Here is a 230,686-nt window from a genome sequence, read left to right as displayed (position 1 = left end):
CAGGTTTGATGATCTCTGCGTTTGCCAGGTAATTGTTATAGTTTTCAACAAAATCGGCCGGACCACCCAGGCCGTGAACCATCTTGCCGAAGCGCTCTGCTGCCGCACCGTTATCCAGTACCGCCTGCAGTTTGGTGCGGGCTTCACGGTCATCTTTGGCCAGCCCTGCATTCAGCAACATGTCGGCACACAACGCCATGGTGACTTCGAACAGACGCGGGTTGCGGTATTCACCGGTCAGGAACTGAACGGCCTCACGCACTTCCACTGCGTTCCCGGCACTGGACGCCAGCACCTGGTTCATGTCCGTCAGCAGCGCTGTGGTCTTGGTACCGGCACCGTTTGCCACGGCAACGATTGATTTCGCCAGTTCTTCTGAAGCTTCGTAGGTCGGCATAAAGGCACCGGAACCCACTTTCACGTCCATCACCAGAGATTCCAGGCCAGCGGCCAGTTTCTTGGACAGAATGGATGCCGTGATCAGCGAAATATTATCAACAGTCGCCGTGATATCCCGGGTCGCATACACGCGTTTGTCGGCCGGTGCCAGATCGCCGGTCTGACCGATAATCGCCACACCGGCATCTTTGGTCACCTGACCGAAAACGTCGTTCGACGGCATGATGTTATAGCCCGGAATAGACTCCAGTTTATCCAGCGTGCCGCCGGTATGACCCAGACCGCGGCCGGAGATCATTGGTACGAAGCCGCCGCATGCAGCAACCATCGGACCAAGCATCAGAGAAGTCACGTCACCCACACCACCGGTGGAGTGTTTGTCGACAATCGGGCCACCAAAATTCATGTGGTCCCAGTTCAGCACCATGCCGGAATCTCGCATCGCACAGGTCAGTGCAACACGCTCGTCCATGGTCATATCGTTGAAGTACACCGCCATTGCAAAAGCTGCAATCTGGCCTTCAGACACTGTGTCTTTGGCGATGCCCTGAATAAAAAAGTTGATTTCGTCTCGGGTCAACGCAATATTATCGCGTTTTTTGCGGATGATTTCTTGAGGTAAGTACATAAGATGCCTCGACGTGGCTGAGGAAAGGCAGAAAGTGCTGCGAAAGGAAATAGGATTCCGTCAGCAGTCCAGCCGTCACGGCTCTGCCTGTCCTTGTATTTGGCTGTTCCTGTGGCAGCCGGTGCTCAGACCCGCCGCCACAGACCAGTATTCCGTATGGATGAAGTCGTCAGACTCAGTAACCGCCTTCCGCGGCTTTTTCACCTTCACCCAATGTGTGCAGCAGATTTGCCAGCAAGCTGGACGCACCAAAACGGTAGTGCGCGCTGTCGGCCCAGTCTGCACCCAGAATACGATCGGCCATGGCCAGGAACTGCGCTGCATCTTCAGCAGTTCTTACGCCACCCGCAGGCTTAAAGCCTACTTTGTCCTGCACGCCCATGTCTTTGATCACGGTCAGCATAATCTCAGCGGCTTCCGGAGTTGCATTCACAGGCACCTTACCGGTAGAAGTCTTGATGAAGTCAGCACCCGCCTTGATAGAAATTTCTGAAGCCAGACGGATCAGCGCCGGATCTTTGAGTTCACCGGTTTCAATGATCACTTTCAGCAGAATGTCGCCACACGCCGCTTTACACTGTTTCACCAGCTCAAAGCCGACTTCTTCGTTCCCTGCAATCAGAGCACGATACGGGAAAACCACGTCCACTTCATCAGCGCCATAAGCCACTGCAGCCTTGGTTTCTGCTACCGCAATCTCAATGTCATCGTTGCCGTGCGGGAAGTTGGTCACTGTGGCAATGCGGACTTCCGGCGTGCCCTGCTCGCGCAGTTGCTTTTTGGCAACCGGGATAAAACGAGGATAGATACAAATTGCCGCAGTATTGCCTACCGGGGTTTTTGCGTTCTTACACAGCTCGATCACTTTGGCATCCGTATCGTCATCGTTCAGTGTGGTCAGATCCATCAGTTTTAACGCACGCAGTGCCGCTGTTTTTAAATCGCTCATGACTTTCTCCAGTCGAAATTGCTCTACCAAGTGTTCTGCTCCGCTGTCCCAGACCCGGCTCCTTTGCCAGCCATTGTAGCCACAGAGAAACAGAAGCGGACTTGATTCCGTGAAGACTCAGGCTAACCTGATTGACATCCTTTTCACCGCGTAAGTGGGTTTCCGAACGCTTTCCGAACGGGTAATCCCCTTACCAGCCATTCAGTTCACAGCCTGATTCACAAAAAAACCATCAGACTGCTTTCATGCAGAATCCATCATTCTGCAACCTTTCGCTGTCATATTACCAAGCCATATTCAGGCGAACCATCATTCAGACGTTTCCCAGCGTGGATAATGTGTTGACCAATTCACCCGGTGGCTGACGGCTTTTCCGCAGGCTGAAATCCTGCGTCTTCACACTCAGGAAAAGAACCGTTCGATGATCCACTGATACAGCTGACCGCCCACATAGACGCCAACAATGCCCATGACGCCTGATAATACTGGCGGTGCCGGAATCGGCAGTTTCAGTGCTGAAAATAACAAACCAACGATGACACCAGCGAGTAAAGCGAATACAACTTCATTCATGGCCTGATCCAGTCCGGTGGCAGCCGCTGACACCGCGACAGCCGGAAAACACTCACAGAGTGTAGACCGCAGGCAACGAAGTGTCCTTTTTCCCGGTTGACCTCAGGAGACATGCTTTGCAAGGGTATAGCATGCGCGTCAGGGCAAGAGGAAAAAAGGCCACAAGACCGCTTTTTGCTATTTTTTACCAGAAAAGATTCAGATAGTTACTGAATTTGTTGGAAAGGCGAAAATCTGTCCGTCTGTCTGACAGACAAATAAAAACGCCACAGCAAACATACTGTGGCGTTTTTGTGCCTAATTAGATTCTGTTCGTCTTACAGTGACAGGAACAGACCTGCAATCGTTGCAGACATCAGGTTAGACAGGGTACCCGCGGCAACGGCTTTCATACCGAAGCGAGCGATGTCGTGACGACGGCTTGGAGCCAGACCGCCCAGACCACCCAGCAGGATTGCAATTGAGGACAGGTTTGCGAAACCACACAGTGCGAAGGAGATGATTGCACGTGTCTTCTCAGACATTGCAGCACCTGTTTCAGCAATCACCATGCCGCCATCAGCTACATCTTTCAGGTAAGGTGTGAAGTTCAGGTAAGCAACGAACTCGTTCACAACCAGTTTCTGACCGATGAAAGAACCGGCAACTTCAGCTTCGTTCCATGGCACACCAATCAGGAAGGCCAGTGGCTTGAAGACATAACCCAGGATCAGTTCCAGAGTCAGCTCAGGCATACCGAACCAGCCACCGATACCACCCAGCATACCGTTGATCAGCGCGATCAAACCGATGAAGGCCAGCAGCATCGCACCTACGTTCAGTGCCAGTTGCATACCGGAAGACGCACCCGCTGCAGCCGCATCAATTACGTTTGCAGGTTTGTCATCGTGGCTGTCATCGTCGCCGCCCATTTGCTCAACAGGCTTCTCAGTTTCAGGCTTGATGATTTTCGCAAACAGCAGACCACCAGGAGCCGCCATGAAGGATGCCGCGATCAGATATTCCAGAGGAACACCCATCGATGCGTAACCTGCCAGTACACCACCCGCAACAGATGCCAGACCACCACACATGACCGCAAACAGCTCAGATTGAGTCATTTTAGGTACAAACGGACGCACAACCAGTGGTGCTTCAGTCTGACCTACGAAAATGTTTGCTGTTGCAGACATAGATTCGGCACGAGAGGTACCCAGAGCTTTTTGCAGTGCGCCACCCAGAATGTTGATGACAAACTGCATCACACCCAGATAGTACAGCACGCTGATCAGCGCAGAGAAGAAAACGATAACAGGCAGTACTTTCAGTGCGAAGACGAAACCGCCGCCACCGAAGACTTCAAACATCTTGCCTGATACCAGGCCGCCGAACAGGAAAGAAATACCCTGATCACCGTAACCAATCACATTGGCAACAGCTTGCGATACACCATACAGCGCATCACGGCCTACCGGTACATACAGAACGAATGCACCAAAGAAAAATTGGATGGCAAACGCGCCCCCAACAGTACGTACGTTAATAGCTTTGCGGTTATCAGACAGCAGCACGGCTACCAGCAGCAGCACAACCATCCCAACCAGGCTCATAAACAGGCTCATGGTTTATGGCATCCCTATAGTTAAAATTTGGCGTCTCGACAATTCGGCTCACAAGGAGTCGGGCGCATTATACGCATGGCAACTATCAGCATGTAATGCACACGTCACACTTTGGTTGGCAACCGAGTGAAAGTTGAACATCAAGTGTGATGGCAATCACACTCAAGTTCCACTTGATGCACAATAAAAAGCCAAATAAACGTCAGAATCTTCAAATTTGAGAAGGCAATGCAAACAAGACTTCTGCATTTTTGTTAGTCGCCTGTGTTAACTGGGCTACTGACTCTGATCTCAGTTCCGTCAGAGCGTTCAAAACCTGCACGACTCTGTCCGGACGGTTCGGCTCTCCCTGGAAACCAGCCGGTGGCATATCCGGCGCGTCAGTTTCCAGCAACAATGCATCAAGAGGCAACTGAGCTATTGTAGTGCGAGTTTTGTTTGCTCTGCGATAGGTGATCGTACCACCGACACCAATTTTGATACCTAGATCAAGAAGTTGAGTCGCTTGCTGCAAACTGCCACTGAAAGCGTGATAAACCCCTCCCCGAACCGGCGAACAGGATTTCAGACACTTTAGCAATTCAGGGAAAGCCTTCCGGCAATGAAGAATCACGGGCAGGTTAAACTGATTGGACAGGGAAAGCTGCGCTGAAAGCCAGTCGGTTTGCTGGCGGCGGTCCGCATCCGGAATGGCGAAATCGAGCCCGCATTCGCCCACCGCAACACAACACGGGTCATTCCGGGCCTGTTCAAGCGCCTGTTCCAGCCGTGCCAGCGTCTGTGGTCCGTGCTCCTCTGCAAAGTACGGATGCATCCCCAGGGCATAAAACAGCGCCGGTGCCGTCGGCCCGCCGGTGTGACACAGATTTCTGACCTGCTGCCAGTTCTGCTCCCCGACCGACGGAATCACGATATGGCTGACACCTGCCTGCCGGGCCAAATCGAGATAGTAGCCGGAATTGTCCGCAAAGGGCGGGAAATCAAAATGGCAGTGGCTGTCAATCAGTTGCACGCGGCTCACCGTTGTCTCGGGTCTGGCTCTGAGTTTGGGCCTGGCTCTGGCAGGCTTTCAACCGGGCTGCCCGCTGCGCAGGATGACGGGCATCATCTTCATCATAGCGGACCGGCGCACAACAGCGACGGTTTTCCGGAATCAATCCCATGCGCTCACACCAGGCGTCGTACCGTGCAAGCCAGCTTCGAATGACGTTCAGCATTTGTATGGACTCAAAAAAGAAGAGAGCCTGATTATTTCAGGCTTGCCGAATGAAAGAAACGGCTCCCGCATATTTTCGGGACTCAAAGCACCGGCGCGGAAACACAGCATTACATCCATCACAGTGCGATAAATTTTTCGCGATTCACCCCAAGTTTTCTGGCATTTCACATATAAAACTGCCGTTTATGATACTAAGCATCATAAAACTCATAAAAACGACTTCAGAATGAAAAAGCTCAGTTCCATACTTTTATGTCTTTCGCTGGCAGCATGCGGCGGTGGCGGAGATACAAAAAATGACGGCCAGAATGCAAGCGGGGCAAACTTGCCCCTGGATCCGATCAATGCCGCGGTGAAACTGGGCGATCCCCGACTGCTGCCCAGCGACAGTGCTGCACTGGAACAACGCATCGCAACCATCATCAGTAAGGAACATTCCAGTCTGGCTTCGCTACAGAGCCAGATTTTTGGCCAGAATACGATCCAGTACGATCCCGGCAGAAACTCCCGCTATTTCAGCCTGAAGCATCTGACCAGTGCGAAAGAACTGATCACGGGAAATCAGGGCTATCCCCTGGTTACCCTGAGAGATGCAAAAGAGCGACGCAGCGTGGCCTTTGGCACCAATATCCTACGTGAGCTGGATGCCGGTTCCCACGGCGATTTTGCATCGAACATGCAAAAAATCATCGACTGGCTGCTGGTCCCCGCACTGAGCACGGGCCGTTCCGACCTCAAAGTGTCGTTTACGCTGCTCAGCAGCAGTCACTTTAATCAGTCCAAGAACTGGCTGCAAAGCCGCTACCCAAACCTGACGTTTACCCTGTGTGAAGATGAAGCTCAGCTGTCTGACTGCCTGTCACAAGCCGATCTGATCATCACCGGGACCAGCGGTTCGTTCAGCGAGCACAGTGTAACCACTGCACTGGATGCAGCAGCAGCCCGCAAGCGCGCCATGCTCTATGTGCACACCAACAGCTGGAACTCAACGCCACTGACCAACCCGGTTCTGAGCTACTTTGGCGTACAGACGCAAGCCGTCGGCGGTGCCGGCAATTATTTTACCCAGGATAAGGCCAACTGGTCGTCAGCCGCAGAGATGCGGGACCAGACCGGCTCTCTATCCGGCATTGAAACACTGATTGCCCGTCTCCGGGACAACAGCTTCAGCTTCCATATTGCAGATTGCGAAGATGACAATAACAGCTGCGACAATCTTCCGGCCTTCGGTACCGAGTTTCTGACACCGGCAGAATCACTGCGTGCCATTGTTCGCAATGTTGATGAATCCGCGACCGACATCTTCACATTGCCGGATGATTACACGCTGGAAAAACACCTGATCCTGCTTGCAGATCAATACCGGAAAAACGTCCGTTTCCCGATGTCAAAAAACAGCACCCCGACACTGACGTTTTTGAGAAGCTACTTTGCCGACCATCTGGTGTATAACACGCGTCAGATCAATCCGGTCCAGCCGGATCTGGGGAATTTCAGCCGCACCGATTTCAGCCATGTCTCCCCGGCAGAGCAAACCGTCACGCTGACCAGCCGGACACCGTGGCGTGCCGCCGGTGTTTATGCCCTGCCGGGACAGACCCTGACCGTCACCCGGACAGACCCTCACAGCGACGTGGCCGCCCGGATTTTTATCAATACCCAGCGTGCGACTTCCACCAAACCGATGGCACCGAATGACGGCTACAACCGGCCGAAATTCCTGCAGTCACATCCGGTCACCATCCAGGCCGGCGAGACCATCCACCTGACATCACCTTATGGCGGCCCGGTTCAGGTTGGCTTTACAGACAAAGGGACCGAGATGACCTTTGCATTTCGTCAGATTGGCCAGCATCCGTACTGGAAACCGGGTGAGAATGATGCTGCCTTCATCACGGCGGTGAACAACAACGCCTACGACTGGGCCGAAGTGGCGACCGAACATTTTGAGATCCACTCACGAAACAGCCGGATGCAAACCACGCTGTCTGAAAACAGCCGCTGGGATACACCGGGAGAAATGGCCACATTCATCCAGACTTATCACCACAGCGCTCTCCGGGCACTCGCGGGCTATCATGGCGAGAACATTACGCCGATCAGTGAAGTGGATTCTTTTGCTGCTGCCCATACCCTGAATATTCCTGAATGGGATCAGGTTCAGCATATGAATGCCGACCAACCCACCTGCGGCTACGGCTGCTCGGGTAACCCCTATGATGCCGGCTGGGCATTCAGCGTGCTGGGCCATGGTGACCTGCATGAGGTCGGACATAACGTTGAAAGCGGACGCTTCAAATTCAACGGCTTTGAAGGCCATGCCACCACCAACTTCTATTCCTATTATGCGAAATCTCTGGCAACCGTAAATGAGCCGGGCTACGAGCACCAGTGCCAGTCTCTGCCTTTCGACACCATTCTGGCCGATATCCAGCAAAGTCAGCTGGAAACCGATCCGGCTGCCTATATGGCGGGACGGGGATACAGCAGTTGGAGTCAGGGCGCGGCACTGGTGGTCGAAATGATGATGCATGCGCAGGACAAAGGCGCCCTGAGCAATGGCTGGCACCTGATCCCTCGCCTGCACCTGCTGGACAAAGCGTTTTCGGATGCCGATAACGATGATGCCAGCTGGGATGCAACAAAAGCATCACTGGGCTTCTCCACCTACAGCCGTGCTGAAGCGGGGACGCTGAGCAATAACGACTGGCTGCTGATCGCTGCCAGTTATGCGACGGGTCTCGACTACCGGCCGTATCTGGATTTGCTGGGCCTGAACTACAGCAGCAAAGCCGGCAGTCAGGTGGCCGCATTTGGCAATACGGCCGTCGACAAGGCGTTCTTCAAGCCAGCTTCGAACAGCGCCTATTGTGACAGTCTGAACCAGCCCAAGACCTTCTTCTGAGGCCGGATTCACTCATAAAAAAAGCCCCTGAGATCAGGGGCCTTTTTTGTTTCAGTGCAGCGTGCTGTTTCACGACTGTACTTTATCTGTTCTGCGAATCAGTGCTCACGGGTCGCACGGAAGTCAACTTCCGGGAAGCGCTCTTTCGCCAGGTTCAGGTTCACCATGGTTGGGGCGATGTAAGTGAGATTGTCTCCACCGTCCAGTGCCAGGTTCACTTCATTCTTGCGACGGAATTCGTCGAATTTCTTCGCATCATCGCATTCCACCCAGCGGGCCGTCGCAACGTTCACACCTTCGTAAATCGCTTCGACGTTGTACTCAGATTTCAGACGGGCCACAACCACGTCGAACTGCAGCACACCGACTGCACCCACAATCAGATCATTGTTCTGCAGCGGACGGAACACCTGGACGGCGCCTTCTTCCGACAACTGAACCAGACCTTTCAGCAGTTGCTTCTGCTTCAGCGGATCTTTCAGGCGGATACGACGGAACAATTCCGGCGCAAAGTTCGGGATCCCGGAGAACTTCAGGCTTTCACCCTGCGTAAAGGTATCACCAATCTGGATCGTCCCGTGGTTGTGCAGACCGATGATGTCACCGGCATAGGCATTTTCCGCGCGGGCACGGTCACCGGCCATAAAGGTCACAGCATCCGAAATGCTGACATTTTTGCCGGTCCGGACATGGTTCATCTTCATGCCCTGCGTGTAAGTTCCCGAAACGACACGCATGAAGGCAATCCGGTCACGGTGTTTCGGATCCATGTTCGCCTGAATCTTAAACACGAAACCAGAGAATTTCTCTTCTTCCGCTTCGACCTGACGCTCATTCGCCTGACGCGGCAGCGGCGCAGGCGCCCATTCGGTCAGGCCGTCCAGCATGTGGTCGACCCCGAAGTTACCCAACGCGGTCCCGAAGAAGACCGGTGTCAGTTCACCTTTCAGGAACAGTTCACGATCAAACTCGTGTGATGCGCCCAGCACCAGTTCCAGTTCATCACGCAGCTGCCCGGCCAGATCTTCACCCACAGCCGCATCCAGCTCCGGGTTATCCAGACCTTTAACAATCCGTACTTCCTGAATGGTGTGACCCTGACCGGTTGCGTACAGAATCGTTTCGTCACGGTGGATGTGGTACACACCCTTGAACTCTTTACCACAGCCAATCGGCCAGCTCACCGGTGCACAGGCAATGTTCAGCTCACTTTCCACTTCATCCATCAGTTCCATCGGATCACGGATGTCGCGGTCAAGTTTGTTCATGAAAGTGACAATCGGTGTATCACGCAGACGGGTCACTTCCATCAGCTTACGGGTCCGGTCCTCAACACCTTTCGCCGCATCGATGACCATCAGACAGGAGTCCACCGCTGTCAGCGTACGATAGGTATCTTCCGAGAAATCTTCGTGTCCCGGGGTATCGAGCAGGTTCACCAGACAGTCATTGTACGGAAACTGCATCACGGAGGTCGTTACCGAGATACCACGCTCTTTTTCCATCTCCATCCAGTCGGACTTAGCATGCTGATTTGAGCCGCGGCCTTTAACCGTACCGGCACGCTGTAAAGCGTTTCCGAACAGCAGAACTTTTTCTGTAATCGTGGTTTTACCCGCATCCGGGTGAGAAATGATGGCAAACGTGCGGCGTTTACCCACTTCAGTTAAAAAAGACATATTCAGTGCAGATCCAGTTATCGAATAAAGTCAGCCCAGGCAGGCCAGCATTCTGGCCCAGGCGCCCGGTATTCCAGTTGAGTTTGACCCGGTTCAGTCCGGGTGTTGGCTGATTAACCTGTGGTTACATCCTGGCCTCTGTTCGCTCTTCTGTGCCGTTTCGGCGATGGGAATGACTCTGTACCAGGCCATCACAAGATGCCCGGGGGATTAAGATGGCGGAATTATACGCAAAGTCAGCGCAAAGAAACAGTCACTCGCTGCCAAAGCTGCGAGCATTCTTTTGAACTGCCGCGGTGGGTACGCTCTGCGGCAGTTCACAACCGGCAGCCAGACCCGGTTCAGACAATCGGCAGGACCTGTATGCCGCGATTCAGAGCAGCAGAAACCTGAACGGTTTCACTCTGCAGCAAACACAGCAGCGGCCTTGTCCAGTACCCTCACCAGAGGCTGAGGCAGGCTGTCCATATCCAGACTGTCGAGCAGATTTTTCACCGCCAGTCCCAGTTCGGTATCCCCTTCCATCTTCAGCCGGCGCTGAAAGAACAGGGTATCCGGATCCACCTTGCGGGCCGCGATACGCAACAGATCCCGGCTGGCTGCCCGCATCACTGCGTCGGGTTCCATCACGGCGGGCTGCACAGCCAAACGTTGATTGACCAGAGACACAGTAAATTGCCAGTCGATATCGGCCACAACGATGGTCACCGTTCGTCCGACCAGAAAGTCCAGCTCGCCTTCTTCAATTGCCTCGTGGAACACTTTGGCGAGCCCCAGCTCAATCACCGTCTGATGCACAAAAAAAGGCGTCAGCCGGCAATGCAGACGAAGCAGTCTCGGGGCCATCTCTTGAAGCCGTGAAAATTTTGGGGAATACACCGTGCTGTCCTCTTCTTTTGGTTGTATTGCCGTCATCCTAGGCCAACAGCAGTCACCGCTTCCTGCGATAAATCAATATTTTCACCCGCCCCGCCCGTCCTCGATCAAAAGCCAGTTCTGAAAAACACCGCAAAACCTGAGTCATATCAACACGGCCGTCCGTCAGCTCAATAAGATGTCGGACAGCATTTTATGAACCATCAGGAGCATTCACATGGAGCTGCTCTGCCCGGCAGGAAATCTGCCCGCACTCAAAACCGCCATCGACAATGGTGCCGATGCGGTCTACATCGGTTTTAAAGACGACACCAATGCCCGGCATTTTGCCGGTCTGAACTTTGAGGGTAAGCGTCTGGAACAAGCGGCAGACTACGTCCGCAAACACGGGCGAAAGCTGCACATTGCCCTCAACACCTTCGCTCACCCGGACGGTTTTGGCCGCTGGCAGCAGGCGGTCGACAAAGCCGCCGCCTTGGGCGTTGATGCTCTGATCGTCGCCGACATTGCCGTACTCGATTACGCGGCTCGTCGCTACCCGGATCTCGAACTGCACTTATCGGTTCAGGGATCGGCCACCAACACGGAAGCCATTCGCTTTTACCGCGATAATTTCAACGTGAAGCGGGTCGTTCTGCCCCGGGTTCTGTCAATTCATCAGGTCAGGCAACTGGCGCGCAATACCGATGCCGAACTGGAAGTCTTCGCTTTCGGCAGTCTCTGCATCATGGCGGAGGGGCGCTGCTATCTATCGTCCTATCTTACGGGCGAATCGCCCAATACCGTCGGTGCCTGCTCGCCAGCCAAGTTTGTCCGCTGGCAGGAAACGCCGCAGGGGCTGGAGTCACGGCTCAACGGCATATTGATCGACCGCTATCAGGACCACGAAAAAGCCGGTTATCCCACCTTGTGTAAGGGACGATTTGAAACCTGCGTCGATGGGCAGTCTCAGCGTTCCCATGTGTTGGAGTCCCCCACCAGCCTCAATACTCTGAGCCTGTTGCCGGAGCTGTTTGCCGCCGGGATTGCTTCGGTCAAAATTGAAGGCCGTCAGCGCAGTCAGGCCTATGTCGCTGAAGTCACCCGCACCTGGCGTCAGGCCATCGACAGTTACCGGGCCAGCCCGGAAGCCTATCAGGTCCGGCCTGCATGGGAAAAGGCCCTGAGCGACCTGTCCGAAGGGTCACAAACCACACTGGGCGCGTATCAGCGACAGTGGCAATAACAGGAGAACAGCAATGAAATATTCACTGGGGCCACTGTTATATTTCTGGCCGAAAACCGATGTTGCACAGTTCTATGAAGCCGCCTGTACCAGCGCGGCTGACATTGTCTATCTGGGCGAAACCGTCTGTGCCAAACGGCGGGAAATGAAAGTCCGGGACTGGCTGGAACTGGCCAGAATGCTGGCGGCTGCGGGCAAGGAAGTCGTCCTGTCCACCCAGGCACTGCTTGAAGCGCCAAGTGAAGTCAGTGTGCTGAAAAAATACATCGATAATGGTGAATTCAGCATTGAAGCCAACGATGTCTCGGCCATTCATCTTGCCCGGCAACACAAAGTGCCTTTTGTCGTCGGACCGGCGGTCAATTGCTATAATGCCCAGACGATTGCGCTGTTTCTGAAGCAGGGCATGTTCCGCTGGTGTATGCCAGTGGAATTGTCACGGGAATGGCTGACCCATGTGCAGCAAGACTGCGACGCGCAAGGCATCCGGGGACAGTTTGAGACCGAAGTCTTCAGCTATGGCTACCTGCCGCTCGCCTACTCTGCCCGTTGCTTTACGGCCCGGGCCGAAGGCCGGGGTAAAGATGAATGCGAAACCTGCTGTATTCTTTATCCGGAGGGACTGGCCGCGAACAGTCAAGAAGGACAGCGTCTGTTTACCCTCAACGGCATTCAGACCCAGTCTGGTTACTGCTACAACCTGATCAATGATTTGCCCGGGATGCGGGGCCTGGTTGATGTGGTCCGGATCAGTCCGCTCGCCACCGACACCCTGGATACACTGGCAAAATTCAAAGCGTCTGAGCTGACCTCAGGGCGACACCCGATGGCAGACCGGATCCAGTGTAACGGTTACTGGCACCGGCTGTCCGGGCTGGATACCCGGACGGTCTGAAACCGGATTACTCAGCCCTGCTTCGCACAATCCCCTTTTTTGGCAGCAGGGGATTGTGCAGCAGAAGCATCCGGAATCGCCCATAAAAAAAGCTGCCCCGCTTCAGGGGCAGCTTCAATCAGGATGGAATCGATCTTTGGCAGAACTTACGCGTTCGCACGCAGGGTTTTCGCCGCGGCAACCATGTTCTTCAGGGCCGGCAGTACTTCAGCCCACTGGCGGGTTTTCAGACCACAGTCCGGGTTCACCCACAAACGCTCGGCCGGAATACGCTCTGCAGCCAGCTGCATCAGTTTCACCATCTGCGCTTCCGTCGGAATGTTCGGCGAGTGAATATCATACACACCCGGACCGATTTCGTTCGGATACTTGAAGTTATCGAACGCATCCAGCAGTTCCATGTCAGAACGCGAAGTCTCAATGGTGATCACATCTGCATCCATATCTGCAATGGAGGCAATGATGTCATTGAACTCGGAGTAACACATATGCGTATGGATCTGAGTTTCATCCGCCACACCGTTGGCCGTGATTCGGAAGGACTCAACCGCCCAGTTCAGGTACTCCTGCCACTCGGACTGACGCAGCGGCAGACCTTCACGCAGTGCTGCTTCATCGATCTGAATGACTTTCACGCCCGCTTTTTCCAGATCCAAGACTTCTTCACGGATCGCCAGTGCCAGCTGGTAACAGGATACAGCGCGAGGCTGATCGTCGCGGACAAACGACCAGTTCAGAATCGTCACAGGGCCGGTCAGCATGCCTTTCATTGGTTTGTCGGTCAGTGACTGCGCATATTGGGTCCAGGCCACAGTCATTGCGTTCGGACGGCTGATGTCACCGAACAGGATTGGCGGCTTGACGCAACGGGAACCGTAAGACTGCACCCAGCCGAACTGGCTGAAGGCATAACCGTCCAGTTGTTCACCGAAGTATTCCACCATGTCGTTACGCTCGGCCTCACCGTGCACCAGGACATCAAGTTCCAGCGCTTCCTGCTCACGCACCGCGTGGGCAATTTCTGCCTGCATCTGGCTGATGTAAGTCTCCTGATCCAGCTCGCCCTTCTTGAACTTCAGACGCGCCTGGCGAATTTCCGCAGTTTGCGGGAATGAACCAATGGTCGTGGTCGGGAACGCAGGCAGATTCAGGTGTGCGGTCTGCTTGGCAATCCGTTCCGCATACGGATGCTGACGCTCACCCAGCGCCGGAGTAATGGCGGCCACAGCTGCCTGAACGTCCGGGTTGTTGACACGTGTTGACTGACGACGGCTGTCGATCGCCGCCTGATTGTCTGCCAGAGCCTGCGCCACTGAATCACGGCCTTCATTCAGTGCACGGGACAGCACAGAAAGCTCGTCCAGTTTCTGCAGGGCAAACGCCAGCCAGGATTTGATTTCCGCATCCAGCTTCTGCTCGCTGTTCAGATCCACCGGCACGTGCAGCAGTGAACACGAAGGGGCTACCCACAGGCGCTCACCCAGATCACGGGCAATCGGCTCCAGCCAGTTCAGCACGGTATTCAGGTCCGTTTTCCAGATATTCCGGCCGTTGATCACCCCAAGCGACAAGGCTTTGTCCGCAGGCAGCGCCGCAATCACCGCATCGACTTCATTGCGGCCACGCACGGCATCTACATGAAGACCCTGGACCTGCAGATTCACTGCCAGCGACAGGTTTTCTTTCAGTTCGCCGAAGTAAGTTGCCAGCAGCAGCTTCACCTGGCCCTGATTCAGGGTCTGATAAGCTTTATTCAGCGCCTGTTGCCATTCAGCAGACAGTTCGGTGACCAGAATCGGCTCATCGATTTGTACCCACTCGACACCTTTCTCAGCCAGCAGCGTCAGCAGTTGCGCATAAACCGGCAGCAGTTGATCCAACAGATCCAGCTTATTCGAGGCGTCTTTTTCCTTGCCCAGCCACAGGTAGGTCACCGGACCAACCAGGACAGGTTTGACTGCAACGCCCTGCGCTTGTGCTTCTTCCAGTTGTGCCAGCAGACGCTGAGGGTTGAGTTCAAAACGGGTGTCTGCGGTAAATTCAGGCACAATGTAGTGATAGTTGGTATCGAACCACTTGGTCATCTCACCGGCATGCACACAGCTGCAGCCACTGTCATTCGCGGAACGCCCACGGGCAACCCGGAAGTAATTGTCCAGCTCATCGCCCGCCAGACCTTCAACACGGGCCGGAATGTTCCCCAGTGTGAAGCTGGTATCCAGCACCTGATCATAAAAAGAGAAATCGCCAACCGGTGTCAGGTCCAGTGCCGACTGGTGCTGCCAGTGCTTCTGACGCAGTCCCGCCGCCAGTTCTGTCAGCTCACCTTGTGTGCTTTCGCCTTTCCAGTACTTTTCCAGTGCAAATTTCAGTTCACGGTTTGCGCCGATACGTGGGAAACCCAGGTTATGAATTTTAGCCATCTATACGTCCTCCAAAGTTGTTGAAGACATCTTATGGCTATCTAATGATGAATTAAAATGGCATTATTTCATCAACCTATGAAAGTTACTCATGAGTTAAGGACAAATCATGATTGAACGCAGCCATCTGGCAATTCTGCGGGAAGTCCGCCGACTGGGCTCACTGACCGCTGCCGCTGATGCCCTCTATCTCAGCCAGTCGGCGCTCAGCCACAGTATGAAGAAACTGGAGCAGCAGCTCGGGACCCCGGTCTGGACCAAATCGGGCCGCAACCTGCACTTTACTCAGGCCGGAAACTACCTCTTGCGGCTGGCCGAAAGAGTCTTGCCGCAATTTGAGCATGCCGAAGAACAGATGCAGCAGTTTTCCAGTGGCCAGCGGGGCACACTGCGGATCGGAATGGAGTGCCACCCCTGTTATCAGTGGCTGCTGAAAGTCGTCAATCCATACCTCAAAGCCTGGCCGGATGTCGATGTGGACGTGAAGCAAAAATTTCAGTTTGGCGGGCTGGGTGCTCTGTTCGGCTATGAGATTGATGTGCTGGTCACCCCGGACCCGCTGCTGCGTCCGGGCATCCGGTATATCCCGGTCTTTGATTATGAGCAGGTACTGGTCGTGAATGAGCTGAGTCCGCTGGCATCAGCTGAATACATCACACCGGAGATGTTACTGGATAAAACCCTGATCACTTATCCCGTCGAGCAAAGTCGACTGGATATCTACACCAGTTTTCTCACACCAGCCAAGTGCAGTCCGAGAAAACACAAACTGATTGAAACCACAGATATTATGTTACAGATGGTGGCTGCGGACCGGGGAGTGGCTGCACTCCCGAAATGGCTGGCCAAGGAATATGAAGAAAAATTGCCCATCGTTGCTGTTCGACTGGGAGAAACCGGCATTCACAAAAATATTCATCTCGGTGTCAGAGAAACCGATCTGAATGTCGATTATCTCAACGCCTTTATTACGCTGGCAGACTCGTTGTCCGAACATCGTGAATCCAGCGCAGAATAATCAGAGTTCAGCCTTCATGATCAGCGCATCTTCACGACCGCTGTCACTGATAGTGCTGTCAGCCCGGTAGTAATTCTCCCGTCGGCTGATCAGTTTAAAACCGCTGGCCAGGTATAACTGGCTGGCGCGGACATTGCCGGCACGAACTTCCAGCCAGATCTCTTCGGCACAATCTGCCCGTGCAGCAGTCACAAACGCCGCCAGTAACTGGCGGCCCAGCCCCTGCCCCTGCATCCGGGGATCAACCGCAATATTGAGCAGACTCGCCTCACCGGCCACCGACTGGCCGAAACAATAACCAGCCACCTGACCGTCGCTCAGCATGGTCAGATTCAGGGCCAGCCGTCCCGGCGTTTCCCGAATTTGACTCTCCGTCCAGGGGAAGCGATGCGCACGCTGCTCAATGGCCCACACATCGTCCAGATGAGCTGCAGACATAGGAACGAATTCAATCATTGAATGCACAAATCTGTTGCCACAGGGCTTTTTTGTCCGCCGGGTGATCATGCATCTGGCTCAAAGCTGCCGAATGCAGGATATGGCAGTCACTCGGCGCGACGCTCTCACATCCTGCAAACCAGCACCAGGTCAGGTGATGCTCACCTAAGTCCGGAAGCGCATGCGGAGGCAAGGCTAGTGCTTGATCCGGGGTCAGTTTCATACTGCGAAGAATATTACCGAACAGCCAGGCATCATGTTCATCCAGAGCCTCTGAAGTCACAAACAGCAACTGACAGCTTTCCGGTAAATCAATCACAGGCTGAGACAAATCAGGAAAACAGTCCGGTTTCCGGATCTGCCAGCTGGTCAGTCCCATTTCCTGCAGAATCTGAATATCTCTTTGCTGCATGGTACTTTTCTTATGAAAACGCTGAAAAAGGTTCGCTGTAAGCCACCAGTCCCTGATGCCCGCTCAGCGAATCGGACAACAGTTCACGGACCATGAAAGACTCTTCCGGCACCGGCCAGCTGCAATGCAGCCCGTGTGTTGCCGCAGTCACGAAGCCAGCCTTGCGGTAATACTGACTGTCTCCCAGCACAACCACCACCGGATAGCCCAGCTCAGCCAGGATCTCTGTTGCTTCCTGCATCAGGGTCTGACCAATCCCCTGGCCACGATACTCTTTCCTGACACACAAGGGTGCCAGTCCCTGCCAGCCATTATCCAGGCCATCGACAGTCACCGGACTGAAGAATATATGCCCGATCACTTCACCTTCGTCCGAGCTGGCCACCAGCGACAATGTTCTTTGTCCCTGTTCGCGCAACGCCATCACCAGCTCTGCTTCAGCCGGTGTTTCAAATACCTCTTTCAGTAAGGCATCAATGGTCAGAATGTCCGATGGCACTTCAGTTCGTATCAGCATAATCATCCTCAGAAAAACAGTCACCAGACTGTTTGCAGTCCATATTGTGCGGGCTGGTCTGAACGATAACAACCCCTTTCTTTACTGCGGCCATGAATCCCTGCGCGGTTCATCACTGGCATGAATGACTTTTGGCCCGGCTCCGGAATCAGCAGGACTGATCGCTCAATATTTGAACAAGCAAAATTTTATCTTCCCTTTCACGGTCCCCAAAATCAGGAGAATTCATATGAAAATGACAAGAAAAGTTGACTTGATATATTTCAGGCCTGAAAGGTACAGCCAGATCAGTTCAACATATTTCTTATTCAAAACACAGTGTTAGCGATGAATACCGAAAAGGGCTTTGTCATAATTTTGTAACCAATGTCAATAAATCCATATTTTTTGTCCCATAACTCAAAGTTTTCTCACGAATGCATGAAATTTTGACAATTCGCTATTTTCTGACGTTATATTACGGGTACGACTTAGCCAGATAAGGGCATCCAGGGGATGTCAGCCGAAACAGATCATATCGCCATGCCGACTGAATTCATCAACAATTGGTTTTTTCAACTGACAGGCAATAGCCCGTTCCTGTTCGCCATTCTGGATAAGCAACACTGCTACACCGCCGTGAACCATCATTACAGCCAGTTAAGTGGCCTCAACCATGAAGAACTGGTGGGCTGCACCGACGCTGACATTCTGGGTCATGCTTTTTATGAAACGCTGAAACCCTATTATGAACGTGCTTTCAAAGGTGAGAGTGTCGAGGGTGATGTGATTTTGGATGAGCACCGCCACCACACCAGCCTGCACTTCAGCCTGTCGCCGCTGAGAACTGACACCGCAGAGATCACCCATGTCGTCTTACATGCCATAGACACCTCTGAACGTCTCCAGTTAGCCAATGCCGTCGCTGAACGGGAAGAGCAGTTCAACCAACTGTGCCGGCTCATGGCCGACGGCTGCCTGCTCATTGAAAAAAATCAGATCCTGTCTGCCAATGCTATTGCGGCACAATTACTGGGTTTTTCGTCCGCAGAAGCCATGATTGGCGAAGATCTCGGACAATTGCTGATCGACAGCCGTAACAACCGTCCTTTTGGCGAACAGCTGGCTGAATTAAGTAATGGCAAAACGTACCACTGTCTGACCAGCCCGCAATGCCAGACAGAAAATGCACTGACCCTCACACTGGGTGATGTTCAGCTGGTGGGCTCCCCTGCCAGCCTGGTCGTTCTGAAGCAACCGCATAAACAGCAGGTCCATCCGGATCAGGTCGAACAACTGATTCATACCGATCCGCTGACCGGACTCTACAACCGGCATGGATTCAGCCGGCGTCTGGAGCAGATGATCAACCGCCAGATCCCTCTGGTGATGCTGTATCTGGATATTGATAACTTTAAGAACATCAACGATTCCCTGGGCCACCATATCGGCGACCGCGTGCTTCAGGAAATCTCTCACCGCCTGCGCCAGCTGTTACCAGAGAACGCCGTCATCGGCCACCTGGGAGGCGATGAATTCGGCATTCTGCTTCCGGAGCCGGTTCAGGCAGATATGGGCGAACAAGTTTCGAAGAAAATTATTGCGCTGGTCAATCAGCCCTTTGACCTGATGCACTTCAGCAAACATCTGGCCTGCTCCATCGGTATGGTGAATTATCCGGGGAATGGCAGCGATGCCCGTTTGCTGCTTCAGCATGCCGATACGGCCATGTATGAAGCCAAAAACCGCGGGCGGAATCGTCTGGTCACCTTTGATGAAACCATGAACAAAGAAGCCAGAATGCGCTTATGGCTGGAAATCGAGCTCCAGAAAGCCCTGCAGAACAAAGGGCTGGAAGTCTGGTATCAGCCGAAGGTCAGTGCTCGGGATTTTTCCATTCATGGCGCAGAAGCACTGGTCCGCTGGAAACATCCGATTGAAGGCTATATCAGCCCGGCCCAGTTTATTCCGGTTGCTGAACGCTCGGGGCTGATCGAGCAACTGGGCAAAGTGGTCATGCGCGAAGTCTTCACTACGGTTAAGCGATGGAAGAAACAAGGCCTGTTGCCTGGCCGGGTGGCCATCAACCTTTCACCGCAGCAGTTCGGGAATCCGAACCTGATCCAGTATGTTTCCGATTTGCAGCGCGCCACTGAAGTGAATCCGGACGATATCACCTTTGAACTGACTGAAAGTGCCATGATGGGTGAAAATGAGCACACCATCCAGATGCTGAACGCAATCAAAAAACTTGGGTTTGCATTATCAATTGATGATTTCGGTACGGGCTATTCCTCGCTGTCTTATCTGGCCCGCTTTCCGCTGGACGAGCTGAAAATCGACCGTGCTTTTATCAAAGATCTGGAAACCGTCCCGAAACAGCTGACCCTGATCGAAAACATCATCAACCTAGGTAAGTCTCTCAACATGTGTGTCGTGGCAGAAGGCGTTGAAACACGTCAGCAGGCCGCACTGCTGTCTAACCTGAACTGCGATTACATTCAGGGCTTCCATTTTTTCCGCCCGCTGCCAAAAAATGATTTAGAAACCATTCTGGTTAAAAATTTTCGCAGCCGGTACTGACAAAGCCCCGGCTCCCTTAACGTCCGTGATGGATTTCCTGTTGTGAGAGGATCTCCTCAGTCCGGCGCAGCATGTATTCTTTGAATGCCTGACACCGGGCAGGCATCGGATGCCGGGGCCGAAAATACAGATTGATATCAAACTGGCTGGCGACAAAATCGGTCAGCAGCACCTGCAGTTCACCCGCATCCAGCCCCGCTTTGATCACTGAATGGGGAAGATAGGCAATTCCGGCACCGCGAATGGCCATATCACGCAATATTTCACTGTTATCGCATTCCAGCGCATCACTGATTGTCACCGCCCGGTTGATCCCATTCAGACGGAAATACCACCGGTTTCCGCCCACCAGCGAACTGGCATACAGGCACCGGTGCTCCCGCAACGCCTCGGGCTCCTCCGGCACTCCGCAGCGAGCCAGATACTGAGGGGATGCACAGGCATACAATGGCTCACTCAGCAACAACCGGCGAATGAGCAGGGAGTCTTTCTCTTCGGTTTCCCGGTTCGTTGCCTTGGCCCGGATAATAAAATCAACGTGAAGCGGATCAGTCTCACCGGCTTCAATGAATAACCGGAAATTCACCTGCGGATGCATTTCCATATATTCGGCTATGATTTCACGCAGATAGTAAGCCGCATACAGCGGCGTTGATGAAATCGTGATCACCCCACGCTGCTCGTCCGCCATACTGCCCACTTCAGAGCAAATGGTATCGATTTCAGGCAAGAGCGAAGAAAAGCGCCGGTACAGCATTTCCCCGGCATCCGTGGGAACCAGTTGCCGTGTGCTCCGTTTGATCAGTTCCACAGCCATCAGGCCTTCCAGTTCTTTGATCCACCGGCTGGCAGCGGCCGCCGATATTCCCCAGGCTTCAGCAGCCTCCCGAAACGAGCCATGCTGAATCACAGAACAGAAAAACACGATCTTATCTAACTGTTGCTGGCGAGGATTGATCCCGACCAGTTGCTGAGTCATAGCACATTCCTTATGGGTTGATAGATTTGTCTGGATATCCAGCTCAGACATTTAGCTATACCTAATGAAGGCTATCAATAATGCCTTTTGTCTTCTATATGCATCAACCCGATTATTGCAACTTTCAGCTCGCTTCACAGTCTTGATTCACGGGACCACGATTCTGCTCCCCTGGCAGCCTGAATGTCGGTGAAAAAATATCCGCTGGCATCAGACACAAATCTGGATCAATGATTGGCATGAACGACATCTTCGACAGAATATCCCTTTCCAAATCCATCCCGGGAGCAATTTCTTCCAGTACCAGTCCCTGAGGTTCCAGCCGGAATACAGCACGCTCCGTAATATACCGGACCGGTTGCTGTGTCTGCACTGCCCTGCGTGCCGAGAAAGTGATCTGTTCAACTTGCTCGACAAATTTGATCTGGCTGCCTTCGCGGCAGATATGCAGCTGACCGTCACGGACTTCAACCTCCAGCCCGCCCGCCGTAAAAGTTCCGCAGAAATACACAGACTTCGCATGCTGGCTGATATTAATAAATCCGCCGCAACCCGGCAGCCGGTCACCGAAACGGGACACATTAATGTCGCCCATCGCTGAACATTGTGCCAATCCCAGAAACGCCTGATCGATACCGCCACCATCATAAAAATCAAACATCTGGTCCTGAGTGATGATCGCCTGAGGATGAAGGCTGGCCCCGAAATCCAGACCACTGGCCGGCAGCCCCCCAATCGCGCCCGGTTCTACCGTCAGCGTCAGACGGTCCAGCAATCCCTGCTCCCCGGCGACCACCGCTATATACTCCGGCACGCCAATCCCGAGATTCAGCACAGAGTCCGGTGCCAGTAACATCGCCGCCCGACGGGCAATCAATGTTTTGGCATCCGGTTCGGACGTTACAGCCATCGGTGCTGTCTCATGCTGTTCCCGAACCGTTGCCCGCCCCACGAATGCCGGGTTAAATTGGGTGGCAAATGTCTGCATATGCTCTGACTCATCATTGCAAAGCACCACCGCATCAACAAAGATGCCCGGAATTTTGATGGCGTGCGGATCCAGAGTCCCGGCCGGCACAATGCGTTTAACCTGAACAATCACCTGTCCACCCTGATTTCTGGCCGCCTGAGCGGTCGCCAGGTTCTCCGCAATCAGACACTCGTCTTCCATGGTGATATTGCCGTCGGTATCTGCTGTCGTCCCGCGCAAAATAGCAACATCAACCGTTAAACGCTGATAGAACAGATATTCTTCCCCGCCCAGTTCTACCAGCGACACCAGATCTTCCCGGGTAATCGCATTGATTTTTCCGCCTTCCAGACGCGGATCGATGTAGGTCCCCAGACCAGTTGTGGTCAGCGTGCCGGGTTTACCCGCAGCTGTATCCCGCAGCAAATGAGAAATAACACCCTGAGGCAAATTATAAGCTTCAATTTCATTTTGCAGGGCCAGTCTTTGCAGCCCGGGCACTAATCCCCAGTGTCCTCCGATAACCCGTTTCACCAGTCCGGGAATCGCCAGGTGATCTGCGGCCCGGCCTGCACCATCTCCCTGACCCGCAGCAAAGAGCAGCGTCAGGTCGCTGGGTGACTGATCGCGTTCAAAACGCCGTCCTAATGCTTTGATGATAGATTCCGGCACCACAGAGCCGATGAACCCTCCCAGCATCACTGACTGCCCGTCCTTGATCCAGGCTGCTGCCTGTTCCGCCGTTAGTTGGGTGACTGCCATCTGCAACTTCCTTTCTACATGCAAGTATTAAAAAGTGTATGAATCCCGCCTCGAAGCTTGAATAGCCAGAGATGAAATTGTGTTTTTCAAAAGTGCTCCGCACATGCAATAATAGCATGCTAACATATTGATATTATTAAAAATTAGTTTTATCAGTTAACACTATGGGCGCTATTGTCACCCCCAATAGCATGATAGCGCTCTCACTTTCATTGAAGTCAGGCTGTCCATCCCAAAACCCGGTATTTCTTTTCATGACCGGGCCATCTAGGATGTTAACGGTCTGTTACATATCAACAATACGGAGAGAAAATATGGATGTTGCCGTGATATTACTCACCCTGATCGGGCTGATGTATTTTGCCTATCGAGGTGTCTCTGTCCTGGTGCTCGCCCCCGTCCTGGCGATGGCAGCCGCGCTGCTGACCAGTGACTTCCCATTTTTGTATGCCCTGTCGAATGTGTTCATGCCGGCTGCGGCAAACTACATCAAGCTCTACTTCCCGATCTTCATTGCCGGTGCCATCTTCGGTAAGCTGATGGGCGCATCGGGCGCCGCACGCACGCTGTCCCGCTCCATCATTCAGTATCTGGGCACCAGACATGCGATCCTGTCCGTTGTCCTTGCGACCGCACTGCTCACCTATGGCGGCGTGTCACTCTTTGTCGTGGTGTTTGCCATGTATCCGATTGGTGCCGCCACCTTCCGGGCAGCAGGGATTCCCAAACGTCTTCTGCCTGCCGCCATTACCTTAGGTGCCTTCACTTTTACCATGACGGCCTTACCGGGTTCGCCCCAGTACCTCAACACCATGCCGACAATTCCTTTCGGCACGACAATTTATGCGGCACCGTTACTGGGATTACTGGCCGGTACCATGATGCTGGTTCTGGGTGTGCTCTGGATTAAATACCGGGCACAAAAAGCAATTCTTGCAGGGGAAGGTTATGGTGAACATGAAGACAACGGAAAAGATGCCGAAGACAATACCCCCACTCCCAGTTTTCTGATGGCACTGATCCCGATTTTGCTGGTGTTTGCGATCAACTTCGTGCTCACAAACATTTACTTCAAATCTCCGACGATCATTGCTGAGTATGAAGCACTGGATACCCGTGTGAACGGTACCTGGTCGGTCATTCTGGCGCTGGTGATTGCCATCGTTTTCATGCTGGTTGCTTACCGTCGCTATCTGTTCGAAGCCAATAAACATATCTTTGATGGTTCAGTCGGCTCACTGCTCCCTATCTTCAATACAGCATCCGAAGTTGGTTATGGTGCCGTGATCACCGCCCTGACGGCCTTCGTCGCCATTAAAGCGGGAATTGCCGCGATTGATATTCCGGATCTGTTCAAGGTCGCGATTACCTCTACCAGTCTGGCCGGAATCATCGGCTCATCATCTGGCGGAACCGGTATGGTTCTGGCAATGCTGGGGAACGATTTCCTGAATACCGGCATTAATCCTGAAGTGCTGCATCGGGTGGTTCTGTTAGCAGCAGGCGGTCTGGACACGCTGCCACACTGTGGCGCTGTCATTACGCTGCTGGCAGTATGCCGCCTGACACACAGACAAAGTTACGGTGATATTGCTGTGGTCACCATGGCGATTCCGCTCATGGCTGCATTCACTGTCATTGTTGTACATCTCAGCACCGGTCTGGTCTGATTCCGTCGCAGCAATGGACTGAAATCAACCCGACGAAAAAAAACGCCCCGGGATTTCCCGGGGCGTTTTTTCATTTGTTATTCGCTGGTACAGGGTTGGATGTAGATAGCATCCGACGGAAACCGGCCATCCTGACTGGGATGTTGCCGGTGCAGGCGGCATAAGTCCTGATAAATACTGATGGCCGTCACCGTAAATTGTTCCGACTGCCAGGTATCACCTTCTTCTTTGATTTGTATTTCCAGTTTCTGTCCCTGAGCCACATGCTCGGGCAAACGGATATCATACGTATGACTGAATGCCAGTAACCAGTAATCATCTATGGTGACCAGCCGCCCTTCACCCGGTGTCGTGACAGCACGAACATAATCCAGTTGCTGCCCGGCTACCGTTGGCCAGGCACATAAACTAGCCAAAACTAAAACGGTCATTCTCTTCACGACAGCCCCCGTATTGCACCCTGATCTTACTATAGCGGCTGCAAAGGGGATGCCATTCTTAACTCAGCGACAGATCAGAGTTCTTCTTCCTCTGAAGAAACACGCTCCGTCTGTCCCTGCAACGCTGCCAGCAAGCGGTTTAATTCCAGAGAAGAAAAACGGTGCTCAACAAACTCGTAGACATTTCCCGACAGAGCCAGTTTGTACAACTGAACGGCTTCCGCATATTGTTTATTGTGCTGATATCGCTTCGCCATATAGAAATAGCTTTCAGTTAAACGCTCAGCCATTTGCTCATTGGTTTCACTGTTTTTCACAATGTCGTCGAGTAGCTGCTGCTCTGTCTCGCCATCCATCAGTACACTAGCAATGTTCCAGCCCCAGTCTTCACGCTCTGCGCGATCAAACCGGCTCTTCAGGTTCTGTTTCGCTTTCTCGGGCTCAGTTTCCAGCTCAACCATATAAAGCCAGATAGAACGATAGGGATCGTTGGGATCCTGTTGGTAGTGTGCAATCAGATCCTGCCTTGCTAACTGAAACCGGCCACCATAATACAGTGCGATACCACGGTTTCGCTGCGCGAACGGATGACTGACGTCCAGCTCCAGCGCTGAATCAAAGGCTTCATAAGCCGCGTCAAAATGTGCACTCTGGGTAAAATACACACCGAGGATATTAAAAATGTCTGGCTGTGCGGGATACAACGACAGAGACTGGTTGAAGTCGAGTCTGGCCAGATCGCGTAAGCCGATGCCGTCATGCAACAGGCCGCGCTCATAAAAAATCTGTGAACGGGTCTCGTCATCCAGATCACTGCGTCCCAACAGTTGATCGATTCGAGCCAGCTGAATCTGTTGCTGTATGGTTGGCTGCAGCGGTACCGCAATCAACGGCTGCTCCCAGCTGGAGTAAGTATTCGTGGAACACCCGCCCAGCATGATAGCCATCGCGATGGCTGCGTACTTAAACCTCTTTGCAAACAATGCCATTCTCCCTAACCTACCCGTGTAAACCTTGTGTCCTCTCATCGCAATCTGATGAGGCAAAGCTAACCGTTCAGGTAACTGTTCAGTGTCTGTACATTCATTGGTATAAAAAAGGGGCTGTCACAGCCCCTTTTTACTTCTCGGTCAAGATACGTGAAAACCTGAGGGTTTACGCGTCTTCACCCGCGGCTGGAGCCTGCTCGGCCTGAGCTTCTTTCATGCTCAGACGGATACGGCCCTGGCGATCGATTTCCAGTACTTTCACCTGGACTTCCTGACCCATTTGCAGATAGTCAGAAACCTTCTCAACACGCTCCTGAGCGATTTGAGAAATGTGAACCAGGCCTTCTTTGCTGCCGATGACAGAAACAAATGCACCAAAATCAACGATTCGCACTACTTTACCAGTATAGATGCGACCAACTTCAACGTCAGCGGTGATTTCTTCAATGCGGCGGATTGCTTCTTTCGCAGCAGTCCCCTCTGTTGCAGCAATCTTCACTGTACCGTCATCTTCAATCTCGATGGTTGTACCGGTTTCTTCAGTCAGCTGACGGATCACCGCACCACCTTTACCGATAACATCTTTGATCTTCTCTGGGTTGATCTTCATCGTATGAATGCGCGGTGCAAACTGAGAAATATCATCACGTGCAGTGCTGATCGCCTGATCCATCACGCCCAGGATGTGCATACGTGCACCTTTGGCCTGATTCAGAGCAATCTGCATGATCTCTTTGGTGATACCTTCGATTTTGATATCCATCTGCAATGCAGTAATACCATCGTTTGTACCCGCAACTTTGAAGTCCATGTCACCCAGGTGGTCTTCATCACCCAAAATGTCAGACAGAACCACGAAGTCTTCGCCTTCTTTCACCAGACCCATTGCGATACCCGCAACAGACGCCTTGATTGGTACACCGGCATCCATCAGTGCCAGAGACGTACCACAGACAGAAGCCATGGAAGAAGAACCGTTCGATTCCGTGATTTCAGAAACCACACGAACCGTGTACGGGAACTCATCAACGGTTGGCATAACTGCCTGAATACCGCGCTTCGCCAGACGACCGTGGCCGATTTCACGACGCTTCGGTGAACCGACAAAGCCAGTTTCACCCACACAGTATGGAGGGAAGTTGTAGTGCAGCAGGAAGTGCTCTTTACGCTCACCGGTCAGCTCATCCAGGATCTGCGCATCACGCTGAGTACCCAGCGTTGCTGTAACCAGCGCCTGAGTTTCACCACGGGTAAACAGAGATGAACCGTGAGTACGTGGCAGCACGCCAGTACGTACGTCCAGTGCACGAACCATGTCTTTCTCACGACCGTCGATACGTGGGTTACCCGCAATGATACGGCCACGAACCACGTTCTTCTCCAGAGAGCCCAGCATGTCGCGGATTTCACGCTCTTCCAGCGTTTCATCTTCAGCCAGCAGAGCCGCAACAACGTCAGACTTGATTGCACCAACTTTCTCGTAACGCGCCATCTTTTCAGTGATCTGGTACGCTTCTGTCAGCAGTGCTTCAGCTTTTTCTGCAACACGAGCTTTCAGTGCTGTATTTTCTTCAGGAGCAACCCAATTCCATGCTGGCGTTGCAACTTCAGCGGCAAATTCGTTGATCGCATTGATCACCGTTTGTTGCTGGTCATGACCGAAGACAACAGCTTGCAGCATCTGCTCTTCAGTCAGACGGTCAGCTTCAGATTCAACCATCAGAACTGCGCTTTCAGTACCGGCAACAACCAGATCCAGACGGCTTTCAGCCAGTTCTTTATTGCTTGGGTTCAGAACCAGCTGGTCATTGATGTAACCCACACGGGCTGCACCAATCGGGCCATTGAACGGAATACCAGAAATCGCCAGAGCAGCAGAAGTACCGATCATGGTCACGATGTCAGGGTTCACATCCGGGTTCACAGAAACCACAGTCGCAATCACCTGAACTTCATTTTTGAATGCATCAGGGAACAGCGGGCGAATTGGACGGTCAACCAGACGGGCAGTCAGCGTTTCATTTTCAGAAGGACGGCCTTCACGCTTGAAGAAACCACCCGGAATTTTACCGGCAGCGTAGGTACGCTCCTGATAGTTTACAGTCAGAGGGAAAAAGTCCTGACCTTCGACAGCTTCTTTCTTACCAACAACTGAAACGAAGACAGAAGTATCATCCATGCTGGCCATCACAGCAGCAGTCGCCTGACGCGCCATGACTCCGGTTTCCAGTGTGACGGTGTGGTTACCGTACTGGAAGGTTTTTACGATAGGATTCACGTGAATTTCCTTAAAATATTGATCTGCTTTTTCTATTTGCGCCAGTAAGTATATCTGACACAGCAAAAAGCGTCATGTGAAGAGGGGTACTTTCAGGCCAGAATATCTTCCGGTTCTCAGAAAGATAAACTTCCTGCGCTGACCATTCACGCATCGCGACTAATGACAAAAGCCGGCATCGCCAGCTTCTCTCAATAGCCGCGACCTCAAGGTCGACGAAAACGACTCGTGAATTACAAAAAGCACCATCAGTATACAAAGAACACCCCGGCAATCTGACCAGAGCATACTAAAAAGAAAGGAGCCAGTTGGCTCCTTTCTCTCAAGCAATCTTAGCGACGCAGACCCAGACGCTCGATCAGGGTGTGGTAACGACCCAGATCTTTGCCTTTCAGGTAGTCCAGCAGCTTACGACGGCGAGAAACCATACGCAGCAGACCACGACGGCTGTGGTGGTCACCTTTGTGCTCACTGAAGTGGCCTTGCAGGTGGTTGATTTGTGCAGTCAGCAGTGCAACCTGAACTTCAGGAGAACCAGTGTCGTTTGCGCCTTGCGCGTATTCAGCAACGATAGCTGCTTTAGTTTCTGCATTCAGAGACATAACTCATTCCTAATACAAAAAGGTTAAATTTGCGTCAGCCAATCTCTGATTCAGCCGACGCCCGAGCCGCGAATTATACGCACCCGCCAGACAGGCCGCAAGCGGAATCTTCCCGCGGGTCTGCCTGACCGTGCTGAACGCGTATTAGTCTTTCGGTTTGTTCGCCAGAACCCGCTTCGGTGCAACCATATTATCTGCATCGATTTCACCAATACCGATAAAATCACGTTGCTCACCTGCTGTCAGCCGGACCAGCGTACCGGTTTCCGGTACACGCCCCGCCTGCACCGGCTGACCATTCAGCACATAACTGGCGACGCCCGGCAGCAAGTTTACTTCAGGCAAATCCTGAACCGCACTATCCGTCGGCAGCAACAGTGGATCCAGCAACTCTTTCGGCTGAATCTCCTGCGCCTGGGCTTCTTCAAGCAGCGCTTCAAGCTGCTCAAGTGTCACCATTTTCTCCAGCGGATATTTAGACACCCCGATACGACGCAGGTAAGTGACATGCGCGCCACAGCCAAGCATTTCACCCAGATCATCAACAATCGTCCGGATGTAAGTCCCTTTGGAGCAATGCACTTCCATCTCAACTTCGTTGTCACTGAAGCGCAGCAGGCTGATTTCATACACGGTAATGTCACGGGCTTCACGCGGTACTTCTTTCCCTTCACGGGCATATTCGTACAACGGGCGTCCCTGATATTTCAGGGCTGAAAACATGGACGGGATCTGCTTGGTCGTGCCACGAAACTTCGCAATGCAACGCTCAAGCTGGCCGCGGTCGACTTTCACCTCACGGGTTTCGACAACCTCACCATCCGAATCGGAGGTGTTGGTCCGCTCACCGAGTTTGGCAATCACGCGGTAACGCTTGTCAGAATCCAGCAGGAACTGGGAAAACTTGGTCGCTTCCCCCAGACAAATCGGCAACATGCCCGTCGCCAGTGGATCCAGCGCACCGGTATGGCCTGCTTTTTCCGCAAAGAAAATGCGTTTTACTTTTTGCAGCGCGTCATTGGAAGTAATACCGCTGGGTTTATCCAGCAGCAGTACCCCATCAACCGGACGCCCTTTACGACGACGAGCCATCAGTTGCCCTCACCTTCATCCTCAGGTTCATCACCACGGCGTGCTTCATCATCTCGTACAACCTGGCTGACTAGGTTAGAAATGCGCATGCCTTCCGTCAGAGACTGATCGAAAATAAAATTCAGCTCTGGCGTAACACGCAAACGGATTTGCTTGCCCAGTAACGAACGGATGTAAGGTGCCATTTCGCGCAAGGCTTCCAGGCTACCTTCCGGAGTCTGCTCACCCACAGTCAGGAAAGTGACATAGACTTTGGCATAACCCATATCCCGGGAAACTTCCACGCTGGAAATGGTCGCCATGCCCAGACGCGGATCTTTGATTTCGCGTTGCAGAATCACAGCCAGCTCTTTTTGCAGCTGCTGAGCAACACGTTGTGTACGGCTGAATTCTTTCGCCATTTGATTCTCTCTCTAAACGTCGGCTGCTATCTCGACACAAAGGGGAGCCGAAGCTCCCCTGTATTCGTGTCAGGTTCACGAGCAACCTGATTAATCCAGTGTACGCTGGATTTCGATGATTTCGTAAACTTCGATCTGGTCACCAACGCGAACATCATTATAGTTCTTCACGCCGATACCACATTCGTAGCCATTCTTCACTTCTTGTACGTCATCTTTAAAGCGACGCAGCGATTCCAGTTCACCTTCGTAGATAACCACGTTGTCACGCAGGACACGGATTGGGTTGCTACGCTTGATCACACCTTCTGTGACCATACAGCCGGCAATCGCACCCAGCTTCGGTGACTTGAACACGTCACGTACTTCAGCCAGACCAATGATTTCCTGCTTGAACTCAGGAGACAGCATACCGCCCATTGCGGCTTTCACTTCATCAATCAGCTGATAGATGATGGAGTAGTAACGCAGATCCAGGTTCTCGTTTTCAATCGTCTTACGTGCAGAAGCATCCGCACGGACGTTGAAGCCCAGAATGATTGCGTTCGATGCTGCAGCCAGTACTGCATCTGTCTCGGTGATACCACCAACACCGGAACCTACGATGTTCACTTTCACTTCGTCAGTTGACAGCTTACGCAGAGAGTCGGCAATCGCTTCCACAGAACCCTGTACGTCTGCTTTCAGAACGACGTTCAGTTCAGCCACTTCACCGGCAGTCATGTTCGAGAACATGTTTTCCAGTTTCGCTTTCTGCTGACGGGCCAGTTTCACTTCACGGAATTTACCCTGACGGTACAGTGCAACTTCACGGGCTTTACGCTCATCACGAACAACAGTCGCTTCGTCACCAGAAGAAGGCACACCAGACAGACCCAGGATTTCTACCGGGATAGACGGGCCAGCTTCTTCGATTTCACGACCCAGTTCGTCACGCATTGCACGAACACGACCGTATTCCAGACCACACAGAACGATGTCGCCCTTACGCAGCGTACCTTCCTGAACCAGAACCGTTGCAACCGGGCCACGGCCTTTATCCAGACGTGATTCAACAACCACACCTTTCGCCATACCTTCAGAAACAGCTTCCAGTTCCAGAACTTCAGCTTGCAGCAGAATGGCTTCCAGCAGACCGTCGATGTTGGTTCCCTGCTTCGCAGAAATATGAACGAACATGTTCTCGCCACCCCATTCTTCAGGGATAACGTCATACTGAGCCAGCTCGTTCTTCACGTTGTCTGGGTTCGCGTCTTCTTTATCGATCTTGTTCACAGCAACGATCAGCGGTACACCTGCAGCTTTCGCGTGCTGGATCGCTTCGATCGTCTGTGGCATCACGCCATCATCCGCTGCAACAACCAGAATCACGATATCCGTTGCCTGAGCACCACGTGCACGCATCGCAGTAAACGCGGCGTGTCCCGGAGTATCCAGGAAGGTGATCATACCGTTGTCTGTTTCAACGTGGTAAGCACCAATGTGCTGGGTAATACCACCGGCTTCGCCCGCTGCAACGTGTGCTTTACGGATGTAGTCCAGCGTCGATGTTTTACCGTGGTCAACGTGGCCCATGATGGTTACAACCGGCGCACGTGGTACGGCAGTCAGGTTTTCATCACGATCAGACAGTACCGCTTCTTCCAGCTCGTTTTCTTTGCGCAGAATAACTTTGTGGCCCATCTCTTCCGCAACCAGCTGAGCAGTTTCCTGATCAATCACCTGGTTAATGGTTGCCATCGCACCCAGTTTCATCATCACTTTGATGACTTCAGCGGCCTTCACTGACATTTTGTTTGCCAGTTCAGAAACGATGATGGTCTCGCCAATCACAACATCTTGCTTCGCTACAGTTGCGGTTTTATCGAAACCATGACGCATGGATGTTGGCTTGCTCAGCTGCTGCTTGCCGCGGCCACGCTGATTACGGCCGCCACGTGCCGCCATTGGACGTTCGCGCGTCTCGCGCTCTTCGCTCTTAGGACCAGCAGCCTTTTTCTTCTTGTTACGGCGGCGAGTTGCTTCCTCGCGACGGTCTTGTTCATCTTCCGCCGCACGGGCATAGGTGGAAGTGGTCGTGTGGTAGTCTTCTCGTTCCATATCACCTGCATCCTGGCCTTTTTCAGACCAGTTTTTCTCATTCATTTCTGCCATTTTGCGTGCCTCTTCTAGCTGACGCTCACTTGCTTCTTCGGCTTTACGCTTGGCTTCCTCTTCCCGGCGACGTTGCAGTGCCTCAGCTTCTTTCTTAGCTTCCAGCTCAGCGGCGGCGCGTTTTGCTTTGTCTTCAGCTTGACGCTTTTCATCAGCTTCGCGTTGGCTTGCATCCACTGCTGCACCCTGCTCAGACTGTTCTTCCAACTGCTTTGCTTTCTCTTCCGCTAAGCGCTTCTCTTCTGCCAAGCGCTTCTCTTCAGCTTCACGCTTGGCTTCAGCCTCGCGCTTCACCTGCTCTTCTGCATCACGTTTCGCTGCTTCTTCCGCAGCACGTTTTGCAGCCTCTTCAGCCTGACGTGCTTCTTCCGCACGTTGCTCTTCTTCAAGGGCAGAGCGTTTTACATAGGTGCGCTTTTTGCGCACCTCAACTTGGATATTTTTACTCTTGCCGCCAGAACCCGACACACTCAGGGTGCTGCGGGTCTTACGTTGCAGAGTCAGGCGGGTCGGCGCCTCGTCAGTGTTACCACCGTGTTCTTTCTTCAGGTGGGTCAACAGAGACTCTTTTTCCTGTTGGTTGACACTGTCTTCAGCTTTCTTGCTGATACCAGCATCGGCAAACTGTTGAAGCAACCGATCAATCGGGGTACCGATTTCTTCGGCAAGTGCCTTAACTGTAACCTCTGACATGCTGCTCCTCCCTTGCTAATTGAATTATGCTTCGTCGCTGAACCAGCAGATATTACGGGCAGCCATGATCAGTTCACCCGCTCTGGTCTCGTCCAGGCCTTCGATATCCAGTAGATCATCCGTCCCCTGGTCGGCCAGATCTTCCAGCGTACTAATACCCTTCGCAGCCAGTTTGAACGCCAGCTCGCGCTCCATACCGTCCAGGTTCAGCAGATCTTCAGCAGGCTCAACACCGTCAAAAGACTCTTCCTGCGCAAGGGCAATCGTGGTCAGGGCTTCTTTGGCACGATTACGCAGCTCATTTACTGTGTCTTCATCCAGATCTTCGATAGACATCAGTTCCTGAACCGGCACATAGGCCACTTCTTCAAGGCTGGTAAAGCCTTCTTCTACCAGAACAACAGCGAAATCTTCATCGATGTCCAGGTATTTCACAAACAGTTCGATGGATGCCTGCGCTTCAGCCTGGTGCTTGTTCTGCAGGTCTTCAACCGTCATCACGTTCAGTTCCCAGCCAGTCAGTACAGACGCCAGACGCACGTTCTGACCGCTGCGGCCAATTGCCTGAGCCAGGTTGTCTTTCTCAACCGCGATGTCCATGGTGTGGTTGTCTTCATCCACAATGATGGAGCTGACTTCAGCAGGGGCCATCGCATTGATGACGTACTGTGCAGGGTTTTCGTCCCACAGCACGATATCGATACGCTCGCCGCCCAGTTCACCGGAGACCGCCTGAACACGTGCACCACGCATCCCAACACAAGCACCGACAGGGTCAATACGCTTGTCGTTCGTCTTCACGGCAATCTTGGCACGAGAACCCGGATCGCGGGCAGCACCCATCAGTTCGATCATCTCTTCACCGATTTCCGGTACTTCGATGCGGAACAGTTCTGACAGCATTTCAGGCTTAGAACGGGTCATGAACAGCTGGAAGCCACGCGCTTCAGGGCGCACAGCATACAACAGACCACGGACGCGGTCACCTGGACGGAAGTTTTCACGCGGCAGCTGGTCTTCACGCAGGATGACTGCTTCAGCATTGTTACCCAGATCAACGATCACGGCATCACGGTTCACTTTCTTCACGACACCCGTGATCAGCTCGCCTTCATTGTCGATAAACTGTTCAACAATTTGCGCACGCTCAGCTTCACGAACTTTCTGGACGATGACCTGCTTCGCCGTTTGAGTCGTGATACGGTCGAATGTCACAGACTCGATCTGCTCTTCAACAAAGTCACCCAGCTCGATGCTCTCGTCATCATACTGAGCAGCTTCCAGAGTGATTTCCAGCGTCGGTGCAGTCACTTCTTCAACGGCTTTCCAGCGACGGAAAGTTTCGAAGTCGCCCGTTTTGCGATCGATTGCAACGCGTACGTCAATTTCCGCTTCGTATTTTTTCTTTGTCGCTGTTGCCAGTGCGATCTCCAGTGCTTCGAAGATACGCTCGCGCGGAACAGCTTTCTCGTTGGATACCGCTTCAACGACAGCCAAGATTTCTTTGTTCATTTCTAATGCCCCAATTTAGCGGTCAGAATTTTGGAACCAGGTTGGCTTTCGCAATATTGCTCAGCGCAAAGGTTTCTTCATCGCCATTCACGTTCAACGTGACCAGCTCACCGTCAACGGCAACAATGTCACCTTTCCACTTACGGCGATTATTCATCGCCATTTTCAGGACCAGGCTGACCTCGTGGCCAATAAACTGTTGATAATGTTCCGCTTTAAACAGCGGACGCTCCAAACCAGGGGACGAAACCTCCAGGTTATAGGCAACAGTGATCGGATCTTCAACGTCCATCACTGCACTGATCTGACGGCTCACATCGGCACAATCATCGACTGTGATGCCGTTTTCGTGGTCAATGAACACACGTAGTGTCGAATGTTCACCCGCACGGATAAACTCCAGACCCACCAATTCATAGCCCAAAGCTGTCACTGGCGACTCAAGCAGTTCGGTTAATTGCATTTCTAAAGCGGTCAAGACAACCCCCTGGAAACAAAAAAAGGGCATTGAAGCCCAGTAGATACCTGAATGGTCATGTTTCAGATAATAAAAAACCCCGAATTACGGGGTTTATTATCTCTGGACCCTGATAGCTTAAACCTCTGAAGATTCAAGCAGAAAAACGAAAGCGATTCAGTTCCAGGAATCGTCGCTTTTCAAAACTCGGAGGCGGAACCGAGTTCAATCAACCCGGTAAATCCACTGATAACTAAGAGTATACACTCAATTATCGTCCAAGTTGGTTGCGGGGGCCGGATTTGAACCGACGACCTTCGGGTTATGAGCCCGACGAGCTACCAAGCTGCTCCACCCCGCGTCCGTAATTCTGAGGGCGATTATATCCCTCACTTGTTACTCTTTCAAGTAACTGAATCAATGGTGCCGAGAAGGGGACTTGAACCCCTACACCTTGCGGCACTAGCACCTCATGCTAGCGTGTCTACCAATTTCACCATCTCGGCAAATCTGTCTATTACTGAGGAATATCGCTGTTTACAGGCGCTTTCTCAGTTTTTTCAACAGGTTGTTCTTGCTGTGCTGGGGCACTTAAGTTTTCCCAGCCACTTGTTGTATCCGCTTTTTTCGAGCTCATGTTGCCCAGAATCAAGCTGATAACAAAAAATACGGTTGCAAAAATTGCAGTCATTCGGGTCAGAAAGTTTCCAGAGCCGCTGGCACCAAACAGTGTTCCTGATGCACCAGCCCCAAATGAGGCTCCCATATCTGCGCCTTTACCTTGTTGAACCAGAACCAGGCCAATTACACCAAGCGCAGCCAACAGATAAATCACAAGTAGAATTTCGTACATGGGTTCCACCTATGTTCCATATTGTTGTGCCGGCTATGCGATAGCAGTGCCAGCGCACCCCTTCGTCAGGAGCGAGGGAATACTAGCGAATGCCGACATGTGTGACAAGTGATTTTTCCAAGAATGTAGCAATTGATGAATTGCTTGGGCAAGAAATAATCAGTTTTACAGTCCAGGACTCCGGCTCAGCCTCTGCAGGCCGGAATCCCTTTCAGAGCAGCATCTTAGCAGTTGTCTTTCACTGCCTGTGCAATCGCCAGTGCAGATTCGCGCACCAGCGCATCGTCTTCACCTTCAACCATCACTCGGATCAACGGCTCAGTACCTGATTTACGCAGCAGAACCCGGCCACGTTCACCCAGCTTGGCTTCAGCAGCTTTTTGAGCGGCAAGTACCACATCAGATTCCAGCGGGTTGGTCTCTCCTGAGAACCGGACATTCTCCAGTACCTGCGGGAACATTGTCAGACCTTCACACAGTTGCTTCAGCGACTGCTGGCTGCTGACCATCGCTTCCATGACCTGCAATCCGGCCACAATACCATCACCCGTCGTTACCTTATCCAGTACAATGACATGGCCAGAGTTCTCTGCACCGATATTCCAGTTGTTCTTGATCAGCTCTTCCATCACATAACGGTCGCCGACTTTCGCACGAACAAACGGAATTTCCAGCGATTTTAACGCCAGCTCCATGCCCAGGTTGGTCATCAGGGTACCAACCACGCCGCCTTTCAATTCACCACGACGCTGCGCGTGACGGGCAATAATGTAGGCAATCTGATCACCGTCAACTTTGTTGCCTTCACCATCGACCATGATGACACGGTCACCGTCGCCATCCAGCGCAATCCCGAAATGAGCTTTTTCCTCAACCACTTTCGCCTGCAACGCACGGACATCCGTCGCACCAACTTCAGCGTTAATGTTGATCCCGTCAGGTGCACAACCAATCGTTACAACTTCTGCGCCCAGTTCACGGAAGACATTCGGGGCAATGTGATACGTTGCTCCATGCGCACAGTCCACAATAATTTTGTAGCCCGCAAGGCTCAGGTGTGAAGGGAACGTCCCTTTACAGAACTCGATGTAACGACCGGCAGCGTCGTTGATTCGCGTTGCTTTCCCCAAATTGGCTGATTCAACGCACACCAGTTCTTTATCCAGTTCCGCTTCAATTGCAGCTTCAACTTCATCTGGCAGTTTCGTGCCTTCAGAAGAGAAAAACTTAATCCCATTATCATAATAAGGGTTGTGTGATGCAGAAATGACAATACCGGCTTCTGCACGAAAAGTGCGCGTCAGATAAGCTACCGCCGGGGTTGGCATCGGACCGGTAAATGCAGCCTGTAATCCGGCAGCCGCCAAACCCGCTTCCAACGCTGATTCCAGCATATAACCTGAAATCCGGGTGTCTTTACCAATAATCACTTTTTTTGTGCCTTGCTGAGACAGCACCCGTCCGGCAGCCCAGCCCAGTTTCAGTACAAACTCAGGGGTGATCGGTGACTGGCCAACACGGCCACGGACACCGTCGGTGCCGAAATATTTACGTTCAGCCATGAAAAATAGCTCCTAGCTCTTTATTTTGCCTGTTCCAGCGTCATGCGACAGATCGCCAGTACATCCTGCGTTTCACGCGTATCATGAACCCGAATAATCTGAGCTCCCTTCATTGCGGCAATGGATGCACAAGCCAAGCTCCCGGACAACGCTTCTGCAGGCGATTTATTTAATTGTTTACAGATCATGGACTTTCTGGACATCCCAACCAGCAGTGGTAATCCAAACCGGTGAAATTTTTCCAAATGTGCCAGTAACTGATAGTTATGTTCCAGGCTTTTACCAAAGCCAAATCCCGGATCCAAGATCAGCTGTTCGCGATGGATACCAGCCTCTTCGCAGGCCTGAATTCGCTCTGCAAGAAAATCTTCCACATCTGCGAACAGATCATCATAGTGTGGTTGCTGCTGCATTGTACGCGGTTGCCCCTGCATATGCATTAAGCAAATTGGTACCCCTGCTTTCGCTGCAGCTGCCATGGCACCAGGCTCACGCAGTGCACGGATATCATTGAGCAGATCAGCGCCCGCTTTTACCGACTCCGTCATCACCTCAGCTTTACTGGTATCGACTGAGATCCAGCAATCAAAACGCTGACGGATGGCTTCTACTACAGGCACCACACGTTCGAGCTCTTCCTGCACAGAAACTTCAGCAGCTCCCGGACGCGTCGATTCACCCCCAATATCAATAAAACTGGTTCCGACTGCCAGCATCTCTTCCACATGACGCAGTGCACTGTCTAATTGATTAAACTGGCCACCATCAGAAAAAGAATCCGGCGTGAAGTTCAGTATACCCATGGTATGCGGGTAAGAAAGATCCAGTATTTTCTCTTTGCTTTTCAGTAACAAGGTTCATCACTCCTGACAGAATAAGCCCGGCGGCAACAACACGGGCTCACAGATTTCCATAGACATTGTGGCGCAGAAACAAAAAACCCCGAGTTACCCCGGGGTTTTGGACTCACCGTCAGACATTATGCCTGCGGTTTATCATTTTCTTCACTGTGATGCGGCTGTACCTGCTCAGGTTTCTCAGCTGGTTTGTCAGCATCTTTAGAGTCAACACTTGCTGGTTTCTCGCCTTCCAGCGTATCAGCTTTCAGTGTGTCGTCTTTATCACCCCAGCCTTTTGGCGCACGAATCTCAGACTTACGTCCCATCAGATCATCCAGCTGGCCTGCATCAATGGTTTCATATTTCATCAATGCATCTTTCATTGAATGAAGAATATCCATGTTGCCGACCAGAATCTCTCTGGCACGCTCATAGTTACGATCGATAATGGCACGCACTTCTTCATCAATGGCACGTGCCGTATCATCAGACATGTGCTTGGTCTTGGTCACAGAACGACCCAGGAAAACTTCGCCTTCATCTTCTGCATACAGCAGCGGACCCAGTTTTTCTGAGAAGCCCCACTGCGTCACCATCTTACGTGCAATGTCTGTTGCTCGCTCGATATCGTTTGACGCACCCGTTGACACTTTCTCTACCCCGTAGATCAGTTCTTCGGCAAGACGGCCACCGTACAGGCTGGAAATCATAGACTCCAGATATTCTTTCGAGTGGCTGACACGATCCTGCTCAGGCAGGTACATGGTCACACCCAACGCACGGCCGCGCGGAATGATCGATACCTTATAAACCGGGTCATGATCCGGAACCAGACGACCAATAATGGCATGACCTGCTTCATGGTAAGCCGTTGATTCTTTCTGTTCTTCAGACATCACCATCGATTTACGCTCTGCGCCCATCATGATTTTGTCTTTCGCCAGTTCGAATTCCACCATTGATACTGTACGTTTGTTACCACGTGCAGCAAACAATGCAGCTTCGTTCACCAGGTTTGCCAGATCAGCACCAGAGAAGCCAGGTGTACCACGGGCAATCAGAGACGGTTCAACATCACCATCCAGTGGCACTTTACGCATATGCACTTTCAGGATTTGCTCACGGCCACGGACATCCGGGAGACCCACAACGACCTGACGGTCGAAACGGCCAGGACGCAACAGTGCCGGATCCAGAACATCAGGACGGTTCGTTGCAGCGATCACGATGATACCTTCGTGGCCTTCGAAACCATCCATTTCAACCAGCATCTGGTTCAGGGTCTGTTCACGTTCATCGTGACCACCACCCACACCGGCACCACGCTGACGACCTACGGCATCAATCTCATCGATGAAGATAATACAAGGCGCCGCTTTCTTCGCCTGATCAAACATGTCACGGACACGGGATGCACCCACACCGACAAACATTTCAACGAAGTCAGAACCGGAGATGGTAAAGAAAGGCACTTTCGCTTCACCAGCGATGGCTTTCGCCAGCAGGGTTTTACCTGTACCCGGAGGACCAACCATCAGAACACCAGTCGGAATTTTACCGCCCAGTTTCTGGAAACGACTTGGATCACGCAGATAATCGACCAGCTCTTTCACGTCTTCTTTGGCTTCATCACAGCCAGCAACGTCGTTGAAGGTCGTTTTAATTTGATCTTCACTCATCATGCGCGCTTTGGATTTACCGAACGACATGGCGCCTTTGCCACCGCCGCCCTGCATCTGGCGCATAAAGAATATCCATACCCCAATCAGCAACAGCATCGGGAACCATGAAATAAAGATAGAAGCCAGCAGACTTGGTTCTTCCGGTGGTGTCCCAACCACTTTCACATTTGCATTGATCAGGTCGTCCAGCAATTTCTGGTCGTTCAGGACAGGCAAGTAAGTCACATAACGGGTGTTATCACGCTTGAACACCGTGATCTCACGATCATTGAATCGTACTTCCCTAATCTGATCCTGACCGATTTCCCGGACAAAAGTCGTATAGTCGACTTGACGGCCAGCACTATCTCCCGGACCGAAGCTCTGAAAAACAGACATCAGCACCACGGCGATGACTAACCACAAAATCAAGTTTTTTGCCATGTCACTCAAGGTGTTAACCTCGCGATAACTTTAAAGATGAATGTAGAGTACTACAGTTTATAACCTGTAGCCACAATATAGACTTCCCGGGAACGATCCCTGGATGAGTCTGGTTTACGGATTTTGACCACCTTGAACATACTGCGCACTTCGGCCAGATACTGATCAAAGCCCTCACCCTGAAAGACTTTTACTGCAAAGCTTCCATTCGGTGCAAGTACCTGCCTGCACATATCTAATGCTAGTTCAACAAGATACATTGCTCTAGGTTGATCCGAGGCTAGGTTTCCGCTCATGTTGGGGGCCATATCAGACAGGACAACATCAACCATATCCGGCTGAATCCGCTCAAGTAATGCATCCAGCACTGCTTCTTCACGGAAGTCACCCTGCAGGAAACTGACCCCGGGTAAGGAGTCCATCGGCAGGATATCACAGGCAATTACCTGCCCGGTATCTCCGACGACGTCAGCTGCGTACTGTGACCAACCACCAGGGGCAGCACCCAGGTCAACCACAGTCATTCCCGGTTTTAACAACTTATCTTTGTTCTGGATTTCCTCCAGTTTAAAAATAGCTCGGGAGCGAAAGCCCTTCTTTTGAGCTTCCAGGACATACTTATCATCAAAATGTTCTTTCAGCCAGCGTCCGGAGCTGGCTGAATGTTTCTTTTTACTCATGCATTACCCAATGCGATTACACTCAGCGACCGATAGTTCCCGTTCTGGTTCCGCTGTACTACTTTTACTGTGGCCCAGAGTTGGCAGGAACACCAGCGTAACGAAACAACGTTAGTCATATTGACTAGATGGCGTTAGAATACCCTGTTTTCAACCCTTGTTATAGATATTGAGTCACCATGAATCTAAGCACCAAACAGAAGCAATACCTCAAAGGCCTTGCTCACAGCCTGAAGCCAGTTGTCCTGATGGGGGCAAACGGCCTGACTGAAGCCGTGCTGTCAGAAATCGAACTGGCCCTGGGCCATCACGAACTGATCAAAGTCAAAGTTGCTGCTGAAGAACGTGAAACCAAGCAACTGATCATCGAAGCGATTGTTCGTGAAACTCAGGCGGAAAAAGTACAGGTCATCGGTAATATTCTGGTGCTGTACCGTCAGTCTGAAGATCGTAAAATCGAACTTCCGCGCAAATAAAAAAGGCCGCCAATGCGGCCTTTTTTATCACTCAAGGCCCGGTAACTGTTACATTTCTTAACAATAAACCTGCCGGCCCTGCTCCTTAAATGTACTCGACCTTCTCGATCTCGAACTCTTTATTGCCGCCTGGGGTCACAATACTGACTTCGTCGCCTTCCTGTTTGCCGATTAAGCCACGGGCAATTGGTGAATTCACAGAAATCAGACCACGTTTAATATTGGCTTCGTCATCACCAACGATACAGTAAGTCACTTCCTCATCTGTATTGACGTCAAACAGAGTTACGGTCGCGCCAAAAATGACTTTACCGTGGTTTGTCATCTTGGTGACATCAATCACCTGAGCCACAGACAGTTTATATTCGATATCACGAATCTGGGCTTCGCAGATCCCCTGCTCTTCTCGAGCAGCATGGTATTCAGCATTTTCTTTCAGATCGCCCAGCTCACGAGCTTCAGCGATGGCCTCAGAAATCAGTGGACGACGTTTCATCAAGGCGTCCAGCTCTTGACGCAGCTGCTGTTCGCCGCGGACTGTCATTGGGATCTTTTCCATAAAATTATCTACCTCGAAACGCCAGAAAAGCGGGATTGCTTTTCGGACAAAAAAAAGCCAGCCCAGCACAAGTCTGGGCTAACACATGAATAGAAGAAACTGCTTTTCTGCCTCACAAGATACCTAATACTCTGCCCCGGATGCAACCTCTGTATCGCGGTTCTGGCGAAGACTTCGTAAAAGTCACTTTTTCTGTGTCGCGCTCGGCACAACAAGCCTGAATCTGCCAATCTTCCTTTGATTGCTTTCTCGACAACTGGTCAGTTCTTACAAGATATTAACGAACTTTTATTGCGGCCTGCCCCTCTTACTTCCTATGATTCCCAGTTCAATTTCTCAATCGCTCAACCAAGATGAAAAAAATAACAGGCTTTTTATTAGCTTCACTCGCATTCAGTCATCCGGTCTGGGCCGATTTTACTCCCCGCACCGCCATTGAAGCTTTACCCCAGGGGCACGATCTGGCTTTAATCATTACAGATCCGGCAAACGGGAAAACTGTCTTCAGCCAGCGTGCCGAACAGCTGCAGGCCCCAGCCAGCACCCAAAAATTGCTGACGGCTCTCGCTGCCAAATTATATCTGGGCAACGATTTTCGGTTTACTACCCGGGTTGAACAGCAGGGTCAGGATTTGATCTTCAGATTCAGCGGTGATCCGACCCTGTCCCGCAACGATCTGACTGCGATACTGAAACAGCTGAAAAATAAAGGGATTCGTCGTATCACCGGAAATATTTATCTCAACGGCAGCCAGTTCACCGGCTATGAGCAGGCGCCAGGATGGCCCTGGGACAGCCTGGGAGTCTGCTACAGCGCGCCTTCCAGCAGCATCACACTGGAACACAACTGCGTTCAGGCAGCCCTTTACAGCGATCAATCACTGGGCCAACTCACCCGGCTGCATATACCATCCCACCAGCCGATTACCGCGACCAGTCTGGCGAAAGTCGTCAGTAAATCCCAGCAACAAGCGGAATTCTGTACTCTGGAACTTCAGACCCGCCCTGGCAACCACTACCAGCTCAGCGGCTGTCTGCCTCAGCGGGATAAACCATTGCCGCTGAATTTCGCGGTGGTCGATACAGAAGCCTATGTTCGAAGCGTCCTGCAACTGGAACTGGAACGAGCCGGAATCAGCCTCAAAGGCGACATCATCCGCAACGACACTTCGTACGGCGAGGTCCTTGTCACCCACCACTCAGAAAAACTGCCAGCCCTGCTCCAGGTGATGCTGGAAGATTCAGATAACCTGATCGCCGACAACCTGGCCAAAACCCTGGGACAGCGCTACTACGAACAACCCGGCAGTTTCCGCAATGGTACTGAGGCCATTAAAGCGATTATCGGGGAACATACCGGGATTGATCTGAGTCTGGCGGTTCTGGCTGATGGTTCAGGTCTATCTCGGGACAACCGGATTATAGCCAGCGACATGATGAAAGTGATCACTCACATCTATCAGCATGATGACAGCCTCGGACTGATGAAAGATCTACCGGTTGCCGGATTAACCGGCACGCTGCGTTATCGCCAGAGTGTCCGGCAGGAACCGATAAAACAGCACTTGGCCGCAAAATCCGGTTCGTTGTATGGCACCTTTAACCTGGTTGGTGTCATGACGAGCAAATCCGGCAAACCCTTCCTGGTGGTCCAGTTTGTTACCAACTATCTGCCACCTGAAAAACCGGACAATGCCCCGGCCGTTGATTCGGAGATTACCCAATTCGAGCGCAAGCTCTATACCGAACTGTACAATGCCTTTTAGAACATAAAAAAGTCTGAAAGTAAGCAGCCACTCAGGAAAACCGAGTGGCTGCCTGGCATTTGGGCGCGGGACAACCCTTTTCATCAGGTTGCTTCATCGCCTGTCCTCAGAAAGGCGGTTCACCGGATTCCGGTAACGGCACATCAAATGAGAACACCACGGCAGAAATCATACGGTACATGCCACAGGCAATCACTAAATCCAGCAACCCTTTCACACCGATTTCTTCAATCAGTGCCTGCTGTGTTTTCTCTGCAATACTTCGTTGATACACCACATCCTGAGCAACCTGCCAGGCATAAAGATAAACAGGTTTCATCTCAGCTGTCGCCACATCGCCTTCCAGGATCTGCTGAATCACATGGCCGGGTAATCCGGCACGCTCTGCGGGCGCAATATGCTTTTCCCACACGAACGGTGCTCCCAGACAACGCGCCGTGGCAAGTATGCCCAACTCCCGGATATCACCGGACAGTTCACTTTGATAGCGAACATAGGTTCCAAGCACTCCCAGATGCTGCGCCAGAGCCGGATGATTCATTAAAGTTCGGTACATTCCGGATAATCCGTCCCGGGGGCCAATCAGAGTATCGTAGATAGCCTTTCCCTGTACATCCAGATCAGCTCTTTCTATCAGCGGTAGCTTCGCCATGTTGTTCTCCGTTTCCTGCGATATGTTTCCTGCGAAACAAATGTAGGGTCAAATATCAGGTTTCCGCCCAGTCCGGATGGTCCAGTTCCTGCCGCCACGGGTTGACGGGCGTCGGAATGTTCGGGTCGCACCGCGCATCAATCACGAAAGGCCCTTGGGCTGCAAAAGCCTGCTCAAAGGCATTTGCCAGTTCCCCCGGGTGTTCAACCACAATGCCTTCGCCCCCTAATGAGCGGGAAAATGCCGCCCAGTCGTGCGTACTCAGGGATGTCAGTTCCTTTGCATTAGCCGTTTCAGCCCGGAGAAAAACGTTCCCCAAAGCACTGTTATTGATCACCAGAACTATCAATGGCAGCTGATGACGGGCTGCCGTCTGAATTTCTATCCCATTCATCAGCATGCAGCCATCCCCCGTGATCACAACACAAGGATGGTCCGGATTGGCAACCTTGGCTCCAACACCTGCCGGAATCGCCCACCCCATGGGGGCAAGCGCCGTTGCGGTCAGGTACTGTCTTGGACCATGTGACTGCCAGTAATGTCCGGCAAATGCCCGGTGAGCACCGGAGTCACCAATGATCACCGTATCTTCCGGCGCGACTTTCTGGAGCTCAGCGATCACCCGGGCCGGGTTCATGGGGCTCGCCTCACTGGTTAAATATTCCGGTTCATAAAAGCGGGGCTGAGAGACAATGGATGTCAGCCACTGCTGGCGTTGATGATTCATTTCCCGGAGTGGTAGCAGCCGCGTTTCCTGTTCTTTCGCCAACAGCCAGCTTAAAACGGCGCTCACATCCCCCTGAACCGGCACATCGACCGGAAAGTTCTTTCCAAACATGCTGATATCGAGATCAACCTGATAGATCCCGGCCTCTGGCTGCAACCCTTGATCCCAGCGCATGGTATCCCGCTGATTCATGCTCGAACCCAACACAAGCAGCAATTGGTTCCCCTCCGCCGGTTGGGCGGAGGCTTCCGAGGCATGCTGATGCAGCAATGCCAGTGTCGAATGCCGCGTTCCTGAATAACCAAACACCCCCAGGGATAACGGATGATTTTCCGGAAACACCCCTTTGGCTTTCAGCGTGGTGGCAACCGGGATCTGATACCTTTCTGCAAACTGGATGAGCGCCTGAGTCGCTTCCGACCGGACGGCGCCGCTGCCCACTAAAATCGTGATATTCGCCATACCTGCCTGACCGGCCTGAATCAGTCCCTGACAGAGTATTTCGGCCCCGGCCAAGTCCAGAGCCCGGGGTGTACGGGTCGCTTCTTGCAAAGCTGCGACCGGATGGGCCTGAGTGTCGATATCCTGGGTCTGAATTTGTTTCGGAAAACTCAGACTCACGGGTTTGAACTCCTGCCCCAGCATGGTTCTGAGCGCTCGGTCCAGCAAATGCGGTACCATCGGTGCTTCCGGGACTTTCATCGCCATTTCCGTGACCGAACTCAGCATCCGGACATCATTTAATCCGGCTTCGCTGGCATCCTGAAAACCGCCCCGGCCACTCCATTCGGTCGGCACTTCACCCGCCAGCACCAGCACGGGTGACTCATCGGTGCAGGCCGCTGCCAGAGGGCCAATCATATTGGCTGTCCCCGGACCGCCAATCCCCATACACACGCCAAACTGGCCACTGGCTCTGGCATAACCATCAGCCATATAAGCAGCACCGGCTTCACTCGCTGCCACAATAGCCTTCACATCCTCTTTGCCCGTCCCAAACTGATTCAGGAACGGGTCAATCACTCCACCAGGTACCATAAAGACATGGTCGACCCCATTCGCCCGGATCGTATTGAGGACATACTTTGCGACGGGGATTTTCTGCTGTTCGTTTTGCATCTGGCCTCCGTCACACCGGTAAATTATTCAGAAAATGAAGACTGGGCATAAAGAAGTATTCGCCCCCCTTCATCCGGACAAACCCGAAAAAGCTGAAGGAAACCTGTTCTGCTGTCGGGCTTCCCCAGCCTTTTGACCAGGATTGCGGTTTCGGGGACTCATTCTCTTTCGATTGTCCGACTAAAGGGTCCAATCCCACGTCGCCATGCAGAAAATCTTCGTTATTGCACCAGGTGTGCTGCATGAAAATAAACTGATCGACAATACTGGCCTGAAAACTCAGGAACAGCAGACCGGCCTCGGTCCACTCCTGCGACGGTTGCAACTCAGCCTCACCGAAACTGATGCCCCTGCGAACAATGCGGCGGCTCCGCTCAATGGTGGGTGGCGAATTGAACTGGCGCACCGTATCGCCTCTGGGGTTGGTTTTTCTGACATGAGCATGCAGCGGACACTTCAGCCCACCAGCATCATCATTAAAGTTGAAATTATTAAACAGATTGGTCCAGCCGTCTCCGGACTGCTCGCTGATCGGCGTCCCATCCTGAAATCGCCCGACACACAGGGCACCGGCATATTTCGCCGAAATGGTCCGGCCGGTATTCTCAGACAACGTATTGGCAAGCATATCCGCCCGCTGCCAGAACCCTTTGATATTTTGCTGCAACTTCCGGTACACCACGTAGGTACCAAAACTGGCGTGATCTCCGCCCGGGTCCGGTACCATCACCAGGTTCAGCGGTGCACTGGGATCATTGTTGCGGTACCCGCCATTGCGGAATTCTTCCGTGAGCTCGGAAAAAAGAAACTTAGGATTACTCACGCCATCGGTAAAACCAAAATGCTCAATCACTTGCTGCTTGTCATTTCGCATGACATGCCCGTGCTGCACCACAACGATATGCCCGATGCCATTGAGGGAGTCTTTCATTTCCCGCACTAAATCGTTCAGGGTCTTTTCAACATCATCCGACTGTCCGCTGAGCGCAAAAATCAGCATTCCGTCCATGTCCTGAGAAAATGCCGGTTCCCACTGAGACAAATCATCATTGAGCGGATTGGCCGTCGGCTTGTGATTACCGCGCGGCGAGGTGTCATAAGACTGGTCTAAGTCTTTCATTCCTGCGAGAAACGCTGAATCATCCGGCCATTGCTCGCGGGGAATGCCAAGCTTGCGATACCCGGTCGCGCTCAGCATCAGGTTCACGAACAGATGATCCTGCTTGCCAAATTGTTTGAATGCCTGATGCTGCCGCCCCTGTTCAAGCATTGACGTCACTTTTTCCGACATCTGCCGTACCCAGCGCCGGTTTGCAACTTCATCCTGCCCCAGGCAGAAAAAAACATGACGCGCATAATCCCGGCCATGCCCTTTCAGAATATTGCCCTGTAAATTAGCGAAAACGGTCTGAAAATTCGGATCGTCTAAGTCAATATTGGTCTGATTTAAATTCACTGACATTGCTCATCTCCCCGTATGTCTGATACCGCTCAGCTTTCGCCAAATCAGAGACAGCAAAAAAAGAAGCCGATGCGGTCCACATCGGCTGGGTATCAACACAATCACTCCGGATGCGCGCTGAACGTATCCGGTTCAGGTAAGGTCGGATTGCCCGGCGCGGCCTGAATGTTTCCGACATTCAGCAAACTGGCAACCATGGCGTAATAACCGGCAGTTAAGGTGATTTCAGTGATTTCCTGAGCGCTGAATCTGGCCTGAATGCCCCCGAACAGCGCATCACTGACCCGTTTACGCACCAGCAAATGCCGAACATAGGTCACCAAATTCCGCTCGTTTTGACTGACTTCAGGTTCATTGTCCGGTAAGCGCCGGTTGCGAATCATCTCAATCACCTGCGGCGATACGCCTGCTTTCCGGGCAAATTTTTCATGAAATCCCCATTCAAACTGACAGGCGTTTTCACTCAGTGCCGTCAGAATGACCAACTCTTTCACCCCGGGGTTCAGACAGGAATCAAAGCGTAAAAATGCCCCGAGATCGGCCACCAGCTCTGCCGCCTTCGGTGAATTTAAAAGCAATGCAAACACACCGGAGACATGCCCTCTGCTGGCCGCAATATGCTCATAGGCTGCCAGCGTTTCGGCGGATAAGCCTGCCGAATCATCAAGATAAGGAAGTCGTGTCATACCACCACCTTAAACATGCTTCAGCGTCGGCAGCTCATTTTCATTGACCAGCAATGCTGCATTGACAGCTGATTCTATGGCCCCCTCAATCCAGGCATGCTTGAGTGAGGCATGCTCTCCGGCAAAATGAAGCCGCGCTTTGCCGGTTTCCGTGCTCGGCCATTCCGACCGGATAATGGCTTTATGAAGCAGATTCAGCTGACCCGGATAGAAAATTGCCGCTTCACCAAAAGCATAGGGATCATTCATCCAGCTCACGGTCGCAGCGCCGACGATATTGTCCTGATCATCTCTGTATTTCTTCGGATCAAACACACAGAGATCCCGGATTTTCTGCTGGGCCGCTTCCCTGATGGCGTAATCTGCGCCCGGTTCATGATCCGCATGGACGATCGCGACATTATTGAGGGCGTAGCAGTAGCGTTCGTAATCAGACATGGAATCCCACTTCCGCGCATCGTCCGCCCAGGAATAACTCGCCAGCATCACACCGCCTTTGCTGGAGCCCATTCGCTCACTCGGGTAATACATGAAACGGTTGGGCAAATCGGTCACGGAGCCGCCGCCATAAATATCATTTCTGGTTTCCCAGAAACGCTCCCTGAACTCAAGCAGCACTTTCGTGGCGGCATCGTAATGGAGTTCACGCACCGCTTTCCGTTTCTCCTGACTGATTTCCGGCCAGACCTGAACCATGCGGAAACTGGAAAACGGAATGGTGACGATGGCTTCATCCCAACTGCGATCAGACAGCAGCCTGGCAATGGCGGTATCCTGCTCGAGACGGGATTCAATATCGTGCGACACTTCGGTTCTAATTCTGACTTTTCCGGTTGTCTCACACAGATACAGTTCATTGACGGTCTGATTGAGGTAAGTGACATCGTCCAGGTTTTCTTTCTCATAAAATGCCTGGGTAAATTTATCGGTACCGCCTTTAATCAACCAGAAAGCCGTGTCGGGACGGATAATGGCCAGTTCAATAAAACTCTGGATGAAGGAATAGGACATTCGGGATTCAAGGTTCTCTATGACACCAATCATCTCCAGCGCATTTTCCGACAAGTGTTCCTCCCCACTGAGTTCGACAATTGCCTCTTTCAGGAACCGCCGCATGGAATACTCGCCGTATTGCTCAATAATTTTGGGCCATGCTGTTTTCGGGTCGGCCTGAACTTGATTCACCAGATCGCCAATGGCTTTTTCCAGTAATTCAGATGCTGTTGAGTATTTTTCCCTTTCCTTCAGATCGTAATTCAGCAATTCATTGATATCGGAACCTTCATGTTCATAATTTTTCCGCAAAACATGACGACGATTCACATGAACGAGGTTATTTCCGGTTGCTGCAAGATCAGACAAATCAACATTGCCCTGTGCATCCCGGTCCGGATGCTGAATTTTTTCGGACAACGCATCTTTTCTCGAAACGCTTTTATTCAGGAAAAGTTGTTTCTCAACGCCCGTGTAATCAATCAGATACTGCACCAGCTTGTGCTTGTCCGGAATACGCATGGCTCCGGCCTCAGCAGACAGATGATCATCTTCAAAATAACGTTTCTGAGGTGAGTTCCGAAAGGTTCGGATCCGGCCGCCAACCCGGGTATTGGCCTCGACAATCGTGACTTTGTGGCCTGCTTTGCGTAACAGCGCAGCGGAGACCATTCCCGCAATCCCACAACCGATAATCAGGATATCTTTCGGCTCGGTCTGACTTTCCGGTAATCCATTTTTCAGACAGGCCATATAAGATTGAGCAACTTCATCCTGCTCATAAGGTAACAGACCGTGAAATTCATCCTCTAAGAAGCTGACCTCTGACATAACCATCCCTTATTTTTGTATGTGTTGCCTGCCTCTCTCCTCAATGATGAAACAAGGCGGCACAGTGCAAGACGGACTGACTTCTGAAAAGCCAGCCGGAGAAAACTGCTTACTGTGTTCAAAACTAGGTCAGATTGATTCAGATACAAAAAAAGGCGGCATGGAGCAAAGAAAGTCTAACCTCCCTCTCATTTACATTGTGGAACGATGCAAATATTCGGTTTTGACTATTAATACGATCATGACTGAACAAGATTGATCAGTGCCTGATTCAGGGGGGGATCCTGGCGTCAAAAAAAATAGCCCCGACTTATGCCGGGGCCATTCTCAGTTTGTCATCCAATGCAACACTGCATCTTCTGATTAATCTTGATTTAAACGCGCATGCAGTTCCTGAACTGAAGTCACCGTGTGACGGTCATCAGCAGTCAGTGCCATACAGGTTGCAAAAGCAGCATTCAGCGTTGTGGTGTAGTTTACCTTCTCAGCAAGCGCACCACGGCGCAGGACTTTTGAGTCTTCAATCGCCTGACGGCCTTCCGCGGTGTTGATGATGTAGCTGTACTCATTGTTCTTGATTCGGTCAAGAATGTGAGGACGGCCTTCATGCACCTTGTTCACCAGACGCGGGTTAATACCCGCTTCGCCCAGAATCACCGCAGTACCATGCGTCGCATCCAGCTCGTAACCCAGTTTCACCAGCTTGGCAGCCAGGTCAACCACACGACGCTTGTCGTTGTTACGGACAGACAGCAGCGCACGGCCCGCATTCTCACGGCTGTGTTCCTTCCCACAACCCAGCTCAGCTTTTGCAAAGGCTTCGGCGAAGGTATCGCCTACACCCATGACTTCACCGGTAGAGCGCATTTCAGGACCAAGCAGCGGGTCAACACCCGGGAACTTGTTGAATGGCAGCACCACTTCTTTCACTGAGTAATACGGCGGAATGATTTCCTTGGTAAAGCCCTGTTGTTCCAGTGACTGTCCGGCCATCACACGTGCCGCAATTTTCGCCAGCGGTGCACCGGTCGCTTTAGAAACGAAAGGTACAGTACGCGCAGCACGCGGGTTCACCTCAATCAGGTAAACTTCGTTGTCTTTCACGGCAAACTGCGTATTCATCAGACCGCGGACACCCAGTTCGAATGCCAGCTTCTCTACCTGACGGCGCATTTCGTCCTGAATTTCCTGGCTCAGGGTATAAGCCGGCAGCGAACACGCCGAGTCACCAGAGTGAACACCCGCTTGTTCGATATGCTCCATGATACCGCCAATGACGACACGCTCACCGTCGCAGATCGCATCGACATCAACTTCGGTTGCGTCATCCAGGAAACGGTCCAGCAGTACCGGTGATTCGTTCGATACGCTCACGGCTTCATTGAAGTAACGACGCAGGTCCGCTTCGTCGTAGACGATTTCCATCGCACGACCACCCAGTACATACGAAGGACGAACCACCAGCGGGAAACCAATTTCTTTTGATTTCTCAACCGCCTGCTCCATGGTTGTCACGGTCGCATTTTCAGGCTGTTTCAGGCCAAGACGCTCAACGGCAGCCTGGAAACGCTCACGGTCTTCTGCACGGTCAATTGCATCCGGGCTGGTACCGATAATCGGCACACCGGCTGCTTCCAGTGCACGGGCCAGTTTCAGCGGCGTCTGGCCACCGTACTGAACAATCACACCTTTTGGTTTCTCAACACGAACAATCGACAGTACGTCTTCCAGGGTGACCGGTTCAAAGTACAGACGGTCTGACGTGTCATAATCGGTTGATACAGTCTCCGGGTTACAGTTAACCATAATGGTTTCGTAACCGTCTTCGCGCAGTGCCAGAGAGGCGTGCACACAACAGTAATCGAATTCAATTCCCTGACCGATACGGTTCGGACCACCGCCCAGGACCATGATCTTGTCACGATCAGTCGGGTTCGCTTCACACTCTTCATCGTAAGATGAGTACATGTAAGCAGTATCAGAAGAGAACTCAGCCGCACAGGTATCCACACGCTTATAAACCGGGTGGATGTTGTGGCGGTCACGCTCTTTACGAATTTCCAGTTCCGCCACACCCAGCAGTTTTGCCAGACGGGCATCGGAGAAACCTTTACGCTTCAGCTGACGCAGGAAGTCACCCGTCAGACCGGCAAAACCACCTTCTTTCACCTTGGCTTCCAGCTTCACCAGCTCTTCAATCTGAACCAGGAACCAGCGGTCGATGTTCGTCAGGTTGAAAACACCATCAACAGACAGACCGGCACGGAAAGCATCCGCGATGTACCAGATACGCTCAGCACCAGCTTCTTTCAGCTCGTGGCGGATCTTGGTCAGCGCTTCGGGATCGTCCAGATCGACCATCTCATCGAAACCATTGGCCCCGACTTCCAGGCCGCGCAGTGCTTTTTGCAGCGATTCCTGCTGGTTACGGCCAATAGCCATCACTTCACCCACAGACTTCATCTGCGTGGTCAGGCGATCGTTGGCGCCGGCAAATTTTTCAAAGTTGAAGCGAGGAATCTTCGTTACAACGTAGTCGATAGTTGGCTCGAATGAAGCCGGTGTCGCACCACCGGTGATGTCGTTCATCAGCTCATCCAGCGTGAAGCCGATGGCCAGTTTGGCTGCCACTTTCGCAATCGGGAAGCCGGTTGCTTTAGATGCCAGTGCAGACGAGCGGGAAACACGCGGGTTCATCTCGATGATCACCATCCGGCCATCTTTCGGGTTAATCCCGAACTGAACGTTGGAACCACCGGTTTCTACACCGATTTCGCGCAGAACAGCCAGAGATGCATTTCGCATCAGCTGGTATTCTTTGTCCGTCAGAGTCTGCGCCGGCGCAACCGTGATGGAGTCACCGGTGTGAATGCCCATCGGGTCAAAGTTTTCGATGGCACACACGATGATGCAGTTGTCGTTCTTATCACGAACCACTTCCATCTCGTATTCTTTCCAGCCAATCAGCGACTCATCAATCAGCAGCTCATTGGTTGGTGACAGATCCAGACCGCGACGGCAGATCTCTTCAAATTCTTCTTTGTTATAAGCGATACCACCGCCGGTACCACCCATGGTGAAGGATGGACGGATAATACAAGGGAAGCCGACCATATCGAGGACTTTGTAGGCTTCTTCCATGTTTTTCGCTGTATCTGCGCGCGGACACGCCAGACCAATAGATTTCATCGCTTTATCAAAGCGTGAACGGTCTTCTGCTTTGTCGATGGCATCAGCTGTCGCACCAATCATCTCGACGCCGAACTCTTCCAGCACGCCATGCTTTTCCAGCGCCAGTGCACAGTTCAGTGCAGTCTGGCCGCCCATGGTTGGCAGTATCGCGTCCGGACGTTCTTTTTCGATGATTTTACGAACAACTTCCCAGTGAATCGGCTCAATATAAGTTGCATCCGCCATTTCCGGATCGGTCATGATGGTGGCCGGATTCGAGTTCACCAGAATGACGCGGTAGCCTTCTTCACGCAGCGCTTTACAGGCCTGAGCACCTGAGTAGTCAAACTCACAGGCCTGACCAATCACGATTGGACCGGCACCCAGAATCAGAACACTTTGTATGTCAGTACGTTTTGGCATCGTTTTACTACTCCGGCTTAGGCGCTGTGCTGTTTAATCAGTTCGATAAAGTGGTCAAAAAGTGGTGCCGCATCATGCGGACCCGGGCTGGCTTCAGGGTGTCCCTGGAAGCTGAAAGCCGGTTTGTCGGTACGGTGAATCCCTTGCAGAGAGCCATCGAACAGCGATTTGTGCGTGGCACGCAGATTTTCAGGCAGGGTGTCTTCATCTGCCGCAAAACCGTGGTTCTGACTGGTGATCATCACCACATCACGCTCGAGATCTTTAACCGGGTGGTTGGCACCATGGTGACCGAATTTCATTTTCACGGTCTTCGCACCGCTGGCCAGTGCCAGAATCTGGTGACCAAGACAGATACCGAAAATTGGCAGGCCTTTGTCCAGGAAGGTTTGGGTCGCTTCAATGGCGTAAGTACATGGCTCAGGGTCACCCGGGCCGTTTGACAGAAAAACACCGTCCGGATTCATCGCCAGGACTTCTTCGGCTGAAGTTTCAGCCGGTACCACCGTCAGACGGCAGCCACGGTCGACCAGCATGCGCAGGATATTACGCTTGGCACCAAAATCGTATGCCACAACGTGGTATGGCAGTTCGCTCGCATCTTTCGCTTCCGGCAGACCATTCTCCAGCGTCCAAGAGCCTTGCGTCCAGCTGTAGCTTTCTTTAGTCGTCACCACTTTCGCCAGATCCATGCCTTTCAGACCTGGGAACGCTTTTGCTTTTTCCAGCGCCAGAGCCGGGTCCAGATTATCACCAGCCATAATGCAGCCGTTCTGTGCACCTTTTTCGCGCAGCAGTCGGGTCAGTTTACGGGTATCAATATCAGCAATGCCGACAATGTTCTGGGATTTCAGATAATCAGACAGGGTCTGCTGGGAACGGAAATTTGAAGCAATCAGAGGGAGGTCGCGAATCACCAGGCCTTGCGCATGGATTGAAGTAGATTCTTCGTCTTCGGAATTAGTACCAGTGTTGCCAATGTGGGGATAGGTAAGAGTAACGATCTGTTGCGAATAAGAGGGGTCAGTGAGAATTTCCTGGTACCCCGTCATCGAGGTATTGAAAACAACTTCACCAACGGCCGAACCATCTGCACCGATGGATACGCCGTGGAATACAGTCCCGTCTTCAAGGACTAACAGCGCCGATTTGCTCAAGACAACCTCCAATCTTCATAAAAACGCAAATAAAACAGATAAAATTGCATTTACCTATTCCATAGAAAGTCATAAACCGAGTCAAGCCGATTTTTGACAAATTGCGCGCATTCTAGAGATCCACGTCCAAGGTGTCAACAAATGGATAAAATTAAATTTAAAATATCGACTGAACAGACCGCTTATTCAGCCAAACCCACGAAAGCATACCTTTTCCTGCCAATTTTCACCGGAAATTTGAGATGCATGTTCAGGCAACCGTTTGCAGCGAATCGGACAAACAGACAGAACAAAAAAGTCATGTAAAACCCCTCAAAATGACGAGGATAACTCAAACTTTTCGCACCAATAGACCAAAATACCCCAACAAACCATTAAAACAACACCCAAACTCAGTAACACTCAAAGAATGCCCGCACAAGAATCCATGCCCACTCAAATTGAAAATTTATGCAGAATGAACAAATTCAACGGCAACTCATCCTGACATCCGGCGAAAAAAAAGCGGCCATCCTAATAGCCGCTTTTTCTGTTACAGGTCATTCAACCCGAGCACATCCTGCATGGTGTAAAACCCTGCCGGCTGACTGTTCAGCCAGGCCGCAGCCCGGACAGCCCCGTTGGCAAACGTCATCCGATCCGTGGCTTTGTGCGTGATCTCTACCCGCTCGCCAATATCAGCAAACATCGCCGTGTGCTCACCCACAATATCTCCGGCACGAATCGTCGCGAAGCCAATCTCATGACGACTGCGTTCGCCAGTAATTCCCTCTCGCGCATATACCGCGACATCACTCAGTTTATTTCCCATCGCACCAGCAATGGCTTCACCCATGCCCAGGGCCGTGCCGGAAGGCGCGTCCACTTTGTGTCTGTGGTGTGCTTCAATAATTTCAATATCGCAGTAGTCGCCCATAATCTTGGCGGCTTTTTCCAGTAGTTTGAATGTCAGGTTTACACCCACACTGTAGTTAGGTGCCATGACAACAGAGATCTGACTGGCGGCAGCATCAATCTGCGCTTTTTCTGCTTCACTGAATCCCGTCGTACCAATCACAATTTTCTTGTGATGCCGCTGGCACAACGCCAGATTCGCCAGCGTCGCCACTGGTGCCGTAAAATCGATCAGCACATCAAAGTCGTTGATTGCTTTTTCCAGATCATCAACGACAACCACGTCCAGCTTGCCAATACCTGCCAACTCTCCGGCATCAACACCGATCAGGCTGCTTTGCGGGCGTTCTGTTGCAGCTCCCACACGGGCATACTCAGACTGAGCCGTCGCCTTCAGTAACTGGCGTCCCATTCGCCCTGCCGCACCGGCAACTGCGATTCTGACCATAGCTGTTTCTCCTTAAAAATGTCAGCTTATGAGAGTCTGTTTGTTTTTCAGCACACGACCGTTCTAAAGTCATATATATTCTGAAAAATAAACAACTCACAAAATACTTATCTACCTTTCGCTGCGCGTAACTCTTCGCCTCCATCAGAAGAATGGCATCAAACAACCCGTTCGATGGTGAAGAAACACAACTGATTCTGCGGCACTGAGTAAAGAAAGACGAAAAATTGCTTATGCGCAGCCCACTAATCTAGCCTGTCTACCGGCGAAAAAAAACCCCGGCATAACCGGGGTTCCAGAAATAATGATTCTTCACAGCTGACTTAGCCGACGTTCTTCACCTGAAGCTCACGTGGCACTTCAAAGAACATATTCTCTTCACGGCCGCTCAGTTCTTCAACCTCACCGCCGGCCAGCGTCTGAATACGCGCGATAATCTGATTCACCAGCGCTTCAGGTGCAGAAGCCCCTGCAGTCACACCCACACTTTGGGTGCCCGTGAACCAGTTTGCATCAACATCTTCTTCACAGTCAGTCAGATAACTTGGTGTCCCAAGTTTTTCAGCCAGCTCACGGAGACGGTTGGAATTTGAGGAGTTCTTCGACCCCACCACAATCATCACGTCAACACTGGCGGCCATCTCACGCACCGCATCCTGACGATTCTGGGTGGCATAGCAAATATCGTCTTTGCGCGGTCCCTGAATATCCGGGAAAACTTCCCGCAAACGGTCAATGACATCCGCCGTTTCATCTACCGACAGGGTCGTCTGGCTGACATAGTGCAAATTGCCCGGCTCTTTCACTACGCCGGTCAGCTTGTCGACATCAGCCGGCGTCTCAACCAGATACATCCCGCCCGTTTCACTGGCGTACTGACCCATGGTGCCTTCCACTTCCGGATGACCGGCATGGCCAATCAGCACGACTTCCATATCCCGGCGGCTGGCACGCGCGACTTCCATATGGACTTTGGTGACCAGCGGACAAGTGGCATCAAATACGGTAAGTTTACGGGCTTTCGCTTCATTGCGAACAGCCTGAGAAACACCATGCGCCGAGAAAATAACGATGTTGTCATCCGGTACTTCGCTCAGCTCTTCCACGAAGATCGCACCGCGTTGTTTCAGTCCTTCCACGACAAATCGGTTGTGAACCACCTCGTGCCGAACGTAAATTGGCGGCTGATACAGTTCCAGCGCCCGCTCAACAATACTGATGGCGCGGTCAACACCAGCACAAAAGCCACGAGGGTTAGCAAGTAAGATTTTCATATCTGGGACTCTTTTTCTGCAATCCTTCCAACCCGGTTCCGGACCGGGTCGGTCATGGTTTAGCCTTCGATGCCGACAACTTCAACATCAAAGGTGACCCGCTGACCAGCCAGCGGATGATTAAAATCAACGGTCACGGAATCACCGACAACGGCCGTAATCACACCAGGAATATCCTGCCCGTCCGGGCCGCTAAAGGCAATAATTGTTCCGACCTCAGCCGGTGCTTCAGCACCAAAACGTGCCAAATCAACATGATGAATGTTATCCGGATTCGGCAGACCGAATGCGTCTTCAGGCTCAAGAACAAACTGACTTTTCTCGCCTTCAGCAAGACCCAGCAGGCAGCGCTCAAAGTTGTCGGTCAGACTGCCATCACCCATGCGAAATTTGGCGGGTTTTCCCATCGCTTGCGTCGATTCAGCAACCGAACCGTCTTCCAGCTTGATGGAAAAATGCATTAAAACTTCACTGTTTTCTGTAATTACCGACATGTGTACATCCTGATTTCGAGTTGCGGCAAAGTGCAGAACATCGCCTCTGCACTTCTTCCTGATGCAACGCTTTTTACAATAAAGCGCCGCCCGTCGCAACGGGCAGCGCCTGCTTCGTGAGCTCGCACCGAAATTACCGGCTGCTTTCTTTGGTCTTACTTTTCCCGGCCAGAAAACCTTCCAGGATGATCAAAGCGGCACCAATGCAGATCGCTGAATCAGCGATATTAAACGCAGGCCAGTGTTTCTGCCCGATATAGAAATCCAGAAAATCCACCACAAAGCCGTGGTACAGACGATCAAACAGATTTCCAAGTGCGCCGCCAATGATCAGTGCGTAAGCACTATTGGCCACCCCATGGCTGGCTGGCGTGCGACGCATCCAGAGCAGCAGTAACCCTGTTACACCCAGAGCAATCGCTGTAAACAGCCAGCGCTGCCAACCACTTGCATCACTCAGGAAACTGAAGGCTGCGCCATAGTTGTGAACATACAGCAGGTTAAAAAATGGCAAGACCTCAATGCGATTCGGCCAGCCATATCCCATGGTATCCATCACCAGCAGCTTGCTGCCAATATCGATCGCAAAGACCAGAACCGCCAGCCACAGCCAGCGGATTCCGGATTGCTTCAGAGTCGGTAAACTACTCATCAGGCAAACTTACGCTCTTCGCCCTGACCATCAATGTTGGTCACACAACGGCCACAGATTTTCTCGTGTCCGGCGATAGTGCCAACATCGGCCACATGGTGCCAGCAGCGATCACATTTCTCTGCTTCTGCCGGAGTCACCAGGACAGACAGACCCGCAACATCCGTTGCTTTCGCTTCTGCAGGCTTATTGTCAGTCAGTGCGACTTTCGCTTTAGACGTCAGCAGCACGAAACGCAGTTCATCTTCCAGACGGTTCAGTTTGTCCGCCAGTTCAGAATCAGCATACAGAGTCACTTCTGCCTGCAGGGCGCCGCCGATGCGTTTCTCATTCCGAGCTTCTTCCAGCAGTTTATTCACGGCACCGCGCACGGCCTGAACTTCAGTCCAGAACTCATTGCTGAAAGCTTCATCGTCAGCCAGACCAAACAGACCTTCGAACCACTCACCAGTGAAGACAAAGGTGTCGCGCTCACCCGGCATTTCATTCCAGATTTCATCTGCCGTGAAAGACATGATTGGTGCCATCCAGCGAACCAGTGCTTCCACAATGTAGTACAGAGCCGTCTGACAACTCCGCTGAGCGTGGCCACCACGTTTCGCTGTGTACTGACGGTCTTTGATGACATCCAGATAGAAAGAGCCCATCTCAATGGAGCAGAAGTGCATCAGACGCTGTGTCACCGCATGCAGGTTGTATTCATCATAAGCAGTAATGATTTCTTCCTGAGCAGCTTTCGCCTGAGCCACAGCCCAGCGATCCAGTGCCACCATCTCTTCTGCCGGTACGCAATCCGTCGCCGGGTTGAAACCACTCAGGTTCGCCAGCAGGAATCGCGCGGTGTTCCGGATACGACGGTAAGCATCGGCGCTGCGCTTCAGAATCTCGTCAGATACAGCCACTTCGCCAGTGTAATCTGTCGATGCCACCCACAGACGCAGAATATCGGCACCCAGCTTGTTGGTCACATCTTTCGGTGCAACCACGTTGCCGATCGATTTAGACATCTTACGGCCCTGGCCATCCACCACGAAGCCGTGCGTCAGTACCTGACGGTAAGGCGCTTTGTTTTTCATCGCGACAGACGAGATCAGAGAAGACTGGAACCAGCCACGGTGCTGGTCTGAACCTTCCAGATACAGGTCAGCTGCATTACCGTGAAACTCTTCACGGGTATCAACCACTGCATAGTGGGTCACACCAGAGTCAAACCAGACATCCAGTGTATCCAGTACTTTCTCGTACTGTTCAGCGTCGGCTTCACCCATGAGCTCAGCAGGGTTCACATCCCACCACGCCTGAATTCCTTTTTCTTCCACCAGCTGAGCGACTTTTTCGATCAGTTCAGCGGTATTCGGATGCAGATCCTGTGTTTCTTTATGAACAAAGAGCGCAATCGGCACACCCCAGGTCCGCTGACGGGAGATACACCACTCCGGACGGCCCTCAACCATGCTTTCAATCCGGCTTTGGCCCCACTCCGGCATCCACTGGACGCCTTTGATTTCTTCCAGCGCTTTCGCACGCAGACCATTTTGATCCATCGAAACGAACCACTGCGGGGTTGCACGGAAGATAATTGGCGTTTTATGACGCCAGCAGTGCGGGTAGCTGTGCTCGTAAGCATGATGATGCAGCAGCGCACCATGTTCTTTCAGCGTTTCAACCACTGCATCATTTGCCTTAAATACGTGCTGTCCGGCAAACAGTTCTGTGTCTGGTAGATAAACACCGTTGCTGCCAACCGGGTTGGCGACTTCCAGACCATATTTCTGACCGACCGCGAAGTCTTCCTGACCGTGGCCAGGAGCCGTGTGTACACAGCCCGTACCGGATTCAGTGGTCACGTGATCGCCCAGAATCACTGGCACATCAAAGCTGTAGAACGGATGGTTGAAACGCAGCAGATCCAGTGATGCACCTTTGGCAAAACCAAGGTTGTGATAATGCTCGATACCGGCACGATCCATCACATCTTTGGCCAGCTCAGCGGCCATGATCAGACGCTCAGGCTTATCACCTTCGACCTGAATCAGTACATATTCCAGATCATCACGCACAGCCACAGCACGGTTGGCAGGCAGTGTCCAAGGCGTCGTGGTCCAGATCACGATAGAAACGTCGCCCCGGCCCTGATGTTCCTCAGTCATCTGAAACTTGCTCAGAACCTCAGCTTCATCAGCGGCTTTAAATTTCACATCGATCGAAGGTGAAACTTTGTTTTTGTACTCAACTTCGGCTTCCGCAAGTGCAGAACCGCAGTCGGTACACCAGTGAACTGGCTTGAAGCCTTTCAGCAGGTGACCGTTATCAGCAATTTTGCCCAATGCACGGATAATGTTAGCTTCAGTGCCGAAATCCATAGTGCGGTATGGTTTGTCCCACTCGCCCAGAACACCCAGGCGAATGAAGCTTTCTTTCTGGCCTTCAACCTGACCGGCCGCATAGCTGCGACACTTCTCGCGAAACTCGGCAGCAGTCACTTTCTGTCCCGGCTTACCGACTTTCTTCTCAACCATCAGTTCGATTGGCAGACCGTGGCAGTCCCAACCCGGTACATATGGCGCATCAAAGCCAGACAACGTCTTCGACTTAATAATAATGTCTTTGAGAATCTTGTTCAGTGCGTGACCAATATGAATATCACCATTGGCATAAGGAGGGCCGTCGTGCAGCACGAAAGACTTTTTACCTTTCTTGGCTTTACGGATTTCACCGTAAAGATCCTCATCATACCAACGCTTCAGCATGGCAGGCTCGCGTTGGGCCAGGTTGCCTCGCATCGGAAACCCTGTTTCAGGCAGGTTCAGGGTATCTTTATAGTCGCTCATTGATTCTCAATTCCGTTACTTGGGCGAAGTTGGACATGTTGACGATGCTCAGACAGCCACACCCGCGCTGTCTGGGCATCACGCTCGATTTGCGCTTTCAGCGCATCAAAGGAGGCGAATTTAATTTCATCTCTTAATTTGTGGTGCAGAACCACTTCAATCTGACAACCATAGATATCAGACTGATAATCAAATACATGGACTTCCAGTTGCTGGCGCTCACCGTTCACCGTCGGGCGTCTGCCGACATTGGCAACTCCGGGCAGCGGCTGTTCAGCCACACCCAGTACCTCGACAGCATACACACCGGAAACCGGTGACACACGGCGCTTGAGCGGCACATTTGCCGTCGGAAAACCAATCGTACGGCCGAGTTTCCGGCCATGAGAGACACGGCCACTGATACTGTACGGCCGACCCAGCATGATTTCAGCTGCGGCCAGATCGTCCCGGGCCAGCGCTTCACGAATCGCCGTACTGCTGACCCGCTGCGTTTCAACACAAAAACTCTGCGTGCTGACCACCTCAAAGCCGAACTCACGTCCGGCAGCTTCCAGCATGGCAAAATCACCGCTGCGGCCTTTACCGAAGCAGAAATCATCGCCAACCACCAGAAACTTAACACCCAATTGTTCCACCAACAAGCGGCGAACGAAATCATGCGGCGACATGTTCGCAAATCGGGTATTGAAGTTGACGCACAGCAGGCGATCGATACCCGCTTTTCTCAGTTGCTGATACTTATCGCGAAAGCGGGTTAACCGGGCCGGTGCTTTGTCTTTGGCAAACAGCTCCATCGGCTGCGGCTCAAAGGTCATGACCGTCGCAGGAACCCCTAACCGCCGGGCCTGCTCACGCACCTGAGACAATACCGCCAGATGGCCCAGATGGACCCCATCAAAATTACCTATCGTCAGAACACAGCCATGATGGCCGGGCCGGATATTGTGGATTCCTCGGATCAATTCCATCTGCAGCTTATCATTACCAAAGTCAAAAACTGACGGATTATATACCAGAGCGCAAGGGTGTTAAAACCATCCGCCCCGGAAGATATCTTTTTTTGCCCCATTCAGGGCAAGTTGCGCTCACCCGGATGTCAGCCTTCTGTGCGAAGATGGTGCAGACGCACCCCGCTCACACCCAGCGTCAACAGATAGCTGACAGCTCCAACACCAATCAGACCGGTCAGCCAGTAAACACGCTGCAAGAAATTCATCGACAGCCATTCAGACATGTCTGGTGAAAGCCACAGCAAAGCTGCAACCATCGCACCACCAGCAATCACTAAGCGGATCACAAAGCCTATGGTAGTACGTGACACCTGATAAACCCCGGCACGGTGCAGGCCACGATACAAGAGTGCAGCATTTACCAGTGCAGACAATGCGGTCGCCAGTGCCAGGCCCACATAACCGAACAGATAGGCAAATATGGCGTTAAACACCATATTGCTCACCATAGCGACAATACCGTAACGCACCGGTGTTTTGGTATCCTGCCGGGCATAGTAACCGGGGGCCAGCACTTTAATCAGCATAAAGTTCAGCAAACCGGATGCATAGGCCAGTAATGAGAGTCCGGCCTGCTCAACATCGTTCGGCGTAAATTCACCCCGCATGAAGAGCACCATCAGCATAGGTTTTGCCAGCACCATCAAGCCCAGCATAGCAGGCAAACCCAGCAGCAGTACCATACGCACGCCCCAGTCCATAGTCTGCGCAAAATGCTCCCGGTTCTGATCCACATGTTTGCGCGACAGCGCCGGCAAAATTACCGTGGCGATTGCAATCCCAAACAGCCCTAACGGAAATTCCAGCAACCGGTCCGAGTAATACAGCCAGCTGATCGATCCCGTCATCAGGAAGCTGGCAATAAAGGTATCAAACAACAGGTTAATCTGACTCACCGAAACGCCAAACAACGCCGGAATCATCAGTGTCCGGATTTTCACCACCCCGGGATCCCGCCATCCCCAGCGAGGCCGCACCAGTACACCGGCCCGGTACAGGAACGGCAGCTGAAACAGAAACTGCACCAGCCCCCCCAGAAACACCCCCAGCGCCAGTCCGATTTCAGGCTGTGTCAGGTTCGGGGATACCCACCAGGCACACAGAATGATCGAAATATTGAGGAACACCGGCGTAAACGAAGACACCGCGAATTTCCCCAGGGTATTGAGGATCGCCCCGGACAACGCCACAAAGGTAATGAACCATAAATAAGGAAACGTGATTTTGAGCAGCAGGCTGGCCAGCTCAAACTTGGGGGCTGCCGGACCGTCATTCAGCCAGTCCACAAACCAGCCAGCACCAAACAGAGCGGTAATGACACCTGACCCCAGCACCCCTAATAAGGTCACCACCGTCACAATGCCCCCCAGCGTACCAGCGGCCCTGGCAATCAGTTCTCGGGTTTTGTCCATATCGCCCCCCGCATGGCTTTCCGTCAGGACCGGTACAAAGGCCTGAGAAAATGCCCCCTCAGCAAAAAGCCGGCGGAGAAAGTTAGGAATCTTGTTGGCAAAGAAAAAAACATCGGCGGCCGCTCCGGCCCCCATCAGGTTAGCAACGACCACATCCCGGACTAAGCCCATGACGCGGGAAACGAAAGTCATACTGCTGACAATCAGCCCTGAGCGCAAAAGACGCTTACTCACAAAAAAACCTCACAAAAGATGGTCCAGAAAGGTGACTTGCAGGACCAAAAGCTGATAGAATCTGCCGCCATATTAACCGTGTTAATGCACAAGTGCCAAATTGATTGGCACGGCTGTTATTTGCACAAATCATTTGACAATCTTTGGTTTTAGAGGCATATTCCTCGGCCTTAAATTGTCACCGTACCAAGAATTTGGGAGTTACACCCTTGGCAAATATCAAATCTGCTAAGAAACGTGCAATCACTTCTGAAAAACGTCGTCAGCACAACGCTAGCCGTCGTTCTATGATGCGCACTTTCTTCAAAAAAGTTGTTGCTGCTGTTGAAGCAGGCGACAAAGAAGCTGCTGTTAAAGCCTTCACTGACATGCAACCTGTTATGGACCGTATGGCTACTAAAGGCCTGATCCACAAAAACAAGGCTGCTCGTCATAAAGCTCGTCTGGCTGCAAAAATCAAAGCTCTGTAATTCAGTGCATTGATTAGACAGCAATAAAAAAACCGGCTCAGGCCGGTTTTTTTATTGCTGCAATTCAGGTCATCCCGTCAGTTCCGATGCTGTGCAACAGGCACGGATTACGGACAGTACATCTCTTGCAGTAATTCGATCATCGATTTCACTTCCTGACTCTTCAGGCGATAGTAAACCGTCTGTGATTCTTTACGTGTAGCAACCAGGCCATCACGTCTGAGCCAGGCTAAATGCTGCGACAGGGCCGACTGGCTCAGGTCCAAACGGTCACTCATCGTTCCAACCGACAATTCCCCCTCCAGCAAATAGCATAAAATCAATAACCTCCGCTCATTGGCCATGGCCTTAAGCAAAGACACAGCCTGAGGAGCACTGTGATGTAACGTTATGGCTTCCATCTTTCCACCGACTTCAGTGATTTGTTCGATACCTCTATCACTGAAAAAGGCGGTCATTTGAACAGTTTTCTGAAATCAGCCTCGCAAATTTTCTTCACTGCCGGGTGCATGATCATGCGTTCCGCGAAAATCACATAATACTCTTCCCGGATGGCCCGTACCCTTTTCACCTCACGGACAGCGTGCGACTGTTCAATTTCAGACGCATAAATAGAAGGGGCAACGAACATAGATTTTCGATACGCACCAAAGGCTTTCATCAGAGCAGCATCATCAAACTCCCCCAGAATATTCGGGGTGATACCCTGCTGATCAAACCAATGATGCAGCTTACGGCCCATGGCAGTACGACGGCCGGGAACAAGCAATTTGTAATCTTCCAGACAAGCAGGAAAACTCAGGGGTTTGTCGGTATTCGAGCAAAAAAAGCTCATCCCGGACTCTCCCAGCTTTTTACTGAACAGGCCCGGACTTTGCGTAGAGTCAACCGGACAATCGGACAGGATCATATCCAGCTTGTGTTGAGACAACTGTTCGAGCAGCATTTCATGTGTCGATTCGTAGCAGCGCAGATGGATCCGCTCATCTTCAGGAATCCCGGCCATCAGAATTTTACTGACCAGACGTTTAGACAGCGCATCAGCGACGCCAACCTCAAGCAGCTGATTCTCTCGTTGCGTGTAATTGATGATATCCAGCATTTCGTAGCTGAGATCGAACATCTTGTCGGCATATTTAAAAACCAGTTGCCCCAGCTCCGTCGGCTCGATATGCCGGCCAACCCGTTTGGTCAGCTTCCCCTTCAACCGCTCTTCCAGCGCCCGGATCTGCCCCGTCACTGTTTGCGGTGCCAGAAATAAAGCATCAGCCGCTTTGGTTACTGATCCTTGTTTGCAAACCATCCAAAAATAATACAAGTGATTGTAATTCAGGTGCGACACTGCTACCGGCCTCAACGCTCGCGAATAAAAAACCCCAGGCTTTCGCCTGGGGTTTATCCTAAGTGTTTTTTTATCCAAACACACGAATATCCGGAATTTGAAGTGGAAAGTGCTTATTCAGTCTTCACTTCCGGCTCTTTTTCTGCCGTCAGTGGATGGCGGTAACGCTCACCGGCTCGTTGCTCCAGAGCCCTGGAGACAAAATTACCGGAAGCTTCCTCCTGCTGAGTCCGGGCACTTGCCTGTCCATGCTTGTACCCCGCCTGATAAGCTTTGCAGATCTCACTGTCACTCTGCTGCTGGCAATGGCTGTAGTCCTCCGCCATTGCGCCGCTCGCCATCAGGCCAATTGTCAGAACGATCAATGGTCTCATACACACCTCCCTGTCCCGTTTATGATGATGTTTGGCTGTCCTTCACGACTTTTGCTGCTGGTAACGAGCGGGAAAGTAAGACATAACCCACAACCGCCGCAGTCGTAGAACCAATCAGAATGCCCAGCTTCGAATAAGTGATCATCTCTGCATCAAGGCCAGCGAATGCGAGCATTGAGATGAAGATTGACATCGTGAATCCGATACCGCACAGCACAGAGACTGCAAAGATCTGACCAAATCCAGTGCCTTCCGGCAAACGGGCGATCCCGGTTTTTACCGCCAGCCAGCTCGCGATAAAGATTCCCAGCGGTTTACCGACAAACAGACCCAGTGCAATTCCCAGTGGCAGCATTGCCGTCAGGCCATCAACAGAAACACCGGCCAGCGAAATACCTGCGTTAGCGAAAGCAAAAATTGGCAAAATCAAATACGCTACATAAGGGTGCAATGCATGCTCCATGGTCTTCAGCGGCGAAATGTCCTGCCCCTGCTTGTTCTGACCCTGAAGCGGGATTGCAAAGCCCAGCACAACACCCGCCAATGTCGCATGCACACCTGACTTCAGTACGCTTACCCAAAGCACAGCACCAACCAGAATGTACCAGAATAAGTTGGCCACATTACGGGCGTGCATGATAAAGAGCACAGCAGTTGCGGCAAAGGCAATTCCCAGGGCCATCGCAGACAAGTCACTGCTATAGAAAAGGGCAATAATGACAATCACCCCCAGGTCATCAATAATCGCCAGAGCAAGCAAGAAGACTTTCAGGCTGACCGGCACTCGGTTACCCAGCAATGCCATGATACCCAAAGCGAATGCAATATCCGTCGCAGCAGGGATCGCCCAGCCGCCAATCGCAACAGGATCAGCAAAATTGAATAGCACATAAATTAATGCCGGTGCGACCATGCCACCTAAAGCAGCCACTGCTGGGAAAATCGCTTTCTCTTTGGTATTCAGCGCACCTTCGATCAGCTCACGCTTGACCTCAAGGCCGATCACCAGAAAGAAAATCGCCATCAGACCGTCATTAATCCAGTGCTCAACTGACAGGCCAGCAATATAGCTATGAAGAGCACCTTCATAAACGGACTGTAACGGAGAGTTTGCAATCGTCATGGCAAGGGCAGCAGCAATTATCAACAAAATGCCGCCAGCAGACTCTAATTTAAAGAATTTCAGAATTACATCGGTCATTGACCGCAGCTCCTTACTACTCACTGTAAAATCACACTTTTATGTCAATGCGTGGTAAAAACAGTGTAGACGTCGACAGACACCTCTGTGAAATCGTTTGTTTAGAGCGAACAGCTCGGAAAAACCGATCTATCAGAAACAAAACACCGTAATACCCGCAGTATTTACTTACCTGCTCCCGCTCATCAGCGAATTATTTCAGGAAAACTACGGCTACAGAAATAGCGTTGTCGCATCTGTTCACAATTTTTCTCTCTGATGCTGAAGCAAGGAATACTTCTTATATCTGACTGGCGATCCCCATCTTTATCAATGCTTTATCGCATTTTTACAAGAATATGATCCTCCTCCCAGCTTGCCCTCAGCAACTCAAAGAACGGATAATCTTGTGAATGACTTTTTTGTGTCATATTTCTGAAATATTCGTTCTCTACCATCGCGGCAACTTTCAAGAAACTGAAACCAAAATGACATCACAATGTCACGGAGAACAGATTATGACTACCCAAGCCACCACAGCTGAGCCAATGCAAAGCTCCATGCGATGGGTTCGCTGGGCCAACCTGGTTTTCATGCTGTACCTGCTGCTTGTTGCCGTATCCATGGTCAGTAGCGGCTTCAAATGGTCCGTCGGTGAACAAGCCAAAACCCTATTTGAATTTGCCTCACACCCAATTGCAGGCCTGATGATCGGTCTGGTAGCCACCTCTCTAATCCAGTCTTCCAGTACCGTCACCTCCATCATTGTGGGCCTGGTTGCCGGTGGTTTACCGGTGGAAACCGCAATCCCGATGATCATGGGTGCCAATATTGGTACGACCATGACCAACACACTGGTCAGCCTGGGTCATGCCCGCTGCAAAGAAGAGTTTCAGCGTGCTTTTTCTGCCGCGACTGTCCACGATTTCTTTAACCTGCTCGCCGTCTTGATCTTCCTGCCTCTGGAAATGATGTTTGGTCTGCTGGAAAAAGTCTCAGCCTGGCTGGTATCGCCGCTGATGTCGACTGGCGACATGAGCATGAAAGGCCTGAACTTTATCAAGCCACTGACCAAACCCGTCGTCCATGCAGTGCAAGCACCGCTGGAATCTTTGGGAACCATGGGCGGTATCGTGATGATTGCTCTGGGCATTGCCCTGATCTTTCTGGCAATTACCGTTATGGGTAAACTGATGCGCAGCCTGATGGTCGGCCGTGCCCGTGAAATCCTGAAAAGTGCGATCGGCCGTGGCCCGGTTCACGGTATCGTGTCAGGCACAGTCGTCACCGTCCTGGTACAGTCGTCTTCAACCACCACCAGCCTGATGGTGCCGCTGGTTGGCACCGGGGTGCTGAAGGTCCGTGATGTATATCCTTTTACACTGGGCGCAAACATCGGCACCTGCATCACGGCCCTGCTGGCTGCTACGGCGATTTCCGGTGACCACGCTGTATTTGCCCTGCAAATTGCACTGGTGCACCTGAGCTTCAATGTGATGGCAACCCTGCTGATTTTCGGCCTGCCGTTTCTGCGCGAACTGCCACTCAAATGTGCTTTCTTCCTGGGCGAGATGGCCGTAAAGAGCAAAGCCGCAGTTGCAGCCTATCTGGGACTGGTCTTTATCCTGATTCCAGGCGGTATTCTGGCTTTCACCGCCTGATCCATTGCACACATACCATCGCAACAAAAAAGCCCCATCTCGAAAGAGCGGGGCTTTTTTATCACTTGATTTGTTCAATCACACCGAGAAAGGATACTGGATCGGATCGTGGTGCTGATAGCCTTCCACTTGAAAATCATCCAGCGTAACCCAGGTTTCCAGATCTTCCAGCGTCTGAATCTCCGGGTTGATGATCAGGCGTGGTGACGGGAAAGGCTCACGCTTCAGCTGTACATCACACATCAGTGCCAGCTGATCTTCATAAATATGTGCATTCACAATCTTGTGATACGCCTTACCCGCCTTATGGCCAGTGATCTGCGCCATCAGTGCCAGCAATGTAAAGACCTGAATCTGATTAAAGTTCAGTCCTAAAGGCACGTCACAGGATCGCTGGTAGCTGGTCAGATAAAGCGTATCGCCCAGCAGCGAAAACGTGTGTGTGTGCATACACGGACGCAGACAGCCCATCTCAAACTCACCCGGGTTGTAAAAGGTCAGGATTTCACCGCGATCATCAATACCGCGACTCAGGTTCTCTGCAATTTTTCGCAATTGGTCTAATGTACTGCCATCAGGTTTACGCCAGCTGCGCCCCTGCACACCATAGACACGTCCCATATCATCCGTACCTTTTCGGTGCTGATTATTCAGCCAGGCCTGATTATCATTGGCATTGGCATCCCAGGTTTTGGTACCTAGTGCGCGGAAATCCGCCGCATTGTCATAGCCGCGAATATAACCGAGCAATTCAGCAATTGCCGCTTTCCAGAAGCTTTTCCGGGTCGTGATCAGGGGAAACTGATTATTGGCTACATCATAGGTCAGATCGGCATTGATCAGTGTCAGACAACGTTTACCGGTACGTTCATTTTCAACCCACTCGCCCTCGTCAATAATCCGCTGGCATAAATCTAAATACTGTTTCATTGACTCTCTTGACCTGAATTGGCAGGAAATACTCTGGCGGCAAGCATAACACAAAAAAGGCAGCCTTTTGGCTGCCTGTTCATGTCTTCAATGCGGTTAAGCGGTACGATGATGGCCTGCCCTTTTGTAGGCCCAGACCATCAACAGAATACCGCCAAACACCATCGGCAGAGACAGTATTTGTCCCATGCTGATCCAGCCTCCAAACAGGCCGAGTTGTGCATCCGGCTCGCGGCAGTATTCCACCAGGAAACGGAAACTCCCGTATCCCAGCAGGAACAGACCAGATACCGCTCCGGCCGGACGCGGTTTCCGAATGAAGATATTAAGGATAATCAGCAGGACCACCCCTTCCAGGAAAAACTCGTATAACTGAGACGGATGGCGCGGCAGCGGTCCGCCAGTCGGGAACACCATGGCCCAGGGGACATCCGTAACCCGGCCCCAGAGTTCTCCGTTGATAAAATTCCCCAGCCGGCCTGCGCCCAATCCGAACGGTACCAACGGTGCAACAAAATCAGCCACATCAAAGAAACGGCGGCCATTTCTGTGGGCATACCAGAGCATGGCTGTCATCACACCCAGCAATCCGCCGTGGAAGGACATCCCGCCGGTCCATACTTTGAAAAGATACAGCGGGTCAGCCAGAAACATCTCGAAGTTATAAAACAGTACGTAGCCAACCCGGCCACCAATCACAACCCCTAAGAAACCGAAAAACAGCAGGTCACTCACCTGGTCACGTGTCCAGCCGCTGCCGGATTTATCTGCCCGGCGGTTCGCCAGCCAGAGCGCAAACATGAAACCCAGCAGGTACATCAGACCGTACCAGCGTACAGCCAGCGGGCCGATTTCAATCAGAACCGGATCAAAATTAGGAAACGTCAGATAGCCTTGACTCATTCAAAACATACTCTTGGTTAATCAATGAAAGCAGCACTCGTGAACGGTCATGCTCGCGGGTGCTCTCATGCCAATCCACAGACAGGCTTACTCTAAAACAACATCTTGCCGCCAATAAATAACAAGAAGATGGCAAATATTTTCTTCAGGGTCTGCGTCGGTAAACTGCTGACCATTCGGGCGCCGAACCGGGTTGTCAGCACCGAGGTACACACCACCCCCAGCAGCGCAGGCAAATACACATACCCCACACTATAAGGCGGCAAAGAGGAATCTCCGCTGCCGGCGACAATAAAGCCCGCCATACCGGCTACCGCTATAATGGAGCCGCAAAACGCCGCCGTCCCGATAGCACGCCGCATTTCCACACCATACCAGCTCAGATATGGCACGGTCAGCGAGCCACCGCCAATCCCGGCCAGACTGGCAACCAATCCAATGATGCTGCCACTGCCGACAATTTTTGTCCCACCAGGTAAAGGATGACGTCCTGAAACTTTCAGCGATAACAGCATTTGCAACGCTAACAGCAGCACAATACCAGCAAATATCTTTGGCAGCCAAACTGTTGGTACCCATTCCGCGACTGCGCTGCCAGCCAGTCCGCCCAAAATCATCCCCGGTGCCAGTAATTTGACCAGTGAAATATCCACATTTCCCAACCGGAGGTGGCTTCGGGCTGAAGAACCTGAAGTCAGTACGATACAGGCCAGTGAGGTCGCCAGTGCAATATGCATGACTAACTCTGTGTCAATCCCGATATGAGGCAGTAACCAGACCAATGCAGGTACAATCAGCAAACCTCCGCCTATCCCCAGCAACCCGGCCAGAAGACCAACCACAGCTCCCAACCCCAAACACATCAGGATCAGCCACAACATCTCTGGCATCAATTATTTCCCTGCACGGATAAAACCACCCATACCACGCTGTTCAACGAAGGATGTCGCCATCTTACGCACATCCTGACCAAAGGTCGCCGTCAGTGCCTGAGCTGCCAGTTGCTCCATATCACTGAGTGCCGTATGACGCAGAACATATTTAATTTTGGCAACGTTCCGGGTATTCATACTCAGAGAGCGGTACCCCATACCAACCAGCAGCAACGCACCAAGCGGGTCCCCCGCCAGCTCACCACAGACACTCACAGGCATGGCCAGCGACTCGCTGACGCTCTGAATATGTTTCAGTGCCTGCATGACAGCAGGGTGGAAAGCATCATAGACATTCGCGACCCGTGAATTGTTCCGGTCAACGGCCAATAAATACTGAGTTAAGTCATTACTGCCCACCGAAATAAAATCCACCCGGTCTTTCAAAGCCGGCAGCTGATAGAGAATGGAAGGGACTTCAATCATGATCCCCAGCTTCGGTCTGCGCAAACTTTTTCCCTGACTTTCAGCAAACGCGGACACTTCTTCAAACGCTCTCTCAATCAAGGCTTTGGATTCATCCAGCTCCGGGATCCCGGAGATCATGGGCAACAGGATATCCATGTTGTCGAGACCAATACTCGCCTTGAGCATCGCTCTGACCTGCATCAGAAAAATTTCCGGGTGATCCAGCGTGAAGCGGATGCCACGCCATCCCAGAAAAGGATTGTCTTCTTCAATGGTGAGATAAGGGAGCGGCTTGTCACCACCAATATCCAGTGTACGCATCACCACGGATTTATTCGGGTAAGACGTCAGGATGGCACGGTACTGAGCCGCCTGTTCTTCTTCGGAAGGAAAACTGCGCTGCAGCAGAAACGGCACTTCAGTCCGGTAGAGACCGACCCCATCCACGCCCTTATTCACCGCAATATTGGTATCAGCACTCAGCCCGGCGTTGAGATACAGAAAAATTCTTTCCTGATCTGCCGTGACTGCCGCTTTATCGAGATCCTGCTCGACCAGTGCGGTCAGCTCGTTTTCTTCTCGCAGTAGTCGTTTGTACTCGGCCAGAACCTGCCTGTTCGGCTCGATCAGCAGGTCGCCCCGGTAGCCATCCACAACCACCAGCGTGTTATGAACTTTTTCAGGAATAAAATCGACCCCCATGATCGCCGGAATCCCCAGGGCACGGGATAATATTGCGGCATGGGAGTTTGCAGCACCTTCCTGCGCCACCACGGCAGCCAGCTTGTCTCTTGGAATGCTGGCCAGCATGGCGGCTGTCAGCTCTCGGGTAAGCAGAACAATCGGCGCATCCCACTGATGCTCGATCCCTTCCTCATTATGCAGAAAGAACAGTAAACGCTGCCCCAGCTCCCGGATATCATGCGCACGTTCCCGCAGATAATCATCTTTCATATTGGCAAAACGTGCGGAATACGTTTCCACGGTCTGCCGGACAGCCCACTCTGCCTGATCACCGCCTGCAACTTTGGAGAAAAGATCTTTCCGCAGCATCGGATCGTTCAGCAAGTGGCTGAACAGATCAAAAATCGCCAGAGTTTCTTTGTGAAGTTCACTATCGAAGCGTTTGCGCAGGCGACGAAATTCATTACTGGCCATCTCAATGGCAATGCTCAATCGTTCCTGCTCGGCTTCCCGGTCCAGACAGGATGCCGGGCTCACCACTTCCAATCTTGGCTGGTTGTCGTCCCACCAGGCTTTTGCAACCGCAACGCCTGTGGATGCAGCGGATCCGGTCAGATGCAGGCCATCCCGTTGATCCGGCCACATCCCCTGTGCTTTTGCATGCGCCAGAATGACTGCCAGCTGTGCCGCCAGCGTCACCATGAAGGACTCTTCGCTTTCCGTGAATTCACGCTTTTCCCGCTGCTGAATCACCAGTACGCCAAGGACTTTACGCTGATGAATAATCGGTGTGCCGAAAAAGGAGCGGAAGGATTCTTCGTTGGTACCGGGGATATGCTTAAAATTGGGATGACTGCTGGCATCAGCCACGTTGACGGGTTCCGCCTGGCGGCCGACCAGACCAACCAGACCTTCATTAAAACTGAGCCCAACCTGATATGAGGGTTTGGTTAACCCTTGGGTCGCCATCAGCATATATTGCTGCCGATGCTCATCCACAATGTAGACAGAGCAACACTCCGTCTTCATTGCATCACAAATACTGACCACCAAGACATCCAACGCTTCGAGCAAGGTCGGCGCGCTGGCAACTTTCTCTACGATTTCTCTGAGCTGGGTCAGCATAAGCATTATGATCCCTTGGGTTAACCTCGCCTGTTTTTACGTTTCGATTTCCGTTCCTTACGTTCCTTAAACGGCATCGCCATCGCCGCGAATTCTTTCAGCGCCCGGCGATATACATCCCGTTTGAAGGACACAACCTGACGTACCGGATACCAGTAGCTGACCCAACGCCAGCCATCAAATTCCGGGGTGGTGCCACGCTGCATGTTCACCTTAGACTCATCGCACTCCAGACTCAGCAAAAACCACTTTTGCTTTTGCCCGATACAAACCGGTTTGGAGTCCCACCGGACCAGACGCTTCGGTAACTTGTATCTCAGCCAATGGCGGCTGGATGCCAAGATCCTGACGTCCTTTTTGGTCAGACCCACTTCCTCATACAGTTCACGGTACATGGCCTGTTCAGGAGTTTCCCCCTCATCGATACCGCCTTGCGGAAACTGCCAAGAGTGTTGTCCATATCGTCGAGCCCAAAATACCTGGCCATGGCTGTTACAGATAACTATCCCCACATTAGGGCGGTATCCATCGCCATCAATCACTGGACGACCTCAAGTAAAAATATCAATTAACAGTGATTTTTTCACAGAAATAGGCTCAGGGTAAACATTCATTGTCATCAATCACTGTTTTTTCCTACCTGGCACTCACTTTATGGATAACTTCTCACTGAACAGGAGGTTATAAACAGAGAAATGAGACCTCTCCCACATTTATTCACGCTTTCTGTGGATAGTTTTGTGTAGAAACTCTGTTATTGCTGATTTAATCAACAAAACCAAAACAAGCGGTTTCTTATTTCGGATACGAACAGAATAAATAATCACTTAAAAACCATTAACTTAAAATCAATTGTTACGTATATCTATGAGAACAGATTCAATCTTATTCAGCGGATCTTCAGCGGTGGTCAAAGATCAACCAACTTTACATTTATCCACAACTCAGGGAGGCACCTGGTGAAATAAACACCAGACCGTCGTTCAAATTCCACGCAATACCCTGTAAATCCATCCAGCTCAGAGAATATGCACTTTGTTCGAAAAATTACCTGTGGATATCTTTGGAGAAGATCTCCACCGTCGGGCTGATCTTTATCGCAAGCTCTCCCGGATCCTGATGATTGTGTTACCATACGCTGTTCTCTGATTGCCTGTACGACATACCTGCTAATGACGATGCCCCAAAATTCTCCCCCAACCTCTGAATCCGAGCTGCTGGCGCGGGCACAGGCACTTGCTGGTTACACGCTGGGAGAACTGGCCGAGCAGGCAGGACAAGTCACCCCACCGGATCTGCGTCGTGATAAAGGCTGGGTCGGCCAGCTTCTGGAATGGCATTTGGGTGCCACAGCCGGCAGTCAGCCTGTCCCCGACTTTACCGAGCTTGGTATTGAACTGAAAACGATCCCAATCAGTCACCAGGGGAAACCTCTGGAAACCACCTTTGTCTGCGTCGCCCCCCTGACAGGCCTGCATGGCGTCAGTTGGGAAAACAGTCATATCAGACTCAAACTGGCGCGGGTACTGTGGATTCCAGTCGAAGGTGAACGCGAAATTCCGCTGGCAGAACGCCATGTCGGCTCTCCTTTGCTCTGGAGCCCTTCAGCAGATGAAGAAGCTCGCCTGCGGCGCGACTGGGAAGAACTGATGGATCTGATCGTTCTGGGCAAAGTGGAACAAATCACCGCCCGGCATGGTGAAGTCCTGCAACTCCGGCCGAAAGCGGCCAACAGCAAAGCCCTGACAGAAGCCTATGGGGCCAACGGCCAGCCCATCAAAACCCTGCCACGCGGCTTTTATCTCAAAACACAATTTACTGCCGAACTGCTGGCCCGCCATTTCATGCTCTGACAGCCCGGAATTACAGGGGAATTGTCATCTCGTCCTGACAGCATTGTGGTTTGCCGTCCGGGGAAAATTCGTCATGCGGGTCGATCATTCGCAGCGTGATCGATTTCACGCCCAGCGGCCTCAAGAACTCCCTCACCTGCTCCATATTCTGAAAGTGCAGTGTATTATCGTCTTCATCTTTCAACGGCTCAAGGTGGTGCCTGTACTCGACTTCCATCAAATAATCCGCCTGACCGGCATAACTGGTCAGCACACATCTCGGCACATCTTCACCGGGCGACTTCACCCAGTGCTTGAATTGGGACAATTTCATGGCCACTCCTCAGTCAGGGAACTGATTTAACTATGTGCGAACATTGTCCGTTCAGCAAGGCGGCCGATTTGTTCCCGGCGCTCTAAGGTCAGGCTTGCATTATTGTCGCAACAAAACGACCGGTACATTTTGTGCTAACCCCCTATTTTCCTGCCGCTTTTCAGCCGCTACATCCTAGGTTATAGTCAAAGTGAATTTGCGGTCCAAGGAGGGCAAATGAAATACCATAAGATCCCCCATTCATCTCTCGAAGTCAGTCAGATTGGTCTGGGTACCATGACATTTGGTGAACAGAATACCGAAGCCGAAGCCCACAGCCAGCTCGACTTCGCTCTGGAGCGCGGTGTCAACCTGATCGATACTGCTGAAATGTATCCGGTACCGCCCAAAGCAGAAACACAGGGACTGACAGAATCCTATATTGGCAGCTGGCTGAAAAAATCCGGCAAGCGAGACAAAGTCATTCTTGCAACCAAGGTTGCGGGGCCGCGTAATGTGCCGCATATCCGAAATCAGATGGCGCTGGACTGGCGGAACATTCATGAAGCCGTTGAAAACAGCCTGGAACGACTGCAAACTGATTATATCGATCTCTATCAGTTACACTGGCCGCAGCGCGAAACAAACTGTTTTGGCAAGCTGAATTATCCTTACCCGGATGAAAATACTGGCGTCACTTTAACGGATTCACTGGAAGCACTGGCCGAACTGGTGCGTGCCGGTAAAATCCGTTATATCGGACTGTCAAATGAAACCCCGTGGGGCGTGATGTCCTTTTTACGTCTGGCAGAAAAACATGACCTGCCGCGGGTAGTCACCATCCAAAACCCATATAACTTGCTCAATCGCAGCTTTGAGGTCGGTCTTTCGGAAATCAGCCATTATGAGGGCGTGAAATTACTGGCTTATTCTCCGATGGCATTCGGAATTCTCAGTGGTAAATACCTCAATGGTCAAAAACCTGCAGGCGCCCGCTGTACGCTGTTCGAGCGCTTCGTCCGCTACTTTACCCCCCAAGGTGTTGCAGCAACGGAAGCTTATGTGAAAGTAGCGAAAAAGCATGGACTGGATCCGGCACAAATGGCGTTGGCTTTTGTGAATCAGCAACCGTTCAATGCGTCAACCCTGATTGGCGCGACGAATCTGACTCAGCTGGAGGCGAATATCGACAGTCTGTCGGTAGAACTCAATGCTGAAATTCTGGCAGATCTTGAGCAAGTTGGGCTCACTTATTCAAATCCTTGTCCGTAATTCCACTGAAGCCGAAAACAAAAGCCCCCGCTAAAACGGGGGCCGTTGGGTTCTTTCTGGCCTTACTCCGCAGAGTAAGGCCAGCGATTACGTCAGACTTCGCGACCGAAATGCTCGCCTGAGGTGACGGCTCTTACGCATGGCTCGTTGACCGGCCAGCGCTGAATCGACGCGCATATCTTTGTCAATTCCCATATCTTTCAGAATATGTGAAGACAGTTGAGGTAAATGAAACTGCATCCGTCGGTATTCGCGACGCCATGCTTCTTCTTCACGATGAAGATCAAGACGAATAAGTAAAACAGCAAAACGTAAATAGACTGATTGGCGCATGAGAGTGCTCTCCGTTGAATAAAACATGGAGGGACGCAAATACGACCGTTTTCAGGCTGACAACTGACTAGCCGCGACAGACGTATCCGCGGCCCATTTACACAGTGAATTACTGTAGAAAGTATTTAAGATCAGTGACCTGAGGTCAGTTGAGCTTAATGCTGATGGGAATTTCGATCCGAATCACCAGCAGGACGCAGACATTTTGTGTTGAATGTGCTCATTGTATGTTCCTCCTGGTTATAAGGTAGAATGATGTGATATGAAGCATATTCTTGCCCGATAATGCATCAAAAACAAGAAGTTATTTTGTTCTCTCTGATAAAAAGCCAAATAGTCGGATAATTATGCAATCTATCGCTGAGAATCAGAGGGAAACAACAGCGATAGATAAATTTTCAGGGTTTTCCTCTTACCGCAAATGATCTGCAACAACACCGAACCTGCTGTCAGGAAAGCACCATCGATTTCAGCATCGTACACAGCAATTTCCCGGCCGGACCAAGTGCATACCGGCTGCTCCAGGCGAGATCCACGGGCTGCTTCCATGCCTGCGCTTCAAATGCCGGTTCCAGCCGGACCAGCTGTCCGGTCAGCACTTTATCCCTGACCGTTTCTGCCGGCAGTACCGTCCAGCCAATCCCGCGCTGAATCAGCTCAATCGCCGACAGAATATGCTCGGTTCGCCAAATCGTATCAGAGACTCGCCACCCTTCGCTGTCCTGCCCGTAACGGCCCGTCAGCAACACCTGACGGTGCTGACGGAGATCAGCCCAGTCGACGGTCTTGAGCGCAGCAAGCGGATGGTCGCTGGCTGCCACACACCAGACCTCCACCTGCCCGAGGCCATGCACCGTGATCTCCGGATTCAGAAATGCCAGCTGTACCATGAGCGCCAGCTGAACCCTGCCGTCATGCAGTAACTTCATGACATCGCCTGTCCCAACCGTCAGGATTTCAACTTCCACCAGCGGATACCTAGCCTCAAACGCCTTCAGCACATCCGCCAGAGCCGGCAGCAATGCCATCGACTCCACACCCAGCGTTAATTTCGGTTCCACTCCCTGCTGGAAACTATCGGCGGCCACTTGCAGCTCACCGCACTGCGCCAGTACCCGACGGGCTTTCATCAACAACGCCTGCCCCTCAGAGGTCAGAACCGGCTTTTTGCCACTTCGGTCAAACAGTGCCAAGTGAAAGTCTGTCTCCAGATTTGAAATGGCCGTACTGATAACCGACTGCGCCTTGCCCATCTGCCGTGCTGCCGCCGAAAATGATCCGGTTTCTGCTGCGGCGACAAAAGCTCTGAGCTGTTCGAGTGAAAAATGCATCTCCGCCCCATCTATCTTTAAAAGCGATAGTTACTAACTTTTATCTATCAATATTCTGATTAGTATACGCATCAGAACGGTGATTCAAAATTGAGGTAACACACATGCGTACACATTGGGACAGAGTCCGCCACGCGATCGGATTTGAAGGCATCGCCCTGGTGCTGATCACTTTGGTACTCAGCTACGGATTCGGCTTTGAGATGGCCCATATCGGGATTCTGGGCGTTGTTTTTTCGGTCATTGCAACGGTCTGGAACTATGCCTATAACCTGTTGTTTGATCATGCCATGCTCAGATACAGCGGCCAGTTGCAGAAAAATACGAAACACCGCTTCGTGCATGCATTAGGATTTGAGCTCAGCCTGCTGTGGATCACCCTGCCCATCATGGCCTGGTGGCTGGACATCAGCCTCTGGGCGGCCCTGGTCATGGATCTGGGTTTGGTCGTGTTCTATCTGATTTATGCCTACCTCTACAGCCTGGCATACGACAGAGTATTCCCGTTACCAGAAACAGTCGGCACCTCTGCCTAGTCAGGAATTCTGACCCAGATCCCGCGGCGGCGGGATCAGGTCATGTTTATTCAGCAACCGGTACATCGTCGCCCGGGAAACCCCGAGTTCGCGGGCTGCCGCCGTGATCTGACCCCGGTTGTTTTCCAGAACGCTCAGCAGTGCACTGCGCTCCGACTCTTCACGGATTTTCTTGAGGCTTTGTTTATCATCCGACTGCCGGGGCAGTTCAAGGTGATCCGCTTCAATATTCTTTTGCTCGGTAAGCAATACGGCCCTTTTGATACGGCCGATCAGTTCCTGAACATTGCCCGGCCAGTTGTAGGTCATAATCGCCTGTCGGGCATCATCAGAAAAAGCTTTCACCCCGCAGTTATACTGCCGGGCATATTTCAGCAACAGCGCATTGGCTAAGGACAATAAGTCATCACCGCGTTCCCGCAGTGGCGGGACAGCCAGGCTGAGTACATTCAAACGATAAAACAGCTCCTTATTGAGCTGTCCTTCACTGACCAGTGTATCGAGCGGGTAATGCGTGGCGACAATGAGTCTGGGTTCAGCGGACACCACAGTGCCATTTTCTTTCGTGAAACGCCCTTCCTGAAGCCATTGCAATAATTCCTGCTGCCGAGCAGGTGCCAGCGAGGTCACCTCATTCAGAAACAGAACACCATCCTGTGCGGTAACGAAACAACATTCGGCAGGCAAACCATTGAGTGTCCAGTTCGCATTCACACCGGAACAGTTCACGGTCACAAACCGGCCCTTGGCCCGGGTTGAAGCCTGAAAGATGGCCTCCGCTACCATTTCCTTACCCGTTCCAATTTCGCCCTGAATCAGCACCGGCATATCTGCAGCAGCCAGACGTTTGACGTGTTGCAGCAACTTTTTCATCACCGGCGTATCACCCTGTACGCCCTGCTGACTGAACTGGCCGAGTTTGGGCCAGACCTTTCGCTCAAGCGTTAACATGCCGCGCTGGTGGCCAAGAGTTTTTAACAGTTGCGCTTCAGGAATGGGGGAAGTGAAGTAATCGAGACAGAAACTGACGATAAACTGGCAGACCGATTCAATATTCAGTTGTTCATCACGAACCAGCGCCAGCCAGCGTACCTGTTTATGGCGGTTCACCAGACCGGCGATGGCATTCAGGCTGAAATCATCGTGACTGAGGTCGACGACCCCGAGACACGGGCCGGTTTCGAGCAACAGCGTTTCGGCTGCCCTTAAGTCATGGCAATGGTGGCAAATCCACCCGACCTGCTCCAGAGCATGTAGCCAGGGAATTGTCTGCCCGCCAAGCAGGACTAACTCCCCGTGCCAGATTTCTTTGCTTGCACCCTGTCCCATTCGATCACCTATTCTGCCGAACACCGTACGAACACTGCGATGCTTTTTTCATCAAAAATGCAATTCGGTATTTCACAAGTATATGTGACGAAAACCTCACATAACAAAAATATCACCTTTTGCCTGAGCATCCGGTGATATTTTTTGGCTTTTCTTCAATCAGGTATGGGCAAGTGCCGTAAATCAGGATTTATTTGCGGCGCAGGTTTCCCGGGACACAGGGTCACTGACAAAACCACCAGCTCCCGTATACCAGAAGCGAACGCCCAGTCCCTGTTCAATGGCTTCTGCAAATTGCTCACACGCAGTATCCATCAATTCCGGCTTCACCTTGGACTGATCCATTCGCCATTGCCAGCGGGTACTGCGCAGCTGATGAATAACTGTTAACAACGAACGCTCGCTGTCAAAATGGAAAGTGCGGACTTCACCTCGGCTCCCTTCCGGCGGCCAATCATTGAGTGTTGCAAATCTCTCTTTCAGTTCTTCAGGCAAATTGCCTGAAAAATCTGTCGGAGGCGGCGTCAGTTCCGTCGAAACACAGCCACTGAGCATCAATCCAGCCAACACAGCGCATGCTACTTTTTTCATTCTTTTTCCTAAGGATTGTCCATCACCACAAAGGCTGAATTATGACATTAATTCCATAATTGATGCTATGCCTTCAGATAAAAAATGTTATATAAAACAGAAGTATGCTTGCCGGACTCAGATCATGTTCTGGCTGAGACAAAAAAAGCCACTTCCGGGGAAGTGGCTTTTCAGATTCAGAGCGATTCGCTATTACTGATTGTTCTGCGGGCGCATGGCCGGGAACAGAATCACATCACGAATCGTGTGGCTGTTGGTAAACAGCATCACCAGACGGTCAATCCCGATGCCCTGGCCAGCTGTTGGTGGCAGGCCATGCTCCAGCGCCGTAATGTAGTCAGCGTCATAGAACATCGCTTCATCATCACCGGCGTCTTTCGCATCCACCTGCGCTTTGAAGCGCTGGTCCTGATCTTCTGCATCGTTCAGCTCCGAGAAGCCGTTTGCCACTTCGCGGCCACCGATGAAGAACTCAAAACGGTCAGTGATGAACGGGTTTTCATCATTACGACGCGCCAGCGGAGAAATGTCTGCAGGATATTCTGTGATGAACGTTGGCTGCAGCAGTTTCGGCTCAGCAGTTTCACCGAAGATTTCTTCCAGCAGCTGACCACAAGTCCAGAACGACTCCACCTCAATGTGCAGCGATTTCGCAATGCTCACCATCAGGTCACGATCCTGAACCTGCTCATAAGTCAGACCCTGAATGGTTTCGTTGTTCGGGTTGTAGTGCTTGATCGCTTCCAGCATGCTCATGCGAGGATATGGACCTTTGAACTCAATGGTCTCATCACCGTATGGCAGACCTGTCGTACCGCACAGATCCAGCGCAATGGAGCTCAGCATCTCTTCGGTCAGGTCCATCAGATCACGATAGTCCGCATACGCCATATAGAATTCCATCATGGTGAATTCCGGGTTGTGGCGTGGAGACAGACCTTCGTTACGGAAGTTACGGTTGATTTCGAACACACGCTCAAAGCCACCCACAACCAGACGCTTGAGGTACAGCTCAGGCGCAACACGCAGATACATGTCGATGTCCAGCGCATTGTGATGCGTGATGAAAGGACGTGCAGTCGCACCGCCCGGGATCACGTGCATCATCGGTGTTTCTACTTCCATGAAGCCTTTGGTGGTCATGAACTGACGAATCGCGTTCACCACTTTCGAGCGCATCAGCATGGTGTTACGGGATTCTTCATTCACGATCAGATCCACATAACGCTGACGGTAGCGCATCTCCTGGTCGGTCAGACCGTGGAATTTTTCCGGCAGCGGACGCAGTGCTTTCGTCAGCAGCTGGTACTCATCCATATTGACGTACAGGTCGCCTTTACCGGATTTATGCAGCACACCTTTGATACCGATGATGTCACCGATATCCAGACCTGAATATTTTTCTTTCAGCTCTTTTTGTACATCTTTCGAAGCGTAAGCCTGAATACGGCCGGATACATCCTGAATGGCCAGGAATGGACCACGTTTGGCCATGATACGGCCAGCAATCGCAACCACTTGACCTGCTTCTTCCAGCTCTTCCTTGGTCTTTTCACCAAAAGCAGTCTGAAGATCGGCAGCCAGGCTGTCGCGGCGAAAATCGTTCGGGTGGCCGTTTGCTTTGCAATCCTGACGAATCTGTTCCAGTTTCGCGCGGCGCTCAGCAATCAGTTTGTTCTCGTCTTGTACTAGTTCAGTCATGGTTAACCTTAACAACAGTTCAGGGCCGGTATTACAGACCGGATTTCAGGCTTGCTTCAATGAAGCGGTCCAGGTCGCCGTCCAGCACCGCCTGGGTGTTGCGGTTTTCGACACCGGTACGCAGATCTTTGATTCGGGAATCATCCAGCACATAAGAGCGGATCTGGCTTCCCCAGCCGATATCAGACTTCGCATCTTCATTCGCCTGTTTCTCGGCGTTCTGCTTTTGCATTTCCAGTTCAAACAGCTTCGCTTTCAGCTGTTTCATGGCCTGATCTTTGTTCTTGTGCTGAGAACGGTCATTCTGGCACTGAACCACAGTATTGGTTGGTACGTGCGTAATCCGTACCGCAGATTCCGTGGTGTTAACGTGCTGACCACCCGCACCGGACGCACGGTAAACGTCGATACGCAGATCGGATGGATTGATATCGATATCAATATTGTCATCCACTTCCGGGTATACGAAAGCAGACGCAAAAGACGTATGACGACGGCCGCCTGAGTCAAACGGTGACTTACGGACCAGACGATGAACACCGGTTTCGGTGCGCAGCCAGCCGTATGCATATTCGCCGGTGATTTTCACCGTTGCCGATTTCAGACCCGCAACATCACCTTCAGAGACTTCAATCACTTCTGTCTTGAAACCCTTGGCTTCTGCCCAGCGCAGGTACATGCGCAGCATCATTGACGTCCAATCCTGTGCTTCGGTACCGCCTGAACCTGCCTGCAGGTCCACGTAACAGTCGGACGAATCGTGATCGCCAGCGAACATGCGGCGGAATTCCAGCTGCTCCAGCTTAGTGACCAGCTCATCCAGCTCAGGACCAATTTCGTCAAAGGTTTCCTGATCGTTCTCTTCAATCGCCAGCTCCAGCAGACCTTCAACGTCTTCAACGCCCTGGTCCAGCTGGTCGATGGTTTCTACCACCGCTTCCAGCGCTGCACGCTCTTTACCCAATGCCTGAGCACGCTCTGGCTCATTCCATACATCAGGTTGTTCTAATTCTGCATTGACTTCTTCCAGACGCTCTTTCTTAGCATCGTAGTCAAAGGTACCCCCTAAGGATGTCAGTCCGTGCAGACACATCCTCAAGACGGTTTTTAATTGGATTAACTTCGAACATTGCCACTCTTCTTAGCCTTTTCGCCGAAACGGACACAACCGGGGGATTTTAGCGAATTGCGGCAAGAATAAACAGAGGATCACAAAACTTATCCTTTATTTCCGCCTCAGGATTGACAGCCGGAAATTCAGGACGGCAAAAAGGAAACGGAGCCCAAGGCTCCGTTTCGAAAAAATTCATACGGCTTCAAGGTGTTCCACCATCAGCTGAACACTGCGGTTGCCCCTGAATTCGTTCACATCCAGACGATAAACCAAATCCACCTGCTGTACCGACGCATCCGGCCAGCGCCTCACATCAATGTTAAAGGCAATCGCATCAATCATGCTGCCGCCGTCAATTGGTTCCAGAATCATTTTCAGGTGTTTACTGCCGACCAGCCGCTGCTGCAGCAGGCGAAACCGGCCATCAAAACTGGGCTCCGGAAATTGCTGTCCCCAGGGGCCGGCACCACGCAGCAGTTCCGCGGTTTCCAGATTCATATCCCGGCCCGCGAGTTCACCATCGGTCAGTAACACCCCTTTGAGCGCCGATTCATCAAGCTCTTCACGTACCGCCTGATCAAAAGCAGCACTGAAGGCCTCATACTGAGAAGTTTTCAGTGTCAGGCCCGCTGCCATTGCATGACCGCCAAATTTCAGGATCATCCCCGGCTGGCGCGTATCAATCCGATCCAGTACATCCCGCATGTGCAAGCCCGGAATGGAACGGCAGGACCCCTTCATTTCGCCTTCACCCGCCGACGCAAAAGCAATCACCGGGCGGTGATACAGTTCTTTAATCCGTGAAGCCAGAATTCCGATGACGCCCTGATGCCAGTCCGCCTGATACAAAGCCAGACCGTAAGGCATGTCTTTCTGGTTGAACTTCAAGCGCTCACAAATCGCCAGCGCTTCTTCTTTCATGCCCTGCTCGATTTCTTTGCGGGTCTGATTCAGGCCATCCAGCTCAACGGCCATCCGCCGCGCTGTTTGCATATCCTCACAAAGCAGCAGCTCAACCCCGAAAGACATGTCATCCAACCGGCCGGCTGCGTTAATACGTGGGCCGAGTGCGAATCCCAGATCGCTGGCAACCAGCCGTGAAGCATCACGGTTCGCCACTTCGATCAGAGCCCGAATCCCCGGACGGCATTGTCCGGCCCGGATACGTTGCAGTCCCTGGTGCACCAAAATCCGGTTGTTCCCGTCCAGTGCCACCACATCCGCCACGGTTCCCAGCGCAACCAGATCCAATAATCCGGCCAGATTGGGCTCGGGAATGCCCTGCTCTGTAAACCAGTTCAGCCTGCGCAGCTCTGCACGTAGCGCGAGCATCAGATAAAATGCCACACCGACGCCGCACAACGCCTTCGACGGAAAATCACACTGGTGCAGGTTCGGATTCACAATCGCATCTGCTGCGGGCAAAATCTCCCCCGGCAAATGGTGATCGGTCACCAGCACCTGAATGCCTTTCTCTTTCGCAGCGGCAACACCGGATACGGAAGACACACCATTATCCACCGTCATAATCATTTCAGCGCCCCGGGCTTGCGCCTGCTCCACAACTTCCGGGCTCAGGCCATAGCCGTCATCAAAGCGGTTGGGGACCAGATAATCCACGTTGCGGCATCCCAGCTGGCGCAGCGCCAGCACCGACAAGGCCGAACTCGTTGCCCCGTCGGCATCGAAATCTCCCACAATGATAATCCGCTGGTGCGTCTGCAAGGCATGAACAAGCAGGCTGACTGCCGCATCAATCCCGTTCAGCTGGTCGTAACTGTGCAGCCCTCTGGCGCCGCGTTCTAAATCTGTGTCTGTGCGCAGGCCGCGACTGGCATAAATACGCTTTAACAGCGGGTGAACCGAAGACGAAAAACCTGAGGTGTCTGCTTCCGGGCGACGTTTGATTTCGATTTTCATGCAATTTCTTGTTGGTGTTGTGCAGGCTGAAATGATGGAGAGCTGTTATACCAAAAAACCGCCATGGCGGGTACCCGGGCACGATCCGCCGGGCAGCTGATTCACAGTTTTATATCCGTCAGGCAGGTAGAATAAACAACAGCCCGCATATGATTGCGGGCTGTGGGCTGGACATGACGCCGTTAACTGCGGCTGTTGAGAAATTGCAACAGGCGGCTCGGCGGCTGATAACCCGGCAGCATGGTGCCATCTTGCAGCACCAGTGCAGGCGTGCCTGATACACCCATTGCAACACCCAGCTGATAATGCTTCATCACCAGATCGTCGTTGTGCGGGCTGTGTTCGATATCCAGTTTGCCTTTTTTGGCTTCGTCCATCGCTTTGACACGATCTTTGGCAGCCCAGATGGCGCTCATCTCGCCAAAGTTCTGCGAACGCTCACCGCCACGCGGGAATGCCAGATAACGGATGGTAATCCCGGCATCATTATAGGCCTGCATTTCACTGTGTAACTTACGGCAGTAACCGCAGCTGGTGTCGGTAAACACGGTGACGACGTATTTTTCATCTTTGGCCGGATAGACAATCATCTCGCCTTCCATGCCTTTCAGTTTGTCTTTATTGATAGATGCCAGTTTCTGTTCCGTCAGGTTGACCGGCTCACCATTGACCGACTGATAAAGGTGGCCTGCCAGAAAGTACTGGCCATCATCAGACATATAGATAATGCCGCGCTCAGTAACCACCTCACTCATTCCCTGAATGGGTGACGGCTTAACCGATGCAGCGGTCAGACCCAGTGGGGACAGCGTAGCTTCAATGGCACGGGCGTTCGGTTCTGCACTGGCAGAAAAAGCCGTGAACGCAGCCAGCGCAACAAGCAGGGGACGGCAGGAAAATGGCATGAAAACATCCTTAACAAAACGTGTGTGATAAAGGTACGGACCGTTAGAGTCCACCCATCTTTCAAAGTTCAGCGCCAAAAGGCAAGTCATTTCATATCCAGCTGAGTTTCACTGGACATGATTGGGATCTCAGCCCCACTTCACAGTATGGTCTGCTTCTCTGTAACAAGGTGCATCATTTTCTGGATCATCGTTACCCGAATACGCCGGAGTTATCAGAAATTACGCCCGAGGATGATGCTCCTGATGCAGTTGTTTCAGGCGTTCCGTTGCTACGTGAGTATAGATCTGAGTCGTGGATAAATCACTGTGTCCCAGCAGCATCTGGACCACACGCAAGTCCGCTCCATAATTCAGCAAATGGGTTGCAAAGGCATGGCGCATCACATGCGGCGACAAAGTATCGGCATCAATACCGGCGATCACCGCATAATGTTTAATCCGGTGCCAGAACGTCTGGCGGGTCATCTGCCGGGCACGTTTGCTCGGAAACAGGACATCGGAGCTGACCTCGCCCAACAGTTGCGGACGCCCGTGGCTCAGGAAGGTCTCAATCCATTCCAGCGCCTCTTCTCCCATCGGAACCAGCCGCTCTTTGTCCCCTTTACCGGTCACCCGCACGACGCCCTGACGCAGGCTGACATTATCCATTCTCAGACTGACCAGTTCGGTCACACGCAAACCCGTCGCGTACAGCAATTCCAGCATGGCTTTATCGCGCAGTTCCAGCGGATCGTTGACATCCGGCGCGTTCAGCAAATCACTGACCTGCGCTTCAGTGATATCTTTCGGCAGACGCTTCGGGAGACGCGGGCTGTGCAGCAGCGCACTCGGATCATCATCGCGAAGCTTCTCGCGGTGCAAATACTGGAACAATCTGCGGAGTGCAGAGGTCATCCTGGCCCGTGAGCTTTGCTTGAAATCTTCATCAAACAACCACTGCTGATAATTCTGTAAATCGCTCGACTGAAGCGTGAGCAGATCGCGACTACGATCAGCCAGCCACTGCTGTAACTTCATCAAATCGTTCCGGTAGGAAGACAAGGTATTTTCCGACAGCCCCCGCTCCATCCACATCGCATCTAAAAAGCGTTCGATCAGGGTGATGTCATTGTTATTGTCCACGTCACACCGCTCCTAAAACATCTGGATATAAATACAGTATTTTGAAGCATAGTACTGAATTTCACAGGCAATGTAACTAGCTGGTGGGTAAGGAAGGGTGCACCGAAGCGCCTGAGAGGGTAAAATCAGCCCAAATTTGTTGCCACCCCAGGAATTATCAGTATGAAAATCGGCCTGTTTTACGGCTCGACCACCTGCTATACCGAAATGACCGCGGAAAAAATCCGCGATTGCATCGGCGAAGATCTGGTGGATCTGCACAATATCAAAGATGCCAACCTCAGCGACATGAACCAGTATGACCTGCTGATCCTGGGGATCTCAACCTGGGATTTTGGCGAACTGCAGGAAGACTGGGAAGCGGTCTGGGAACAGCTCGACGGCCTGACGCTGACCGGGAAAACCATTGCGCTGTTCGGACTGGGCGATCAGGAAGGCTATACCGAATGGTATCTGGACGCCATGGGCATGCTGCACGATAAACTGCTGCCAACCGGCGCTCAGTTTGTCGGCTACTGGCCAAATCAGGGCTACAACTTTGAAGCGTCAAAAGCACTGACTGAAGACAAGTCTCTGTTTGTCGGCCTGGCGCTGGATGAAGACAGCCAGTATGAATTCAGTGATGAGCGTATCGAGCAATGGTGCGAGCAGGTACTGACAGAATACGGTGATTCCCTTTAAGGCCTCATAAATCAGGCATCACAAATAAAAACGCCCCGCATCTGCGGGGCGTTTTTTCAGGAAACCGAAGTTAAGCCTGTTGTACTTCCGGCTCGCGGATGTCCGCACGGATAAAGCGAGTCACTACCAGAGCCAGCAGCGTCGGCATCGTCCACGCCATGCCGTACTCAAACAACGGCAGGAAGTTCAGGAAAGATACGTTCAGACCAACAACTTTCGCCGCATCGATCAGGCTGAAGACCAGAGAGACCAACAGCACCACACGGTACGCCAGACGCGGATTCGGCAGGAAACGACGTACAAAAGTCAGCAGTACCAGTGCCACAGCGACCGGATACAGTGCAAACAGGACAGGAACAGACAGACTGATCAGCTGATTCAGACCCACATTTGCCACCACACCGCAGATCACAGCAAGAATCACAGCCCAAGCCTCATAAGACAGGCGGGTCAGTGAACTGAAGTAATCCGAACAGGCGCTGATCAAGCCAATCGCTGTGGTCAGGCAGGCCAGCATCACAATCGCAGACAGAATGTACTGTCCAACCGGACCGAACAATGCCAGAACATAGCCAGCCAGGATCGCACCGCCATTGCTGGCACCTTCAGCAACTGTTGCGCTGGTCGCACCCAGATAGAACAGAGAAACATAAACGAATGCCAGACCTGCTGCTGCAATCACACCCGCCATCATCAGGTATTTGCAGGTCGCTTTCTCATCTTTGATCCCTTTGCTGCGGATCACGTCCACAATCAGCATACCGAACATCAGCGCCGCGAAGGTATCCATGGTGTTATAACCTTCCAGGAAACCTTTCGTGAACGCCATGTTGGCGTAATCACCCTGCGCCGACAGGATCTCACTTTGCGGGTTCATGAAAACAGCCACAGCCAGAATCGCCAGCACCGCAAACAGTGCAGGTGTCAGCAGTTTACCAATCGAATCAATCAGTTTGCCGCGAGACCAGGCAAAGAACAGAGCCAGCGCAAAAAAGACGACAGAAAAAATGGTCAGGCTGGTTTGTCCGGCATCTTCAAGAAACGGTTTGACTGCCATTTCATACGCCACCAGACCGGTACGCGGTGCAGCAAATGCAGGGCCGATAATGATAAAAATCAGGACTGCCATCAGAGTCGCCATAAATGGCGGCAAATCGCGGGTCAGGCCTTTCCAGCCACCACCGGCAACCGCAACGGCGATAATGCCGATCAGCGGCAGACCCACAGCGGTCGACAGAAAGCCGAACATGGCCGGCAGCAGGTTATCCCCCGCACTCAGACCGGCTTGTGGCGGGAAAATAATATTCCCGGCTCCCAGGAAAAACGCGAAGGTCATGAAACCAATCGCTAATATATCTGAAACTTTGAGTGTGTCTTTCAAACTGCACCTTCCACTCGTCTGTTGTTTAGTTGTATTTGCATATAAAAGTTATAGCGCTGGCATATATCACTATACGCAGCAAAAGAGGCAGCATAATGAAGCAAAAGAACGCCAGTGGCAACCTCGCAGCCAAAAACACCACTTTCTTTGGCCTATCGATGAAATTAACGGAATATTACACCAAATAACGGCAAGAATTCAGAAATCATAACCATAGCGATACGTGGTCACAAAACATCCAAAACAGAGGATTTAACCAGGATAAGGCCTGAGTTTACAGTGTCAGCATAGATTTACCGGGCCTTCGGGTATAATAGCGATCCGATTTTCTTAACCGACGTCCGCGAATCATTCGATGAAAAAAGGTTTTACGTTTAAACAATTCCACGTGGATGACCACGGTTGCGGGATGCCCGTCAGCACTGACGGCGTATTACTGGGTGCCTGGGCGCAGCTCCCGCAATCCGCGACAACGCCCGGCCGCAACGCCCTGCTCGACATCGGTTGCGGCAGCGGTCTGCTGGCGCTGATGGCGGCACAACGCACTCAGGCCAGTGCCCCGAAGATCCTTGCCGTTGATATTGATCCGGCAGCTGTGGCGGCAGCCCGTCAGAACTTTGCCGCTTCACCGTGGCACAACCGCCTTCAGGCCGAACAACAGGACATCCGGGAGTGGGCAGCCGCACAAGCCGCAGGTTCTTTCAGCGCGATCTGGTGTAATCCGCCTTATTTCAACAGTGGTGAACAGGCCAGCTGCCAGCGCCGGGCAACCGCACGTCATACTGATACCCTGTCTCATCAGGCGCTGCTGACCGGTCTCAGACATCTGCTGGCCGCAGACGGATGCGCCAGTCTGATCCTGCCACTGACCGAAGGGGAAGCTTTATTGACGATGCTGGCTGATCATCAGCTGCACTGTCGCCGGTTGTGTCAGGTCCGGAGCACAACCGCCAAACCAGTTTCCCGTCTTTTAATCGAACTCATGCACCAGCCCGGTGACCACGAGCAGACAACGCTGACCATCCATCAGAACGGCCAGTACTCACCGGAATTCACCGAGCTGACCCGGGCCTTCTACCTCAAACTCTGAGTAAAATGGTATCCGGCAACGGCTGGCTAAGTTTTTGTGCTTTAATCGGTGATACTTGCATCAATTCACACTATAATGCCGCCCCTTAACTGAATCACAGCAGTGCTCTGCCCGCCTCCAAGACATGAACGCGGGCCGCAAGCGACCGAGGAGTAAGACAGGTGAGAGATTTTTCCGAATTAGAGTTAGATGGCCAGCTGCTACAGGCGATTGAAGACATGGGCTTTTCCCGTCCGACCGTTGTACAGGCTGAAGCTATCCCTCATGCCCTGGATGGCCGTGACGTACTGGCTTCCGCCCCGACGGGTACCGGAAAAACTGCAGCCTTTGTGCTGCCAATGATTCAGCACCTGCTGGACTTCCCGCGCCGCAAGCCGGGTCCGGCCCGGGTTCTGATCCTGACGCCAACCCGTGAACTGGCGATTCAGGTCGCCGAGCAGGCGAAAGCACTGGCCGCACATACCGATTTAAAGATCTTCACCATTACCGGCGGGATCTCTTATGACGAACACGCAGAGTATCTGGGCAAAACTCAGGACATCGTGGTCGCCACACCGGGCCGTCTGATGGAATACATCGAAGGGGAAAAATTCGATTGCCGTGCCATTGAATGTCTGATCCTGGATGAAGCTGACCGCATGCTGGACATGGGCTTCGGATCTGTGGTGAAACGCGTGCATGATGAATGCCGCTGGCGCCGTCAGAGCCTGTTGTTCTCGGCAACGCTGGAAGGCAAAGGGGTCCGTGAGTTTTCCCACACCATTTTGAATGAGCCGGTTGAAGTCAACGCCGAGCCGCCTCGTCGCGAGCGCAAGAAGATTCAGCAAGTCTATCACCGCTGTGACGACATGACGCACAAGCTGGCACTGCTGGAAAATATCCTGAAAGAGCAGGCCGAGCGCAGCATTATTTTTGTCAAAACCCGTGAGCGTCTGGCGGAACTGCGCGATCAGCTGGCGGCGATGCAAGTGCCTTGCTGCTGGATTCAGGGCGAAATGGCACAGGCGAGCCGCAATAACACCATCCGTCGTTTCAGCGAAGGGGAAGTGAATGTCCTGATCGCAACAGATGTTGCCGCGCGCGGGATCGACCTGCCGGATGTCAGCCACGTTATCAACTTCGATATGCCACGCACCGCGGATGTGTACCTGCACCGTATTGGCCGGACAGCACGTGCCGGTAAGAAAGGGACTGCCATCTCCCTAGTTGAAGCGCATGATCAGGCGATGATCGAACGGGTTGGCCGTTACATGAAAGAAGAAGTGCCGGAGCGGTTCATTGAAGGCATGCGCCCGAAAAACAAAAAACCGACCACGGTGAAGAAAAAGAAAAAAACCAAAGACAACAAAAAAACAGGCACCAAGAAAAAAGCGACGAAAAAGAAATCTGCGAAGTAAGCTGTCCTGACTGCAAAACCTGAACAACAAAAAGGGCCGGATGAATCATCCGGCCCTTTTTTTCAATCATGTAAGCTGACTTCAGCTTTCTGCGATTACTGTTCTTCGCGCTTGAACACCAGCTCTTTATCCGTCGATTCTTCCGGCGAGAAATAATAGCCTGCCACGTCAAATTGTTTCAGCTGTTCAACCGATGTCAGACGGTTATCGATGATATAACGCGCCATCATACCTCGCGCTTTTTTCGCAAAGAAACTGATGACTTTGTACTGGCCGTTCTTACAGTCTTTAAAGACTGGCGTCACCACCTTCCCTTTGAGCGATTTCGGCTTCACCGCTTTAAAATATTCGTTTGAAGCCAGATTGATCAGGATATCGTCACCCTGCTCCGCCAGTGCGGTATTCAGTTTATCCGTGATGATGTTATCCCAGAACTGATACAGATTGGCACCGCGGCCGTTTGCCAGCCGGGTTCCCATCTCCAGCCGGTAAGGCTGCATCAGATCCAGCGGACGCAACAGGCCATATAAACCAGACAGCATCCGTAAATGTTGCTGTGCAAAAGTAAAATCTTCCTCGCGCATGCTTTCGGCTTCCAGCCCGGTGTACACGTCACCTTTAAATGCCAGAATCGCCTGTCGGGCGTTAGCCGGAGAAAAATCAGGCTGCCACTCAGCAAAACGTGCAGCATTCAGACCCGCGATTTTGTCACTCACCTTCATCAGGCTGGCAATATCCATCGGAGTTAGCGTCCGGCAGACCTCGATCAGCTCCGCGGAGTGATCCAAGAGTTCAGGCTGAGTATAAGTTTCTGTCGCCAAAGGCGATTCATAATCCAGCGTTTTGGCAGGCGAGACCACAATCAGCATTTTTCGATTTCCTGTGCGTTAAACTGCCTCAAAGAGTACCATTTCGGCATAAAAAAACCACGTACAACCCACGTGGTTTTTGCTTTCTCTGTCATCGGCCGGACCTATCGTTCCGGAGAACGGGTCCAGATTTCTTCGTCCAACTGAGCATGCAGCTCAGGATACTGGCGGCTGTCAAAGGTCGGTACCTTACCCAGCGAGAGCTGAGCGTTATAGTCTCTGGCCAGCTTCACCACAGTGCCGGACATCAGCACAATCGCAATCAGGTTAATAATGGCCATCATGCCCATTGAGATATCGGCCATGGTCCAGACCGTCGGCAATTCAGCCAGCGCCCCAAACATCACCATCCCCAGCACGACCAGACGGAAGATAGCCAGACCCGCCTTGTGGTTATGCTCCAGGAAGATCAGATTGGTTTCCGCATAGGAGTAATTGGCCACCAGCGATGTAAAGGCAAACAAAAAGATCGCAATGGCGATGAAGATTTCACCCCAGCCGCCAACCTGAGAAGACAGCGCCCGCTGCGTCAGTTCAATGCCAGTCACTTCACTGTGGGGAACGTATTCGCCCGAAATCAGAATAATCGCGACCGTGGCACTGCAGATGACGATGGTATCGGTGAACACCCCCAGCATCTGGACATACCCCTGAGACGCCGGATGCGGCGGATAAGGCGTGGCAGATGCCGCCGCGTTGGGGGCAGATCCCATCCCGGCTTCATTCGAAAACAGACCGCGCTTGAGGCCGTTGATCATCCCCTGCGCGATGGTATACCCCAGCGCGCCTGAAGCGGCTTCTTCCAGACCGAATGCACTGCGGAAAATCAACGCCAGCACGGATGGCACCTGCTCGATATTCATCGCCACGACGACCAGCGCCAGTGCCAGATAACAAATCGCCATGACCGGTACAAGAATTTCTGCCGTCCGGGCGATGGTCCGCATTCCGCCGAAAATAATAAAGCCGGTCAGCGCGACCAGAACCATCCCCACCACAAGCGGTTGCCAGCCAAAGGCCACGTTCATCGCTTTGGCAATTGAGTTGGCCTGCACAGCATTGAAAACCAGACCAAATGCAATAATCAGGAAGATAGAGAAGACCACGCCCATCCAGCGCATGCCCAGCCCTTTTTCCATGTAATAGGCTGGCCCGCCGCGGTAGTTACCGTCATCATCGCGGGTTTTATACAGCTGAGCCAGTGCACTTTCTGCAAAAGCAGTTGCCATCCCCAGCATCGCAATCAGCCACATCCAGAAAATCGCACCCGGCCCGCCGAGCGTCAGTGCCACGGCCACACCGGCCATATTGCCGGTTCCGACCCGGGCTGCCAGACTGGTACACAACGCCTGAAATGAAGAAATACCCGCCGCATCAGATTTACGGCTGTTCTTCATAACCTGAAACATGTGCAGAAAATGGCGGAACTGAATAAAGCCCAACCGGTAGGTAAAAAAGATCCCAACCCCGATCAATAAATAAATCAGGACCGATCCCCACAGAAGATCATTCAGGAAATTTAGCTGACTTGTCACTTCAACCCCTTAGCGTACTCATCGCCCTGCTTAACCACCCACCCGACAATGCGAGTCGGTATGAATTCATTCAGCTTTCATCACAGTATAGGCCGCTCTCAGGTCACGAAATCGCGTGCTCCTGAAAAGCGCCAGCTCAGGGCTTTCCGGTCTTCCCTGCCCGGCACTGATGAAAACCTGAGCGATGATGATGAGTTAGTTCTCAAAAATCAATGGCGTCCGTGAAAAAGTGAGTGTTTGAGGGGTCTGGAGCCCACTGGACCAACCATTGCCCGATTTCAGGGCAATGAACGAGTTTCACAAATAGGTAACAAATGCGAAATGGTTCAATTTTATTCTAAGTCATATTGTGATATTTAACTGATGACCAAGGGGCAATATGCTCCCTGATCTGAGCGATACTCAGGATTGAGCGAGGTGCACTATGGATAGCTTCGGATTCGACAATATACTTGAAAGCGATTTACCCCGCCGTAATTCACGCAGTAAGCCGGTAAAACGGAAATGGCGGGAAATTGAAGCACTGAAAGATAAACAGCGCCTGAAAAAGGAACTTCAGGAAATCGACATCTTACATGAGTTCACCGACGAGGTGGACATCTGATCCGGGTTGTACAATACGCCAGATAACGAACAGCACCGGCACCCCGCCGGTGCTTCTACAATGAAAGATCAATTTATTCTTCCGGCTCCAGGCGTCGTGCCAGTTCCCGGTATTGGGCCGACACCTCTTGGCCAAAGAGCGGATCACTCAGGCAATCCTGATATTCACTCTCAACAGCGGCCCAGTCGGCTGAAGTAAAGCGTTTACGTATGGCCGGAAATACCTGTTTCTCCTCCATCTCCAGATGCTGTTTCTGCCGTTCAACAAACACATTCAGCTTGTCAGCAAACACGTCCAGCGGGATCACGGCATCCATCAGAATCATGTCGACCGTCTCCGCAAACTCTGCGGTCAGAGCCGCCAGTTCGAGGTGCTCTGCTTCCAGATCCAGAATGCGCTGCTCATTACCGTAATGATTGATGTAGTAGTGATAAATCACATCCTCTTTGGGATGATGATAGTGCTCAGCCTGATTCTGCAGATAAGTCACAATATCGCGAATAAGTTGATAATTCACTTCATGACCTTCCCTGATCGCAGTCAGTTTAGTGCGTAACAACCTGAGCAGACGGCTAATATAACCATGTTCGGTGTGAATACTGTCCAATAGCATTTCGACCTCCCGGGCACTAACTTTCCAGCTTTAAGTGTAAACCGGGCTGCCGAAATGGGTTTGATCCAGATTAGGTTGGCTTAAATTTGTGCAGGTATTTGCCAGTCAATCTCACTTTTATGAATTTTTCTCAGCCATTGATTTGCCTGAGAAAAGTGTCGGCAGCCGAAAAAGCCGCGATAAGCAGACAAAGGTGACGGATGTGCTGCTTCGAGCACACAGTGCTTTTCACGGTCGATATGTTTGCCTTTCTTTTGAGCATGAGCGCCCCAAAGCAGAAAAACCAGACCTTCCCGATGCTCATTCAGACTGGCGATGACCTGATCGGTAAAGGTTTCCCAGCCAAATTTACTGTGAGAGTGGGCTTTTCCCTGTTCAACAGTCAGCACCGTATTGAGCAACAGAACGCCCTGTTCCGCCCAGTATTGCAAACAGCCATGCTCTGGGATGGTAAAACTTTCGATATCCGTCGCCAGTTCTTTGTACATATTGGCCAGCGAAGGCGGTACCTTCACGCCCGGCTGCACTGAAAAACTCAGGCCGTGTGCCTGACCGGGACCATGGTATGGATCCTGTCCCAGGATCACCACCTTCACCTGCTCAAATGGCGTGGCCTCAAAAGCACTGAAAACAGAGGCTTCGGGCGGATAAATTGCTTTTCCTGCTGCCCTTTCCTCAGCGACCCGGGCTTCTGCCTGCTGAAGATAGGCTTGCTTGCGTTCCTGTTGTAAGAATTGTGCCCAGTCAAAAGGGGCAGAAATAGATGTTTCCGGGGCAGACATGTCGGCTCCTGCTGCACGTACTCAGTTCATGAGCCGACATTTTACCTGAATCTTGCGGTGTGGCTATTCGGTTGCGGATTTCGGGCGGCTCATCGGTCCGACGGGCGTGCGCCAGTGGCCCCGGCCCTGGATCGGGCGGTTTGCCTGTGGCAGACGGGCACAATGATGAATACAGGTTGTGGTGGCTGGCAAAGCAGATGCTCTCATGATGATTTCCTCACAAATCAGGTCTGAACATTACAATGAAAGAACAATGCCAACTTTTCCTGCCTGACAAACAGCCTGTCTTTACAGCGATTTCGCGGCATCTTACTGCTTACTAAGCGACCACTCAGTTGTATGATTTATATTCTCCGCCCCAATCATGCGCATTTTTGCGCGTCATTTGTGCAGTGGATACCGTCTTGGGGGCGTAACCCGGTTGATACAGATCAAATGCCCGGTGGCACAACGCGGTAGGATGCCATTGAGGCAGACCGCAGTGTCTGACCTGAAATCCTTTCATTGTCGATATAACACTCTCAAGGAGCTGCCATGATCAAAGGCATTCAAATCACCCAAGCGGCCAACCCACAATTGCTGAATTCGATCTGGCTGCTGGATACGGACAATGGCACAGCCCGTTGTCTGTGTGCCGCAGAAGGCTTCAGTACCGAGCAGGAAGTTCCGGCTGACGAACTGGGCGAATTTGAATACCGTGAATTGCCTGTTGAACAGGCGCCACGGATTGAAGGCGGTCAGCACCTGAACGTCAATGTACTCAAGCGTGAAACGCTGGAAGATGCCGTCGCGCACCCTGAAAAATATCCACAGCTGACCATTCGTGTCTCGGGCTATGCGGTACGTTTCAACTCGCTGACGCCAGAGCAGCAACGTGATGTGATTGCCCGTACCTTTACAGACACGCTGTAAGGCTTCGCCGAGCCGCTGTAACAACAAAAACGCCGCAGCTTTCTGAGCGGCGGCGTTTTCTTTTCGGTGTGAATCTCAGCGCTGAATCAGGCTTTTTTCACAAACTCTGATTTCAGCATCATGGCACCGATACCATCAATCTTACAGTCGATGTTGTGGTCACCGTCAACCAGACGGTTGATCTTCACTTTGGTTCCCACCTTCGCAACTGAAGAAGAACCTTTGACTTTCAGGTCTTTAATCAGGGTGACAAAGTCACCTTCCTGCAGGACATTGCCGTTCGAGTCTTTCACAACCAGCGCATCCGGATCTACAGCGACTTCACCCTGGATCCACTCATGGCCACATTCCGGACAGATCAACATATCCTGATCTTCATAGACATAAGACGAATTGCACTCTGGGCAAGGAGGTAAGGTATCACTCATGCTCAACGGTCTCTCTTTTATAAAAGTATCAACTTAAGGATATTCGCCCAGCGAGGTCTTGCCAATGCTGGATGATATTGCCACCACATTATAATGTAATTATCATTAAATTATCACTTCATTTGCTATCCGGGTCGGACATGATTGCGGTAAAAGAGGCTTTTCAGGCTGGTTTATTCCAGCGCCAACACTGGGTCAGAAACATCATTTCAGGCGTGATTGTCGGGATTGTGGCCCTGCCGCTGGCCATGGCTTTTGCCATTGCATCAGGCGCTAAACCTGAGCAAGGGCTTTATACCGCGATCGTCGCCGGCTTTCTCGTCTCTGCCCTGGGGGGCAGCCGGGTACAGATTGCCGGACCAACCGGCGCATTCATTGTCGTGCTGTCCGGGATCACCGCGCAATACGGTATCTCGGGGTTACAGGTCGCAACCCTGATGGCTGGCGTCATGCTGCTCTTTCTTGGCCTGACCAAACTGGGCAGCATCATCCGCTTTATTCCTGCGCCTGTGATCACCGGCTTTACAGCCGGCATTGGAGTGGTGATCTGGGTCGGCCAGTGGCAGTATTTTTTCGGGCTGCCCGCAATCAGCGGCCAGCATTTCCACAACAAGCTGTATCAGTTACTGCAGGTTCTGCCTGATTTTCATGTCGTGACTACCTTACTGGCAGTCACGGCACTGTTGCTGACGCTGTTTTCTCCGAAATTGCCGGGCATGAGACGGATTCCGGGGCCACTGGTCGCCTTGCTGGTAGTCACGCTGCTTCAGTCTGTATTTCAGTTCAGCGGCGTGGCCACCATCGGCAGTCAGTTTGGCGGAATCCCTCAGGGGCTGCCTGAATTCTCTTTGCCGTCCACCAGCTGGGATCAGGTCATCGAGCTGATCGGCCCGGCTTTTACCGTTGCCATGCTCGGCGCGATTGAGTCTCTGCTTTCCGCTGTCGTCGCCGATGGGATGACCAATACGCGCCATAACTCCAATCAGGAGCTGGTTGGCCAGGGCATTGCGAATATCGCCGCTCCCTTACTGGGCGGTTTTGCCGCAACAGGCGCGATTGCCCGAACTGCCACCAACATCCGCAATGGCGGTACCAGCCCGCTGGCTGGCATTATTCATTCACTGACGCTGGTACTGATCCTGCTGGCGCTGGCACCGCTGGCCAGTTACATACCGTTGGCAGCACTGGCGGCCATTCTGTTTGTCGTGGCGTGGAATATGAGTGAAGCCCATCATTTTGTTCAGATGATTCGCCGGGCGCCGACGGCTGATGTGGTCATTCTGCTGATCACCTTCCTGCTCACCGTTTTTGCTGATCTGGTGGTCGCCGTCAACATCGGCGTGTTACTGGCGACCTTCCATTTTCTGCGACGCATGGCCAGCAGTGTCGAAGTCAAAGAAGCGACTTATCAGGAAGTACATCATGAAATCAGGCAGCAAGGGATGCTGGAACTCCCGCCCGGAGTGCTGGTATTTACCGTCGATGGACCGTTTTTCTTTGGTGCCGTAGATCAGTTCGACCGGATCCTGGCGAACACGCATACCGATCCCGGCACGGTCATTATCCGCCTGAAATGGGTCCCTTTTATCGATATGACAGGCCTGAAAACCCTGGCTTCCGTGATTGGCAACCTGCAAAAACGCGGCATTACCGTGCTGATTTCCAACGCAAATCCACGGGTCTCAGCCAAACTGCGTAAAGCTGGGGTGATTGAACTGATTGGTGAGCAATTTCACTGCGCGACACTCCAAGATGCCTTGAGTGCAGCCATCGCTCATGACAGCAGCACTCAACCGGATTTACCTGCGCAGCAGATGGCCACAAAACACCGTCCTGAAGACAAAGCGACAGACGTCTGAAGGATGCGTCAATCCGGTAACGGATTACTTCACCTGAGGGTTTTTGGTGGTATCGTCAGTCAGATAAGTGACATCATGTTTTTCCAGATACTCACGGATCAGCTGACGAACCACCTGAGAAGGGGTGAGATCCTGAGAGGCGCATAACTTCTCAAATGCCTGCTTTTTTCTGGGATCCATCAATACCGTAAAACGGGCCGTTTTGCTTTCCACTCTCTGATACTCTTCGTCTGACTATGATAATCAAATTATAATCAAATCTCCTGACCGAAGAAATGCCGGAATCTGAAAGCCGGTTCACCCGGTCTCAAAAAACAAAGACGCAGCTTTTTAAGCTGCGGCGTTTGCTTACCGATATTGCTTTTCTGTATCAACGTCAACACGGGATCATGACATACCTGAATGAGCTCGCTCAGGGATAATCATCCAACTCATGAAAAGGGAGAGCACATGGGTAAAACAAATTGAACACCGGTTGTTCAATTTGCTCTGCAAACCCCAGAAAAATCGGACCGTATTTTTCCAGCCCGGACTTGCTGGCCTCAATCTGCTCATATTCCGCCAGGGTCAGCAATGCCTGTCCGTCCCAGCCCGCCATGTAGTTATTCACATCATTAATCACATTTTGTTTACTGAGTTCATGCTTTTCCCGATATGCACGAATCAGTGGACCGGACTGACCCTCTCGCTTATCCGCATATCTTCCGGACTCAGTCACCAACTTGGCCGACGGCGTTTCCAGGACGATCGCAATACGAGCCAGTACACCTCCCCAACGCTCCGCGGGGCTGTTTCCGGCCTCTATTTCTTGATATTCATTCTCTGGCAAACCTAAGGACTGACTCATCTCTGTGAGAGATATCCCTTTCCTCACCCGTTCCTTCTTTAAGACTTCACCTAGTTTCATTCCATTTCCTCAATCAGCCAACTTAAAAAAGCGAACCAGATTCTTTGCTCTGGCTGTGCTCGCCATATCAAACTTAGTTCACTCTGAAAAATGAAACAAAAAATCAGACACAGTTACATGAATATCAAGACAAAAACAGAACATCTGAATCACATTGCTGCATTTGAAAAAGAACTCTTTCGACGGATACAAAAAAGCCCCGAAACGGGGCTTTTCAAGCAGAACAGTGAACACACCTGGTTATGCGGGCTGCACTGCGCGCAGTACCACTTTCAGTTGCTCAAAATCGTTATCGCGCTCTTCAGACAGCAGTTCCATTGCACCGTGCTTCGCCAGCGGTGCCGGCAGATCGATTTCTTTCTCAAGAATCTCTTCTACCACTTCCTTGAACTTGGCCGGATGCGCAGTACACAGGAACAGACCGGTTTCACCGGCTTGCAGCTGCTCATTCAGCACGCGGTAAGCAATCGCACCATGCGGCTCACACAGGTAACCTTCGGCATCCATCTGACGCAGGGTTTCTGCACTCTGCTCATCAGTCACAGCGCCATAACCCAGCTCGCTCAGACCCCAGCCCTGCTTCTGACACAGCTCTTCAATGCGTGGCCAGTTGTTTGGCTGGCTCACATCCATGGCATTCGAAATGGTCGGAATGGTCGCTTTCGGCTCCCACTTACCGCTTAGCAGATAACGGGGCACCGTATCGTTGACATTGGTTGCTGCGATGAAACGTTTCACCGGCAGACCCAGTGCTTTCGCCAGCAGACCCGCCGTCAGATTACCGAAGTTACCACTTGGCACCGAAACCACCAGATTGCCACGAGCTTCTTTCGGAAGCTGTGCCACCGCTTCGAAGTAATAACAGATTTGCGCCATCAGACGGCTGATGTTGATCGAGTTGGCTGAGTTCAGCCCCACTTCCTGACGCAGCTCAGCATCATCAAACGCCTGCTTCACCAGCGACTGACAGTCATCGAAAGTGCCATTCACCGCGACCGTGTGAATATTGCCGCCCAGGGTACAGAAGAGTTTTTCCTGCAGCGGGCTGATCTTACCTTTCGGATAAAGAATCACGACTTTGATGTTGTCCATGCCATAGAACGCATGGGCCACTGCGGCACCGGTATCACCTGAAGTCGCAGTCAGAATCGTGATATTTCCCTGAGCATCAGACACAGCAGCCAGCGACTGCGCCATGAAACGGCCACCAAAATCTTTAAAAGCCAGCGTCGGGCCGTGGAAGAGTTCCAGCGCATATACGCCATCCTTCACCTGAGTCACAGGTGCCGGGAACTGAAAGGCGTTGCTCACCATCTGTTGTACGGTTTCTGCCGACAGTTCTTCACCGATGAATGCGGACAGAATCCGGCTGCTGCGGGTCACAAAATCCTGAGCCAGCAAGGCGTCAATATCGCCTAAATCCGGCAGTTCAGAAGGAAAAAACAGGCCCTGATTCCGGCCCAGCCCCTGACGAACGGCCTGGGCAAATGACACTTCTTCCTGATGATCTTTTAAGTTATACAGCTTCATGGTTAATACTCACTTCCTATTTCTGTTGAACCCTGGCTGTCGAGACGACAGACATGGACGAATCCTTCATCATTCTGGACATAATGCTGCTGCAGCCAGCGGGCGATCCGCTCAGCAACTTCCAGATCATCACAGATACTGAACATTGTCGGGCCAGAACCCGAGATGCCGCTCGCCAGAGCCCCCGCTTCCAGCGCATATTGACGGGCTTCTTTAAAACCGGGCAGCAGGCTTTCACGATAGGGTTCCGCGACGACATCTTTGATCATTTTCGCGGCAAGGGCCGGCTGCTGGCTGTGACAGGCATGCAGGAACCCGCCCAGATAACGGCCGTGGGCAATCACATCCTGACGGCGATACTGCGCAGGCAATATCGCCCGGGCTTCCGCGGTAGACACTTTAATGCCCGGATAAGCCATGACCCAGTACCAGTTCTCAAAACATGGGACGGACTGGCTGATAATGCCCAGCTCCTCGACCATCAATTGCAGCCCCCCGAGATAGCAGGGCGCGACATTGTCGTAGTGCACACCACCAGAAATCTGCCCTTCCATCTCGCCCATCAGCGCCAGCAGTTCGGTCTCATTCAGCGGGTTGTCATGAAAACGGTTCAGCGCATCCAGCGCAGCAACGATAGAGCAGGCACTGGAACCCAGACCGGAGCCAATCGGCATATTTTTCTCCAGCGTCATCGACACAGGCTGTAGAGCAATACCTTTTTTATCCAGCTCCCGGGAAAAGACCTGCCAGCAGTGAAAGACAATATTCTGCTCAGGCTCGGCTGGCAGTTTTGCAACAAAATCACCCTCGCAGCGCAGCGTAAACGGCTCGCGGCCAGCCGACACCGTGACTTTGTCTCCCAGCAGGGTACCGTCAATGGGCGACACAGCCGCCCCCAATACATCAAAACCCACACTGACATTGCCAATTGATGCCGGTGCATAAACAGTAACACTCATCCTTACACTCCCAGTTTCCAGCCGACGGTACGCATCAAATCAGCGAATACACCGGCAGCTGTGACTTCAGTACCGGCACCGTATCCGCGCAGTACCAGAGGAATGGGTTGATAGTAACGGCTATAGAAAGCCAATGCATTCTCGCCGTCCTTAATTTTGAACATTGGGTTGTCCTGATCAACGGCAGCCACTTTCACCGTGCACTTTCCGTTGTCGATTTCACCAATGTAACGCAGGACCTTGCCTTCATCCGCCGCTTTCTCCGCCAGATCCCTGAAATACGCATCCGCTTCCGGCAGACGCTGCATAAAAGTTTCGACGTCACCACTCTGATCAAAGCCCGGCGGCAATGCAGGCTCTACCACAACATCGTCCAGTTCCAGAGCATAACCGGCTTCACGGGCCAGGATCAGCAACTTACGGGCAACATCCATGCCGGACAGGTCATCACGCGGATCCGGCTCCGTAAAGCCATTGTTGCGGGCAACCGTGGTTGCTTCACTCAGGCTCATGCCTTCATCCAGCTTCCCAAAAATAAATGACAGGGAACCCGACAGAATGCCGGCAAACCGTTCCAGCTCATCACCCGCGGCCATCAGGTTCTGCAGGTTCTCGATGACCGGCAGACCTGCACCCACTGTCGTGTCGTACATAAATTTACGGCGGGTTACCCGTGCTGCCTGACGCAGCTGATGGTAATACGCCATGCTGGCGGTGTTCGCTTTCTTGTTCGGTGTAATCACATGGAAACCTGCTGCAAGGAAATCCACATACTGATCTGCAATCGACTGTTCCGACGTACAGTCAATGACCACCGGGTTGATGATATGGTGGCGCTGCACCAGTTGGATCAGACTGGCCAGGTTAAAGGCTTCTGTCGCCTGCCCCATGGTGTCACGCCAGTTTTCCAGCGGCAGGCCATTATTATCCAGCAGCAGGCCATGGCTGTTTGCCAGACCACAGACCCGGATCACAATGCCGTTTTCAGCCAGTTTTTCCTGCTGACGCTGGATCTGATCGACCAGTTCGCCGCCCACGCCGCCAACGCCGACCACAAACACATCCAGAAAATGTTTACTGTTGAACAGGTTCTCGTGACAGGCTTTCACCGCTTCAGAAACTTTATTGGCCGGGATCACGGCTGAAATAGCACGCTCAGAAGAACCCTGGGCAATAGCGACGATGTTAACGTTCACCTCCGCCAGAGAAGTGAAGAACCGCGATGCCACGCCCCGCGAGGTACGCATACCGTCACCAACCAGCGTCACAATTGCTGAGTCATCAATAAATTCAACCGGTTCCAGCAGGCCTTCTTTCAGCTCGAGCTCGAAATTATTCCGCAGTGCTTGCTCGGCAACGTGCTTGTCCTCACTTTCAATACAGAAACTGATACTGTATTCAGAAGAGGACTGGGTGATCAGCACAATCGACACACCGGCCGCGGACATCGCCCCGAAGACTCGGGCAGCCATACCGACCATGCCTTTCATCCCCGGACCGGACACGTTGACCATGGTCAGATTTTTCAGGGTGGTGATGCCTTTGATCGCCAGATTATCTTCACCGGTGTCCTGACCAATCAGGGTTCCTGCGCCCTGTGGATTGAAACTGTTTTTAATCAGGCACGGAATGTGGAACTGAGCAATCGGAGCAATGGTTTTCGGGTGGAGTACGGAAGCACCAAAGTAAGAGAGCTCCATCGCTTCCTGATAGCTGAGAGATTTCAGTAAGCGGGCATCCGGCACCAGGCGCGGATCGCAGTTGTAAACGCCATCCACATCGGTCCAGATTTCACAACATTCGGCACGTAAACAGGCTGCCAGAACCGCCGCGGAGTAATCCGAACCGTTTCGGCCCAGAATCACCAGTTCCCCTTTCGCATTCCCTGCAGTGAAGCCCGGCATGATGTGCACCACACCCTCTGCCAGCGGCTGACGACGGAAGTTCTCAGTGGAAGCTTCAATGTCCACATGACCTTCCAGATAATCGCCATGCGCCAGCAAGGAAGCCACAGGATCAATCAGATCGGCAGTATAACCTTTCGCTTCCAGCGCAGATTTCATTACCACAATCGACAGGCGCTCACCCTTACTGATGACACGGGCGTACACATTGTCCGGACACTGGCCCAGTAACTTCATCCCGTGAACCAGTTGTTTCAGCTGCCCCATGGTACTGGCCAGCTTGGCATCCACAGCCGTACGGTCAAATGCTGGCAGCTGTGCCTGAATACCGTCAAACAAACCGGTAAAAGTTTGCTCCAGATCGGTGAGCTGTAATTCGGCATCGCCGGTCGTTACCGTTGTTTCAATGACAGAAACCAGTTTATTCGTGACTTTTCCCGGTGCTGACAGTACGACTGAAACCTCACCCTGATGCGTATTACTGGCGATGATATCCGCCGCTCTGAGAAACCGGTCGGCATCCGCTAACGATGAGCCGCCAAATTTAAGCACTCGCATTCCCTACTCCACTTCCGTTAATTTGAACTGTCTGGCAAGTTTATCCGGTCTTGTTATTTTTTACTGGAAAAACATACCGTTAAATTCATGGTAAAAAAAAGCCCGCACTCTGGAGTGCGGGCTTTTTTTGAAAATCTTACGCGTATCAGCCCGCCCCAACACTGGTTGTGCCGGTAATAATAATGGTGGTGGTGCCGATAAGATTCATTGCCATGATTTTTAGTAAAATTGCTAATGTTGTGTGCGTGTTGATTACGTTTACCCGATCGGTAGCATTGAGTCAACACTCATCAGTGAAATATTTTTTCATTCGTTGAAATATAGCTTTTCCGTCTGAAAATCGGTGACATCCCAAATCAGACAATTTTCCCGGGGAAAAGCGGGCTTGTTTTGATCTGCTTCCACCGTCCTGAAACAAAAACCATGCACCGGGTGTCGAAAGCGCTCATCTGATACTGCTGAGGCATGATGAATATAAATTTTTCCTAAATCGCATATCTGCAATTGCAGTTCACCCAAGGCCATAGCATAGTAAACCTGATGTGCTGTTTTATTTTCCTGTTTGCACGAAAGTCAGACAGCCATTTCCAGCCCAATCAAGTTCTGGCCAGATTTCTTGCTGTAAATTTTTTCAGCCTGAGCCAGAGAAGCCCCGGGGTATGCAGGACCAATCCCCGGGAAACGACAACAATGACAAACAGTATTTCGGAGGGATCCGGCATGACAGCAGCAATGGAACAGCTGGTTGCGCATACCATACTCCAGGGTTTTGATGCGATGTACGGTCGTTTTTTGGATGTAACGGCCGGCGCTCAGGAAAGATTTGAGGATCAGGCCTGGATGTCCATTCATCATGCCCTGAAGCAGCGGATCAATTTTTATGACCATCATGTGGAACTGGTCAGCCGTCAAATTCAGATCATGCTCGGCAAGCAATACGCCAACCGTGAGTTTTTAACTGCGGTTAAATCTTCCTATGAAGATCTGCTGCTGGACTATCCCAGATATGACATTGCAGAAAGCTTCTTCAATTCGGTCTATTGCCGAATCTTCGATCACCGGGATATCAACCGTGACAAGCTTTTTGTCCACAGCTCGCAGACGGGCCGCATCCCCCCTTATCCGACCACACTCACCCGGATTTATCAGTCCCCGAACGGGCCGCATTCCCTTTTTGAGCGGATGATGGACGAAACCCCGTTCACGCTGGAATGGGAAGACAAAGCCCGTGATATTGAACTCATCGTCCAGCGACTGGAACTGGAATTTGGACAACAAACGATACAACAGGCCCGGCTTGAACTGATCCGGGAACCTTTCTACAGGAATAAAGCCGCCTATCTGATTGGCCGTTTGCTTCTGGCGGATGATACTCAGATCCCGCTGGTACTTCCCGTGCTCACGACAGCACAGCGCCAGATTTATATCGATGCATGCCTGTGCCACGTCGACGATGTCAGCATCGTGTTCGGTTTCGCACGTTCCTATTTTATGGTCTATGCCCCGGCACCGGCTGCGCTGGTCCGTTTTCTCAGTGAACTGCTGCCCAAGAAAACCCATGCTGAGCTTTACACCGCCATTGGATGCCAGAAACATGGCAAAACAGAGCTTTACCGGGAGTTTCTCCATCATCTGGAACACTCCGACGACAAGTTTGTCCTGGCGCCCGGAATCAAGGGAATGGTGATGAGCGTATTTACCCTCCCGTCTTACGGCTTTGTATTTAAAGTCATCAAAGACAAATTCGCACCGCAGAAAGAGATGAGCCGGGACACGGTAAAGGAAAAATACAAACTGGTAAAAGAACACGACCGGGTTGGCCGGATGGCCGACACGCAGGAATACCGCAATTTCAGCTTTGATCGTCACCGCTTCAGCGACGAATTGCTGGAAGAACTTCAAGGCGTAGCTCCTTCAAGTCTGATTGTCACCGATACCGAAGTGATGATTAAACACCTCTATATTGAGCGACGCATGATCCCATTTAACCTCTATATTGAGCAGGCCAATGATGAAGATCTCCGTCATGCGGTTGACGAGTACGGCAAAGCGATCAAACAACTGGCCGCCGCGAATATCTTCCCGGGTGATATGCTGTTCAAAAACTTCGGCGTTACCCGCCATAAGCGGGTTGTCTTCTACGACTATGACGAAATCAGTTACATGACCGAGGTGAACTTCCGCCGGATTCCGCCGCCGCGTTTTCCTGAAGATGAGTTATCGGCAGAGCCTTGGTACAGCGTCGGAACCAACGATGTGTTTCCGGAAGAGTTTCGTACCTTCTTGCTGATCAACCCGAAAGTTCGCGCCCTGTTTGATGAACTGCACAGTGATCTCTTTGATCCAGCCTACTGGCAACAGCTGCAGCAGAACATTTCACAGGGTCAGTTCGAAGACGTATTCCCGTATCAGGAACAGCACAGACTGATCAGAATTTGATCTTTCCCGCAATCTTCGCTGTAACTCGAAAGGCAGAGCTCGATCGCATGAATCCTTTCATACTTCTGGCCTAGTATTAAGGGATTAAACGGGGCTGACACTAGGCCCCGAAGCGATACGAATTACAGGGATGATGGGGTATGAAATTCGGGAGTATCATCTGTCTGCTCTTTCTGCTGGCTCAGCCGGCAATAGCTGCGGAGGCAGAACAAACAATTATGCCATCGCCGCCCTCGGGCTGGTTTCTGGATTCACAGTCTCGCAGCGCCGAACAGTTTGACCTCTGGCAAATCGACAGTGGCTACACTTATGCCCTTTCCCCTTCCACCCAGCTCTATGTCAGTACCCGGCTGAAAAGCGGTAATCAGTATCAGTCTGCTTCACGCGGTCTGCTTTCCGGTGTGCAGTACAACTTCAGTCCGAAAATCAGCCTGCGCAGTGCCTTCACCTCAGAACGGATCGAAGAAGATACCCGGCTGGGTGTTGAACTCAGCAGTCAGTACGAACTCAACAACAGACTCAACCTGCACGCCACCATGGACTATGAATCCCTCGAACAGGTCTATCAGCTGGGTATCGGCTTCAGGTTCTGAAATCCCGCTCAGAATACCGACAAATCAAGCAACTCTTTACTCAGCAAAATGCCGTTCGGATCGGCATACAGAATATCGCCGGGATAGACCAGTGTGTGTGCCACAGTCAGCGTGACATTTCGGTCACCAGTCTGACGCTTTTCCGTCTTGAACGGACAGGCTGCAATGGCTTTGACGCCGAGTTCCATTCCACTGAGCGCCACCACATCACGGACAGCCCCGTTGACCACAATGCCTTCCCAGTTGTTTTGAACGGCAAGTGCCGCCAGCTGATCTCCGAGCAAAGCCCGGGTCAGTGAGCCATGTCCGTCAACCACCAGAACCTTCCCTGTACCGTCTTCATTGAGAATTTCCCTAACCAGGCTGTTATCCTCAAAACACCGAAGCGTCACCACTTCTCCGTAAAACACGGGCTTACCGCCAAAGTCGCGATGCTGCAACGGTAACCAGCGTACGTCCTGCTCATAGTGGTCACACAAATCCGGCAATAAATCTTTCATCTTGCAACTCCTTTATTCTGATCCTTGAATGTGAAGAAATGTTTGCCAAGCCCCCAGTACAGACCGGGAAAATCCTTGCTTCCCAAGCCTCACCGGAACCAGCGTCAATTGCTGCTGAGCAACCCAGTACAGAGCATTTTGTTGCCAGCGTGCAGCAACGGCGCATGCACGCTCAATGTCCATGGCAACGGCCAGACTGGGTTCATGCCAGCTTCCGTCCGGTGCACTGCAATCCAGCCGCTGGAATGCATAGCCCAGTGCAGATAACTCCGCTTCAAGGCTGGCCTGTCGCTGATGATTTTCCTTACAACTGAGCACAATACTTTCCGGGTTAAATGCTGTTAAAATAGCGAAGGTTGTGAACGGTGGCGCCTGATCCGCACGGAAAATTATCTGCTGATAGTTTTGCCATAAGTGGTGTCGAGCCTGCGAATCCGACGCTCCTGATGACATTGCATGACTGAGATTTTGTCTGCTGCTTTCCGTCATGAGTCCGAATCCTGTTCTGTTGAAGAAACTTTTAACAGCCGCATTTCATTGCTGAAACAACAAATTGTTTGAGCTATAACAATAAGATAGTGTTTCTGACAGGCTAGTATGCCATGACAAATTCGAAAAAACCGGGCACATTACAATAAAATCATATTGTTAGTGCGCTGTTAAATGCATACAATCGTCAGCATCCAAGGGAAATTGTAGCCAGTTCCGTAAAAGTCGGGTTTTTCAGTGGTGATTTTTGAGCGTCTGCTGAAAAATGAGGATGGCGTACCAGCAGGTAGTTGAAAAGACGAGTGCAAACTGCAACAGTTCTGTTACTTTGCCTGTGATCGAATTATTTTTATAGAATTAACATATTCTGTGTTAGACCAGATTCCGTTTTGAGTAATTAGGTACTGCCAATGCAAACCCCTCACATTCTAATTGTAGAAGACGAGCAAGTAACACGTAACACCCTGAAAAGCATCTTCGAAGCCGAAGGGTATACAGTATTTGAAGCCAGCGACGGTGCAGAAATGCACAAGATGCTGTCTGAGCATCCTGTTCACCTGGTCATCATGGACATTAACCTGCCGGGTAAAAACGGCCTGCTCCTTGCTCGTGAGCTGCGTGAGCAAGGCGATATGGCGTTGATGTTCCTGACAGGACGCGACAACGAAGTCGATAAAATCCTCGGTCTGGAAATCGGTGCGGATGACTATATCACCAAGCCTTTCAACCCTAGGGAACTGACCATTCGTGCCCGCAACCTGCTGACCCGTGCCATGAGCCAGGGTCTGGCAGCCGAAGATCGCCGTCTGGTTGAGCGCTATGAGTTCAACGGCTGGTCTCTGGAACTGAACAGTCGCTCTCTGGTCAGCCCAAGCGGTGAGCAGTTCAAACTGCCTCGTTCTGAGTTCCGTGCACTGCTGCATTTCTGCGAGAATCCGGGCAAGATCCAGACCCGTGCAGAACTGCTGAAGAAAATGACCGGCCGCGATCTGAAACCACACGACCGTACTGTTGATGTGACCATCCGCCGTATTCGCAAGCACTTCGAATCTGTTGCAGATACCCCGGAAATTATTGCGACCATCCACGGTGAAGGTTACCGCTTCTGCGGTGATATCGAAGAAGGCTGAGCAGCCTTCTGATTCGACTTCACGAAAGATGAAGCAAAAAAGCGTCGCAATGCGACGCTTTTTTTATGGCACTCAAACAAGCAGCTTACTTTTCAAGACCCTCCAGCCAGCCTTTCAGCAGTGTCAGATCGTTCTGGTAGCTGTTTTTAATTTCATCCACCCAGTCTTCGATATTTTCCCACCAGGCCGGCAATTCCGGCGACTGTGCCTTCTGCGCAACCTGCTGGATACGCTTGAGCCCAATCGATCCCGCCGCTCCTTTGATCTTATGAGCTTCAAACTTAATACCGTCTTGATCTTTGGCCGTCATGTTTGAGTCCAGAATCGCCAGATATTCCGGCATCATTTTCTCAAACATTTCAATCGAGTCGAACACCGGCTTCGTCCCGACGATATCGACATAAGAACTGAGCATTTCAAAATCAAGCAGCTTGTTCAGGGTATCTTCGCTCATTACTGTTTCCTGTGCAGGTACTGGGGCAGCTTCATTCGCCGGGGCATATTCCGACTCCATCAGATGCTCAATGACCATATTGATGGCTTTGACACTGAGAGGTTTGCTGATGGCATCATCCATCCCCTGCTCCAGATATTCATCTTTATCTTTAATCACATTGGCCGTCAGCGCGACCAGTGGCGGCAGCTGACGATAACGAGCGCGCAGTATTTTGGCGATCTCAAAGCCTGTCATATCCGGCAACTGGATATCCAGTAACACCAGATCGTACTGTCCTGGATCAAACGCCTCCAGCGCTTCATCTCCCCGCATCGCAACGGTGACCTGATGCCCCAGACCTTCCAGAAGCGCCCTGGCAACCGTGATATTCAGCTCGATATCTTCCACCATAAAGATGCGCAGTGAACGCTGCGCCAACACAGGCGTTTCATCATCTTCCGTAATCTGTTCAAGCAGCGGCACGCAAATGGTCACGGTAAAGGTACTGCCTTCACCCACCTCAGAGTTGACCTGAATATCACCGCCCATCATATTCACCAGTTGCCGCGAAACCGCCAGACCAATCCCCGTACCGACCGCGTGAAGATTGTCCTGTCCCTGTTTCACCTGGTAATACATCGCAAATACTTTATCCAGCTCGGACTCCGGAATCCCAATCCCGCTGTCTTCAATTTCGAAGGTGATTTCGGCCTGCTGATCATCCAGCAGCTCACTGCTGATCGACAGAATTACGCCGCCTTCTTTGGTGAATTTGGTGGCGTTGCTGATCAGGTTCCACAGAACCTGGCGCAGCCGGGTGCCGTCCACCTGTACATAAGATGGCAGTTCAGTCAGCTGTTCCAAATCGAAACGCAATCCTTTCTGTTCGGCCATCAGTCCGGAAATATTCCCCATTTCTTCAATAAAGGCCTGGAAATCAAGCGGTGCCGGCAACAACTCCAGCCGACGGCGATCCGATTTATCCATATCAATGATGTCATTGAAAATATTACCGAGCGTAATGGCGCTGACATAAATCGTCCGCATATAGCCGCGCTGCTGATCACTCAGCGGACTTTCCAGCAGCATCCGGCTCAGGCCGACAATCCCGTTCAGCGGGGTACGCAATTCATGACTGATGGTTGAAATAAAGGCTGTTTTCTCGCGGCTGGCTTTCTCCTGCGCTTCCTGATACTGCTTGCGTTCGGTGATATCCCGGCCAAACCCCATCAGGCCCAGACGCCGACCGTCACGACTGTAGAAAGGCACTTTGCGCAGTTCAAAAATAGCTTTGCGGCCATCCGGATATTCCAGCCATTGCTCATAAGTCAGAGAGACATTCTGAGTGAACACCTGCTGATCGGTTTCAACAATCTTACTGGCCACTTCTTCGCTGTAGACATCCCAGGGAGTCAGACCAACCAGCTCCTGCTCGGTTTTTCCGGTCAGTTCCGCCATAGCCCGATTGCATCCAGAGAACTCATTTCTTTCATTGCGGTAATAAATCAAATCCGGCGATGCATCCAGAAAAGACTTCAGCAAGGCACTCTGCTCTGCCAACTCCAGCTGGGCACTCTCACGCTGCGCGACTTCGCTTTCCAGATCTGCCATGGCAATCCGGCGCTCATCTTCTGCTTTGATCCGGACTTCAATTTCCTGATTCAGTTGTGTGATGTTATCTTTCAGCTGTTTATTCAGCGTCAGGTCACGCGAGCGCATCTCTTCCAGTTTGCTCACCAGCTTGGACAGCCGCTGACGGGAGTCCTCAAGCTGATCCACAACAACCGACAGGAAATACACCGCCCAGGGAGTGATCAACAAACCAAAAAACACAGAACGGACAATATCAATGTTCAGCACTTCTCCCTGCAATGCCAGCGTCACTCCGACTTGCACCACCACAGCCAGAGCTACCAGCGCTAATGCCAGCAGCAGGCTGAAGCGCACAATGCCCAGTTTCACCAGCAGATCGACATAGAACTGCGCCAACATCTTGATTTGTTTCATGGATTATCCTGTCACAATAAAATGCTGCCCTCAGGCAGCATCAGAATTCATCGAGTTCAGCCATCAGGCGGGTGGTGTTCCGTCCGTCGGCTTTTGCTTTATATAGCGCTTTGTCAGCCATCGCAATCAATTCACCGTAATCCTGATTCGGCATTGGCGTCATGGTCGCAACTCCCAGACTTACCGTGAGAATATCGCTGATATCGGAAAAACCATGGGGAATGGCTTTCTCCGCCACTTTGTCATGAATTTTTTCCGCAACGACCTCACCGCCGCACAGCGGCGTATTCGGCAACAGGAAAGCAAACTCTTCCCCGCCATAGCGGGCCACTTCGTCAGTCTCACGCCGGATCACACTGTCAAACACCTGTGCGACTTCCAGCAGCGCCCAGTCGCCCTGCTGGTGTCCGTAGTTGTCGTTATATGCTTTGAAACTGTCGATATCACACAGGATCAGGGTGAGGGGCTGCTGTTCCCGCATATGACTGTGCCAAAGTTTACGTAATTGCTCATCAAAGCTGCGACGGTTTGCCACTTTGGTCAGGCTGTCCACAAAACTCAGCTCCTGCAACTCCATAATGGCATCTGCGAGCTGTTGTTCCGCCTGCTTCCGCTCGGTCACATCCCGGGCAATCAGCAAAATCCCGGCAGAGCCATCCGTCGGATCGCGGTAAGGAGATTTGACGATCTCGTACCAGACCGGCTGCCCGGTCTCAAGAATCACATAGGCATCCGTTTTGACGGTAACCCCTTCTTTCAGCACTTTGATATCGGTCTGATAAAACTCCTGCAGCATTTCAGGATCAATCACATTGCGGGCCGTTTTGCCAATCAGTTCCCGGGCACTGAACCCCAGTACCCGGGCAAACGGTTCGTTACATCCCACATAGACCCCGTGCTCATTGTATAGGCCGATGGGATCCTGACTGGCATTGAGAATAGAATTGAGTAGTGTATTTCGCTGGGCCAGGATCTGTTCTGTTACCTCTCGCTTTTCAATCTCTTGCTTGAGGCTTTCCTGCATTTCGTGCCAGTCCGTCACATCATGGCTGATACTGAGCATCCCGATGACCTGGCCTTCCTCATCGGTCATCGTTGTCTTGTTGGTTTCCAGCAAGCGGCTGGAACCATCCGGAGCCGTAGTCCAGGTATGAATGACAGGCACCTCGCCGATCCCGGTCGGATCACCCTGAATCAGTCCTTCTTCACGTCGTCCCCGCCAGAATCGATCAAAGGCCGTATTGGTTCCGAGGATATTCCCGGCTTTATCCTGAAAATAAACCAGTTCAGACAGGGAGTTCAGCACGCGCTGGAAAACACGCTGCTCGAGCTGAACATAAGGATTACTCTGCGCGGCAGGCTCAACAAGAAACAGTAGCCAGGCTGACTGCCAGCGAAAACTCATCAGCTGGCCTGAAATCAGCACCCGGACTGTTTTATTTCCTCCCAGTCGCAGCGTTTCCTCAACACTGTCAAAATCAGTTCCGGACTGCAGCGGACGCAGCACATCCGCCATCATTTGGGACCCAATCCCTTCCGGATAATAATACCGCCGCCCGACTTTACTGACCCCAAGTAATTCCTGGCAGGCAGCGTTGGCATAGAAAAGTTCTCCGTCCTTACTGCGGACAATCGCTGCTGCTATCGGCAAACGGGAAATCGTCGCATGAAGCCGACGAAAAGCCAGACGACCTAAGTGGTGAATCAGCCAGGCGCCGAGTGAGGTCAGGATCGCCATCATCAGAACAGCCATGCCAATTGCCGACAGACTCATACTTTCTTCGGTAGCGCCCCATGCCGGGACGGCGGTACAGGCAGCACCCGCAAGCGTCATACCGTGTCTATTCTGCATGTCTGTTCCTCTCTGCATCCTTTCCAGACCAGTCCCGCTGGCATATCACTGCACCTCTGAATACGTGACGACAATTTAACACAGTTGCAAGAAGCTGCTGTATATGGTGGTTTTTTTATATGCCAAATAGTGATGTTTGACACTTCGCAGCGTCAAGGTTCTGTCACTGATTACATTGACTCTGTCAGAGCATTCTTCTGGTGATACCCCGAGCAACTGATTCAAGATGCCAAAAAATCAATCTGAAATAAAATAACTACAATTACCACCTGAATCTCTTCGTCATATACTCCTCTAACAAAATACAAACACAATAACAATTCACACAAACAACAATTTAACGAATTTTTAATCATCAATGTGACTACAGGGCCTGCTTTGCCCGAAGTTACGTACAACTAAAGTCGGATTTAGTGATAGTAATTCACCAAACAGTTCTGTAATATATTTTCATTGTGTGCATTATATAACCAGATTGCCATCCGCCAGGATGGCTTTCATGTCTTGGCTCTGCGGCAATGAACTGACGTACCCAAGACCGCCTGTCATCGCAAGATAGACAGCTTCCTGCGGCCAGCCAGCGCATGATGCCCGGCTGACCAGTCTACGCAGGCATAACAATAAAGAAGGAATCGCAGGCGGAGGAACCGTCTGCCCTACACTGGAAGGATGTAGTTATGACAGATCATGCGTTGAATGGTCAGGGGCTTTACGTCCCTGAAATGGAGCACGATGCCTGTGGTATCGGCTTTGTCGCCCATCTCAAGAACCGCAAGTCCCACCAGGTGATCACCCAGGCTCTGGATATGCTGGCACGGATGGAACACCGTGGCGGTCAGGGCTGTGACCCGTGCAGTGGTGACGGTGCCGGGATCCTGCTGCAAAAGCCTCATGAATTTCTGATGCAGGAATGCCAGAAAATCGGCCTGACGCTGCCAGCGTTTGAACACTACGGCGTAGGGGTCATTCTGTTCCCGAAAGATGAAGACAAACGGGAACAATGCCGTGAAATTCTGGCCCGTAATGCCCAGCGCCTGGGTCTGACGGTGCTGGGTTACCGCGTTCTGCCAACCGACAACAGCATGATTGGCGCCGACCCCCTGAGCACTGAACCTCAGTTCGAACATGCATTCGTGACTGGCGGCAGCGAGATGCCTCAGGACACACTCGAGCGCAAACTCTACGTCCTGCGTAACTACACAATTCGCGTCTGTCTGGAAAGCGTCGCCAACATCGGGGACGACTTCTACATCAACGCATTCTCCAGTAAGACTCTGATCTATAAAGGCCAACTCACTACCGAGCAGGTACCGCAATATTTCCTGGATCTGCAAAACCCGGCTATGGTCAGTGCGCTGGCACTGGTTCATTCGCGTTTTTCCACCAACACCTTCCCGAGATGGCGCCTGGCCCAGCCTTTCCGCTTTATCGCCCACAACGGTGAAATCAACACTGTGCGCGGGAACCTGAACTGGATGAAAGCACGGGAAGCCCTGCTGCAGTCAGATCTGTTCAGCGAAGAAGAGCTGAAAATGCTGCTGCCGATTTGTCAGGAAGGGGCATCCGACTCGGCAAACTTCGATATGGCACTGGAACTGCTGGTTCTGTCTGGCCGCAGCCTGCCGCATGCCCTGATGATGCTGATCCCGGAAGCCTGGCAGGAAAACCCGGGCATGGATCCGAAACGCCGTGCTTTCTACCAGTATCACGCCAATCTGATGGAACCCTGGGACGGACCGGCTTCCGTCTGTTTCACCGATGGTGTTACCGTAGGCGCAACACTGGACCGAAACGGTCTGCGTCCGTCGCGCTATACCGTAACTAAAGACGATTTTCTGGTGATGGCATCGGAGTCAGGCGTTGTTGAAATCGCACCGGAGAACATTCACTTCCGTGGTCGACTGCAGCCAGGCCGTATATTTGTAGCCGACCTGGAACAAGGCCGCATTGTCTCTGACGATGAAGTTAAAGACAGCATCGCTGCAGCACAACCCTATGAAGAGTGGGTCAAAGACAACCTGCTGCACCTGAATGACTTACCTGCTTCAGATTACAGCCATACTCAGCCGGAAGCTGAGAAACTGCTGCATCAGCAGCAGGCCTTCGGCATCAGCAATGAAGAAGTCAACGACATCATTCTGCCGATGTCCAGCGACGGCAAAGAGCCATTGGGCTCCATGGGCGCTGACTGGCCGCTGGCGATCCTGTCGCATCAGTCTCAGCATCTGTCGCACTATTTCAAGCAGCTGTTTGCACAGGTAACCAACCCGCCGATCGATCCGATCCGTGAACGCATGGTGATGTCGCTCAAAACCTATCTGGGCGAAGATCAGAACCTGCTGAAAGAAGGCCCGTCTCACTGCCAGAAACTGGAGCTGGATTCACCTGTTCTCAGTGATGCCGAGCTGGAAAAACTGCGTGTCATCGACAAACCGCACCTGCAGGCCAAAACACTGGATATTGTGTTCCAGGCCAGTGACGAAGCCGGCAAGCTGGAACAGGCACTGAATCATCTGTGCCAGCACGCGGAAGATGCGGTGAAAGATGGTTACTCAATCCTGATCCTGAGCGACCGTCCGGTCAATTCGCAGCACGCGCATATTCCGGCCATGCTGGCTGTTGGCGCCGTACACCATCACCTGATCCGCAAAGGGCTGCGCGCCAAATGTGATTTGGTTGTAGAGACCGGAGATGCCCGTGAAACCCATCACTTTGCCACCCTGATTGGCTATGGTGCCAATGCGATCAACCCGTATATTGTCACCCAGACTATCGTGTCTCTGCAGCAACGCAATAAACTGGATAAAGCCACCGACGCAGATACCTATTTCAATCACTTCCGCAAAGCCGTCAACGGCGGCCTGCTGAAGATCTTCTCGAAAATGGGGATCTCGACCCTGCAGTCTTACCATGGCGCTCAGATCTTCGAAGCGCTGGGGATCAGCAAAGCCGTGGTCGACAAATACTTCACCGGCACCGTATCCCGGATTCAGGGACTGACGCTGGACGACATTGCGAAGGAAGTGCTGATCCGCCACCGTATCGGTTATCCGCTGCGTGATATTCCGCTGCAAATGCTGGATGTCGGCGGGGTTTATCAGTGGAAACAGCGGGGTGAAAAGCACCTGTTTAATCCAACCACGATTTCACTGTTGCAACAGTCAACCCGTGGCAAAGACTACAGTCAGTTCAAAGAATACTGTCACGCCGTTGACAGCCAGGGCGACCATGCCGCCACCCTGCGCAGCCAGCTGCAATTTAACGCTGACCCCAGCCGTAGCATCCCGCTGGATGACGTCGAGCCTATTGAAAAGATCCTCAAGCGATTCGCCACCGGTGCAATGAGCTTTGGCTCGATTTCCTACGAAGCCCACTCGACGCTGGCCGTCGCCATGAACCGGATTGGCGCAAAGTCGAACTCTGGTGAAGGCGGTGAAGATCCGGCACGTTTTGATAAAAAAGAAAACGGCGACTGGGAACGCTCTGCAATCAAGCAAGTGGCGTCTGGCCGTTTCGGGGTGACGTCTTATTACCTGACCAATGCCGACGAGCTGCAAATCAAGATGGCTCAGGGTGCCAAGCCGGGTGAAGGTGGTCAGTTGCCGGGTGATAAAGTCGATGACTGGATCGGCGCAACCCGTCACTCAACACCGGGCGTCGGCCTGATTTCACCGCCGCCGCACCACGATATTTACTCCATCGAGGATCTGGCGCAGCTGATTTTCGACCTGAAAAACGCCAACCGTAAGAGCCGCGTCAACGTCAAACTGGTCTCTGAAGCCGGGGTCGGCACCATTGCATCCGGTGTGGCAAAGGCCAAAGCAGACGTGGTACTGATTGCCGGATTTGACGGCGGTACCGGTGCATCTCCGATTTCGTCCATCCGCCACACGGGTCTGCCGTGGGAACTGGGTCTGGCTGAAACCCACCAGACATTGCTGAAAAACGGCCTGCGCAACCGCATTGTGGTCCAGAGTGACGGCCAGATGAAAACGCCGCGTGACCTTGCTGTCGCTACCCTACTGGGTGCCGAAGAATGGGGGGTCGCAACCGCCGCACTGGTGGTGGAAGGTTGTATCATGATGCGTAAGTGTCATAAGAACACCTGCCCGGTCGGGATTGCGACCCAGAACAAAACCCTGCGTGAACGCTTTGACGGCCGTGTGGAAGATGTCGTTACTTTCTTCCGTTACATGGCCGAAGGTCTGCGTGAAATTATGGCTGAGCTGGGTTTCCGCACCATCGATGAGATGGTCGGCCAATCACAGCATCTGAAAATCCGGGACAACATCGGTCACTGGAAATACAAGAATCTGGACCTCAGTCCGGTACTGCACCGCGAACCCGCACGATCTGAAGACGGAATCTTTAACCAGTGCAGCCAAAACCACCATCTGGAAGCGGTACTGGACCGTCAGCTGATTGCTGCTGCTCAGCCTGCACTGACGCGTGGTGAAGCGGTAAATGCAGCATTCCCGATTACCAATATCGATCGCAGCGTGGGCACCATGCTGTCGAATGAAATCTCCAAAGTTTACAAAGATGCCGGTCTGCCACAGTCCATGCATGTGAAGTTCAAAGGCTCCGCAGGCCAGAGTCTGGGCGCATTCCTGGCGAAAGGCGTGACCTTCGAAGTGGAAGGCGATGCCAACGACTACTGGGGCAAAGGCTTGTCCGGCGGTCAGCTGGTCCTCTACCCGGATGCTCAGTCGGATCTGATTGCAGAAGACAACATTATTGTCGGCAACGTTTGCTTCTATGGCGCAACTTCGGGTGAATCTTTCATCCGCGGCAAAGCCGGTGAGCGGTTCTGTGTCCGTAACTCCGGTGCCCGTGTGGTGGTTGAAGGCGTGGGCGACCATGGCTGTGAATACATGACCGGCGGCGTGGCCATCATTCTGGGTCAGACCGGCCGTAACTTTGCAGCCGGGATGAGCGGCGGTGTCGCGTACGTCTGGGATCAGTTCAACGACTTTGAAAGTAAGCTCAATCCGGAACTGGTGAATCTGGATCCGCTGGACAGCGAAGACATTGCACTGCTCAGGGATATGCTCACCCGTCATCAGCAACTGACGGGCAGTACCGTCGCGGAAACTTTCCTCGGCAACTTTGAGGATAACCTCGGGCACATCGTGAAAGTCATGCCACGCGATTACAAAGCCGTGCTGCAAAAACGCAAAGCCGCGGCTGAAGCACAGGACAAGGAAGCACTGGAGGTGAGCCATGGGTAAGGCAACCGGATTTCTCGAGCACGGCCGTGAACTGCCGTCAAAGATCGCCCCTGAAGTCCGCATTCAGGACAACAAAGAATTCGTTCTGAACGACGATTTTGGCAGCAAAATTGGCACACAGGCGTCTCGCTGCATGGATTGCGGCGTGCCTTTCTGTCACAACGGTTGTCCAATCGGCAATATCATTCCTGAGTTTAACGATGCGGTCTACCGGGACAGCTGGGAAGAAGCCTGGCATATCCTGAGTTCGACCAACAACTTCCCGGAATTTACCGGGCGGGTTTGTCCGGCCCCTTGTGAAAGCGCCTGTGTTCTGGGGATCAATCAGGATCCGATTACCATCTGTAACATCGAGAAGACCATCGTTGAAACCGCTTACCGTGAAGGCTACGCAAAGCCAAAAACCCCGCGCAGCCGGACCGGCAAAAGCGTGGCGATTATCGGCTCCGGCCCGTCCGGGCTGGCAGCAGCTGAACAGCTCAACAGCGCCGGCCACACCGTTACGGTTTACGAGCGGGACGAAAAAATAGGCGGGCTGCTGCGCTTTGGCATCCCGGATTTCAAGCTCAGCATGGGCGTGATTGATCGGAAGCTGGATCTGATGGCACAAGCAGGCATCAAATTCGTCGTCAATGCGCACATCGGCGTGGATATTAACGCCCGCGAACTGCGCAAACAACACGATGTCGTGCTGCTGACCGGTGGCTCCACTGTGCCGCGCAACCTGCCGATCCCGGGCCGTGAGTTACAAGGCGTGCACTTTGCGATGGAATTTCTGGGTCAGAACAACCGCCGCGCCAACAACATGGATCTGAAAACAGCAGAGATTCATGCTGCCGGTAAACATGTTGTGGTCATCGGTGGCGGTGATACCGGTTCTGACTGTGTCGGCACCTCAAACCGTCATGGCGCAGCCAGTATTACGCAGGTTGAAATCATGCCGATGCCGCCGGAGAAGCGCCCGGTGAATCAGCCCTGGCCTGCCTATCCGATGATTCTGCGCACATCAACTTCCCATGAAGAAGGCTGCGATCGTTTCTGGAATATCCTGACGAAAGAATTCATCGGCAATGATGATGGCCAGGTTACCGCACTGCGCATCGCCGACATCACCTGGAATGATGCCAAACCGGGTGAGCGTCCGGGCTTCACGGAAGTACCGGGGTCGGAGCGCGTCATTCCTTGTGATCTGGCATTTCTGGCGATGGGCTTTCTGCATCCAGAACCTCAGGGCGTACTCGCTCAGCTGAATATCGCGCTGGATGAACGCGGCAATGTCGCGACTGAAGGTTTTGCGACAAATCAACCAGGCATATTTGCTGCTGGTGATATGCGGACCGGGCAGTCACTTGTCGTGCGTTGTATCAACGAAGGCCGGGAATGTGCCCGAGAAATTGATGCTTATCTGATGAGTGATTCTAAGCTGGAAGCGAAAGACCATTCACTTATGCTGTCTGAATCCTGATTCATCTGGATTTTATACTAAAATTTAAAGCTAGCTCCCATGAGCTGGCTTTTTTATTTGAATTTAATCAGAGCTTTATTCTTTTTAACAATATTTTTACCTGAGAACAAAATCCTCTTGGTTTTGACGCAAAAAAGTCATCAATTACGCCCTGAAAAATGTAAACAAAATATTTCAAAAAAATATTATTTATTTGAAAATCATATAGATAAATGCGTGACTTTGAATATTTCAGAATTTATGACCAGAATTAAAGAAAATTTGACCTTTTTGTAAATTGCCGTTAGTTTGAAAGTCCGCTGGAAGCAAGAGTGACAATCAGGGAGATTGTCATAATTATGCAGTAACCCTGCTCAATGGAGCAGGCGCAAGGGAGAGTTGCAATGACACTGTATGACCCAAAGCTGGAAAAAGATAATTGTGGCTTCGGCCTGATCGCCCATACAGAAGGCGAAGCCAGCCACAAGTTGGTCCGTACCGCAATATCGGCCTTGGATCGTATGACACACCGGGGCGGCATCGCTGCGGATGGCAAGACCGGTGATGGCTGCGGCCTGTTAATGAAAAAGCCGGACAGTTTTTATCAGCTGGTTGCCAAAGAACAAGGCTGGCCGCTGGCCCGTGAGTATGCCGTCGGTATGCTGTTTCTCAGCCAGGATCCGGTTCTGGCCGAACAAGCCCGCACCATTATTCAAGAAGAACTCAGTAAAGAAACCCTGTCGATTGCAGGCTGGCGTGATGTGCCGGTCAATCCGCAGGTTCTGGGTCCAATCGCCAAAGACTCCCTGCCGGCTATCGCTCAGGTCTTTATCAACGCACCTGCAGGCTGGAAACCCCGGGATGTGGATCGTCGTCTATATATTGCCCGTCGCCGCATTGAGCAACGCATTCAGAACGATCCTGACTTTTATATCTGTAGCCTGTCGACCCAGGTAATCGTCTACAAAGGGCTGTGTATGCCCGCCGATCTGCCGAAATTTTACAAAGATTTAGGCGATTTACGTCTGGAATCTTCGATCTGTCTGTTCCACCAGCGATTCTCGACCAACACTCAGCCACGCTGGCCGCTGGCTCAGCCATTCCGCTATCTGGCCCACAACGGTGAAATCAACACCATTGCCGGAAACCGCCAGTGGGCACGCGCCCGTGCTTACAAATTCGCTTCGCCGCTGCTGCCGGATCTGGCGACTGCGGCACCTTTTGTGAACGAAACCGGTTCGGATTCCTCCAGCCTGGATAATATGCTGGAACTCTTCCTGTCCGGCGGGATGGATCTCTTCCGCGCGATGCGAATGCTGGTGCCGCCTGCGTGGCAGAATCATCCGGATATGGATCCGAAACTGCGCGCCTTTTACGACTTCAATTCCATGCACATGGAACCCTGGGATGGCCCGGCCGGTATCGTCATGTCAGACGGCCGCTATGCCGCCTGTAACCTGGACCGCAACGGCCTGCGTCCGGCACGATATGTGATCACCAAAGACAAGCTGATCACCCTGGCCTCTGAAGTGGGTATCTGGGATTACGCGCCGGATGAAGTGGCCGAGAAAGGTCGGGTCGGTCCGGGAGAGCTGCTGGTCATCGATACAAAATTCGGAAAAATCTGGCATTCTGCCGACATTGATAATGAGCTGATGGAACGCCATCCGTACAAGGAGTGGCTGGATACGCATGTCCGCCGTTTGGTGCCGTTTGAAGACATGGGCGACGATCAGGTCGGCAGCCGGGAAATGTCTGCCGATGAACTGAACAGCTACCAAAAACTGTTTGCCGTCAGCCGCGAAGAGCTGGATCAGGTGCTCCGCGTGATGGGTGAAATGGGCCAGGAAGCTACGGGTTCGATGGGCGATGATGCCCCGATGGCTGTCCTGTCATCCAAAGAACGCCTGATCTCCGATTATTTCCGTCAGATGTTTGCTCAGGTTACCAACCCGCCAATTGACCCGTTGCGTGAAAAGCACGTGATGTCACTGGCTACCTGTATCGGCCGTGAAATGAATGTGTTCTGCGAAACTGACGGCCACGCACACCGCGTCGCCTTCAAATCGCCGATCCTGCTCTATTCCGATATGGTCCAGCTGTTGGGACTGGACGATCAGCACTACCGCAACAGCATCATCGACATCAACTTCGATCCGAAAGAAAAAGATCTGAAGCAGGCCATTGTCGATCTGTGTGATCAGGCCGAGCGTCTGGTTCGCGGCGGCACCGTGTTGGTGGTGCTGTCTGACCGCGGCATCAGCGAAGAGAAGCTGCCAATTCCGGCTGCGATGGCCGTGGGTGCCGTCCAGACACGTCTGGTCAATGCCAGTCTGCGCTGCGATGCCAACATCATTATTGAGACCGCGGCCGCCCGTGACCCGCACCAGTTCGCTGTGTTGATGGGCTTTGGTGCAACCGCCGTGTATCCGTATCTGGCGTATGAATCGCTGGCGCAACAAATTGACAGCGGCGCCATCAACAAGCCTTACCGCGAGGTCATGCTGAATTTCCGCAACAGTATCGATAAGGGTCTGTACAAGATCATGTCGAAGATGGGGATCTCAACCGTCGCTTCCTATCGCTGCTCGCAGCTGTTTGAAGCCGTCGGCCTGCATGCGGATGTGGTCGAACTCTGCTTTATGGGCGTTTCGAGCCGGATTCAGGGTGCAAACTTTGAGGACTTCCAGCAGGATCTCTACAACCTGTCTCGCAAAGCATTTGTAAAACGCAAGCAAATCGACCATGGCGGTCTGCTGAAATTCGTCCATGGCGGTGAGTTCCACGCTTATAACCCGGATGTGGTCACCACACTGCAAAAAGCCGTGAAGAGCGGCGAGTACGAGGATTACCTGGCATTTGCCAAGGTGGTAAACGAACGTCCGGCAGCAACTTTGCGTGACCTGCTGAAACTGAAAGCCTCGGACAATCCGATCGACGTTGCAAACGTCGAAGCAGCCACGGAACTCTACAAGCGCTTCGACTCTGCGGCGATGTCCATCGGTGCGCTGAGTCCGGAAGCACACGAAGCGCTGGCAATTGCCATGAACCGTCTGGGCGGTTTCTCCAACTCTGGTGAAGGGGGGGAAGATCCACGCCGTTTCGGCAATGAGCGGAATTCACGCATCAAACAAGTGGCTTCCGGCCGCTTTGGCGTCACCCCGCACTATCTGGTCAACGCCGACGTCATTCAGATTAAAGTCGCGCAAGGGGCAAAACCGGGCGAAGGCGGTCAGCTGCCGGGCCATAAAGTGACCACAGAGATTGCCAAACTGCGCTATGCCGTGCCGGGCGTGACGCTGATTTCACCGCCACCGCACCACGATATTTATTCGATTGAGGATCTGGCCCAGCTGATCTTCGACCTCAAACAGGTCAATCCAAAAGCCATGGTTTCCGTCAAACTGGTCTCTGAGCCGGGAGTCGGCACCATTGCCACCGGTGTAGCGAAAGCGTATGCCGATCTGATCACTGTCTCCGGTTATGACGGCGGTACAGGGGCCAGCCCGCTGACGTCCGTGAAATATGCGGGCAGTCCATGGGAACTGGGACTGGCCGAAACACAACAGGCGCTGGTCGCCAACGGTCTGCGTCATAAAATCCGCCTGCAAGTGGATGGTGGTCTGAAGACCGGACTGGATGTAGTCAAAGCCGCCATTCTGGGCGCCGAAAGTTTCGGTTTCGGGACAGCACCTATGGTGGCACTGGGCTGTAAATACCTGCGCATCTGCCACCTGAACAACTGCGCCACCGGTGTGGCCACTCAGGATGACACCCTGCGCCGCGACTTCTTTAAAGGTCTGCCGGAGCAGGTCATGAACTACTTCATCGGTCTGGGTGAGGAAGTTCGCGGACTGCTGGCAAAACTGGGCGTTGAGAAGCTGACCGATCTGATTGGCCGGACCGATCTGCTGGAAGTCGTGGCTGGTTTCACGGCCAAGCAAAGCAAGCTGGATCTGAGTGGCCTGCTGCATGCGCCAACACCAGTCGAAGGGAAGACCCTGTATTGCAGTGAACCCAATACACCATTCGATACCGGCGTACTGAACCAGAAACTGGTGGACGAAGCCCTGTCTGCGGTTGAAACGCAAAACGGTGCCGATATTTATCTGGATATCCGCAACACCGACCGTTCGTTCGGTGCCCGCCTGTCCGGTGAAATCGCCCAGCGCTATGGCAACCAGGGCATGGCCGCGAATCCGGTCAATGTGTACCTGTCCGGAACCGCAGGACAGTCTTTCGGCGTCTGGAATGCCGGTGGCCTGAACCTGTATCTGACCGGGGATGCCAATGACTATGTCGGGAAAGGCATGACTGGCGGTGTGATCTCGATTCGTCCGCCTGTGGGCTCAGCCTTTAAGTCGCACGAATCAACAATTATCGGCAACACCTGCCTCTACGGTGCAACCGGCGGGAAGCTGTTTGCAGCCGGTAAAGCCGGTGAACGTTTTGCGGTCCGGAACTCCGGCACCATCGCGGTCGTTGAAGGCGCTGGTGACAACGCCTGTGAATATATGACCGGCGGTATCGTCGCTATTCTGGGCCACACCGGCGTGAACTTTGGCGCCGGGATGACAGGCGGCTTTGCCTACATTCTGGATGAAGTCGGCGATTTCGCCGGCCGGGTCAACCCTGAACTGATCGAGGCCTTGCCGCTGCAGGATCTGGCGATCCATCAGGAGCACCTGCGCGGTCTGATTGACCGTCATCTGGAAGAAACCGGCTCAAGCCGTGCACAGGAAATTCTGGCCAACTTTGATCAATGGATCCCGAAATTCTTCCTGGCTAAACCGAAGTCGGCAGATGTGAATACACTGCTGGGTCACCAAAGCCGCTCAGCTGCTGAGCTACGCGTTCAGGCACAATAAGGGAGGGAATCCAATGAGCCAGAACATTTACCAATTTATCGATGTTGAGCGTGTTGATCCGCCAAAGAAGCCGATCGAAATCCGTAAAATCGAATTTGTCGAAATTTATGAACCCTTTACCCAGCAACAGGCCAGCGCACAAGCGGACCGCTGCCTGGACTGCGGGAACCCTTATTGTGAGTGGAAATGTCCGGTTCACAACTACATTCCGCAGTGGCTGAAGCTGGCGAACGAAGGCCGGATTCTGGAAGCCGTTGAACTGTCGCATCAGACCAATACTTTGCCGGAAGTCTGTGGCCGGGTGTGTCCTCAGGATCGTCTGTGCGAAGGCTCCTGTACCCTGAATGACGACTTTGGTGCGGTGACCATCGGCAATGTCGAAAAATACATTACCGACAAAGCATTTGAGATGGGCTGGAAACCGGATATGTCCGGCGTGGAATGGACCGACAAGAAAGTCGCCATCATCGGGGCTGGGCCTGCGGGTCTGTCTTGTGCTGACATTCTGGTGCGCAATGGGGTGAAACCTGTCGTGTTTGACCGCTATCCGGAAATCGGCGGCCTGCTGACCTTCGGTATCCCGTCGTTCAAACTGGAAAAAGAGGTGATGATCAATCGCCGCCGGATTTTCACCGAAATGGGAGTTGAGTTCCGTCTTAACACCGAAGTCGGTACAGACGTTCAGCTTCAGGATCTGATCAACGAATACGATGCCGTTTTCCTGGGCGTCGGCACTTACAAATATATGCGTGCCGGACTGGCTAACGAAAATGCAGCCGGAGTTTACGACGCCCTGCCTTTCCTGATCTCCAACACCTACCAGGTGATGGATCTGGAAGAAAATGCGCCGGAATTTATCGACATGGCCGGCAAGCGCGTTGTGGTCCTGGGCGGCGGTGACACCGCCATGGACTGTGTCCGGACCTCCATTCGCCAGGGTGCGAGTGATGTGATCTGTGCCTACCGTCGTGACGAAGCCAATATGCCCGGTTCGCGCCGAGAAGTGAAAAATGCCCGCGAGGAAGGCGTGAACTTTATGTTCAACCTTCAGCCATTGGGTATTGAAGTGAACAGCAGCGGCCAGGTCAGTGGAGTGAGCGTGGTGAAAACAGCACTGGGTGAGCCGGATGAAGCCGGACGTCGCCGTCCGGAGCCGGTGGCAGGCAGTGAACATGTTCTGGAAGCCGATGCGGTCATCATGGCCTTTGGTTTCCAGCCGCATGCCATGCCATGGCTGGAGAGCTTCGACGTGGCACTGGATCAGTGGGGCCGGATCCAAACCAGCGGCAACCATGCGTTCCAGACTACCAACGAGAAAATTTTCGCCGGAGGCGATGCGGTTCGTGGCTCCGATCTGGTGGTCACCGCCATCGACGAAGGCCGACGTGCTGCGGACGGCATTCTCGATTTCCTCGGTCTGTAAGGCTTTCTTCCATGCATACAAGCGAGCGGCCTCCCCGCTCGCTTTTTTATGCCCTTCCTTCACCACCGACACCAACCGGCCGCCTTTTCTCTGATGGCTGGCATTGTTACAATCTCCACCATTCGCCGCACTGCAAGCGGTCCACTCTGAAGAAAGAGATAACATCAATGAAAATCGGCATTATTGGCGCGATGGAACAGGAAGTCGCTTTCCTGAAAGACCAGTTAGACAACTGCGAAGTTCTGAAAAAAGGCGGTTGTACGTTTTACACCGGCAGCCTGAACGGTGCAGACGTTGTCCTGCTGCAATCCGGGATTGGTAAGGTTGCCGCTGCAGTCGGCACCGCAGTACTGCTGGAAATCTTTGAGCCGGATGTCGTGCTCAATACCGGTTCAGCCGGTGGTTTCGATGCCAGCCTGAATGTGGGTGATGTGGTGATCTCCACTGAAGTCCGTTATCACGATGCCGATGTCACGGCATTTGGCTATGAAATCGGCCAGATGGCCCAGCAACCTGCGGCATTCCTGTCCGATGAAAAACTGATGCAGACAGCTGAGCAGGCGCTTGCCCAGCTCGATACAGAAACCCATGCGGTTCGCGGACTGATCTGCACCGGTGATGCTTTCGTGTGCAGCGCTGAGCAACAGCAACGTATCCGCACCCACTTCCCTCAGGTGGTTGCCGTAGAAATGGAAGCCGCGGCTATCGCACAAGCCTGTCACCAGTTCAACGTGCCTTTTGTTGTGGTGCGTGCGATTTCCGATGTCGCGGATAAAGAGTCTCCGATGAGCTTCGAAGAATTCCTGCCACTGGCGGCGAAAAGCTCTTCTGCCATGGTAGTGAAAATGACGGAGCTGCTGAACCGCTCATGAATGAAATGCTCGCGCTCCTCAATCAGCATCCGACCCTGCTGGCGATGTGGGGGGCGCTGGCATTACATTGGCTGCTGCCTGTTCCGGCCAGCATCCATCCCCTTCATACCTGGCAGCAATTTGCAGTTCAGCTCGCACTCCGGGTGAATAAAGACACCGACACACCCCGCCAGCGTACCTTATCTGGCCTTCTGGCCTGGTCACTGATGTGGATGACGGTGCTGATCCTGCTGATCGCTTTTTATCAACTGGTCTGGTTTGACAGCCTGTTTCATCTGGTACTGCTTTGGGTGGCACTGGGCTGGAAGGAAAGCCATCGTTTCAGTCAGACATTCATTCAGGCCTACAGCCGGGAAGATAAATCCGTCTGCCGGGAGCAACTGGCACTGGCCCTGAACCGGAAAACCGATAACCTCTCTCTGCTTGGTCTCGGCAAAGCCTGTGCTGAAACCCAGTTACTCAGCTATGGCCGTCAGGTGGCTGCCGTGCTGTTCTGGTTCGCGATGGCAGGCGGATTCGGGGCCATTCTCTACCGGCTGGCCGTCAGTCTGGCCCGTTGCTGGTCACCGAGTCGCAGCCAGTATCAGTACTTTGGTTTACCCGCGGTACGGATTCTGGCAGCGCTGGATATCGTCCCGCTGCGTTTGCTGGCCGTGGTTATCAGCCTGGGCAAGAACAGTCAGGCCGCTTTCCGGGGACTACGTAAGCAAGGCGAGAACTGGCAGTTGCCGGGACCGGGCTGGTTACTGACAGCCACTGGCCACAAACTTCAGCTGGCGCTGGGTGGCCCGGCTATCTACGATACCACGAAGCTGGAACGACCGCGTTTGGGTGGCCGTATTGCCCCGGCCGCGCTGCATCTGTCTCAGATTGACCGTCTGCTCCAGCAGCGGCTGTGGTGCTGGGTGGCCGCGCAGAGCCTGCTGATGTTTCTGATGGGGAGCCTGCTGTGAAACATCTTGTCCTGATGTTGCTCGGTCTGATGCCGCTCGCGGTTCAGGCCGCCGAGACAAAACCTCAGCGTATTATCAGCCTTGCCCCGCATACCACGGAGCTGGCTTATGCTGCCGGTCTGGGCGATAAACTGATCGCCGCCAGCGATTACAGTGATTACCCGCCTCAGGCACTGACGCTGGAACGGGTTGCCAATTACCGGGGCATCAAACTGGAACGCATTCTGGCGCTCAAGCCGGATCTGATACTGGCGTGGAAAGGCGGGAATCCGCCAAGAGAAATGGAAAAACTGGAACAGCTTGGTATCCGGATCTTCTACTCGCATCCAGCCAGTCTCGCCGCGATTGCGGACACACTGGAAACACTGGGACAGTTTGCCGATGACCCGTCTGTTGCACAGCGTGCCGCCGGCGATTTCCGGCAAACACTGACGCAGCTGGAACAGGCGTATCGCCATCAACCGCCGGTGCGTTATTTTTACCAGCTGGCGAGCTCACCGCTGATGTCGATGTCCGGCAACAGCTGGCCCAGCCAGGTTTTCAGCGTCTGTGGCGGGGAGAACATTTTTGCCGACAGCCCGGTCGCTTACCCGCAGGTCTCAAAAGAGCAGGTGATCGTCCGCCAGCCGGAAGCCATGTTTGCCGCCTTCGGCAGTGCCGGTCCGGATCCGCAGGTCTTCAGTCTATGGCAGTCCTGGCGGGAGCAAATCCCAGCAATGCAACGTCAGCAGCTTTATCAGGTGGAAGTCGACTGGCTCAACAGGCCGACGCCGCGCGCCTTGCTGGCTGCAAAAACCATCTGTAAGCAACTGGATGAAGTGCGTCACCGGGCAACCAAATAGGGTGTGAAAGAGCTCACAAAGCCAGCGTAATCGGTTGTACGTATTACATTAGGCCGTACAATCTCTGCCGCTTTGACTGTGGTGTGGTCAGCCAGAACACCACAGCCTGTTCATACTGGCTATTCGCAGAGGCGTTATGCTGATTTACTCTCTTGATATGTTTGGCACTGCCATTTTTGCCATCTCCGGTGTCCTGCTTGCCGGGCGACTGAGAATGGACCCCTTCGGTGTCGTGGTGCTGGCCAGTGTGACTGCCATCGGCGGCGGGACGATCCGTGACATGGCCCTGGGTGCGACCCCGGTATTCTGGATCACAGACACCAACTATCTGTGGGTGATATTCGGTACCTGCCTGCTGTCAATGCTGGCGATTCAAAACCCGCGGAAAATGCCGTGGTACTTTCTGCCTGTCGCTGATGCCATCGGCCTGGCCGTTTTTGTCGCGATCGGTGTCGAAAAAGCCCTTCGTTTCGGCGCTTCTCCCATGGTCGCCGTGATTATGGGCGTGATCACGGGTTGCGGCGGCGGGGTGATCCGTGACGTTCTGGCCCGCGAAGTGCCCATGGTGCTGAGAACCGAAGTGTATGCCACGGCCTGTATTCTCGGCGGGGTTGTCCACACCCTGGGTCTGTATCTCGGGCTGGAAACCGCAGTTGCCAGTATCGGCGGGATTGTCACGACACTCTCAATCCGTCTGGCCGCTATTCGCTGGCACCTGTCACTGCCAACCTTTTCGCTCCGGCACAACTGACCTGCAGCAATCAGTTTGCGGGACTGCGCTTGCGAAATAACCAAATCAGCAATGCCAGTCCCGCAATCACCGCAGCCGCCCAGAAGGCATGCTGATGATGATGGTAAAACAGGCCAATTTGCCCGATCTCTTCATGAAAAAAGGCCGGGCCTAAACCAAACACGGTCAGCCAGATCCCAACCGCCAGGGTATTTCCCATCAAAAAGTGATGTCTGGGCATCTGTGCCATCCCGCAGCCCAGGCACATCAATTGTTTCAGCCCCTCAAGAAAACGGCTGAGCACCAGCCCCATCACCCCGTATTTATCAATAAAGCCATGCACTTTCTCCACCGAGGCTGGCTTGAGCCATCCCCGCTGTTCAACAACATGCGAAAATCTTGAGCCGACCAGATATCCCGCAGTATTCCCTAACCAGCTGGCCGCCCCCGCAACCGCAAGCACCGCCGGTAAAGAAAATGTCCCGTTGACTGAGAGATAGCTTGCGACGATCAGTAAAGACTGACCGGGAGCGGGTATCCCCAGGCCTTCGATTGCGATGGCCAATGCCAGCACGGTATAGCCGTACTCTTGCATGAGTGGTGCCAGCTCCTGTACCAGATTCTGCATGCTGTTCTCCGGGAGTTCCTCTGATGAATGCTTTCCATGCTATACCCATTTCCTGACCTGAGAAAGAGACTGGTTAATTAAATAAATAAAAAACTTTACTTAAACGGGTTTCATACTATTATGTAAACAAAATGGTTTACATAATAGAAAATAAACCAAGCCAGGAGGCACCATGAAACCCTACGTTGAACATGCCAATCTCACCGTCCGTCATCTGGAAAACACGATCCAATTTCTGCAAACCGCAATCCCGGAATTTTCCGTCCGCCATCTGGGTCAGCAACCCACACATCGCTGGTGCCATATCGGCACGGATGAAACCTATCTGGCTTTGCAGGAGGTGGTAGATCGGGATCAAATCGACCGTCATCCCTACCTTGATCTGGGGATCAACCATATCGGTCTGGTCGTGGATGACATCTTGCAGGTGCGTACCCGGTTGCTTGAAGCCGGTTACCGGGAAAATGAGATGGAAACCAGCCACCCCTGGCGTGAGCGGGTTTACTTCTATGATAAGGATGGGATCGAGTGGGAATTCATTCAGTATCTGACGGCCGAACCAGCTTTGCGTCACGACTACAGCTTATAAAATCCGCAGAATAGGAGATCCCGACATGTATCATCCCATCCACCCCGAATGCCTGACCCTGATTCAGCAGGGCCTGCAATTTGATCCGCTGTATGGCCCAGAACTGTCCAACCATTTGCCAATGGCACTGATCGCGCTGACTCGCTGTGGGGCCAGTCCGCTTCAGCTGCAGCGCTTTTATCAGCACCACACCCCGAACCTGCAACCCGTCCGGCAACAGGGGCACATACAGGAAACAACCCCTGAATTAGGTGATCGCGATAGTTTTCCGGTGTTTCACCAGCAATTTCGCCAGCAGCTCGCAGCTCAGGGGGTAACTCCCACACTGCAGGAATGGCTGCCTGTCTTGCTGCCGGGTCTTGCCGCCAGCGCCTTTCATGCACTCATTCGCCTCAGCTATGCCCTGGAAGCGGATGATGCCGATGAAATTGCCATGGCACTGGCCTACTGGGCCAGCGAATATCAGCCGTTGGGAGCACTGACACTGACAGACCGCTATCAGGCTGAAGAACAGCTGGCGCAGGCTTATCAGCGTTTCCACCACGTTCACATTCAGCCATGGATCATTACTGAACGTATCCGCGAAGTGGTCGCTCATCCGGACTATCGCCCTCTGGCAGCCGTGCCGGACACACTGAATGAAGCAGACATGGCCCGGCTGACCATCGGCTATTATCTGGCCAGCAATGACTTCACCCTGCTCCATGGCGTCACAAGTTTTGATGCCCTGCGACAATTGCTGCCTTATGTTCCGGATCGCCAGCTGGCACTGGCTTACTACTGGCAGGCTTATGTGGCTGCTTTTTGCTCGGCACAGATGCTTCATCCGATATCTTCATCGCCCGTGACTGACATCGATCCAGACTGGCCGTCGTGGTTCAGTGCTGTCACCGAAATGTCAGATGATCACCATATCAAACTGGCATACAGCTGCAGCCGTCTGTATCAGGTGTTTCCGTTTGAGGAATATCTGACAGCGATCCGGATGCTGCTGGCCCACCCTGAATCATCATGAATAAAGGAATAACAAATGAAAACAATTGCTCTGGTTTACTACTCCGGCTCAGGTGCGACCCACCAGATGGCTCAGGCGATTGCCGAAGGTGCCAAAACGCAGCCAGGCATTCAGGTCATGAGCTACCGGATTTCTGGCGAGGACATTCATCACGGTCGTTTCAATGATCCTGAACTCTTCGCCAGCCTCGAACAGGCCGATGCCATTCTCTTTGGCAGTCCGACCTATATGGGTGGCCCTGCCGCTCAGTTCAAGGCGTTTGCCGATGCCAGCAGCGACAGCTGGAGTGAGCAGGGATGGCGCAACAAACTGGCCGCAGGATTTACCGTCGGCGGCAGCCAGGGCGGCGAGCAGGACTGCACCCTGAATTACCTCGTCACTCTGGCCATGCAGCACGGGATGCTGTGGGTGGGAATGGATATGCCCAATGGTTATGATGACAAGCGAATCAACCCGATGGGGCGTCAGTTAGGCGCCAGTGGTCACACCCCGGCCGGAGAACTCAGTACAGCCGATCGGATGACTGCAAGCCATCTCGGCCAGCGGGTTGCCGGGTTGCTGTATGCTCAGTCCGGTGCAACACACACTGTCGTTCCGGCGCTGGCCTGAGCGTATAAAAAAGGCGCCGCAATGGCGCCTTTTCTCATGTTGGTTCAACCAATTACTTCAGGGTAATCCGGGCGAACTTCCGCTTACCGACCTGATACACTGCCGTACCGGCAGCTGGTTCCAGCTTGGTGTCTTCCACTTTTTCGCCGTCGATCTTCACAGCGCCCTGACGAATCATCCGCAGCGCATCCGAAGTCGAGTTAACCAGATCCGCATCTTTCAGCAAATTGGCAATCGCGGCACCGGCTTCGAATTCAAATTCAGGCATCTCATCCGGCATTGCGCCTTTCTGGAAGCGGTTAATGAAATCCTGTTCTGCCGCATCTGCATCCGCCTCAGAGTGGAAACGGGCAATAATTTCTTTCGCCAGCAGGATCTTCACATCACGCGGGTTACGGCCGTTAGCAATGGCTTGCTTCAACTGCTCGATTTCTTCCAGCGGACGGAATGACAGCAATTCATAGTAGTTCCACATCAGATCATCAGAAATCGACATGATCTTACCAAACATTTCTGTCGGCGCTTCGGCGATACCGATGTAGTTGTTGGCTGACTTTGACATCTTCTTCACGCCGTCCAGACCCACCAGCAACGGCATCGTCAGAACGACCTGAGGTTTCTGACCTTCAGCTTTTTGCAGCTCACGGCCCATCAGCAGGTTGAACTTCTGATCCGTGCCGCCCAGCTCAACGTCTGTTTTCATCGCCACAGAATCGTAGCCTTGCAGCAGCGGGTACATGAATTCGTGAATCGCAATTGGGCGGCCTTCGTTATACCGCTTTTTGAAGTCGTCACGTTCCAGCATACGTGCCACCGTCTGACTCGCAGCCAGGCGGATCATGCCTTCAGCACCCAGATTGGCCAGCCAGGTGGAGTTGAACTCGATTTTGGTTTTCGCAGGATCCAGGATCTTGAACACCTGCTCTTTATAGGTTTCAGCATTGCGCAGAACGTCTTCACGCGTCAGCGGCGGACGCGTGGTATTTTTCCCGGTCGGATCACCGACCATTCCGGTGAAATCACCAATCAGGAAAGTAACCTCATGACCCAGCTCCTGGAAGGCACGCAGCTTATTCAGGATCACGGTATGGCCCAGGTGAATATCCGGCGCTGTCGGATCCGCACCCAGTTTGATGCGCAGAGGACGATTTTCCTTCAGTTTGGCAATCAACTCTTCTTCCGGGATCAGTTCGTCGACCCCGCGCTTAATTTCCGCTAACGCTTGTTCAATGCTGGCCATTCTTGTTCACTCCCACAAAATTGGCATAAAAATGATAAAGGGCAATCTTACTTGAATAGCGATGTTTTTTGAAACCAGTTAGACTTAGGCTTGTCTTATTTTTCACTGATACGCAAAAAACATCATAACTATCATCAAATGCTAATATCAAAATTTTCCCGGCTGCCACGGATGCACCAGATTCTTATCTCCGCCATTAGCGCGGTGACTGTGCTGCTGATGCTGCTGCCGGAACCCGAGGACATGGACCAGCCCGAGCGAAAGTTTGAAATCGGCAAACTTTATCCTCTCGAACTCGATCTCAACGGCCCGCAGCTCAAAGCCAGTGGTGTAACGCCTCCTCTGCTGCCACCGCCGCTCACCTGGACAGAACATGAAATTAAGCCCGGCGAAAGCCTGGCACTGGTCTTCGATAAAGTCGGCCTGAGTCCTGCAACCCTGTACCGCCTGATCAATGCCGATGAAGGCACAAAATCACTGATTACCCTGCGTCCGGGCGACAAACTGCGTTTCGGACTTGATGAAAATAAGGATCTGATTCAGCTGATCCAACCAATCAATGCCACCGAAACCCTCTACATCACGCGCAAAGGCGATACCTTCTTTTCGAAAAAAGAAGAGAAGAAAGTCGATACCCAACTGAATTTCGCCCAGGCCGTCATCACCTCCAGCTTCTGGAATGCGGCCACCGATGCGGGCCTGACAGCCAACCAAATCATGGAAATTGCCGGCATTTTTGGCTGGGACATCGACTTCGCACTGGATATCCGTGAAGGCGATACGTTTTCAGTGCTGTTTGAAGAGCGCTATGTCGAAGGCGAGCCAATTGGTCGGGGGAACATTCTGGCGGCTTCCTTTACCAACCTGGGACAGACGTTCACTGCGGTAAGAAACAGCCATGACGGGAAATATTACGACCCGAGCGGTCAGGCCATGCAAAAGGCCTTCCTGCGCTCGCCGGTAAACTTCCGTTACGTAAGTTCCAACTTCAACCCGCGTCGCCTGCATCCGGTCACCGGTAAAGTCAAAGCACACCGGGGAACGGATTACGTCGCGCCGGTGGGAACACCGATCTGGGCCGCCGGTGACGGTGTCGTCATGCAGTCCAGCTATAACCAGTTTAACGGTAATTACGTCTTTATCCGGCACAGCTCGACGTATGTCACCAAATATCTGCACCTGAGCAAACGTCTGGTGAAAACCGGGCAGCGAGTCAAACAGGGACAGACTATCGGTAAACTGGGTCGTTCCGGACGGGTGACCGGTGCACACTTGCACTACGAGTTTTTGGTCAACGGGGTTCACAAAAATCCGCGGACGGTTTCCCTGCCGCAGTCTGAGTCGCTGAAAGGAAAGGCCAAAGCCGCTTTCATCCAGCAGGCGAATGAGCGCATCGAACAGCTCACCCAGTTCCGTCATCTGCTGGCAGCCAATACCAATGCCAGCCTGATCCCGTCGCGGGGTTAAGACTCTACTACTCGTATCAAGCTATTCGTATAAAAAAGCCGTCACATCTGTGACGGCTTTTTACGATTCAGCGAAAAGATTTCATTACACGCTGAAAGAAGCACCACAGCCACAGGTCGTCGTGGCATTCGGGTTATTCACAAAGAAACGTGAGCCTTCCAGACCTTCCGTGTAATCCACTGTCCCGCCAATCAGATACTGCAGACTCATCGGGTCGACCACCAGGGTCACACCACTGTTTTCAATGGTGGTATCACCTTCGTTCACCTTCTCGTCAAAAGTGAAACCGTACTGGAAGCCGCTACAGCCACCGCCGGTGATATACACTCGCAGCTTCAGATTCGGGTTTTCTTCTTCCGCGATCAGCGCTTTCACCTTACTCGCTGCAACGTCAGAAAAGTTCAGCGGGATACTGGCATCGCTCATTAGCAACCTCTCAATTCATCATCACTTGGTCATCTGACCTTTATCACGATTATCTAATACCTGACTGCTGCGTTCAAGTATTGACCATCAAGTCTCGAATTTGCTGATCTGCGACAGGAATGGCCTCTCGCCATTGAATTCGCATTTACGTACAATAGCGCCCTTATCACCAAGGATTACAGGAAATAACCATGAGCAAATCGGCTGAATTATTTGCCAAAGCACAACACACCATTCCTGGCGGTGTCAACTCTCCGGTCCGCGCATTTGCCGGCGTCGGCGGCGATCCGCTGTTTATTGAACGTGCCGACGGTGCCTATATTTTTGATGCCGATGGCAAAGCATACATCGACTATGTTGGCTCCTGGGGCCCGATGATCCTTGGCCATAACCATGTAGCGATTCGTGATGCCGTCATCGAAGCCGCCCGTCAGGGTTTGAGCTTCGGTGCACCAACCGAAATGGAAATCACCATGGCAGAACTGGTCTCCAGACTGGTCCCTTCCATGGAGATGGTCCGTATGGTGAGTTCAGGCACAGAAGCCACCATGAGTGCCATTCGTCTGGCCCGTGGCTTTACCGGCCGCGACAAAATTATCAAGTTTGAAGGCTGCTACCACGGCCACGCCGACTGTCTGCTGGTCAAAGCCGGTTCCGGTGCCCTGACCCTGGGTCAGCCAAGTTCTCCGGGCGTTCCGGCGGACTTCGCCAAGCACACCCTGACCTGCGTCTTTAACGATCTGGACTCCGTACGTACTGCTTTTGCAGAACATCCGGAGCAAATCGCCTGTATCATCGTCGAGCCTGTGGCAGGCAACATGAACTGCATCCCGCCGGTCCCGGGCTTCTTGCAAGGCCTGCGTGAGATCTGTGACGAATTCGGCGCACTGCTGATCCTGGACGAGGTCATGACCGGCTTCCGCGTCGCACAAGGCGGTGCTCAGGCATACTACGATGTCAAACCGGATCTGACGACGCTGGGTAAAATCATTGGCGGCGGTATGCCTGTCGGCGCATTCGGCGGCCGTCGTGACGTCATGCAATATATCGCACCGACCGGCCCTGTTTACCAGGCTGGAACCCTGTCCGGTAACCCGGTTGCCATGGCTGCTGGCTACGCCTGTCTGTCTGTCCTGACGCAGGAAGGCAACGAAAAACGTCTGGCCCAGACGACCCAGCATCTGGCTGAAGGCTTCCAGGCCCTGGCTGACAAATACGGCATTCCGCTGGTGACCAATCAGGTTGGTGCCATGTTCGGCTTCTTCTTCACCGATCAGGAAAACGTTCACAACTATCAGGACGTCGCGCGCTGTGACGTGGAACGCTTCAAGCGTTTCTTCAATCTGATGCTGGAGAAAGGCGTCTACCTGGCTCCGTCTGCGTTTGAAGCCTGCTTCACGTCGCTGGCTCACGGCGAAAAAGAGATTCACGCTACGCTGGAAGCGGCGGAATACGCCTTTGCAACCCTGGCTGAAGAAGCCAAGTAAGGTTTCATCAGAACACATCCACAAAGGGCAGGTTTCTCCTGCCCTTTTTTATTGCTGCCGGATACCGCCACCCCTTCAGCCCCGCCTAAACAGATTCACTGAACTGATGTCTCTGAAATTTCAAAGAAAGATCAGCTCAGAACATTGCCACCTCCGCAAGCTGATGCAATGATGAAAGAAGTCAAAACAGCTTGAGGACAATCCCGTGCCAAAACCGTTTCAACCCCAGTCACGCCACTGGATGCTCGTTGCCGCATTAGTTCTGGCAGCCTATGCCAGTTACCGGCTGATCGAACCGTATCTGGGACCCATCGTGATGGCCTTTATCATTTCCCTGCTGTTTTATCCGCTTCATGCCCGTATTGAAGGGAAACTGGGACGTCCGAACCGCTCAGCCATTCTGTCCTGCATCATCCTGACTTTCATCATCGTGATCCCGGTCCTGATTGTTTTCGCCTCGATTGTGCAACAGGGTTCGACCTTTTCGAAAGACAGCTATGCCTGGCTGACAAGTGGTGGCCCCAAAGACCTTCTGGCTCATCCTTATGCCCAGACCGCGCTGGACACCCTCAATAAATGGTCGCCGTTTGAAAGTCTGGACGTACAGTCGATTGTTCAGAAACTGGCTACAGCGGCTTCCAAACTTGGCACTCAGTTGCTGAACATCAGCGCCAAACTGCTGGGCGATGCCACCAACTTTATCCTCAGTTTTATGCTGATGCTGTTCGTGCTGTTTTTCCTGTTGCGTGACCATAAAAAGATCGTATCCACCCTGCGCCATGTGCTGCCGCTGTCCCGCAGCCAGGAAGATGCCCTGCTGACAGAAGTCGAGCAGGTGGCAAAGTCAGCTGTCATGGGTTCGTTTCTGACGGCTCTGGCACAGGGTGTCGCCGGTGGCTTTGCCATGTGGCTGGCAGGATTTCCCGGCTTATTCTGGGGTTCCATGATGGCCTTTGCCTCTTTCATTCCGGTATTCGGTACAGCCTTAATCTGGCTGCCCGCAGCCCTGTATCTGCTGCTGATCAATCAGTGGGAATGGGCCGTATTCCTGGTGGCCTGGGGCATCATTGTGGTTGGATCGATCGACAACTTCGTGCGCCCGTTGCTCATGCAGGGCAATTCGGGGATGAATACCCTGCTGATTTTCTTCTCGATCCTCGGCGGTTTACATCTGTTTGGCCTGATTGGTCTGATTTATGGTCCGATTATTTTCTCAGTGACGCTGGTTCTGTTTAAACTCTATGAAGTAGAGTTCAAAGATTTCCTGGAACAACAGGACAATCAATAATCTGGCTGCCTTTCCATCCGGGCGCTTTTGTGGAACAATTCGCGCCCGGATTCAGAATCACCCACAGAGGCTCTCATGTCTGCCAATGCCGCAACATTCAGCCCTGCCAGTCAGGTAGTGGCCCGTCAAACCGACTTTTTTACCGATCGTCATGTCCTGGTCGCAGGTGAACTGGACGATCTCTATCCGGTCGAACTGGCAAAAGTTGCTGCCAGTGTGCGCGTGTTTACCACCCATTACGGCCAGCACACGGCCCTGAGCCGCAGCAGCAGAATCAGCAGTCATTTTGGTGCTGAACTGTGTGCCGAAGATGCCAAAGGCGTTGACATGATCCTGTTGTACTGGCCGAAGGCCAAGGCAGAAGCCGAATACCTGCTGGCGATGCTGCTGGCCCGGTGCGGCAAGGACACCGAAATCTGCATTGTGGGCGAAAACCGCAGTGGAGTGCGCAGTGCCGAAAAAATGTTTGCCGCGTATGGTCCGATCAACAAATATGATTCAGCCCGCCGCTGCAGTTTCTTCTGGGGACGTTGCCAGAACGAGGCACCAGCCTTCCAGCTTGATGACTGGTTCCGCAGCTACCCGCTGACGATCGGCGAGCAGACCCTGACCATCCGCTCCTTGCCGGGGGTGTTCAGTCATGGCGAGTTCGATCAGGGATCCCTGCTGTTGATCGAGAACCTGCCTGCTCTGACCGGCCGGGTTCTGGACTTTGGCTGTGGCGCTGGTGTGATTGGTGCGGTGCTAAAAGCCCGCTACCCGGAAATCATGCTGGATTTGGCTGACGTCAGCGCACTGGCCATTGCCTCTGCCCGGGAGACATTCCGCGAAAACCATCTGGAAGGTCACTTTGTTGCCACAGATGTTTATTCCTCACTGCCGGAATCCTATGATTTTCTGATCAGCAACCCGCCTTTCCATGCGGGTCTGAAAACGTTCTATGCAGCCACCGAGCAGTTTATCGAACAGGCACCGGCCCATCTGAACGAAGGCGGTGAACTCGTTATCGTCGCAAACAACTTCCTGCAGTATCCGCCTCTGCTCGAACGTTGCCTGGGCGGCTATAACATTCGTGCGAAAAACAATAAGTTCTCAATTTATCACGCGAAAAAATAATCCGTTGCCCTGCCATTCCTGAGACTGGCGGGGCATCATTTCCGCACTTTTTCCCGCTAAATCCGTCAAAAACGCCAAAATTGTGCCTTGGCACACGCTTCGCAGCAGACTTCCTTGATTGTACAAAAAAACTCAGTATAACCGGGTATTCTGGTGCAACCGCCTTATTCAACCGTCAAAAATACGGCTTTCATTTTGACATCCCGAACCTGGCAAACCGGTTGCATCGCAGACAAATTGGTCAACCGCAGGTCAAAGGTCAGTCAGCAATGCAGAATACCACCCGTTTCAAACGCCTCCAGCATACCCTGATGCTGGCGTTTCTTCTGCTCAGCCTGATCCCGCTCACGCTGTCTTCCCTGTTCTTTCTTCACTCCCACACCCGAGATCTGGCAGAACAGAGCACCAGCCACCTGGCGTCATTGCGAGATAATAAAAGCCAACAACTGGATGCTTTTTTCGCAGCAAAAGAATCTGAAATTCAAAGCTTTATCAGCTCTGAGCTGGCCAATGCCAGCGGGGGCCGTTTTTATGGAATCGTCGGGGCTTTTCGCCAGCTGGGGGATATTCAGCGCCTCAGCAAAGGCGCCAGCCGGGGGGATTATTTTAATCAAACCCTGACCACCCGGCCGCTGTCCGGCCATGTCGATAATACCTCACCAGATTTTATCGTTCAGGAACGCTACCGCCTGATTTATAAACGTTATCACTGGGCATACGAAGCGTATCTCAAACGCTCGGATTTCAGCGATATCCTGCTGGTCGATCTGGACGGTAACGTGGTTTATACCTCGCGCAGTCCGGCGCTGTTTGCCGCCAGCCTCAGTACCGAAACCGCACAGTATCCGGCGCTCAGCCAGACGTTCCGCGATATCCGGACCCTGACGCATCAGTACCGGGAACGCCGGCCGGAGAATTCCCGCCAGCCGCTCAGCGAGCAAAAGTCTGAACAACTGCCTATCGCCTACACAGACTTTGCCGCCGATGAAGACACGGGAGAAGCGACCGCCTGGTTCGCCGCCCCGATCATTCAGCATGGCTACCTGCACAGCTATGCTTTTTTCAAGCTGAGCAACCGGGCGATCGCCGCCGTGATGGCGAACAGCAGCGAAGGCAACCAGTTCGTCCAGACGCTGCTGGTTGGCCCGGATCACAATCTGCGCCTGCCAAATGACGGTCAGCTGCCAGCCCGGCTTGCCAGTCCGGGCATTGATCAGGCCCTGTCCGGTAAAACCGGTGTCGGCAGCCTGCTGAATTATAAACAGATCCCAGTTCTGAGTGCCTATGCCCCGATTGATGTACTGGGCAATCCATGGGCGCTGGTGGTGGAATTACCCGAGCAGGAAGCCTTTGCACGTATTCACGAGCTTGAGGAATTTTTCCTTCTGGCGATTCTGGCCGCGGTCATGCTGGTGACCCTGACCGCTCACTGGCTGTCCAACTACATTACGGCGCCCTTACTGCGGTTGACCTGGGCCGCGGAACAGGTTTCGGCTGGCGATCTGGATCAGAAAATCACCTCGACCGACCGACGAGATGAAATTGGCCGCCTGGCAATCAGCTTCGCCCGCATGCAGCGATCCATCCGGGAAAAAATCACCCTGATCCGGGAGCAAAATACCGAACTGGAACAGAATCTGGCCGTCATCCGGCAACAAAATGAAGAGTTACAGACAGCCGACAAGCTGAAAGATGAATTTCTGGCCACCACCTCACATGAACTCCGTACGCCGTTGCACGGGATGGTGGGGATTGCGGAGGCCTTACTGGCCGGGGCAAACGGCCCGATGCAACCCAGCCAGCAACACCAGTTGGACATGATCATCAATAGCGGCCAGCGGCTGACCAAACTGGTCGATGACCTGCTCGACTACCACAAAATGCGCTATGGCGACCTCGACATTCGCCCCCATGCTGTCGATCTGGCTGCAGCCAACCGTCTGGTACTGGAGCTGTCCGCACACCTGCTGGACAACAAACCGGTCCGGATGATTAACCAGATCCAGCCGGATCTGCCACTGGTTCTGGCCGATGAACAGCGGCTGGAACAGGTGCTTTATAATCTGGTGGGGAATGCCATCAAATATACTTCCGAAGGCAAAATCATTCTCTCCGCCACCGTCCTGGAAAATCAGGTCCGGGTTCAGGTGGTTGATACCGGCCAGGGGATCCCTCCGGAGCAGCTGGAACACATTTTTGAGCCCCTGGTACAGGCCAATACCGGGTCTGCCAACTACCGGCAGGGAGCCGGGCTGGGACTGTCCATCAGTCGCCAGCTGATTGAGTTGATGGGCGGCAGCCTTTATGTCAGCAGCCAGCCCATGATTGGAACAACCTTCAGCTTTACTCTGCCGTTAGCGACGGAAGCCGATATTGCCCGCAGCCAACCTGCAACCCAGACGCATTTTCAGGCTCCCCGTCAGGAACAAAGCATACTGGAGACAGAAAAACTGCCGGAAAATCCGGATGGCGAACTCTTGCTGGTTGTGGATGACGAGCCGGTGAACCTTCAGGTGGTAACCAGCTTCCTGCGGATTGCCGGTTACCGGGTGATCACCGCAGAAAACGGTGCCCAGGCGCTGAACATCATGGAAAATCAGCAACCTTCGCTGATCCTGCTGGATGTCATGATGCCCGGCATGAACGGATACGAAGTCTGTCAGGAACTGCGGACCCGCTACAGTCTGACGGAACTGCCGATCATTATGCTGTCGGCACTGGGACAGGCCCAGGACAGGGTCAAAGGATTTGAGAGCGGTGCCAACGATTATCTCAGTAAACCCTTTCATAAAGATGAACTCTCAGCCCGAATTCGCGCTCACTTGCAGGCAGCACAGACAGAACGCCAGCGACATGAAAATCAGGCCCTGCAGCAGGAAATCCGCCACCGTGAACAGGTTCAGGTGGCGCTGCTGGACACCCAGACCCGGCTGCTGGGATTGCTGGAATCCACCAGCGAGGCGATCCTCTGCGCCCGGGAAGACGGCCGTATCCGCTATGCCAATAATGCCGCCGGGCAGCTGTTCCAGCGTGCACCGGCACAGCTGGAACGGTTATCCGTGCAGGATCTCCTGCTGACCCAGTTGCCCGACGATATTGAAAATAACCGTCACTACCGCGGCGAACTCGTCTACCGGATCCAGGACCAGAACCAGACGCTGGCCACCGATTTAATCCAGCTACCAGCGGAATCCGGTCTCAGTCAGATGTTCATCTTTGACCAGCAGGGCCCCAGCTCCAAGGAACGGATTACGCTGCTGGAAAATGCAGTGGATGTCCTGTCCGGCTTTGCCTCAGACGGTGACAAGCATAATCTGCAGCGGCTTCGCGAACTGGGCGACGAGTTCAGCCAGCTGGCCGATCGCCTGGACCTGTCGCAGCCGGACAAAGCTGATCAGCTGCGCCATCTGCTGGTTGAGGTGATGAAAAACAGTCTGCTGTTCTGGGAAAGTAGCACAGGTAAAACCAAATTTGACCTGGCAGAAGAAAGCGGTCTGTGGCGTGTCTATCTCGACCGCAGCACGCTGCAGACACGCACGCTGGATAAGTACCTGCATCTCGAGACCCTGCCGAAAACACCGCGCTGGCGAACGGTCCTGAACACGCTGGATTTTGTTCTGGAGCGATGTCCGCAGGCCAGTGCTGAAAGAGATAACATCGTAGAGATGCGAAACCGTCTGCAGCTGATGATCAGCCAGTAACTGAATCACAGTTCCCGGTGTCAGCGCATTCGATGTCCTTCTGCTCAGCAGGGCCTTTCCGACGATTGATTTGAACCTGGCTCTGTCTTTCCTGCGCTGTCATTCCAGCGCAGGCATCCATTCATTTCTGTGCCCCTAATGCTGCACACCCCTCTGGAAAACATTTCAAACTGTACCGCAACTTAATTCTCCCGCTGAAAAATAGCCCCGTTTTTGCCACAGCAACATGGATAAATAACCACCACTCACTGATGAAGAAATCGACTTTTTCAGGGATGTCAGGGCCACCTTAATGACAAAATTCATGATATGAGACGTCAATCACAACAAAACCTTCACAAAAAATTTCCGTTTGAAAATAAGCACTTTTCTCCGACTAAAAGAGCTTCCCTAGAAAATAGAAACCTTCAAAAACCCTGATAATTAAACACAAAACAGGATAGTAAATACTTACAAATTTCTTATTCTGACCGCGTCATTCTAATGAAAAACAGAAAGACCACAGGTAAAATCAGCGCCGATTTTTACGGTTTTAACGGCACACGACAGTGTTTTGACGTTTTTAACGTGCAATGCAATTGACGAAAATCCGCTGAGGACGTTTCCTTAAGGGCACTGAATGTCCACAGGCCATCTGAACTGGTCGCGTTACTCAACCAGCACAGAGTGGATAAACAGCCTCCGCCACAGAAGGAAGGAGGAACCTAAGTGATGCAAAAACCCTACAAAGCAAAGAGTAAGGAACAGCTATGCTTGCCAACATAAAGAAAACAAAGATAACACTTGCCATCCTGGCTGCCGCCGCAGCTGCTATGACTTCTCCTGCGATGAGTGCAGATCGCAGTGAGCTGACCATCGTACCGGATTTCTATCCGACGCTGGTTCGTAACTTCAACCCTTATCTGCAAACCAACCTGCGCACCACCACAGACTTCGTTTTCGAGCAACTGGTGGTTTTCAACCAAATGCACGGCAACGAGCCGGTGATGCGTCTGGCAAAAGATTTCTATATGTCTGACGACCTGTTGCAGGTCACTTACGTCATCCGTGACGGCGTGAAATGGTCAGACGGTACCCCGTTTACTGCCAAAGACGTTGCCTTCACTTATGACCTGCTGAAGAAGCATCCGGCACTGGATCAGCGCGGTATCATCAAGTGGGTGAAAGACGTCAAGATTAACGGCAATAAAATCACCTTCGATCTGACTGAAGCCAACTCCAACGTACCTTACGAAATGTCTTTCGTACCTGTGGTCCCGGAGCATATCTGGAGCAAGGTGAAAGAGCCGGAGACTTTTGCCAACGAAAACCCGGTCGGTACCGGTCCGTTTACAGAAATCGACACCTTCACACCACAACTGTACATTCAATGCCGCAACCCGCACTACTGGGATAACGCAAGCCTGAATATCGACTGTATCCGGATGCCGCAGATTGCCAACAACGACCAATTGCTGAGCAAGGTCATTGCGTCTGAGCTGGACTGGACCTCTTCGTTCATCCCGGATATCGACAGCACCTATGCTGCAGCCAACCCGAACCACAAATACTGGTATCCGGCTGCGGGGACTCAGGCCTACATGCTGAACTTCAAATCGCCAAAAGCGGGCAACAACGAAGCGATCAACAATGTAGATTTCCGCCGCGCCTTCTCCATGGCAATTGACCGTCAGACCATTATTGATATCGCGTTCTACGGCAACGGCACACCAAACCATTATGCTTCTGGCCTGGGTGACGGGTTCAAAGCCTGGTCTGACAAAGCGGTGTATAACCAGTACAAGCAATACAACACCTACAGTCTTGAAGGTTCAAAAGCACTACTGAAAAAAGCCGGTTTCAAAGACATTGACGGTGACGGTTTTGTCGAAACGCCGACCGGGAAGAAAATTGAGCTGGATATTCAGTCGCCCAATGGCTGGACCGACTTCAACAACACCGTTCAGCTGACTGTCGAGCAGTTACAGGAAGTCGGGATCAAAGCCAATGCGCGTACCCCTGACTTCGCGGTGTATAACGAAGCCATGCTGAAAGGCAGCTACGATGTGGCTTACACCAACTACTTCAACGGTGCCGATCCGCACCTGTACTGGAACAGTGGTTTCAACTCCCGCCTGCAGAGTGAAGGCAACCCGCGCTTTGCGATGCACTTCTACAAGAATGCAGAACTGGACCAGCTGCTGGACGGTTTCTACAAAACTGCGGATAAGAAAAAGCAAATGGCAATGGCACACAAGATCCAGAAAATCATTGCTGAAAATCAGGTGACTATTCCTGTGATGTCCAGTGCTGACATGTTCCAGTACAACACCTCGAATTTCACGGGCTGGTGGAACGAGCAGAATCCGAAAGGCCGTCCAATGGTCTGGGCCGGTATTCCGGAGCGTCTGTTACAAGTGCTAGACCTGAAACCAAAATCATAATTATTGCTTCATTTGCGGTGCGCCTTCTGCGCACCGCCTCTTCCCCCACACTGTTTGAGAGTATGGCGCGAGACGTCAGGGGGTTTTTCGTCCAGAGTTCAGCCCAGGGTCGTTTCGTCACTGGTTGGGAAAGGTGTGAGTTATGGGATTTTTTCTACGTCGTTTATCGTTCTACCTGGTTGCCCTGTTGTTTGCAGCCTCGTTGAACTTCGCAATTCCCCGGGCAATGCCCGGCGATCCGGTGACCATGATGTTCGCCAACGCTTCTGTTCAGGTGACCGCCGAACGGATTGAAGCCATGAAAAAACTGCTGGGCTTTGACGAAGCTCAGACGTGGTATCAGCAATATTTCACCTACATCAAAAGCATTCTGAACTGGGATCTGGGGATCTCAATCAAATTCTATCCGCAGACGGTCAACGACATTTTAGGCGGTGCACTTGGCTGGTCACTGTTCCTGGCCGGTTCCGCCGTGATTCTCGCGTTCTGTATCGGCTCCGTGCTCGGTATCTTCGCCGCATGGAAACGCGGCAGTAAATATGATGCCTTTATTTCACCGGGGATGCTGGTTATTCAGGCGGTCCCGCCTGTGGTCATTGCCATGCTGGTGCTGTTTACCTTCGGCCTGGGCCTGAAATGGTTCCCGACCAGCTATGCCTACACGCCGGGTACCCTGCCGGACTGGACCAGCTGGGCTTTCTATCAGGATGTGCTCTATCACGCCGTTCTTCCCCTGATCTGTGCCACAGCCATTCAGATCGGCGGATTCCTGATCAACATGCGAAACAACATGATCAACCTGCTCAACGAAGACTACATCACCATGGCCAAAGGCAAAGGCCTGAATGAAAACCGCGTGGTCTTCAACTATGCCGCACGAAACGCCATGCTGCCCAGCGTCACGGCCCTGTCGATGGCACTGGGAATGGCCATCGGCGGCCAGCTGATTGTCGAGATCATTTTTAACTACCCGGGGCTGGGGACTGTGATGCTCAATGCCATTCACGCCCGTGACTATCAGGTGCTGCAAGGTCAGCTGCTGATCATGACCCTGTTTATGCTGTTCTTTAACTTCATGGCTGATCTGCTGATTGTGGCGCTGGATCCTCGCCTGCGTAAGGGAGGCAAATAATCATGAAAGCCTTTATCAAACTTCTCGCAAACAATAATAAAGCGCTGGCAGGCCTGATCATCATCTGCTGCTTTATTCTGGCCGCAGTGTTTGCACCGCTGATCACCAAACATGAACCGGATCGCCGGACCGGCAACCCGCATGAATACCCGTCTTTTGTCGTGAAAGCAGCGCAGGACAACCCGGATGGCTGGGTGGCTCAGAATCTGGCGGACAACAAACGGACGCTGCGGATGTCGAAGAAGGCAGACCACGTGCTGGGCACATCCCGCATGGGCCGGGATATCTGGTCTCAGCTGGTCTACGGTGCCCGCACGTCTCTGGCAGTCGGGTTTGGTGCCGGTCTGATGGTCTGCTTCCTGGCGACAGTGATCGGCGTCTCTGCCGGTTACTTCGGCGGCCGAGTGGACGATGTGCTGACAGCCGCCATGAATATCATGCTGGTGATGCCTCAGCTCCCGTTGCTGTTCGTCATCGCGGCCTTCATCGGTCAGGCCGGGCCGCTCACGATCACCATTGTGATTGCCATGACTTCCTGGGCCTGGGGTGCGCGGGTGGTGCGGGCTCAAACCCTGTCACTGCGTGAAAAAGAGTTCGTCAAAGCCGCTGAAGTCCTGGGGGAATCGTCCTGGCGCATCATCTTTGTCGAAATTCTGCCAAACCTGATTTCCATCATCGGCGCCAGCTTCATCGGCTCTGTGATGCTGGCCATCATGACGGAAGCCACCCTGTCCTTCCTGGGACTGGGTGACCCGAACTCCATCAGCTGGGGGATCATGCTTTACAACGTCCAAACCTCATCATCCATGCTGGTCGGTGCCTGGTGGGAACTGCTGGCGCCTTGTGTGGCGCTGACTCTGATTGCCATCGGCCTGGCCCTGCTGAACTTTGCCGTCGATGAAATTGCCAACCCGCAGTTGCGTTCTCATAAAGGCCTGCGCCGCTGGCAGAACATGGCGAAGAAAAATCAGGCAGCACAAGCTGCCACCAAAGCAACCGCTCAGCCTGCACTTCAGGGAGGAGAGAAATAATGACGACTCCGCAAATTTCCATCCGTAACCTGTGCGTCGATTACATCACCGACGCCGGGGATGTCCGTGCCGTGAACAATGTCAGTTTTGACATTGGCAAAGGTGAAGTCTTCGGCCTGGCCGGTGAATCCGGCTGCGGTAAATCCACTGTTGCCTTTTCCCTGATGCGGCTGCACAAGCCGCCCGCGTTCATTACCGGCGGTGAAGTGCTGTTTGAAGGTCACGGAGACATCCTGAAGTTCAACGATCAGAAGCTGAGCAGCTTCCGCTGGAGTGAAATCTCCATGGTCTTCCAGAGTGCCATGAATGCACTCAACCCGGTTCTGACCATGGAAGAGCAGTTCTGCGATGTGATTATGCACCACACCAACCTGACCCGGGAGCAGGCGGTGCGACGCGCGCAGGGACTGCTGGAGATTGTCGATATCCATCCGGATCGCCTGCAGGACTACCCGCACCAGTTCTCCGGCGGCATGCGTCAGCGCCTGGTGATCGCGATTGCGCTGGCACTGAATCCGAAGCTGATCATCATGGATGAGCCCACCACCGCGCTGGATGTCGTGGTGCAGCGTGAAATCCTGCAAAAGATTTACGCACTGAAAGAAGAGTTCGGCTTCGCCATTCTGTTCATCACCCATGACCTGTCACTGATGGTCGAGTTCTCGGACCGCATTGGCATCATGTACTCCGGCGAACTGGTGGAAGTGGCACCGTCCAAGCAAATTCTGGAAACACCGTATCACCCTTATACGGAAGGACTGGGCAGCTCTTTCCCGCCACTGACCGGGCCTAAAACCCGCCTGCAGGGAATTCCGGGCAACCCGCTCAATCTGCTGGATGTCCCGCAGGGCTGCCGTTTTCAGGCTCGGTGCAGCAAAGCCCATGATGCCTGTTTTTCGCAAAGCACTCAGCTTCGCCAACTGGAACCCGGCCGTTTAAGCAACTGCCACCTGTATCAAAAATAAAATTAAGAAGGATCGGAGGCAAGATGAGCAATCCAGTCGGAACCCCAATTATCGAAGGGAAAAATCTGGTCAAAGACTTTGCGGTGAACAGCAATTCACTGGCCAAATCGAAGATGCGGGCACTGAATCAGGTGTCGTTCAAAATGTACAAAAGCCGCGGTCTGGCGGTCGTTGGTGAGTCGGGTTCCGGCAAGTCCACCACCGCCAAGATGATTGCCAAGATGTACGAACCGACAGCAGGCAGCATCGAATACTACGGCCGGGACATTCAGAACATCACCCGAAAATCTGAACTGATGCAGTACCGCCAGGGCGTGCAGATGGTCTGGCAGGACCCGTTCGGTTCCCTGAACCCGACCCACACGATTTTTCACCATATTGCCCGCCCACTGCTGATCCACAACAAAGTCAGCAAGGGCAATAAAAAAGAACTGGAAGAAAAGGTCTACGCGCTGCTGGAACAAGTCGGCCTGATCCCGCCGAAAGAGACCGCCGCCAAGTACCCGCATCAGTTGTCCGGTGGTCAGCGTCAGCGGGTCAATCTGGCCCGGAACATTGCTGTGGGAGCCGAAGTAGTTCTGGCTGATGAGCCCACCTCGATGCTGGATGTTTCCATCCGTGCCGGGGTACTCAACCTGATGGAAGAAATGAAGTTTGAGCGTGAAATGGCGCTGCTCTATATCACGCACGACATCGCCACGGCCCGGTATATCGCTGAGGATCTGGCGGTCATGTATGTCGGCCATATGGTGGAATGGGGAGATACGGAAGAAATTATCCACAACCCGCAGCACCCCTATACCCAGCTGCTGATTTCCGCGGTGCCGGATCCGAGTAAGTCGATCCATGAACCGCTGGCCGGCAACAAAGGCGACATTCCGCTCTGGACACCGGAAAGTCTTGGCTGCCCGTTTGCCGGACGTTGCAGTCATGCCACGGAACAGTGCCGCCAGCGACTGCCGGAAGTCACCCAGCTGGCAGAGAACCATTTTGTGCGCTGCTATCTGTACCAAAACTAAGTGCCGTCGATGAGGACAGCAATCCCGGAAAAACAACAGAAAAGAAGGAAAGCTATGCAGCTGTTAATCAATCACCTCGGTTATGAACGTACTGGCAATAAAATTGCCATCGTCCAGCATCAGTCTCCGTTGTCACAGACCGAGGCAACCCTGATCCGCAGCGAGGATCAGCAACCGGTGATGCAGCTGACGCTTTCCCGCAGCCAGCAGACCGATGCGTGGCATACCGGTGCCGCTGCACGGATCGATTTCAGTGACTGGCAGGAAGCGGGCCGGTACCGCCTCCGCCTCGGTGACACGGAATCAGCCGATTTTGAGATTGGTGAAGGCCTGCTGATGCAGCGTACCTTCAGTGATGTGCTGCACTATTTCAAATCCCAGCGCTGCGGCGGCAAGTTCGATCAGTTTGATCGTGCCGTCCCGCTGTTTGGCAGTCAGGAGACCGCCGATGTGCACGGAGGCTGGTATGACGCCTCCGGTGACGTTAGTAAATATCTCAGTCACCTGTCCTATGCCAACTACCTGAATCCCCAGCAGACGCCGATGGTGGTATGGAACATGCTCACTGCCTTTGAGTCGCTGCAGGATGACCCCGCCTTTGCGGATTTTTCCCGCGTCCGCCTGATTGAAGAGGCACTTTATGGCGCGGATTTTTTACTGCGGATGCATGCACCGCAGGGTTATTTTTATATGACAGTGTTCGATAAGTGGAGTAAGTCCACCGGGCAACGGGAGATTTGTAGCTATTCAACACAGGAGGGAATCAAAGCTGACAGTTTTCAGGCTGGCTTCCGTCAGGGCGGCGGTGTCGCCATTGCCGCCCTGGCTGCAGCTTCGCGGCTGATGCACAGCGAAGCCGCCGCCAGACTGGAGCTGGGCCACATGGAAAATGCAGAAACGTATCTGATCGCCGCACAGACCGGATACTGGCATCTGAAAGAGTACAACAGCCGCTATCTGAATGACGGTCAGGAAAATATCATCGATGAATACTGCGCCCTGCTGGCCGCAGTCGAACTGCTCAAAGCCACGGAACAATCCCGCTATCTGACGGAAGCCCGGCACTGGGCAGAACGTCTGGCCGCACGTCAGCAGAGCGACCGGCAGCAGCAGTTTTTCTGGAGTGCCAACGCTGATGGCAGCCGCCCGTATTTCCATGCGGTTGAAGCCGGTCTCCCTGTAATCAGCCTGCTCCAGTACCTTCAGGTGGAGCCAGAGCAACCTCGCCTGCAGGCCATCCGTCAGATTCTGGACCATGCATTGCACTTCGAACTGAGTATTACTCAAGCGGTCGCCAATCCCTTTGGCTACCCGCGCCAGTATGTCAAAGCCGTGGACGGTGACAAACACAGCAGCTTTTTCATTCCGCACCGCAATGAAAGCGGATACTGGTGGCAGGGCGAAAACGCCCGTCTGGGATCACTGGCTGCCATGGCATTTATGGCCGCCCCCGTGGTCACTGATGAAGACCTGCGTCAAGCCTTGAAAGCCTACGGCCACCAGTTACTGAACTGGATTCTGGGCCTGAACCCGTTTGACATGTGTATGCTCGACGGCGCAGGCAGAAATACCCCCGGCTACCTGCCGCATCTGGGCTTTTTCAACGCCCGCGGCGGCGTGTGTAACGGGATCACTTCCGGCTTCGACAATGAAGCGGATATCGCATTCGCGCCTGCCGCCCAGGCCGACGATATCTACCAGAACTGGCGCTGGGGAGAACAATGGATCCCGCATGCGGCCTGGTATCTGCTGGCCGTTACCCTGCAATTCAGGGAGCGTAACCATGACTGAGGCTTTCCGTTATCTGGTTGGCGTCGACGGCGGCGGCACTTCCTGCCGGGCCCGTCTGTGCGATGCCCGGGGTAAGGTGCTGGCCGAAGCCAGGACCGGCAGCGCCAACATCCTGCTGGGCGCTGACATCGCGATGGCATCCATTCGGGAAGCGATTGCCATTGCAACTGCGCAGGCCGGACTCAGCGAGCAGAATTACGGTGAGATGGCCGTTGGTCTGGCGCTGGCCGGGGCAGAGCAACGCAAGGCCTGGTATGACTTTATGGCCCAGCCCCACCCGTTTGCCCGCCTCACCCTGAATACTGACGGCTACGGCGCCTGTCTGGGAGCCTGGGGCGGACAAGATGGTACGATTTTTATTGCCGGGACCGGCTCAGTCGGCCTGCTGCGACGGGGCAAAAATGTCACTGTGGTCGGTGGCCGTGAATTTCCGATCTCTGATCAGGGCAGCGGTGCCGTCATGGGACTCCGCCTGATCCAGCAGGTGCTGTTGAGCGTCGACGGCATCGTGCCTCAGACTGAACTGGCGCGTCTTGTTCTGGCGCACTTTGGTCATGATGTGGATGCCATAGTCGAATGGTCGAAAACCGCCCGCCCCTGCGACTATGGTCAGTTTTCACCGGAGATTTTCCGGCTGGCCGAAGACAACGACGCACTGGCGGTGACCATGCTGCAACAGACCGCCGCCGATATTGAAATGTGGCTCAATGCGCTGATTGCTCACGGTGCAGATCGGATCTGCCTGATGGGCGGAATTGCTGAACGCATGGGTCCCTGGCTGACTCCAGCCATTCAGCGCCGGCTGGCAACCCCGCAGGGGGATGCCATGGACGGCGCCATTCTGATCGCCCAGGGCGGTCACAACCTGTATCCACTATAAGGGGCTATCATGAGCTATCGCCTTGATTTAACCGTGATCCATCAGACTGATACTGAATCCCGTTTTGCGCTGACCCTGCACAACCTCGGGGAATATGCTTTGAGTGCCTGGTCGCTGGACTTTATCCTCAGCCGCTGGATCGAACCTGCGTCTGTCAGTCATGGTCAGCTGAAGCAACTGGGCAGTTTCTGTACGCTGTCCGCTTCAGGTGATGAAGCCCTGTTAGCCAACAGCCATTTTTATACTGAATTTACCATCAGGACACCGCCGCTGACGCTGCACAGCGATGGCGTGACAGAAGCCTGTCTTTATGCCAGCCAGCACGACCAGGCTTTCCCTGTCGATGTCACGCCGCTGGACCTTCGCCGGCCATCGCAGGAAAGACTGAGGATTGATTTGCCGGAGGCCAGAGCCATCAATCTGATCCCGGCCCCCGCCCGTTTGCACAGCCTGCCGGGTGAGTTCTTGTTCCTGCGGGATACAGCGCTGGCAGAAATACCGGCGGCAGCCCGGGGCAGTGTTAACTGGCTGCAGCAGGAACTGGCGCAATGGCTGGACACGCCGCTGGCAGTCCAAACCGACGGCCAGATTCATTATCAGCACAAGCCGGACATGGCAGAAGGCGCCTACCATCTGCTGGTCGAGAGTGACCACATCTGGCTGGAAGCCAGCTCAGCCGCAGGATTCAGCCATGCAACCGCCAGTCTGTTACAGCTGCTGCCGACTCAGCCGCTGCATCAGATCGAAAGTCTGCTGAGCATTCCGATGGTGGAGATTCACGACCAGCCGCATTACGGTCACCGGGGCATGATGCTCGACTGTGCCCGTCATTTCCATTCTGTCGCCCGGATCAAACGGCTGCTTGATCAGCTGGCCCGCTATAAATTCAACACCTTCCACTGGCATCTGACCGATGACGAAGGATGGCGGATTGAAATTGATGCCTACCCGGCCCTGACAGAAATCGGAGCCTGGCGCGGCCCTCAAGAAGTGCTGGCACCGCAGTTCTCGACCGTGGATCGCCGCTACGGCGGTTTCTACACCAAGCAGGACATCCGTGAAATCGTGGCTTACGCGGCTGAACGGGGCATTCAGGTGATCCCGGAGATCGATATTCCCGGTCACTGCCGTGCGGCCATCAAGTCGCTGCCAGACTTGCTGATTGATCCCGCAGATCGGTCGAAATACCGCAGTATTCAGAATTACCCGGACAACGTTCTGTCTCCGGCCCTGCCCGGCACCTACACCTTCCTGACCACGGTGCTGGATGAAGTCTGCGAACTCTTCCCGGCGCCTTACCTGCATGTGGGCGCGGACGAAGTTCCCAACGGGGTGTGGACCGACAGTCCGGCCTGCCGGGCACTCATGGATCAGCAGGGTTATGAAGATCCATTCGAATTACAGGGCCATATCCTGCGCTTTGTCGAAGAGTATCTGGCACAGAAAGGCAAGCGTATGCTGGGCTGGCAGGAAGTGGTCAAGGGAGACAAGGTCAGCAAACACACGATTGTCCTGCCCTGGATCAACGAGGACGCGGGTCTGACATGTGCGGGCAATGGCTATGAAGTGATCATGCAACCGGCCCAGTACACCTATCTGGATCTCGCTCAGGGTTATTCAGCCGAAGAAGCCGGGGCCAACTGGGCCGGTTTTCTGCCGCTGGAAACCGTCTACAGCTATCGTCCGCTGGCCGAACTGGCCCCGACAGATCCGAGACTGGATCAGATCCTCGGTATTCAGTGCGCCCTGTGGTGCGAGCATGTGTTCAGTCAGTCCCGTTTTGACTACCTGCTGTTTCCGCGCCTGCTGGCCATCAGTGAAGTCTGCTGGTGTCCGCCGGAACAACGCGACTGGGAGGATTTCAAAGCCCGCCTGAACGGCCAGCTCCGCTATTTAGACCGGATGGGCGTGAACTACCGTCCCTGTGCATAAACATGCCGGGAACCCTGGGGCCAAACCGTGTACAGACACGGGCAGTCGGTGGCCGGGTTCTCACATGTGTCGTGAAGTGTCATTTGCATCCTTGAAGGTTGTGTTGGCAACATATTCGGGGGCATCAGCCCCCGCTTTTTTTGCCCGGCCGTCAGATGCTCTCACCAAGCTCAATTTTCACATCCAGCGTAATCACCTTCTCTGTCGCCGGTTCCCCGCGCAAACGCTGCAAGATCTGCGCTGCGGCAACTTCACCAATCTGTTCACGGGGAGTCACCACAGTCGCCAGCCGCGGTACCATCACCTGACTGATATCGTGACCATGAAAACCGGCCACCGCAATTTGTTCCGGCACCGGGATCCCCAGTCGCTGACACTCATAAATCGCACCAATCGCCAAATCGTCATTGGTACAGAAAATGCCATCTGTATCCGGATACGCTTTGAGCGTCTGACGCAATAATGCCGCGCCCAGTGTGAACGAAGACGCAGCTTCTGTCTGAAGACTTCTTGGCGTCAGGTCGTGCGCGCGCATCGCCTGTTCATACCCGAGGTAACGCAGATGAGTCCGGGCGTCCATCCGGGCCGCAAAGTACACCACGTTGCGGCGGCCACGGGTGATCATCTGCTCCGTCATGGCTTCAGCAGCCGCCTGATTATCAAACCCCACGGCCTGTGCAATGGCCGGAGAGACTGAGTCCATGATTTCCACCACAGGGATCCCGGCCGTATCCAGCATTTTCCGTGCCCGTTCAGTATGAACGCTTTCGGACAAAATGATCGCGTCAACGTTATAAGAAAGCAGTGAAGCGATGTTCTTCTCTTCCACTTCAGCGCTGTAGCCGTAGTGAGCCAGCATGGTCTGATAACCTGCCGGACCGGTCACCTTTTCAATGCCCCGGATCACTTCGGCAAACACCTGGTTGGTCAGCGAAGGCACCAAGACCCCAATCGCGTAACTTTTGGCATTTGAAAGGATATCGGGCGCACGGTTGGGGATATAACCCAGCTGTTCCACCGCCGCAGCAATTTTGGTCTGCAGCGCAGCAGACACCTGATTCGGATCCCGCAGATAACGGCTGACCGTCATCTTGGTCACACCGACCAGATTCGCGACATCCTGCAGGGTCGGACGTTTGTTCTTGGTTGTCATTCGGGTTGTATCTTTCATCAAACAGAGTGGACTGAAACAGCCCCAAGATTATCACAAGGATGCGGCTGGAATTGGAATCTGGCGCAAAAACAAAACAGGCCCTTCGGAAAGGGCCTGTCGGGTCAGACTTGAACCTGATGACGGGGAGACTGGCTCCAGGTCAGATGAAATTTACTTGCCTCTGGCTGATCCGTCCGGGCATAGCTATGTGCCCCGAAATAGTCGCGCTGAGCCTGTAACAGGCTGGCAGACGACTCGCCGGTGCGAAGTCCGTCAAAGTAGTGCAAAGCTGAACTCAGCCCCGGCATGGCAATGCCGGTCAGGCTGGCATTCGCAACGGCTTTGCGCCAGTTGAGCTGCCGTTCAGTCAAAGCCTGGCGAAAATGATCGGCCAGCAGGAGATTGTCCAAATCCGGCTGCTGTTCAAATGCACGGCTGATATCCTGCAGGAAAATCGCCCGGATAATACAGCCCGCCCGCCAGATTAGTGCAATTTCGGCATAATCAAGTGCCCAGCTCTGCTCCGAAGCCGTGGCCTTCATCAGGGCAAAGCCCTGCGCATAAGTACACAGCTTGGCGCAATACAGCGCATCATGCAGTTGCGCGATGATGTCATCCTGAGACATCTGCAAACTGTCATCGGTCACAAGCATCAGTGTCTTTTCTGCCTGCAGGCGCTGAGTTTTCATGCCGCTCATCGCCCGTGCAAACACGGCCTGTGCAATGGTCGGCGCTGGACTGCCCACTTCCAGACTGTTCACTGCCGTCCACAGTCCGGTGCCTTTCTGACCCGCTTTATCCAGAATCATCTCCACCAGCGGCCGACCGGTCTGCGGATCTGCCTGCTGCAAAATATCCGCACTGATTTCCATCAGGTAGCTGTTGAGAACCCCCTGATTCCACTGGGCAAAGATCTGGCCGATTTCCGGCGCTGACATCTTCAGTTGCTGTCTGAGGAACTGATAAACCTCGCAGATCAACTGCATGTCAGCATATTCAATGCCGTTATGCACCATTTTCACATAATGACCGGCACCGTCCGGTCCGAGATACGCCGCGCAGGCTTCTCCCTGACTCAGCGGCGGCAGCGGCATACCGGCAACGTCGACCTGCGCCGCAATCGCCTTCCACATCGGGCCGACCTGACGCCAGGCATCGGCACTGCCACTGGCCATCAGGGACGGACCGTGCCTGGCTCCCACTTCGCCGCCGGACACTGCCGTACTGAAAAACTGTAATTTGCTCTGGTATGCTTTATCGCGGGCGATGGTGTCCGTCCACAAACTGTTTCCGGTATCAATCACCGTATCCTGCAGCGCCAGACCGGCGTCCAGCAAAGCTGAAATCACCGCATCGACAGCTGGCCCGGCCGGTACGGACAGCGCAATCACGCGCGGCGTCTGAAGATTTGCCAGCACCTGCGCCAGTGAATCACAGGCAACAAAAGCGGCTTTGCCAAGCGCTGCAGCTTCTGCCCCGGCCTGCGTCGTCAGATCCGCCTGTAAGTCATAACCGGCGACTGAAAACCCATGTTCGAGCAGATTCAGTGCCAGATTGCGCCCCATCACGCCTAAGCCAATCATCGCAATATTGCACGGAGTCGATGTCATCCTCGTTCCCTTACAGCAAATGGTAATTAAGTGAGTGAGCCGGTTTGCGGCAGCCGGTTGAGAATGTCATCCAGCACCGCGTCCTGCGGCTGACGTATATCGATGAAGATCGCCTCGTCCTGTGCAGGTTCAACCAGAGTTTCAAACTGACTTTCGAGCATCGCACGCCCATTGAAGTAATGATCAGCACGCTGCTGATGTCGCTGCCAGATCGTGTCGAAATCCCCCTGCAGATAAACCAGGAGCAGCGGTTCAACACCAGTACGCAACTGTGCCCGGTATTCAGGTTTCAGCGCAGAACAGGCCAGCACCGCATGGGGTTCATCCCGCAGCAGCTGATTCAGACGCGCCAGCCACTCAGCCCGGTCTTCATCCGTCAGCGGAATCCCTTCACTCATCTTTTGCACGTTCTCCGGCGGATGAAAGTCATCGCCGTCAAAGAAATTCATCCCCAGTGCCCGGGCCAGATGACTGCCGATTGAGCTTTTGCCGCAACCGGAAACCCCCATCACAATAATTTTTCTTGGTTTCATCGACTTTATCCCTGCCCTGCGATGTCGCAGGGCAACAGTTCTGTTGTTCTTGTTATTTGCTCACCGCCACCACAGCGCCAGCTGCGGAAAGACAATCACCAGGGTCAGCGCGACCAGCTGCAAACCGATAAACGGCAGCAGTGAACGGAAGATTTCGCCCAGACTGATCTCTTTCGGTGCCACGGATTTCAGGTAGAAGGCAGCCGGACCAAAAGGCGGAGACAGGAAAGAAACCTGCATGTTGAGGCAGAAGACAACGCCGAACCAAATCGGATCCATGCCCAGACCGGTGATAATCGGGACAAAGATTGGCATGGTCAGCAGTGCAACGCCGACCCAGTCCAGGAACATCCCCAGCACCAGCAGGATCACCATCATGATCAGCAAGGTCATCGTCGGGCTGCCGCCACTGAAGGCCAGAATGGTTTCTTCAACGAAATCAATGCCGCCCATCAGGTTGTACACACCCACCAGCGCGCTGGCACCGATACCGATCCACATAATCATGCCGCAGGTACGCATGGTCGCGATGGCGCTGTCTTTCAGCATGCTCCAGTTCATTTCCCCGCGGATTAGTGCGCTGAGCATAATCCCCACCACACCCAGCGCCGAAGCTTCAGTCACCGAAGCCACACCGGTATAGATACTGCCCAGTACAACTCCCACAGACAGCAACGGGAAAAACAGAGCCTTGAAGTAACTGGTTTCACGGGCTGCATCTTCAGCCAGCTCTTCTTCCGTTGGCAGCGGTGCTAGTGCCGGATTCATCTTGCAGCGGACCAGCACATACCCGATATACATCAAGGCCAGCATCAGGGCCGGCAGGAAGGCAGCCTTGAACAGATCTCCAATCGATACGCTGGCAGTCAGGCCGTAAATAATCAGCACAATACTCGGAGGCAACATGGTGCCCAGGGCTCCACCGGCACAGGTCGTGCCAATTGCCAGACGACGGTCATAGCCCAGTCGCAGCATCTGCGGCAACGCCAGAATGCCCAGCAGCACGGTTTCACCGCCGATCACGCCGGACATCGACGCCAGTACTACAGCCACCAGCAGGGTCTGCACCGCGACGCCGCCGCGGACCCGGCGGCCTACCGATTTCATGGCATCAAAGAGATCGCGGGCAATCCCGGAACGATCCAGCAGTGCTGCCATCAGGACAAACATAGGCACGGCCAGGAAAATATAGCCGTCGACAAAGGAATACATCCGGCTGGTGACCAGCGGCATTGCGTCGGGTCCGAACCACCCTAAAGTAAAGATCAGTGCAACCAGACCCGTCACAAAAGCCAGTTGCATCCCGGTCAGCAGCAGGGCAATCATCAGCCCCAGCATCAGCAGGCTGCCGTAGCCGATCCCCATTGACGATAACTCAAACATCTTTTTTCCTCAGGCCACGGATTTCGGCAATCAGGTGCAGCAGAAACTGTACGGACAATACGCACAGGCAGACAAAAATGATCCCTTTCAGTAATGCAGGGAATGGCGGGTTCCAGGCGGAGCCTGACGTTTCCAGCCGCAACTCCCCCCAGGGCGTCAGCCAGGCCTCCTGTGCCATGGTGTAAGATGCCCAGGCCATGAGCACTGAAAACAGCAGTCCCATAATGTGATGAAACACATTCAGGTACTGACGGGTACGCGGCGAGACCATATCGTAGAGCAGGACGACACGCACATGCTTGTCGGTCGCCAGCGCATAGAGACCGCCAACAATGAACAGGGAACCACCGATGAAGGACGCCGTTTCATGCACCCAGATTGTGGGGGCGTCAAAGACGTAGCGCATCAGCACTTCGTAAAAAGAGATGATCACCGTAAAGATGAACAGCAGGCTCAGCAGATTGCCGATTTTCACGATCGCCGCATCAAGGCAGTTTCTCGGCTTCTCAGCGTCCTGACCGGCGGGCGTTGGGTTGGTATTCATGGCAGACAGCTCACAACACTTGCGATATCAGAAACAGAGGGCTGTCAGCAGCCCTCATCAGGGGATGTCAGAGGTTTCTGACGGAGATACGGAAAATTACAACAAGGCGTTATCTTCGAGGAATTTCGTTACAGATTCATACACCTTTTCTGCATTTGGTGATTTTTTCGCGAAGACTTTCCACTGCTCACGTGCAATTTCACGGAACTTCTTCCGTTCTTCGTCAGACCAATTGTGAATCGTGATCTTCGGGTTGGCCTGCGCTTCCTTCACCGCTTGCTGATCGGCAATTTTCAGCTGGGTCGTCATGTCATACGCAAAATCACGCACCGAAGTGGTCAGAATTTCTTGCAGATCTGCCGGCAGTTTGTCCCACTTTTTCTGACTCATCGAAATATCGATCAGCGGTAGAGAGTGAAAACCGGGCTGGACCGGATGCGTCGCCACATCGTTCATTCCCGCTTTCTGGTTGGTCGAAAAGACCGTGTAGTCTGCCGCATCGATGACGCCTTTGCTCAGGCCGGTAAACACTTCAGAGCCCGGCAGATTGACCGGTGCTGCGCCCGCAGCCGCAAAAACCTGCTGGACCAGACCTTCCGGTGCACGCAGCTTCAGACCTTTCAGATCCGCGACGCCATCCACAGGAACTTTCGAGACAAACGACTCCACACCTGTCGTCGAACCGCCAATAAACTTCACGCCATACGGAGCATAAAGTTCCGTCATCAGCTCATAACCGCCGCCATAGTTGATGTATTGCAACAGCTGCGTGGTATCAGACCAGGCACCGACCATGTTCCCGATCAGGCCAAAAGCTGGATCCTTGCCGGAAAAGTAGCTTGTTGCCGTGATCTGGCCATCCAGGATACCCATTTTGATCGCACCCAGCGTTTCCGTGTGTTTTACCACACTGCCGACCGGCAGCAGGTCGATATCAATCCGGCCGCCGGACATGGTCTCAACTCGCTCAGCCCAGGCTTGCTGAACCTGATAGTTCTTGTCGCCGGACGGATCCGAAGACTGGAATTTGAAGGTGTATTCAGCGGCCATGGCTGAAGCCGTAAAGCTGCTGGCCAGAGAAGCGGCAATCAGGGTGCAGGTCAACTTTTTCATTGGGTACTGTCCTTTTGTTTTTAGGTCACGTCGTCAATTGTCCGGATGTTTTGTTGTTATGTTACCGGTAACTTTGTAACGCATGCTAACAGAGTTAAAGCGTCATAGTCTTTGAAGAGCATCACAACAATGCCACGAAAAACACATGCACCGTAAATATAAAACCTTTTTCATATATGCCTGCAAAGCAATGAATTTGATGAAAAAGAATTCATTGAACAAATGTCATGTTTCACTATTACCATATAAATCAATAACTTTGTGCGATGCCTCGCATTGCATTAGTATATGTGCACGTGAACCTATGGAGGGAGTTGTTTATGCGTGTAGGTGTACTCATGGGAGGGGAATCCAGTGAACGCAGTGTGTCACTACGGTCGGGACAAGCCGTAAGCGATGCCATTGCTGAACTGGGTCATGACGTGGTTACTATCGATCCGAACGAACTATATAAAACGCTGGACGCGTTATCATCTGTTGACAAAGTTTTCATCGCGCTTCATGGCAGTCTGGGCGAAAGCGGCCATGTTCAGGGGTTGCTGGACTGGCTGAAAATTCCATATACCGGCAGCGGGCTGGCCTCGTCCGCCCTGTGCCTGAACAAACTACGCACCCGGCAGATCCTGGCTCAGCAGGGGTTCCACTATACCAAGTGGTATGGCGTGCATCGCCATCAGCCGATGAAAGAAATCATCGCTGCCGCCGAATCTCTGGGTTATCCGCTGGTCGTCAAACCCAGCTCACAGGGATGTAGTATCGGCGTCAATAAAGTTGAATCCCCGGACGAACTGCCAACCGCCATCCGGCAAGCCTTCGACTATGACGATGATATTCTGCTGGAAAGCTTCATCAGCGGGCGGGAATACACCTGTGGCATCCTGGGCGAGCAAGCCTTGCCAGTCGTACAAATCTGCTCCGATACCTTTTTTGACTGGAGTGCAAAATTTGGCGCACAGACAGCCAGCTACCACTGCCCCAGCGATCTTCCCCCGGAATCCGAACTAACCATTCAGCAACTGGCAATTCGCGCTTTTCATGCGCTGGGGTGTCGTGGCTGGGGAAGACTGGATGTGATCCTGGGAGATGACGGCAATATCTATCCGATTGAAATGAACACTTCACCGGGTATGACCCCACGCAGTGTTTTCCCGATGGCAACCCGGGAAACCGGACTGGACTTTACACAGACGATCGAGCAGATCCTGGCACTCGCCAGTTTTGATCCGGTCTGAATGAATACGCCCGGCAGCAGGTCATGTGCCGGGCTGCTCAGGCTTAGATCGTTACTTCCGCAAACCGCTGGCCTTCAACCGTAAATTCTACCACCAGCCCGGCCTCATCATCCCGCTGACGAGTTACATTGACCGCTTTTCCCATTCGGGTGGCGATCAACTGCTTCAGCTCATTGACCAGATTTTGTTTGTCTTCTGCACTCAGCCGCGTCTCTTTTGCCATGGGCGATTACCTCCTCACACCGTAAAAACAGGCATCCCTTTGTTTATGCGACACTTTCCTGCAGAACAGAAAACCCGGCGGATCAACTTTATCCCGGGGTTGATCAATATTTCCTTCTAAAACAATCAATAAGTTCAAAAAAGGAATCTTCAGCACCTGCTTTAAAAAACATTATTGTTAAATCAATCAATATCAGTCACTTATAGGTCCATTGACAGGTATCACAAAAACCAATGAATGTGCATTGCAGCTGTGCTGAATGATTCGTCGCAACTCGAAAGCTGAACTAAGTTCGACTGTATCTGTGGGTAGGATCCTGGGGGAGTTATGAAACTGCAACATAAGATCATGAGCTGTCTGTTGTTGGCTGGCCTGCTGCCCGCGGCAGCGATCTCTTTGCTCACAATGTATCAGGCCAGTCAGTCACTGGAACAGCAAGCCTATAACCAGCTGGAGTCCCTGCGCGAAGTAAAACAGGATGCGATTGAAAGATATTTCAATACGCTGACCCAGCAAATTACACTCGAAGCGGTGAACCCGATGACTGTCAGTGCACTCCGCGCGTTTCGTCAGGGCGTCGCCGATCTGCCTGTCACGGCAGACAACCTCAGATCGCAGGTCACCCAGTTTTATGCTCAGCAATTCATGCCGCGTCTGAAAGCCAATGCGCCGGAACAGAACATCACGGCAACATCGCTGGTCAGCCAGCTGTCACCCGTGGCGCTGACACTGCAGTCAGCCTATATTACGAGCAGCCCGTACGGCCTGGGAGAAAAACAGAATCTGCTCAGTGCCGGTAATACCCCTTATGATCAGGCGCATGCCAGCTATCATCCCTTTTTCCGCACTCTGATCGATAAATCGGGCTTTTACGATCTGTTCCTGATCGATGCCAAATCCGGTCAGGTACTCTACAGCGTTTACAAAGAAGTGGATTTTGCCACCTCGCTGCGTGACGGGCCTTTCCGCAACAGTTTGCTCAAGGAAGCCTATCAGGCCGGACTCCGCCTGCCGCAGGGACAGAGTGCGCTGATCGATTTCAATCTCTACCTGCCGTCTTATCAGTCTCCGGCCGGTTTCATCGCGGCACCGGTTTATGATCAAAATACCCTGTCCGGGGTTCTGGTATTCCAGTTTCCGATCGATCGCCTGACAGCCATCATGGGGGTCAGAGCCGGACTGGGACAAAGCGGCGAAACCTATCTGGTCGGCCCGGATAAGCTGATGCGCTCCAACTCATTTATTGACCCGGTTCACCACTCGGTCGCCGCATCATTCCGCCATCCGGACCAAGGGAAAATCGATACCCCGGCCGTTCAGCGGGCGCTGGCAGGTGAAACAGGCATTGCAGAAATCACTGATTATAAAGGGAACACCGTACTTTCTGCCTTTGCCCCCATTGCACTCGGAACAACCAGCTGGGTGATCGTCGCAGAGATCGATCACGCGGAAGCCCTGTCGGCCATTTCTCGCCTCAAAATCAGCGGACTGACGATCATTCTGGTGGTCGTTGCACTGATCATCCCGGCGGCCTTATTGGTCAGCCGGAATATTACCCGGCCTATCGGTGGTGAACCCGAGCACATGGAACAAATCGCCAGCGCGATCGCCGAGGGGGATTTGCGTGCCAGCCTGAAAGACAGCGGTCAGACCACTGGTGTGTATGCATCGATGAAGGCCATGACCGCAAACCTCAGCAATATCATCAATCAGCTCAAGACCGCCGCCCGCCAGCAGCGCAACGAAGCTGAAGCCCTGGCTGCCAGTGCTGTAGAAACCGCTCAGGCCGTCTCTCAGCAAGAGCAGGAAACAGCACATCTGGCCGTCGCCATTGATGAAATGAGCGCGACCGCCAAAGACATTTCAGGAAATATTGCTTCTGTTGCCAGCGCCGGGAACGAAGCACAGGACCGGGTCAACGATTGCTCCCACCTGCTGCAGCAAAGTTCAGACAGCCTCAGTCAGATGTCGGTCGATATGCAGGAAGCCAACCACAAACTCAGCCTGCTGAGAAAAAGCTCCGATGACATCACCAAAGTGCTGGAAACCATCCGCGGCATTGCAGAGCAGACCAACCTGCTGGCCCTCAACGCAGCCATTGAAGCCGCCCGGGCCGGCGATCACGGCCGTGGTTTTGCTGTGGTGGCAGAAGAAGTACGTGATCTGGCCCAGCACACTCAGGAAGCCACCAATGACACCGCAGCCATGCTGGAGACCCTGCTCAGCCATGGCCGTGATGTCAGCGATGTGATGACCCAGAGTATCAACCATACCGGCCGGGTCTCCGAACAGTCGATTGCGGCAACCCAGGGCCTGCAACAGGTAGTGGCATCGGTCGAACATATTGCAGCCATGACCAGCCAGATCGCCGCCGCCTCTGAGCAGCAGTCGGCGGTCGCCGAGGAAATCAACAATAACATCAATACGATCAATATGATGTCCCGGGATACCAGCAGCGCAGTGGAACAGATTTCTGCCAGCAGCGAAGAGCTGTCCACCCTGTCTGCTCAGCTGGAACAAATCACCAGCCACTTTAAGGTCTAAGCTGCCGGACGGCGGCGTACCGGAAACAAAAAAGCCATCCGGGTCAGGATGGCTTTTGGATCAACGCATCAGATTAAGGCTGTCTTTCCACCTGTTTCACCCCTTCCGGGATCTGATACCAGCTCTGTTTTTCACTGGTCCAGACATGGATGGTCGGCTCAATGATCCGGGTATCTTCCAGATTACTCGGCTTCAGCTTAATGGCTTGCGGATGATTCGGGTCATAGTGATAAATCCGGTTCCCGCAGGTCGGACAGAGTTTGGCTGCACTGATGTTGCCGCTGTCAGCCGGACGCGACCAGTCTTTCATTTCCCCTTCAAAGATCAGATCGTTTGCATCGACCATTGCCGTGATGCTGAACGCGCTGGTCGACAGTTTCTGGCATTCCTTACAGTGGCAGGCCACCACCATTTTCGGCGGAGCCAGCAGCTGATAAGTCACGCCGCCACACTGGCAGGCACCGCGGATTGGATATGTAATTTGACTCATGTTCTCTCCTGAACAAGTTTTGATTGGAATTCAGTATTCACAGGCTGCCGATGCAGTGCATAAATTGCATGACTCAGAATGCGGCCATTGAGATTTTCGTTTCGGGAAATCACGCTTTCCAGTGTCATTCCCAACCGTTCCGCAACCAACCGGCTGGCCAGATTCTCAACCGCCGCAGCAATCACGACCTTTTCCATCTCCAGCTGCTCAAAAGCGATACGAATCAGATGACTGCACACCCGGGTGATAATTCCTTTTCCCTGATAATCGGCAGCCAGCCAATAGCCGATATCAACGGTTTTCAGATTGTGGTTAATGCTGTTAAAGCTACAGTTCCCGACGTGGATCCCCTGATAGAAAATGGCACAGACCATCGATTTGCCTTCGGCATAATCCTGAAGTGAACGACGGATAAAGTTCAGAAAATCCGATTCTGTGTTGCAATGCGGCGGCCATGCCAGCCATTGAGACAGATAATCGAAATGCGCGTTCACGAGTTCCACATAGCGGGGGGCAAAAGAAGGCTGAACCAACGCCAGCTGAATATCCTGATCTACGGTCTGGCTAAACATATCGCTATCCTTCCTTGAAAAGCCTATTCATCTGATAGCACAATGCCGAGAACTTTATCAAAATGCAAATACTCTTCACGGTTGCTGCATTTTGAAACGCGAACCGGAAACGGATCGCAAAAACTGGCCTGCTGAAAACGGCACGCTCCGTCATTTTGCTTTGAAATCAGTCCGTTTCCTCAGTCATAGAAATTGGCACCGGAATTGCCTTAATCTGAGTGGTGCTTCACTCACCAAACCGTGTTGTTCTCGCGTGTTGTCTTCGCAAGAGAAACTTCAGGGGGAAAGCTGTCTTTGATTGTAAGGAAACACAGACAGCGGAACATGTTGTGTTTGTGCAAAAGCAAAGCAGCGTCCGAAGACGCTGCTTTTTTGCTAGACGATAAGCTGTTCTTCCTCCGCCTGGGGCAGCGGCTGCAAGGTGCGGGGCAAATATTGATCACAGTAAAGTGTCATGAAATCTTCCCGGATTTTCGCCTCCAGCTCAGCGGCAAGAACCGTAGGACAGAAGAGTTTGAAATGGACCTGCTGCTCCCCGGTCGGCGTTGTCGTGATATACACGTGCGGATCGGCGCCGGGCAGATCAACGCCGGCATGCCGCTCAACCATATGATTATACCGTTGGGCAACATCAATAAAGTCGGCAATATGCAGGTTTATTTTCCCCAGCATGACCGGCACCATGGGATACAGATTAACGGTTTCTTTCACGGTGATGGTGAAGCCGTGGTACACATAACGCTTCATGAAGTTCAGGTTTTTCACTGCCACGGTAAAAAACATACTGTTCGGCAATGTGGTCGTTTTACCTGTGTAGTGATACTGGCCTTGCTGTAAGGCTATTTCCTGAATCACAGTCGCCATCAGGTTATGCTCAATCACCTCGCCGCATACCGGGCCGACCTCAATCCAGTCTCCGATTCTGAATGACCGCGAACTTGCACGCTGGAGTGAGCCGGTCATACAGAGAATAATTTCTTTGGAAGCAACCACCAGCGCGACCGCTATCGCTGTCAGTGACAGCGCAAATTTACTGATTTCCGACTCCCACAGCAGAAACAGCGTCAGCATAATCAGCGTAAATGCGCCGTTCTTGGTCCTTGAAATCCATTTTCGCTGTTCTTCGCTGAGAAAGCTGGCTTCCCCCCGAATCCGCGTAATCGCCACCCGACGGATCAGAATAGCAATCACAACAATACAGGCACTCAGCAAAAGTTTGTGCGTCAGTAAATAGGTCACGACCAGTTCAGTTTTTTCCAGAAAGGGATCCCACATTCTTTGTTCTCATCCTGTTCAGCACAGCCCGCACGCTGTCAGAGACAGTTACTACTTTGACCATAGAATTATCAACAGGCAGTCTCCCCCAATCACCGCGCAAATGTAAAGCAGATCCATCCCGGGATGAGGTATCGCCGCCTAAATCTCCGTATCGGCTCAAATTCCGGACCATGGAACACTATACTCAAACACAACATCCGGCTCACAGCCGCACTGAATTTCAACCCTTCAACCAAGGCATAGTGCGTGGCTTTCTTTCTGAACAGTACCATCCTGATCAGCATGGCCGGCGTCCTGTTCTGGCTGTTCCGGCCGGGTTTGCGCGGCAGCGATACGTGGCGGGCCACCCTCACGCCTCTGGCCTCGATTATCGGCAGCGGCTTTCTGGTTGTCGCCCCGTTACTGAGCTATGCCGTCGGTGACTGGAGCATTGTAGCCATGCTGGGAATTGTGCTGCTGGCCTACGGCATTGGCTGGGTGATTCGCTTCAACATCCGGTCTCTCAGCACGGCTGAACCAAAAACATCTTTTCAGATTCAATGGCTGGAACACGCCAGCAAACTGGCGCTGTCACTGGCTTATTTGATCTCAATTGCCTTTTATATTCGCCTGTTAGCTTCATTTGTCATGCACGCCTTCGGATTGGAGACCCAGGGTTATCTGGCCGACGGGCTGGCTACCCTCTGCCTGCTGGGCATCGGTCTGACCGGACTGATCCACGGACTGAGGGGAATGGAGTTTGCCGAAGAAATCGCGGTCAGTGTGAAGCTGAGTATCATTGCAGGCCTGCTGATCGGGCTGGCGGGATATCAATGGCAACAGCCCGCAGCCATTTTCACCCTGCCGTCCGGCGCCATTGAAGCGCCGATACATACGCTACGGATACTGGCAGGCATGCTGCTGGTTGTGCAAGGCTTTGAAACGTCACGCTATCTGGGCAGTGCCTACTCCCCCGAACACCGGATTCAGACCATGAAACATGCCCAATGGTTGTCCGGCGCGATCTATGTGGTGTTTGTCTGGCTCTCCCATCCGTTACTACCTGACGGCGGCAGGCCGCCATCAGAAACCGCGATTATCACCATGAGTCAGCATGTCAGCCTGATCCTGCCGGTTCTGCTGACAATCGCAGCCGTGATGAGCCAGTTCAGCGCAGCCGTTGCCGATACGGCCGGATTCGGCGGACTGTTTCGGGAAGCACTTCGCCGCCCCCGCGGTGAACAGGCAGGTTATGTCATTGCCATTTCGATTGCGATTGCTCTGATCTGGAGTATCAACCTGTTTGCCATTATTGCGCTGGCTTCGAGAGCGTTTGCTCTGTACTACCTGAGCCAATGCCTGACCGCCTGGCAACTGGCAGGCCAGATCCGTCACACCACCCGGCGCAGGCTGTTACGCACAGCCTTTACCGGATTGGGGTTCATCCTGGCTTTGGTGGTGATATTTGCCGTTCCGGCAGAAAGCGTCTGACCGGAAACTGAACCCTCACGAACGACTTAGTGCGGGCTGATATAATCGGTCCGAGGATAAGGTTCCAGCTGATAGTGGGACTCTAGGAAATACACCAGATTGACCAGCTCAGTAACCGTCATGACATCGTTAAAACTGGGCATGACCGATTTGCCGTCGACCTGAATCTCCCGGTAATCATAGCCTTCTGCCAGTTTGTGAGACGGGTTGATGACCGATGTGACCAGTTCCGGATACGTTTTGATCATGCTGACTTCCCCACCCAGTACGACCGGCGTTTCCAGTGAACGGGTCAACTTCGCCGCTTCATCTTCAAAACCGGCCATGTTATGACAAGTCAGGCATTGATACTTCAGAAATACAGCCTTGCCCTGTGCTGCATCCCCGGCAGGCAAACTAAAACTCTGATTGGCATTATCGCATCCTGCCAGACCGGATAACGCACTGATAAGTACAGCAAACGTGTATGGTTTCATTGTTCCACACCTCCGAATTCAGGGCGGATGCCCCAAGACTGAAACGGGTGCAGGTTTCCACCCGCACCCAATGAACAGACTAGAACAATCAGCGTATTAGCGAACTTCAATTTTGCGAACTTCTGGCACATTCGCGACCGTTTTCGGCAGAATCAGGTGCAGTACCCCATCCTGATACGTCGCTTCGATATCGTGTTCCGATACATTTGTACCGAACTGGAAGGTACGCGCATAGCTGCCATAACGACGCTCTTTCAGCACCGCTTCGCCTTCCTGTTTCTGCTCTGTCTCTTCCTGATGTTCCGCTGCAATGGTGAGTTTTCCCTGATGGAATGAGACCTGAATCTCTTCTTTACTGAATCCGGGTAATTCAGCAGTCAGCTCAAAGTTGTCTTTGGTTTCATGAATATCGACGGCAGGCAACCGGCTGGCCTGTTTCGCAAAATCATCTCCCAGAACAGGGCGGAAGAATCCCTGAAACAGGCTGTCAAAATCATTATCCAATAAAGAAGGAAAACCACCTTTTTTCATTTCAGTGCTCATGCTCTCTCTCCTTAACGCATACTGACAACAACCCTTGGTTGATCCGTTTTGAGTATAGTAAGCCACTGAAAATCAGCGTCGCCAGAGTTTGACTCAAATCAAGCTCTGGTTAAAAAAAGTGATCAACGGCCAATCGGCTGGGACAATTACCGGCCTGATCCTCCGGAATGAATTTGCTCCTGACTCACCCGTTTATCGGTGGTGTGAACAAGTGCAGGGCATCGTGTACGCCCTGAATAAGCATCTGCATGGCAATCACGGTCAACAGCAATCCCATGATCCGGGTGATCACATTCACGCCGTCTTTCCCCAGGAAATTGACCAGCTTTTGGGCATATAAAAAACAGATCAGCGTGACCAGACAAAGCACTGCAAAGGCAGAAATCGTGATCAGGATATGCAGCAGACTTTTCGCTGCCGAGTAGTTCATGGCCGTGGCAATAGTCCCCGGTCCGGCCAGAATTGGGATGGCCAGCGGGGAGATCGAAATATCCTCCACCTCCTTGCTCGGGCTTTGCGTGTGCATGGATGAACTGCTGCCCTGCAGCATGTGGTAGCCCACCACAAACACCAGCAGTCCCCCGGCCAGTCGCAGTGCCGGCAGCGTAATGCCAAAGAGCTGGAAGATCCCTTTCCCAAGCAAACTGAAGGCCGCCACAATGAAAAATGCCGCCGTCAGGGCTTTGATTGCGGTTTGCCGTTTTTCCTGCGCAGACTGATGTGCCGTCAGCCCGGTAAAAACCGCCGTGTTCGCAATCGGGTTCATGATGGCAAAAAAGCCCATAAAGACCGTCACCCCCAGAGTCACCAAATCAATCATGTTGCTGTCCTGAAAAAACATGGATGTGATTCAGTCTAGTCGGAGGAAAGATGATTTGGGGATAAACCGGAGTCAATAGAAGAAGATAGCGCAGAGACAGGCGGAGCCTCAGAACGAGGTCCGCCAGAATTGAAAATCAGAGAGAAATAAACAGACCCGCAAGCGCAGCACTCATCAGGTTGGCAAAGGTGGCAGCCACCACAGCCCGTACACCCAGTGTCGCGACATCCTTACGGCGTTCCGGCACCATGGCACCAATGGACCCCAGCTGAATCGCAATCGAGCCGATGTTGGCAAAACCACACAGCGCAAAAGTTACAATGATCTGACTGTGCGCCGACAGTGACTCTTTGATGCTGGCATAATCCAGAAACGCAACAAATTCATTCATGGCGATTTTCTGTCCCAGCAGACTGCCGACAGCCATCACTTCATCACCCGGTACACCGGCCACAAAAGCCAGCGGCGCAAACAGGTAGCCAAAAATACTTTGCAGGGTCAGCCCGTCGATATGAAACAGACCGCCCAGCCATTCCAGGCCAGTGTTGAGCATGGCAATCACGCTCACGAAGGCGATCAGCATGGTGCCGACGGCGACCGCAACTTTCATCCCGTTCATCGCACCGGAAGCGAGTGCATCAATCGCGTTACTTTGCCCGCTGTCGGACAGATCAATATTGCTCTGATCAACCGGCTGCTGGGTTTCCGGCACCATGATTTTCGCCATCAGCAGGCCACCCGGTGCCGCCATAAAGCTTGCTGCGATCAGGTATTTCAGGTCGACGCCCATCGCGGCATAACCACCCAGCACGCTGCCTGCAACTGAGGCCATGCCACCCACCATGACCGCAAAGAGTTCAGAGCGGGTCATAGATGCCAGAAACGGACGCACCACCAGCGGCGATTCGCCCTGAGACAAAAAGATATTACTGGTCGCGACCAGGGATTCCGCGCGAGTCGTCCCCAGCAGGCGTTCCAGCCCGCCACCAATCACTTTAATCACCAGACTCATAATGCCCAGGTAATACAACAGGGAGATCAGTGCGCTGATAAAAATGATTAAAGGTAAAACTTTGACAGCAAACACGAACCCGTTCTCGGCCAGCGGACCAAAAACAAAGCTGATCCCCTGATCAGCAAAACCGATCACCGATGCAACGCCGTTGCTCATTTTGCCCAGCAGATATTGTCCCCAGGGAACATAAAGCACCAGAGCGGCCAGCCCCAGCTGCAGGCCAAATGCGCCCAGAACGGTGCGCCAGCGAATAGCCTGACGATTGGTGGAGAGTGCATAAGCGCACAAAATGATAGCGACGATACCTGCCGCACTATAGAGGAACTGCATAAACCTACCTTGCAATGTCGAAGTCCGATGGCCGGTGACTTGGCGCACGCAAAGCTGCCGAAGGCGAGAATATCCGTCATGCGTTGCTGCCCTCAGTCACCAGGAAGCACATCAAAGCCCGGTCCGACATCCTTTGGCAGACAGATAGCTGTTGATAGCTGGCAACTGCATTGCCGAATCTGTATCAGATTCAACACGCAAGCCGGGGGCGCATCATAATGTGATGTGGCTCGTATTTCCAGCGCTGATTCTCTGAATGGATGAAGAAAACGTTTGCTTCTCTGAAGTACAAATTTTCCAGTCCCTGAAATACAGAACCCCGGCCAGTGCCGGGGTCCGTAAAAAGTCGAAAATCAGCCTGCCGGTTACCTTTCCCGCCACCAGGCCGACGTCTCCGGGATCTGCTTCGCCGTCACCGGCTGGCCGAATACGGGTGTAGACAGCGCAATCCCCCGAATCCGGGCAGCTTCAGATACCCGCTCCAGCGGCTCATACCAGGCATGAAACGCCAGATCGAAGGTTCCGTTATGAACCGGCATCATGACTTTACCCTGCACATCCAGATGAGCCTGAGCCGACTCTTCCGGCGTCATATGCACGCTGGCCCAGTCTTTATCGTACGCACCGGTTTCTATCATGGTGAGATCAAACGGGCCGTATTTTTTTCCAATCGCCTGAAAACCATCGAAATAACCCGAGTCACCGCTGAAATAAAGGCGGGTATCCGGCGTGTGGATCACCCAGGATCCCCAGAGCGTCTGATTGCCATCGGTGAGACTACGTCCGGAAAAATGCTGGGTCGGCGTGAACGCTATCAGCGTATCGCCACTCTGATGCTCCTGCCACCAGTCAAAGGTGCGGATCTTTTCTTCTGCCACCCCCCATTGCAACAGGGAACCATCAACACCCAGTGGTACCAGAAACTCCGTCGTTTTCGCGGCCAGCTGCTTCACCGCTGCTTTATCCAGATGGTCATAATGATTGTGTGAGATCAGTACCCGCTCGATAGGCGGCAATGCGTCTATGCTGATCGGGGCCGGATGAAATCGCTTGGGTCCCAGAAAACTGAACGGAGAAGCGCGCTCAGAAAAAACCGGATCCAGCAGCCAGTATTTTCCCTGCACTTTCAGCAGCACTGAAGAGTGACCAAGCTTAACCACATGGACTTCATCCTCACTCAGCGCGTCAAGCTGTTCACGGCTCAGCGGCATGACTGGCAGTACACCGGAAGGCGCAATATCGACGCGTTTTTCCGTCAGATAGCGCCCCAGAATCCCGAGCGTCTTTTTCAGACCAGGCTGCTGCTTTTGCCGGGCGTTATGAAAAACACCGTCGTAAAAATGCTCGGATGTTTCTGCCACTTCTGTCATCTCAGCGGATAAATTGTGATTCATCATCAGCACACCTGCTCCTAAAACTGCCACACCAGCGAGCGTCCATATCAGACCACGCATCTGCATACACCAAAGTAAACTATACGGTGTAGTTTATATCGCAACCTCTAAAAGTAAACTAGTCGGTGCAAGTTTTTTTGATCTTGGTTACAATGCCGGAAAGATGTGCGAGGGCTGACATGAAGTTATCAGAAAAGAAAAAGCTGGCGATTCTGAATGCCGCGGAAAAGCTGTTTCACCAGTATGGGGTGGAACAGACCAGCATGGATCAGGTTGCCGCTGAAGCTGGTGTTTCAAAACGCACCGTCTACAACCACTTCGAGACCAAGCAGGTACTGTTTCAGGCCATCATGACCCGGATGTTCGCTCAGTTAGATCAGGGGACAGAACAGCCTTTTGATACCGAGCGCGAGATTTCGGAACAGCTGACGAATATCGCCCGGCAGGAGGTGACGTTGCTGACTTCCCCGCAATTGCTGCGCATCGGCAAAATCGCCTTTATGCAAATGCTGCAACAGCCGGAACTCATGCGATCGCTCGACAATACAGACATCGGCTGTATGAAAACACTGGTGCGTTTTTTACAGGATGCCCACGCCTCTGGCGTACTGACGGTAGACGACTGCGATTTTGCCGCCCGCCAGTTCATCTATCAGCTCAAATCCTTCACGTTTTACCCCAAACTCTATGGATTCAGTGAGCTTGAGAGCGCCAGTGAAGAGAAGGTCATTGAAGAAACTGTGAAAATGTTTGTGGCGAGGTACAGAAAATAAAGCACTTGCTTGTCGTGAAATGAGCGAGTGCTTTAATCCCTATGTTCCAACAGCAGGTTATTCACCAAGTGAATACTTGCTTTTCAATTTCTGAATCAGAAATTTACCCAAGCAATTCTTTTCGCATCAGCTTGTGCTGGTGCATCTTCAACAACAACTCTGAGTTTTTTGCCTGCCATATAAGCCGAGATCGCCATCGATAACGTACTATCGTAAGCATCATCATTATTTTCCAGATAAGCAAAAGTGAAATCACTGCAAGCAGTTTCTTTACCCGCCCCCATCAGAATAAGCATTTTATTGGCGTGAAAAGACCCATCACCGCGATCAGCCTGCACATAAACAGTTTTCATATCGACCTTGCCACAGTCTATTGTCTCAGCTGCCTGTGCCGAAACGCCGATAACCATCAGTGCAGCGGTTAAAATATGTTTCATGATTTGCCAACCCACCTTATTAAGAAACCTGATGCGCATATTAAGGGGTATATTAGGCTAATTCAATTCGTATTAACTCACGCCACTGAACATCTCATCATGCGCTGACTAAGCTGCAAGAGTGCACGCCTCATCTGACTTCATAACTGAGCGAAACCGGGTAATTGAAATAGATGAAACATCTGGCTTTGAAAAAAGCAGCTTCCATAAACAAGCAGCTATGACTTCGATAAAAACGCAACACTCAGCCCTGAAAGCAGGGTCAATCAATTGAATAAATGAATAGTTGAAAAGAAAATCGCAAGGTTTCCCGCTTTCAGAAGTTGATGACAAGAGAAAGCAGGCACCCATTTTGTAGCAAGCAGAAACAACAAAGCCCCGACTTTCGTCGAGGCTTTGTTGTTTGAAATTGGTGCCCGGGGCCGGACTTGAACCGGCACAGTGTTGCCACCGGCGGATTTTGAATCCGCTGCGTCTACCAATTTCGCCACCCGGGCAATGGCGGTCATTATACGTATACCGTGTTGATGCGCAAGCAACTTTATCAGGGGAACCCTATCGTTTGCTTGTTTTTTCAGCACAGCGTCAGTACTTCAACCAATCTGCCCGTTTCCAGTCACGCTTTACCGGTCTGTCGCTGCTGCGACTGTGAGCCAGGCCCGGTGTTGAATCTGGTATCTTCAGGTAACTTGGGTATACACTGAGCGCCGGATTTTTGGATTGGCAGCATTGCCGGTCCCTTTTGATTTTTGGTGGAACCATGACAACGAAAGTAAGCAAGAATATGACTCAGACAAAACAGTATCCGGGGCTGTTTCGTCGTATTGGCGCCTGGATCTACGACGCTCTGGTCATCGCAGCCGTACTGATGATCGCTGGCGGTCTGGCAATGGCCGTCGTAGCAATCCTGCTCAACACCGGTTTGCTGACTCTGGATCCCTATCTCGATGCCAGTGATTACCTCACCAAGCACCCGATTGCAGCGCCACTGTATTCGATTTACCTGGGGTTGTCGGTTGTCGCCTTCTTTGGCTATTTCTGGTGCAAGGCCGGACAAACTCTGGGAATGCGTGCCTGGAAGCTCAGAATTCAGAACGCTGACGGTTCGAATATCCGTTTTACGCAGGCTCTGATCCGGATGGCAACCTCAGCGTTTGGTCTCGGCAACCTGCTGGTGCCTTTCAGTCACACGAAACAGTCGCTGCAGGATCTGATGGCAGAGTGCGAGATGATTCTGCTGCCGAAACCGAACTGATTTTGTCGTCCGGCAATAAAGGATAACAATGAAAAAGGCGCCATCTCGAGGCGCCTTTTTCATTTCATCGTCAAACGGACTCTCAGTGCTACAGCTTCCGCTTCAGCAGATACAGCGTGATGAAGAGGAACACCAGACTCGGTCCCAAAGCACCGATCACCGGGTGTAAACGATACACCATACTGAGTGGCCCAAAGACCTCATTCGAAATGTAGAAAGCAAAGCCGAAGATCACCCCGGACAACACCCGTGCCCCCATGGTGACAGAGCGCAACGGACCAAATACGAAAGACAATGCCAGCAGCATCATCACGGCAATGGAAAACGGCTGCAGGGCTTTGCGCCAGAATGCCAGTTCATAGCGGGATGCATCCTGCTTGGTATCTTTCAGATACTGCACATACTCATACACACCAGAAAGCGCCAGTTCTTCAGGCTTCACCGTCACCACAGCCAGCTTATCCGGCGTCAGACTGGTCTGCCATAGCTGGGTGTCATACTTGGTATTTTCCTGCTTCGCTTCCCCGATATGCGTGACCGTCACATCTTTCAGTTCCCAGCCTTTCCCTTCAACAAAAGAGGCCGAACGGGCAAACAGGTTCTCTTTCAGCACATCGTTTTCATCAAATTCCCAGATGTTGACAGCGTTCAGATTGCTTTTTTCATGGATCCGGCCAATGTAGATAAAGTCATTATCATCCTTGGCCCAAACCCCGCGCTGTACTGAGAACACATTCCCGCCGGAGGTCCAGACAGCCCGTAGTTCACGCGCAGCTTTCTGAGCTTCCGGTGCCCCCCACTGCCCCAGGATCATCACCAGCAGCATCAGCGGTACAGCCGTTTTCAGAACCGACATACCGATATCCAGCTTGGAAAAACCCGCTGCCTGCATAACCACCAGCTCCGAACTGGATGCCAGTGTTCCCAGACCAATCAGCGCGCCGAGCAGTACCGCCATCGGAAAAAACATCTCAATATCCCGCGGGATACTCAGCAGCACGAAGATCAGGGCTTTCCACAGATCGTAGTTACCGTCGCCGACTTTACGCAGCTGCTCAACGTATTTGATGATGGCTGACAACCCCACCAGCGTCGACAAGGTCAGCGCGGAAGTGGCAATAATGGTCCGGCCAATGTACCAGTCGAGTATCTTAAACATCAGCCGCGTCTCCGGAATTTTTCTCTGAATTGTCGCATTGCTAAGGAATCCCAGCTGTTCAGTGCGACGGCGACCAGCAGCATCGCAATATCGATACTCCACAAACCAATCCCAACCGGCAGCCCGCCATCTTCAACAGCCGATTTGGCCGCACTGATCGCCAGGAAATAACACAGGTAAATCAGCACTGCCGGCACCAGCTTGGCAAAACGTCCCTGACGCGGGTTCACGGCTGACAGCGGCACGACGACCATCGTCAGCAGCGGAATACAGAGCACCAGCGACATCCGCCACTGGAATTCCGCCTGTGCCGCCAGCTCCGGACGCTGCATCAGCTCCAGCGTTGGCAAGGCATCCCAGTCGCGATTCTTTTCTTTGACAGCCCGCTGACCAATCACGGCCTGATAGTTATCAAATGAAGTAATGCTGTAATCCAGACGAGTCGGCAGCCCTTCATAACGGACGCCGTCCTGCAAATCCAGCACCTGACGACCGTCTTTCAGTTCACTCACCGTGCCGCTGTTGGCAAACATCACACTCGGACGGAGTGTATCGCTGGCAGTCGGCTGCGCCACAAATACCCGGTGAAGCTTACCGCCCTTTTCGGTGATGTCATCGACGAAGACAACACCACGGCCATCCGGTGCGCCCTGGAACTGTCCTTTAACCAGCAGATCCAGACCGGAATCCGCTTCAACCTGCTCCATCACCTGGGTTTCTTTTTCGGCACTCCAGGGCGCCAGCCACAGGGCATTAAACGCGGCGATCGACCCCGTGATGATTGCCAGCCACAAGGCGGCCCGGATCAGAAAAGTATTTCCGATCCCTGTGGCATTCATCACAGTTATTTCACTTTCCGCATATAATCGCCCAAATGTGAGCAAGATCCCGATATACAGGCTCAATGGCAGCATCAACATCGCCATTGAGGGCATGTATAAGCCCATCAGGGTCAGCACCAGGTCGCCGGGAATGGATCCTTCTGTCGCATCAGCCAGGATGCGAATAAACTTCTGACTAATAAAGATAAGAAACAGTACAAAAAGGACCGAAACCTGGCTCTTTATTGTCTCACGTGTCAAATAACGAACAATAATCACGCGTTATATACCCATAGAAAACTTGTTTTTTTGCTGGAATCACTATAATTTTCCGGTAAATCAGTTATTTTTTTATCTTTCGGCTAACTGTCTGCCTGCACTTTGATCTGAACCTGAATTCATGAGCCAACAACTAAGTGCGGCATTATCTAACATTTAGCCTTAATTGTCTTTATAGGATGTAGGAGTACGCATGGAGTTCAGTGTTAAAAGTGGTAGCCCCGAGAAACAGCGCAGCGCCTGTATCGTCGTTGGCGTTTTCGAACCACGCCGCCTCTCTCCGATTGCTGAACAACTGGATAAGATCAGTGAGGGCTACATCAGTTCTCTGCTGCGACGCGGCGATCTGGAAGGCAAGCCAGGCCAGATGTTGTTGCTGCACCACGTCCCGAATGTGTTGTCCGAACGTGTCCTGCTGGTCGGCTGCGGTAAAGAACGTGAGCTGGATGAACGCCAGTATAAGCAAATCATCAAGAAAACCATCAGTACCCTGAATGAAACCGGGTCGATGGAAGCGGTCTGCTTCCTGACGGAACTGCACGTCAAAGGCCGCGATACCTACTGGAAAGTCCGCCAGGCCGTTGAGACCACCAAAGACAGCCTGTACACCTTCAATCAGTTCAAGAGCACCAAGCCTGAAACCCGCCGTCCGCTGCGTAAACTGGTCTTTAATGTCCCGACACGCCGTGAACTGTCGCTGGGTGAACGTGCCATCAACCATGGTCTGGCCGTTGCTTCCGGTGTTCGCGCGGCGAAAGATCTGGGCAACATGCCGCCAAACGTGGCCAACCCGGCTTACCTGGCCTCTCAGGCCCGCCGTCTGGCCGATGATTTCGAAACGGTCAGCACCAAGATCATCGGTGAGCAGGAAATGAAAGAGCTGGGCATGACGTCCTATCTGGCCGTGGGTCAGGGCTCGAAGAATGAAGCCATGATGTCCGTGATCGAATATAAGGGTCACCCGGATCCGAGCGCCAAGCCAATTGTGCTGGTCGGTAAAGGACTGACTTTCGATTCAGGCGGTATCTCAATCAAACCGTCCGCCAACATGGACGAAATGAAATACGACATGTGTGGTGCAGCCTCCGTCTTCGGTGCGATGCGTTCCCTGGCTAAACTGAACCTGCCAATTAACGTGATCGGTGTCCTGGCCGGCTGTGAAAACATGCCAGGCGGTGGTGCCTACCGTCCGGGTGATATCCTGACCACCATGTCCGGCCAGACGGTTGAAGTGCTGAACACCGATGCCGAAGGTCGTCTGGTGCTGTGTGATGCGCTGACTTATGTCGAGCGTTTCGAGCCGGAGTGTGTAGTCGATGTCGCGACTCTGACCGGTGCCTGTGTCGTTGCACTGGGCAATCACATCAGTGGTCTGCTTGCCAACCACAACCCGCTGGCACATGAGTTGGTAAACGCTTCTGAGCAAGCTGGTGACCGTGCGTGGCGTCTGCCGATGACCGACGAGTACCAGGAGCAGCTGGCCAGCCCGTTTGCAGATATTGCCAACCTGGGCAGCCCGGGTGCAGGCACCATTACCGCAGGTTGCTTCCTGTCCCGTTTCACCAAGAAATACAACTGGGCCCACCTGGATATCGCAGGGACAGCCTGGACAGGCGGAAAAGACAAAGGGGCGACCGGTCGTCCGGTACCACTGCTGGTCCAGTTCCTGCTCAACCGGGCCGGACTGGAAAACCTCGATTAATCATCATCGACAGAGGGGCCAGCAGGCCCCTTTTTTCGGATAGACGTTTATGAGCCATGCTACCTTTTATATCATTGATGACGCCGCCCCCGAGGCAAGGCTGAAACTAGCCTGTCAGCAGGCAGCATGGCGCTATCAGCAGGGACAGTCCATTTACTTGCTGGCTGAAAGCCGCCAGCAGGCGGAATGGCTGGATGAATACCTCTGGCAGCAGGACCCGGACAACTTTGTGCCCCATAACCTGATTGGGGAAGGCCCGCGTCAGGGGTCACCGGTCGAGATTGGCTGGCCCGGCATGCGACACAGTGGCCGGCGTGCAGTCCTGATCAATCTTGGTCAGGATGCACCAAATTTTGCCGTGACCTTTGCACAAGTGGTAGACTTCGTCCCTTGCGATGAAAAACTCAAGCAGCAGGCCCGCGAACGCTATAAAGTGTACCGCATGGCTGGCATTCAAATGCAGACATCTGCTGCGCCTGAGTCGCCCTAATTCCACACAGATCCATCAAGAGCGCTATGGAAAAGACATATAACCCACAATCGATTGAACAGGCGCTGTATCAGCGCTGGGAAGAGGCCGGTTACTTCAAGCCTCACGGTGACACGACTAAAGATGCCTACAGCATCATGATCCCACCGCCTAACGTCACGGGCAGCCTGCACATGGGCCACGCGTTCCAGGATTCCATCATGGATACCCTGATCCGCTGTGAGCGTATGAAAGGCAAAAACACCCTGTGGCAGGTCGGTACTGACCATGCTGGTATCGCCACTCAAATGGTTGTGGAGCGCAAGATCGCAGCAGAAGAAGGCAAAACCAAACACGATTACGGTCGTGAAGCCTTCATCGACAAGATCTGGGAATGGAAAGGCGAATCCGGCGGCACCATCACCAAGCAGCTGCGTCGTCTGGGCGCCTCTGTCGACTGGGATCGTGAGCGTTTCACCATGGACGAAGGTCTGTCCAATGCCGTGCGTGAAGTATTCGTCCGTCTGTATGAAGACGATCTGATCTACCGCGGCAAACGTCTGGTGAACTGGGATCCGAAACTGCACACCGCAATCTCTGATCTGGAAGTTGAGAACAAAGACAAGAAGGGCCACATGTGGCACTTCCGTTATCCGCTGGCTGACGGTGCGACTACCGCAGACGGCAAAGACTACATCGTGGTTGCGACCACCCGTCCGGAAACCATGCTGGGCGATACCGGTGTGGCTGTGAACCCTGAAGATCCACGCTATAAAGATCTGATTGGCCAGCACATCCTGCTGCCAATCGTGAACCGCCGCATTCCAATCGTGGGCGACGAGCACGCGGACATGGAAAAAGGCACCGGCTGTGTGAAGATCACCCCGGCGCACGACTTCAACGACTATGAAGTGGGCAAACGTCACAGCCTGCCGATGATCAACATCCTGACCTTCGATGCCAATATCCGCAACGAAGCCGAGGTGTTCAACAGCAATGGCGAACCAACCGACGTTTACAGCACCGATATTCCTGCCGCTTACCAGGGTATGGAGCGTTTTGAAGCGCGTAAAGCCATTGTGGCTGAATTCGACAAACTGGGCCTGCTGGACGAAATTAAAGATCACGACCTGACTGTGCCTTACGGCGACCGTGGCGGTGTGGTCATCGAGCCGATGCTGACCGACCAGTGGTACGTACGCACTGCACCGCTGGCTGAGCCTGCCGTGAAAGCGGTTGAAGACGGCGACATCAAGTTCGTGCCAAAGCAATACGAGAACATGTACTTCTCCTGGATGCGTGATGTACAGGACTGGTGTATTTCCCGTCAGCTGTGGTGGGGTCACCGCATTCCGGCCTGGTACGACAACGACGGCAAAGTCTATGTTGGCCGTACAGAAGAAGAAGTCCGTGAAAAATATGGTCTGGCGCCAGTCATCGTCCTGAAACAGGACAACGACGTGCTGGATACCTGGTTCTCGTCTGCCCTGTGGACATTCGGAACTCAGGGCTGGCCTGAGCAAACCGATGATCTGAAAGTCTTCCACCCGTCAGATGTGCTGGTGACTGGCTTCGATATTATCTTCTTCTGGGTTGCCCGCATGATCATGATGACCATGCACTTCTGTAAAGATGAAAACGGCAAAGCACAGGTACCATTCAAAACCGTATACGTGACCGGTCTGATCCGTGACGAAAACGGCGACAAGATGTCGAAATCGAAAGGGAACGTGCTGGATCCAATCGACATGATCGACGGCATCGATCTGGAGTCTCTGGTTCAGAAACGGACCGGGAACATGATGCAGCCGCAACTGGCCGCGAAGATCGAGAAAAACACCCGCAAGACCTTCGAAAACGGTATTGAACCCTATGGTACCGACGCCCTGCGCTTCACGCTGGCAGCCATGGCTTCAACCGGCCGTGACATTAACTGGGACATGAAGCGTCTGGAAGGTTACCGTAACTTCTGTAACAAGCTGTGGAACGCCAGCCGCTACGTGCTGATGAACACCGAAGATCAGGATTGCGGTTTTGCTGAAGGTGCCGAGCTGGAATACTCCCTGGCGGACAAGTGGATCGAATCTCAGTTCGAGCTGGCCGCGAAAGAATTCAATGCGCACATTGAAAACTTCCGTCTGGATATGGCTGCCAACACCATCTACGAGTTCATCTGGAACCAGTTCTGTGACTGGTATCTGGAGCTGACCAAGCCGGTTCTGTGGAAAGGTACCGAAGCACAGCAACGTGCAACCCGCCGTACGCTGATCACGGTGCTGGAGAAGACCCTGCGTCTGGCCCATCCGGTGATCCCGTACATCACGGAAACCATCTGGCAGAGCGTGAAGCCACTGGTTGACGGTGTGGAAGGCGATACCATCATGACACAGGCGCTGCCGCAGTATGATGAAGCAAACTTCAATGCGGACGCTCTGGCAGACATCGAGTGGGTGAAAACTTTCATCACCAGCATTCGTAACCTGCGCGCCGAATACGACATCGCACCAAGCAAAGGTCTGGATGTCATGCTGAAAGCCGCAGATGACAAAGACGCGGCCCGACTGCAGGAAAATCAGGCCGTGCTGGTCGCACTGGCGAAACTGGACAGCCTGCGTGTGCTGGCAGCCGGTGAAGAAACACCAGCCTGTGCCACCGCACTGGTGAGCAAGTCGACGCTGATGATCCCAATGGCTGGCCTGATCGACAAAGACGCCGAGCTGGCGCGTCTGGATAAAGAAATGGCGAAGACTCAGGGCGAGATCAAACGCATCGAAGGCAAACTGGGTAACGAAGGTTTTGTGGCGAAAGCCCCGGAAGCCGTCGTAGCCAAAGAGCGTGAGAAGCTGGATGGTTATAAAGAAACCCTGATCAAGCTGGAAGAGCAGAAAGCGACCATCGCGGCGCTGTAAGCAATTTCAGCTGAAATCAAACAAGAAGAAGAGGCCGGATGGCCTCTTTTTTTATCTGCATTTTCTGGCGTTCATACCAAGCCTATATTGATATCCAACGCATCATTAGTTCGCCGTACAGGTTTCGCCTGGCTTCACATCCACAAAAATCTCCACACTCAGTTGCTGTAAAGCCCTCATTTGCGAGCAAGGCACCTGAACCGCGCCCTTTAAAACAACCTGTGACAAAAAGCGGTTAGTTTTCTTCAAGTCAATCAACGGACGGATATCTGTGCCCTTAAAGCCCTGTAAAGAAATAATACTTACAGACTTGAATGACCTGAAAGCCGACAAATCTGTCACTTCCGTGTACGAAGCATCCACCGAAAATAATTCCTTCAAGGATGCGAGAGCCGATAAGTCTGAGACTTTCGTCCCTGAAAGATTCACCCGCCGCAGACGCGTTAATGTCGACAGTACGGAGATATCTGTCAGCGGATTACCCGAAATATCCAACTCACGCAACCCGGGTTGATACGCCAGCTCAATCGATTCAAGCTGGGTGAATCCTGAGTCAGTCACTCCCAGTGAAATTAGGTCAGTCTTTTCCTGCAAAAAGCTAAAATCAGTGATTTGTGTTTTCCCAAGAGCAATCTTATTTAACGCTTTCATTTGCAGGAAAATACGACCGTCCGTGAGGCCAGTGTCATTCAAATGAATACTTCTCAGCTTAGTGAGCTGAGGCAGTGCACTAAAATCGGTCAGCCATGGGCTCTGTGTTAAAAACAGTTCAGTCAGGTTTGTCAGATCTTTCAGCACCGCCAAATCGGTGAGTACCGTTTGCTGAAGCGCAAGACTTTTCAGTGTGTCCAATGGCACCAAGGGTGACACATCGGTAATCTGGTTTTGCGCCAGCACCCCGATGTGTCCCAGGTTGACAAATTGTGCCAAGCCATCGAACTGACTGATCCCCGCGTAATCCGGGCCACATTCAAGCCGGTATAAATCCCCGGTATCCTGAACTTTCGGAGAACGTTCCTCAACACAGCGACGCAGTTGTAAGTCGGTAATTTTATCGAACTCAACAGCAGGATAAGGCTGAGCCTGTAGCGTGATTTTCGCTGAACTGTGCAGGTCGTTTCGACTTACCGTGACCGACAATGTGATACTTTGAGGTAAATTGTCCGCAATGTCCGGCAGACGAAATGATACTTGAGGACTCAACCGATTATATAGCCTCACATATGGGCCATCGACCTGAGACCAGAAGTAGCTCACACCCGCCGTATCTTTTACATTGACGGTCGCCGAGGCCATTTGCCGCTCAAGGTCATCCTTTCCCGTCACCGAAACAATTTCAGGTGGAATTCTTCCGCTGAGTCCTTCATCCAACTTTGTGTCTTCTAGGGTAACGCCAAGTACATTCAACGGTGAGCGGATAAAATCGAGCAGCCCTTGGTGCAATGCTTTCAGCAAATTGACATCGTCTAACCGTCCATTATCCGATAAGTCTCTGGACGCCTGTTCCAGCCAGTCGGTTAAGCTCTGCGAATGGGTGTTCATCGCCACCATCATGGCTGCAACCGCCAAAGCATGCTCAGTTCTATCGCCTTTCTGTAAAATGCCAGACGGATCCAGTAAGTTGATTGGCGTATAGAGGACAAGACTGCTACGCAGACCAAACACAGACGCAATATCCTGATTCGCCTGCAGGACGTTCTCTTTTGTCAGCATGGCACCGAGCATTTTTGCCCGGCGTAAGGCTAATTCAGTCAACGGAGTGATATTCAATTTCGTATTTTTAGCCGCCGTATAAGTTGCGGCCTGCAAAGGCTGTACTAAGGTGACCGTCTGACCTGTCGCCTCACTCACATAAGTGCCGCTCGTCACTTCAGCAATCACAACGCCTTCATAAAAACCATGATTCTTGATGCGATAGCTACCGTCAGATGCTGTGATCGCTTCTCCGATCACCGTCCCATCAAGCTGTAGAACTTTCACGGTTGCACCCACTAACGGGCCTTTAAAAGCCACCCCTGAAATTACCGGGTCTGGAATCACATCAAAAATATAATACTGTTCAGATGCCAAACCTTCCGAATCTGTGACCGTCAATTTGAACATCATGACAGTACTTGTCTCTGGGGCTGGTGTCTTGAACGAAATCGCAGCGGTTTCTGCCCCTTGCATTTGTACTTCAGGCCCTTTTACCTGCTGCCACTGATAGCTCAATGCACCTTTATTATCCGTAATCTCAGGCGCGATTTGATGTTCCTGACCTTCTCTCAGGCTTGTTCGTGCCAGCCGTTCGATGACAGGTGGTGTATTCCGGTAAAACACCTTATCTTTCGATGTTTTTCCACGCTCCAGTCCAACCCGGTTCAGTGGAGAGTCGAGGAAATCATTGATGCCCTGATTCAGACGATTCAGCAATTGGGGGTCATCCAGTTTGCCATTGTCTGAAAAGTCCTGACGAAAATTGTTGACCAGTCTTCCTAAGCCGATACCTTCGGCCTGTGCAATTTTCGTCATTCCGGCAATGACCAGACCATAGTCAACATTGGCACCGGATTTTCCCTGATGTGCTGCATCCAGCAAATCAACCGGCGCCTCACTCACGATATCAAGATCCAATGCCATTGATTCCGCGATATGGCGGTTTGCCCGTGCAACCTTCTCAGCCGACATCCCCAGACTGACCTCCCGAGCAGCCAACTCAGTCAGCAACGTCACGTTCATGACTGCTTCACTTTCTGACAGCGCTTTCACTGCGCTTAATGTTTCAGTGAGCGGCGTTAACTCGCCGGTTGCTTCGTCAATGTAATTCCCCCCTACGGCGGCAATCCGGATCACACCCTGATAAGACATATCCAGTGAGAGCTTATAAAAACCATTCTCATCAGTAACGGTTTCCCCAAGGTAATTTCCAATTGCATCAAAAGCTTGAACCGTCGCATACGCGACTGGCCCTTTAAAAATCTGTCCCTGAATCTGAGTCGATGCGGTTACAGCAGGTTGCTTCTTCGATTGCCCGTCACCGCCATTACAGGCAGTCAGAGCAATCACAGACATAAATATCAATGCTTGTCTGATTTTTGAAAATGAGATCATCATGATTTTCCATTAACTGAAATGATTGGATACAACGTCTGCGCCTGAAAGCAAAACAAAGCACATAAAAAACATCGTGCACATCATAATGAATCTGAGTGATTATGAAAATGATTACATATAAGTAAATTTACGATACGAAAGAATCATTGGAAATTTGAACTTGTTGCTTGATGATCAACTCTTTTCACTACACTTTATTGCAAAGTTTCGAAGATGAATCCGCTTTGTAAGCAATAAAATCATTTCATAAAGGAGGCTGCGGGCCTTTCAAAATCGCAACGGCCCCAGAAGCAGTGGTTTCCAAAAAGCGCGAGAAGCTGACAGGTTACAAAGAAACCCGGATCAAACATGAAGATCCAAAATCGACCATCGCGGCGCTGTAAGCGGTTTCAGTTGAAATCAAGACATGAAAAAGAGGCCGGATGGCCTCTTTTTTTCAGTCATGTTTGGTCAGCACACGGTTAATTCACAGTGCAGGTCTCCCTCGGCTTCACATCCACAAAAATCTCCACACTCAGTTGCTGTAAAGCCCTCATTTGCGAGCAAGGCACCTGAACCGCTCCCGTGAGATCAACCCTTCTCGAATACCTGCGGGGTTGCGCTTTCATCATGTCAATCACCGGGCTGATATCGGTGCCCTTAAACCCTTGTAAAGAAATTTCACTGACCCCTCTCAATGCCCTGAACACCGACAGATCAGTCACCTCGGTATGAGAAACATCAACCTTTCTTATGCGCTTGAAGGATGCCAGAGACGACAAGTCTGAGACTTTCGTATGAGACACATTGAGGTTCAGGAACCGATCCAAGGATGCCAGAGGCGACAAGTCTGAAACTTTCGTTCCTGACAAATTCAACCGATTCAATTTCGTTAACGCAGCCAGTTGTGTGATATCAGTCAACGGGTTGCCCGAAAGATCAAGCCCATACAAATCGGATTGATGTTCCAGCTCAAGCAAGTCGAGATGCGTAAGTCCCAAGTCAGAGACCCCGAGTGAACTCATTCGGCTATTATCCTTTAAGAAACTAAAATCATGAACCTGCGTTTTCCCGATGTTGATCGCCTTCAGTGTCGGTAACTGCTGAAAGATCTGACCATCACTTAGACCCGTCCCATAAAAATTCCCTTCCTGCAATCCAGTCAATTGAGGTAGTGCGCTAAAGTCAGTCAATAGCAAACTATCCTTGAGGCTTAAGTCCTCCAGCTTCTTGAGCACTGTGAATGCCGTCAGATCCGTCATCACCGTTTGCTCAACTGCAAGGCCGCTCAGGTTTGGCAGGTCTGCCAAAGGTGTGAGATCCCTAATCTGGTTTTTCGCCAGCACCTCAAAGTTTGTCAGATAGACAAATTGCTCCATGCCGTCCAACTGACTGATCCCCGCGTAATCAGGGCCACATTGAAGGCTCCTTAAGCCCCCGATATCATGAATTTTCGGAGAGTGAGATTCAATGCATTGACGCAGTTGCGGATCGATAATTTTATCCAGAACAATGTCTGGGTAAGGCTGTACTTGAATCGAGAATGTGGCGGAAGCGGTCAGTTCATCCCAGTCTCTGACCGTGAGTTTAAAGGTCAGAGTTTCTGCTTGCTCTCCATTCAGTTCGGGCAATCTTATTTTTAGAGGACTTTCAAATTGCTTCTCTCTGAAATCGGCTGCCGGCCCACTTTGCTGCTCTAAAGAATAAAAACGGATGCCACCAATCCCCGTATCTTGAGCCTGTACAAACACATTGATTTGCGCCCTTTCATGACCATCACTCGGAGAAATTGACACTATTGTAGGTGGTGTACTTCGATAGAAACTCAGATATACGATGCTGTCATGCTCTGTAATTTTGGCATTATTCTGAGGTGATTTAATAAAGCTGTAGACCCCTCTATACAAAGCATTCAGTGTCTCAATATCATCAATTTTTCCGTTATCAGATAAATCTTCAGACACACGATCCAGCCATTCAGCTAAGCTTTGTGAACTTTTATGCATTGCAACCATAGCAGCAGCCAGAGATAGCGCATAATCAGACTCAGTGCTGAAACTGTTAATCTTGCTCAACGGATCCATGAGATTCAGGGGTTCATTGTTGACAAGACCAAATACGCCAAATGCCCGGGACACATCAAGTGCAGCTTGTTCAACCTTGCTAACGTCCAGGGTTTCCCCTAAATGTTTTGCCCGGCGAAAAGCGAGCTCAGTAAAAGGGGTGATATTCAACGACGTATTTGTGGCTTTCATGTTTGTGACCGCACGCAGGGTCTGTTCTAACGATACAGTCTGTCCCGTCGCTTCGCTGACATAAGTGCCACCAGTAACTTCTGCAATGACTAAACCTTGATAAGCATGGGTGTTCTTGATTTGATACCGGCCATCCGATGCTGTCGTGGTTTCCCCAATCAATGTACCGTCTACCTGAGTAATTTTAACGGTTGCCCCCTGAATAGGTCCTTTGAAAGCAACCCCGGAGATCACAGGAGTCGGCATAACACGGACAACATACTTTTGACTGACACTCAAACCACCAGAGTCTGTGACCGTGAGCTGAAACTCAAACGTCTCTTTTTCCTCAGTTACAGGTGCACGGAACGTAATTGCCGCTGTATTTGTCCCCTCAAACTGAATTTCTGGGCCAAAAGTCTGCTGCCATCGGTATGTCAATCCCCCCCTGTCATCACTCACCTTTGGTGCAAATCTGAATTCAAAACCTTCAAATACATTTTGCCAGTCCAATTGTTCTAAGACTGGTGGGTTATTCCGGTAATACCGCTTCCGATCCACAATCACTTTGTTCTGCACTGAATCCAGAAAGGCGTTAATTGCTGTATTTAATCGTGTTAATTGCTGCTCATCCTCTACCTGACCATTGCCATTCAGCCTGAAGGCATTTACCAATTTGCCAAAGTCGATCCCTTGCGTCTCTGCCATTTGGGTCATTCCGGCAATCACTAACGCGTAATCCACATTAGCACCAGATTTTCCTCGATGTGCTGTATCCAGCAGATCAACCGGTGTCTCACGGACAATATCAAGATCCAGGCCCATTAAGATTGCGATTTGGCGGTTTGCCCATGCAATCTTTCTTGGTGAACGATCAATCCTAGTGGCACGCACAGCCAGCTCTGTCAGCGGCGTCACATTCATGACCGTTTCATTTTCTGATAGCACGCTAAGTGCACTCAAACTTTCTGTCAGTGGGGTCAACACGCCAGTTGCTTCGTCAACATAATTGCCCCCTTTGGCGTCAATCCGGACCACTCCCCGATAAGACGGATCCAGAGACAGCTGATAGAAACCTTTATCGTCAGTCACGGTTTCTCCTAGGTAATTTCCAATTTCATCGAAGGCTCTCACCCTTGCATGCGAAACAGGTCCTTTAAAAATCTGACCGCGTATCTGAGTCGATTCAGTTGCAGCAGGCTGCTTCTTCGATTGACCCTCGCCACTATTACAGGCAGTCAAAGCAATCAGCGACATGAGTATCAAAACTTGTCTGATTTTTGAAAATGAGATCATCATGATTTTCCATTGGCTGAGATGATTGAATCCAAAGTCTGCGCCTGAAAAACAGAAACAAAGCACATACAAAAAAACACTGTGCATAATATACAGAACATGAATGGTTATACAAGCAGTCACATATCGATATTTTTACGATACGAAAGAATCATTGGGATTTTGAACTTATTGCTTGATGCTCAACTATTTTTAATGCGATTTACTGCATTTATTTCTAAATGAACCCACTTTGTAAGGGATAAAATCATTTCAGAAAGGAGGCTGCGGGCCTTTTTAAGACCCAACAGCCCTGAATCATAGCGAGAGGAGATTTTATTCAGATAGCATTGAATGATCCTGCGCTTTCACCGCCTCGATCCGTTGGTACAGATCCGGGTGACTTTGCAGCCATTCAGGTATTTCACTGCCGTTGTCATATTCCATAAAACGGCTGAACATCGCAGCCATCGGCTCGGTCGTGCCATATTGCTTGATCATCTGCTCAGCCGCAAAACTATCGGCTTCACGCTCTGCGTCACGGGAATAGCCGGAAGAGGCAATAAAGACACCGGCACCAGTCAGGTTATCTGCCAGCCCGGAGCTTTCGCCGGTCAGCAGAGCTACCGAGACGGATAACAGTGTCGACTGAACCACAGCTTCCATCACATGCTGGTGATACACATGACCCACCTCATGCAGCAGAACACTGTCCAGCTCAGCCGGAGTCGTCGCCAGTTCCACCAGAGAATCCGTCACCACGATGGTGCCGTCACTCAGTGCAAAGGCATTCGGCCCTTTTTGCCATGAACGGAAGACAATCTTCGGCTCAAACGGCAACGGTGGCAGATTATCCTGAAGCAATGCAAATCTGTCCCGGATTTGCCATTGTTCCTGTTCGTCCAGCTGTGATGGCTTAAACAGATACTCATCCAGCGTCTCCAGCACGGCTTTGCCGATATACTCAGGAACCGCCTTGGGCAGCATCCGGGCCATCGTATGGCTGGCAGCCGGAATACCATAACGGTATGTGCCTGCCCCCAATGCAATCAGAAAGACAATACTGACCACAATTGCCAGCCAGTGGCGTTCCAGCTTATGGAGCCACTGACTTTGCTTGCCCGTGTGCGCCTGAATCCAATCCGCCAGGATCTTGTTTTCAGCCGCTTTAAATAACCAGCCATCAGGAAATGTAATCTGAGCCGGCAGTCTGCCCAACGGTGCTGACAAGACCAGCGTATCTGCCGACCACTCACCGGTATGTTCACCACATCGCAGTGTCAGTGTGCCATCCGGCATCAGTTCCAGCTCAGCCGCCAGCCGCTCAGCACTGAGCGGCGGATGGCAGGTGCCCGCGATAATCATCCCAGACCCAGTTCAATATCAAAGGCAGCCGCGACTTCATCAGCAATCGCTGCGCCATCGTCGGTCAGCTCACCCTTCGCCTTCAACTGCGACAAGTCACCAATCACCAATGTATGATCAGCAAAGTAGTGTGAGGTTCGGACCATGACCCAAGGGCGCGCCAGACCCAGCGAAAAGACCTGAGCCAGGAAATTAGTCACCGTCAACGAGAGGAATCCACCAGTCGTCAGAGTAGAAGAAAAGCCATATTCTGGCTCACCTTCAACCTTCATTTGAGCAAAGGTATAATTCCGGGCCCGAACCTGAATAAATGCAGAAACCAGTACCATCAGCAGAACCATACAAGCCATACCGCCCATGCCACCCACAGCGCCCAAGATTTGACCGAATCCACTGTCCATCTGACCAGAACTGACAGAGACCATCGCGCCCATACCTGCAACAATTGCAATCACACCAAACACCGCGATGAAAATTCCGATTCCCAGCAAAGCAGCAAACAAGACCGTTTTCACAAAGAATCCAGTACTGATTTCCGCGCTGAACTGACGATCACCATACTGATAGCCGTTCGCAAAATAACGGGTAATCGAAGCTGTTACATTCGCAAAAATAAAGATATAAGCAGCAAAAGACAGAATGATAAACAGAACCGAGGCAACAATTGACGTATCCCTCACAGCCCCGGCAGCAATTAACAGAATGACCAGCGGAATCGACGAGAACAAGCCGCAGCCCAGCATCGCCCAATAGGCGCCTTTCAGAGATCCGTTGAAATTAAAACGCACGTTGCGGTAACTGGTCATCCGGGCATCAAAACGGGCATTGTTACGGGCCAGTAAGGGAGAAAATCCCACAAACACCAGCATCAGAAGCGAAGCGATAACTGGCATAAAATTACTGGCTACCGCCCAAACCAGAACGCAGACTGAAGCAATCAACCGGCCAATCAGAATCTGCTTCGGAGTGGCATGATAATCAAAGCGATCCCCATCCAGCTCCAGGTTCCCGTGAAAATATTTTTTTGTCCTTACTTTCGCCCAGGCTGAATAGATTCCCAGGGTCACGATACTGAGCAAAATATTGACAATCCAGATGCCGAAGAACTCGCCACCCTTGCCATGAAATACAACCTTATTATTCATTATGATGTGTCCTAATTATCTGCAAGCATTAAGAAAAATCAGTTTTTCAAATGCACTGAGAATGTGCAAAATTCACCGGGCCAATATACCGCAGCACAATGCAATCAGCAGCATAAAGTTTTGCCGGTCTCCGGTTAATAAGGCGACATCCTGCTCTTATTCATGTCGGTGAATAATCTAAAATAGGTATCAGCGATTGATGATATTGAATTAAACGTTTTTACTGATTGAACAGGAAATCCCATACTGTGATCATCAACCGAGGATCACAGTATGAAAAAAACGATCAGCTTCGCCGTCATCCATTTCACCGTCGCGTTTACCGTCGCCTATCTGCTGACCGGCGACATGATTCTGGGTAGCCTGATTGCCCTGATCGAACCTATGGTCAATACCGTGGCTTTTTACTTTCATGAGAAAGTCTGGCAATGGCCTGCGCTGAAAAACTCACGTTTCGGTAAGCCTGCCAATAAAACCATCAGCTTTGCAGCAGTCCATTTCAGTGTGGCCTTCACGGTTGCTTACCTGATCAGCGGGAACTGGATGGTTGGTGGCATCATGGCACTGATTGAACCAGCCATTAATACACTGGCTTATCTTGCACATGAAACAGTCTGGCAGCGCAGAGAAAAACATCAGGAGAATCTCCGCTTTCAATGCGGACATCATTCGATCCTTCATTGACATAGTTGTGATTCGCAATTAAATTTAGTTGCAAACCACAACAAAATGGATCGTTCTAGATGGATGCACAAACTTTACGCCAGCTCTCCCGGCAACTGGTCCGTCAGCTCGGCATGCTCGACAGCCAGTGTGGCAATATGGACCTGACACCGGTTCAGGCGCATGTCCTGATTGAACTGGAAGCCCAGCCCTGCACGGTCAATGACATGGCGACCCGGCTGAACGTTGACAAATCAAATGCCAGCCGAACCCTGGCCGTTCTCAGTAATGCCGGACTAGTCATCTCCCGCCCGCATCCGGATGACAAACGCAGTCAGATTGCCACCCTGACCCCCGAAGGAGCGGCCCGGCTGGCGGAACTGCATCAACGACTGAATGCTCAGGTGGATGGCTTTCTGGCTCAAATGGATGTGGATGAAATCGAGCAACTGAGTCAAAGTCTGCAACGGTACCGGAAAGCCATGGTGATGGCCGGCAGACAACATGGCTATACCATCCGGCCACTAACCCCGCTGGATAATGCCGCGATTGCGGCTGTGGTGCGACGTGTCTCTGCGGAATATGGCCTGACGGCAGACAAAGGTTATGGTGTGGCGGATCCGACCCTCGACAGCATGAGTGAAGTTTATCAGCCTGCACGGCATGCCTACTGGGTGATTGAACACCAGCACCGGGTGCTGGGCGGCGGCGGTATCGCTGCACTGACCGGCACAGAAGACATCTGCGAGTTACAGAAAATGTACTTCCTGCCGGAGCTCCGCGGACGTGGTCTGGCACGTAAACTCGCAGTAAAAGCATTACGATTTGCCCGTGAACAGGGCTACCGGGCCTGCTATCTGGAAACGACCTCCAATCTTGTGGAAGCCATCGCACTGTACGAGTCCTTGGGATTTCACCATATTCAGGAGCCCATGGGCAGTACCGGCCATGATGCCTGTGAAATCCGAATGGTGAAGTGGTTTTGACCCGGCAGGTTGAGTATTCACTTTTTCTTTCATTCAATGCTGCCACTGTCGGCAGCATTGATGGTGAGCCTGATTCCGGTGATCTTTTTCTCAGCCAACCATTTCAATCTGGGCTGCGGATACACGCTCCCTTTCAATTTGTCGCAGTTCTCCGACGATCATAATGTGTTCAAAGTAAAATTTATGTCTGCTCGCGAACAACCAAGGCATGGCAAGTCCAAAAGTAAAGATGAAAGAATATAAACAACTAAAGCAATGCAGAAATATATGCCACCCGCTGGCGGTAGACACAAATTTAAAATCATCGATTCCATCCACTCGAATCTTGTCAAAATAACGACGCCGATAATCTGCTGCATATGAGATACAAAATGATAGAATCAAAACAAACGCAAAGACAAATGACAACATCTTCCAGAAATCATCGCCAGACATCCAATAAATAAACCCACTCAGGGCAATCGCCACAAAAAAATACTTCACGGATATAAATGCACTGAGCACTGATTGAAAGATATCTTTTTCAGAGATTGTAGTCTTCAGGCAATAATTACCGTACTCGTAGTGATTGATAATATAACGTGCTTTTTCCACCACAAAAACGACAATCAACAGTATCATAGACAGGAAAGCACAACCATAAAGACCATAGCTGAGAATTTCATTTGTTCTTTGAATTTGAAAACCTGAGTACATGAACCCACACACCAAAAACAAAAAGAAAACTATCTTCGGATGGAAAAAGAGAAAGTATGCACCCGACTTAGGTCCAGAGAAGTTAAACCTCTGAGAATTTAGACTCTTACCACCGACACTAATCTGTACACACTTATAATAAAAAAGCGGGATGCATAAGATAAATGTGACTGCTGAAATAATAAACAACTCAATCGATTGAACAGCAACAACGAACCAAACAAAAAGAACACCCCCAAGACCCAGAACATATTGTAATAGATCATATGGTGTAACATGATAATCAAACTTGAATGAACCGATTTTTGTCTGAGAATAGGTATATTGCATGATTTTTGGCATTGCCCATACCCAGTAAGCGCCGGAAGATATGAAAGTCAAAAGTATATCTTTAAATAAAATTTTAAGAAATTTCCTTAGCTCAATATCACATGTTATTTTATGATTCATGAACTACAGCCCTTATCGATGATTTTGTAATAATAAAAAGTCAACAAGGTAATCGGGTCTGAAAGTTCAGTGCAACTCGTTTAATTCACTTCAACTGACTTTAACTCTTTTATCAAACCTTGCTTCAATTTCCTGCTCAAACATAGGATCGCACTGACGTAGAGTCTTCATCGAAAAAAAGCTGGTCATGCCAGCTTTTTTCAATCACAAATTAAATCAAACGTCCGTTAAATCTGCGTACTGATCAGCGCCCTGATATCGCGGAGTGTCGTCTCTTTGAGCAATTTACCGTCTTCAAAGACAACCTGTAATAATCCTTGCTGCTCCTCTGCCTCCGAGACGTTGTCAAAGCACACCAGTTCACCATCAACACGGTCCACTTTGAGCAAGCCTTTTGCCGAACGCTTTTTGCTGTCAGTTTTTGGTTCTTTGAAAATCGCAACCCGCTGGTTACCTTTGACCACGCTGGTTGCTTTCACAGCTGAGCCATGGGTATCCCGTGTGACATACTGATAGCTGAATGAGCCAATGCCCAGCACCACCTTAGAGGCAAAACCTTTCTCCATGAGCCGTTGTAAAATCAGACGCTGACGGGTCAGCGTAATCGCATCCCCATAAATAGCACCGATATGTTCATCCAGCAGCTTGTAACCTTTGTCGGTGACAGTCCCACCAAACGTGTCCCACAGGCACTCAATTAATCCCTTGATTTCACATGGCTGAAGCGGCAGAGTTTCGCCATCAACAACCCCATAATATTCACCCTGCCAGCGATACGCTTCGAAACCTTCGCGCATTGCCGCTTGCTCAGCTTCCTGTTGTGAATGAACCAGCTCACTATATTCGGATACCGGCGATAAACGATATCCGGTCAGAATTTTCACCGGATCGCCTGAGTCCGGGCGGATCACCACAGTACCATCGCGAGACATAATTTCTTCTTTAAGTTCAGGCAGATATTCCGTGACCAGCTTCCAGAAGTCCCAGGTATCTGAAACCACGCTGAGAATGCCCGTCGGTGACTGTTCACGCATCAGGTAACGGAAAAACTCAATTTCGCCTTCGAGGATCCAGGAACAGGTAACCGAGTGCTCCGTGGCATCGACCGAGCAGCCCACCAGCTCTTCGTCTACATTCGCGCCATAGTATTTTTCTGCAAAGAGCACCGCAGGAATGGTGTCGGTTCCTACCAGGCCCGATGCCAGATGCCCAAAGCCGCTCATCGCCGCCGCGTGTTTCCCGAACATACCGCGAAAGCTAAAATCATGGCCTTGAAATGGCACGATCTCCGCCGGCAGCCCGGTTTTTTCCGCAAATTCCCGAAAGACTTTCAGGTAAGCCACAGAAGTGGTGGCACTGGTCTGAATCGGCCAGTTTTCACAGCTGAGAACGGTCTCAATCATATTGGTGAGCCACTCAAAACCGGGCTTGGTGTTCACAATGGTGATTGGCGGCACCTGATAGGGCACCAGGGTGCCTTCCGGTAAGGCTTTCACTCTTAACGGCAGGTAGCCCAGGTCGTGCAACGCTTCCAGATAACTGACATCCACGGGATAGCCCAGCATGGCACTCATAATCCGTCTGTGGTTTGCCACAGCGCTCTCTTTGTCCGCCTCAAAGAAGGCCTGCCACTCTTCCTGCAGATAACTTTTGATAAAGTATTGCAGGCCGACAAAGGCCACTTTGTCGTTATTTTCCACGTTGCTTAACTTGCCGCTGCGGGACGTATAGTTCGCATAGACTTCTGTGACATCCGGGTGGTAAGCACGGCTGTGAAATTCTTTATAAACATCTTTCTGCATGCTGGCTGCGGTAATCGTCATGGGGTACTCCTTACAGTTCAATCATTTCCAGTTGCACATCGCTGTGCTGAATGAAATCCGCTTTATCACGGCAAGAATTCGTGGTGTAAATGGTGTCGATCAGGCCAGCAAAAACGGCCAGCCCCTGAGAAAAGATGCCGTGGGTCACATAGAGAGCAATGGACTTAGCCCCCTGCGCTTTCAGTACTTTCGCCAGTTCAATAAAGGTTCTGCCCCCATCACAGATGTCATCGGCGATCAGCACATCTTTTCCGCTGACCTCACCCAGCACCTGGGTTTGAAGGATTTCACCGGTTTTCAGATCACGGACTTTTTGCGCTTGAATCACTTCAGGCTCACCGCCAAAGTGCTCCGCGATTTTGACCGTTTTTTTGCTTGCGCCTGCATCCGGCGAAATCAATGTGAGTGCGCCGCTGCTCAGCTGTTGTCGCAGTTGCGGAAACTGTTCAATCAGGTTGACTTGGGCTATATTTTCGACTCTGTCCAGTAACGCCGGCACCACCTCGCTGTGGGCATCCCACACGGTGACTTTATTCAGATTGAGCTGGTTAATCAGGGATGCCATGACTTTCGCGCCCAGCGCTTCACCGACCACACAGACCCTGTCCTGACGCGCATACGGGAAATACGGGATAAGCAATTCAATTGATATCCGTTCCATACACAGTCTTTTTAATGCATCAACGGCCATCAACAGACGCATTACCTGTGAGGAGTTCGTGACTCTGGCAATCACCTGTACTTTTTCGCTTTGAGCGAAATCCGATGGATTGAAACGGATGTGCTCTTCTCCTCCGGAAAAAGTAAAGGCTTCATATGCCACATCTTTTGTGTTTCCAGCGTATTCATAACTGATGACTTTCATATCCCCTCACAAATAATGTCCTTAAGACACAAACAAGGTAGCAAACAAAATCCCACCAATCAACAACTTTATGTCCTTAAGACACAATATCTGATTTCCTTATGTATGACTCCTCTTCATTTGCCTGATTAACAAGATTTCGTTATTGTGTCGAAAAGACACAAAATAAGATTGTCATGGCGCTTGATTACGATTTAAACCAATACAAAAACCCACTGTTCACGGTGGACAGCGTGCTGTTTACAATTTTGCAGGGCAGCCTGAAAGTTCTGCTGGTGAAACGGGCGAACGCCCCTTTTCAGGGACGGTGGGGATTACCGGGCGGATTTGTGGATGTCGACTCAGACGACAATACCGATATGAGTGCGCTGAGGAAAATCAAAGAGAAAACCAGCGTTGCACCACAATATCTGGAGCAGCTGCAGGCATTTTCCGGGATCAACCGCGATCCGAGAGGATTCAGCGTGACGCTGGTGTATTACGCTTTAATTTCCCCGCAACACGCTGCGACACAAATCGACGCCGTCGATGACGTCAAGTGGGTGGATCTGGGTGAACTGCCCGATCTCGCCGTCGCATTTGATCACAAGCACATCATCGAAAAAGCCAAAGAGCGCTTACAGCAAAAGGCCCTGTATTCGATGATTCCCGTCTATTGTCTGCCCGAACAGTTCACCATCGGACAGCTCAAATCGGCCATTGAAGCGATCATTGCCAAGCCAATCCAGCGTAAGAGCCTGGTGAGAAGAATTGAGGCCTCAGGGATGTTCGAAGCCCTGGATGAGAAAGTGAAATCCGGCGGCCGACTGGCACAGCTCTACAAATTAAAACCGGATGTCGATATCGTGCATTTTGAGCGAAATCTCAGCCTGTAGCCTGAGGTGATATCCGTTGGAAGCGGGAAAAAGACTTTCTCCCTGATCTTCATGATGATCGGTCGCACTAAAAAAATCCCCCGACAAATCGGGGGATTTTTTTGCCACAGATGGAATCACTCTTCGTCGTCTTCACCCGACTCGAAATAAGTGCCCCAGCCGTCGTAATCAATGTTGTATTTCTGTGCCAGTTCCACCAGCTTCAGAACCTGCTCATCGATCAGCTCAGCATCCAGTGTAGATTCCATCACGGCATCAAAACAGACTACTTTACCGCCGCCGTCTTCCGGATCCAGCTCAAGCTCTTCAGCATCCATCACTTCGTAGCCCATTTTAAATGCTTCTGCAGCAGCACCTTCCAGTTGCGCAAAGGTATCAGCGGAGAAGTGGTGCTCAATCGAATACAGCGCGTCCGGATCACTGCCATCTTCCAGCAGGGACTCGATAATCTCGCGAGTCTCTTCCTTCTGCTCTTCAATCAGTTCTGCGTAAGACATAGGGTCTCTCCAAGTAGGGTCTGACGACCTGAGTATGTACAAAATCGGCCGCCAATATGGCACGGATCACCATGAATTTCCATCTTCTCCCCGCCCTTTTCTTTCCCCGGTTTCATGACCGTTACCAGACCGGGCAATCCAGCACGGACCGACCGCGCTTTTTTCCGGCTTTTCAGCTGACTTTTACGATTGACACGAGCATATATAATTTCATATTTTATGGGTAATTATTCACAAATAACGTATTTACATACATAACGCAGCGATCAGTGTTCGCTGAAGTCATGAACACGAGGACGAGATATGGCATTTAATCTGCGCAACCGGAATTTTCTCAAGCTGCTGGATTTCACCCCACGCGAAATCGGGCACCTGCTGACACTTTCCGCAGAACTGAAAAAAGCCAAATATACCGGCCACGAGCAGCCGCGCCTGAACGGCAAGAATATTGCCCTGATATTTGAAAAATCCTCGACCCGTACCCGCTGTGCCTTTGAAGTGGCGGCTTTTGATCAGGGCGCCCGTGTCTCCTATCTCGGACCGTCAGGCAGTCAGATTGGTCATAAAGAATCAATGAAAGACACCGCCCGGGTGCTGGGCCGGATGTATGACGGCATCCAGTACCGCGGTTTCGGACAAGATATCGTCGAAGAGTTGGGGCAATACGCTGGTGTACCGGTCTGGAACGGTCTGACCGATGAATTCCACCCGACGCAGATCCTGGCTGACTTTCTGACGATGCAGGAACACATCCCGGAGAAACCGCTGCAGGAAATCAAATTTGCCTATCTGGGCGATGCGCGGAACAACATGGGCAACTCCCTGATGGTGGGTGCGGCAAAAATGGGGATGGATATCCGTCTGGTTGCGCCGGAAGCCTACTGGCCGGAAGAGACACTGGTTAAACAATGCCTTGAAATTGCAAAGGAAACCGGCGCACGTATCACCCTGACCGAATCGGTTGAGGAAGGCGTTCAGGGATGTGACTATCTCTACACGGATGTGTGGGTCTCGATGGGTGAAGCGCCGTCTGCTTGGGATGAACGGGTGAAGGATCTGCTGCCTTACCAGGTGAATTCATCCACGCTCAAAGCAACCGGCAATCCCAGCGTCAAATTCATGCACTGCCTGCCCGCGTTTCATAATGATGAAACCACCGTCGGGAAGGAAGTGGCAGAAAAATACGGCCTGTCCGGGCTGGAAGTAACTGAATCCGTCTTTGAGTCGGCACATTCGATTGTTTTTGATCAGGCAGAAAATCGGATGCACACGATTAAAGCCGTGATGGTAGCAACACTGGGCAGCTAGCGAACATCCAACCGGGCAAACGCTTGCGCCCCAGAAAAATGACGGTATAATCCTCCGCAATTTGTCTGGAGAGAGCAAAAAATGGCCCTGATCGCAATGCAAAATCTGCAGCGACGCCGCCGGTTCACGGCGAGCCGTGCCGTTTTTGTTTCTCCGAAACCGAATCCACAAGCCTCCTGATCTCAGGGGGCTTTTTTTTACCTGTAACTCCGGACCAGACAGAGCTGAAGCAACTTGTTCCAGACCAAAGAGGGAAGCGCCATGGCGAATTCGCTATACCATAAGCACATTATTTCAATCCCCGAGCTTAGCCGCAGTGAACTCGAACTGATCGTTGAAACAGCCGCACAGCTGAAAAAGGAACCCAACCCAGAGCTGCTGAAACATAAAGTCATCGCCAGCTGTTTCTTCGAGCCATCGACCCGTACCCGCCTGTCGTTCGAAACGGCAATTCAGCGCCTGGGCGGCAGTGTGATTGGCTTTGACAGCGGCGGCAATACGTCACTGGCCAAGAAAGGCGAAACCCTGATTGATTCCGTGCAGGTCATCACCTCTTATGTCGATGCCTTCGTGATGCGTCACCCGCAGGAAGGCGCGGCCCGTCTGGCATCCGAGTTTTCCGGAAAAGTTCCGGTCATCAACGCGGGCGACGGAGCGAACCAGCACCCGACCCAAACCCTGCTGGATCTGTTCAGTATTGCTGAAACTCAGGGCCGGCTGGACAATCTCAATGTCGCCTTTGTCGGTGATCTGAAATACGGCCGTACCGTCCACTCTCTGACGCAGGCACTGTCGAAATTCAACAACATCCGCTTCTTCTTTATCGCACCTGAAGCGCTGGCGATGCCGGATTACATTTGCGAAGAGCTGGACGAAGCCGGCATTCAGTACAGCCTGCATACGCAGATGGAAGAAGTGATCCCTGAACTGGACATCCTCTATATGACCCGGGTGCAGAAAGAACGCTTCGATGAATCGGAATATGCCCACATGAAGGCGGCTTATATTCTGAATGCAGACATGCTGGCCAATGCGCGGGAAAACCTGAAAGTGCTGCATCCGCTGCCACGGGTTGATGAGATCACCACTGATGTGGATACCACCCCGCACGCCTATTATTTCCAGCAGGCAGAAAACGGGGTCTATGCCCGTCAGGCATTGCTGGCGCTGGTGCTGAACCCAAATCTTTAAGCAGGAGATACCATCATGACAAAAGATACCCAACTTCAGGTTGAAGCGATCAAAAACGGCACTGTCATCGACCATATCCCTGCCAATATCGGCATCAAGGTCCTGCGTTTGTTCCAGCTGCACGAAGCCAAAGAAAAAGTGACCATTGGTCTGAATCTGCCCTCTTCCGTTCAGGGCACCAAGGATCTGATCAAAATTGAAAATGTCTTCCTGAATGAAGAGCTGGCCAATCAATTGGCGCTGTATGCCCCAAAAGCCACGGTCAATCAGATTGAAAACTATCAGGTGGTGAAGAAGCTGACGCTGTCACTGCCTGCCCAGATCAACGCGATCTTCAAGTGCCCGAACTCAAACTGCATCACCCACAATGAGCCGGTTGACAGCAGTTTCAGAGTTCTGACCAAACATGAAGAAGTCCGTCTGAAGTGCAAATACTGTGAAAAAGTCTTTGCACGCGATATCGTCACCGATTACCACTGATTGTCCGCCCATCTCCGATGACAAAACTGAGAAAGCCGGCTCACCTCTGAGCCGGCTTTACTGTTTTTACAGCCTTTTGACTCCTCAGCCCCGCCATTCTCAGTTCAACAACATTGTCTCGTCAGTCTGCTCCCTAGACTCAGGAAAAACGCCACGCATCGTTGACTTCCATCAGGTCAGTCCGCTGCGTTTCTTCTGGGGTTGCACGTTTTCGTCCTGTATCACAGGCACTAAAGCAGGGACATTCAATGAATTGGAATGCGCAGTATTGTCATCTTTTGCTGAAAAAATGGGCAGGCAAACTGTTTGCCGGGGTTCTGGCGCTGGGGCTTGTCAGCTGTATCATGACCAATGGTGAGGTTTCTCAGGCACCGACACATGCTGCCAATCAGCAGGTGGTGATCGGCGTGCCCATCCTGCTTGGCGGATTCGGTTCGTCAGTCCCGATTACACCGCATCTTCAGGTCACGGCCAAACATGTCGCCCGCTATTCCTGGAACCGGGATGTGATTTATCATCCACTCTGCGATCTGGCGCTGATCCGGACCGATTCCGCCAGCGTGCCAACCTGGGGGCTGATTTACCCGGATCAGGATGTCACTCATCTGGGACATTCCCTGCTGGGGAACAGCATTCAGGGCCAGGGCAAATACCTGCAGGACGTCATTGATACCAACACCCAGTGCCTGTACTCACTGAGTGATGCCCCGGTGATGTCCGGTATGAGCGGCGGCCCGGTGCTGAATGACGCCGGCGAGGTCGTCGGGATCACTGTCGCCATCGTGAACAATCCGGAAGATCTGAAAAACCTGCGTCCGGCGCTCCGCTACAGCCAGTTTATCCCTGCCACCCTGATCTTCGACTGGCTGGCCGAGTTAGGGATCACGCCCACATCCGCCAGTCATGACCTCGCCAGTATCGAAGTCTCTCCTTATGTCCGGCGCATCAACCGTAACACCGACGTACCGGACGCACTGGGTTTACCTCACAATCCTGAAACCGCAACAATCCGGCCCGCGCTGGCCCCGGTGTCCGAGCTCCGTCCGACCCCGTCACCGCTCAGCAGCTTCCAGACTCAGGTGACAGGGACTTTCCCCGCAACCACAAATGACAGTAAAGATGTCGCCCTGAAAGCAGACGCACCAGCGAATTATCAGACAAGCGATGCTGACAAGTCTGATCCCGAAGTGATTCAAAACTCCCGGCTGGTCCCTGTTTTTCAGGAGTAAACCTTTTGACCTGCCAGAGAAGGCGTTGCACACTAGGGTCTGGTGACCCTAGCACCTTCACAATGAATCAATAAGGAACAACGATGACTCAAGTACTGCACACAGACAAAGCGCCTGCAGCGATCGGCCCATATGTTCAGGGCGTGGATCTGGGCAACATGGTTCTGACTTCCGGCCAAATTCCAGTGAATCCGGCGACCGGTGAAGTCCCGGAAGATATCGCGGCACAGGCACGTCAGTCTCTGGAAAACGTCAAAGCCGTTGTCGAATCTTCTGGTCTGAAAGTGTCAGATATCGTGAAAATGACCGTGTTTGTGAAAGATCTGAACGACTTCGGCACCGTCAATGAAGTGTATGGTCAATTCTTCGATGAAAACCATGCCCCTTACCCGGCGCGTTCTTGCGTTGAGGTTGCCCGTCTGCCAAAAGACGTGAAAATCGAAATCGAAGCCATTGCTGTTCGCAAAGCCTGATTCCGGTCAATCCCCGGACTCTGATGCAAAAATGCGGATTTAACAATGCAATGAAAGAAAAAGACGGGTCTAACCCGTCTTTTTTGTGCGCAAATGTTATGGACGAAGTGAGGCCTGCGTATGCTTGTAGACTTCACTGAACCAGGCCGTAAAAGTTTCAGGGAATTGCGCCAGGCAAGCGGAGAGTTCCGCCTCTGGCCACCAGCGGTAAGCCATCACTTCATCCGCATTGGGCGCTACAGCCAGAACCGGCGTTTCTGCAACCAGAATATAATCCAGTTCATGCTCAACTAAATCGTTATCCAGCGCTGCGCGGTAAATAAATCGGGCCACTTCCTCAAAGCTCGTCACGTCCTTGATCCCCAACTCTTCGTCCAGACGCCGGGATGCGGCCTGTTGCAGGCTTTCTCCCGCACGTGGATGAGAGCAACAGGTATTGGTCCACAAGCCGCCACTGTGATACTTCTCCATCGCCCGCTGTTGCAGCAGAAACTCTCTGCCCGTTGCGGTTTCCCGGTACAAAAGCACCGAGAAAGCAAGATGCAACAAACCATCCCGGTGAGCCTGCATTTTTTCAGCCAGCCCCAGATGCTCACCGGCCTGATTCACCAATATCACAAATTCCCGGCTCATGACTCACCTTTTCTGACGACAAAAACAAAGACAGGCCCAATGGCCTGTCTTCCTGACAATACAATCCGTGAAACGATTATTTGGCGGATCGGGCCGCAGCTTCAGCATTCAGCTCATCCAGCTTCGCGACCATCAGATCACGGCAACGCTCTGACAGCTCACGAATGTCTTCTTTGGTCATCCCTTCGGTCGAAACCGGTGGCATCACTTCAACAATCACCACACCATTGTTCCAGCGATTAAACTTTACATGGTCTGTGGTGCTGCACACAATCGGGACGACGGGTACGCCGGCACCAATCGCAGCATGAAACGCACCGGTTTTAAATGGCAGCAGACCACGGCCACGGGAGCGGGTTCCTTCCGGAAACATCCACACCGATACCTTTCGTTCTTTAATCTTTTCAACAACCTGTCCGATCGTCCCCATGGCTTTACTGCGGTTCGCGCGGTCAATCAGAATATTGCCGGTCAGCCAGTACAGCTGGCCAAACAAAGGCATCCACAGCAGGCTCTTTTTACCGACCGTTACGGTACGCGGCAAAACTGCACCGGCAATGGTGAACAGATCGTAGTTATTCTGGTGGTTGCCGATGTGCACGCTCGGGCCGACTTCTTTGGCTGCATCTGCCACACGTAATTCCAGCCGAATGCCGAGGATACGGGACATTTTCGCGAATAAACGGGCAAACGTGTGAACATGTTTCGGGTTACGCGGGCTCAGCAGGCAATAACCACAACCGAACACAAACATGACGATGGCAAACAGCGCAAGTGCCAACAGTCGAAATACAGCAATCATCAAATTCTCCTCAGCGTACAAGCGTGCGCTAGTATACCCAGTCAAAGGGAAATTACATCCATAAAACGGCTTTTTTGTCGGATCCTGACACCAGTTCAAATGCCCCGGAGAAACAAAACAGGCCTCAGAAATGAGGCCTGTTTCATCACTTACAGCTCAGGATGATCATCAGAGTTGATCATCGTCCTGATCCGGAGAGGTCATTTCATAGCTGGTGACCCGCTGCAGGCCACGCGGCAGCATCGCCCCGCGACGTCCGCGCTCACCGATGAAATTCTCCAGATCGGCAGCTTTCAGCCCCAGCTTACGCTTACCGGCATACAGCGTCAGCTCACCGCCTGCTGGCAGTACCAGCAGATGCGACAAGAACTCTTCCCGAGATTTGGCTCGGGCAGCCGGAATATTGATGATCTTATTCCCTTTCCCTTTACCCAGCTGTGGCAGATCCTGGATCGGGAAGACCAGCATCCGGCCTTCATTGGTGATTGCCAGCACCTGATCTGATTTCAGATCCGAGATCGGTTGTGGCGGCATCACTTCGCATTCAGCCGGAACACTCAGCAACGCCTTACCGTTCCGGTTCTTGGAAATCATGTCGCTGCCTTTACAGACAAAACCATAACCGGCATCAGACGCCATCAGCCAGTATTGCTCATCTTCCGGCATCAGAACCTGCCGTACACTGCTGCCTGGAGTAATGTTGAGACGACCGGTAACCGGCTCACCCTGACTGCGCGCAGAAGGCAGCGAATGAGATTCCAGCGCATAGCTTCGGCCGTCGCTGCCAATAAAGACGGCTGGCTGATTGCTCTTTCCGCGAGCGTGGCTGAGATAGCTGTCACCCGACTTGTAATTCAGCGTGCTCGGATCCACCTCATGGCCTTTGGCATGACGGACCCAGCCCTTATCGGACAACACCACGGTAATCGCTTCACTCGGAAGCAGATCACGCTCAGTCATCGCCTTGGCTTCAGCACGCTCGACCAGCGGTGAACGACGGTCATCACCGTATTTCTCAGCGTCGGCCAGCAGTTCTTTTTTCAGCAGGGTATTCATGCGACGTTCAGAGCCCAGTAGCTGTTCCAGCTTCTCACGCTCTTTATTCAGTTCGTCCTGCTCACCACGAATCTTAATCTCTTCCAGTTTGGCTAACTGGCGTAATTTAATCTCAAGAATCGCTTCCGCCTGAGTCGCACTCAGCCCGAAACGGCTCATCAGTTCTGCTTTCGGATCATCTTCAGTACGGATGATCTCAATCACTTCATCGATGTTGAGATAAGCAGCCAGCAAACCTTCCAGAATGTGCAGGCGGGCCAGCACTTTGTCCAGACGGTGCTGCAGGCGGCGACGCACGGTCTCACGACGGAAGGTCAGCCATTCAGACAGAATCGTCACCAGACCTTTCACCTGCGGGCGTCCGTCCAGACCCAGCATATTCAGGTTGACCCGGAAACTTTTCTCCAGATCAGTCGACGCAAACAAATGCTCCATCAGCTGTTCGCAGTCAACGCGGTTCGAGCGCGGCACGATCACAATCCGGGTCGGGTTCTCATGGTCCGACTCATCACGCAAGTCTTCCACCAGCGGCAATTTCTTCGCCCGCATCATCCCGGCAATCTGCTCCAGCAGTTTCGAACCGGAAACCTGATGCGGCAGCGCGGTGATAATGATTTCACCGTTGTCCTTGCTCCACACCGCACGCATTTTCACGCTGCCCTTCCCGGTGCGGTAAATCTTTTTCAGATCCTCTTTCGAAGACGTAATTTCCGCTTCCGTCGGATAATCCGGACCTTTGACGAACGTCATCAGCTCGTCCAGATCAGCATTCGGATGTTCGATCAGATGCACCACGGCATTGGCGACTTCACGGGCATTATGCGGCGGAATATCGGTTGCCATGCCCACGGCAATCCCCGTGACACCATTGAGCAGGATGTGCGGCAGACGGGCCGGCAGCATCAGGGGTTCTTTCATGGTGCCGTCAAAGTTCGGGCCCCACTCGACCGTGCCCTGACCCAGCTCACTGAGCAGCACTTCAGAAAAACGTGACAGGCGCGATTCGGTATAACGCATGGCCGCGAACGATTTCGGGTCATCCGGTGCACCCCAGTTCCCCTGGCCGTCGACCAGCGGATAACGGTACGAGAACGGCTGCGCCATCAAAACCATGGCTTCATAACAGGCCGAGTCACCGTGCGGGTGATACTTACCCAGCACGTCACCCACGGTCCGGGCCGATTTCTTGTATTTGGCTGTGGCACTCAGGCCCAGCTCAGACATTGCGTAAATGATCCGGCGCTGTACCGGTTTCAGGCCATCGCCGATAAACGGCAGGGCCCGGTCCATGATTACGTACATGGAGTAATTCAGATAGGCATCTTCAGTAAACTTTCGCAGCGGAAGCTGCTCGATACCTTCCATTGAGACATCAGTCATGGTGCTAAATCCGTGTTGTTCTCATTCCTGCCGGTCTGCCCGGCAGGAGGAAATCAGTCATGGGGTCGTCGGCTTACACGTCAACTTCGGCCAGATCACCTTTGGTCTGCAGCCAGCTGCGACGGTCTTCAGAACGCTTTTTACACAGCAGCATATCCATCATCTGGTTGGTCTGCTCGTCGTCATCAATCGTCAGCTGCACCAGACGACGGGTATTCGGGTCCATCGTGGTTTCACGCAGCTGCATCGGGTTCATCTCGCCCAGACCTTTGAAGCGCTGGACGTTGACCTTTCCGCGCTTGCCGCTTAAGCGATCAAGAATGCCTTCTTTTTCAGCTTCATCCAGCGCGTAGTAAACCTCTTTGCCCAGATCCAGCCGGTACAGCGGCGGCATCGCAATATAAACGTGACCGGCGCGCACCAAGGCTTCAAAGTGCTTCATAAACAGCGCACACAGCAGGGTTGCGATGTGCAGACCATCCGAGTCAGCATCCGCCAGCACGCAGATTTTACCGTAGCGCAGGCCACTCAGATCATCGCTGTCCGGGTCAATACCCAGCGCGACGGAAATATCGTGTACTTCCTGCGAGGCCAGTACCTGATCAGCAGAAACCTCCCAGGTATTCAGGATTTTACCGCGCAGCGGCATGATGGCCTGATATTCACGGTCACGGGCCTGTTTGGCGGAACCGCCAGCCGAGTCACCCTCCACCAGGAAAAGTTCGGTTCTGCTGAGATCCTGCTGCGAACAGTCAGCCAGTTTACCCGGCAGCGCCGGACCACTGGTGACTTTCTTCCGGACCACCTTTTTACTCGCACGCATCCGGCGATGGGCGTTGGCGATACAGATTTCAGCCAGTTGTTCCGCAATTTGCGGGCGCTCATTCAGCCACAGACTGAAGGCATCTTTCACCACTCCGGAAACAAACGCAGCACACTGGCGAGACGAGAGGCGCTCTTTGGTCTGACCGGCAAACTGCGGATCCTGCATCTTCACTGAGAGCACATAAGCACAGCGGTCCCAGATATCTTCTGCCGTCAGCTTCACGCCGCGCGGCAGCAGATTCCGGAATTCACAGAATTCACGCATCGCATCCAGCAGGCCCTGACGCAGCCCGTTCACATGGGTGCCGCCCTGAGCCGTCGGGATCAGATTGACGTAGCTTTCGGTAAGCAGCTCGCCGCCTTCCGGCAGCCAGACCACCGCCCAGTCAGCCGCTTCATTCTGACCGGAGAACACACCGGTAAACGGCGCTTCCGGCACTAACGGGTATTCTTTGACGGCTTCAAACAGATAATCGTTCAGGCCGTCTTCATAGCACCAGCGCAGTGTTTCGTTGGCAATCTTGTCGGTAAAGACGATTTCAAGACCGGGACACAGCACGGCCTTGGCTTTCAGCACGCTCTTCAGGCGACTGACCGAGAATTTCGGGCTGTCGAAGTATTTGGCATCCGGCCAGAAATGAACCCGGGTACCTTTGGCCCGACGGCCACAGGTATCAATCACTTCCAGTTCACTGACTTTGTCACCGTTCTCAAACGCGATCTGATAGACCTGACCTTCGCGCTTGACCGTGACTTCCACCCGTGTGGACAGGGCATTCACCACGGAGATACCTACCCCGTGCAAGCCCCCGGAGAACTGGTAGTTTTTATTGGAGAATTTTCCCCCGGCATGGAGTTTACACAGGATCAGTTCGACCCCGGATACCCCTTCTTCCGGGTGAATATCCACCGGCATCCCCCGGCCGTCATCGATTACTTCGAGCGACTGATCCTCATGCAGGATCACTTCGACTTTCCTGGCATGGCCAGCCAGTGCCTCGTCGACACTGTTGTCGATTACTTCCTGGCCCAGATGGTTCGGCCGTGCCGTGTCGGTGTACATGCCGGGGCGGCGGCGAACCGGCTCCAGGCCGTTCAGAACCTCAATGGCTCCGGCGTTATAGCTTTGGTCTGTCATAGATTCGGAAAGTTACGAGAAAATGTTGCCACAATAGTCAGTAACCTCAGCCTTGATGTCAAGCTGAGGCTGGCTGAGACCTGATGAATCATGCGTGCCCCAGAGCACGCTGCGAAACAGTTATAAACCTAAAAAGCGGACGATATCGGCGGGATAGCGATTAAATCCGATGAAACTGTGATCCCCTTCCGGTTCTACCGTCTGACGACAGGCTGCGTATTTTTCCACCGCCTGGCGGTAATCGAGCACTTCATCCCCTTCCTGCTGCAGCAACCACAACAGTTCGGGATGACTCAGTTGCCCGATCTCCAGCGCTTTCAGCTCATCCATATGATGCGGCGCCAGGGAATACACTTCGTCAGTATAGGGGTTCATCTGCTCACCCAAGTAATCCATCAACAGTTCAAAAGGCTTCACGGCGGGATTCACCAGCACCGCAGGTAATCCGTGTCGCTGGCTGAGCCAGGTCGCCAGATAGCCGCCCAGAGAACTGCCGACCAACCCAATCCTGTATGTCGGCTTCAGATGAGTAACTAATGTATCAATAAACTGCGCTGCCTGGCTTGGATAGCAGGGCAGTTGTGGGATCTCGACCCGGATGTCCGGGCGCTCAGCCCGGCAGTAATCCGCCATCTGCTGAGCTTTCATCGATTGGGGAGAACTGTTGAAACCGTGAAGATAAAGCAGCAGTGCGTCCATCAGTAACCCGCCGCATCAAACTGGGGTGAGAAAGAACGCTTGCGTACCCGCTCGATCCGGGTGTCAATTTCACCGGTTGGCATCAATGCCAGCCAGCGCCAGCCCGGATTCAACTGGTCCAGTGCAAAATCATGGGAATCAGGCATAAACTGAATACAGGTCGACGGTGTTGCCAGCACGCGGACGCCCTGATGCAGCACATCCAGCTCCTGATGAATATGGCCGCACAACACAGCTTTCACTTGCGGAAAACGCGAAATCACCTGCCAGAACGCCGCATTGTTTTTCAGCTGATGCTGATCCAGCCAGCGGCTGCCTGCCGGCAGCGGATGGTGATGCAGCAGAACCAGTGCGTGACGGTCCGGCTCGGCGGTCAGCGCCTGCGCCAGCATCGCCAGCTGCGCCTCGCTCAGTTCACCGTGCGGCACACCAACAACCTGGCTGTCGAGCAAAATGACCTGCCAGTGCTCACCCGCCAGCACCTGATCACAGGCTTTGATCTGCGGGGAAGGCAGCACACTCTTCATACTTGGCTGATAATCATGATTCCCGGGTAACCAGAAGCATGGCTGTGCCCAGCGGCAGATCCCGTCGGCAAAGCGCTGATATGATTCCGGGGTGTGATCCTGAGAGATATCGCCGGTGGCGATAATGGCATCAAACGGACGTGACTGTGCCGCCACTTCATCAAGCACGGCATGAAAACTGTCTTTCGTTGCGACACCCAGCAGACTCCCGGTCTCATCCGCAAATAGATGGGTATCGGTCAGTTGCAGCAACAGTACACTATCTGAATTTTTCTGCGGCAGAGAATAGGTCTGCAAAACGTCAAAACCTTGTTGAATAAAGTCGTTAATAAACCGATTGCTTACTCAGGCCATTCCTGAGGCAGTAAGCCAGCCAATCTCCCAAGAAGCGATTGACCTGATGTTTCTCATCTTTCTGGTGCATCCGCAAATTGGGGTAATCATACCTTGGCTTCAAACGCGAAATCTGCTGAATGGAACACACTTCTGCCACCCTGGCGTCATGGTATAAACGGACGGTAAAGGTCGGGATCAGGTAATCCGGCAAACCACTGTCGGTTTCCATTTTCAGCTGGATCAATGTCGTGTAGCGAGTTGACTCCAGAATACGCAGCTTATAATCATGGCTGCCAACCTGATAGGCGCACTCCTCCCCCACTGCCTCACTTTTTGGCAGCAATGGAAGCAGCTTCGCATAATTGGTTTCATATAACCGCATGATGCCTGCAAGATCGACGGTGTACCTTTTGTGACTCACTTCCCTTCCTTCGCCCATTCGGCCTGTAACTGCTGATAGTGTAGCTGCAACCATTGTAGCGCAATGATGCTGGCTGCATTTTCTATTTTACCAGACGTCACCCAGTCATAAGCCTGCTGGCGGCTGACCACATGAACGCGGATATCCTCACCTTCATCTTCCAGCCCGTGAATCCCCTGTGCAAGACGACTGTCGACACAACCGGCATACACACTCAGGGTTTCCGAACAGCCCCCGGAGCTGGACAAATAGCGGGTGATATAGGTCATCTGGCCGACATCCAGCCCGGCTTCCTCAACGGCTTCGCGGCTGACTACAGCTTCTGCGCTCTCACCCGGCTCGATCATGCCCGCAACAATTTCCATCTGCCAGGGCTGACAGTCCCCGGCCAGTGCCCCAATCCGGAACTGTTCAATCAGAACCACCTGATCCCGGACCGGATCATAGGGTAACAAAGCTGCGGCATGGCCCCGGTCCAGCATTTCCCGGGCCAGAGGCTGGCTCCAGCCCCCGGCAAAGAGGCGATGGCGAAAATGAAAAGCCTTTAACCGGAAAAAGCCCTGATAACGCACTTCTTCCTCCGTGATTTCCACATCGGTCAGGCCCAGCGTTCCGGGACCATCGGTCAATTGCTCCGGCATTTGTATTCTCCTTCAGCGCAACGTCTTCACCGCTTAGTCGCCAAAAAGGCTCACATTCGGCCAAAACGCCATTTTTTCATTCATCCCAGTGATGAGGCAATGGGTAAACTCAACTTTTTTGATAAATGTTGCAGATTTTTTTAACCTGACGCGAAATTGAGCCATGATTCAGTATGAGACGATGGTAAGCTGTATGAACAACCGTGTCACACTTGTGAAAACTTGCTGAACCATCATAAATTTTTTCGCTATCATTGCGACATCACGTCAAAAAGATTGCAATTACAATCAAGTAAAAGCGTGTCCTATGGTTAGAATTGCGCAAAAAAATCACAATTGATCAGTTTCAAGCAAGGTATCATCAGGTAAACTGAACGTTGCACATTATTTGTCAGGACTTCAGGAAAAGCATTCATGAAAAAATTGCTTCCGCTATATCTCGGCCTAGCACTGGGTGGACTCAGCCCTTTTGCGATGGCTGACGATCTTGCCGATATCTACGAACAGGCCAAACAGAACGACCCTCAGCTGCTCCGGGCCGCGGCTGATAAAGATACCGCTTTCGAAGCGATTAATTCATCCCGCAGTGCACTGTTGCCAGAAATCAATCTGACTGCCGGTTTACAGGCAACCCGTCTGGATTCCAAAGATGAAGGATTCAAAGGCGGCCTGAGTCTGACTCAGTCCCTGTATAACCGTGCAAGCTGGGTCAACCTGGACATCAGCGAAAAGCAGGCCCGTCAGACGGATGCCAGCTATGCTGCAACCAAGCAAAGCCTGATTCTGCGTGTATCCACCGCTTATTTCTCTGTACTGAGAGCCATGGACGATCTGGAATTCGTCCGTGCCGAAAAGGCCGCAGTCGGCCGCCAGCTGGAGCAGACTAAGCAGCGTTTTGAAGTCGGACTTTCCGCGATTACAGACGTGCATGATGCACAGGCTCAGTATGACAGCGTCCTGGCTGATGAAATCCTGAAAGAAAACGCGCTGACCAACAGTTATGAAGACCTGCGTGAAATTACCGGTCAGGCGCATAAAGATCTGCTGGTGCTGGATACCCAGCGTTTCTCGGCCAGCCGCCCGAATAACGCAGTTACAACTCTGCTGACCAATGCAGAAAGTCAGAACCTGAACCTGCTCAATGCCCGTATCGCGCAAGATGTTGCCCGCGATCAGATTGCACTGGCAGAATCAGGACATCTGCCAACCCTGAGCTTTGATGCGGGTTACAGCTACGACGAGATGCAGCAGGGCGGCAACATTGATCAGGGCATCCTGAGTGCCGGTATTAACCTGAAACTGCCGGTTTACACCGGCGGCAGGGTTACATCTGAAGTAAAACAGGCTCAGTACTCCTATGTTTCAATCAGCGAAACGCTGGAAGAAACCTATCGTGGTGTGGTGAAAAATGTCCGCGCTTCCTATAACAACATCAATGCTTCGATTGGTGCCCTGAAGGCCTACGAACAGTCTGTCGTTTCAGCCCGTTCAGCCCTGGAAGCGACTGAAGCCGGTTTTGACGTGGGTACACGGACGATCGTTGACGTGCTGGATGCAACCCGCCGTCTGTACGATGCCAACCGGCAGCTGTCCAATGCCCGTTATGATTACATCCTGAGCCAGCTGCAACTGAAGCAGGCTGTCGGTTCTCTGAACGAGCAGGACATTCTGGATGTCAATCAGGGTCTGATCCCGGCCAAGAAGAAATAATTTGGAAACTCCGATACAAAAAAAGCGCCTTCAAGGCGCTTTTTTATTGTGTGCACAATGCGTTGGCGGCAGTTAACCTTTACCACCGCGGATCGCTTCAATGATTTCCGTGGTTGAGCAACCGTCCTCAAAGTTGAGTACACGGACTTCGCCACCATTCGCAATCACTTCACGGCCACCGGCAATCTGCTCTGGTTTGTAATCACCACCTTTCACCAGCAGGTCCGGCAGGATTTCGCTGATCAGACGCTGTGGCGTTTCCTCGGTAAAAGGTACCACCCAGTCCACCGCAGCCAGACCGGCCAGCACGGCCATCCGGCGATCTTCCGGATTCACCGGACGTCCCGGACCTTTCAGCGCACGGACAGAACTGTCAGCATTCACCGCGACAATCAGACGATCCCCCAGCTTGGCCGCTTCGTTCAGATAAGCAACATGGCCGGCATGCAGGATATCGAAGCAGCCATTCGTCATGACCACTTTCTCACCCCGTGCCTTCGCAGCATTCATCGCCAGCTTCAACTGACTTTCGGTCATCACACCAAAGCCACTGTCCTGACTACCGTGAATTGCATTGGTCAGTTCAATTGTCGACAGTGTGGAGGTTCCCAGTTTACCCACCACAACACCTGCTGCGGCATTCGCCAGCTTACAGGCATCCGACAGGGATTTGCCCGCCGCCAGCGAGGCAGCCAGGACCGAAATCACGGTATCACCGGCACCGGTCACATCATAAACTTCTTTTGCCTGCGTCGGCATGTGCAGCGGTTCCTGACCTTTTTGCAGTAAGGTCATTCCATGCTCGCTGCGCGTCACCAGCAGTGCTTCAAGTTCGTACTGGTCGATCAGGGCAAAACCTTTTTCCACCAGCGCTTCATCTGTGCTTGCCTTTCCGGCAACGGCTTCAAACTCAGACAGGTTTGGCGTCAGCATGGTCGCACCACGGTAACGCTCAAAGTCTGTGCCTTTCGGATCGATCAGCACAGGAACGCCGCTGCGGCGACCCAGCTCAATCATGGCACGGACATGCTCCAGCGCACCCTTGGCATAATCAGACAGAATCATCGCTTTAACATTCGGCAGCGACTGCTCCAGACGCGGCAGGATCAGATCCGCATCCACATCATGGAAACCTTCTTCAAAATCGAGACGGATCAACTGCTGACCACGGCTCATCACCCGCAATTTGGTGATCGTCGGGTAATCCGGCAGGGAGACAAAGTCACAACGGACTTTCAGCGAGGACAGCTTTTCATTCAATGCACGCGCAGCATCATCAATGCCGGTCAGACCGACCAGACGCGCCTTGCCGCCCAGCGCTGCAATATTCATAGCCACGTTGGCCGCGCCGCCCGGACGTTCTTCAATCTGGTCCACTTTCACAACCGGAACTGGCGCTTCAGGTGAAATCCGTCCTGTCGGGCCAGTCCAGTAGCGATCGAGCATCACATCACCCACAACCAGCACACTGGCTTGGTCATAATCAGGCAGTGTCAGTTTCATTCTTCTCTCCGGAACGGTAAAAACTGCGAAATACTATCATAAAAGCCTGTGCGGCATACACCGGGGGAATACCGCCGGGATCAGGTTAACACTCGGTTACACCTGCGATGAAACCTCAAAAATTTGCTGCCACAGATGGGTGACCACATCGCGTTCCGCCGCGAATTCTCCCTCATCCACATAAGCATCCTGCCCCAGGAGGTTCAGACGATGAATTTCATCCCGCAGCGTACAGTACGCCTGAATCAGCGCCTGCGCCTGTTCGGGTGCCATCACGCCTTTGGCTGCCATCGTTTCAAACAGACGGATATTGTCAGACCAGCGGGTCAGCGCAGGCTGCTGGGCACAGTGACACAGCACCAGATACTGCGTGATGAACTCAATATCAGTGATCCCGCCCGGGTCTTGTTTCAGACCAAACTGGCCCGGCTTTTTCCGGCCGAGATGCTGCCGCATTTTCTCACGCATCTCCACCACAGCCTGACGCAGCGTCTCAGCATCCCTGGGCTGAGAGAGGATCCCGGCTCGCAACTGATCAAACCCCGGTCTGAGCACATCGTCGCCGTATACCATCCGGGCACGCACCAGCGCCTGATGTTCCCAGGTCCAGGCTTCGTTAGCCTGATATTCGGCAAATGCATCCAGCGGACTGACCAGCAGCCCGGAAGCGCCGGAAGGACGCAGCCGGATATCAACTTCATACAGCACACCGGATGCTGTCCGGGTTGAAAACAGGTGGACGATTCGCTGGGTCAGACGCAGATAGAACTGGCGGCCATCAATAGCCTTCTCACCAGTGGTATATACATCCGCCGGACAGTCGTGCAGGAACACCAGATCCAGATCAGAGCCGTACCCCAACTCAATCCCGCCGAGTTTGCCGTAACCAATCACGCCGAATCCAGTGCCGCGACGCTCCGCCAGGTGCGACGGCTCACCATATTTGGCCACCATCTGCAGCCAGGCCTGTTTCACCACAGCGCCGATGATCGCCTCGGCCAGATAAGTCAGGTGATCACTCACTTTCATCAGCGGCAGCACCCCCGCGATATCCGCTGCAGCAATACGCAGGAGCTGCGCCTGCTTGAACTGGCGGATCGCTTCCATCTGCTGCTCCATATCTTCTTCCGGGATCCGTGCCAGATATTCCTGCAGCTCAGCCTGATACTGATCCAGCGGTACCGGATGATAGAGATGCTGCGAATCCAGCAGTTCATCGAGCAGAATCGGATACTGAGCCAGCTGCTCAGCCACCATTGAGCTGGCCGCACAAAGACGGACCAGATGATCCAGTGCGCCCGGATGTTCACTCAGCAATTCCAGATACGTGGTCCGGGTCGCGATCCGGACTATCAACTGGCTAATCCGCGACAGCACCAGCGCGGCATCGTCCCGGGTTACGATACGGGCGAAGACTTCCGGCATCAGGCGTGCCAGCACCTCACGGCCACGTGGTCCGATCGTCCGCTTCGACAGTTCCTCTTTCAACCGGGTCAGCACTGCCACCTGATCTTCAATGTCTGGTGCAGCGACATCACTGAGTACCGCAACGAGCATTTCCTCATCTTCAATCAGAGTCCAGAGCTCGTGATAAGGCTGCGCCACAGCATCGTGACTGTCTTCTTCATCCGCGCCGACAATGTCCTCAAACACCCGGTGAATGGCTGCCATGTGCCGGTGTATCTCTGCCGAGAGTGCCACCCAGTCGGCATAACCCATCGCCGTTGCCAGCCGGATCTGATCCAATTCCGTGTCCGGCAACGTTTGAGTCTGTTTGTCGTGAATGGCTTGCAGCAGATTTTCCAGACGGCGAAGGAAAGCATACCCCTGTGTCAGTTGCTCTACCTGTGTTTCCGGCAGCAACGCCAGCGCATTCACCGCCGCCAGGGTTTCTCTCAGCCCGCGCTGCCGCAATGAAGGCTCCCGCCCTCCCCGGATCAGCTGAAATGACTGCGCAATAAACTCCACTTCCCGGATCCCGCCGGGCCCCAGCTTGATATTGTTGGTCAGGCCGCGGCGGCGGACTTCCGAACTGATCATGGACTTCATCCGCCGCAACGACTGAATCGCACTGAAATCGATATAGCGGCGAAACACAAATGGTCGCAGCATCTGGCGGAGCGTCTGATAATGTTCTGCGCTTTCGTCACCCATCACCTTCGCTTTGATCATGGCGTAACGTTCCCAGTCACGCCCCTGTTCCTGATAGTAATCTTCAAGAGCAGCGTAACTCATGACCAGAGGGCCGCTATCGCCGAACGGGCGCAGACGCATGTCAACCCGGTAACAGAATCCGTCGACCGTCTGCTGATCCAGCGCCTTGATCAACCGCTGACCGAGACGGGTAAAGAACTGGGCATTCGCCAAGCTGCGTCGTCCGCCCTGCGTTTCACCGTTTTCCGGGTAGGTAAAAATCAGATCAATGTCAGATGAAAAATTCAGCTCGCCGCCACCCAGTTTGCCCATCCCCAGGATCAGCATCGGCTGAGGGACACCGTCCGCGCTGCATGGCGTTCCGAATTCCTGACAGCACTGGGCATAGAGCCAGTGATAAGCTTCCATAATCAGCGCTTCTGCCAGTCGGGAAAGATGCGACAAGCTCTGATCCAGCGTTGCCCGCTGAGTAAAATCCCGCCAGGCAATCCAGACCATTTCGCGACGCCGGAAACCACGCAGCACCCGTAATAAAGCGGCCTCATCGGTTACAGCAGACAACAGTTCCCGCAGCGCTTCACGATAGCAGTCGGCACGCTCCGCCTGCTCCAGCTGTTGCGCCAGCCAGGGCAACAACGTGGGATCCTGAATCAACGAAGCCTGTATAAAATCGCTCAGCCCCAATACCTGATTCAGTTCGTCCTGCCATGTTGATGGCCATTGTGCCAGTTGTTCATGGTGCGCTTGCTGTAGCTTTTCCATCGCCCTTTCAGTGGCGTGTTGAAGGCGTGCGTGTGTCATATTCATTCCTTGGCAAGTGGTAAGGGCTGTCCACCCAACGTCGCAGTATTTGACATCTTCCGACTAAGATAACGGATCAGGGCATTGAGGCCGATCAAAAGAACGCCCACCAAATTGGCGGGCGCTGTCAGTCGGGTCAGAGGGGTTAGGTCCGTCAGATCCGAAAGGCCTGAATTTTTTGTTCCAGATCTGCCGAGTGCCCCTTCATCGTATCCGCGGTCTCCGTCAGTTCGGTCACCACCACGACAGAAGCTTCAACCAGCTCCCTGACATTATTCAGGTTCTGATTCATTTCCTCGGCAACCGCACTCTGCTGTTCAGACGCAGATGCAATCTGGAAATTCATGTCATTGATCCGCTGAACCTGTTCGACAATCTTATCGAGTTCACCGCCGGCACTGGTCACCAGATCGACCCCTTCGGCCGCCTCAACCACACTTTGCTCCATTAGGCCGACCGCCTGTTTGGCGCTGTCCTGCAGCTGACCAATCATCTCCTGAATTTCCACCGTTGCTGTCTGGGTCCGCTGCGCCAGATTCCGGACTTCATCTGCCACGACTGCAAAGCCGCGTCCGGCATCACCGGCACGGGCAGCTTCAATCGCCGCATTCAGTGCCAGCAGGTTCGTCTGTTCGGAAATGCCCTGAATAGTGACAATCACAGTGCCAATTTGCTCCACCCGGGTTTCAACCTGGCTGACGGCCTCGGCCGATGCCCGGATATCGGTCGACAGCTGATCAATCGTGGTAATGGTTTTCGCCACAAACTGCTGTCCCTGATTGGCCTGAGCGGCAGTACCTTCCGTGGCTCCTGAAGCTTCGCGGGCATTTTCTGCCACGGTCTGAACCGTAGAGGTCATCTCGCTCATAGCCGAGGCCAGCAGGTCAATTTCGTGGAATTCTTCCTGCGCTGATTCTTTGGTTTCCTGCATGCTGACAGACATCATGTCTGCCAGTTCAGTCAGCTCCGTGGAGGCGGCGCGCTGATTCCGGATTACCTCACTGAGCTGAATCCGTGTCCGTTCCAGTTCACGGGCCAGATCGCCGTATTCATCCTGACAATCCATCACCACCGGCTGAGAAAAGTCCCGGTTTGCCATACGCTTGATTGCTTCGGCCAGATAACCGGTCTGGCGCAACATGAGGCTGGCAGCCCCCAGCAACAGCACCATGAAAGCCACAATCATTGCGGCGGTCTGCCAGGCAATCTGCACCATGTAAGCACTGTAATAACTGTCGGCTTCTGCACCGGACTGTGACGCAACGATCAGCCAGCGGGTCCCGGCCACCGGCACGGCATATTCAAAACGCTTGCCATCCCCGAGTGTCAGCGCCTGTGCGGAAGTCAGCCGCGCCAGTTGCGCCCCCAGCGCCTGACCACTGTCTGTCTGCGCCGTTAAACCGTTGAGCTGCTTTGTGGCCGGATGTCCGTTCACCTGACCATTAGCGGTATTCACCAGATAGGTATAAGCACCGTCCTGCCCCTTTTGCGCTTCAATGACCGACACAGCCTGCTGCAGTCCCGCATCCCCCTGAGCGAATAAAACCGACAGCATCGCAGCCTGATTCAGCGCCTGCTCTCTGGCCTGCTCTTTCTGAATGTCGACAACCGACTGATAAAAAGTTCGGGCATCCCACAACTGTTTCCCTATCAGTAAAACCGTACTGAACACCATGAGTAAAACCAGTTTGGGGACGAGTCTGATGTTGCTGATTCCCTTTTCCCAGGGCTTGAAAACCATTTCAACCATATTGTATGGATCTCCTTTGTCTTAGCCAGCGGTTCGATCCTCGAACGCTTGATGCCTGCCTGGCTGCAAGGAGCCAGTGTTATTTTTAGTGAAGACAGGCCTGAATCTGCTCAAAACAAACTTGCAATTCACTCGGCAACACCAGTAAATTCAACTTGCTAGCGGTACCGAATATCATAATATGCCTGCTATAAATAACTAAAATTGAATGATGAAAAAGATCGATGGCGTCAAACATGAACTGAATCCGATGAGCCTGGTTGCGCTCATCTTGTCTTTCGTGTCTCTTGCACTGGTCTCCAGTCTGTTTTTTATTCCGCGCAATGACAGGATATATACCCTGTTTGTCACCATAGATACCCTGATTTGTCTGTTTTTCTGGCTCCAGCTCACCGCCGATCTGGTGAGAAGCCAAAGTAAAGGCGACTATCTGAAAAAACACTGGCCCGATTTCCTTGCCAGTATTCCCATCATTGAGCCGTTACGCTTTATGCGGGTCATCCAGATTTTCAGGGTCCTCCGGCTGCTTCGATCCGGTCAGCAGATCCTGCAGCACATCATGGCTTATCGCCGGGAAGCCACCCTCGCAACTATTTTTCTGTTGCTCACTGTACTGGTTACCGTTGGTTCCTCTTTGATCCTCATCATTGAAAGCAAAGATCCGAACGCCAATATACTCAGTGCAGATGATGCCCTGTGGTGGGTGTTTGTGACGATTTCAACCGTGGGATACGGCGACCACTATCCGGTCACCACGCTGGGAAAACTGCTGGCCACCGTCATTATTACCTGTGGTGTCGGTTTATTTGGTATGGTCGCCGGTCTGATCAGCTCTTTCGTTTCAGAACCGGGAAAGCACGCACCGCCCAGACATCCGCATGATCAGGTTCACTGGGATAAAGTGTTACATAACCAGAAAGTCTTACTGGATCGCATCAGTTCGCTAGAAAGCAGGCTTGCCGAAGCCACAAGGCAGGCAGAACGCAGGCAACAAAAAACGCCTTCCCCTCTCACCGACACGAATCTGTCGGATGAAAAGACAAGGCGTTCGTCACCGGACCCGGACTGAGCCGGGTCGGACAGGAAAAAAGATTAAGGCCAGTAAGGCTGCTGTGCCAGCCCGATTTGCCGGCTCTGATCCATGGCATGCAGCAGGGAGTCTTCCTTGCGGTGCAGCCATTTATCAATTTGCTTGCGGTCATCTTCTTCCTCAAACTCAGGCTGCAGCACCCGAATCGGTTCAAGCTGACGCAAATCTTCCATCCCCTGAAGCACATCCAGCCACGGGCTTCGGAACACATCGCGACGTTCCGCATCATATAAAGATGCAAAACACAATCCACCAACCAGATTCCGAAGCAGGCGGGGCTGTTGATCGAGATAGTCCGCCCGGCTGAGCGCCCGCTGGGCACCAAAGGCGTCGCCCAGCTCTTCCCAGGCTTTTGCCAAAGCTGAATCAGCAAACGCTTTTGCAGATGCCGCCAGCCGCTCTCTGGCCTTTTCATCCAGAAACGGCTGCCAGCCCCGGCTCAGCAGCCAGCTGCTGAGGTTCAGAAGCAAATTACAGTACCGCGATGAGTGCAGCAGACGCAGGACATCATCGGGTTCAGGCAATTCTTCCTGCCGCTCTTTCAGCTGTTTCACCAAAGCTTTACGGGCATTAAGCTTTTTCAGAGCATGACCTTTCTCAGCCAGCCAGCGATCCAGCGCTCCGGCTTCTTCCAGCCAGTCCAGCTCGCCTTCCAGCCAGCTCAGCTCCTGACGCAACTGCGCACTGGCACGACGGGGGATCATACTGCCGAACACCACCAAAGTCTGACGGATCAGCGAAATCGCCTGACTGATCTGAGTCAGTGCCGCCAGTTCCTGGCGCTCAACATAAATCTGTTCGTGGTAATGCCACTGTTCTAAGGCATGCTCCAGCGAAATCATCAGTGTCTGCTCAGCACTGGCATCCGCGTGAAGCGGGACGTAGGACAAAGGTTTCACCGCATCGCCGGCATAATCTGCCGCCAGACGGTAACCCCGGGCAGCTTTGCTCAGGTTACCCAGCCGGATTCCGCCGACATCACACAGCTCACGGGCCAGCGTGAACAATGCATCGGTCTGGCCGGATTTCAGCTCCAGCTCGACTTCACAAATCGGTTCACTGCGATCACCGGCGCGGACTTCGCCCTGATCAAAAGCCAGCTCGATCTGGCTGCCGTCCGGCATCGCGACCAGCCACTGCTGCCGCTCAAAGTCGGTCGAGAATAAAGGCGCGATCTGTTCAGAAATGGCGGCAATCTCGAAATGTGCCGGCCAGGCATCGGCAGGGTGTAAAGATAAGTCCGGCTGCGGGCCGTTCAGTTCAGCATTATACTCAGGCCGCTGGTGCAGTCCGGCAACAACACGTCCTGCTGTCTTGAGGGTCTGAATGTAGACATCATCAATCCGGCGAACCCGCAGTCCGATGTCATGCTGACGAAGAATTTGCTCAGGGGTATCGAAATAAATGTTACCCAGTCGCTTACTGCTTTGCTGCAAGATTTTGGCTTGGGCAATTTTTCGCAGTAGATGACTCGAAAATTCCGCTGAGACGAAAAACTTCAGTTCTATCTCGGTTTCCATAATTGTCCCTATAAACGGTAGCCAGCCAAGGATATTTGCTAATCTTGCCGGGAGCAAGCAGGAAATCTCCCCAAATAGCAGCACAAAATGTGTTTCCCTGTACTACGTTATACGTTACCATGCGCGCCACAGGGCCTGTTGACCTTTGGATTATTTGTTCTGTTCAGTGCTGAAATAAGCGCTAATCAAGGCACGAATCATGGAGTTTAGTGCGCTAAATAAATGATGAGTAACGCAGTGAAGCGCTTGTTCAGCTCAGAAAGAGCTGAGACAACTATTCCGCTTCATTCCGTGAATCAGGTTTATCCGGCAGCACCTCCTTTCAGCCTTAACCGACGCGACATATGATCGCTACGGAACGGGAGTCCAAACCTCAGCAGGCTCAGATTCATCGCTCAAGATTTCGCCTTTATCACAGGTATCTTTAGGTTGATCGGCTATGCCAGTAAATACAATCATGGGGCTCTTTGCTAAATCCCCAATCAAACCGTTGCAACGCCATATCACGCGTGTCAACGAATGTTGTGAATTGCTTGTTCCGTTTTTTGAAGCGTGCCACGCCAAGGAATGGGAAAAAGCCGGACAGTACCGTGAGCAAATCTCGCAGCTTGAAAAAGATGCGGACGTGCTGAAACGTGAAATCCGTCTCAAGCTCCCGCGCGGCCTCTTCATGCCAGTCGACCGGACTGACATGCTGGACCTGCTGACTCAGCAGGATAAACTCGCTAACCTCGCCAAGGATATCGCAGGGCGCGTCTACGGACGTCAGCTAGACATCCCTGAGAACCTTTACGCAAACTTTCTCGCCTATGTTCAACGCTGCCTTGATGCCGCCAATCAGGCCAGTCGTGTCATCCATGAACTGGATGAACTGCTGGAAACCGGTTTCAAAGGCCGTGAAGTCACGCTGGTTGCTGAAATGATTAACCAGCTTGATGTCATCGAAGACGATACCGACAGTATGCAGGTCACCCTGCGTCAGCAATTACGCAAGGTTGAAGACCAGTACAATCCTGTCGATGTCATGTTCATGTACAAGATCCTCGAATGGGTCGGCGGCATTGCCGATCAGGCTCAACGCGTCGGATCTCGTCTCGAAATTATGCTATCCCGCTCATAACGAGCAACGGTAATAAAAACAAGGTTTTACAATGGAAATCCTGGCTAATTATGGCACCGTGATTATCATGGTGGCGGCCCTTTTTGGCTTTCTTATGGCGATTGGTATTGGTGCCAATGACGTCGCAAACGCAATGGGAACCTCGGTTGGTTCCAAAGCGCTGACGGTCAAACAGGCGATTTTTATCGCGATGATCTTTGAGTTTGCCGGTGCCTACCTGGCAGGCGGCGAAGTCACAGACACAATCCGGAAAGGGGTGATTGAAACCTCTCACTATGCGGCCCAGCCTGAAATCCTGGTTTACGGGATGATGTCAGCGCTGCTGGCAGCCGGTTCATGGCTGCTGTTGGCGTCCTACATGGGCTGGCCGGTCTCGACCACTCACTCCATCATCGGTGCCATCATCGGTTTTGCGTGTGTGTCAGTCGGCACTGAAGCCGTTGACTGGGCTTCAGTCCAGGGCATCGTCGGCAGCTGGATCGTAACCCCACTGATCTCGGGTATTTTCGCATACGTGATTTTCATCAGTGCCCAGCGTCTGATCTTTGATACCGATAATCCGCTGATCAACGCCAAGCGTTTTGTGCCTGTCTATATGTTCATTACCGCGATGGTGATCGCGCTGGTGACCATCAAGAAAGGTCTGAAGCACGTGGGTCTGCATCTGAGCACCACAGAAGCCTGGCTGGCGTCTGTTGCAGTCTCTCTGGTCGTTATGGCCTTTGGTTACCTGTACATCCGCCGTAACTATCAGGATGCAGAGCAATCTTCCGGCACCAATGGCTATGCGGGTGTAGAGCGTGTATTCAGCCTGCTGATGGTCGTGACGGCCTGTGCCATGGCCTTTGCGCACGGTTCAAACGACGTAGCAAACGCAATTGGCCCGCTGTCTGCGGTTGTTTCAACCGTTGAGCACATGGGTCAGCTGTCTGAGAAAAGTGCCATTGCATGGTGGATCCTGCCGCTGGGTGGTTTTGGTATCGTTGTCGGTCTGGCAACCCTGGGCCACAAAGTAATGGCTACCGTAGGTACCGGGATTACCGAACTGACGCCAAGCCGTGGTTTCGCTGCACAGCTGGCAACCGCTTCAACGGTTGTCCTGGCATCGGGCACCGGCCTGCCGATTTCAACCACCCAAACACTGGTGGGTGCAGTCCTGGGTGTTGGCTTTGCCCGTGGTATTGCTGCACTGAATCTGGGCGTGGTCCGTAATATCGTGGCCTCCTGGATCATCACCCTGCCTGCGGGTGCGCTGCTGTCAGTCATTTTCTTCTACGTAATGCAAGCGGCTTTTGGCTGATTTCAGTCAACCTTCGGTAAACTTTGCCAAAAAGTAGCACAAGGTCAAAAGAGGGAGGCAATGCCTCCCTCTTCGCTTGCGCCATTGGCGCAAAATTCTTAGTATCTGTGCTCCATCGATTAACCAAGCTCCTTCAAGGATCTCAGTGTGAAGCAACTTATCCGCTTAGTTTTTGCCGCTGTCACTGTGCTGATGACAGCGCAGGTACACGCTCAGCAGGTGCGTTATATCTCCGATGACTTGTTTACTTACATGCATCGCGGACCAAGCACGCAATATAAAATTTTAGGCAGCGTGAACTCCGGTACGAAAGTGACCGTGCTGGAAACAAACCGGGAAACAGGGTTTGTCAAAGTGACTGATGATCGCGGCCGTACCGGTTGGGTCAGCAGTGATTACATTTCCAATCAGGTTGGTTTGAAAGAGCGCTTACCGAAGCTCGAAAAAGAGCTGAGCGAAGTGAAAAAAGCGCTGGCGAACGCCAGAAAATCCAGCGATGAACGCAATGCAACCCTTCAGTCTTCACTGGAAAGCCGCAGTACGCAAATCTCCGAGCTGGAAGAACGCAATACCAAGCTGAATGAACAACTGTCTACCTCTCAGTCAGAAATCCGCGAACTACGCGCCAAACTGGATACTCAGGCAGATGACCTGCTGATGAAGTGGTTTACCTACGGCGGTATGGTTGCCGGTGGTGGTCTGCTGTTCGGCCTGATCCTGCCGCACCTGATCCCGCGTCGTAAAAAGCGCAATAACGGCTGGGCGTAATCCCCGACGGTTCCTCCGAATCAAAAAAGGCAGCCCCGGCTGCCTTTTTTCTGTCTGCGATAATGTGTCTGAGATGCGTTGTTTGCTGTTTTAACCTGCCGGCCACTGCGACAGTGCTGCCATCTCAAATCGTGTATTCTCAAAGTTCAGTACCACCTTCCGGGACTCAATCCGCTCCAGCGTCACACCAGGGGCAATTTCATCCCCTTCATAGGCTTCACGGCCATTCACTTTGATCCAGCGGCTGTTGGCACTTGAAGAGTAGATATGCGTCTGCAGGTCAATGGCCGGCAAACGTTTCTGGACCTGTCGCGGCAGATCGGCGACGGTCATGACGTCTTCATCCGGCGCTGCAGAGACTTCCGGCTGAGCTGCGCGATTGGCAACGGCCCGTTCATCAATCAGCGATGGTTGTTTGTCTTCCTGATCCGTGGCCTCAATCGCCTGGTGCAGCCGACTGGCCAGCTCAGGAGACAGCCCGGAAAGATCCAGTTTATCCAGATCCCAGCTGTTTTGCTGACGGTCTGCAATATCACCTTCCGGCGAAACCTCGTGGACGACCGGCTCCGACGGCACCGGAGACGGACCAGTCGCCACTGTATATCCGGCTGACGTCAGATCCGGCAAAGATTCCGTGACCAGCCGGGGCATCGGCAGAAAAGTCACCGCATAGGTGCTGTCATCCGGTCCGGCATCAGTCCGGTACTGCTGATAGAGCGTCGGTCCAGGCAAGGCCAGTGCGGTATCCAGCACCATCAGGGTCATCGGCCCGGCAATCCCGTCCGGATACAGTCCCTGTGCGCGCTGGAAGCGACGAAGCTTATCCAGCACCCCCTGATCGAACTGACGGCTGGCCGTTCCCGGCTCGCCCAGCAGGCGATTAAGCTGCTGATCCAACCAGGCAACGCGTGTGCCCTGCTGCCCGTAACGAATACTGCTGCTTTCTCCCATCGGAGCCCGCCACATCAGGGTGTAATCCTGCTGCCAATGCGTCTGTAACCATTCCCGGCTGACCCGAATCCGCTCACCGCCCAGCATCAGCTCAGCTTCTCCCGGCCACAGCGCGTACAGCACAGCATAAAATGTCTCACCGTTCTCCCCGGTCAGAGGCAGAACTGCAGGACGGTTAATCAGGCCCAGTTGCGCCAGATCGCCTTTGTTTTGCTGACAGGTCAGCCCGATCCGCTGACTGCTGAGACAGTTGGCCTGATTCGGTGTCACCTCATACCCCCAGAGCCGGTAAATCGTCTGCATTGCCTCTCTTTCGTCCGGCTGAAGTGCCACTAACTGCTGCCAGCGTTGTTCCAGAGCTGTCTGCGCAGCGGCCGCTTTTGCTTCGGCGGAGACGGGTTCAGACGAGCGCTTCACAGCAACCACTGCTGGCTCCTGCGGGGTGATTCCCAATTGCTCCCGAGCCAGCCACCCGCCGCCGAAGTAACCGGCAGCGACCAGCGAAGGCGCGAGGATCCCGGCAATGACCCAGCCCGGTTTCACCTTACCTGTTCTGCTCCCGGCTACAGGCTGCGGCACGGCCCAGCCCAGCGCCAGTTCACTGGCCTGTTTGATGTGTTCCGGCGTAATCTGATACCGGCTGTCCCGGCAGGCCATCTGCATGGCCTTATCGCACACCAGATTGATCTGGCGGGGGATCCCATGACAGACCTTCGCAACGGCTTTCAGCGCCGGAGGGGTAAATACCGGATGGGCACAGCCAACCTGATCCAGCCGGAACCGGACATACGCAGCAACCTCAGTTTCGGTCAGCGGCAACAGGTGATAGCGGGAGGTAATCCGCTGGGCAAGTTGCCGCAGCCCCGGCTGCTGCAGTAATTGTTGCAGTTCCGGCTGCCCCACCAGCA

General features: G+C 52.6%; 188 protein-coding genes, 3 tRNA genes and 1 other annotated feature (2 of these 192 cut by a window edge). Of the genes, 67 read left to right on the top strand and 124 right to left on the bottom strand.

Features of this window, described 5'->3' with window-relative positions:
* The 6 genes from deoA to SPK40_RS11390 form a co-directional block, all read right to left on the bottom strand.
* Nucleotides 1–1,027 carry the 5' portion of a thymidine phosphorylase gene (gene deoA, locus SPK40_RS11415; RefSeq protein WP_248141298.1) on the bottom strand. The gene continues 305 nt to the left of window position 1, outside the view, so only the first 1,027 of its 1,332 coding nucleotides appear in the window; it begins with the start codon at nucleotides 1,025–1,027; its stop codon lies beyond the left edge, outside the window.
* A gap of 175 nt (nucleotides 1,028–1,202) precedes the next feature.
* Complete coding sequence (gene deoC / locus SPK40_RS11410) at nucleotides 1,203–1,976, bottom strand: deoxyribose-phosphate aldolase (protein WP_248141299.1); 774 nt, start codon at nucleotides 1,974–1,976, stop codon at nucleotides 1,203–1,205.
* 402 nt (nucleotides 1,977–2,378) lie between these two features.
* Nucleotides 2,379–2,549 (bottom strand): XapX domain-containing protein, encoded by a 171-nt coding sequence (locus tag SPK40_RS11405; RefSeq protein WP_036751405.1) that lies wholly within the window; start codon nucleotides 2,547–2,549, stop codon nucleotides 2,379–2,381.
* A 317-nt stretch (nucleotides 2,550–2,866) separates the two neighbouring features.
* Nucleotides 2,867–4,150, bottom strand: a complete 1,284-nt coding sequence (locus tag SPK40_RS11400; protein ID WP_248141300.1) for a NupC/NupG family nucleoside CNT transporter — start codon at nucleotides 4,148–4,150, stop codon at nucleotides 2,867–2,869.
* 211 nt (nucleotides 4,151–4,361) lie between these two features.
* Nucleotides 4,362–5,162: a TatD family hydrolase gene (locus tag SPK40_RS11395; protein WP_330960548.1), complete on the bottom strand. Its 801-nt coding sequence runs from the start codon at nucleotides 5,160–5,162 to the stop codon at nucleotides 4,362–4,364.
* Nucleotides 5,149–5,367: a hypothetical protein gene (locus tag SPK40_RS11390; protein WP_330960547.1), complete on the bottom strand. Its 219-nt coding sequence runs from the start codon at nucleotides 5,365–5,367 to the stop codon at nucleotides 5,149–5,151. The genes SPK40_RS11395 and SPK40_RS11390 overlap by 14 nt, the downstream gene beginning before the upstream one ends.
* A gap of 228 nt (nucleotides 5,368–5,595) precedes the next feature.
* Between SPK40_RS11390 and SPK40_RS11385 the strand changes: the two genes are divergently transcribed.
* Nucleotides 5,596–8,274, top strand: coding sequence for an ImpA family metalloprotease (locus SPK40_RS11385; RefSeq protein WP_330960546.1), 2,679 nt, complete (start codon nucleotides 5,596–5,598; stop codon nucleotides 8,272–8,274).
* A gap of 98 nt (nucleotides 8,275–8,372) precedes the next feature.
* Here SPK40_RS11385 and prfC read toward each other — a convergent pair whose 3' ends face one another.
* Together prfC and ubiT are read right to left on the bottom strand one after the other, a co-directional pair.
* Entirely contained in the window at nucleotides 8,373–9,953 is a 1,581-nt protein-coding gene (prfC, locus tag SPK40_RS11380) for a peptide chain release factor 3 (RefSeq protein WP_248141303.1), read from the bottom strand.
* A gap of 399 nt (nucleotides 9,954–10,352) precedes the next feature.
* Nucleotides 10,353–10,799 (bottom strand): ubiquinone anaerobic biosynthesis accessory factor UbiT, encoded by a 447-nt coding sequence (ubiT, locus tag SPK40_RS11375; RefSeq protein ID WP_330960545.1) that lies wholly within the window; start codon nucleotides 10,797–10,799, stop codon nucleotides 10,353–10,355.
* A 247-nt stretch (nucleotides 10,800–11,046) separates the two neighbouring features.
* On the opposite strand from ubiT, the gene ubiU reads away from it, so the two are divergent.
* Both ubiU and SPK40_RS11365 read left to right on the top strand, forming a co-directional pair.
* Nucleotides 11,047–12,054, top strand: coding sequence for a ubiquinone anaerobic biosynthesis protein UbiU (gene ubiU, locus SPK40_RS11370; protein ID WP_248141305.1), 1,008 nt, complete (start codon nucleotides 11,047–11,049; stop codon nucleotides 12,052–12,054).
* A 13-nt stretch (nucleotides 12,055–12,067) separates the two neighbouring features.
* Entirely contained in the window at nucleotides 12,068–12,949 is an 882-nt protein-coding gene (locus SPK40_RS11365) for a U32 family peptidase (protein ID WP_330960544.1), read from the top strand.
* Nucleotides 12,950–13,095: 146 nt separating this feature from the next.
* Here the strand turns inward: SPK40_RS11365 and metE are convergent, their stop codons facing one another.
* Nucleotides 13,096–15,372, bottom strand: coding sequence for a 5-methyltetrahydropteroyltriglutamate--homocysteine S-methyltransferase (gene metE, locus SPK40_RS11360; protein ID WP_330960543.1), 2,277 nt, complete (start codon nucleotides 15,370–15,372; stop codon nucleotides 13,096–13,098).
* A 109-nt stretch (nucleotides 15,373–15,481) separates the two neighbouring features.
* Here metE and SPK40_RS11355 point away from each other — a divergent pair, with 109 nt between their 5' ends.
* Entirely contained in the window at nucleotides 15,482–16,390 is a 909-nt protein-coding gene (locus tag SPK40_RS11355) for a LysR family transcriptional regulator (RefSeq protein ID WP_330960542.1), read from the top strand.
* Here the strand turns inward: SPK40_RS11355 and rimI are convergent, their stop codons facing one another.
* From rimI to SPK40_RS11340, 3 genes are read right to left on the bottom strand one after another with little or no spacing between them, the layout of a single operon-like run.
* Nucleotides 16,391–16,828: a ribosomal protein S18-alanine N-acetyltransferase gene (gene rimI, locus SPK40_RS11350; RefSeq protein ID WP_248141309.1), complete on the bottom strand. Its 438-nt coding sequence runs from the start codon at nucleotides 16,826–16,828 to the stop codon at nucleotides 16,391–16,393. It abuts the gene before it with no gap.
* Between the two features lie 10 nt (nucleotides 16,829–16,838).
* On the bottom strand, nucleotides 16,839–17,240 hold the full coding sequence (locus SPK40_RS11345) for a DNA polymerase III subunit psi (RefSeq protein ID WP_248141310.1): 402 nt from the start codon (nucleotides 17,238–17,240) through the stop codon (nucleotides 16,839–16,841).
* Nucleotides 17,241–17,250: 10 nt separating this feature from the next.
* Nucleotides 17,251–17,757, bottom strand: coding sequence for a GNAT family N-acetyltransferase (locus SPK40_RS11340; RefSeq protein WP_330960541.1), 507 nt, complete (start codon nucleotides 17,755–17,757; stop codon nucleotides 17,251–17,253).
* Between the two features lie 522 nt (nucleotides 17,758–18,279).
* Between SPK40_RS11340 and SPK40_RS11335 the strand changes: the two genes are divergently transcribed.
* Nucleotides 18,280–20,319 (top strand): putative bifunctional diguanylate cyclase/phosphodiesterase, encoded by a 2,040-nt coding sequence (locus SPK40_RS11335; protein ID WP_248141715.1) that lies wholly within the window; start codon nucleotides 18,280–18,282, stop codon nucleotides 20,317–20,319.
* A gap of 16 nt (nucleotides 20,320–20,335) precedes the next feature.
* Here the strand turns inward: SPK40_RS11335 and SPK40_RS11330 are convergent, their stop codons facing one another.
* On the bottom strand, nucleotides 20,336–21,298 hold the full coding sequence (locus SPK40_RS11330; protein ID WP_248141312.1) for a LysR family transcriptional regulator: 963 nt from the start codon (nucleotides 21,296–21,298) through the stop codon (nucleotides 20,336–20,338).
* Nucleotides 21,299–21,422: 124 nt separating this feature from the next.
* The gene (locus tag SPK40_RS11325) at nucleotides 21,423–23,030 is read right to left on the bottom strand and encodes an acyl CoA:acetate/3-ketoacid CoA transferase (RefSeq protein WP_330960540.1); all 1,608 of its coding nucleotides are present in this window, start codon (nucleotides 23,028–23,030) and stop codon (nucleotides 21,423–21,425) included.
* A gap of 314 nt (nucleotides 23,031–23,344) precedes the next feature.
* Between SPK40_RS11325 and SPK40_RS11320 the strand changes: the two genes are divergently transcribed.
* The gene (locus tag SPK40_RS11320) at nucleotides 23,345–24,700 is read left to right on the top strand and encodes a GntP family permease (RefSeq protein ID WP_330960539.1); all 1,356 of its coding nucleotides are present in this window, start codon (nucleotides 23,345–23,347) and stop codon (nucleotides 24,698–24,700) included.
* Between the two features lie 77 nt (nucleotides 24,701–24,777).
* Here SPK40_RS11320 and SPK40_RS11315 read toward each other — a convergent pair whose 3' ends face one another.
* The 16 genes from SPK40_RS11315 to rlmE all read right to left on the bottom strand — a co-directional run bounded on the left by SPK40_RS11315 (nucleotide 24,778) and on the right by rlmE (nucleotide 41,357).
* Nucleotides 24,778–25,131: a hypothetical protein gene (locus tag SPK40_RS11315; protein ID WP_330960538.1), complete on the bottom strand. Its 354-nt coding sequence runs from the start codon at nucleotides 25,129–25,131 to the stop codon at nucleotides 24,778–24,780.
* Between the two features lie 83 nt (nucleotides 25,132–25,214).
* The gene (gene nlpI / locus SPK40_RS11310) at nucleotides 25,215–26,129 is read right to left on the bottom strand and encodes a lipoprotein NlpI (protein WP_371929346.1); all 915 of its coding nucleotides are present in this window, start codon (nucleotides 26,127–26,129) and stop codon (nucleotides 25,215–25,217) included.
* A gap of 166 nt (nucleotides 26,130–26,295) precedes the next feature.
* A complete protein-coding gene (gene pnp, locus SPK40_RS11305) occupies nucleotides 26,296–28,407 on the bottom strand; it encodes a polyribonucleotide nucleotidyltransferase (protein WP_248141316.1) in 2,112 nt (703 codons plus the stop codon).
* A gap of 332 nt (nucleotides 28,408–28,739) precedes the next feature.
* Complete coding sequence (rpsO, locus tag SPK40_RS11300) at nucleotides 28,740–29,009, bottom strand: 30S ribosomal protein S15 (RefSeq protein WP_036751368.1); 270 nt, start codon at nucleotides 29,007–29,009, stop codon at nucleotides 28,740–28,742.
* A gap of 144 nt (nucleotides 29,010–29,153) precedes the next feature.
* The gene (truB, locus tag SPK40_RS11295; RefSeq protein ID WP_330960537.1) at nucleotides 29,154–30,101 is read right to left on the bottom strand and encodes a tRNA pseudouridine(55) synthase TruB; all 948 of its coding nucleotides are present in this window, start codon (nucleotides 30,099–30,101) and stop codon (nucleotides 29,154–29,156) included.
* Complete coding sequence (gene rbfA, locus SPK40_RS11290; protein ID WP_036751364.1) at nucleotides 30,101–30,502, bottom strand: 30S ribosome-binding factor RbfA; 402 nt, start codon at nucleotides 30,500–30,502, stop codon at nucleotides 30,101–30,103. The genes truB and rbfA overlap by 1 nt, the downstream gene beginning before the upstream one ends.
* A 90-nt stretch (nucleotides 30,503–30,592) precedes the next feature.
* Nucleotides 30,593–33,349: a translation initiation factor IF-2 gene (gene infB / locus SPK40_RS11285; protein WP_248141318.1), complete on the bottom strand. Its 2,757-nt coding sequence runs from the start codon at nucleotides 33,347–33,349 to the stop codon at nucleotides 30,593–30,595.
* Nucleotides 33,350–33,373: 24 nt separating this feature from the next.
* Nucleotides 33,374–34,861: a transcription termination factor NusA gene (nusA, locus tag SPK40_RS11280; protein ID WP_248141319.1), complete on the bottom strand. Its 1,488-nt coding sequence runs from the start codon at nucleotides 34,859–34,861 to the stop codon at nucleotides 33,374–33,376.
* A 22-nt stretch (nucleotides 34,862–34,883) separates the two neighbouring features.
* Nucleotides 34,884–35,339 carry a ribosome maturation factor RimP gene (rimP, locus tag SPK40_RS11275; protein ID WP_248141320.1) on the bottom strand — a complete coding sequence of 152 codons (456 nt, stop codon included), beginning with the start codon at nucleotides 35,337–35,339 and terminating at the stop codon, nucleotides 34,884–34,886.
* Between the two features lie 263 nt (nucleotides 35,340–35,602).
* Nucleotides 35,603–35,679 (bottom strand) — tRNA-Met (locus tag SPK40_RS11270).
* 60 nt (nucleotides 35,680–35,739) lie between these two features.
* Nucleotides 35,740–35,824 (bottom strand) — tRNA-Leu (locus SPK40_RS11265).
* Between the two features lie 11 nt (nucleotides 35,825–35,835).
* Nucleotides 35,836–36,171 carry a preprotein translocase subunit SecG gene (gene secG, locus SPK40_RS11260; RefSeq protein ID WP_248141321.1) on the bottom strand — a complete coding sequence of 112 codons (336 nt, stop codon included), beginning with the start codon at nucleotides 36,169–36,171 and terminating at the stop codon, nucleotides 35,836–35,838.
* A 224-nt stretch (nucleotides 36,172–36,395) separates the two neighbouring features.
* Nucleotides 36,396–37,733 carry a phosphoglucosamine mutase gene (glmM, locus tag SPK40_RS11255; RefSeq protein WP_330960536.1) on the bottom strand — a complete coding sequence of 446 codons (1,338 nt, stop codon included), beginning with the start codon at nucleotides 37,731–37,733 and terminating at the stop codon, nucleotides 36,396–36,398.
* 20 nt (nucleotides 37,734–37,753) lie between these two features.
* Nucleotides 37,754–38,587 (bottom strand): dihydropteroate synthase, encoded by an 834-nt coding sequence (gene folP, locus SPK40_RS11250; RefSeq protein ID WP_330960535.1) that lies wholly within the window; start codon nucleotides 38,585–38,587, stop codon nucleotides 37,754–37,756.
* A gap of 125 nt (nucleotides 38,588–38,712) precedes the next feature.
* Nucleotides 38,713–40,677 (bottom strand): ATP-dependent zinc metalloprotease FtsH, encoded by a 1,965-nt coding sequence (gene ftsH / locus SPK40_RS11245; protein ID WP_330960534.1) that lies wholly within the window; start codon nucleotides 40,675–40,677, stop codon nucleotides 38,713–38,715.
* 50 nt (nucleotides 40,678–40,727) lie between these two features.
* Complete coding sequence (gene rlmE / locus SPK40_RS11240) at nucleotides 40,728–41,357, bottom strand: 23S rRNA (uridine(2552)-2'-O)-methyltransferase RlmE (protein ID WP_248141325.1); 630 nt, start codon at nucleotides 41,355–41,357, stop codon at nucleotides 40,728–40,730.
* A gap of 179 nt (nucleotides 41,358–41,536) precedes the next feature.
* On the opposite strand from rlmE, the gene yhbY reads away from it, so the two are divergent.
* Nucleotides 41,537–41,833 (top strand): ribosome assembly RNA-binding protein YhbY, encoded by a 297-nt coding sequence (gene yhbY / locus SPK40_RS11235; protein WP_248141326.1) that lies wholly within the window; start codon nucleotides 41,537–41,539, stop codon nucleotides 41,831–41,833.
* 85 nt (nucleotides 41,834–41,918) lie between these two features.
* Here the strand turns inward: yhbY and greA are convergent, their stop codons facing one another.
* Nucleotides 41,919–42,392 carry a transcription elongation factor GreA gene (gene greA, locus SPK40_RS11230; RefSeq protein ID WP_248141327.1) on the bottom strand — a complete coding sequence of 158 codons (474 nt, stop codon included), beginning with the start codon at nucleotides 42,390–42,392 and terminating at the stop codon, nucleotides 41,919–41,921.
* Nucleotides 42,393–42,745: 353 nt separating this feature from the next.
* Here greA and dacB point away from each other — a divergent pair, with 353 nt between their 5' ends.
* On the top strand, nucleotides 42,746–44,158 hold the full coding sequence (gene dacB / locus SPK40_RS11225; protein WP_330960533.1) for a serine-type D-Ala-D-Ala carboxypeptidase: 1,413 nt from the start codon (nucleotides 42,746–42,748) through the stop codon (nucleotides 44,156–44,158).
* A gap of 106 nt (nucleotides 44,159–44,264) precedes the next feature.
* On the opposite strand, the gene SPK40_RS11220 is transcribed toward dacB, so the two are convergent.
* The 14 genes from SPK40_RS11220 to murJ all read right to left on the bottom strand — a co-directional run bounded on the left by SPK40_RS11220 (nucleotide 44,265) and on the right by murJ (nucleotide 64,631).
* Complete coding sequence (locus SPK40_RS11220) at nucleotides 44,265–44,810, bottom strand: carboxymuconolactone decarboxylase family protein (protein WP_330960532.1); 546 nt, start codon at nucleotides 44,808–44,810, stop codon at nucleotides 44,265–44,267.
* Between the two features lie 55 nt (nucleotides 44,811–44,865).
* Nucleotides 44,866–46,656, bottom strand: a complete 1,791-nt coding sequence (locus SPK40_RS11215; protein ID WP_330960531.1) for a thiamine pyrophosphate-binding protein — start codon at nucleotides 46,654–46,656, stop codon at nucleotides 44,866–44,868.
* 10 nt (nucleotides 46,657–46,666) lie between these two features.
* Entirely contained in the window at nucleotides 46,667–48,118 is a 1,452-nt protein-coding gene (locus SPK40_RS11210; protein ID WP_330960530.1) for a Dyp-type peroxidase, read from the bottom strand.
* A 101-nt stretch (nucleotides 48,119–48,219) separates the two neighbouring features.
* Nucleotides 48,220–48,804, bottom strand: coding sequence for a carboxymuconolactone decarboxylase family protein (locus SPK40_RS11205; protein WP_330960529.1), 585 nt, complete (start codon nucleotides 48,802–48,804; stop codon nucleotides 48,220–48,222).
* A gap of 9 nt (nucleotides 48,805–48,813) precedes the next feature.
* On the bottom strand, nucleotides 48,814–50,628 hold the full coding sequence (locus SPK40_RS11200; protein WP_330960528.1) for a flavin monoamine oxidase family protein: 1,815 nt from the start codon (nucleotides 50,626–50,628) through the stop codon (nucleotides 48,814–48,816).
* A 363-nt stretch (nucleotides 50,629–50,991) separates the two neighbouring features.
* On the bottom strand, nucleotides 50,992–54,222 hold the full coding sequence (gene carB / locus SPK40_RS11195; RefSeq protein ID WP_248141334.1) for a carbamoyl-phosphate synthase large subunit: 3,231 nt from the start codon (nucleotides 54,220–54,222) through the stop codon (nucleotides 50,992–50,994).
* A gap of 17 nt (nucleotides 54,223–54,239) precedes the next feature.
* Nucleotides 54,240–55,379 carry a glutamine-hydrolyzing carbamoyl-phosphate synthase small subunit gene (gene carA / locus SPK40_RS11190; protein WP_248141335.1) on the bottom strand — a complete coding sequence of 380 codons (1,140 nt, stop codon included), beginning with the start codon at nucleotides 55,377–55,379 and terminating at the stop codon, nucleotides 54,240–54,242.
* Between the two features lie 532 nt (nucleotides 55,380–55,911).
* Complete coding sequence (gene dapB / locus SPK40_RS11185; protein WP_330960527.1) at nucleotides 55,912–56,721, bottom strand: 4-hydroxy-tetrahydrodipicolinate reductase; 810 nt, start codon at nucleotides 56,719–56,721, stop codon at nucleotides 55,912–55,914.
* Nucleotides 56,722–57,044: 323 nt separating this feature from the next.
* The gene (ispH, locus tag SPK40_RS11180) at nucleotides 57,045–57,995 is read right to left on the bottom strand and encodes a 4-hydroxy-3-methylbut-2-enyl diphosphate reductase (protein WP_248141337.1); all 951 of its coding nucleotides are present in this window, start codon (nucleotides 57,993–57,995) and stop codon (nucleotides 57,045–57,047) included.
* A 59-nt stretch (nucleotides 57,996–58,054) separates the two neighbouring features.
* On the bottom strand, nucleotides 58,055–58,489 hold the full coding sequence (fkpB, locus tag SPK40_RS11175; RefSeq protein ID WP_330960526.1) for an FKBP-type peptidyl-prolyl cis-trans isomerase: 435 nt from the start codon (nucleotides 58,487–58,489) through the stop codon (nucleotides 58,055–58,057).
* A 133-nt stretch (nucleotides 58,490–58,622) separates the two neighbouring features.
* On the bottom strand, nucleotides 58,623–59,141 hold the full coding sequence (gene lspA, locus SPK40_RS11170) for a signal peptidase II (protein ID WP_371929347.1): 519 nt from the start codon (nucleotides 59,139–59,141) through the stop codon (nucleotides 58,623–58,625).
* Nucleotides 59,141–61,972: an isoleucine--tRNA ligase gene (gene ileS / locus SPK40_RS11165; RefSeq protein WP_330960525.1), complete on the bottom strand. Its 2,832-nt coding sequence runs from the start codon at nucleotides 61,970–61,972 to the stop codon at nucleotides 59,141–59,143. Before ileS ends, lspA begins: the two co-directional genes overlap by 1 nt.
* On the bottom strand, nucleotides 61,969–62,943 hold the full coding sequence (gene ribF, locus SPK40_RS11160) for a bifunctional riboflavin kinase/FAD synthetase (protein ID WP_248141340.1): 975 nt from the start codon (nucleotides 62,941–62,943) through the stop codon (nucleotides 61,969–61,971). Before ribF ends, ileS begins: the two co-directional genes overlap by 4 nt.
* A 128-nt stretch (nucleotides 62,944–63,071) precedes the next feature.
* A complete protein-coding gene (murJ, locus tag SPK40_RS11155) occupies nucleotides 63,072–64,631 on the bottom strand; it encodes a murein biosynthesis integral membrane protein MurJ (protein WP_330960524.1) in 1,560 nt (519 codons plus the stop codon).
* 209 nt (nucleotides 64,632–64,840) lie between these two features.
* Between murJ and rpsT the strand changes: the two genes are divergently transcribed.
* The gene (gene rpsT / locus SPK40_RS11150) at nucleotides 64,841–65,101 is read left to right on the top strand and encodes a 30S ribosomal protein S20 (protein WP_248141342.1); all 261 of its coding nucleotides are present in this window, start codon (nucleotides 64,841–64,843) and stop codon (nucleotides 65,099–65,101) included.
* A gap of 107 nt (nucleotides 65,102–65,208) precedes the next feature.
* Here rpsT and SPK40_RS11145 read toward each other — a convergent pair whose 3' ends face one another.
* The 4 genes from SPK40_RS11145 to nhaA all read right to left on the bottom strand — a co-directional run bounded on the left by SPK40_RS11145 (nucleotide 65,209) and on the right by nhaA (nucleotide 68,018).
* Entirely contained in the window at nucleotides 65,209–65,502 is a 294-nt protein-coding gene (locus tag SPK40_RS11145) for an ArsR/SmtB family transcription factor (RefSeq protein WP_036755263.1), read from the bottom strand.
* 53 nt (nucleotides 65,503–65,555) lie between these two features.
* Nucleotides 65,556–66,443, bottom strand: a complete 888-nt coding sequence (nhaR, locus tag SPK40_RS11140; RefSeq protein WP_248141343.1) for a transcriptional activator NhaR — start codon at nucleotides 66,441–66,443, stop codon at nucleotides 65,556–65,558.
* Nucleotides 66,444–66,556: 113 nt separating this feature from the next.
* The gene (locus tag SPK40_RS11135) at nucleotides 66,557–66,817 is read right to left on the bottom strand and encodes a hypothetical protein (RefSeq protein ID WP_330960523.1); all 261 of its coding nucleotides are present in this window, start codon (nucleotides 66,815–66,817) and stop codon (nucleotides 66,557–66,559) included.
* 19 nt (nucleotides 66,818–66,836) lie between these two features.
* The gene (gene nhaA / locus SPK40_RS11130; protein WP_248141345.1) at nucleotides 66,837–68,018 is read right to left on the bottom strand and encodes a Na+/H+ antiporter NhaA; all 1,182 of its coding nucleotides are present in this window, start codon (nucleotides 68,016–68,018) and stop codon (nucleotides 66,837–66,839) included.
* A 497-nt stretch (nucleotides 68,019–68,515) separates the two neighbouring features.
* On the opposite strand from nhaA, the gene SPK40_RS11125 reads away from it, so the two are divergent.
* Nucleotides 68,516–69,658 carry a Na/Pi symporter gene (locus SPK40_RS11125; protein WP_248141346.1) on the top strand — a complete coding sequence of 381 codons (1,143 nt, stop codon included), beginning with the start codon at nucleotides 68,516–68,518 and terminating at the stop codon, nucleotides 69,656–69,658.
* 78 nt (nucleotides 69,659–69,736) lie between these two features.
* Here SPK40_RS11125 and SPK40_RS11120 read toward each other — a convergent pair whose 3' ends face one another.
* From SPK40_RS11120 to rppH, 5 genes are all read right to left on the bottom strand, one after another.
* On the bottom strand, nucleotides 69,737–70,588 hold the full coding sequence (locus SPK40_RS11120) for a thymidylate synthase (protein ID WP_330960522.1): 852 nt from the start codon (nucleotides 70,586–70,588) through the stop codon (nucleotides 69,737–69,739).
* A gap of 96 nt (nucleotides 70,589–70,684) precedes the next feature.
* The gene (gene lgt, locus SPK40_RS11115) at nucleotides 70,685–71,491 is read right to left on the bottom strand and encodes a prolipoprotein diacylglyceryl transferase (protein WP_248141348.1); all 807 of its coding nucleotides are present in this window, start codon (nucleotides 71,489–71,491) and stop codon (nucleotides 70,685–70,687) included.
* 92 nt (nucleotides 71,492–71,583) lie between these two features.
* Nucleotides 71,584–72,381, bottom strand: coding sequence for a sulfite exporter TauE/SafE family protein (locus SPK40_RS11110; RefSeq protein ID WP_248141349.1), 798 nt, complete (start codon nucleotides 72,379–72,381; stop codon nucleotides 71,584–71,586).
* 3 nt (nucleotides 72,382–72,384) lie between these two features.
* Nucleotides 72,385–74,640, bottom strand: coding sequence for a phosphoenolpyruvate--protein phosphotransferase (gene ptsP / locus SPK40_RS11105; RefSeq protein WP_248141718.1), 2,256 nt, complete (start codon nucleotides 74,638–74,640; stop codon nucleotides 72,385–72,387).
* Between the two features lie 20 nt (nucleotides 74,641–74,660).
* Entirely contained in the window at nucleotides 74,661–75,182 is a 522-nt protein-coding gene (gene rppH, locus SPK40_RS11100) for an RNA pyrophosphohydrolase (protein ID WP_036755242.1), read from the bottom strand.
* A 636-nt stretch (nucleotides 75,183–75,818) separates the two neighbouring features.
* Between rppH and mutH the strand changes: the two genes are divergently transcribed.
* Nucleotides 75,819–76,493, top strand: a complete 675-nt coding sequence (mutH, locus tag SPK40_RS11095) for a DNA mismatch repair endonuclease MutH (RefSeq protein WP_442957566.1) — start codon at nucleotides 75,819–75,821, stop codon at nucleotides 76,491–76,493.
* Between the two features lie 10 nt (nucleotides 76,494–76,503).
* Here the strand turns inward: mutH and SPK40_RS11090 are convergent, their stop codons facing one another.
* Nucleotides 76,504–76,806: a DUF6482 family protein gene (locus SPK40_RS11090; protein ID WP_330960520.1), complete on the bottom strand. Its 303-nt coding sequence runs from the start codon at nucleotides 76,804–76,806 to the stop codon at nucleotides 76,504–76,506.
* A gap of 216 nt (nucleotides 76,807–77,022) precedes the next feature.
* On the opposite strand from SPK40_RS11090, the gene SPK40_RS11085 reads away from it, so the two are divergent.
* The gene (locus SPK40_RS11085) at nucleotides 77,023–78,057 is read left to right on the top strand and encodes an NADP(H)-dependent aldo-keto reductase (protein ID WP_248141352.1); all 1,035 of its coding nucleotides are present in this window, start codon (nucleotides 77,023–77,025) and stop codon (nucleotides 78,055–78,057) included.
* A gap of 87 nt (nucleotides 78,058–78,144) precedes the next feature.
* On the opposite strand, the gene SPK40_RS11080 is transcribed toward SPK40_RS11085, so the two are convergent.
* Nucleotides 78,145–78,390, bottom strand: a complete 246-nt coding sequence (locus tag SPK40_RS11080) for a hypothetical protein (RefSeq protein WP_248141353.1) — start codon at nucleotides 78,388–78,390, stop codon at nucleotides 78,145–78,147.
* Between the two features lie 449 nt (nucleotides 78,391–78,839).
* The gene (locus tag SPK40_RS11075) at nucleotides 78,840–79,721 is read right to left on the bottom strand and encodes a LysR family transcriptional regulator (protein WP_330960519.1); all 882 of its coding nucleotides are present in this window, start codon (nucleotides 79,719–79,721) and stop codon (nucleotides 78,840–78,842) included.
* Nucleotides 79,722–79,825: 104 nt separating this feature from the next.
* Here SPK40_RS11075 and SPK40_RS11070 point away from each other — a divergent pair, with 104 nt between their 5' ends.
* Nucleotides 79,826–80,257 (top strand): PACE efflux transporter, encoded by a 432-nt coding sequence (locus SPK40_RS11070; RefSeq protein ID WP_330960518.1) that lies wholly within the window; start codon nucleotides 79,826–79,828, stop codon nucleotides 80,255–80,257.
* Here the strand turns inward: SPK40_RS11070 and SPK40_RS11065 are convergent, their stop codons facing one another.
* The 7 genes from SPK40_RS11065 to xerD form a co-directional block, all read right to left on the bottom strand.
* Nucleotides 80,258–81,586 (bottom strand): sigma-54-dependent transcriptional regulator, encoded by a 1,329-nt coding sequence (locus SPK40_RS11065; RefSeq protein ID WP_248141356.1) that lies wholly within the window; start codon nucleotides 81,584–81,586, stop codon nucleotides 80,258–80,260.
* Nucleotides 81,587–81,769: 183 nt separating this feature from the next.
* The gene (locus tag SPK40_RS11060; protein ID WP_248141357.1) at nucleotides 81,770–82,177 is read right to left on the bottom strand and encodes a hypothetical protein; all 408 of its coding nucleotides are present in this window, start codon (nucleotides 82,175–82,177) and stop codon (nucleotides 81,770–81,772) included.
* A 192-nt stretch (nucleotides 82,178–82,369) separates the two neighbouring features.
* The gene (gene lysS, locus SPK40_RS11055) at nucleotides 82,370–83,878 is read right to left on the bottom strand and encodes a lysine--tRNA ligase (RefSeq protein ID WP_248141358.1); all 1,509 of its coding nucleotides are present in this window, start codon (nucleotides 83,876–83,878) and stop codon (nucleotides 82,370–82,372) included.
* 31 nt (nucleotides 83,879–83,909) lie between these two features.
* A protein-coding gene (gene prfB, locus SPK40_RS11050) for a peptide chain release factor 2 (protein ID WP_248141359.1) occupies nucleotides 83,910–85,008 on the bottom strand; the annotation gives its coding sequence in 2 pieces (ribosomal slippage) (nucleotides 83,910–84,932 and nucleotides 84,934–85,008; 1,098 coding nt in all).
* Nucleotides 85,009–85,184: 176 nt separating this feature from the next.
* Nucleotides 85,185–86,912 (bottom strand): single-stranded-DNA-specific exonuclease RecJ, encoded by a 1,728-nt coding sequence (gene recJ, locus SPK40_RS11045; RefSeq protein ID WP_330960517.1) that lies wholly within the window; start codon nucleotides 86,910–86,912, stop codon nucleotides 85,185–85,187.
* Nucleotides 86,913–87,094: 182 nt separating this feature from the next.
* Entirely contained in the window at nucleotides 87,095–87,817 is a 723-nt protein-coding gene (dsbC, locus tag SPK40_RS11040; protein WP_248141362.1) for a bifunctional protein-disulfide isomerase/oxidoreductase DsbC, read from the bottom strand.
* Between the two features lie 222 nt (nucleotides 87,818–88,039).
* Nucleotides 88,040–88,894: a site-specific tyrosine recombinase XerD gene (gene xerD / locus SPK40_RS11035; RefSeq protein WP_248141719.1), complete on the bottom strand. Its 855-nt coding sequence runs from the start codon at nucleotides 88,892–88,894 to the stop codon at nucleotides 88,040–88,042.
* 210 nt (nucleotides 88,895–89,104) lie between these two features.
* Here xerD and fldB point away from each other — a divergent pair, with 210 nt between their 5' ends.
* On the top strand, nucleotides 89,105–89,623 hold the full coding sequence (fldB, locus tag SPK40_RS11030; protein WP_248141363.1) for a flavodoxin FldB: 519 nt from the start codon (nucleotides 89,105–89,107) through the stop codon (nucleotides 89,621–89,623).
* Nucleotides 89,624–89,693: 70 nt separating this feature from the next.
* On the opposite strand, the gene brnQ is transcribed toward fldB, so the two are convergent.
* Nucleotides 89,694–91,004: a branched-chain amino acid transport system II carrier protein gene (gene brnQ, locus SPK40_RS11025; protein ID WP_248141365.1), complete on the bottom strand. Its 1,311-nt coding sequence runs from the start codon at nucleotides 91,002–91,004 to the stop codon at nucleotides 89,694–89,696.
* Nucleotides 91,005–91,359: 355 nt separating this feature from the next.
* Here brnQ and SPK40_RS11020 point away from each other — a divergent pair, with 355 nt between their 5' ends.
* Entirely contained in the window at nucleotides 91,360–92,094 is a 735-nt protein-coding gene (locus tag SPK40_RS11020; protein ID WP_330960516.1) for a tRNA1(Val) (adenine(37)-N6)-methyltransferase, read from the top strand.
* Nucleotides 92,095–92,255: 161 nt separating this feature from the next.
* Nucleotides 92,256–93,491 (top strand): ATP-dependent RNA helicase SrmB, encoded by a 1,236-nt coding sequence (gene srmB / locus SPK40_RS11015; protein ID WP_330960515.1) that lies wholly within the window; start codon nucleotides 92,256–92,258, stop codon nucleotides 93,489–93,491.
* Nucleotides 93,492–93,586: 95 nt separating this feature from the next.
* Here the strand turns inward: srmB and yaaA are convergent, their stop codons facing one another.
* Together yaaA and SPK40_RS11005 are read right to left on the bottom strand one after the other, a co-directional pair.
* The gene (gene yaaA / locus SPK40_RS11010; protein WP_330960514.1) at nucleotides 93,587–94,360 is read right to left on the bottom strand and encodes a peroxide stress protein YaaA; all 774 of its coding nucleotides are present in this window, start codon (nucleotides 94,358–94,360) and stop codon (nucleotides 93,587–93,589) included.
* Between the two features lie 104 nt (nucleotides 94,361–94,464).
* On the bottom strand, nucleotides 94,465–95,895 hold the full coding sequence (locus SPK40_RS11005) for an alanine/glycine:cation symporter family protein (RefSeq protein WP_248141369.1): 1,431 nt from the start codon (nucleotides 95,893–95,895) through the stop codon (nucleotides 94,465–94,467).
* 424 nt (nucleotides 95,896–96,319) lie between these two features.
* Between SPK40_RS11005 and SPK40_RS11000 the strand changes: the two genes are divergently transcribed.
* On the top strand, nucleotides 96,320–96,499 hold the full coding sequence (locus tag SPK40_RS11000) for a DUF3545 family protein (RefSeq protein ID WP_248141370.1): 180 nt from the start codon (nucleotides 96,320–96,322) through the stop codon (nucleotides 96,497–96,499).
* Nucleotides 96,500–96,572: 73 nt separating this feature from the next.
* Here SPK40_RS11000 and SPK40_RS10995 read toward each other — a convergent pair whose 3' ends face one another.
* The 3 genes from SPK40_RS10995 to SPK40_RS10985 all read right to left on the bottom strand — a co-directional run bounded on the left by SPK40_RS10995 (nucleotide 96,573) and on the right by SPK40_RS10985 (nucleotide 98,101).
* Nucleotides 96,573–97,112, bottom strand: coding sequence for a hemerythrin domain-containing protein (locus SPK40_RS10995; RefSeq protein ID WP_248141375.1), 540 nt, complete (start codon nucleotides 97,110–97,112; stop codon nucleotides 96,573–96,575).
* 80 nt (nucleotides 97,113–97,192) lie between these two features.
* Nucleotides 97,193–97,894, bottom strand: coding sequence for a uracil-DNA glycosylase (ung, locus tag SPK40_RS10990; protein WP_330960513.1), 702 nt, complete (start codon nucleotides 97,892–97,894; stop codon nucleotides 97,193–97,195).
* 63 nt (nucleotides 97,895–97,957) lie between these two features.
* Nucleotides 97,958–98,101, bottom strand: coding sequence for a hypothetical protein (locus SPK40_RS10985; protein WP_248141378.1), 144 nt, complete (start codon nucleotides 98,099–98,101; stop codon nucleotides 97,958–97,960).
* Nucleotides 98,102–98,428: 327 nt separating this feature from the next.
* On the opposite strand from SPK40_RS10985, the gene grcA reads away from it, so the two are divergent.
* Nucleotides 98,429–98,806 (top strand): autonomous glycyl radical cofactor GrcA, encoded by a 378-nt coding sequence (gene grcA, locus SPK40_RS10980; protein WP_330960512.1) that lies wholly within the window; start codon nucleotides 98,429–98,431, stop codon nucleotides 98,804–98,806.
* A gap of 86 nt (nucleotides 98,807–98,892) precedes the next feature.
* Here grcA and SPK40_RS10975 read toward each other — a convergent pair whose 3' ends face one another.
* Nucleotides 98,893–99,234, bottom strand: coding sequence for a zinc ribbon domain-containing protein YjdM (locus tag SPK40_RS10975; RefSeq protein WP_248141382.1), 342 nt, complete (start codon nucleotides 99,232–99,234; stop codon nucleotides 98,893–98,895).
* Nucleotides 99,235–99,374: 140 nt separating this feature from the next.
* Here SPK40_RS10975 and SPK40_RS10970 point away from each other — a divergent pair, with 140 nt between their 5' ends.
* Nucleotides 99,375–101,093, top strand: coding sequence for a SulP family inorganic anion transporter (locus SPK40_RS10970; protein WP_330960511.1), 1,719 nt, complete (start codon nucleotides 99,375–99,377; stop codon nucleotides 101,091–101,093).
* A 24-nt stretch (nucleotides 101,094–101,117) separates the two neighbouring features.
* On the opposite strand, the gene SPK40_RS10965 is transcribed toward SPK40_RS10970, so the two are convergent.
* The 6 genes from SPK40_RS10965 to SPK40_RS10940 form a co-directional block, all read right to left on the bottom strand.
* The gene (locus SPK40_RS10965; RefSeq protein WP_248141384.1) at nucleotides 101,118–101,306 is read right to left on the bottom strand and encodes a ribbon-helix-helix domain-containing protein; all 189 of its coding nucleotides are present in this window, start codon (nucleotides 101,304–101,306) and stop codon (nucleotides 101,118–101,120) included.
* A gap of 199 nt (nucleotides 101,307–101,505) precedes the next feature.
* Nucleotides 101,506–102,000, bottom strand: coding sequence for a helix-turn-helix domain-containing protein (locus SPK40_RS10960; protein WP_248141386.1), 495 nt, complete (start codon nucleotides 101,998–102,000; stop codon nucleotides 101,506–101,508).
* Between the two features lie 240 nt (nucleotides 102,001–102,240).
* Complete coding sequence (gene thrC / locus SPK40_RS10955) at nucleotides 102,241–103,530, bottom strand: threonine synthase (protein WP_330960510.1); 1,290 nt, start codon at nucleotides 103,528–103,530, stop codon at nucleotides 102,241–102,243.
* A 2-nt stretch (nucleotides 103,531–103,532) separates the two neighbouring features.
* A complete protein-coding gene (gene thrB / locus SPK40_RS10950) occupies nucleotides 103,533–104,489 on the bottom strand; it encodes a homoserine kinase (protein ID WP_248141389.1) in 957 nt (318 codons plus the stop codon).
* Nucleotides 104,490–104,491: 2 nt separating this feature from the next.
* Nucleotides 104,492–106,951, bottom strand: a complete 2,460-nt coding sequence (thrA, locus tag SPK40_RS10945) for a bifunctional aspartate kinase/homoserine dehydrogenase I (RefSeq protein ID WP_330960509.1) — start codon at nucleotides 106,949–106,951, stop codon at nucleotides 104,492–104,494.
* A gap of 91 nt (nucleotides 106,952–107,042) precedes the next feature.
* Nucleotides 107,043–107,158 (bottom strand) — a sequence feature (Thr leader region).
* Between the two features lie 99 nt (nucleotides 107,159–107,257).
* The gene (locus tag SPK40_RS10940) at nucleotides 107,258–107,476 is read right to left on the bottom strand and encodes a hypothetical protein (protein WP_248141394.1); all 219 of its coding nucleotides are present in this window, start codon (nucleotides 107,474–107,476) and stop codon (nucleotides 107,258–107,260) included.
* A 195-nt stretch (nucleotides 107,477–107,671) separates the two neighbouring features.
* On the opposite strand from SPK40_RS10940, the gene aceK reads away from it, so the two are divergent.
* Nucleotides 107,672–109,390: a bifunctional isocitrate dehydrogenase kinase/phosphatase gene (gene aceK / locus SPK40_RS10935; protein ID WP_330960508.1), complete on the top strand. Its 1,719-nt coding sequence runs from the start codon at nucleotides 107,672–107,674 to the stop codon at nucleotides 109,388–109,390.
* A 140-nt stretch (nucleotides 109,391–109,530) separates the two neighbouring features.
* A complete protein-coding gene (locus SPK40_RS10930; RefSeq protein ID WP_330960507.1) occupies nucleotides 109,531–109,983 on the top strand; it encodes a hypothetical protein in 453 nt (150 codons plus the stop codon).
* Between the two features lie 8 nt (nucleotides 109,984–109,991).
* Here the strand turns inward: SPK40_RS10930 and SPK40_RS10925 are convergent, their stop codons facing one another.
* Nucleotides 109,992–110,483, bottom strand: coding sequence for a putative 4-hydroxy-4-methyl-2-oxoglutarate aldolase (locus tag SPK40_RS10925; protein ID WP_330960506.1), 492 nt, complete (start codon nucleotides 110,481–110,483; stop codon nucleotides 109,992–109,994).
* Nucleotides 110,484–110,495: 12 nt separating this feature from the next.
* Entirely contained in the window at nucleotides 110,496–110,972 is a 477-nt protein-coding gene (locus SPK40_RS10920) for a DUF3293 domain-containing protein (RefSeq protein WP_330960505.1), read from the bottom strand.
* A gap of 410 nt (nucleotides 110,973–111,382) precedes the next feature.
* Here SPK40_RS10920 and arcA point away from each other — a divergent pair, with 410 nt between their 5' ends.
* Nucleotides 111,383–112,102 (top strand): two-component system response regulator ArcA, encoded by a 720-nt coding sequence (gene arcA / locus SPK40_RS10915; RefSeq protein WP_036755170.1) that lies wholly within the window; start codon nucleotides 111,383–111,385, stop codon nucleotides 112,100–112,102.
* A gap of 85 nt (nucleotides 112,103–112,187) precedes the next feature.
* Here arcA and arcB read toward each other — a convergent pair whose 3' ends face one another.
* Together arcB and SPK40_RS10905 are read right to left on the bottom strand one after the other, a co-directional pair.
* Entirely contained in the window at nucleotides 112,188–114,545 is a 2,358-nt protein-coding gene (gene arcB / locus SPK40_RS10910; protein WP_330960504.1) for an aerobic respiration two-component sensor histidine kinase ArcB, read from the bottom strand.
* 40 nt (nucleotides 114,546–114,585) lie between these two features.
* Nucleotides 114,586–116,397: a diguanylate cyclase domain-containing protein gene (locus SPK40_RS10905; RefSeq protein WP_330960503.1), complete on the bottom strand. Its 1,812-nt coding sequence runs from the start codon at nucleotides 116,395–116,397 to the stop codon at nucleotides 114,586–114,588.
* A gap of 677 nt (nucleotides 116,398–117,074) precedes the next feature.
* On the opposite strand from SPK40_RS10905, the gene gltB (SPK40_RS10900) reads away from it, so the two are divergent.
* From gltB (SPK40_RS10900) to SPK40_RS10865, 8 genes are all read left to right on the top strand, one after another.
* On the top strand, nucleotides 117,075–121,628 hold the full coding sequence (gltB, locus tag SPK40_RS10900) for a glutamate synthase large subunit (protein ID WP_330960502.1): 4,554 nt from the start codon (nucleotides 117,075–117,077) through the stop codon (nucleotides 121,626–121,628).
* Nucleotides 121,621–123,093, top strand: coding sequence for a glutamate synthase subunit beta (locus SPK40_RS10895; protein WP_330960501.1), 1,473 nt, complete (start codon nucleotides 121,621–121,623; stop codon nucleotides 123,091–123,093). Before gltB (SPK40_RS10900) ends, SPK40_RS10895 begins: the two co-directional genes overlap by 8 nt.
* Before the next feature lie 383 nt (nucleotides 123,094–123,476).
* On the top strand, nucleotides 123,477–127,940 hold the full coding sequence (gene gltB, locus SPK40_RS10890; protein WP_330960500.1) for a glutamate synthase large subunit: 4,464 nt from the start codon (nucleotides 123,477–123,479) through the stop codon (nucleotides 127,938–127,940).
* 13 nt (nucleotides 127,941–127,953) lie between these two features.
* A complete protein-coding gene (locus SPK40_RS10885; protein ID WP_330960499.1) occupies nucleotides 127,954–129,363 on the top strand; it encodes an FAD-dependent oxidoreductase in 1,410 nt (469 codons plus the stop codon).
* Between the two features lie 167 nt (nucleotides 129,364–129,530).
* A complete protein-coding gene (mtnN, locus tag SPK40_RS10880; RefSeq protein WP_248141413.1) occupies nucleotides 129,531–130,235 on the top strand; it encodes a 5'-methylthioadenosine/S-adenosylhomocysteine nucleosidase in 705 nt (234 codons plus the stop codon).
* Complete coding sequence (locus SPK40_RS10875; RefSeq protein ID WP_330960498.1) at nucleotides 130,232–131,188, top strand: cobalamin biosynthesis family protein; 957 nt, start codon at nucleotides 130,232–130,234, stop codon at nucleotides 131,186–131,188. Before mtnN ends, SPK40_RS10875 begins: the two co-directional genes overlap by 4 nt.
* Nucleotides 131,189–131,202: 14 nt before the next feature.
* Nucleotides 131,203–132,030 (top strand): vitamin B12 ABC transporter substrate-binding protein BtuF, encoded by an 828-nt coding sequence (gene btuF, locus SPK40_RS10870; RefSeq protein WP_442957568.1) that lies wholly within the window; start codon nucleotides 131,203–131,205, stop codon nucleotides 132,028–132,030.
* Nucleotides 132,031–132,166: 136 nt separating this feature from the next.
* Nucleotides 132,167–132,781, top strand: coding sequence for a TRIC cation channel family protein (locus SPK40_RS10865; RefSeq protein WP_248141416.1), 615 nt, complete (start codon nucleotides 132,167–132,169; stop codon nucleotides 132,779–132,781).
* A gap of 10 nt (nucleotides 132,782–132,791) precedes the next feature.
* Here SPK40_RS10865 and SPK40_RS10860 read toward each other — a convergent pair whose 3' ends face one another.
* Nucleotides 132,792–133,388: a DedA family protein gene (locus SPK40_RS10860; RefSeq protein WP_330960496.1), complete on the bottom strand. Its 597-nt coding sequence runs from the start codon at nucleotides 133,386–133,388 to the stop codon at nucleotides 132,792–132,794.
* Between the two features lie 172 nt (nucleotides 133,389–133,560).
* On the opposite strand from SPK40_RS10860, the gene SPK40_RS10855 reads away from it, so the two are divergent.
* Genes SPK40_RS10855 through SPK40_RS10845 form a run of 3 tightly spaced genes read left to right on the top strand, consistent with a single transcriptional unit; the run spans nucleotide 133,561 to nucleotide 135,601 of the window.
* Nucleotides 133,561–133,977 carry a VOC family protein gene (locus SPK40_RS10855; protein WP_330960495.1) on the top strand — a complete coding sequence of 139 codons (417 nt, stop codon included), beginning with the start codon at nucleotides 133,561–133,563 and terminating at the stop codon, nucleotides 133,975–133,977.
* Between the two features lie 25 nt (nucleotides 133,978–134,002).
* A complete protein-coding gene (locus SPK40_RS10850; RefSeq protein WP_330960494.1) occupies nucleotides 134,003–134,992 on the top strand; it encodes a questin oxidase family protein in 990 nt (329 codons plus the stop codon).
* 15 nt (nucleotides 134,993–135,007) lie between these two features.
* Nucleotides 135,008–135,601, top strand: a complete 594-nt coding sequence (locus SPK40_RS10845) for a flavodoxin family protein (RefSeq protein WP_330960493.1) — start codon at nucleotides 135,008–135,010, stop codon at nucleotides 135,599–135,601.
* A 52-nt stretch (nucleotides 135,602–135,653) separates the two neighbouring features.
* On the opposite strand, the gene tyrS is transcribed toward SPK40_RS10845, so the two are convergent.
* Nucleotides 135,654–136,841 (bottom strand): tyrosine--tRNA ligase, encoded by a 1,188-nt coding sequence (gene tyrS, locus SPK40_RS10840; protein ID WP_248141421.1) that lies wholly within the window; start codon nucleotides 136,839–136,841, stop codon nucleotides 135,654–135,656.
* A gap of 138 nt (nucleotides 136,842–136,979) precedes the next feature.
* Between tyrS and SPK40_RS10835 the strand changes: the two genes are divergently transcribed.
* Complete coding sequence (locus SPK40_RS10835; protein WP_330960492.1) at nucleotides 136,980–138,308, top strand: peptidoglycan DD-metalloendopeptidase family protein; 1,329 nt, start codon at nucleotides 136,980–136,982, stop codon at nucleotides 138,306–138,308.
* An 84-nt stretch (nucleotides 138,309–138,392) separates the two neighbouring features.
* On the opposite strand, the gene erpA is transcribed toward SPK40_RS10835, so the two are convergent.
* Nucleotides 138,393–138,734 carry an iron-sulfur cluster insertion protein ErpA gene (gene erpA, locus SPK40_RS10830; RefSeq protein WP_248141423.1) on the bottom strand — a complete coding sequence of 114 codons (342 nt, stop codon included), beginning with the start codon at nucleotides 138,732–138,734 and terminating at the stop codon, nucleotides 138,393–138,395.
* Nucleotides 138,735–138,925: 191 nt separating this feature from the next.
* Here erpA and hemL point away from each other — a divergent pair, with 191 nt between their 5' ends.
* The 12 genes from hemL to SPK40_RS10770 all read left to right on the top strand — a co-directional run bounded on the left by hemL (nucleotide 138,926) and on the right by SPK40_RS10770 (nucleotide 157,499).
* Nucleotides 138,926–140,221, top strand: a complete 1,296-nt coding sequence (gene hemL, locus SPK40_RS10825; RefSeq protein WP_330960490.1) for a glutamate-1-semialdehyde 2,1-aminomutase — start codon at nucleotides 138,926–138,928, stop codon at nucleotides 140,219–140,221.
* Nucleotides 140,222–140,426: 205 nt separating this feature from the next.
* The gene (locus tag SPK40_RS10820; RefSeq protein ID WP_248141425.1) at nucleotides 140,427–141,509 is read left to right on the top strand and encodes an AI-2E family transporter; all 1,083 of its coding nucleotides are present in this window, start codon (nucleotides 140,427–140,429) and stop codon (nucleotides 141,507–141,509) included.
* 75 nt (nucleotides 141,510–141,584) lie between these two features.
* Nucleotides 141,585–142,625 carry a 16S rRNA (guanine(1207)-N(2))-methyltransferase RsmC gene (rsmC, locus tag SPK40_RS10815; protein WP_330960489.1) on the top strand — a complete coding sequence of 347 codons (1,041 nt, stop codon included), beginning with the start codon at nucleotides 141,585–141,587 and terminating at the stop codon, nucleotides 142,623–142,625.
* A 269-nt stretch (nucleotides 142,626–142,894) separates the two neighbouring features.
* Entirely contained in the window at nucleotides 142,895–146,326 is a 3,432-nt protein-coding gene (locus tag SPK40_RS10810) for a response regulator (protein ID WP_330960488.1), read from the top strand.
* 749 nt (nucleotides 146,327–147,075) lie between these two features.
* Nucleotides 147,076–148,749, top strand: coding sequence for an ABC transporter substrate-binding protein (locus SPK40_RS10805; RefSeq protein WP_330960487.1), 1,674 nt, complete (start codon nucleotides 147,076–147,078; stop codon nucleotides 148,747–148,749).
* Between the two features lie 142 nt (nucleotides 148,750–148,891).
* Complete coding sequence (locus SPK40_RS10800; protein WP_330960486.1) at nucleotides 148,892–149,881, top strand: ABC transporter permease; 990 nt, start codon at nucleotides 148,892–148,894, stop codon at nucleotides 149,879–149,881.
* A gap of 2 nt (nucleotides 149,882–149,883) precedes the next feature.
* Nucleotides 149,884–150,912: an ABC transporter permease gene (locus SPK40_RS10795; RefSeq protein ID WP_330960485.1), complete on the top strand. Its 1,029-nt coding sequence runs from the start codon at nucleotides 149,884–149,886 to the stop codon at nucleotides 150,910–150,912.
* Nucleotides 150,912–151,877, top strand: coding sequence for an ABC transporter ATP-binding protein (locus tag SPK40_RS10790; RefSeq protein WP_248141431.1), 966 nt, complete (start codon nucleotides 150,912–150,914; stop codon nucleotides 151,875–151,877). Before SPK40_RS10795 ends, SPK40_RS10790 begins: the two co-directional genes overlap by 1 nt.
* Nucleotides 151,878–151,900: 23 nt before the next feature.
* Nucleotides 151,901–152,896, top strand: coding sequence for an ABC transporter ATP-binding protein (locus SPK40_RS10785; protein WP_330960484.1), 996 nt, complete (start codon nucleotides 151,901–151,903; stop codon nucleotides 152,894–152,896).
* 54 nt (nucleotides 152,897–152,950) lie between these two features.
* On the top strand, nucleotides 152,951–154,687 hold the full coding sequence (locus SPK40_RS10780; RefSeq protein ID WP_330960483.1) for a glycoside hydrolase family 9 protein: 1,737 nt from the start codon (nucleotides 152,951–152,953) through the stop codon (nucleotides 154,685–154,687).
* The gene (locus SPK40_RS10775; protein ID WP_330960482.1) at nucleotides 154,680–155,567 is read left to right on the top strand and encodes a BadF/BadG/BcrA/BcrD ATPase family protein; all 888 of its coding nucleotides are present in this window, start codon (nucleotides 154,680–154,682) and stop codon (nucleotides 155,565–155,567) included. Before SPK40_RS10780 ends, SPK40_RS10775 begins: the two co-directional genes overlap by 8 nt.
* A 9-nt stretch (nucleotides 155,568–155,576) precedes the next feature.
* Nucleotides 155,577–157,499 (top strand): beta-N-acetylhexosaminidase, encoded by a 1,923-nt coding sequence (locus SPK40_RS10770; protein WP_330960481.1) that lies wholly within the window; start codon nucleotides 155,577–155,579, stop codon nucleotides 157,497–157,499.
* Nucleotides 157,500–157,650: 151 nt separating this feature from the next.
* On the opposite strand, the gene gntR is transcribed toward SPK40_RS10770, so the two are convergent.
* From gntR to SPK40_RS10740, 6 genes are all read right to left on the bottom strand, one after another.
* Nucleotides 157,651–158,652, bottom strand: coding sequence for a gluconate operon transcriptional repressor GntR (gntR, locus tag SPK40_RS10765; RefSeq protein WP_330960480.1), 1,002 nt, complete (start codon nucleotides 158,650–158,652; stop codon nucleotides 157,651–157,653).
* A gap of 122 nt (nucleotides 158,653–158,774) precedes the next feature.
* Nucleotides 158,775–160,262: an NADP-dependent phosphogluconate dehydrogenase gene (gndA, locus tag SPK40_RS10760; RefSeq protein WP_330960479.1), complete on the bottom strand. Its 1,488-nt coding sequence runs from the start codon at nucleotides 160,260–160,262 to the stop codon at nucleotides 158,775–158,777.
* A 26-nt stretch (nucleotides 160,263–160,288) separates the two neighbouring features.
* A complete protein-coding gene (locus SPK40_RS10755; protein WP_330960478.1) occupies nucleotides 160,289–160,795 on the bottom strand; it encodes a gluconokinase in 507 nt (168 codons plus the stop codon).
* 60 nt (nucleotides 160,796–160,855) lie between these two features.
* Nucleotides 160,856–162,178: a TRAP transporter large permease gene (locus tag SPK40_RS10750; RefSeq protein WP_330960477.1), complete on the bottom strand. Its 1,323-nt coding sequence runs from the start codon at nucleotides 162,176–162,178 to the stop codon at nucleotides 160,856–160,858.
* The gene (locus tag SPK40_RS10745) at nucleotides 162,171–162,722 is read right to left on the bottom strand and encodes a TRAP transporter small permease subunit (RefSeq protein ID WP_330960476.1); all 552 of its coding nucleotides are present in this window, start codon (nucleotides 162,720–162,722) and stop codon (nucleotides 162,171–162,173) included. Before SPK40_RS10745 ends, SPK40_RS10750 begins: the two co-directional genes overlap by 8 nt.
* A gap of 96 nt (nucleotides 162,723–162,818) precedes the next feature.
* Complete coding sequence (locus tag SPK40_RS10740) at nucleotides 162,819–163,835, bottom strand: TRAP transporter substrate-binding protein (protein ID WP_248141441.1); 1,017 nt, start codon at nucleotides 163,833–163,835, stop codon at nucleotides 162,819–162,821.
* 320 nt (nucleotides 163,836–164,155) lie between these two features.
* On the opposite strand from SPK40_RS10740, the gene SPK40_RS10735 reads away from it, so the two are divergent.
* A complete protein-coding gene (locus SPK40_RS10735) occupies nucleotides 164,156–165,067 on the top strand; it encodes a D-alanine--D-alanine ligase family protein (protein ID WP_330960475.1) in 912 nt (303 codons plus the stop codon).
* 43 nt (nucleotides 165,068–165,110) lie between these two features.
* Here SPK40_RS10735 and SPK40_RS10730 read toward each other — a convergent pair whose 3' ends face one another.
* Complete coding sequence (locus SPK40_RS10730) at nucleotides 165,111–165,290, bottom strand: hypothetical protein (protein ID WP_248141443.1); 180 nt, start codon at nucleotides 165,288–165,290, stop codon at nucleotides 165,111–165,113.
* Nucleotides 165,291–165,617: 327 nt separating this feature from the next.
* Here SPK40_RS10730 and SPK40_RS10725 point away from each other — a divergent pair, with 327 nt between their 5' ends.
* Nucleotides 165,618–167,834 carry a methyl-accepting chemotaxis protein gene (locus tag SPK40_RS10725; RefSeq protein ID WP_330960474.1) on the top strand — a complete coding sequence of 739 codons (2,217 nt, stop codon included), beginning with the start codon at nucleotides 165,618–165,620 and terminating at the stop codon, nucleotides 167,832–167,834.
* A gap of 73 nt (nucleotides 167,835–167,907) precedes the next feature.
* Here the strand turns inward: SPK40_RS10725 and SPK40_RS10720 are convergent, their stop codons facing one another.
* From SPK40_RS10720 to SPK40_RS10710, 3 genes are all read right to left on the bottom strand, one after another.
* Nucleotides 167,908–168,315, bottom strand: coding sequence for a GFA family protein (locus SPK40_RS10720; RefSeq protein WP_248141720.1), 408 nt, complete (start codon nucleotides 168,313–168,315; stop codon nucleotides 167,908–167,910).
* A gap of 5 nt (nucleotides 168,316–168,320) precedes the next feature.
* The gene (locus SPK40_RS10715; protein ID WP_330960473.1) at nucleotides 168,321–168,896 is read right to left on the bottom strand and encodes a GNAT family N-acetyltransferase; all 576 of its coding nucleotides are present in this window, start codon (nucleotides 168,894–168,896) and stop codon (nucleotides 168,321–168,323) included.
* A 375-nt stretch (nucleotides 168,897–169,271) separates the two neighbouring features.
* Nucleotides 169,272–170,156 (bottom strand): mechanosensitive ion channel family protein, encoded by an 885-nt coding sequence (locus SPK40_RS10710; protein ID WP_248141721.1) that lies wholly within the window; start codon nucleotides 170,154–170,156, stop codon nucleotides 169,272–169,274.
* Between the two features lie 264 nt (nucleotides 170,157–170,420).
* On the opposite strand from SPK40_RS10710, the gene SPK40_RS10705 reads away from it, so the two are divergent.
* Nucleotides 170,421–171,644 (top strand): hypothetical protein, encoded by a 1,224-nt coding sequence (locus SPK40_RS10705; RefSeq protein ID WP_330960472.1) that lies wholly within the window; start codon nucleotides 170,421–170,423, stop codon nucleotides 171,642–171,644.
* 26 nt (nucleotides 171,645–171,670) lie between these two features.
* On the opposite strand, the gene SPK40_RS10700 is transcribed toward SPK40_RS10705, so the two are convergent.
* The 5 genes from SPK40_RS10700 to SPK40_RS10680 form a co-directional block, all read right to left on the bottom strand.
* Nucleotides 171,671–172,120, bottom strand: coding sequence for a cytochrome C (locus SPK40_RS10700; protein ID WP_248141447.1), 450 nt, complete (start codon nucleotides 172,118–172,120; stop codon nucleotides 171,671–171,673).
* 96 nt (nucleotides 172,121–172,216) lie between these two features.
* The gene (locus SPK40_RS10695) at nucleotides 172,217–172,663 is read right to left on the bottom strand and encodes an Hsp20/alpha crystallin family protein (RefSeq protein WP_248141448.1); all 447 of its coding nucleotides are present in this window, start codon (nucleotides 172,661–172,663) and stop codon (nucleotides 172,217–172,219) included.
* A 184-nt stretch (nucleotides 172,664–172,847) separates the two neighbouring features.
* Nucleotides 172,848–173,483, bottom strand: a complete 636-nt coding sequence (locus SPK40_RS10690; protein ID WP_248141449.1) for a MarC family protein — start codon at nucleotides 173,481–173,483, stop codon at nucleotides 172,848–172,850.
* Between the two features lie 136 nt (nucleotides 173,484–173,619).
* The gene (locus SPK40_RS10685) at nucleotides 173,620–174,828 is read right to left on the bottom strand and encodes a NupC/NupG family nucleoside CNT transporter (protein ID WP_248141450.1); all 1,209 of its coding nucleotides are present in this window, start codon (nucleotides 174,826–174,828) and stop codon (nucleotides 173,620–173,622) included.
* 365 nt (nucleotides 174,829–175,193) lie between these two features.
* Nucleotides 175,194–176,222: an MBL fold metallo-hydrolase gene (locus tag SPK40_RS10680; protein ID WP_442957567.1), complete on the bottom strand. Its 1,029-nt coding sequence runs from the start codon at nucleotides 176,220–176,222 to the stop codon at nucleotides 175,194–175,196.
* Nucleotides 176,223–176,401: 179 nt separating this feature from the next.
* Here SPK40_RS10680 and SPK40_RS10675 point away from each other — a divergent pair, with 179 nt between their 5' ends.
* Nucleotides 176,402–176,995: a TetR/AcrR family transcriptional regulator gene (locus tag SPK40_RS10675; RefSeq protein ID WP_248141452.1), complete on the top strand. Its 594-nt coding sequence runs from the start codon at nucleotides 176,402–176,404 to the stop codon at nucleotides 176,993–176,995.
* A gap of 95 nt (nucleotides 176,996–177,090) precedes the next feature.
* On the opposite strand, the gene SPK40_RS10670 is transcribed toward SPK40_RS10675, so the two are convergent.
* Nucleotides 177,091–177,432 carry a hypothetical protein gene (locus tag SPK40_RS10670; protein ID WP_330960470.1) on the bottom strand — a complete coding sequence of 114 codons (342 nt, stop codon included), beginning with the start codon at nucleotides 177,430–177,432 and terminating at the stop codon, nucleotides 177,091–177,093.
* 410 nt (nucleotides 177,433–177,842) lie between these two features.
* Nucleotides 177,843–177,929, bottom strand: a tRNA-Leu gene (locus SPK40_RS10665).
* A gap of 263 nt (nucleotides 177,930–178,192) precedes the next feature.
* Between SPK40_RS10665 and SPK40_RS10660 the strand changes: the two genes are divergently transcribed.
* Nucleotides 178,193–178,687, top strand: a complete 495-nt coding sequence (locus SPK40_RS10660) for an RDD family protein (RefSeq protein ID WP_330960469.1) — start codon at nucleotides 178,193–178,195, stop codon at nucleotides 178,685–178,687.
* An 88-nt stretch (nucleotides 178,688–178,775) separates the two neighbouring features.
* Here the strand turns inward: SPK40_RS10660 and lptG are convergent, their stop codons facing one another.
* Both lptG and lptF read right to left on the bottom strand, forming a co-directional pair.
* Nucleotides 178,776–179,846 carry an LPS export ABC transporter permease LptG gene (gene lptG, locus SPK40_RS10655; RefSeq protein ID WP_330960468.1) on the bottom strand — a complete coding sequence of 357 codons (1,071 nt, stop codon included), beginning with the start codon at nucleotides 179,844–179,846 and terminating at the stop codon, nucleotides 178,776–178,778.
* Nucleotides 179,846–180,946: an LPS export ABC transporter permease LptF gene (gene lptF, locus SPK40_RS10650; RefSeq protein ID WP_330960467.1), complete on the bottom strand. Its 1,101-nt coding sequence runs from the start codon at nucleotides 180,944–180,946 to the stop codon at nucleotides 179,846–179,848. Before lptF ends, lptG begins: the two co-directional genes overlap by 1 nt.
* A 193-nt stretch (nucleotides 180,947–181,139) precedes the next feature.
* Between lptF and pepA the strand changes: the two genes are divergently transcribed.
* The 3 genes from pepA to SPK40_RS10635 are packed head-to-tail and all read left to right on the top strand — an operon-like array spanning nucleotide 181,140 to nucleotide 186,026.
* Nucleotides 181,140–182,648, top strand: a complete 1,509-nt coding sequence (gene pepA, locus SPK40_RS10645) for a leucyl aminopeptidase (RefSeq protein WP_330960466.1) — start codon at nucleotides 181,140–181,142, stop codon at nucleotides 182,646–182,648.
* Between the two features lie 49 nt (nucleotides 182,649–182,697).
* Nucleotides 182,698–183,138: a DNA polymerase III subunit chi gene (locus tag SPK40_RS10640; RefSeq protein WP_248141458.1), complete on the top strand. Its 441-nt coding sequence runs from the start codon at nucleotides 182,698–182,700 to the stop codon at nucleotides 183,136–183,138.
* A 26-nt stretch (nucleotides 183,139–183,164) separates the two neighbouring features.
* Nucleotides 183,165–186,026 carry a valine--tRNA ligase gene (locus SPK40_RS10635; RefSeq protein ID WP_330960465.1) on the top strand — a complete coding sequence of 954 codons (2,862 nt, stop codon included), beginning with the start codon at nucleotides 183,165–183,167 and terminating at the stop codon, nucleotides 186,024–186,026.
* A 105-nt stretch (nucleotides 186,027–186,131) separates the two neighbouring features.
* Here the strand turns inward: SPK40_RS10635 and SPK40_RS10630 are convergent, their stop codons facing one another.
* The 4 genes from SPK40_RS10630 to SPK40_RS10615 all read right to left on the bottom strand — a co-directional run bounded on the left by SPK40_RS10630 (nucleotide 186,132) and on the right by SPK40_RS10615 (nucleotide 195,117).
* Nucleotides 186,132–189,077 (bottom strand): leucine-rich repeat domain-containing protein, encoded by a 2,946-nt coding sequence (locus tag SPK40_RS10630; RefSeq protein ID WP_330960464.1) that lies wholly within the window; start codon nucleotides 189,075–189,077, stop codon nucleotides 186,132–186,134.
* A 503-nt stretch (nucleotides 189,078–189,580) separates the two neighbouring features.
* Nucleotides 189,581–192,631: a leucine-rich repeat domain-containing protein gene (locus tag SPK40_RS10625; RefSeq protein WP_330960463.1), complete on the bottom strand. Its 3,051-nt coding sequence runs from the start codon at nucleotides 192,629–192,631 to the stop codon at nucleotides 189,581–189,583.
* Nucleotides 192,632–192,943: 312 nt separating this feature from the next.
* Nucleotides 192,944–193,972, bottom strand: coding sequence for a M48 family metallopeptidase (locus tag SPK40_RS10620; RefSeq protein ID WP_330960462.1), 1,029 nt, complete (start codon nucleotides 193,970–193,972; stop codon nucleotides 192,944–192,946).
* Nucleotides 193,969–195,117, bottom strand: coding sequence for a YjgN family protein (locus tag SPK40_RS10615; protein WP_330960461.1), 1,149 nt, complete (start codon nucleotides 195,115–195,117; stop codon nucleotides 193,969–193,971). The genes SPK40_RS10620 and SPK40_RS10615 overlap by 4 nt, the downstream gene beginning before the upstream one ends.
* 273 nt (nucleotides 195,118–195,390) lie before the next feature.
* On the opposite strand from SPK40_RS10615, the gene SPK40_RS10610 reads away from it, so the two are divergent.
* Entirely contained in the window at nucleotides 195,391–195,801 is a 411-nt protein-coding gene (locus SPK40_RS10610) for a DUF2061 domain-containing protein (protein WP_248141464.1), read from the top strand.
* A gap of 59 nt (nucleotides 195,802–195,860) precedes the next feature.
* The gene (locus SPK40_RS10605) at nucleotides 195,861–196,766 is read left to right on the top strand and encodes a bifunctional helix-turn-helix transcriptional regulator/GNAT family N-acetyltransferase (RefSeq protein WP_330960460.1); all 906 of its coding nucleotides are present in this window, start codon (nucleotides 195,861–195,863) and stop codon (nucleotides 196,764–196,766) included.
* Between the two features lie 90 nt (nucleotides 196,767–196,856).
* Here the strand turns inward: SPK40_RS10605 and SPK40_RS10600 are convergent, their stop codons facing one another.
* The 3 genes from SPK40_RS10600 to prs all read right to left on the bottom strand — a co-directional run bounded on the left by SPK40_RS10600 (nucleotide 196,857) and on the right by prs (nucleotide 200,600).
* Nucleotides 196,857–197,912: a DUF898 family protein gene (locus SPK40_RS10600; protein ID WP_330960459.1), complete on the bottom strand. Its 1,056-nt coding sequence runs from the start codon at nucleotides 197,910–197,912 to the stop codon at nucleotides 196,857–196,859.
* A 227-nt stretch (nucleotides 197,913–198,139) separates the two neighbouring features.
* Nucleotides 198,140–199,735, bottom strand: coding sequence for a nicotinate phosphoribosyltransferase (locus SPK40_RS10595; protein ID WP_330960458.1), 1,596 nt, complete (start codon nucleotides 199,733–199,735; stop codon nucleotides 198,140–198,142).
* 10 nt (nucleotides 199,736–199,745) lie between these two features.
* On the bottom strand, nucleotides 199,746–200,600 hold the full coding sequence (gene prs, locus SPK40_RS10590) for a ribose-phosphate diphosphokinase (protein WP_330960457.1): 855 nt from the start codon (nucleotides 200,598–200,600) through the stop codon (nucleotides 199,746–199,748).
* Nucleotides 200,601–200,776: 176 nt separating this feature from the next.
* On the opposite strand from prs, the gene SPK40_RS10585 reads away from it, so the two are divergent.
* Nucleotides 200,777–201,475 carry an NUDIX hydrolase gene (locus SPK40_RS10585; protein WP_248141469.1) on the top strand — a complete coding sequence of 233 codons (699 nt, stop codon included), beginning with the start codon at nucleotides 200,777–200,779 and terminating at the stop codon, nucleotides 201,473–201,475.
* A 116-nt stretch (nucleotides 201,476–201,591) separates the two neighbouring features.
* On the opposite strand, the gene rraB is transcribed toward SPK40_RS10585, so the two are convergent.
* Entirely contained in the window at nucleotides 201,592–201,972 is a 381-nt protein-coding gene (gene rraB, locus SPK40_RS10580) for a ribonuclease E inhibitor RraB (protein ID WP_330960456.1), read from the bottom strand.
* A 303-nt stretch (nucleotides 201,973–202,275) separates the two neighbouring features.
* On the opposite strand from rraB, the gene argF reads away from it, so the two are divergent.
* From argF to SPK40_RS10555, 5 genes are all read left to right on the top strand, one after another.
* Nucleotides 202,276–203,280 carry an ornithine carbamoyltransferase gene (gene argF, locus SPK40_RS10575; RefSeq protein ID WP_330960455.1) on the top strand — a complete coding sequence of 335 codons (1,005 nt, stop codon included), beginning with the start codon at nucleotides 202,276–202,278 and terminating at the stop codon, nucleotides 203,278–203,280.
* 261 nt (nucleotides 203,281–203,541) lie between these two features.
* Nucleotides 203,542–204,471, top strand: a complete 930-nt coding sequence (pyrB, locus tag SPK40_RS10570) for an aspartate carbamoyltransferase (protein WP_330960454.1) — start codon at nucleotides 203,542–203,544, stop codon at nucleotides 204,469–204,471.
* Between the two features lie 15 nt (nucleotides 204,472–204,486).
* A complete protein-coding gene (gene pyrI, locus SPK40_RS10565) occupies nucleotides 204,487–204,951 on the top strand; it encodes an aspartate carbamoyltransferase regulatory subunit (RefSeq protein ID WP_248141473.1) in 465 nt (154 codons plus the stop codon).
* 248 nt (nucleotides 204,952–205,199) lie between these two features.
* A complete protein-coding gene (locus SPK40_RS10560; protein ID WP_330960453.1) occupies nucleotides 205,200–206,180 on the top strand; it encodes a trypsin-like peptidase domain-containing protein in 981 nt (326 codons plus the stop codon).
* Between the two features lie 83 nt (nucleotides 206,181–206,263).
* Nucleotides 206,264–206,653, top strand: coding sequence for a RidA family protein (locus SPK40_RS10555; protein ID WP_211647082.1), 390 nt, complete (start codon nucleotides 206,264–206,266; stop codon nucleotides 206,651–206,653).
* A 96-nt stretch (nucleotides 206,654–206,749) separates the two neighbouring features.
* On the opposite strand, the gene idi is transcribed toward SPK40_RS10555, so the two are convergent.
* From idi to nudF, 8 genes are all read right to left on the bottom strand, one after another.
* Complete coding sequence (idi, locus tag SPK40_RS10550) at nucleotides 206,750–207,286, bottom strand: isopentenyl-diphosphate Delta-isomerase (RefSeq protein ID WP_330960452.1); 537 nt, start codon at nucleotides 207,284–207,286, stop codon at nucleotides 206,750–206,752.
* A gap of 76 nt (nucleotides 207,287–207,362) precedes the next feature.
* Nucleotides 207,363–208,088 carry a 1-acylglycerol-3-phosphate O-acyltransferase gene (locus tag SPK40_RS10545; protein ID WP_248141476.1) on the bottom strand — a complete coding sequence of 242 codons (726 nt, stop codon included), beginning with the start codon at nucleotides 208,086–208,088 and terminating at the stop codon, nucleotides 207,363–207,365.
* Nucleotides 208,089–208,256: 168 nt separating this feature from the next.
* Complete coding sequence (gene parC / locus SPK40_RS10540) at nucleotides 208,257–210,524, bottom strand: DNA topoisomerase IV subunit A (protein WP_330960451.1); 2,268 nt, start codon at nucleotides 210,522–210,524, stop codon at nucleotides 208,257–208,259.
* Between the two features lie 73 nt (nucleotides 210,525–210,597).
* Nucleotides 210,598–212,487 (bottom strand): DNA topoisomerase IV subunit B, encoded by a 1,890-nt coding sequence (gene parE / locus SPK40_RS10535; protein ID WP_330960450.1) that lies wholly within the window; start codon nucleotides 212,485–212,487, stop codon nucleotides 210,598–210,600.
* A 120-nt stretch (nucleotides 212,488–212,607) separates the two neighbouring features.
* Nucleotides 212,608–213,186, bottom strand: coding sequence for an esterase YqiA (gene yqiA / locus SPK40_RS10530; RefSeq protein WP_330960449.1), 579 nt, complete (start codon nucleotides 213,184–213,186; stop codon nucleotides 212,608–212,610).
* The gene (cpdA, locus tag SPK40_RS10525) at nucleotides 213,186–214,010 is read right to left on the bottom strand and encodes a 3',5'-cyclic-AMP phosphodiesterase (RefSeq protein ID WP_330960448.1); all 825 of its coding nucleotides are present in this window, start codon (nucleotides 214,008–214,010) and stop codon (nucleotides 213,186–213,188) included. Before cpdA ends, yqiA begins: the two co-directional genes overlap by 1 nt.
* A 28-nt stretch (nucleotides 214,011–214,038) precedes the next feature.
* Nucleotides 214,039–214,488 carry a DUF1249 family protein gene (locus SPK40_RS10520; protein WP_330960447.1) on the bottom strand — a complete coding sequence of 150 codons (450 nt, stop codon included), beginning with the start codon at nucleotides 214,486–214,488 and terminating at the stop codon, nucleotides 214,039–214,041.
* Nucleotides 214,467–215,111, bottom strand: coding sequence for an ADP-ribose diphosphatase (gene nudF, locus SPK40_RS10515; RefSeq protein WP_248141481.1), 645 nt, complete (start codon nucleotides 215,109–215,111; stop codon nucleotides 214,467–214,469). The genes SPK40_RS10520 and nudF overlap by 22 nt, the downstream gene beginning before the upstream one ends.
* Before the next feature lie 414 nt (nucleotides 215,112–215,525).
* On the opposite strand from nudF, the gene tolC reads away from it, so the two are divergent.
* A complete protein-coding gene (gene tolC, locus SPK40_RS10510; RefSeq protein WP_248141482.1) occupies nucleotides 215,526–216,821 on the top strand; it encodes an outer membrane channel protein TolC in 1,296 nt (431 codons plus the stop codon).
* A 72-nt stretch (nucleotides 216,822–216,893) separates the two neighbouring features.
* Here the strand turns inward: tolC and hldE are convergent, their stop codons facing one another.
* The 3 genes from hldE to SPK40_RS10495 all read right to left on the bottom strand — a co-directional run bounded on the left by hldE (nucleotide 216,894) and on the right by SPK40_RS10495 (nucleotide 223,029).
* Entirely contained in the window at nucleotides 216,894–218,324 is a 1,431-nt protein-coding gene (gene hldE / locus SPK40_RS10505; protein WP_248141483.1) for a bifunctional D-glycero-beta-D-manno-heptose-7-phosphate kinase/D-glycero-beta-D-manno-heptose 1-phosphate adenylyltransferase HldE, read from the bottom strand.
* A gap of 96 nt (nucleotides 218,325–218,420) precedes the next feature.
* Nucleotides 218,421–221,279 carry a bifunctional [glutamate--ammonia ligase]-adenylyl-L-tyrosine phosphorylase/[glutamate--ammonia-ligase] adenylyltransferase gene (glnE, locus tag SPK40_RS10500; protein WP_330960446.1) on the bottom strand — a complete coding sequence of 953 codons (2,859 nt, stop codon included), beginning with the start codon at nucleotides 221,277–221,279 and terminating at the stop codon, nucleotides 218,421–218,423.
* A gap of 154 nt (nucleotides 221,280–221,433) precedes the next feature.
* Complete coding sequence (locus SPK40_RS10495; RefSeq protein WP_330960445.1) at nucleotides 221,434–223,029, bottom strand: methyl-accepting chemotaxis protein; 1,596 nt, start codon at nucleotides 223,027–223,029, stop codon at nucleotides 221,434–221,436.
* A 211-nt stretch (nucleotides 223,030–223,240) separates the two neighbouring features.
* Here SPK40_RS10495 and SPK40_RS10490 point away from each other — a divergent pair, with 211 nt between their 5' ends.
* The gene (locus SPK40_RS10490) at nucleotides 223,241–224,098 is read left to right on the top strand and encodes a potassium channel family protein (RefSeq protein ID WP_248141723.1); all 858 of its coding nucleotides are present in this window, start codon (nucleotides 223,241–223,243) and stop codon (nucleotides 224,096–224,098) included.
* Nucleotides 224,099–224,121: 23 nt separating this feature from the next.
* Here SPK40_RS10490 and SPK40_RS10485 read toward each other — a convergent pair whose 3' ends face one another.
* The gene (locus SPK40_RS10485; protein ID WP_330960444.1) at nucleotides 224,122–225,639 is read right to left on the bottom strand and encodes a CYTH and CHAD domain-containing protein; all 1,518 of its coding nucleotides are present in this window, start codon (nucleotides 225,637–225,639) and stop codon (nucleotides 224,122–224,124) included.
* Between the two features lie 439 nt (nucleotides 225,640–226,078).
* Here SPK40_RS10485 and SPK40_RS10480 point away from each other — a divergent pair, with 439 nt between their 5' ends.
* The 3 genes from SPK40_RS10480 (at nucleotide 226,079) to SPK40_RS10470 (ending at nucleotide 228,827) form a co-directional block, all read left to right on the top strand.
* A complete protein-coding gene (locus SPK40_RS10480; RefSeq protein WP_248141487.1) occupies nucleotides 226,079–226,759 on the top strand; it encodes a TIGR00153 family protein in 681 nt (226 codons plus the stop codon).
* A 31-nt stretch (nucleotides 226,760–226,790) separates the two neighbouring features.
* Entirely contained in the window at nucleotides 226,791–228,059 is a 1,269-nt protein-coding gene (locus SPK40_RS10475) for an inorganic phosphate transporter (RefSeq protein WP_248141488.1), read from the top strand.
* 147 nt (nucleotides 228,060–228,206) lie between these two features.
* Entirely contained in the window at nucleotides 228,207–228,827 is a 621-nt protein-coding gene (locus tag SPK40_RS10470) for a TIGR04211 family SH3 domain-containing protein (RefSeq protein ID WP_371929351.1), read from the top strand.
* A gap of 90 nt (nucleotides 228,828–228,917) precedes the next feature.
* Here the strand turns inward: SPK40_RS10470 and SPK40_RS10465 are convergent, their stop codons facing one another.
* Nucleotides 228,918–230,686 carry the 3' portion of an AAA family ATPase gene (locus tag SPK40_RS10465; RefSeq protein WP_330960443.1) on the bottom strand. Its footprint extends 478 nt past the window's final position, so the window shows 1,769 of its 2,247 coding nt (coding positions 479–2,247); the start codon falls outside the window, past its right edge; the stop codon is at nucleotides 228,918–228,920.

The organism is Photobacterium sp. 53610 (genome assembly GCF_036409375.1).
Lineage (GTDB): Bacteria > Pseudomonadota > Gammaproteobacteria > Enterobacterales > Vibrionaceae > Photobacterium.
Note: the sequence above shows the minus strand (reverse complement) of the source record. Positions and strands in the feature narration are given on the sequence as shown.

Coding starts and splice junctions, on each gene's coding strand:
- deoC (WP_248141299.1), bottom strand. CDS start 1,976: ATGAGCGATTTAAAAACAGCGGCACTGCGTGCGTTAAAACTGATGGAT.
- SPK40_RS11405 (WP_036751405.1), bottom strand. CDS start 2,549: ATGAATGAAGTTGTATTCGCTTTACTCGCTGGTGTCATCGTTGGTTTG.
- SPK40_RS11400 (WP_248141300.1), bottom strand. CDS start 4,150: ATGAGCCTGTTTATGAGCCTGGTTGGGATGGTTGTGCTGCTGCTGGTA.
- SPK40_RS11390 (WP_330960547.1), bottom strand. CDS start 5,367: ATGCTGAACGTCATTCGAAGCTGGCTTGCACGGTACGACGCCTGGTGT.
- SPK40_RS11385 (WP_330960546.1), top strand. CDS start 5,596: ATGAAAAAGCTCAGTTCCATACTTTTATGTCTTTCGCTGGCAGCATGC.
- prfC (WP_248141303.1), bottom strand. CDS start 9,953: ATGTCTTTTTTAACTGAAGTGGGTAAACGCCGCACGTTTGCCATCATT.
- ubiT (WP_330960545.1), bottom strand. CDS start 10,799: ATGGCCCCGAGACTGCTTCGTCTGCATTGCCGGCTGACGCCTTTTTTT.
- ubiU (WP_248141305.1), top strand. CDS start 11,047: ATGGAGCTGCTCTGCCCGGCAGGAAATCTGCCCGCACTCAAAACCGCC.
- SPK40_RS11365 (WP_330960544.1), top strand. CDS start 12,068: ATGAAATATTCACTGGGGCCACTGTTATATTTCTGGCCGAAAACCGAT.
- metE (WP_330960543.1), bottom strand. CDS start 15,372: ATGGCTAAAATTCATAACCTGGGTTTCCCACGTATCGGCGCAAACCGT.
- SPK40_RS11355 (WP_330960542.1), top strand. CDS start 15,482: ATGATTGAACGCAGCCATCTGGCAATTCTGCGGGAAGTCCGCCGACTG.
- rimI (WP_248141309.1), bottom strand. CDS start 16,828: ATGTCTGCAGCTCATCTGGACGATGTGTGGGCCATTGAGCAGCGTGCG.
- SPK40_RS11345 (WP_248141310.1), bottom strand. CDS start 17,240: ATGCAGCAAAGAGATATTCAGATTCTGCAGGAAATGGGACTGACCAGC.
- SPK40_RS11340 (WP_330960541.1), bottom strand. CDS start 17,757: ATGCTGATACGAACTGAAGTGCCATCGGACATTCTGACCATTGATGCC.
- SPK40_RS11335 (WP_248141715.1), top strand. CDS start 18,280: ATGCCGACTGAATTCATCAACAATTGGTTTTTTCAACTGACAGGCAAT.
- SPK40_RS11330 (WP_248141312.1), bottom strand. CDS start 21,298: ATGACTCAGCAACTGGTCGGGATCAATCCTCGCCAGCAACAGTTAGAT.
- SPK40_RS11325 (WP_330960540.1), bottom strand. CDS start 23,030: ATGGCAGTCACCCAACTAACGGCGGAACAGGCAGCAGCCTGGATCAAG.
- SPK40_RS11320 (WP_330960539.1), top strand. CDS start 23,345: ATGGATGTTGCCGTGATATTACTCACCCTGATCGGGCTGATGTATTTT.
- SPK40_RS11315 (WP_330960538.1), bottom strand. CDS start 25,131: ATGACCGTTTTAGTTTTGGCTAGTTTATGTGCCTGGCCAACGGTAGCC.
- nlpI (WP_371929346.1), bottom strand. CDS start 26,129: ATGGCATTGTTTGCAAAGAGGTTTAAGTACGCAGCCATCGCGATGGCT.
- rpsO (WP_036751368.1), bottom strand. CDS start 29,009: ATGTCTCTGAATGCAGAAACTAAAGCAGCTATCGTTGCTGAATACGCG.
- truB (WP_330960537.1), bottom strand. CDS start 30,101: ATGGCTCGTCGTCGTAAAGGGCGTCCGGTTGATGGGGTACTGCTGCTG.
- rbfA (WP_036751364.1), bottom strand. CDS start 30,502: ATGGCGAAAGAATTCAGCCGTACACAACGTGTTGCTCAGCAGCTGCAA.
- infB (WP_248141318.1), bottom strand. CDS start 33,349: ATGTCAGAGGTTACAGTTAAGGCACTTGCCGAAGAAATCGGTACCCCG.
- nusA (WP_248141319.1), bottom strand. CDS start 34,861: ATGAACAAAGAAATCTTGGCTGTCGTTGAAGCGGTATCCAACGAGAAA.
- secG (WP_248141321.1), bottom strand. CDS start 36,171: ATGTACGAAATTCTACTTGTGATTTATCTGTTGGCTGCGCTTGGTGTA.
- glmM (WP_330960536.1), bottom strand. CDS start 37,733: ATGGCTGAACGTAAATATTTCGGCACCGACGGTGTCCGTGGCCGTGTT.
- ftsH (WP_330960534.1), bottom strand. CDS start 40,677: ATGGCAAAAAACTTGATTTTGTGGTTAGTCATCGCCGTGGTGCTGATG.
- rlmE (WP_248141325.1), bottom strand. CDS start 41,357: ATGAGTAAAAAGAAACATTCAGCCAGCTCCGGACGCTGGCTGAAAGAA.
- yhbY (WP_248141326.1), top strand. CDS start 41,537: ATGAATCTAAGCACCAAACAGAAGCAATACCTCAAAGGCCTTGCTCAC.
- greA (WP_248141327.1), bottom strand. CDS start 42,392: ATGGAAAAGATCCCAATGACAGTCCGCGGCGAACAGCAGCTGCGTCAA.
- dacB (WP_330960533.1), top strand. CDS start 42,746: ATGAAAAAAATAACAGGCTTTTTATTAGCTTCACTCGCATTCAGTCAT.
- SPK40_RS11220 (WP_330960532.1), bottom strand. CDS start 44,810: ATGGCGAAGCTACCGCTGATAGAAAGAGCTGATCTGGATGTACAGGGA.
- SPK40_RS11215 (WP_330960531.1), bottom strand. CDS start 46,656: ATGCAAAACGAACAGCAGAAAATCCCCGTCGCAAAGTATGTCCTCAAT.
- SPK40_RS11210 (WP_330960530.1), bottom strand. CDS start 48,118: ATGTCAGTGAATTTAAATCAGACCAATATTGACTTAGACGATCCGAAT.
- SPK40_RS11205 (WP_330960529.1), bottom strand. CDS start 48,804: ATGACACGACTTCCTTATCTTGATGATTCGGCAGGCTTATCCGCCGAA.
- SPK40_RS11200 (WP_330960528.1), bottom strand. CDS start 50,628: ATGTCAGAGGTCAGCTTCTTAGAGGATGAATTTCACGGTCTGTTACCT.
- carB (WP_248141334.1), bottom strand. CDS start 54,222: ATGCCAAAACGTACTGACATACAAAGTGTTCTGATTCTGGGTGCCGGT.
- dapB (WP_330960527.1), bottom strand. CDS start 56,721: ATGGTCAGAATCGCAGTTGCCGGTGCGGCAGGGCGAATGGGACGCCAG.
- ispH (WP_248141337.1), bottom strand. CDS start 57,995: ATGAAAATCTTACTTGCTAACCCTCGTGGCTTTTGTGCTGGTGTTGAC.
- fkpB (WP_330960526.1), bottom strand. CDS start 58,489: ATGTCGGTAATTACAGAAAACAGTGAAGTTTTAATGCATTTTTCCATC.
- lspA (WP_371929347.1), bottom strand. CDS start 59,141: ATGAGTAGTTTACCGACTCTGAAGCAATCCGGAATCCGCTGGCTGTGG.
- ileS (WP_330960525.1), bottom strand. CDS start 61,972: ATGAGCGACTATAAAGATACCCTGAACCTGCCTGAAACAGGGTTTCCG.
- ribF (WP_248141340.1), bottom strand. CDS start 62,943: ATGGAATTGATCCGAGGAATCCACAATATCCGGCCCGGCCATCATGGC.
- SPK40_RS11145 (WP_036755263.1), bottom strand. CDS start 65,502: ATGGAAGCCATAACGTTACATCACAGTGCTCCTCAGGCTGTGTCTTTG.
- SPK40_RS11135 (WP_330960523.1), bottom strand. CDS start 66,817: ATGAGACCATTGATCGTTCTGACAATTGGCCTGATGGCGAGCGGCGCA.
- nhaA (WP_248141345.1), bottom strand. CDS start 68,018: ATGACCGATGTAATTCTGAAATTCTTTAAATTAGAGTCTGCTGGCGGC.
- SPK40_RS11125 (WP_248141346.1), top strand. CDS start 68,516: ATGACTACCCAAGCCACCACAGCTGAGCCAATGCAAAGCTCCATGCGA.
- SPK40_RS11120 (WP_330960522.1), bottom strand. CDS start 70,588: ATGAAACAGTATTTAGATTTATGCCAGCGGATTATTGACGAGGGCGAG.
- lgt (WP_248141348.1), bottom strand. CDS start 71,491: ATGAGTCAAGGCTATCTGACGTTTCCTAATTTTGATCCGGTTCTGATT.
- SPK40_RS11110 (WP_248141349.1), bottom strand. CDS start 72,381: ATGCCAGAGATGTTGTGGCTGATCCTGATGTGTTTGGGGTTGGGAGCT.
- ptsP (WP_248141718.1), bottom strand. CDS start 74,640: ATGCTGACCCAGCTCAGAGAAATCGTAGAGAAAGTTGCCAGCGCGCCG.
- mutH (WP_442957566.1), top strand. CDS start 75,819: ATGCCCCAAAATTCTCCCCCAACCTCTGAATCCGAGCTGCTGGCGCGG.
- SPK40_RS11090 (WP_330960520.1), bottom strand. CDS start 76,806: ATGAAATTGTCCCAATTCAAGCACTGGGTGAAGTCGCCCGGTGAAGAT.
- SPK40_RS11085 (WP_248141352.1), top strand. CDS start 77,023: ATGAAATACCATAAGATCCCCCATTCATCTCTCGAAGTCAGTCAGATT.
- SPK40_RS11080 (WP_248141353.1), bottom strand. CDS start 78,390: ATGCGCCAATCAGTCTATTTACGTTTTGCTGTTTTACTTATTCGTCTT.
- SPK40_RS11075 (WP_330960519.1), bottom strand. CDS start 79,721: ATGCATTTTTCACTCGAACAGCTCAGAGCTTTTGTCGCCGCAGCAGAA.
- SPK40_RS11070 (WP_330960518.1), top strand. CDS start 79,826: ATGCGTACACATTGGGACAGAGTCCGCCACGCGATCGGATTTGAAGGC.
- SPK40_RS11065 (WP_248141356.1), bottom strand. CDS start 81,586: ATGGGACAGGGTGCAAGCAAAGAAATCTGGCACGGGGAGTTAGTCCTG.
- SPK40_RS11060 (WP_248141357.1), bottom strand. CDS start 82,177: ATGAAAAAAGTAGCATGCGCTGTGTTGGCTGGATTGATGCTCAGTGGC.
- lysS (WP_248141358.1), bottom strand. CDS start 83,878: ATGACTGAACTAGTACAAGACGAGAACAAACTGATTGCTGAGCGCCGC.
- recJ (WP_330960517.1), bottom strand. CDS start 86,912: ATGAAAATCGAAATCAAACGTCGCCCGGAAGCAGACACCTCAGGTTTT.
- dsbC (WP_248141362.1), bottom strand. CDS start 87,817: ATGCCATTTTCCTGCCGTCCCCTGCTTGTTGCGCTGGCTGCGTTCACG.
- xerD (WP_248141719.1), bottom strand. CDS start 88,894: ATGTGGATGGAGCGGGGGCTGTCGGAAAATACCTTGTCTTCCTACCGG.
- fldB (WP_248141363.1), top strand. CDS start 89,105: ATGAAAATCGGCCTGTTTTACGGCTCGACCACCTGCTATACCGAAATG.
- SPK40_RS11020 (WP_330960516.1), top strand. CDS start 91,360: ATGAAAAAAGGTTTTACGTTTAAACAATTCCACGTGGATGACCACGGT.
- yaaA (WP_330960514.1), bottom strand. CDS start 94,360: ATGCTGATTGTGGTCTCGCCTGCCAAAACGCTGGATTATGAATCGCCT.
- SPK40_RS11000 (WP_248141370.1), top strand. CDS start 96,320: ATGGATAGCTTCGGATTCGACAATATACTTGAAAGCGATTTACCCCGC.
- SPK40_RS10995 (WP_248141375.1), bottom strand. CDS start 97,112: ATGCTATTGGACAGTATTCACACCGAACATGGTTATATTAGCCGTCTG.
- ung (WP_330960513.1), bottom strand. CDS start 97,894: ATGTCTGCCCCGGAAACATCTATTTCTGCCCCTTTTGACTGGGCACAA.
- SPK40_RS10985 (WP_248141378.1), bottom strand. CDS start 98,101: ATGAGAGCATCTGCTTTGCCAGCCACCACAACCTGTATTCATCATTGT.
- grcA (WP_330960512.1), top strand. CDS start 98,429: ATGATCAAAGGCATTCAAATCACCCAAGCGGCCAACCCACAATTGCTG.
- SPK40_RS10975 (WP_248141382.1), bottom strand. CDS start 99,234: ATGAGTGATACCTTACCTCCTTGCCCAGAGTGCAATTCGTCTTATGTC.
- SPK40_RS10970 (WP_330960511.1), top strand. CDS start 99,375: ATGATTGCGGTAAAAGAGGCTTTTCAGGCTGGTTTATTCCAGCGCCAA.
- SPK40_RS10960 (WP_248141386.1), bottom strand. CDS start 102,000: ATGAAACTAGGTGAAGTCTTAAAGAAGGAACGGGTGAGGAAAGGGATA.
- thrC (WP_330960510.1), bottom strand. CDS start 103,530: ATGAAGCTGTATAACTTAAAAGATCATCAGGAAGAAGTGTCATTTGCC.
- thrB (WP_248141389.1), bottom strand. CDS start 104,489: ATGAGTGTTACTGTTTATGCACCGGCATCAATTGGCAATGTCAGTGTG.
- thrA (WP_330960509.1), bottom strand. CDS start 106,951: ATGCGAGTGCTTAAATTTGGCGGCTCATCGTTAGCGGATGCCGACCGG.
- SPK40_RS10940 (WP_248141394.1), bottom strand. CDS start 107,476: ATGGCCTTGGGTGAACTGCAATTGCAGATATGCGATTTAGGAAAAATT.
- aceK (WP_330960508.1), top strand. CDS start 107,672: ATGACAGCAGCAATGGAACAGCTGGTTGCGCATACCATACTCCAGGGT.
- SPK40_RS10930 (WP_330960507.1), top strand. CDS start 109,531: ATGAAATTCGGGAGTATCATCTGTCTGCTCTTTCTGCTGGCTCAGCCG.
- SPK40_RS10925 (WP_330960506.1), bottom strand. CDS start 110,483: ATGAAAGATTTATTGCCGGATTTGTGTGACCACTATGAGCAGGACGTA.
- SPK40_RS10920 (WP_330960505.1), bottom strand. CDS start 110,972: ATGACGGAAAGCAGCAGACAAAATCTCAGTCATGCAATGTCATCAGGA.
- arcA (WP_036755170.1), top strand. CDS start 111,383: ATGCAAACCCCTCACATTCTAATTGTAGAAGACGAGCAAGTAACACGT.
- arcB (WP_330960504.1), bottom strand. CDS start 114,545: ATGAAACAAATCAAGATGTTGGCGCAGTTCTATGTCGATCTGCTGGTG.
- SPK40_RS10905 (WP_330960503.1), bottom strand. CDS start 116,397: ATGCAGAATAGACACGGTATGACGCTTGCGGGTGCTGCCTGTACCGCC.
- gltB (WP_330960502.1), top strand. CDS start 117,075: ATGACAGATCATGCGTTGAATGGTCAGGGGCTTTACGTCCCTGAAATG.
- SPK40_RS10895 (WP_330960501.1), top strand. CDS start 121,621: ATGGGTAAGGCAACCGGATTTCTCGAGCACGGCCGTGAACTGCCGTCA.
- gltB (WP_330960500.1), top strand. CDS start 123,477: ATGACACTGTATGACCCAAAGCTGGAAAAAGATAATTGTGGCTTCGGC.
- SPK40_RS10885 (WP_330960499.1), top strand. CDS start 127,954: ATGAGCCAGAACATTTACCAATTTATCGATGTTGAGCGTGTTGATCCG.
- mtnN (WP_248141413.1), top strand. CDS start 129,531: ATGAAAATCGGCATTATTGGCGCGATGGAACAGGAAGTCGCTTTCCTG.
- SPK40_RS10875 (WP_330960498.1), top strand. CDS start 130,232: ATGAATGAAATGCTCGCGCTCCTCAATCAGCATCCGACCCTGCTGGCG.
- btuF (WP_442957568.1), top strand. CDS start 131,203: ATGTTGCTCGGTCTGATGCCGCTCGCGGTTCAGGCCGCCGAGACAAAA.
- SPK40_RS10865 (WP_248141416.1), top strand. CDS start 132,167: ATGCTGATTTACTCTCTTGATATGTTTGGCACTGCCATTTTTGCCATC.
- SPK40_RS10860 (WP_330960496.1), bottom strand. CDS start 133,388: ATGCAGAATCTGGTACAGGAGCTGGCACCACTCATGCAAGAGTACGGC.
- SPK40_RS10855 (WP_330960495.1), top strand. CDS start 133,561: ATGAAACCCTACGTTGAACATGCCAATCTCACCGTCCGTCATCTGGAA.
- SPK40_RS10850 (WP_330960494.1), top strand. CDS start 134,003: ATGTATCATCCCATCCACCCCGAATGCCTGACCCTGATTCAGCAGGGC.
- SPK40_RS10845 (WP_330960493.1), top strand. CDS start 135,008: ATGAAAACAATTGCTCTGGTTTACTACTCCGGCTCAGGTGCGACCCAC.
- tyrS (WP_248141421.1), bottom strand. CDS start 136,841: ATGGCCAGCATTGAACAAGCGTTAGCGGAAATTAAGCGCGGGGTCGAC.
- SPK40_RS10835 (WP_330960492.1), top strand. CDS start 136,980: ATGCTAATATCAAAATTTTCCCGGCTGCCACGGATGCACCAGATTCTT.
- erpA (WP_248141423.1), bottom strand. CDS start 138,734: ATGAGCGATGCCAGTATCCCGCTGAACTTTTCTGACGTTGCAGCGAGT.
- hemL (WP_330960490.1), top strand. CDS start 138,926: ATGAGCAAATCGGCTGAATTATTTGCCAAAGCACAACACACCATTCCT.
- rsmC (WP_330960489.1), top strand. CDS start 141,585: ATGTCTGCCAATGCCGCAACATTCAGCCCTGCCAGTCAGGTAGTGGCC.
- SPK40_RS10810 (WP_330960488.1), top strand. CDS start 142,895: ATGCAGAATACCACCCGTTTCAAACGCCTCCAGCATACCCTGATGCTG.
- SPK40_RS10805 (WP_330960487.1), top strand. CDS start 147,076: ATGCTTGCCAACATAAAGAAAACAAAGATAACACTTGCCATCCTGGCT.
- SPK40_RS10800 (WP_330960486.1), top strand. CDS start 148,892: ATGGGATTTTTTCTACGTCGTTTATCGTTCTACCTGGTTGCCCTGTTG.
- SPK40_RS10795 (WP_330960485.1), top strand. CDS start 149,884: ATGAAAGCCTTTATCAAACTTCTCGCAAACAATAATAAAGCGCTGGCA.
- SPK40_RS10790 (WP_248141431.1), top strand. CDS start 150,912: ATGACGACTCCGCAAATTTCCATCCGTAACCTGTGCGTCGATTACATC.
- SPK40_RS10785 (WP_330960484.1), top strand. CDS start 151,901: ATGAGCAATCCAGTCGGAACCCCAATTATCGAAGGGAAAAATCTGGTC.
- SPK40_RS10780 (WP_330960483.1), top strand. CDS start 152,951: ATGCAGCTGTTAATCAATCACCTCGGTTATGAACGTACTGGCAATAAA.
- SPK40_RS10775 (WP_330960482.1), top strand. CDS start 154,680: ATGACTGAGGCTTTCCGTTATCTGGTTGGCGTCGACGGCGGCGGCACT.
- SPK40_RS10770 (WP_330960481.1), top strand. CDS start 155,577: ATGAGCTATCGCCTTGATTTAACCGTGATCCATCAGACTGATACTGAA.
- gntR (WP_330960480.1), bottom strand. CDS start 158,652: ATGACAACCAAGAACAAACGTCCGACCCTGCAGGATGTCGCGAATCTG.
- gndA (WP_330960479.1), bottom strand. CDS start 160,262: ATGACATCGACTCCGTGCAATATTGCGATGATTGGCTTAGGCGTGATG.
- SPK40_RS10755 (WP_330960478.1), bottom strand. CDS start 160,795: ATGAAACCAAGAAAAATTATTGTGATGGGGGTTTCCGGTTGCGGCAAA.
- SPK40_RS10750 (WP_330960477.1), bottom strand. CDS start 162,178: ATGTTTGAGTTATCGTCAATGGGGATCGGCTACGGCAGCCTGCTGATG.
- SPK40_RS10745 (WP_330960476.1), bottom strand. CDS start 162,722: ATGAATACCAACCCAACGCCCGCCGGTCAGGACGCTGAGAAGCCGAGA.
- SPK40_RS10740 (WP_248141441.1), bottom strand. CDS start 163,835: ATGAAAAAGTTGACCTGCACCCTGATTGCCGCTTCTCTGGCCAGCAGC.
- SPK40_RS10735 (WP_330960475.1), top strand. CDS start 164,156: ATGCGTGTAGGTGTACTCATGGGAGGGGAATCCAGTGAACGCAGTGTG.
- SPK40_RS10730 (WP_248141443.1), bottom strand. CDS start 165,290: ATGGCAAAAGAGACGCGGCTGAGTGCAGAAGACAAACAAAATCTGGTC.
- SPK40_RS10725 (WP_330960474.1), top strand. CDS start 165,618: ATGAAACTGCAACATAAGATCATGAGCTGTCTGTTGTTGGCTGGCCTG.
- SPK40_RS10715 (WP_330960473.1), bottom strand. CDS start 168,896: ATGTTTAGCCAGACCGTAGATCAGGATATTCAGCTGGCGTTGGTTCAG.
- SPK40_RS10700 (WP_248141447.1), bottom strand. CDS start 172,120: ATGAAACCATACACGTTTGCTGTACTTATCAGTGCGTTATCCGGTCTG.
- SPK40_RS10695 (WP_248141448.1), bottom strand. CDS start 172,663: ATGAGCACTGAAATGAAAAAAGGTGGTTTTCCTTCTTTATTGGATAAT.
- SPK40_RS10690 (WP_248141449.1), bottom strand. CDS start 173,483: ATGATTGATTTGGTGACTCTGGGGGTGACGGTCTTTATGGGCTTTTTT.
- SPK40_RS10685 (WP_248141450.1), bottom strand. CDS start 174,828: ATGCAGTTCCTCTATAGTGCGGCAGGTATCGTCGCTATCATTTTGTGC.
- SPK40_RS10680 (WP_442957567.1), bottom strand. CDS start 176,222: ATGAATCACAATTTATCCGCTGAGATGACAGAAGTGGCAGAAACATCC.
- SPK40_RS10675 (WP_248141452.1), top strand. CDS start 176,402: ATGAAGTTATCAGAAAAGAAAAAGCTGGCGATTCTGAATGCCGCGGAA.
- SPK40_RS10670 (WP_330960470.1), bottom strand. CDS start 177,432: ATGAAACATATTTTAACCGCTGCACTGATGGTTATCGGCGTTTCGGCA.
- SPK40_RS10660 (WP_330960469.1), top strand. CDS start 178,193: ATGACAACGAAAGTAAGCAAGAATATGACTCAGACAAAACAGTATCCG.
- lptG (WP_330960468.1), bottom strand. CDS start 179,846: ATGTTTAAGATACTCGACTGGTACATTGGCCGGACCATTATTGCCACT.
- pepA (WP_330960466.1), top strand. CDS start 181,140: ATGGAGTTCAGTGTTAAAAGTGGTAGCCCCGAGAAACAGCGCAGCGCC.
- SPK40_RS10640 (WP_248141458.1), top strand. CDS start 182,698: ATGAGCCATGCTACCTTTTATATCATTGATGACGCCGCCCCCGAGGCA.
- SPK40_RS10635 (WP_330960465.1), top strand. CDS start 183,165: ATGGAAAAGACATATAACCCACAATCGATTGAACAGGCGCTGTATCAG.
- SPK40_RS10630 (WP_330960464.1), bottom strand. CDS start 189,077: ATGTCTGTGATTGCTCTGACTGCCTGTAATGGCGGTGACGGGCAATCG.
- SPK40_RS10625 (WP_330960463.1), bottom strand. CDS start 192,631: ATGATGATCTCATTTTCAAAAATCAGACAAGTTTTGATACTCATGTCG.
- SPK40_RS10620 (WP_330960462.1), bottom strand. CDS start 193,972: ATGATTATCGCGGGCACCTGCCATCCGCCGCTCAGTGCTGAGCGGCTG.
- SPK40_RS10615 (WP_330960461.1), bottom strand. CDS start 195,117: ATGAATAATAAGGTTGTATTTCATGGCAAGGGTGGCGAGTTCTTCGGC.
- SPK40_RS10610 (WP_248141464.1), top strand. CDS start 195,391: ATGAAAAAAACGATCAGCTTCGCCGTCATCCATTTCACCGTCGCGTTT.
- SPK40_RS10605 (WP_330960460.1), top strand. CDS start 195,861: ATGGATGCACAAACTTTACGCCAGCTCTCCCGGCAACTGGTCCGTCAG.
- SPK40_RS10600 (WP_330960459.1), bottom strand. CDS start 197,912: ATGAATCATAAAATAACATGTGATATTGAGCTAAGGAAATTTCTTAAA.
- SPK40_RS10595 (WP_330960458.1), bottom strand. CDS start 199,735: ATGACGATTACCGCAGCCAGCATGCAGAAAGATGTTTATAAAGAATTT.
- prs (WP_330960457.1), bottom strand. CDS start 200,600: ATGAAAGTCATCAGTTATGAATACGCTGGAAACACAAAAGATGTGGCA.
- SPK40_RS10585 (WP_248141469.1), top strand. CDS start 200,777: ATGGCGCTTGATTACGATTTAAACCAATACAAAAACCCACTGTTCACG.
- rraB (WP_330960456.1), bottom strand. CDS start 201,972: ATGTCTTACGCAGAACTGATTGAAGAGCAGAAGGAAGAGACTCGCGAG.
- argF (WP_330960455.1), top strand. CDS start 202,276: ATGGCATTTAATCTGCGCAACCGGAATTTTCTCAAGCTGCTGGATTTC.
- pyrB (WP_330960454.1), top strand. CDS start 203,542: ATGGCGAATTCGCTATACCATAAGCACATTATTTCAATCCCCGAGCTT.
- pyrI (WP_248141473.1), top strand. CDS start 204,487: ATGACAAAAGATACCCAACTTCAGGTTGAAGCGATCAAAAACGGCACT.
- SPK40_RS10560 (WP_330960453.1), top strand. CDS start 205,200: ATGAATTGGAATGCGCAGTATTGTCATCTTTTGCTGAAAAAATGGGCA.
- SPK40_RS10555 (WP_211647082.1), top strand. CDS start 206,264: ATGACTCAAGTACTGCACACAGACAAAGCGCCTGCAGCGATCGGCCCA.
- idi (WP_330960452.1), bottom strand. CDS start 207,286: ATGAGCCGGGAATTTGTGATATTGGTGAATCAGGCCGGTGAGCATCTG.
- SPK40_RS10545 (WP_248141476.1), bottom strand. CDS start 208,088: ATGATTGCTGTATTTCGACTGTTGGCACTTGCGCTGTTTGCCATCGTC.
- parC (WP_330960451.1), bottom strand. CDS start 210,524: ATGACTGATGTCTCAATGGAAGGTATCGAGCAGCTTCCGCTGCGAAAG.
- parE (WP_330960450.1), bottom strand. CDS start 212,487: ATGACAGACCAAAGCTATAACGCCGGAGCCATTGAGGTTCTGAACGGC.
- yqiA (WP_330960449.1), bottom strand. CDS start 213,186: ATGGACGCACTGCTGCTTTATCTTCACGGTTTCAACAGTTCTCCCCAA.
- SPK40_RS10520 (WP_330960447.1), bottom strand. CDS start 214,488: ATGGGCGAAGGAAGGGAAGTGAGTCACAAAAGGTACACCGTCGATCTT.
- nudF (WP_248141481.1), bottom strand. CDS start 215,111: ATGCCGGAGCAATTGACCGATGGTCCCGGAACGCTGGGCCTGACCGAT.
- tolC (WP_248141482.1), top strand. CDS start 215,526: ATGAAAAAATTGCTTCCGCTATATCTCGGCCTAGCACTGGGTGGACTC.
- hldE (WP_248141483.1), bottom strand. CDS start 218,324: ATGAAACTGACACTGCCTGATTATGACCAAGCCAGTGTGCTGGTTGTG.
- glnE (WP_330960446.1), bottom strand. CDS start 221,279: ATGACACACGCACGCCTTCAACACGCCACTGAAAGGGCGATGGAAAAG.
- SPK40_RS10495 (WP_330960445.1), bottom strand. CDS start 223,029: ATGGTTGAAATGGTTTTCAAGCCCTGGGAAAAGGGAATCAGCAACATC.
- SPK40_RS10490 (WP_248141723.1), top strand. CDS start 223,241: ATGAAAAAGATCGATGGCGTCAAACATGAACTGAATCCGATGAGCCTG.
- SPK40_RS10485 (WP_330960444.1), bottom strand. CDS start 225,639: ATGGAAACCGAGATAGAACTGAAGTTTTTCGTCTCAGCGGAATTTTCG.
- SPK40_RS10480 (WP_248141487.1), top strand. CDS start 226,079: ATGCCAGTAAATACAATCATGGGGCTCTTTGCTAAATCCCCAATCAAA.
- SPK40_RS10475 (WP_248141488.1), top strand. CDS start 226,791: ATGGAAATCCTGGCTAATTATGGCACCGTGATTATCATGGTGGCGGCC.